At 71.2% G+C, this 230,686-nt stretch carries 208 protein-coding genes and 1 riboswitch (1 of these 209 running past the window's edge); of the genes, 61 read left to right on the top strand and 147 right to left on the bottom strand.

The window, feature by feature from the left end:
- Nucleotides 1-14 precede the first annotated feature (14 nt).
- Genes LG278_RS13330 through miaB form a run of 5 tightly spaced genes read right to left on the bottom strand, consistent with a single transcriptional unit; the run spans nt 15 to nt 4,651 of the window.
- Nucleotides 15-257 (bottom strand): thioredoxin family protein, encoded by a 243-nt coding sequence (locus LG278_RS13330; RefSeq protein WP_404387563.1) that lies wholly within the window; start codon nt 255-257, stop codon nt 15-17.
- 35 nt (nt 258-292) lie between these two features.
- Complete coding sequence (locus LG278_RS13335) at nt 293-1,399, bottom strand: permease (RefSeq protein WP_404387565.1); 1,107 nt, start codon at nt 1,397-1,399, stop codon at nt 293-295.
- 9 nt (nt 1,400-1,408) lie between these two features.
- The gene (gene miaA / locus LG278_RS13340) at nt 1,409-2,413 is read right to left on the bottom strand and encodes a tRNA (adenosine(37)-N6)-dimethylallyltransferase MiaA (protein ID WP_404387567.1); all 1,005 of its coding nucleotides are present in this window, start codon (nt 2,411-2,413) and stop codon (nt 1,409-1,411) included.
- Nucleotides 2,410-3,039: a peptide deformylase gene (def, locus tag LG278_RS13345; RefSeq protein WP_404387569.1), complete on the bottom strand. Its 630-nt coding sequence runs from the start codon at nt 3,037-3,039 to the stop codon at nt 2,410-2,412. Before def ends, miaA begins: the two co-directional genes overlap by 4 nt.
- A 43-nt stretch (nt 3,040-3,082) precedes the next feature.
- The gene (gene miaB / locus LG278_RS13350; protein WP_404387571.1) at nt 3,083-4,651 is read right to left on the bottom strand and encodes a tRNA (N6-isopentenyl adenosine(37)-C2)-methylthiotransferase MiaB; all 1,569 of its coding nucleotides are present in this window, start codon (nt 4,649-4,651) and stop codon (nt 3,083-3,085) included.
- Nucleotides 4,652-4,835: 184 nt separating this feature from the next.
- Here miaB and LG278_RS13355 point away from each other — a divergent pair, with 184 nt between their 5' ends.
- On the top strand, nt 4,836-5,441 hold the full coding sequence (locus tag LG278_RS13355; protein WP_404387573.1) for a YceI family protein: 606 nt from the start codon (nt 4,836-4,838) through the stop codon (nt 5,439-5,441).
- A gap of 187 nt (nt 5,442-5,628) precedes the next feature.
- Here the strand turns inward: LG278_RS13355 and LG278_RS13360 are convergent, their stop codons facing one another.
- The 3 genes from LG278_RS13360 to LG278_RS13370 form a co-directional block, all read right to left on the bottom strand.
- Nucleotides 5,629-6,096: a regulatory protein RecX gene (locus tag LG278_RS13360; RefSeq protein ID WP_404387575.1), complete on the bottom strand. Its 468-nt coding sequence runs from the start codon at nt 6,094-6,096 to the stop codon at nt 5,629-5,631.
- A gap of 233 nt (nt 6,097-6,329) precedes the next feature.
- Nucleotides 6,330-7,379, bottom strand: coding sequence for a recombinase RecA (gene recA, locus LG278_RS13365; RefSeq protein ID WP_404387576.1), 1,050 nt, complete (start codon nt 7,377-7,379; stop codon nt 6,330-6,332).
- Nucleotides 7,380-7,598: 219 nt separating this feature from the next.
- Nucleotides 7,599-7,841, bottom strand: a complete 243-nt coding sequence (locus LG278_RS13370; RefSeq protein WP_404387577.1) for a DUF3046 domain-containing protein — start codon at nt 7,839-7,841, stop codon at nt 7,599-7,601.
- A 316-nt stretch (nt 7,842-8,157) separates the two neighbouring features.
- On the opposite strand from LG278_RS13370, the gene LG278_RS13375 reads away from it, so the two are divergent.
- A complete protein-coding gene (locus tag LG278_RS13375) occupies nt 8,158-9,756 on the top strand; it encodes a DUF3352 domain-containing protein (protein ID WP_404387579.1) in 1,599 nt (532 codons plus the stop codon).
- A gap of 33 nt (nt 9,757-9,789) precedes the next feature.
- Here LG278_RS13375 and LG278_RS13380 read toward each other — a convergent pair whose 3' ends face one another.
- From LG278_RS13380 to rimO, 6 genes are all read right to left on the bottom strand, one after another.
- Nucleotides 9,790-10,899, bottom strand: a complete 1,110-nt coding sequence (locus LG278_RS13380) for a mandelate racemase/muconate lactonizing enzyme family protein (RefSeq protein WP_404387581.1) — start codon at nt 10,897-10,899, stop codon at nt 9,790-9,792.
- A complete protein-coding gene (locus LG278_RS13385; protein ID WP_404387582.1) occupies nt 10,896-11,825 on the bottom strand; it encodes a serine hydrolase in 930 nt (309 codons plus the stop codon). Before LG278_RS13385 ends, LG278_RS13380 begins: the two co-directional genes overlap by 4 nt.
- 18 nt (nt 11,826-11,843) lie before the next feature.
- Nucleotides 11,844-12,146, bottom strand: coding sequence for a helix-turn-helix domain-containing protein (locus LG278_RS13390; protein ID WP_141819476.1), 303 nt, complete (start codon nt 12,144-12,146; stop codon nt 11,844-11,846).
- 72 nt (nt 12,147-12,218) lie between these two features.
- Nucleotides 12,219-12,788: a CinA family protein gene (locus LG278_RS13395; protein ID WP_404387584.1), complete on the bottom strand. Its 570-nt coding sequence runs from the start codon at nt 12,786-12,788 to the stop codon at nt 12,219-12,221.
- A 3-nt stretch (nt 12,789-12,791) separates the two neighbouring features.
- Nucleotides 12,792-13,556: a CDP-diacylglycerol--glycerol-3-phosphate 3-phosphatidyltransferase gene (gene pgsA / locus LG278_RS13400; RefSeq protein ID WP_404387586.1), complete on the bottom strand. Its 765-nt coding sequence runs from the start codon at nt 13,554-13,556 to the stop codon at nt 12,792-12,794.
- Complete coding sequence (gene rimO, locus LG278_RS13405) at nt 13,553-15,040, bottom strand: 30S ribosomal protein S12 methylthiotransferase RimO (protein ID WP_404387588.1); 1,488 nt, start codon at nt 15,038-15,040, stop codon at nt 13,553-13,555. The genes pgsA and rimO overlap by 4 nt, the downstream gene beginning before the upstream one ends.
- Before the next feature lie 37 nt (nt 15,041-15,077).
- Between rimO and LG278_RS13410 the strand changes: the two genes are divergently transcribed.
- The gene (locus tag LG278_RS13410; protein ID WP_404387590.1) at nt 15,078-16,295 is read left to right on the top strand and encodes a dipeptidase; all 1,218 of its coding nucleotides are present in this window, start codon (nt 15,078-15,080) and stop codon (nt 16,293-16,295) included.
- 170 nt (nt 16,296-16,465) lie between these two features.
- Here LG278_RS13410 and LG278_RS13415 read toward each other — a convergent pair whose 3' ends face one another.
- Entirely contained in the window at nt 16,466-17,209 is a 744-nt protein-coding gene (locus LG278_RS13415; RefSeq protein WP_404387592.1) for an ion channel, read from the bottom strand.
- Between the two features lie 101 nt (nt 17,210-17,310).
- Between LG278_RS13415 and kdpF the strand changes: the two genes are divergently transcribed.
- Genes kdpF through LG278_RS13445 form a run of 6 tightly spaced genes read left to right on the top strand, consistent with a single transcriptional unit; the run spans nt 17,311 to nt 24,892 of the window.
- The gene (gene kdpF / locus LG278_RS13420) at nt 17,311-17,397 is read left to right on the top strand and encodes a K(+)-transporting ATPase subunit F (protein WP_404393651.1); all 87 of its coding nucleotides are present in this window, start codon (nt 17,311-17,313) and stop codon (nt 17,395-17,397) included.
- Entirely contained in the window at nt 17,397-19,043 is a 1,647-nt protein-coding gene (gene kdpA / locus LG278_RS13425) for a potassium-transporting ATPase subunit KdpA (RefSeq protein WP_404387594.1), read from the top strand. The genes kdpF and kdpA overlap by 1 nt, the downstream gene beginning before the upstream one ends.
- Entirely contained in the window at nt 19,040-21,073 is a 2,034-nt protein-coding gene (kdpB, locus tag LG278_RS13430) for a potassium-transporting ATPase subunit KdpB (protein ID WP_404387596.1), read from the top strand. Before kdpA ends, kdpB begins: the two co-directional genes overlap by 4 nt.
- A gap of 20 nt (nt 21,074-21,093) precedes the next feature.
- A complete protein-coding gene (gene kdpC / locus LG278_RS13435) occupies nt 21,094-21,666 on the top strand; it encodes a potassium-transporting ATPase subunit KdpC (protein WP_404387598.1) in 573 nt (190 codons plus the stop codon).
- Between the two features lie 17 nt (nt 21,667-21,683).
- Nucleotides 21,684-24,218, top strand: coding sequence for a DUF4118 domain-containing protein (locus LG278_RS13440; RefSeq protein WP_404387600.1), 2,535 nt, complete (start codon nt 21,684-21,686; stop codon nt 24,216-24,218).
- Nucleotides 24,215-24,892 carry a response regulator gene (locus tag LG278_RS13445; protein WP_404387602.1) on the top strand — a complete coding sequence of 226 codons (678 nt, stop codon included), beginning with the start codon at nt 24,215-24,217 and terminating at the stop codon, nt 24,890-24,892. Before LG278_RS13440 ends, LG278_RS13445 begins: the two co-directional genes overlap by 4 nt.
- Before the next feature lie 204 nt (nt 24,893-25,096).
- Here LG278_RS13445 and LG278_RS13450 read toward each other — a convergent pair whose 3' ends face one another.
- Complete coding sequence (locus tag LG278_RS13450) at nt 25,097-28,060, bottom strand: DNA translocase FtsK (RefSeq protein ID WP_404387604.1); 2,964 nt, start codon at nt 28,058-28,060, stop codon at nt 25,097-25,099.
- A gap of 109 nt (nt 28,061-28,169) precedes the next feature.
- Between LG278_RS13450 and LG278_RS13455 the strand changes: the two genes are divergently transcribed.
- Both LG278_RS13455 and LG278_RS13460 read left to right on the top strand, forming a co-directional pair.
- Entirely contained in the window at nt 28,170-29,585 is a 1,416-nt protein-coding gene (locus tag LG278_RS13455) for an MFS transporter (RefSeq protein WP_404387606.1), read from the top strand.
- A 118-nt stretch (nt 29,586-29,703) separates the two neighbouring features.
- Nucleotides 29,704-29,828, top strand: a riboswitch (SAM riboswitch).
- Between the two features lie 36 nt (nt 29,829-29,864).
- Nucleotides 29,865-31,253: an aminotransferase class V-fold PLP-dependent enzyme gene (locus tag LG278_RS13460; protein ID WP_404387608.1), complete on the top strand. Its 1,389-nt coding sequence runs from the start codon at nt 29,865-29,867 to the stop codon at nt 31,251-31,253.
- Nucleotides 31,254-31,314: 61 nt separating this feature from the next.
- Here the strand turns inward: LG278_RS13460 and LG278_RS13465 are convergent, their stop codons facing one another.
- The 12 genes from LG278_RS13465 to paaA form a co-directional block, all read right to left on the bottom strand.
- Entirely contained in the window at nt 31,315-32,283 is a 969-nt protein-coding gene (locus LG278_RS13465; protein WP_404387610.1) for an endonuclease/exonuclease/phosphatase family protein, read from the bottom strand.
- Nucleotides 32,284-32,290: 7 nt separating this feature from the next.
- Nucleotides 32,291-33,976 carry a ribonuclease J gene (locus tag LG278_RS13470; protein ID WP_404387612.1) on the bottom strand — a complete coding sequence of 562 codons (1,686 nt, stop codon included), beginning with the start codon at nt 33,974-33,976 and terminating at the stop codon, nt 32,291-32,293.
- 60 nt (nt 33,977-34,036) lie between these two features.
- Nucleotides 34,037-34,924: a 4-hydroxy-tetrahydrodipicolinate synthase gene (gene dapA, locus LG278_RS13475; protein WP_404387614.1), complete on the bottom strand. Its 888-nt coding sequence runs from the start codon at nt 34,922-34,924 to the stop codon at nt 34,037-34,039.
- 207 nt (nt 34,925-35,131) lie between these two features.
- A complete protein-coding gene (locus LG278_RS13480; protein ID WP_404387616.1) occupies nt 35,132-35,599 on the bottom strand; it encodes a dihydrofolate reductase in 468 nt (155 codons plus the stop codon).
- Between the two features lie 44 nt (nt 35,600-35,643).
- Nucleotides 35,644-36,456, bottom strand: a complete 813-nt coding sequence (locus LG278_RS13485; RefSeq protein ID WP_404387618.1) for a thymidylate synthase — start codon at nt 36,454-36,456, stop codon at nt 35,644-35,646.
- A 62-nt stretch (nt 36,457-36,518) separates the two neighbouring features.
- A complete protein-coding gene (locus LG278_RS13490; protein ID WP_404387620.1) occupies nt 36,519-36,701 on the bottom strand; it encodes a hypothetical protein in 183 nt (60 codons plus the stop codon).
- A 137-nt stretch (nt 36,702-36,838) separates the two neighbouring features.
- A complete protein-coding gene (locus LG278_RS13495) occupies nt 36,839-37,954 on the bottom strand; it encodes an alpha/beta hydrolase (protein ID WP_404387621.1) in 1,116 nt (371 codons plus the stop codon).
- A 2-nt stretch (nt 37,955-37,956) separates the two neighbouring features.
- The gene (paaE, locus tag LG278_RS13500; RefSeq protein ID WP_404387622.1) at nt 37,957-39,090 is read right to left on the bottom strand and encodes a 1,2-phenylacetyl-CoA epoxidase subunit PaaE; all 1,134 of its coding nucleotides are present in this window, start codon (nt 39,088-39,090) and stop codon (nt 37,957-37,959) included.
- Nucleotides 39,091-39,597: a 1,2-phenylacetyl-CoA epoxidase subunit PaaD gene (gene paaD / locus LG278_RS13505; RefSeq protein WP_404387623.1), complete on the bottom strand. Its 507-nt coding sequence runs from the start codon at nt 39,595-39,597 to the stop codon at nt 39,091-39,093.
- On the bottom strand, nt 39,597-40,433 hold the full coding sequence (gene paaC, locus LG278_RS13510) for a 1,2-phenylacetyl-CoA epoxidase subunit PaaC (protein WP_404387625.1): 837 nt from the start codon (nt 40,431-40,433) through the stop codon (nt 39,597-39,599). The genes paaD and paaC overlap by 1 nt, the downstream gene beginning before the upstream one ends.
- Nucleotides 40,430-40,696 carry a 1,2-phenylacetyl-CoA epoxidase subunit PaaB gene (gene paaB, locus LG278_RS13515; protein ID WP_404393653.1) on the bottom strand — a complete coding sequence of 89 codons (267 nt, stop codon included), beginning with the start codon at nt 40,694-40,696 and terminating at the stop codon, nt 40,430-40,432. Before paaB ends, paaC begins: the two co-directional genes overlap by 4 nt.
- An 83-nt stretch (nt 40,697-40,779) precedes the next feature.
- Nucleotides 40,780-41,835 carry a 1,2-phenylacetyl-CoA epoxidase subunit PaaA gene (paaA, locus tag LG278_RS13520; protein ID WP_404387626.1) on the bottom strand — a complete coding sequence of 352 codons (1,056 nt, stop codon included), beginning with the start codon at nt 41,833-41,835 and terminating at the stop codon, nt 40,780-40,782.
- Between the two features lie 94 nt (nt 41,836-41,929).
- Here paaA and LG278_RS13525 point away from each other — a divergent pair, with 94 nt between their 5' ends.
- From LG278_RS13525 to LG278_RS13535, 3 genes are all read left to right on the top strand, one after another.
- Nucleotides 41,930-42,574: a GNAT family N-acetyltransferase gene (locus tag LG278_RS13525; RefSeq protein ID WP_404387628.1), complete on the top strand. Its 645-nt coding sequence runs from the start codon at nt 41,930-41,932 to the stop codon at nt 42,572-42,574.
- Between the two features lie 152 nt (nt 42,575-42,726).
- Nucleotides 42,727-43,392 (top strand): AzlC family ABC transporter permease, encoded by a 666-nt coding sequence (locus LG278_RS13530; protein WP_404393655.1) that lies wholly within the window; start codon nt 42,727-42,729, stop codon nt 43,390-43,392.
- Complete coding sequence (locus LG278_RS13535) at nt 43,389-43,697, top strand: AzlD domain-containing protein (protein WP_404387629.1); 309 nt, start codon at nt 43,389-43,391, stop codon at nt 43,695-43,697. Before LG278_RS13530 ends, LG278_RS13535 begins: the two co-directional genes overlap by 4 nt.
- A 67-nt stretch (nt 43,698-43,764) precedes the next feature.
- On the opposite strand, the gene LG278_RS13540 is transcribed toward LG278_RS13535, so the two are convergent.
- Nucleotides 43,765-43,908: a hypothetical protein gene (locus tag LG278_RS13540; RefSeq protein ID WP_404387630.1), complete on the bottom strand. Its 144-nt coding sequence runs from the start codon at nt 43,906-43,908 to the stop codon at nt 43,765-43,767.
- A gap of 91 nt (nt 43,909-43,999) precedes the next feature.
- Nucleotides 44,000-44,722 (bottom strand): 4-hydroxy-tetrahydrodipicolinate reductase, encoded by a 723-nt coding sequence (gene dapB / locus LG278_RS13545; RefSeq protein ID WP_404393657.1) that lies wholly within the window; start codon nt 44,720-44,722, stop codon nt 44,000-44,002.
- A 204-nt stretch (nt 44,723-44,926) separates the two neighbouring features.
- Here dapB and LG278_RS13550 point away from each other — a divergent pair, with 204 nt between their 5' ends.
- Nucleotides 44,927-46,558: an FG-GAP-like repeat-containing protein gene (locus LG278_RS13550; RefSeq protein ID WP_404387632.1), complete on the top strand. Its 1,632-nt coding sequence runs from the start codon at nt 44,927-44,929 to the stop codon at nt 46,556-46,558.
- Nucleotides 46,559-46,637: 79 nt separating this feature from the next.
- Here the strand turns inward: LG278_RS13550 and LG278_RS13555 are convergent, their stop codons facing one another.
- Together LG278_RS13555 and rpsO are read right to left on the bottom strand one after the other, a co-directional pair.
- Complete coding sequence (locus LG278_RS13555; RefSeq protein ID WP_404387634.1) at nt 46,638-48,869, bottom strand: polyribonucleotide nucleotidyltransferase; 2,232 nt, start codon at nt 48,867-48,869, stop codon at nt 46,638-46,640.
- 148 nt (nt 48,870-49,017) lie between these two features.
- On the bottom strand, nt 49,018-49,287 hold the full coding sequence (rpsO, locus tag LG278_RS13560) for a 30S ribosomal protein S15 (protein WP_141819432.1): 270 nt from the start codon (nt 49,285-49,287) through the stop codon (nt 49,018-49,020).
- A 547-nt stretch (nt 49,288-49,834) separates the two neighbouring features.
- Between rpsO and LG278_RS13565 the strand changes: the two genes are divergently transcribed.
- Nucleotides 49,835-49,990, top strand: coding sequence for a DUF6131 family protein (locus LG278_RS13565; RefSeq protein WP_404387635.1), 156 nt, complete (start codon nt 49,835-49,837; stop codon nt 49,988-49,990).
- 78 nt (nt 49,991-50,068) lie between these two features.
- Here the strand turns inward: LG278_RS13565 and LG278_RS13570 are convergent, their stop codons facing one another.
- Entirely contained in the window at nt 50,069-50,911 is an 843-nt protein-coding gene (locus LG278_RS13570; RefSeq protein WP_404387636.1) for a hypothetical protein, read from the bottom strand.
- 14 nt (nt 50,912-50,925) lie between these two features.
- Entirely contained in the window at nt 50,926-52,323 is a 1,398-nt protein-coding gene (lpdA, locus tag LG278_RS13575) for a dihydrolipoyl dehydrogenase (protein ID WP_404387637.1), read from the bottom strand.
- Nucleotides 52,324-52,529: 206 nt separating this feature from the next.
- On the opposite strand from lpdA, the gene LG278_RS13580 reads away from it, so the two are divergent.
- Nucleotides 52,530-52,865, top strand: a complete 336-nt coding sequence (locus LG278_RS13580) for a DUF3311 domain-containing protein (protein WP_404387639.1) — start codon at nt 52,530-52,532, stop codon at nt 52,863-52,865.
- The gene (gene mctP / locus LG278_RS13585) at nt 52,862-54,532 is read left to right on the top strand and encodes a monocarboxylate uptake permease MctP (RefSeq protein ID WP_404387641.1); all 1,671 of its coding nucleotides are present in this window, start codon (nt 52,862-52,864) and stop codon (nt 54,530-54,532) included. The genes LG278_RS13580 and mctP overlap by 4 nt, the downstream gene beginning before the upstream one ends.
- 56 nt (nt 54,533-54,588) lie before the next feature.
- Here the strand turns inward: mctP and LG278_RS13590 are convergent, their stop codons facing one another.
- The 11 genes from LG278_RS13590 to ileS form a co-directional block, all read right to left on the bottom strand.
- Complete coding sequence (locus LG278_RS13590) at nt 54,589-55,722, bottom strand: aromatic acid exporter family protein (protein ID WP_404387642.1); 1,134 nt, start codon at nt 55,720-55,722, stop codon at nt 54,589-54,591.
- Nucleotides 55,723-55,765: 43 nt separating this feature from the next.
- Entirely contained in the window at nt 55,766-57,760 is a 1,995-nt protein-coding gene (gene mrdA / locus LG278_RS13595) for a penicillin-binding protein 2 (RefSeq protein WP_404387643.1), read from the bottom strand.
- Nucleotides 57,757-58,251, bottom strand: a complete 495-nt coding sequence (locus LG278_RS13600; protein ID WP_404387644.1) for a rod shape-determining protein MreD — start codon at nt 58,249-58,251, stop codon at nt 57,757-57,759. Before LG278_RS13600 ends, mrdA begins: the two co-directional genes overlap by 4 nt.
- Before the next feature lie 2 nt (nt 58,252-58,253).
- Nucleotides 58,254-59,120 carry a rod shape-determining protein MreC gene (gene mreC / locus LG278_RS13605; protein ID WP_404387646.1) on the bottom strand — a complete coding sequence of 289 codons (867 nt, stop codon included), beginning with the start codon at nt 59,118-59,120 and terminating at the stop codon, nt 58,254-58,256.
- Between the two features lie 6 nt (nt 59,121-59,126).
- On the bottom strand, nt 59,127-60,152 hold the full coding sequence (locus LG278_RS13610; RefSeq protein ID WP_404387647.1) for a rod shape-determining protein: 1,026 nt from the start codon (nt 60,150-60,152) through the stop codon (nt 59,127-59,129).
- Between the two features lie 118 nt (nt 60,153-60,270).
- Entirely contained in the window at nt 60,271-60,693 is a 423-nt protein-coding gene (ndk, locus tag LG278_RS13615) for a nucleoside-diphosphate kinase (RefSeq protein WP_404387648.1), read from the bottom strand.
- Nucleotides 60,690-61,148 (bottom strand): DUF4233 domain-containing protein, encoded by a 459-nt coding sequence (locus LG278_RS13620; RefSeq protein WP_404387649.1) that lies wholly within the window; start codon nt 61,146-61,148, stop codon nt 60,690-60,692. The genes ndk and LG278_RS13620 overlap by 4 nt, the downstream gene beginning before the upstream one ends.
- 53 nt (nt 61,149-61,201) lie before the next feature.
- On the bottom strand, nt 61,202-61,648 hold the full coding sequence (locus tag LG278_RS13625; RefSeq protein ID WP_404387650.1) for a hypothetical protein: 447 nt from the start codon (nt 61,646-61,648) through the stop codon (nt 61,202-61,204).
- Between the two features lie 59 nt (nt 61,649-61,707).
- Nucleotides 61,708-63,099: a bifunctional folylpolyglutamate synthase/dihydrofolate synthase gene (locus LG278_RS13630; RefSeq protein WP_404387652.1), complete on the bottom strand. Its 1,392-nt coding sequence runs from the start codon at nt 63,097-63,099 to the stop codon at nt 61,708-61,710.
- Nucleotides 63,096-63,683: a GNAT family N-acetyltransferase gene (locus LG278_RS13635; protein ID WP_404387654.1), complete on the bottom strand. Its 588-nt coding sequence runs from the start codon at nt 63,681-63,683 to the stop codon at nt 63,096-63,098. The genes LG278_RS13630 and LG278_RS13635 overlap by 4 nt, the downstream gene beginning before the upstream one ends.
- Complete coding sequence (ileS, locus tag LG278_RS13640; protein ID WP_404387656.1) at nt 63,680-66,985, bottom strand: isoleucine--tRNA ligase; 3,306 nt, start codon at nt 66,983-66,985, stop codon at nt 63,680-63,682. The genes LG278_RS13635 and ileS overlap by 4 nt, the downstream gene beginning before the upstream one ends.
- Nucleotides 66,986-67,245: 260 nt before the next feature.
- On the opposite strand from ileS, the gene LG278_RS13645 reads away from it, so the two are divergent.
- The 6 genes from LG278_RS13645 to LG278_RS13670 all read left to right on the top strand — a co-directional run bounded on the left by LG278_RS13645 (nt 67,246) and on the right by LG278_RS13670 (nt 75,864).
- Nucleotides 67,246-68,613 carry an FAD-binding oxidoreductase gene (locus LG278_RS13645; RefSeq protein ID WP_404387658.1) on the top strand — a complete coding sequence of 456 codons (1,368 nt, stop codon included), beginning with the start codon at nt 67,246-67,248 and terminating at the stop codon, nt 68,611-68,613.
- A gap of 38 nt (nt 68,614-68,651) precedes the next feature.
- Entirely contained in the window at nt 68,652-69,707 is a 1,056-nt protein-coding gene (locus LG278_RS13650; RefSeq protein WP_404387660.1) for a M28 family metallopeptidase, read from the top strand.
- Between the two features lie 71 nt (nt 69,708-69,778).
- Nucleotides 69,779-70,312, top strand: coding sequence for an NUDIX hydrolase family protein (locus LG278_RS13655; RefSeq protein WP_404387662.1), 534 nt, complete (start codon nt 69,779-69,781; stop codon nt 70,310-70,312).
- A gap of 352 nt (nt 70,313-70,664) precedes the next feature.
- Complete coding sequence (locus LG278_RS13660) at nt 70,665-72,260, top strand: hypothetical protein (RefSeq protein WP_404387664.1); 1,596 nt, start codon at nt 70,665-70,667, stop codon at nt 72,258-72,260.
- 561 nt (nt 72,261-72,821) lie between these two features.
- A complete protein-coding gene (locus LG278_RS13665) occupies nt 72,822-75,107 on the top strand; it encodes a hemagglutinin (protein ID WP_404387666.1) in 2,286 nt (761 codons plus the stop codon).
- 274 nt (nt 75,108-75,381) lie between these two features.
- On the top strand, nt 75,382-75,864 hold the full coding sequence (locus tag LG278_RS13670) for a hypothetical protein (RefSeq protein WP_404387668.1): 483 nt from the start codon (nt 75,382-75,384) through the stop codon (nt 75,862-75,864).
- Nucleotides 75,865-76,011: 147 nt separating this feature from the next.
- On the opposite strand, the gene LG278_RS13675 is transcribed toward LG278_RS13670, so the two are convergent.
- From LG278_RS13675 to rimP, 10 genes are all read right to left on the bottom strand, one after another.
- Complete coding sequence (locus LG278_RS13675; RefSeq protein WP_404387670.1) at nt 76,012-78,003, bottom strand: TIGR03960 family B12-binding radical SAM protein; 1,992 nt, start codon at nt 78,001-78,003, stop codon at nt 76,012-76,014.
- Between the two features lie 102 nt (nt 78,004-78,105).
- Complete coding sequence (locus tag LG278_RS13680) at nt 78,106-79,968, bottom strand: AMP-dependent synthetase/ligase (protein WP_404387672.1); 1,863 nt, start codon at nt 79,966-79,968, stop codon at nt 78,106-78,108.
- Nucleotides 79,969-80,138: 170 nt separating this feature from the next.
- Nucleotides 80,139-81,314 (bottom strand): rod shape-determining protein RodA, encoded by a 1,176-nt coding sequence (gene rodA, locus LG278_RS13685; protein ID WP_404387674.1) that lies wholly within the window; start codon nt 81,312-81,314, stop codon nt 80,139-80,141.
- Nucleotides 81,278-82,246 carry a bifunctional riboflavin kinase/FAD synthetase gene (locus LG278_RS13690; protein ID WP_404387676.1) on the bottom strand — a complete coding sequence of 323 codons (969 nt, stop codon included), beginning with the start codon at nt 82,244-82,246 and terminating at the stop codon, nt 81,278-81,280. Before LG278_RS13690 ends, rodA begins: the two co-directional genes overlap by 37 nt.
- A gap of 44 nt (nt 82,247-82,290) precedes the next feature.
- The gene (gene truB / locus LG278_RS13695) at nt 82,291-83,241 is read right to left on the bottom strand and encodes a tRNA pseudouridine(55) synthase TruB (RefSeq protein WP_404387678.1); all 951 of its coding nucleotides are present in this window, start codon (nt 83,239-83,241) and stop codon (nt 82,291-82,293) included.
- Entirely contained in the window at nt 83,238-83,762 is a 525-nt protein-coding gene (gene rbfA / locus LG278_RS13700; RefSeq protein WP_404387680.1) for a 30S ribosome-binding factor RbfA, read from the bottom strand. Before rbfA ends, truB begins: the two co-directional genes overlap by 4 nt.
- 212 nt (nt 83,763-83,974) lie before the next feature.
- Nucleotides 83,975-86,995 (bottom strand): translation initiation factor IF-2, encoded by a 3,021-nt coding sequence (gene infB / locus LG278_RS13705; protein ID WP_404387682.1) that lies wholly within the window; start codon nt 86,993-86,995, stop codon nt 83,975-83,977.
- A 102-nt stretch (nt 86,996-87,097) separates the two neighbouring features.
- Nucleotides 87,098-87,475, bottom strand: a complete 378-nt coding sequence (locus tag LG278_RS13710; RefSeq protein WP_404387684.1) for a YlxR family protein — start codon at nt 87,473-87,475, stop codon at nt 87,098-87,100.
- A gap of 130 nt (nt 87,476-87,605) precedes the next feature.
- On the bottom strand, nt 87,606-88,640 hold the full coding sequence (gene nusA / locus LG278_RS13715; RefSeq protein WP_404387686.1) for a transcription termination factor NusA: 1,035 nt from the start codon (nt 88,638-88,640) through the stop codon (nt 87,606-87,608).
- On the bottom strand, nt 88,640-89,215 hold the full coding sequence (rimP, locus tag LG278_RS13720) for a ribosome maturation factor RimP (RefSeq protein ID WP_404387688.1): 576 nt from the start codon (nt 89,213-89,215) through the stop codon (nt 88,640-88,642). The genes nusA and rimP overlap by 1 nt, the downstream gene beginning before the upstream one ends.
- 168 nt (nt 89,216-89,383) lie before the next feature.
- On the opposite strand from rimP, the gene LG278_RS13725 reads away from it, so the two are divergent.
- From LG278_RS13725 to LG278_RS13735, 3 genes are all read left to right on the top strand, one after another.
- Entirely contained in the window at nt 89,384-90,439 is a 1,056-nt protein-coding gene (locus tag LG278_RS13725; RefSeq protein WP_404387690.1) for a hypothetical protein, read from the top strand.
- Nucleotides 90,436-91,422 carry an aminoglycoside phosphotransferase family protein gene (locus tag LG278_RS13730; protein WP_404387692.1) on the top strand — a complete coding sequence of 329 codons (987 nt, stop codon included), beginning with the start codon at nt 90,436-90,438 and terminating at the stop codon, nt 91,420-91,422. The genes LG278_RS13725 and LG278_RS13730 overlap by 4 nt, the downstream gene beginning before the upstream one ends.
- Before the next feature lie 207 nt (nt 91,423-91,629).
- The gene (locus tag LG278_RS13735; protein ID WP_404393659.1) at nt 91,630-92,934 is read left to right on the top strand and encodes an MATE family efflux transporter; all 1,305 of its coding nucleotides are present in this window, start codon (nt 91,630-91,632) and stop codon (nt 92,932-92,934) included.
- Between the two features lie 18 nt (nt 92,935-92,952).
- Here LG278_RS13735 and LG278_RS13740 read toward each other — a convergent pair whose 3' ends face one another.
- Nucleotides 92,953-93,222 carry an ANTAR domain-containing protein gene (locus LG278_RS13740; RefSeq protein ID WP_404387694.1) on the bottom strand — a complete coding sequence of 90 codons (270 nt, stop codon included), beginning with the start codon at nt 93,220-93,222 and terminating at the stop codon, nt 92,953-92,955.
- 395 nt (nt 93,223-93,617) lie between these two features.
- Between LG278_RS13740 and LG278_RS13745 the strand changes: the two genes are divergently transcribed.
- From LG278_RS13745 to LG278_RS13770, 6 genes are all read left to right on the top strand, one after another.
- Nucleotides 93,618-94,736 carry a sigma-70 family RNA polymerase sigma factor gene (locus LG278_RS13745; protein ID WP_404387696.1) on the top strand — a complete coding sequence of 373 codons (1,119 nt, stop codon included), beginning with the start codon at nt 93,618-93,620 and terminating at the stop codon, nt 94,734-94,736.
- Nucleotides 94,729-95,631, top strand: a complete 903-nt coding sequence (locus tag LG278_RS13750) for an STAS domain-containing protein (protein ID WP_404387698.1) — start codon at nt 94,729-94,731, stop codon at nt 95,629-95,631. The genes LG278_RS13745 and LG278_RS13750 overlap by 8 nt, the downstream gene beginning before the upstream one ends.
- A gap of 26 nt (nt 95,632-95,657) precedes the next feature.
- Nucleotides 95,658-96,041 carry an STAS domain-containing protein gene (locus tag LG278_RS13755; RefSeq protein WP_404387700.1) on the top strand — a complete coding sequence of 128 codons (384 nt, stop codon included), beginning with the start codon at nt 95,658-95,660 and terminating at the stop codon, nt 96,039-96,041.
- Complete coding sequence (locus tag LG278_RS13760; protein ID WP_404387702.1) at nt 96,038-96,343, top strand: phosphatase RsbU N-terminal domain-containing protein; 306 nt, start codon at nt 96,038-96,040, stop codon at nt 96,341-96,343. The genes LG278_RS13755 and LG278_RS13760 overlap by 4 nt, the downstream gene beginning before the upstream one ends.
- Before the next feature lie 218 nt (nt 96,344-96,561).
- Nucleotides 96,562-97,116: an ABC transporter substrate-binding protein gene (locus LG278_RS13765; protein WP_404387704.1), complete on the top strand. Its 555-nt coding sequence runs from the start codon at nt 96,562-96,564 to the stop codon at nt 97,114-97,116.
- Nucleotides 97,117-97,348: 232 nt separating this feature from the next.
- The gene (locus LG278_RS13770) at nt 97,349-99,328 is read left to right on the top strand and encodes a thioredoxin domain-containing protein (protein ID WP_404387706.1); all 1,980 of its coding nucleotides are present in this window, start codon (nt 97,349-97,351) and stop codon (nt 99,326-99,328) included.
- Between the two features lie 44 nt (nt 99,329-99,372).
- On the opposite strand, the gene LG278_RS13775 is transcribed toward LG278_RS13770, so the two are convergent.
- From LG278_RS13775 to LG278_RS13820, 10 genes are read right to left on the bottom strand one after another with little or no spacing between them, the layout of a single operon-like run.
- Entirely contained in the window at nt 99,373-100,011 is a 639-nt protein-coding gene (locus LG278_RS13775; RefSeq protein WP_404387708.1) for an SRPBCC domain-containing protein, read from the bottom strand.
- A complete protein-coding gene (locus LG278_RS13780) occupies nt 100,008-100,424 on the bottom strand; it encodes an ArsR/SmtB family transcription factor (protein ID WP_404387710.1) in 417 nt (138 codons plus the stop codon). Before LG278_RS13780 ends, LG278_RS13775 begins: the two co-directional genes overlap by 4 nt.
- A gap of 57 nt (nt 100,425-100,481) precedes the next feature.
- Nucleotides 100,482-101,273, bottom strand: coding sequence for an FAD:protein FMN transferase (locus LG278_RS13785; RefSeq protein ID WP_404387712.1), 792 nt, complete (start codon nt 101,271-101,273; stop codon nt 100,482-100,484).
- A 13-nt stretch (nt 101,274-101,286) separates the two neighbouring features.
- The gene (locus tag LG278_RS13790; protein ID WP_404387714.1) at nt 101,287-101,829 is read right to left on the bottom strand and encodes an FMN-binding protein; all 543 of its coding nucleotides are present in this window, start codon (nt 101,827-101,829) and stop codon (nt 101,287-101,289) included.
- A 54-nt stretch (nt 101,830-101,883) separates the two neighbouring features.
- A complete protein-coding gene (locus tag LG278_RS13795; protein ID WP_404387716.1) occupies nt 101,884-103,317 on the bottom strand; it encodes a ferric reductase-like transmembrane domain-containing protein in 1,434 nt (477 codons plus the stop codon).
- A gap of 45 nt (nt 103,318-103,362) precedes the next feature.
- Nucleotides 103,363-104,301 carry an NAD-dependent epimerase/dehydratase family protein gene (locus LG278_RS13800; RefSeq protein ID WP_404387718.1) on the bottom strand — a complete coding sequence of 313 codons (939 nt, stop codon included), beginning with the start codon at nt 104,299-104,301 and terminating at the stop codon, nt 103,363-103,365.
- Nucleotides 104,302-104,309: 8 nt separating this feature from the next.
- Nucleotides 104,310-105,929, bottom strand: coding sequence for a class I adenylate-forming enzyme family protein (locus LG278_RS13805; RefSeq protein WP_404387720.1), 1,620 nt, complete (start codon nt 105,927-105,929; stop codon nt 104,310-104,312).
- A gap of 2 nt (nt 105,930-105,931) precedes the next feature.
- Nucleotides 105,932-107,137: a cytochrome P450 gene (locus LG278_RS13810; RefSeq protein ID WP_404387722.1), complete on the bottom strand. Its 1,206-nt coding sequence runs from the start codon at nt 107,135-107,137 to the stop codon at nt 105,932-105,934.
- Nucleotides 107,134-107,979, bottom strand: coding sequence for a glycosyltransferase (locus LG278_RS13815; protein ID WP_404387723.1), 846 nt, complete (start codon nt 107,977-107,979; stop codon nt 107,134-107,136). The genes LG278_RS13810 and LG278_RS13815 overlap by 4 nt, the downstream gene beginning before the upstream one ends.
- On the bottom strand, nt 107,976-109,001 hold the full coding sequence (locus LG278_RS13820) for a 3-oxoacyl-ACP synthase III family protein (protein ID WP_404387725.1): 1,026 nt from the start codon (nt 108,999-109,001) through the stop codon (nt 107,976-107,978). The genes LG278_RS13815 and LG278_RS13820 overlap by 4 nt, the downstream gene beginning before the upstream one ends.
- Before the next feature lie 69 nt (nt 109,002-109,070).
- Between LG278_RS13820 and LG278_RS13825 the strand changes: the two genes are divergently transcribed.
- Nucleotides 109,071-110,399 carry a cytochrome P450 gene (locus LG278_RS13825; protein ID WP_404387726.1) on the top strand — a complete coding sequence of 443 codons (1,329 nt, stop codon included), beginning with the start codon at nt 109,071-109,073 and terminating at the stop codon, nt 110,397-110,399.
- 105 nt (nt 110,400-110,504) lie between these two features.
- Here LG278_RS13825 and LG278_RS13830 read toward each other — a convergent pair whose 3' ends face one another.
- From LG278_RS13830 to LG278_RS13840, 3 genes are read right to left on the bottom strand one after another with little or no spacing between them, the layout of a single operon-like run.
- The gene (locus tag LG278_RS13830) at nt 110,505-111,287 is read right to left on the bottom strand and encodes a TSUP family transporter (protein ID WP_404387728.1); all 783 of its coding nucleotides are present in this window, start codon (nt 111,285-111,287) and stop codon (nt 110,505-110,507) included.
- A gap of 19 nt (nt 111,288-111,306) precedes the next feature.
- Nucleotides 111,307-112,056: an HAD family hydrolase gene (locus LG278_RS13835; RefSeq protein ID WP_404387729.1), complete on the bottom strand. Its 750-nt coding sequence runs from the start codon at nt 112,054-112,056 to the stop codon at nt 111,307-111,309.
- Nucleotides 112,053-113,831, bottom strand: a complete 1,779-nt coding sequence (locus LG278_RS13840; RefSeq protein ID WP_404387731.1) for a proline--tRNA ligase — start codon at nt 113,829-113,831, stop codon at nt 112,053-112,055. The genes LG278_RS13835 and LG278_RS13840 overlap by 4 nt, the downstream gene beginning before the upstream one ends.
- A 140-nt stretch (nt 113,832-113,971) precedes the next feature.
- Between LG278_RS13840 and LG278_RS13845 the strand changes: the two genes are divergently transcribed.
- A complete protein-coding gene (locus LG278_RS13845) occupies nt 113,972-114,820 on the top strand; it encodes a GNAT family N-acetyltransferase (protein WP_404387732.1) in 849 nt (282 codons plus the stop codon).
- Here the strand turns inward: LG278_RS13845 and LG278_RS13850 are convergent.
- Together LG278_RS13850 and LG278_RS13855 are read right to left on the bottom strand one after the other, a co-directional pair.
- A complete protein-coding gene (locus tag LG278_RS13850; RefSeq protein ID WP_404387734.1) occupies nt 114,810-115,220 on the bottom strand; it encodes a MauE/DoxX family redox-associated membrane protein in 411 nt (136 codons plus the stop codon). The two genes, LG278_RS13845 and LG278_RS13850, sit on opposite strands and share 11 nt — an antisense overlap.
- A 41-nt stretch (nt 115,221-115,261) precedes the next feature.
- A complete protein-coding gene (locus LG278_RS13855; protein WP_404387736.1) occupies nt 115,262-116,086 on the bottom strand; it encodes a GNAT family N-acetyltransferase in 825 nt (274 codons plus the stop codon).
- Between the two features lie 93 nt (nt 116,087-116,179).
- Here LG278_RS13855 and LG278_RS13860 point away from each other — a divergent pair, with 93 nt between their 5' ends.
- Nucleotides 116,180-116,884: a 4'-phosphopantetheinyl transferase family protein gene (locus LG278_RS13860; protein WP_404387738.1), complete on the top strand. Its 705-nt coding sequence runs from the start codon at nt 116,180-116,182 to the stop codon at nt 116,882-116,884.
- A gap of 10 nt (nt 116,885-116,894) precedes the next feature.
- Here LG278_RS13860 and LG278_RS13865 read toward each other — a convergent pair whose 3' ends face one another.
- From LG278_RS13865 to LG278_RS13890, 6 genes are all read right to left on the bottom strand, one after another.
- Nucleotides 116,895-118,211, bottom strand: a complete 1,317-nt coding sequence (locus tag LG278_RS13865; protein ID WP_404387739.1) for a M1 family metallopeptidase — start codon at nt 118,209-118,211, stop codon at nt 116,895-116,897.
- 55 nt (nt 118,212-118,266) lie between these two features.
- The gene (locus LG278_RS13870) at nt 118,267-122,280 is read right to left on the bottom strand and encodes a Pls/PosA family non-ribosomal peptide synthetase (protein ID WP_404387740.1); all 4,014 of its coding nucleotides are present in this window, start codon (nt 122,278-122,280) and stop codon (nt 118,267-118,269) included.
- A 92-nt stretch (nt 122,281-122,372) separates the two neighbouring features.
- Nucleotides 122,373-123,533 carry a flavodoxin-dependent (E)-4-hydroxy-3-methylbut-2-enyl-diphosphate synthase gene (ispG, locus tag LG278_RS13875; RefSeq protein ID WP_404387741.1) on the bottom strand — a complete coding sequence of 387 codons (1,161 nt, stop codon included), beginning with the start codon at nt 123,531-123,533 and terminating at the stop codon, nt 122,373-122,375.
- Nucleotides 123,534-123,695: 162 nt separating this feature from the next.
- Complete coding sequence (locus LG278_RS13880; RefSeq protein ID WP_404387742.1) at nt 123,696-125,042, bottom strand: M50 family metallopeptidase; 1,347 nt, start codon at nt 125,040-125,042, stop codon at nt 123,696-123,698.
- 148 nt (nt 125,043-125,190) lie between these two features.
- Entirely contained in the window at nt 125,191-126,399 is a 1,209-nt protein-coding gene (gene dxr, locus LG278_RS13885) for a 1-deoxy-D-xylulose-5-phosphate reductoisomerase (RefSeq protein ID WP_404387743.1), read from the bottom strand.
- A 25-nt stretch (nt 126,400-126,424) separates the two neighbouring features.
- Nucleotides 126,425-126,946, bottom strand: coding sequence for a pyridoxamine 5'-phosphate oxidase family protein (locus LG278_RS13890; protein ID WP_404387744.1), 522 nt, complete (start codon nt 126,944-126,946; stop codon nt 126,425-126,427).
- Between the two features lie 84 nt (nt 126,947-127,030).
- Between LG278_RS13890 and LG278_RS13895 the strand changes: the two genes are divergently transcribed.
- On the top strand, nt 127,031-127,546 hold the full coding sequence (locus tag LG278_RS13895; protein ID WP_404387745.1) for a ribonuclease domain-containing protein: 516 nt from the start codon (nt 127,031-127,033) through the stop codon (nt 127,544-127,546).
- On the top strand, nt 127,543-127,899 hold the full coding sequence (locus LG278_RS13900) for a barstar family protein (protein WP_404387747.1): 357 nt from the start codon (nt 127,543-127,545) through the stop codon (nt 127,897-127,899). Before LG278_RS13895 ends, LG278_RS13900 begins: the two co-directional genes overlap by 4 nt.
- Before the next feature lie 59 nt (nt 127,900-127,958).
- On the opposite strand, the gene LG278_RS13905 is transcribed toward LG278_RS13900, so the two are convergent.
- From LG278_RS13905 to LG278_RS13940, 8 genes are all read right to left on the bottom strand, one after another.
- Nucleotides 127,959-128,975 (bottom strand): DnaB-like helicase C-terminal domain-containing protein, encoded by a 1,017-nt coding sequence (locus tag LG278_RS13905; protein ID WP_404387749.1) that lies wholly within the window; start codon nt 128,973-128,975, stop codon nt 127,959-127,961.
- Nucleotides 128,976-129,097: 122 nt separating this feature from the next.
- Nucleotides 129,098-130,561 carry an NAD-dependent succinate-semialdehyde dehydrogenase gene (locus LG278_RS13910; protein WP_404387751.1) on the bottom strand — a complete coding sequence of 488 codons (1,464 nt, stop codon included), beginning with the start codon at nt 130,559-130,561 and terminating at the stop codon, nt 129,098-129,100.
- A gap of 44 nt (nt 130,562-130,605) precedes the next feature.
- Entirely contained in the window at nt 130,606-131,862 is a 1,257-nt protein-coding gene (locus LG278_RS13915) for a saccharopine dehydrogenase family protein (RefSeq protein ID WP_404387753.1), read from the bottom strand.
- A gap of 5 nt (nt 131,863-131,867) precedes the next feature.
- The gene (locus LG278_RS13920; protein ID WP_404387755.1) at nt 131,868-132,662 is read right to left on the bottom strand and encodes an ABC transporter permease; all 795 of its coding nucleotides are present in this window, start codon (nt 132,660-132,662) and stop codon (nt 131,868-131,870) included.
- Nucleotides 132,662-133,576 (bottom strand): ABC transporter permease, encoded by a 915-nt coding sequence (locus LG278_RS13925; RefSeq protein ID WP_404387757.1) that lies wholly within the window; start codon nt 133,574-133,576, stop codon nt 132,662-132,664. Before LG278_RS13925 ends, LG278_RS13920 begins: the two co-directional genes overlap by 1 nt.
- On the bottom strand, nt 133,569-134,690 hold the full coding sequence (locus tag LG278_RS13930) for an ABC transporter ATP-binding protein (protein WP_404387759.1): 1,122 nt from the start codon (nt 134,688-134,690) through the stop codon (nt 133,569-133,571). Before LG278_RS13930 ends, LG278_RS13925 begins: the two co-directional genes overlap by 8 nt.
- Entirely contained in the window at nt 134,687-135,934 is a 1,248-nt protein-coding gene (locus tag LG278_RS13935; RefSeq protein WP_404387761.1) for a spermidine/putrescine ABC transporter substrate-binding protein, read from the bottom strand. The genes LG278_RS13930 and LG278_RS13935 overlap by 4 nt, the downstream gene beginning before the upstream one ends.
- Before the next feature lie 136 nt (nt 135,935-136,070).
- Nucleotides 136,071-137,519 (bottom strand): gamma-aminobutyraldehyde dehydrogenase, encoded by a 1,449-nt coding sequence (locus LG278_RS13940; RefSeq protein WP_404387763.1) that lies wholly within the window; start codon nt 137,517-137,519, stop codon nt 136,071-136,073.
- A gap of 113 nt (nt 137,520-137,632) precedes the next feature.
- Between LG278_RS13940 and LG278_RS13945 the strand changes: the two genes are divergently transcribed.
- The 3 genes from LG278_RS13945 (at nt 137,633) to LG278_RS13955 (ending at nt 140,453) form a co-directional block, all read left to right on the top strand.
- A complete protein-coding gene (locus LG278_RS13945; RefSeq protein WP_404387765.1) occupies nt 137,633-138,136 on the top strand; it encodes an Lrp/AsnC family transcriptional regulator in 504 nt (167 codons plus the stop codon).
- Nucleotides 138,133-139,572, top strand: a complete 1,440-nt coding sequence (locus LG278_RS13950) for an aspartate aminotransferase family protein (protein WP_404387767.1) — start codon at nt 138,133-138,135, stop codon at nt 139,570-139,572. Before LG278_RS13945 ends, LG278_RS13950 begins: the two co-directional genes overlap by 4 nt.
- Nucleotides 139,573-139,736: 164 nt before the next feature.
- Nucleotides 139,737-140,453, top strand: a complete 717-nt coding sequence (locus LG278_RS13955) for a hypothetical protein (protein WP_404387769.1) — start codon at nt 139,737-139,739, stop codon at nt 140,451-140,453.
- A 133-nt stretch (nt 140,454-140,586) separates the two neighbouring features.
- On the opposite strand, the gene LG278_RS13960 is transcribed toward LG278_RS13955, so the two are convergent.
- Nucleotides 140,587-141,525, bottom strand: coding sequence for an AEC family transporter (locus LG278_RS13960; protein ID WP_404387770.1), 939 nt, complete (start codon nt 141,523-141,525; stop codon nt 140,587-140,589).
- Nucleotides 141,526-141,646: 121 nt separating this feature from the next.
- Here LG278_RS13960 and LG278_RS13965 point away from each other — a divergent pair, with 121 nt between their 5' ends.
- Nucleotides 141,647-142,774, top strand: coding sequence for an LOG family protein (locus tag LG278_RS13965; RefSeq protein ID WP_404387772.1), 1,128 nt, complete (start codon nt 141,647-141,649; stop codon nt 142,772-142,774).
- Nucleotides 142,775-142,836: 62 nt separating this feature from the next.
- Here the strand turns inward: LG278_RS13965 and LG278_RS13970 are convergent, their stop codons facing one another.
- Both LG278_RS13970 and LG278_RS13975 read right to left on the bottom strand, forming a co-directional pair.
- Nucleotides 142,837-144,744 carry a propionyl-CoA synthetase gene (locus LG278_RS13970; RefSeq protein ID WP_404387774.1) on the bottom strand — a complete coding sequence of 636 codons (1,908 nt, stop codon included), beginning with the start codon at nt 144,742-144,744 and terminating at the stop codon, nt 142,837-142,839.
- Nucleotides 144,745-144,748: 4 nt separating this feature from the next.
- A complete protein-coding gene (locus LG278_RS13975) occupies nt 144,749-146,143 on the bottom strand; it encodes an MFS transporter (RefSeq protein WP_404387775.1) in 1,395 nt (464 codons plus the stop codon).
- 72 nt (nt 146,144-146,215) lie between these two features.
- Here LG278_RS13975 and LG278_RS13980 point away from each other — a divergent pair, with 72 nt between their 5' ends.
- On the top strand, nt 146,216-147,223 hold the full coding sequence (locus tag LG278_RS13980) for a GlxA family transcriptional regulator (protein WP_404387777.1): 1,008 nt from the start codon (nt 146,216-146,218) through the stop codon (nt 147,221-147,223).
- An 81-nt stretch (nt 147,224-147,304) separates the two neighbouring features.
- On the opposite strand, the gene LG278_RS13985 is transcribed toward LG278_RS13980, so the two are convergent.
- From LG278_RS13985 to LG278_RS14045, 13 genes are all read right to left on the bottom strand, one after another.
- Nucleotides 147,305-148,453 carry a N(5)-(carboxyethyl)ornithine synthase gene (locus LG278_RS13985; protein ID WP_404387779.1) on the bottom strand — a complete coding sequence of 383 codons (1,149 nt, stop codon included), beginning with the start codon at nt 148,451-148,453 and terminating at the stop codon, nt 147,305-147,307.
- Nucleotides 148,454-148,611: 158 nt separating this feature from the next.
- Entirely contained in the window at nt 148,612-149,925 is a 1,314-nt protein-coding gene (rlmN, locus tag LG278_RS13990) for a 23S rRNA (adenine(2503)-C(2))-methyltransferase RlmN (protein ID WP_404387781.1), read from the bottom strand.
- Nucleotides 149,926-150,020: 95 nt separating this feature from the next.
- Nucleotides 150,021-150,848 (bottom strand): SDR family NAD(P)-dependent oxidoreductase, encoded by an 828-nt coding sequence (locus LG278_RS13995; RefSeq protein ID WP_404387782.1) that lies wholly within the window; start codon nt 150,846-150,848, stop codon nt 150,021-150,023.
- A 4-nt stretch (nt 150,849-150,852) separates the two neighbouring features.
- The gene (locus tag LG278_RS14000) at nt 150,853-151,785 is read right to left on the bottom strand and encodes a phosphatidate cytidylyltransferase (protein ID WP_404387784.1); all 933 of its coding nucleotides are present in this window, start codon (nt 151,783-151,785) and stop codon (nt 150,853-150,855) included.
- 47 nt (nt 151,786-151,832) lie between these two features.
- Nucleotides 151,833-152,390: a ribosome recycling factor gene (gene frr / locus LG278_RS14005; protein ID WP_404387785.1), complete on the bottom strand. Its 558-nt coding sequence runs from the start codon at nt 152,388-152,390 to the stop codon at nt 151,833-151,835.
- 102 nt (nt 152,391-152,492) lie between these two features.
- Complete coding sequence (gene pyrH / locus LG278_RS14010; protein ID WP_404387787.1) at nt 152,493-153,221, bottom strand: UMP kinase; 729 nt, start codon at nt 153,219-153,221, stop codon at nt 152,493-152,495.
- Nucleotides 153,222-153,319: 98 nt separating this feature from the next.
- Entirely contained in the window at nt 153,320-156,064 is a 2,745-nt protein-coding gene (locus tag LG278_RS14015; protein ID WP_404387789.1) for a DUF4153 domain-containing protein, read from the bottom strand.
- Entirely contained in the window at nt 156,061-156,801 is a 741-nt protein-coding gene (locus tag LG278_RS14020; protein ID WP_404387790.1) for a response regulator, read from the bottom strand. The genes LG278_RS14015 and LG278_RS14020 overlap by 4 nt, the downstream gene beginning before the upstream one ends.
- 107 nt (nt 156,802-156,908) lie before the next feature.
- Complete coding sequence (locus LG278_RS14025; RefSeq protein WP_404387792.1) at nt 156,909-157,373, bottom strand: hypothetical protein; 465 nt, start codon at nt 157,371-157,373, stop codon at nt 156,909-156,911.
- A gap of 43 nt (nt 157,374-157,416) precedes the next feature.
- Nucleotides 157,417-161,097 carry an NEW3 domain-containing protein gene (locus LG278_RS14030; RefSeq protein WP_404387793.1) on the bottom strand — a complete coding sequence of 1,227 codons (3,681 nt, stop codon included), beginning with the start codon at nt 161,095-161,097 and terminating at the stop codon, nt 157,417-157,419.
- A gap of 178 nt (nt 161,098-161,275) precedes the next feature.
- On the bottom strand, nt 161,276-161,803 hold the full coding sequence (locus LG278_RS14035) for a DsrE/DsrF/DrsH-like family protein (protein WP_404387795.1): 528 nt from the start codon (nt 161,801-161,803) through the stop codon (nt 161,276-161,278).
- 61 nt (nt 161,804-161,864) lie between these two features.
- Nucleotides 161,865-162,179 (bottom strand): TusE/DsrC/DsvC family sulfur relay protein, encoded by a 315-nt coding sequence (locus LG278_RS14040; protein WP_404387797.1) that lies wholly within the window; start codon nt 162,177-162,179, stop codon nt 161,865-161,867.
- A 15-nt stretch (nt 162,180-162,194) separates the two neighbouring features.
- The gene (locus tag LG278_RS14045) at nt 162,195-163,451 is read right to left on the bottom strand and encodes an NAD(P)/FAD-dependent oxidoreductase (RefSeq protein WP_404387799.1); all 1,257 of its coding nucleotides are present in this window, start codon (nt 163,449-163,451) and stop codon (nt 162,195-162,197) included.
- A 132-nt stretch (nt 163,452-163,583) separates the two neighbouring features.
- On the opposite strand from LG278_RS14045, the gene LG278_RS14050 reads away from it, so the two are divergent.
- Nucleotides 163,584-164,306 (top strand): hypothetical protein, encoded by a 723-nt coding sequence (locus LG278_RS14050; RefSeq protein WP_404387801.1) that lies wholly within the window; start codon nt 163,584-163,586, stop codon nt 164,304-164,306.
- Here LG278_RS14050 and LG278_RS14055 read toward each other — a convergent pair.
- From LG278_RS14055 to rpsB, 3 genes are all read right to left on the bottom strand, one after another.
- A complete protein-coding gene (locus LG278_RS14055; protein ID WP_404387803.1) occupies nt 164,272-164,865 on the bottom strand; it encodes an antibiotic biosynthesis monooxygenase in 594 nt (197 codons plus the stop codon). The two genes, LG278_RS14050 and LG278_RS14055, sit on opposite strands and share 35 nt — an antisense overlap.
- A 120-nt stretch (nt 164,866-164,985) precedes the next feature.
- Nucleotides 164,986-165,813, bottom strand: coding sequence for a translation elongation factor Ts (gene tsf / locus LG278_RS14060; protein ID WP_404387805.1), 828 nt, complete (start codon nt 165,811-165,813; stop codon nt 164,986-164,988).
- 61 nt (nt 165,814-165,874) lie between these two features.
- The gene (rpsB, locus tag LG278_RS14065; RefSeq protein WP_404387807.1) at nt 165,875-166,831 is read right to left on the bottom strand and encodes a 30S ribosomal protein S2; all 957 of its coding nucleotides are present in this window, start codon (nt 166,829-166,831) and stop codon (nt 165,875-165,877) included.
- Between the two features lie 280 nt (nt 166,832-167,111).
- On the opposite strand from rpsB, the gene LG278_RS14070 reads away from it, so the two are divergent.
- The 4 genes from LG278_RS14070 (at nt 167,112) to LG278_RS14085 (ending at nt 171,980) form a co-directional block, all read left to right on the top strand.
- Nucleotides 167,112-169,037, top strand: a complete 1,926-nt coding sequence (locus tag LG278_RS14070) for a DUF6541 family protein (protein WP_404387809.1) — start codon at nt 167,112-167,114, stop codon at nt 169,035-169,037.
- Between the two features lie 186 nt (nt 169,038-169,223).
- A complete protein-coding gene (locus tag LG278_RS14075) occupies nt 169,224-170,165 on the top strand; it encodes a hypothetical protein (RefSeq protein WP_404387811.1) in 942 nt (313 codons plus the stop codon).
- 29 nt (nt 170,166-170,194) lie between these two features.
- A complete protein-coding gene (locus tag LG278_RS14080; protein WP_404387813.1) occupies nt 170,195-171,355 on the top strand; it encodes a pyridoxal phosphate-dependent aminotransferase in 1,161 nt (386 codons plus the stop codon).
- A gap of 94 nt (nt 171,356-171,449) precedes the next feature.
- On the top strand, nt 171,450-171,980 hold the full coding sequence (locus LG278_RS14085) for a murein hydrolase activator EnvC family protein (protein WP_404387815.1): 531 nt from the start codon (nt 171,450-171,452) through the stop codon (nt 171,978-171,980).
- 128 nt (nt 171,981-172,108) lie between these two features.
- Here the strand turns inward: LG278_RS14085 and LG278_RS14090 are convergent, their stop codons facing one another.
- The 3 genes from LG278_RS14090 to LG278_RS14100 form a co-directional block, all read right to left on the bottom strand.
- Nucleotides 172,109-173,017, bottom strand: a complete 909-nt coding sequence (locus tag LG278_RS14090; protein WP_404387817.1) for a tyrosine recombinase XerC — start codon at nt 173,015-173,017, stop codon at nt 172,109-172,111.
- A 574-nt stretch (nt 173,018-173,591) separates the two neighbouring features.
- On the bottom strand, nt 173,592-174,698 hold the full coding sequence (gene dprA, locus LG278_RS14095; RefSeq protein WP_404387819.1) for a DNA-processing protein DprA: 1,107 nt from the start codon (nt 174,696-174,698) through the stop codon (nt 173,592-173,594).
- The gene (locus LG278_RS14100) at nt 174,695-175,291 is read right to left on the bottom strand and encodes an ATP-binding protein (protein WP_404387821.1); all 597 of its coding nucleotides are present in this window, start codon (nt 175,289-175,291) and stop codon (nt 174,695-174,697) included. The genes dprA and LG278_RS14100 overlap by 4 nt, the downstream gene beginning before the upstream one ends.
- A 1,269-nt stretch (nt 175,292-176,560) precedes the next feature.
- Here LG278_RS14100 and LG278_RS14105 point away from each other — a divergent pair.
- The 3 genes from LG278_RS14105 to LG278_RS14115 all read left to right on the top strand — a co-directional run bounded on the left by LG278_RS14105 (nt 176,561) and on the right by LG278_RS14115 (nt 177,872).
- On the top strand, nt 176,561-176,830 hold the full coding sequence (locus LG278_RS14105) for a type II toxin-antitoxin system RelE/ParE family toxin (protein ID WP_404387823.1): 270 nt from the start codon (nt 176,561-176,563) through the stop codon (nt 176,828-176,830).
- Nucleotides 176,831-176,940: 110 nt separating this feature from the next.
- Nucleotides 176,941-177,387: a helix-turn-helix domain-containing protein gene (locus LG278_RS14110; RefSeq protein WP_404387825.1), complete on the top strand. Its 447-nt coding sequence runs from the start codon at nt 176,941-176,943 to the stop codon at nt 177,385-177,387.
- Entirely contained in the window at nt 177,384-177,872 is a 489-nt protein-coding gene (locus LG278_RS14115; RefSeq protein ID WP_404387827.1) for a hypothetical protein, read from the top strand. The genes LG278_RS14110 and LG278_RS14115 overlap by 4 nt, the downstream gene beginning before the upstream one ends.
- Nucleotides 177,873-178,089: 217 nt before the next feature.
- Here the strand turns inward: LG278_RS14115 and LG278_RS14120 are convergent, their stop codons facing one another.
- Nucleotides 178,090-179,547: a recombinase family protein gene (locus LG278_RS14120; protein WP_404387829.1), complete on the bottom strand. Its 1,458-nt coding sequence runs from the start codon at nt 179,545-179,547 to the stop codon at nt 178,090-178,092.
- An 825-nt stretch (nt 179,548-180,372) separates the two neighbouring features.
- Between LG278_RS14120 and LG278_RS14125 the strand changes: the two genes are divergently transcribed.
- On the top strand, nt 180,373-181,092 hold the full coding sequence (locus tag LG278_RS14125) for a helix-turn-helix domain-containing protein (RefSeq protein ID WP_404387831.1): 720 nt from the start codon (nt 180,373-180,375) through the stop codon (nt 181,090-181,092).
- Nucleotides 181,073-181,786 carry a recombinase family protein gene (locus LG278_RS14130; RefSeq protein ID WP_404387833.1) on the top strand — a complete coding sequence of 238 codons (714 nt, stop codon included), beginning with the start codon at nt 181,073-181,075 and terminating at the stop codon, nt 181,784-181,786. Before LG278_RS14125 ends, LG278_RS14130 begins: the two co-directional genes overlap by 20 nt.
- A gap of 328 nt (nt 181,787-182,114) precedes the next feature.
- On the opposite strand, the gene LG278_RS14135 is transcribed toward LG278_RS14130, so the two are convergent.
- The 3 genes from LG278_RS14135 to LG278_RS14145 form a co-directional block, all read right to left on the bottom strand.
- Nucleotides 182,115-183,341 carry a hypothetical protein gene (locus LG278_RS14135; protein ID WP_404387835.1) on the bottom strand — a complete coding sequence of 409 codons (1,227 nt, stop codon included), beginning with the start codon at nt 183,339-183,341 and terminating at the stop codon, nt 182,115-182,117.
- A 264-nt stretch (nt 183,342-183,605) separates the two neighbouring features.
- Nucleotides 183,606-184,016: a hypothetical protein gene (locus LG278_RS14140; protein WP_404387836.1), complete on the bottom strand. Its 411-nt coding sequence runs from the start codon at nt 184,014-184,016 to the stop codon at nt 183,606-183,608.
- Nucleotides 184,017-184,357: 341 nt separating this feature from the next.
- The gene (locus tag LG278_RS14145; RefSeq protein ID WP_404387838.1) at nt 184,358-184,690 is read right to left on the bottom strand and encodes a hypothetical protein; all 333 of its coding nucleotides are present in this window, start codon (nt 184,688-184,690) and stop codon (nt 184,358-184,360) included.
- 736 nt (nt 184,691-185,426) lie between these two features.
- On the opposite strand from LG278_RS14145, the gene LG278_RS14150 reads away from it, so the two are divergent.
- On the top strand, nt 185,427-186,308 hold the full coding sequence (locus LG278_RS14150) for a hypothetical protein (RefSeq protein WP_404387840.1): 882 nt from the start codon (nt 185,427-185,429) through the stop codon (nt 186,306-186,308).
- A gap of 128 nt (nt 186,309-186,436) precedes the next feature.
- On the opposite strand, the gene LG278_RS14155 is transcribed toward LG278_RS14150, so the two are convergent.
- The 9 genes from LG278_RS14155 to rplS all read right to left on the bottom strand — a co-directional run bounded on the left by LG278_RS14155 (nt 186,437) and on the right by rplS (nt 193,291).
- Nucleotides 186,437-186,895, bottom strand: a complete 459-nt coding sequence (locus LG278_RS14155; RefSeq protein ID WP_404387842.1) for a type II toxin-antitoxin system VapC family toxin — start codon at nt 186,893-186,895, stop codon at nt 186,437-186,439.
- Nucleotides 186,882-187,655, bottom strand: a complete 774-nt coding sequence (locus tag LG278_RS14160) for a hypothetical protein (protein ID WP_404387844.1) — start codon at nt 187,653-187,655, stop codon at nt 186,882-186,884. The genes LG278_RS14155 and LG278_RS14160 overlap by 14 nt, the downstream gene beginning before the upstream one ends.
- A 944-nt stretch (nt 187,656-188,599) precedes the next feature.
- A complete protein-coding gene (locus LG278_RS14165) occupies nt 188,600-189,580 on the bottom strand; it encodes an ATP-binding protein (protein WP_404387845.1) in 981 nt (326 codons plus the stop codon).
- Nucleotides 189,580-189,984: a YraN family protein gene (locus LG278_RS14170; RefSeq protein WP_404387847.1), complete on the bottom strand. Its 405-nt coding sequence runs from the start codon at nt 189,982-189,984 to the stop codon at nt 189,580-189,582. Before LG278_RS14170 ends, LG278_RS14165 begins: the two co-directional genes overlap by 1 nt.
- 113 nt (nt 189,985-190,097) lie before the next feature.
- On the bottom strand, nt 190,098-190,418 hold the full coding sequence (locus LG278_RS14175; protein WP_026863782.1) for a DUF2469 domain-containing protein: 321 nt from the start codon (nt 190,416-190,418) through the stop codon (nt 190,098-190,100).
- A gap of 7 nt (nt 190,419-190,425) precedes the next feature.
- The gene (locus tag LG278_RS14180) at nt 190,426-191,199 is read right to left on the bottom strand and encodes a ribonuclease HII (RefSeq protein ID WP_404387849.1); all 774 of its coding nucleotides are present in this window, start codon (nt 191,197-191,199) and stop codon (nt 190,426-190,428) included.
- Nucleotides 191,200-191,215: 16 nt separating this feature from the next.
- Complete coding sequence (lepB, locus tag LG278_RS14185; protein WP_404387851.1) at nt 191,216-192,112, bottom strand: signal peptidase I; 897 nt, start codon at nt 192,110-192,112, stop codon at nt 191,216-191,218.
- Nucleotides 192,112-192,831 carry a signal peptidase I gene (gene lepB / locus LG278_RS14190; protein ID WP_404387853.1) on the bottom strand — a complete coding sequence of 240 codons (720 nt, stop codon included), beginning with the start codon at nt 192,829-192,831 and terminating at the stop codon, nt 192,112-192,114. Before lepB (LG278_RS14190) ends, lepB (LG278_RS14185) begins: the two co-directional genes overlap by 1 nt.
- A 70-nt stretch (nt 192,832-192,901) precedes the next feature.
- Nucleotides 192,902-193,291, bottom strand: coding sequence for a 50S ribosomal protein L19 (rplS, locus tag LG278_RS14195; RefSeq protein ID WP_404387855.1), 390 nt, complete (start codon nt 193,289-193,291; stop codon nt 192,902-192,904).
- 227 nt (nt 193,292-193,518) lie between these two features.
- Here rplS and LG278_RS14200 point away from each other — a divergent pair, with 227 nt between their 5' ends.
- Nucleotides 193,519-194,277 (top strand): ABC transporter permease, encoded by a 759-nt coding sequence (locus LG278_RS14200; protein WP_404387857.1) that lies wholly within the window; start codon nt 193,519-193,521, stop codon nt 194,275-194,277.
- 17 nt (nt 194,278-194,294) lie between these two features.
- On the opposite strand, the gene trmD is transcribed toward LG278_RS14200, so the two are convergent.
- The 15 genes from trmD to smc form a co-directional block, all read right to left on the bottom strand.
- Nucleotides 194,295-195,479: a tRNA (guanosine(37)-N1)-methyltransferase TrmD gene (gene trmD / locus LG278_RS14205; protein WP_404393661.1), complete on the bottom strand. Its 1,185-nt coding sequence runs from the start codon at nt 195,477-195,479 to the stop codon at nt 194,295-194,297.
- A gap of 20 nt (nt 195,480-195,499) precedes the next feature.
- A complete protein-coding gene (gene rimM / locus LG278_RS14210; protein WP_404387859.1) occupies nt 195,500-196,030 on the bottom strand; it encodes a ribosome maturation factor RimM in 531 nt (176 codons plus the stop codon).
- A 181-nt stretch (nt 196,031-196,211) separates the two neighbouring features.
- Nucleotides 196,212-196,454 (bottom strand): RNA-binding protein, encoded by a 243-nt coding sequence (locus LG278_RS14215; protein WP_404387861.1) that lies wholly within the window; start codon nt 196,452-196,454, stop codon nt 196,212-196,214.
- A gap of 2 nt (nt 196,455-196,456) precedes the next feature.
- Entirely contained in the window at nt 196,457-196,927 is a 471-nt protein-coding gene (rpsP, locus tag LG278_RS14220) for a 30S ribosomal protein S16 (RefSeq protein ID WP_404387863.1), read from the bottom strand.
- Between the two features lie 184 nt (nt 196,928-197,111).
- Nucleotides 197,112-198,032: a GNAT family N-acetyltransferase gene (locus LG278_RS14225; protein ID WP_404387865.1), complete on the bottom strand. Its 921-nt coding sequence runs from the start codon at nt 198,030-198,032 to the stop codon at nt 197,112-197,114.
- Nucleotides 198,022-199,116, bottom strand: coding sequence for an amidohydrolase family protein (locus tag LG278_RS14230; protein ID WP_404387867.1), 1,095 nt, complete (start codon nt 199,114-199,116; stop codon nt 198,022-198,024). The genes LG278_RS14225 and LG278_RS14230 overlap by 11 nt, the downstream gene beginning before the upstream one ends.
- 10 nt (nt 199,117-199,126) lie before the next feature.
- Nucleotides 199,127-200,005: an alpha/beta fold hydrolase gene (locus LG278_RS14235; RefSeq protein ID WP_404387869.1), complete on the bottom strand. Its 879-nt coding sequence runs from the start codon at nt 200,003-200,005 to the stop codon at nt 199,127-199,129.
- A 192-nt stretch (nt 200,006-200,197) separates the two neighbouring features.
- Nucleotides 200,198-201,163, bottom strand: coding sequence for a hypothetical protein (locus LG278_RS14240; protein ID WP_404387871.1), 966 nt, complete (start codon nt 201,161-201,163; stop codon nt 200,198-200,200).
- 313 nt (nt 201,164-201,476) lie between these two features.
- Nucleotides 201,477-203,111 carry a signal recognition particle protein gene (gene ffh, locus LG278_RS14245; protein ID WP_404387873.1) on the bottom strand — a complete coding sequence of 545 codons (1,635 nt, stop codon included), beginning with the start codon at nt 203,109-203,111 and terminating at the stop codon, nt 201,477-201,479.
- A gap of 127 nt (nt 203,112-203,238) precedes the next feature.
- Entirely contained in the window at nt 203,239-205,599 is a 2,361-nt protein-coding gene (locus LG278_RS14250) for a [protein-PII] uridylyltransferase (RefSeq protein WP_404387875.1), read from the bottom strand.
- Between the two features lie 73 nt (nt 205,600-205,672).
- Complete coding sequence (locus LG278_RS14255; protein ID WP_141819194.1) at nt 205,673-206,011, bottom strand: P-II family nitrogen regulator; 339 nt, start codon at nt 206,009-206,011, stop codon at nt 205,673-205,675.
- A complete protein-coding gene (locus tag LG278_RS14260; protein WP_404387877.1) occupies nt 206,008-207,417 on the bottom strand; it encodes an ammonium transporter in 1,410 nt (469 codons plus the stop codon). The genes LG278_RS14255 and LG278_RS14260 overlap by 4 nt, the downstream gene beginning before the upstream one ends.
- 252 nt (nt 207,418-207,669) lie before the next feature.
- Nucleotides 207,670-208,893 (bottom strand): signal recognition particle-docking protein FtsY, encoded by a 1,224-nt coding sequence (ftsY, locus tag LG278_RS14265; protein WP_404387879.1) that lies wholly within the window; start codon nt 208,891-208,893, stop codon nt 207,670-207,672.
- Nucleotides 208,894-209,025: 132 nt separating this feature from the next.
- Nucleotides 209,026-209,211 carry a hypothetical protein gene (locus tag LG278_RS14270; protein WP_404387881.1) on the bottom strand — a complete coding sequence of 62 codons (186 nt, stop codon included), beginning with the start codon at nt 209,209-209,211 and terminating at the stop codon, nt 209,026-209,028.
- A gap of 147 nt (nt 209,212-209,358) precedes the next feature.
- Nucleotides 209,359-212,943: a chromosome segregation protein SMC gene (smc, locus tag LG278_RS14275; protein ID WP_404387883.1), complete on the bottom strand. Its 3,585-nt coding sequence runs from the start codon at nt 212,941-212,943 to the stop codon at nt 209,359-209,361.
- Nucleotides 212,944-213,056: 113 nt separating this feature from the next.
- Between smc and LG278_RS14280 the strand changes: the two genes are divergently transcribed.
- Nucleotides 213,057-213,701: an MSMEG_1061 family FMN-dependent PPOX-type flavoprotein gene (locus LG278_RS14280; RefSeq protein WP_404387885.1), complete on the top strand. Its 645-nt coding sequence runs from the start codon at nt 213,057-213,059 to the stop codon at nt 213,699-213,701.
- An 8-nt stretch (nt 213,702-213,709) separates the two neighbouring features.
- On the opposite strand, the gene LG278_RS14285 is transcribed toward LG278_RS14280, so the two are convergent.
- Together LG278_RS14285 and LG278_RS14290 are read right to left on the bottom strand one after the other, a co-directional pair.
- Complete coding sequence (locus LG278_RS14285) at nt 213,710-214,024, bottom strand: chorismate mutase (RefSeq protein ID WP_404387887.1); 315 nt, start codon at nt 214,022-214,024, stop codon at nt 213,710-213,712.
- 18 nt (nt 214,025-214,042) lie between these two features.
- Nucleotides 214,043-214,354, bottom strand: a complete 312-nt coding sequence (locus LG278_RS14290; RefSeq protein WP_404387889.1) for an acylphosphatase — start codon at nt 214,352-214,354, stop codon at nt 214,043-214,045.
- 207 nt (nt 214,355-214,561) lie between these two features.
- On the opposite strand from LG278_RS14290, the gene LG278_RS14295 reads away from it, so the two are divergent.
- A complete protein-coding gene (locus LG278_RS14295) occupies nt 214,562-216,553 on the top strand; it encodes an acyltransferase family protein (protein WP_404387891.1) in 1,992 nt (663 codons plus the stop codon).
- Between the two features lie 10 nt (nt 216,554-216,563).
- Entirely contained in the window at nt 216,564-217,535 is a 972-nt protein-coding gene (locus LG278_RS14300) for a DUF1932 domain-containing protein (protein ID WP_404387893.1), read from the top strand.
- 121 nt (nt 217,536-217,656) lie between these two features.
- On the opposite strand, the gene LG278_RS14305 is transcribed toward LG278_RS14300, so the two are convergent.
- The 3 genes from LG278_RS14305 to LG278_RS14315 all read right to left on the bottom strand — a co-directional run bounded on the left by LG278_RS14305 (nt 217,657) and on the right by LG278_RS14315 (nt 222,061).
- The gene (locus LG278_RS14305) at nt 217,657-218,508 is read right to left on the bottom strand and encodes an MOSC domain-containing protein (protein ID WP_404387895.1); all 852 of its coding nucleotides are present in this window, start codon (nt 218,506-218,508) and stop codon (nt 217,657-217,659) included.
- Between the two features lie 4 nt (nt 218,509-218,512).
- Nucleotides 218,513-220,438 (bottom strand): M3 family metallopeptidase, encoded by a 1,926-nt coding sequence (locus LG278_RS14310; RefSeq protein ID WP_404387897.1) that lies wholly within the window; start codon nt 220,436-220,438, stop codon nt 218,513-218,515.
- Nucleotides 220,439-220,705: 267 nt separating this feature from the next.
- Nucleotides 220,706-222,061: a hydroxyacid-oxoacid transhydrogenase gene (locus LG278_RS14315; RefSeq protein ID WP_404387899.1), complete on the bottom strand. Its 1,356-nt coding sequence runs from the start codon at nt 222,059-222,061 to the stop codon at nt 220,706-220,708.
- 47 nt (nt 222,062-222,108) lie between these two features.
- Between LG278_RS14315 and LG278_RS14320 the strand changes: the two genes are divergently transcribed.
- From LG278_RS14320 to LG278_RS14330, 3 genes are read left to right on the top strand one after another with little or no spacing between them, the layout of a single operon-like run.
- The gene (locus tag LG278_RS14320; RefSeq protein ID WP_404387900.1) at nt 222,109-223,416 is read left to right on the top strand and encodes an NAD(P)/FAD-dependent oxidoreductase; all 1,308 of its coding nucleotides are present in this window, start codon (nt 222,109-222,111) and stop codon (nt 223,414-223,416) included.
- 60 nt (nt 223,417-223,476) lie between these two features.
- Nucleotides 223,477-225,231 carry a sodium:solute symporter family protein gene (locus LG278_RS14325; protein ID WP_404387902.1) on the top strand — a complete coding sequence of 585 codons (1,755 nt, stop codon included), beginning with the start codon at nt 223,477-223,479 and terminating at the stop codon, nt 225,229-225,231.
- Nucleotides 225,232-225,242: 11 nt separating this feature from the next.
- A complete protein-coding gene (locus LG278_RS14330; RefSeq protein WP_404387904.1) occupies nt 225,243-225,581 on the top strand; it encodes a hypothetical protein in 339 nt (112 codons plus the stop codon).
- Here the strand turns inward: LG278_RS14330 and mutM are convergent.
- The 7 genes from mutM to LG278_RS14365 form a co-directional block, all read right to left on the bottom strand.
- Nucleotides 225,570-226,430 carry a bifunctional DNA-formamidopyrimidine glycosylase/DNA-(apurinic or apyrimidinic site) lyase gene (gene mutM, locus LG278_RS14335; protein WP_404387906.1) on the bottom strand — a complete coding sequence of 287 codons (861 nt, stop codon included), beginning with the start codon at nt 226,428-226,430 and terminating at the stop codon, nt 225,570-225,572. The two genes, LG278_RS14330 and mutM, sit on opposite strands and share 12 nt — an antisense overlap.
- 7 nt (nt 226,431-226,437) lie before the next feature.
- The gene (gene rnc / locus LG278_RS14340; RefSeq protein WP_404393662.1) at nt 226,438-227,175 is read right to left on the bottom strand and encodes a ribonuclease III; all 738 of its coding nucleotides are present in this window, start codon (nt 227,173-227,175) and stop codon (nt 226,438-226,440) included.
- Between the two features lie 41 nt (nt 227,176-227,216).
- Nucleotides 227,217-227,411, bottom strand: coding sequence for a 50S ribosomal protein L32 (gene rpmF, locus LG278_RS14345; RefSeq protein ID WP_404387908.1), 195 nt, complete (start codon nt 227,409-227,411; stop codon nt 227,217-227,219).
- A 1-nt stretch (nt 227,412) separates the two neighbouring features.
- The gene (locus tag LG278_RS14350; RefSeq protein ID WP_404387910.1) at nt 227,413-227,988 is read right to left on the bottom strand and encodes a YceD family protein; all 576 of its coding nucleotides are present in this window, start codon (nt 227,986-227,988) and stop codon (nt 227,413-227,415) included.
- 89 nt (nt 227,989-228,077) lie between these two features.
- Nucleotides 228,078-228,560, bottom strand: coding sequence for a pantetheine-phosphate adenylyltransferase (coaD, locus tag LG278_RS14355; protein WP_404387912.1), 483 nt, complete (start codon nt 228,558-228,560; stop codon nt 228,078-228,080).
- Between the two features lie 63 nt (nt 228,561-228,623).
- Nucleotides 228,624-229,205 (bottom strand): 16S rRNA (guanine(966)-N(2))-methyltransferase RsmD, encoded by a 582-nt coding sequence (rsmD, locus tag LG278_RS14360; RefSeq protein ID WP_404387914.1) that lies wholly within the window; start codon nt 229,203-229,205, stop codon nt 228,624-228,626.
- A gap of 1 nt (nt 229,206) precedes the next feature.
- Nucleotides 229,207-230,686, bottom strand: the 3' portion of a protein-coding gene (locus LG278_RS14365; RefSeq protein ID WP_404387916.1) for an ATP-dependent DNA helicase RecG. The gene runs 809 nt beyond the window's last position; 1,480 of the gene's 2,289 nt are visible here — the last part of the coding sequence; its start codon lies off the right edge, out of view; it ends in the stop codon at nt 229,207-229,209.

The raw sequence follows: 230,686 nt of genomic DNA on the forward strand, positions 1-230,686 counted from the left end.
CCGGGGCCCGGGGCTCAGCGCCGGGCCGTCGTGAGCAGCTCACGCACCTCGTCGACCTTGGGCACCCGGCCCGAGACGACCACCACCTCGTCGACGACGAGGGCGGGGGTGGACATCACGCCGTAGCCGACGATCACCGCGACGTCCTCCACCTTCTCTACCGACGCGTCGAGACCGAGGGTGTCGATCGCCTCACGGGTGACCCGCTCGAGGTTCTTGCAGTTCCTGCAGCCCGGGCCCAGCACCTTGATGATCATGGCTTCTCCTTTGCAGACGTCCGTGGCGCCGCGCCTCAGGTGAGGACGGCGTTGAAGAGGTAGCCCACGGCGACGATGCCGACCCCGACGACGGCGGCGAAGGTCGCGAGCAGCTGGGGCTTGAGGATGCGACGCAGCAGGATCATCTCGGGCAGGGACAGCGCGACGACGGCCATCATGAAGGCCAGCAGGGTTCCCATCGGCAGGCCCTTCTCGTAGAGGGCCTGGACCATGGGCATGACCCCAGCGGCGTTGGAGTAGAGCGGGATGCCGACCAGCACGGCGATCAGCACGCCGAGCGGGTTGTCGGCACCCGCATACGTCGTGAAGAACTCCTCGGGCACCCACCCGTGGATGACCGCACCGACCCCGATGCCCACGAGCAGGTAGGGCCAGATCTTGCGCAGGACGGTGACGACCTCCTCGCTGCCCATCTGCACCCGCTGCTCGAGGGTGAGCCCCGCCGTGGAGTCGATGACCTGACCGCCGAGCGTGGTCTCGAAGACGAACGGCTCGACCCACTTCTGCACGCCGAGCCGGCCCAGGACCCACCCCGCCACGATGGCGATCGTGAGGCCAGCGCCGATGTAGAGGGCGGCGACCTGCCAGCCGAACAGGGTGAAGAGCATGCCGACGGCGATCTCGTTGATGAGGGGGCTTGCGATGAGGAAGCTCATGGTGACCCCGATGGGCACGCCGGCCGCGACGAAACCGATGAAGGCCGGTACGGCGCTGCACGAGCAGAACGGCGTGACGATGCCGAGGCCCGCGGCCATCACGTTGCCCACGCCCTCGCGCTTGCCTCCGAGCAGGGCGCGCGTGCGCTCGATGCTCATGAAGGACCGCAGCACGGTGACGACGAAGATGATCCCCACGAGCAGGAGCAGGATCTTGATGCTGTCGTAGAGGAAGAAGTGGATCGTCTCGGTCAGCCGCGCGGCCGGATCCATCCCGAGACCGTCATAGAGGACCCGGTCCCACAGCCACCCGTTGACCCAGTAGGCCGCGACCCACGCGAGAGCGGCTCCGGCGAGGCGTACCGCCGTGTGCCGGCTCGTCGTGGTCGTGAAGAGTCCTGTGTCGCGCACCGAGGCGCCGTCCTCATCGGTGACCGCCACCTCGACGAGGCGTGACTCGGCCACACTCCGATTTTATGGCGCGTCGACCGGCCGGTGAGCATGGTGTGAGATCGCCGACTGCGAGATGGCGGCCCAGGCCCGCTCGAGCAACCGCGCCCGGTCGCCGTCGGTCGCGTCGAGCCACACGATGCGCGGGTCGGGGCGGAACCACGACTCCTGCCGCCGGGCGTAGCGACGCGTCGCCTGGGCCGTGTCGGAGCGGGCCTGCTCCTCGCTCAGGGTGCCGTCGAGCACCGCGATCGCCTGGCTGTAGCCGATGGCGCGTGACGCCGTCACGCCGTCACGCAGGCCGTGGTCGAGCAGGCCCTCGGTCTCCTGCCGCAGCCCGGCCTGCCACATCCGCTGCACCCGCCGGTCGATGCGCTCGTCGAGCACCCCGCGGTCGACGCGAAGGCCCAGCATGACCGCAGGCGTGAGGAACTCGCGTCGGGGCATCGACGCGCTGAAGGGGCGCCCGGTGATCTCGATGACCTCGAGGGCACGCACGACCCGCCTCACGTTGCCGGGCAGGATCTGGGCGGCAGCGACCGGATCGCTCTCGCGCAGACGTCGGTGCAGTACGGGTCCTCCGAGGCGCTCCGCCTCTGCCTCCAGACGCGCGCGGACCTCAGGGTCCGTGGGCGGGATCTCGAGCCGGTCGAGGGCTGCGCGCACGTAGAGGCCAGAGCCACCGACGAGCACGGCGCGGCGGCCGCGACCCGCGATGGAGGCGAGGTCGGCCCGTGCTGCCTGCTGGTAGGCGGCGACGGTTGCCTCCTGCGTCACGTCAAGCACGTCGAGCTGGTGGTGGGCGATGCCCCGTCGCTGCTCGGGCGGCAGCTTGGCCGTGCCGATGTCCATCCCCCGATAGAGCTGCATGGCGTCCGCGTTGACGATCTCGGCGTCGAGCCGCTCGGCCAAGTCGAGCGCGAGGTCCGACTTGCCGGTCGCGGTGGGCCCGGCGACCGCGATCGTCGGCGCCGCGCCGGACTCGCTCGCGGCTGCGGGGTGAGGCGCTGCGGGAGGGGAGCCGGTCACCCGGCGAGCTCTCCCGAGTGGCCGTCTGCGTGCTCGAGCGGGGCGGTGTCGTCGTCGTGGCCGAAGGGGTCCTCGTCAACACCTGGCAGCCAGGCGTGCCCGGGCTTGCCCCACCCGTTGCGCTTGACCGCCTTGCGCGCCTTCTTGGACTGCCGGTCATCGAGCCGATCGACGTAGAGCGTGCCGTTGAGGTGGTCGTACTCGTGCTGCATGCACCGGGCGAACCAGCCGGTGGCGTCGAACTCGACCCGGTTGCCGTCGAGGTCGAGACCGATGACGTGCGCACGGTCGGCGCGCTTGAGCGGGAAGGCCTCCCCGGGCACGGAGAGGCAGCCCTCGGTCTCCTCGTCGGGGTCCGGTCGCTCCTGCGGGATGCGCGACGTGGTGACCGTGGGGTTGATGACGTGACCCTGCTCGGGCACGCCGTCGTCGTTGGCCATCTTCCAGATGAAGACGCGCAGGCCCACCCCGATCTGCGGAGCCGCGAGGCCGACACCGTTGGCCGCGACGTTCGTCTCGTACATGTCGTCGACGAGGGTGCGGAGCTCGTCGTCGAACTCCGTCACGAGGGCAGCCGCCCGGTGCAGGACGGGCTCACCGGTGATGACGATGGGGCGCACGGTCATGCGCCAAGTCAAGCATGCAGCCGCGGCCGCCTCCGAATCGCCGTCAGGAGGAGGTGCACGCGGCCGCAACGGGCGCGGCCGCGGGACGGCCGATCGACGGCATGCCGAGGCTGACCGTCGGCTTGCCCGTGCCGTGGGGGACGTCCTGCAGCGCCGACCACGCGTCTCCCCCGGAGGTGCGCCGGACGGCATACGGGTCGCCCTGCACACCGGAGTCGGCGACGAGGTGGTGCGGTGCGCCGTAGGTGACGGCCACCGTGACGGCGTCACCCGGGCGCGGCAGCTCGGCGCCCTCCGGGACGGCGAAGTGGACGAGACGGTTGTCGCGAGCCCGACCCGACAGACGCTTGGTCTGTAGATCCTTGCGGCCCTCCGACGGGGCGACGAGGACCTCGACCTCGCGGCCCTCCAGGCGACGGTTCTCGGCCCAGCTGACCTCCTCCTGCAGGGCGATGAGCCGCTCGAAGCGCTCCTGCACGACCTGCTTGGGCACCTGCTGCTCCATCGTGGCGGCGGGGGTGCCCGGGCGGATGGAGTACTGGAAGGTGAAGGCGCTGGAGAACCGCGCGGCTCGCACGACGTCGAGGGTGCCCTGGAAGTCGGCCTCGGTCTCGCCCGGGAAGCCGACGATGATGTCGGTCGTGATCGCGGCGTCCGGGATGTGCTCGCGGACGGCGTCGATGATGCGCAGGAACTTCGCGCTGCGATAGGAGCGGCGCATGTCCCTCAGCACCTTGTCGGAGCCGGCCTGCAGCGGCATGTGCAGGCTCGGCATGACGTTGGGCGTCTCGGCCATCGCCAGGATGACGTCGTCGGTGAAGGCCGCCGGGTGCGGGCTGGTGAAGCGGACGCGCTCGAGGCCGTCGATCTCACCGCAGGCCCGCAGCAGCTTGCCGAAGGCGAGTCGGTCGCCGAACTCCACCCCGTAGGTGTTGACGTTCTGCCCGAGGAGCGTCACCTCGACGACGCCCTGGGCGACGAGCGCCTCGATCTCGGCGAGGATCTCGCCGGGACGGCGGTCCTGCTCCTTGCCGCGCAGGCTCGGGACGATGCAGAACGTGCAGGTGTTGTTGCAGCCGACCGAGATCGAGACCCAGCCGCTGTAGGCCGAGTCGCGTCGGGTCGGGAGGGTCGAGGGGAAGACCTCGAGGCTCTCGAGAATCTCGACCTCGGCCCGCTTGTTGTGCGCCGCCCGGTCGAGCAGCGCCGGAAGCGAGCCGATGTTGTGGGTGCCGAAGACGACGTCGACCCACGGGGCCCGCTCCACGATCGTGCCGCGGTCCTTCTGGGCCATGCAGCCACCGACGGCGATCTGCATCTCGGGCTTCTTCAGCTTGGCCTGCCGCAGCTGTCCGAGGTTGCCGTAGAGCTTGTTGTCGGCGTTCTCGCGGACCGCACAGGTGTTGAAGACGACGACGTCGGCGACCTCGGGACGCTCCCCCGCCGGCAGGCCGGCGAGATCGACGTAGCCGGCGGTCTCGAGCAGGCCCGACAGACGCTCACTGTCGTGGACGTTCATCTGGCACCCGTGGGTGCGCACGTCGTAGGTCTTGGGCGCCCCCGACGTCGGCGCGGACTCAGGGCGGGTCTGAAGGCTGGGCTGCATCGTCATGGCCCGTCAAGAGTACGGCGTCGCGCCCGCCCCGCCGATCTGCTCCCGTGCCGCGGCGTCTCGCAGGGCGGTCCCGCGGAATAGGCGGCATGCTGGAGCCGTTCTCCTCTTCGCTTGACAATTCAACGACGTGCTGCAACAGTAGTTGTTGAAAGTTCAAATACCTACTTCCGAAGGAAACATCATGGGTCTGTTCAACCGCTCCAAGGACGAGGTCGTCACCGAGGCCGCCTCCGTCGCCGTCGACGACATCTCCGGTGACTACGCCATCGACCCCAGCCACACCCGCATCGGCTTCTCCGCCCGCCACGCGATGGTCACCAAGGTCCGCGGCCACTTCGACCAGTTCGAGGGCAACGCGCACGTCGACACCACGACGCCGGCCAACTCGTCGGTCAACGTCACCATCGAGGCCGCCAGCGTCACGACCGGCAACGAGCAGCGCGACGGTCACCTCAAGACCCCCGACTTCTTCGACATCGCCAACTACCCGCAGATCACCTTCGTGTCGACCAGCGTCGAGCGTGACGGCTCCGAGTGGGACATCACGGGTGACCTCACGATCAACGGCGTGACCAAGTCCGTCACGATCCCCTTCGAGGAGACCGGCTCCGCGAAGGACCCGTTCGGCAACACCCGCGTGGGCTTCGAGGGTGACGTCACCATCGACCGCACCGAGTGGAACCTCTCGTTCAACGCCGCCCTCGAGACCGGTGGCGTCCTCGTCAGCGAGAAGGTCAAGCTCGAGTTCGATGTCTCGGCCATCGCGATCGTGCCGTCCGAGGTCTGAGCGACCTCGTCAGGACACCCTCGCGGCAACTGCCGCTGACCGAAGGGTGGGGAGCCGATGCTCCCCACCCTTTCGCGTGCGCCCAGCGCCCCGCCTGGTGCCCCCGCTCGCGCGGAGTGACCACCCCGGTCGCCGGTGTCGTGCCGCACTGGCGCACCGTCGACCCGAGGCCGGGTCGCCGCAGCGCTCAGTCGCGCTGGTGCTCCGGAGCGGCGTCGACCGCCTCGCGGATCACCGGCCAGGCCACCTCGCTGGAGTAGCCCTTGCGCGCGAGCAGGCCTGCGAGACGGCGCGTCTGAACCTCGGGAGCCAGTCCGTGCAGGCCCCGCATCCGCTTCTCGACGAGCTGCTCGGCACGGACGCGCTCGTCGCCTGCGCCGACCTGGCTGAGGGCCTCGTCGGCCACCTCCTGGTCGATGCCCTGCTTGCGCAGCTCGTGCGCGAGGGCTCGCCGCGCCAGGCCCCTCTCGGAGTGCCGTGCGCGCACCAGCATCTCGGCATAGGCCTCGTCGTCGACGAGGCCGACCTCCGTCATGCGGTCGAGGACGCGCCCCGCGACGTCGTCGTCGCAGCCTCGCTGGCGCAGCTTCCGCTCGAGCTGCACCCGGCTGCGCGGAGCCATGCTCAGCTGACGCAGCACGATGGCGCGGGCCACGGACTCCGGGTCGGCCTCCGAGGCGGCCGCTGCCGGGTCGTCAGGCGGGGGAACGCGATCCGCGGAGGATGCCCGGGACCGAGAGCGTCGACGGGACGCCGAGCCGGCGGGAGGCGGCCCGGCCGCCGCCACAGCCTCTGCTGCTGCAAGGGCGGCGGTGGCTCGGGCCAGGCGGTCCTCCACCGAGGCATCACGTGCTGAGTGCCCGACCGCACGGTCGTCACCCGTCATGATCAGAAGTCGACGGGCACGTCCGAGACCTCGGCCGGCTGGTCGACGCGCGGCCCGACCCCGAGCTTCTCCTTGACCTTCTTCTCGATCTCGTCGGCGAGGTCGGGGTTGTCCTTGAGGAAGTTGCGGGCGTTCTCCTTGCCCTGACCGAGCTGGTCGCCGTCGTAGGTGTACCAGGCGCCGGCCTTGCGGACGAAGCCGTGCTCGACACCCATGTCGATGATGCCGCCCTCACGGGAGATGCCGTGACCGTAGAGGATGTCGAACTCGGCCTGCTTGAAGGGCGGGGCGACCTTGTTCTTGACGACCTTGACGCGGGTGCGGTTGCCGACCGGCTCGGTGCCGTCCTTGAGGGTCTCGATGCGTCGCACGTCGAGGCGCACCGAGGCGTAGAACTTCAGTGCCTTGCCGCCGGTCGTGGTCTCGGGCGAGCCGAACATCACGCCGATCTTCTCGCGGAGCTGGTTGATGAAGATCGCGGTCGTGCCGGTGTTGTTGATCGCCCCGGTCAGCTTGCGCAGGGCCTGGCTCATGAGTCGGGCCTGCAGGCCGACGTGGCTGTCGCCCATCTCGCCCTCGATCTCGGCTCGCGGCACGAGCGCCGCCACCGAGTCGACGACGATGATGTCGATCGCACCGGAGCGGATCAGCAGGTCGGCGATCTCGAGCGCCTGCTCCCCCGTGTCGGGCTGGGAGACGAGCAACGCGTCGGTGTCGACGCCGAGCTTCTGGGCGTAGTCGGGGTCGAGCGCGTGCTCCGCGTCGATGAACGCCGCGATGCCGCCGGCCTTCTGCGCGTTGGCGACGGCGTGGAGAGCGACCGTCGTCTTGCCCGAGGACTCCGGGCCGTAGATCTCGACGACCCGGCCGCGCGGCAGGCCGCCGATGCCGAGAGCGACGTCAAGGGCGATCGACCCGGTGGGGATCACCTCGATCGGCGCACGGACGTCGTCGCCCAGGCGCATCACGGCGCCCTTGCCGTAGCTCTTCTCGATCTGCCCCATCACCGAGGCGAGCGCCTTGTCCTTGTCCTTTGCCTGCACCGATGCCATGTCGGGTCACCTTGTCTGCCGTCTGCGCTGCGGTCGTCTGCCTTCGACCCGTGCACGGCCTCGTCGTGAGATGTGCTGTCGGGTCAGACGTTAGGTGCCGGCGCCGACATCGGGGTGAACCACGAGACGGCCTGTGGATGATGCGGGTGGTGGCGCAGGACCTGTGGACGACAGTACCGAACACCTGTTCGACAGGCGGGAGCGACACGCCGCTCCTGCTCAGCGTCCTGCGGACCCGCCCTGCGCGCCACGTGCCACGCGGTCGTCGCGCCCGAGACGGCGCTGCGGGGGCACGTCCATGTCGTCGCACAGCGCCTCCCAGACGTCGCGCGGTGGCACGCCGTCGGCGATCGCCTGCACGGCCGTGCGCTGCTGCAGCGCACCAAGCACGTGGTCGCGGGCGAGCGAACCGGCATACGCCGGACCGAACTCGTCGTCCATGAGGGTCCAGAAATGGCTCATCCGCACCGGGTCCTCCTGACCTGCGTCACCTCGGTCGCGGCGCGGGTCCCTGCCCCCGGCCTGCGTCACGATCCGGGCCAGCATACGCGCGCCGCCGCGGTGCCCCGCGGCACCGTGGTCCCTGCCACCTGATCGCGGGGGCCCTCCCCGCGAAGGCGTCTCCTCGGAACCCCCACAGCCTCGCGGGTGGTCCCAAGGTCATCACAGCGTTGCGCGATCCTGCCATGCACGTCGGTGCCCGGAGGTATCGTCCACAACGGCGCACGTCATGCGTGCCGGCGCCGCGCTGCACCGACTCAGCAGGGGGAGAACGACCATGACCGACCCGACCCAGGACCCGACGCCGGACCCGACGCAGCGCCCGCCGGTCCCGCCGATCCCGCGCTACTCCTACCCCGGGAGCCCACCGGCATCAGCCGACCCGGGGGTGGGCCTCTCCGACGCCGATGAGAGCGCCCCCGCCCCCCGGCCGACCGGCCGGCGCGCCGGTCTCCTGGTCGGTGGCGTCGTCGCGGCCCTCGTGCTCGGTGGTGGTGCCGTCTTCGCCGTGCAACAGCTGAGCGGCGGCGGCGCCCAGCCGGCCGACGTGCTCCCCGGTGACGCCTACGGCTACCTGCGCCTCGACATCGACCCCTCCGCGGGTCAGAAGATCGCCGCGGTGCGCTTCCTCGACAAGCTGCCGCAGGTGCGCGACACCCTCGGCGGCGACGACCCGCGCCAGAAGCTGTGGGAGCTCATCGCCACCGAGGCCTCGGACGACTGCATCACGGCCTTCAGCTACGACACCGACATCGCGCCCTGGCTCGGTGACCGGGCCGGTGCCGCCATCCGTCCGGGAGGCACCGAGGACAAGCCGCACGTCGCTCTCGCCGTGCAGGTGACCGACGAGGCCCGTGCCGAGCAGATGCTCGGCAAGCTCTTCGCCTGCGACCCGGACGGCGCCGACATCGAGACGAAGGACGGCTACGTCCTCGTGATGCCGCCTGGCACCGGCACGGCCACCATGGCGGCCGTCGCCAAGGGCACGCTCTCCACGAACGCCACCTTCACCGGCGACATGAGCGCCCTCGGCGAACAGGGAGTGGTCTCCGCCTGGTTCGACATGACGCGTGGGGCCAAGGAGCTGCAGGGTCTCGGCGCGGGCGCCCTCGGCCTGTCGAGCACGACGGCCGTCGGTGCGGAAGGCCGCGTCGCGGCAGCGCTGCGCTTCGACCCGTCCTACGTCGAGCTCGCCGGCGTCGTGCGCGGGGCCACGGCGGTCAAGGCCGCACCGGGTGACGCGGCCCAGCTGCTCAACCTGCCCGACGACACGGCGGTGGCCCTGCACGTGTCGGGCGCTGACCAGGCCGTCGACGCCGCGTGGCCGCAGCTCGCCGACCAGCTCGAGGACCTCAGCGGGATCACGGGCGGCGACGTCATCGGCGAGATCGAGCAGCAGCTCGACGTCACCCTGCCCGACGACCTCAAGGTGCTGCTCGGCCGCTCGTTCACGGTCTCGGCCCCGCAGCAGGACCTCACGTCGGCCGACACCTTCGTGGTCGGCGGCAAGATCGTCTCGGGCGACAGCGCCCGAGCCACTGCGCTGGTCGACCGCCTCGACCAGGCGCTGGGCGACGTGCTCACGCACACCCTCGACGCCGGCACCCTCTACCTCGCCAGCGACCCCGCCTACGTCGACACGCTCAAGCAGGGTGGTGGCCTCGGTGACACCGACGCCTTCAAGGCCGCCCTCGGCGACGTGGGCAGCGCGAACGGCGTGCTCTTCGTCGACCTCGACCGTATCGAGAGCGCCTACCTCGGCGACCTCGACGGCGACACCCGGGCAGCCGTGGAGTCACTTCGTGCGGTCGGGGCCTCGACCCGCGTGACGGGTGACGGCGAGGCCGCGTTCTCGCTGCGGGTCGTCGGCAACTGAGCCGTTCGACCCCGCCGTCCTCCGCGAAGCGTCCTACACGGCCGACGCGGCCCAGCCCGAGATCCCCGATCCCGGGTCGGACGGCATCCGGATCTCGTTGCCGGAGTAGGTGATCCCGCCGGCGACCGGCGAGGCGATCGACCACCACGCGGCATCGAGGTCGGGGGTATGCGTGGTCGGCTGGGCCGCGACGAGCGCGGCGGCCGCGCCGACCCCGATGTGGCTCTCCATCATGGAGCCGACGATGGTGCCGAGCCCGGCCTCCTCGGCCCGCCGCAACAGCGCGCGACCCAGGGTGAGCGACCCGCACTTGGCGAGCTTGACGTTGATGAGGTCGGCGGCCCCGAGCCGGATGATCCGCTCGAGGTCGTGCACGCCGTAGCAGGACTCGTCGGCCATGACCGGCAGACCCACCCGGGCGCGCACCCACGCCATCCCCTCGACGTCGTCGGCGACGACGGGCTGCTCGACGAACTCGACACCGAGGTCGGCGACCTCGAGCGCCCGGATGACCGAGACCGCCTCCTCCCGGGTCCACCCCTGGTTGGCGTCGAGGCGGATCGCGATGCCGGGCCCGACGGCGTCACGCACCGAGGCGACACGCTGCACGTCGGTCGACGCGTCGGTGCCGACCTTCATCTTGAGCGTCGTGAAGCCGGCCGCGACCCGCTCGCGCGCCGTGTCGGCGAGCGCTGCCGCCGCCCCGGCCGACAGGGTGACGTCCGTCGTCAGCCGATCCGGTATGCCGTCCGGTCGGCCCGAGAGCAGGGCGGCGAAACTCGTGCCCTCCGCCCGGGCGACGAGGTCGTGCAGCGCCGCATCGACGGCGGCCTTGGCGCCGAAGTTGCGGGCGACCGCACGCTGCGCGGCCGCGGCGACGGCGGCGAGGTCGGCGCGGTCGTCGAGGGCGCGGCCGAGGAGGAGCGGAGCGAGCATCGACTCGATGCAGGCGGCCGCACTCGCCAGGGACTCCCCCGTCACCTGCCACACCTGCGGGGCCTCGCCCCACCCGACCCGACCGTCGCTGTCGGTGATCGTCACGACGACGGTGTCGGTCGTCTCGGTGCGGCGGAGCGCCGTGACGAAGGGGGTGTGCAGGCGCACGGTCGAGGTCCGGGTCTCGACGCGGTCGATGGTCGTCACGACTGCACCTCCCGGTCGTCCCCGGCGGGGCCGGCCTGGCCGGCCATGCCAGCGTCGGCGTGGTCGACACCGGCATGGTCGCCGTCGACATGGTCGGCGGCCCAGACGTCGGCGGCGACGGAGGCGACGAAGGCGGCACCCTCGTGCTCGCCGAGGTCGATCGTCGTGCAGATGGCGAGGACGAACGGCTCCTCGCCGGTGGGCCGCACGAGGGCGACGTCGTGCGAGACCCCCGGGATCCAGCCAGACTTGCTCGCGGTCGGGGTGCCGCTCGGCAGCCCCGCCGGGATCTGGTCGAGATGCTGCTGGCGCGAGAGCATCTGCTCGACGGGCTCACAGACGGCCGGGCCACCGAGCGCCGGCTCACGCCGGGCCACGGCGGCCATGACGAGGCCGAGGTCGGCCGCGGTCACGGTGTTGGTGATGCCGGCCGCGCGGGCCGCGGAGTCCTCGATGCCGCGCCCGACGACGGTGGTCGGTGAGCACCCGGCCAGCTGCAGCACTAGTGCCACCTCCTCGCGCCCGACGACGTCGAGCAGCAGGTTGGTGGCGAGGTTGCCCGAGTGGGTGATGGCGTGCTCGGCGAGCTGGCGCAGGGTGCGGGTGGCGCCGAGGGCCGCCCACGTCTCGGGGTCCTGGTCGTCATCGACGTCCATCGAGAAGGGTGAGCCGTCGTGCACCGACGCGAACGCGTTGTGCACCGGGTGCGGGGCGTCCAGATCGAGCTCGCCCCGCACGACGCGGCGCTGAGCCGCCACGACGAGGGGCAGCTTCATCGTCGAGGCGGCATAGTGCGGCTCACCGGCTCGGTGGCTCCACCGGCACCGGCCGGCGAGATCCCCGAGCCAGACGGACACGGAGGCGGACGGGTCTGCCGTGGCCACGGCGTGGAGGCGGGCGTCGAGGTCGGCGAAGGCGCTGTGCACCCTCAGAACGCTAGAGGATCAGGCCGCGGAGGCCGACACCACGTCGTTGCTCGGCACCGGGAGCGTGACGGTCGGTGCGAGGCCCTCGCTCTCGGCCATGCGGCTCGAGACGTCGATGAGCACCTGCGAGAGCGGCAGCTCGAGCGCGCCGCAGATGGAGGCGAGCAGCTCGGAGGACGCTTCCTTCTCGCCACGCTCGACCTCGCTGAGGTAGCCGAGGGAGACCGAGGCGGTGGCCGAGACCTCACGCAGGGTGCGTCCCTGGGCCCGACGACGCTCGCGCAGGACGTCGCCCAGCTCACGTCGCAACAGTGTCGTCATGCCGGCCTCCTTCAGGTCCTCGTCTCGGCGGCTCGTCATCGGATCGGGTCTCAGGCGGATCTGATGAGGTGGTCAACTGCTCGGGTGCGGTCCGGCGTCGTCCGGAGCCACTAGGGCTACCGTACCCCCAGCCCCTGTCGGCGGTGCAGGGGTTGGTGGGGTGGCGGCGATCTCGCGGAGCGCGAGCAGCAGCACCTCACGCACCGCACGGGTGCGCACCGCCGTCCGGTCCCCCTTCAACTCCAGGGCGCGGGTGGCTGTTCCCGAGGGCCCCGCGACGGCGATGTGCACGGTGCCGGCCGGCTTGCCCTCTGCCGGTCCCGGACCGGCGACTCCGGTGGTGGACAGGGCCCACGTCGCGCCGAGGCGGACGCGGGCGCCCTCGGCCATGGCGACGGCGACCGCTGGGTCGACGGTGCCCACCCGGTCGAGGAGCTCGGCCGGCACCCCCAGCAGGTCGACCTTGACCCGGGGCGCGTAGGCGAGGACACCCCCGAGCAGCACCACCGAGGCACCCGGGGTGTCAGCCACCGTCGCGGCCACGAGTCCGGCCGTCAGGGACTCGGCGCTCGCGACGGTCTCACCGCGCTCGGTCAGCAGCTCCACGAGCCGCTTCCCCGGCTCGGCACCCGACACCTGCACGCGTCACTCCCTCCCGGGCCCACCGCGGTCGGCAGGATCGGCCGTCGGCCGCTCCTCGTCGGTGCCACGCGAGCTGTCTGCAGCACCGCCGGCCCGGGCCTCGCGGCCCGCCGCGCGGGTCTCGCGTCCCGCCGCGCGCGCGGCGCGACGTAGCCGCGTGCGCTCGCTCGTCTCGCGCAGGCGGGCCGCCTTGAAGACGTAGTCGACCCCGCTCACGACCGTCATGACGAACGCTGCGCCGAGCAGGACGTAGGCGACGAAGAGCCAGGCGCCCCCGAGCGGCAGCACTGCGAGCGGGAAGGTCAGGGCGGCGAGCGACAGGGTCTGCAGCATCGTCTTGAGCTTGCCCCCACGTCCGGCCGGCATGACGCCGTGCCGGATGACGACGAAGCGCAGCACCGTGATGCCGATCTCGCGCACGACGATGACGATGGTCACCCACCACCAGATGACCCCGAGCAGCGACAGCCCGATGAAGGCGGTGCCGGTCAGTGCCTTGTCGGCGATGGGGTCGGCCACCTTGCCGAAGTTGGTGATCTCACCGCGCTCGCGTGCGATCTTGCCGTCGATGCCGTCGGTGACCGCGGCGATCACGAAGACGAGCCAGGCCCAGAAGCGCCACCAGGGGTTGGAGCCGCCGTCCATGAAGAGGAACGTCGCGTAGACGGGCACGAGGAGGAAGCGCAGGACCGTCAGCGCGTTGGGCAGGTTCCAGTCGGTCGGACGCGGTGCAGGCCCCTCCCCCCGGTGGAAGCCACCCACGGTCATCGCGGCTCCGCGACCAGGTCGATGCCCTCGGTGCCGACGACGACGGCCGCGACGAGGTCGCCGACCGCCGGCTGGGGTGCCCCCTCGGGCAGGTGCAGGAGCGTGACGCCGTCGACGTCGGGGCCCTGGAACGCGGCGCGGCCCACGGGCAGACCGTCGTCGTCGATCTCCTCGACGAGCACGACGACGTGCTCGCCGATGCGCTCCTCGGCACGTTGCGCGTTGAGCTCCTCGACGAGCCGGGTGAAGCGGTCGAGACGGTCGGCGACGACCTCGGGAGCCAGGTGGCCGGCATACGTCTCGGCCTCGGTGCCGTCCTCGTCGGAGTAGCCGAAGACGCCGACGACGTCGAGGCGCGCCTCGGTGAGGAAGGCCTCGAGCTCGTCGAGGTCGGCCTCGGTCTCGCCGGGGAAGCCGACGATGACGTTGCAGCGCACGCCCGCCTCGGGGGCGTCGGCGCGCACCCGCGCGAGCAGGTCGAGGAAGGCCTCGCGGGAGCCGAAGCGGCGCATCGAGCGCAGCAGCGGCTCGGACGCGTGCTGGAAGGAGATGTCGTAGTAGGGCACGACCCCCGGGGTGTCGGCCATCGCCCGCAGCAGACCGGGACGGATCTCGGCGGGCTGGAGGTAGGACACGCGCACGCGCTCGATGCCCTCGATGGCGGTCAGCTCGGGGAGCAGCTTCTCGAGCAGGCCGAGGTCACCGAGGTCCTTGCCGTAGGACGTGGAGTTCTCGGAGACGAGGAAGAGCTCCTTGACGCCACGCTCGGCGAGCCAGCGGCCCTCGGCGATGACGTCGGCAGGCCGGCGCGAGACGAAGGCGCCGCGAAACATCGGGATGGCGCAGAACGAGCAGCGTCGGTCACAGCCGGAGGCGATCTTGAGCGGCGCCCACGGCCGGCCGTCGAGGCGGGCACGGATGACGCGGGGGCCCGACGCCGGCGTCGGCACGGTGACCTCGTCGGTGGCGGCAGCGGCGGCATACGCCTGCGTGTCGCCGTGACCCGGAAGCGCCACGTCGCGACTGCCACCCTGCCGCTCCACCGGCGAGAGGGGCAGCAGGGTGCGCCGGTCGCTCGGCGTGTGGCTGGCCACGTGGCCGCCGGCGAGGATGGTCTGCAGGTGGGCGCTCATGTCGCGGTAGGAGTCGAAGCCGAGCACGGCGTCGGCCTCGGGGAGCTGCTCCTCGAGCTGCTCGCCGTAGCGCTCGGCGAGGCACCCGACCGCGACGACCTTCTGCGTGCGGCTGCCGCCGCCCTTGAGGTCGGAGGCCTCGAGGAGCGCGTCAATGGAGTCCTTCTTGGCCTGCTCGACGAAGCCGCACGTGTTGACGACGGCCACGTCGGCCTCGGCCGCGTCGTCGACGAGCCGCCACCCCTCGGCCAGGAGCCGGCCGGCGAGCTCCTCCGAGTCGACCTCGTTGCGGGTGCACCCGAGGGTGACGAGCGCGACGCTCCGGTCGGTGCTCGGGTGGGGAGGGGTCATGCGACCACTCTAGATGGCGCGGTGTTCAATGACGGACATGCCAGCACGCCCCCCGACCGCCTCCACCGAGCCCGCCGGCAGTCCCCTCGGGCGCGCTCGCGCACTGCTCGCCGAGCACCCTCTCATCGACGGTCACAACGACCTGCCGTGGGCGGCGCGGGAGCAGAGCGGCTACGACTTCGAGGCGCTCGACATCGCGGAGTCGGTGCCCACGACGCAGACCGATCTCCCCCGCCTCGAGCAGGGTGGGGTGGGTGGGCAGTTCTGGTCGGTCTTCGTGCCGAGCACCCTGCAGGGCGATGCCGCCGTCGCCGCCACGCTCGAGCAGGTCGACTGCGTGCACCGGATGATCGCGACGTATGCCGACCGGCTGGCCCTCGCACGCACCGCCGACGAGATCGAGCGGGCCCGGGACTCCGGCCGCCTCGCGTCGCTGCTCGGGGCCGAGGGCGGCCACTCGATCGGCTGCTCCCTCGGAGCCCTGCGGATGCTGCACGCGCTCGGGGTGCGCTACCTGACGCTGACCCACAACGACAACACCCCCTGGGCCGACTCCGCGACCGATGTGGCCGTCGTCGGTGGTCTCAGCGCCTTCGGCCGGGAGGTCGTCGGCGAGATGAACCGGCTCGGCATGATGGTCGACCTCAGCCACGTCGCAGCGACGACCATGCGCGCCGCGCTCGAGACGACGACGGCGCCGGTCATCTTCAGCCACTCGAGCGCGCTCGCCCTGTGCAACACGCCCCGCAACGTGCCCGACGACGTGCTCGCCGCCCTGCCGGGCAACGGCGGGGTCTGCATGGTCACCTTCGTGCCGGAGTTTGTCTCCCCCGCGACCGCGGCGTGGCGGGTCGAGGCGTCCGAGGCCGCTGCCGAGGTCGGGGTCGACGCGAAGGACTGGGAGGCGTTCGGCCGCTTCACCGCGTCGTGGCAGGCCGACCACTCCAAGCCCGACGCGACGATCGAGCAGGTCGTCGCCCACCTCGAGCACGTGCGCGAGGTGGCCGGCATCGACCACGTCGGCATCGGCGGCGACTACGACGGCACCGACACCTTCCCCGTGGGCCTCGAGGACGTCAGCGGGTACCCCCTGCTCGTCGCGGCCCTGCTCGAGCGCGCGTGGTCGGAGGCGGAGGTCGCCCAGCTCGTGCGCGGCAACACGCTCCGGGTGATGCGCGACGTCGAGGCAGTCGCCCGTGACCTGCAGGACACGCGCGCCCCGAGCCTCGCGACCTTCGCTGCGCTCGACGGCTGACGCGACCTGACGCGACATGGCAGGGGCGAGCGCGTCGGGGCGCGGCGGGGCATCAGTCTGCAGATCAGTCGGCGACTGGTGCTGCCCTGACGACAGCAGACGCAGACTGATCCGCAGACAGATCGACACAGCCAGTCACCCCGCAGATCAGTCTGCGGATCTGTCTGCGGTCACTGCCGGAAGCGGGCGATGGTGAGGCCGACGAGGCGGGCAACGACGAGGGCGACGTAGAGCATCCCGGTGATCTGCTGGAGCAGCACGAACGACCGGGCGTGTGGCTCGATCGCGTAGATGTCGGACAGCCCGGTCCCGGTCATGTTCGCAATAGAGAGGTAGAGCATCTCGAACCATGAGCGCTCGCTACCAAGGTCCTCACCATGGATGACGAAGGACTCGGGCCAGATGAACTGGATGGCGAGGTAGAAGTACGCGTACCCCCAGGCCACGACCGTGAACGTGGCACCCGTGGCATAGAGCTCGTCTCGAGTCACCCAGTTATCGGCGAACATGTATCGCAGCAGGCCGTAGCCCGTGTAGAAGTAGAAGAGGGCGTGTAGCAGGGCGCTCCAGAACGCCACGACGTCGTTGGCCGGCCACACCGCCTCGGCGATCGTGAGCAGCACGACCGGGCCGCCGAGCACCGCGGCGACCCACGTCAGGGCAGGCGTCGCGCGCACCGCCCGCACCGCGAGGAAGAGCACGAGCAGGCCGATGAGACCGAAGACCGCTCTCCCGGTCTCGTGGACGTCGCCCTCGCGCGTCTCGACGAACGGGTAGGTGAGCAGCGCCCCGAGCTGCACGAAGAGCAGTAGCGCGCACGGCAGGTCGGTCACCTTGCGGCGCAGCCGGTCGAGGCGGCTCGGCGGTCCGGCGCGACGGGGCGAGGACGGCCAGAGCTCAAGTGATGCACTCACCTCCCGGAGCCTAGTCGCGACCTCGTCAAGAACGCGTCAAGAGGTGTCAGCCCGCCGTCAACGCGAGCGATCCGGGGCGGGCACCGGCGTAGGAACGTCTCATGATCCTCACCATTGCCCTGGCCGTGGTCGGTGTGGCCCTGGTGGGCTACCTCGTCTACGTGCTGCTGCACGCCGACCGCTTCTGATGGGCGAGACCGCCAGCGGACTGCTCACCATCGCAGTGCTCGTCGCCGCCCTCGCCGTCGTCCACGTCCCCCTCGGCGCGTGGCTCGCGCGGGTCTTCACCGACCCGGGGCACTGGCGCCTCGAGCGCCTCGCCTACCGCCTGTGCCGCGTCGACCCGGCCTCCGAGCAGCGGTGGACGACGTATGCCGCGGCCGTCCTCGGCTTCTCCGTCGTCGGCATCGCGCTGCTCTTCGCGCTCATCGTCGCCCAGGGCACGCTCCCCCTCGCCCGGGGCGCAGCCATGGATGTCGACACCGCCCTCAACACGGCCGTCTCCTTCGTCACCAACACCAACTGGCAGTCGTATGCCGGTGAGTCCGGCGTGTCTCCCCTCGTGCAGACGGTGGGGCTGACCGTCCAGAACTTCGTCTCCCCCGCCGTCGGCCTGGCCGTGGCCATCGCGCTCGTGCGCGGCCTCGCCCGCTCCTCGGGCACGACCATTGGCAACTTCTGGGTCGACCTCGTGCGCGCCGTGGTGCGCGTGCTGCTGCCGATGGCGGTGGTCGCCGCCGTCCTGCTGCTCCTCGGTGGCGTCATCCAGAACCTCACCGAGGCCACGACCGTCACGACGCCCTCGGGCGGCTCGCAGGTCACCCAGGGTGGCCTCGTCGCGTCGCAGGAGGCCATCAAGGAACTGGGCACCAACGGAGGCGGCTATTTCAATGCCAACTCCGCGCATCCCTTCGAGAACCCCACCGCGCTCACCAACCTCCTTGAGGTCTTCCTGCTGCTCGTCATCCCCTTCTCGCTCCCGCGCACCTACGGCCTGCTCGTCGGTGACCGTCGGCAGGGCTGGGCGGTCCTCGGGGTCATGGCGAGCCTCTGGGGCCTCGTCGTGGCCGTCGTCACGTGGGCCGAGGTCAGCGCGGCGGGCGGCCCGCTCGGCGCCCTCGAGGGCAAGGAGGTGCGCTTCGGCGTCTGGCCGTCAGCACTCTTCGCCGCGAGCACGACCGGCACCTCGACGGGCGCCGTCAACTCGATGCACGAGAGCTTCAGCCCCCTGGGCGGTGGCGGCGCGCTCTTCTCGATCCTGCTGGGCGAGATCGCACCCGGTGGCGTCGGCTCCGGCCTCTACGGCGCGCTGCTCCTCGCCATCCTCACGGTCTTCATCTCCGGCCTCATGGTGGGGCGCACGCCCGAGCTGCTCGGCAAGCAGGTGGGTCGCCGCGAGATCACCCTCACGGCGCTCGCCCTGCTCGTCATGCCGGCCCTCGTGCTCGTCTTCACCGGCATCGGCATGGTCGCCCCGCTCGTCACGTCGCAGATGCTCGCCACGGGTCCGCACGGGCTCACCGAGGTGATGTATGCCTACGCCTCGGCCGCCAACAACAACGGCAGCGCGTTCGCCGGCTTCTCGGCGGACACGCCCTACACGAACCTCACGCTCGCGCTGTGCATGCTGCTCGGCCGCCTGGTGCCGATCGTGCTCGTGCTCGCGCTCGCCGGCGCCCTTGTCGCACAACGGCGCCGACCGGTCGGCGCCGGCACGCTTCCGACCCACACCCCCACGTTCGCAGGCCTCTTCGTCGGGGTGGCACTCATCGTCACCGGACTGACCTTCTTCCCGGCCCTGGCCCTCGGTCCCCTCGCGGAGGCACTGTCATGACCCTCGCCACCCTCGCTCGACAGCTCGTCGCGACCTTCCCGCAGGCGGTGCGCAAGCTCGACCCCCGCCACGTCTTTCGCAGCCCGGTCGTCTTCGTCGTGTGGGTCGGCTCACTGCTCACCACGGTCGCCGCGATCGTCGACCCGTCGTGGTTCTCCTGGAGCATCACCCTCTGGCTGTGGGCCACGGTCGTCTTCGCCAACATGGCCGAAGCCGTCGCCGAGGGGCGGGGCAAGGCCCAGGCGGCCACCCTGCGCGCGGCCCGCACGACGACGGCGGCGCGGCGACGGCGGGCCGACGGCTCCGTCGAGACCGTCGCGGCGCCCGACCTCACGATCGGCGACGTCGTCGTCGTCGGCCCCGGCGAGGTCATCCCCGGAGACGGCGACGTCGTCGAGGGCATGGCCACCGTCGACGAGTCGGCGATCACCGGCGAGTCCGCCCCCGTCATCCGCGAGTCAGGTGGCGACCGGTCGGCGGTCACCGGCGGCACCACGGTCCTCTCGGACGGCATCGCCGTGCGCATCACGACGCGGCCGGGTAAGACCTTCATCGACCGGATGATCGCGCTCGTCGAGGGGGCGGCCCGGCAGAAGACGCCCAACGAGGTCGCCCTGACGATCCTGCTCACGACGCTGACGATCATCTTCCTGCTCGCCGTCATGGCGGTCCAGCCTCTCGCCGTCTACTCCGGACAGGCGCAGTCGGTCATCGTGCTCGTTGCGCTGCTGGTCTGCCTCATCCCGACGACGATCGGAGCGCTCCTGTCCGCGATCGGCATCGCGGGCATGGACCGGCTCGTGCAGCACAACGTCCTCGCGATGTCGGGCCGGGCCGTCGAGGCCGCGGGCGACGTGTCGACGCTGCTCCTCGACAAGACCGGCACGATCACCTTCGGCAACCGCCGGGCGACGGCGCTGCTCGCGGCGCCCGGTCTGCCCACCGACGAGATCGTCGAGGCGGCGCACCTGTCATCGCTCGCCGACGAAACGCCGGAGGGTCGTTCGATCATCGAGCTCGCGGCCACGAGCCTCTCGGATGAGGCCAGCAAGCGTCTCGGCGCCGTCGACCGCCTGGGTGCGACCTTCGTGCCGTTCACCGCTCAGACCAGGATGTCGGGCATCGACCTGCAGGACGGCGGCGTCGTGCGCAAGGGCGCCTCCGACGCGGTGTGCCGCTGGGTGACCGACCACGGTGGCGAGGTGCCGGGCGGGGTCCTCACCGAGGTCGCCGGCATCGCCAGCTCCGGAGGCACCCCTCTCGTCGTCGCCTCGCAGCGCCCGGGTGAGTGCCCGCGCGCGCTCGGGGTGGTGCACCTCAAGGACGTCGTCAAGCCGGGCATGAAGGAGCGCTTCGCCCAGCTGCGCACGATGGGCATCCGCACCGTCATGATCACCGGTGACAACCCCCTCACCGCGAGGTCGATCGCAGCGGAGGCCGGGGTCGACGACTTCCTCGCCGAGGCGACGCCCGAGGACAAGATGGCGCTCATCAAGCAGGAGCAGGAGGGCGGCCGCCTCGTGGCGATGACCGGCGACGGCACCAACGACGCGCCCGCCCTCGCCCAGTCCGACGTCGGCGTGGCGATGAACACCGGCACGTCGGCGGCCAAGGAGGCGGCCAACATGGTCGACCTCGACTCCGACCCGACGAAGCTCATCGACATCGTCTCGATCGGCAAGCAGCTGCTCATCACCCGCGGGGCGCTGACGACCTTCTCGATCGCCAACGACGTCGCGAAGTACTTCGCGATCATCCCCGCGATGTTCGTCATCCTCTTCCCCGGCCTCGACGCCCTCAACATCATGGGCCTGTCGACGCCGAGGTCGGCGATGCTGTCGGCGGTCATCTTCAACGCTCTCATCATCGTCGCACTGATCCCCTTGTCGCTGAGGGGCGTTCGCTATCGCCCTTCCGGCAGCACCGCGCTCCTGCGACGCAACCTGCTCGTCTACGGCGTCGGCGGCCTCGTCGCCCCCTTCGTCGGCATCAAGCTCATCGACCTCGTCGTGAGCCAGCTCCCGCTGTGAACGGAATCGATGTGATCACCATGACCAACCTCCTGCGTCAGTCGGTGGCCGGGCTGCGCGCCATGCTCGTGCTGACCGTCCTGCTCGGCGTCCTCTACCCCGCCGCCGTCTGGACCGTCGGCCAGCTCGTCGCTCGCGACCAAGCGGGCGGCTCGCTCGTGACGGTCGACGGCACGGTCGTCGGCTCGCGCCTGCTGGGCCAGCAGTGGGAGGGCGACGAGTGGTTCCGGTCGCGCCCGTCAGCCAGCGACCATGCCGGAGACACGAGCGGGGGCAGCAACCTCGGCCCGGGCGCCGCTCTCGACGCGGAGGTCGCCCAGCGTGCCGAGGCGGCCGGACTCGACCCGGCCACCGCTCCCGCCGACGCAATCACGGCCTCGGCCAGCGGCCTCGACCCGCACATCAGTCCGGCGTATGCCGCGGCGCAGGCCGGGCGCGTCGCTGCAGCCCGCGGACTCGACGTCGCCCGCGTGCGGACCCTCGTCGACGAGCACACCGAGGGCAGGGACGCCGGCTTCCTCGGCCAGCCGCGGGTCGACGTGCTCGGCCTCAACCTCGCCCTCGCCCGCCTCGGCGCTGCGACGCCCGGCTGACCTGAGAGGATCGGCACATGGGTCGAGGCTCGCTGCGGATCTACCTCGGGTCCGCGCCCGGGGTGGGCAAGACGGTGGCCATGCTCGACGAGGCCCACCGGCGGCTCGAGCGGGGCACCGACGTCGTCGTCGGCTTCGTCGAGACCCACGGCCGCGCACACACCGCAGCGCTGCTCGACGGTCTCGAGGTGCTCCCCAGGCGAGAGGTGACCTACCGAGGCGCCGAGCTCACCGAGCTCGACACCGCCGCCGTCATCGCCCGCCGTCCCGAGGTCGTCGTCATCGACGAGCTGGCGCACACCAACGTGCCCGAGCCCGACCGCCCCGTCGGGGAGGTGCACGAGAAGCGCTGGCAGGACGTCGACGACATCCTCGATGCCGGCATCGACGTCATCTCGACCGTCAACATCCAGCACCTCGAGTCGCTCAACGACGTGGTCGAGTCGATCACCGGCGTCCGCCAGCAGGAGACGGTGCCCGACGAGGTCGTGCGCCGGGCCGACCAGGTGCAGCTCGTCGACATGTCTCCCGAGGCGCTGCGCCGACGCATGGCCCACGGCAACATCTACGGCCCCGACAAGGTCGACGCCGCGCTCGCCAACTACTTCCGGGTCGGCAACCTGTCGGCGCTGCGCGAGATCGCCCTTCTTTGGCTGGCCGACCGGGTCGACGAGGCGCTCGAGCGTTACCGGGCCGACCAGGGCATCCACGAGCAGTGGCCGACGCGCGAGCGGGTCGTCGTGGCCCTCACCGGCGGCCCCGGCAGCGAGACCCTGCTGCGCCGGGGAGCCCGCATCGCGACGCGCGCGGCCGGCGGCGACCTCATCGCCTGCCACGTCCGATCGGCCGAAGGTCTCACCTCGACCGACCCCGACGCGCTCGCACGGCTGCGGCGCCTCGCGAGCGACCTCGGCGCGGAGTTCCACGAGGTGTCGGGACCCGACGTCGCAGAGGCCATCCTCGACCACGCCCGCGGTGTCAACGCGACGCAGGTCGTCGTCGGGGTGAGCCGACGCGGCCGCTTCCAACAACTCCTGCGACCGAGCATCGCGTCCGAGGTCGCTGACGGGTCCGGCGACATCGACGTGCACCTCGTCTCGCACGAGGGGTCCCAGGTCACGGCTCGTGGCTCACGGACGCGCGGCCTCCCGCCGAGACGGGTCCTCACCGGACTGCTCTTCGCCGTCGTCTCCCTGCCCGTCCTGACGAGCATCCTCGTGGCCACCCGCGAGGGTCACACCCTCTCGCTCACCCTGCTCCTCTACCTCGCCCTGACCGTCGCCTGCGCCCTCATCGGCGGCATCTGGCCGGCGCTCTTCTGCGCCGTCTCGGGCTCGCTCCTCGTCAACTGGTTCTTCACCGAGCCGCAGGGCACCCTGACGATCAGCGACCCGCCCAACGCGCTCGCCCTCGCCGTCTTCATCCTCGTCGCCATGGCGGTCAGCTGGGTGGTCCACGTGGCCGCGCGTCGCACCGAGCAGGCGGTGTCGGCCGAGCGCGAGTCCGCGGCGCTCGCCGCCCTCAGCCGTGACCTGCTCGCCGAGCCGCGCCCGCTGCCGGTGCTGCTCGACAAGGCGCGAGACGCCCTCGGCATGCGCTCGGCCGTGCTGACCGAGCGGCGCGACGACGGTCCGCCGCGGGTGATCGCCTCGACGGACTCGCGCCTGTCCCCCGGCTCCGAGCTCCCACCGGGTCTCACCTGGGCGGTCGACGTGCCGGTCGACGACGGCGTGCACCTGCTCCTCGACGGCCCACCGGTCGCCGCAGAGGACCAGCGGCTCGTCGCGGCCTATGCGGCGCACGCCGCGATCCTGCACGGCCGCGAGCAGCTCGTGCGAGCGGCGCGGGAGGCCGCAGGGCTGGCCCGTGACAACGCCGCCCGCACCACCCTGCTCGCAGCGGTCTCGCACGACCTGCGCACCCCGCTGGCGAGCATCAAGGCCGGCGTGTCGACCCTGCGCCAGACCGGCCTCGAGCTCCCGCCCGACGACGAGGCCGAGCTGCTCGAGTCCATCGAGGACTCCGCCGACCGGCTCGATGCGCTCATCGGCAACCTCCTCGACCTCTCGCGCCTCGAGACCGGAGCCGTGAGACCCCACCACCACGCCGTCGACCTGCTCGACGCCGTGGTCGGCACCGTGCGCACGACCTCCGACCCCGGGCGGGTCGAGGTGGCGCTCGAGCCGGACCTCCCGCTCGTGCGCACCGACCTCGGCCTGCTCGACCGGGTGCTCGCCAACGTCGTCGAGAACGCCCTGCGCCACCGCGGGCCCGCCGACGTGCGCATCACCGCCGGCCGCATCGGCGACACGGTGCAGCTGCGCGTCGCCGACCGCGGTCCCGGGGTCGCCGACTCCGACAAGGACCACATCTTCGCCGCTTTCCAGCGCGTCGGGGATGCGCCGCAGGGTGACGGCCTCGGGCTCGGCCTGGCCGTTGCCCGCGGCCTGATGACCGTCATGGGTGGCACCCTCGTCCCCGAGGACACCCCGGGCGGAGGCCTCACCATGGTCCTCGAGCTCCCCCTCGCCCAGCACCAGGAGGACCCGTGACCCGAGTGCTCGTCGTCGACGACGACCCCCGCCTGCTGCGCACCCTCTCGATCGCGCTCCGCGCCCACGGCGACGAGGTGCTGACCGCGAACGACGGACGCAGTGCGGTGCAGTCCGCTGCCGAGGACGCCCCGGACGTCGTCATCCTCGACCTCGGCCTGCCCGACCTCGACGGCACCGAGGTGCTCCGGCGCATCCGGGCCGGGTCGGCCGTGCCCGTCATCGTGCTGTCGGCCCGCCACGAGAGCGACGACAAGATCGAGGCCCTCGACCTCGGCGCCGACGACTACGTGACCAAGCCCTTCGGCGTCGAGGAGCTGCTCGCCCGGGTGCGCGCCGCCGTGCGCCGCAGCGGCGACCTCGGGCCCCGCATCGCCGCTGTGCGCACCGACCACTTCACCCTCGACTTTGCCGAGCGTCGCGCGTCGGTGGAGGGGCAGGAGATCCGGCTGACCCCCACCGAGTGGCGCCTGCTCGAGGCGCTGTGCCGCGAGCCCGGCCACCTCGTGCTCCAGCAGGACCTGCTGCGCTCGGTCTGGGGCCCGTCCTACGGCCGCGAGTCCAACTACCTGCGCGTCTATGCCAATCAGCTGCGCCGCAAGCTCGAGCCCGACCCGAGCGCCCCGCGCCACCTCATCACCGAGCCCGGCCTCGGCTACCGCTTCCTGCCCTGACCGTCGAGAGGCCACTCCTGGTCGCCCGTGCCCCGTCGAGAGGCCACTCCTGGTCGCCTCTGCCCCGTCGAAAGGCCACTCCTGGTCGCCTGTGCCAAACCGTGGAGTGCGACAAACGGTGGCCTCTCGACGCGGGGAACGCGACAAGAGGTGGCCTCTCGACGGGGTGAGGAGGTGAAACGGGCCGGGAGTGGGTGCGTGCAGTCAGTAGCGCTCGCGGCCGCCGCGGTCGGTGAGGTTCCAGGCGTCCTCGGACTCCTCGTCGTCCTCCTCCACGAGCGGCGTGATCTCACCCGGGCTCCACGCGGCCACCGCCGTCGTGTCGTCCTCGCGCAGCCGTCGCTCCCCGCGCTCCGCGACGATCGCCGCCGTGCGCTGGGGGGCCGCGGCGTCGTCGGCGTCGTCGACCTCACCACCGGCGTATGCCGGGTCGCCCGGGAACGCACCCGGCGGCTCGATCGCGACGGGCGGGGCGGCATACGGCTCGGGGTGCTCGATGAGGTCGGCGACGTCGTCGGGCTCGTTGGGGTGCGGCACGTCCTCGCCGCGCAGCAGCGCGAGCGTCTGCGGAAGGTCGTCGGGGCGCACGAGCACGTCGCGGGCCTTGGACCCCTCGCTCGGGCCGACGATGCCGCGCGACTCGAGCAGGTCCATGAGCCGTCCGGCCTTGGCGAAGCCGACCCGCAGCTTGCGCTGGAGCATCGAGGTCGAGCCGAACTGCGTCGTGACGACGAGCTCGGTCGCCTGGAGCAGCACGTCGAGGTCGTCGCCGATGTCGTCGTCGATCTGCTTCTTGGGCGCGACGACGGTGACGTCCTCGACGTAGTTGGGCTTCAGCTGGGTCGTGACGAACTTGACGACCTCGTGGATCTCGGACTCGTTGACCCACGCACCCTGCACGCGCATCGGCTTGCTCGCACCCATCGGCAGGAAGAGCGCGTCGCCCTGCCCGATGAGCTTCTCGGCGCCGGGCTGGTCGAGCACGACGCGTGAGTCGGCCAGGCTCGAGGTCGCGAACGCCATCCGCGAGGGCACGTTGGCCTTGATGAGTCCCGTCACGACATCGACCGACGGGCGCTGCGTCGCGAGGACGAGGTGGATGCCGGCGGCGCGCGCGAGCTGGGTGATGCGCACGACCGACTCCTCGACGTCGCGTGGGGCGACCATCATGAGGTCGGCGAGCTCGTCGACGACGACGAGCAGGTAGGGGTAGGTCGTGATCTGCCGCTCGGACCCCGGCAGCGGCTTGACCTTGCCGGCCCGCACCGCCTTATTGAAGTCGTCGATGTGCTTGAAGCCGAACGCCGCGAGGTCGTCGTAGCGCTGGTCCATCTCCTTGACGACCCAGGCGAGGGCTTCGGCGGCCTTCTTGGGGTTGGTGATGATCGGCGTGATGAGGTGCGGGATGCCCTCGTAGGCCGTCAGCTCTACGCGCTTGGGGTCGACGAGGATCATCCGCACCTCCTCGGGCGTGGCCCGCATGAGGATCGAGGTGATCATCGAGTTGACGAAGCTGCTCTTGCCCGAGCCCGTGGCGCCGGCGACGAGCAGGTGCGGCATCTTGGCGAGGTTGGCGATGACGTAGGCGCCCTCGACGTCCTTGCCGACGCCCATGACCATCGGGTGCTCGTTGGTGCGGGCCGTGTTGCTGCGCAGCACGTCACCGAGCGAGACGTTCTCACGGTCGAGGTTGGGGATCTCGATGCCGATGGCCGACTTGCCCGGGATGGGGCTGAGGATGCGCACGTCGGCCGACGCGACGGCATACGCGATGTTCTTGGAGAGGGCGGTGACCCGCTCGACCTTCGTGCCCGAGCCGAGCTCGACCTCGTAGCGCGTGACCGTCGGTCCACGCGTGAAGCCGGTGACGGCGGCGTCGATGTCGAACTGGTCGAAGACGCCGGTGAGCGACTCGACGACGCGGTCGTTGGTCTCGCTGCGGGTCTTGTGCGCCGGACCGGGGGTGAGCATCGCGTGGCCGGGCAGGCGGTAGGTGATGTCGCCGCCGAGCGAGAGCTGCTCGACCCGGGCCGGCAGGTCGGACATCGGCGGGGGCACGAGCTCGGCCTTGGGGCCGATCTTCGAGGTGTCGGGCGCCCCGAGCGTGCGCGGGTCGGTCGCGTCGATGACACGCTCGGTCGCGCCGGCCGCGGCACCGGCCGCGGATCCACCCTTGGTGCCCGACGGGCGGGGCACGAGGAGGCCGGGCGGCGTGGGTCGCTTCTCGCCGGGTCGGGGTGTGTCGGCGTCGTCCTCGAGGCTCTTCTGGGCGGCCTGGCGGAAGGCCTCGTCACCGTCACGGTCGCTGAGGTCGACGGCGCGCCGCCGCTTCTTGGCCTCGGGCACCTGCTGGGTCGCGTCGGTGTCGGCGGCCTCGGCGTCGTCGACCTCGCGGTGGATGACGAGCGCGCGCAGCTGGCGCAGGCGCGTCGGGATCAGGTTGACCGGGGTCGCGGTGATGACGAGCAGGCCGAAGAGCCCGAGGAGGCTGAGCAGCACGATCGCACCGGGCACGGAGACCGCCGCCGCGACGGGGCTCGACGCGAGGAAGCCGATGATGCCGCCCGCGGCACGCATGCCGTCGGCGCCGTCGGGAGGGTTGGGGATGCCGTCGGCGATGTGGGAGAGGCCGCACGCGGCGAAGGTCAGCGCGATCGTGCCGACGACGATGCGATTGGTCGAGCCGTCGTCCTGGGGGGCGCGCAGCAGGCGGAGGCCGAGGGCGAGCAGCACGAGTGGCACGGCATACGCGACGCGTCCGAAGGTGCCGGCGAAGACGGCGTGCACGACCTGGCCGAAGACCCCGCTGACGCCCCACCACTCGCGCGCCGCGACGACGACCGCCAGGGCGATGAGGGTGAAGCCCAGCCCGTCACGGCGGTGCTCGGGCTCGAGGTCGGCTGCGCTGTGCCCGACCCGGCGGACCGCGCCCCCGGCGAGGTGCGAGACGCCCATCCACGTGTTGCGTACGGCGCCGAGCGGGAAGGGCAGACCCCCGTCGCGCGTCTTGGACGTGCGGGCGGGTGCCTTGCGGGCGGCCGGCTTGCGCTGCGCCGGCCGGGTCGACCGGGCAGCCGCCGGGCGTGACGAGCTGCCACCCGACGTGCCCTTGGCACGGGTCGCGGCGGCGCTGCTCGGTCGCGGACTGCTGGACGGACGTGTCGCCATGGTCGCACCGTACGTCAACGTCCCTCCCAACTCACGCGTCACACGCGCACCACCGCTGAAAGAGTGCGAGACGAGTCCTGCCCTGGTGCCCCACTCGTAGGCTGGGGGTGTGAGCACGGGGCCGCCCCCAGCCGAGGGACACGACGCCACCGGGGGCCTCACACCGCCCGGCGGCCCGGCGCTGCGACAGCTGCTCGCGATCCGGCCGTTCCGCAACCTCTTCGCGGCCGGCACCATCTCGAGCTTCGGTGACTGGCTCGCGCTGCTCGCCACCACGGCGCTGGCCGCCGAGCTCGCCGCCGACGGCGTCGGTGAGTACCTCGCCGTGTCGGGAGTCTTCATCCTGCGCATCGCACCCGCGGTGCTCCTCGGCCCACTGGCCGGGGTCGTCGCCGACCGGCTCGACCGGCGCCACACGATGGTCGTCGGCGACCTGCTGCGCTTCGCGCTCTTCGTCTCGATCCCGGTCGTCGGCTCGTTGTGGTGGATGTATGTCGCCATCGTGCTCATCGAGTGCATCTCGCTCTTCTGGAACCCCGCCAAGGACGCGACGGTGCCCAACCTCGTGCCCCCCGCTCGGCTCGAGCTGGCCAACCAGCTCGGACTCGTCGGCAGCTACGGCACGGCGCCCGTCGCGGCCCTGGTCTTCTCCGGTCTGTCACTGCTCAGCGGCCCGTTGCGCACCGCCGTGCCCGGGCTCGACCCCGAGGGCATCTACCTCGCGATGTACGTCAACGGCGCGACCTTCCTCGCCAGCGCGTGGATCGTCTCGCGGCTCACCTTCCCGCCGCGGGCCGCGAGCGAGGCGCTGGCCGGGCAGTCGGTCCTGCGGACGGTCACCGACGGCCTCCTGATCGTCAAGGAGCGGCCCTTCGTGCGTGGCCTCATCGCGGGGATGCTCGGGGCCTTCGCCGCGGGCGGGCTGGTCATCGGGCTCGCGACCCGCTTCGTCAAGGACATGGGTGCGGGGGCGCCGGGCTACGGGATGCTCTTCGTGGCCGTCTTCACGGGCATGGCCATCGGGATCGTTGTCGGCCCGCGGGTGCTGGCCGGGCTCTCCCGACCGCGCATCTTCGGTGCAGCGCTGACGAGCGCGGGGGCCGTCCTGCTCGTGCTCGCCGTCGTGCCCACGCTCCTCGTCGCGCTGCCCCTCGCGACTGTGCTCGGCGCCGTCATCGGCGTGGCCTGGGTGGTCGGCTACACGCTGCTCGGCCTCACCGTGGAGGACGAGGTGCGCGGTCGCACCTTCGCACTCGTGCAGTCGCTCGACGGGGTCGTGCTCGTGCTCGTGCTCGCCGTCGCTCCGCTGCTCGCCGCCACGTTCGACGCGGCGCTCTCGCTCCCCCGCACGCTCACGCTCGGGCCGATGGAGCTCACCTACACAGGGGCAATGGCGGCCTACCTGCTCGCGGGGCTCGGGATGGGGGCAGCCGGCCTCGCCGCCTGGCGCTCCATGAACGACCGCCCGGGCCTCTCGCTCGCCGCGGAGTTCCGGGACGTGCGGCGTCGTCGGCGCTCCCGCTGAGCTGCTGCGGCGGCGCCCACTCCGCTCGGCAGGCGCCACAGCGCCTCGTCTCAGATGACGACACAGCCGGTCTTGACCGGTGGACAGTGCTGATCGCCCTCCCCTATCGTTCTGCGCAGGTCATGAGTGCCAGTGACAAGCCCCGGCTCGCTGGCCAGCAACCCTCCTCCGCGGTGGGGTGCTCCGGGTGACGACCAGGCTGTGCCTCGTCCCACGCGTGTCGAGGTCCGGCAAGCGCGGGCCTGCATCCGGTGGGTCCCACACCCCAGGAGCAGTCACATGTCGGTCCTTCCCAGCACCCTCTGCGGCGCCTCGGCGGCCGCGGCCCCCGTCGTGCGCACCCGTGCCCTGCACGCCGTGCCCGACACGGCCGCCCTCCCCCGGGTCGTGGGCGCCGGGCTCACGGTGCCCACCCTCACCGGCCCCACGGCATACGCCAACCTCGACCACGCCGCGTCGACCCCGGCCCTCGAGACCGTCAAGCAGGCGGTCGACCGCACGCTCGAGACCTACGCGTCGGTGCACCGCGGCGCCGGCTACGCCTCCCGGCTGACGAGCGCGTGGTACGAGCAGGCCCGCGCCGAGGTCGCCGACTTCGTCGGGGCGCGCGCCGACGACACCGTCATCTTCACGCGCACGACGACCGACTCGTGGGGCGTGCTATCCCGCGCCCTGCCGAGCCGCACGACCGTCTTCGTCTTCGGCACCGAGCACCACTCGACGCTGCTCCCGTGGGGCCGCTCGCGCACCGTGCGGCTGCCGGTGCCCCAGAGTGTCGACGACGCCGCCCTGCTGCTCGAGGAGGCGCTCGCGGACCACCCCTCGCGCCACCGTCTCGTCGTCATCGCGGCCGCCTCCAACGTCACGGGTGAGGTGTGGCCGGTGGAGCGCTTCGCCTCGATCGCCCACGCTCACGACGCCCGCATCGCCGTCGACGCCGCCCAGCTCTCGGCGCACCGCACGATCGACCTCGCCGGCTGGGACGCCGACTACGTCGCCTTCTCGGGCCACAAGACCTACGCCCCCTTCGGAGCCGGAGTGCTCGCGGGACGCAGCGACTGGCTCGACGCGGGCACCCCCTACCTGCTCGGCGGCGGGGCGACCCGCGCCGTGACCGACGACGGCATCCTGTGGGCCACTGGCCCGGCCCGCCACGAGGGCGGCAGCCCCAACGTCGTCGGCGCGGTCGCCATCGCTGCCGCCTGCGCGACCATCCGACGCCACCGCGAGGCCATCGAGGCCCACGAGGCGCGGCTGCTCACCCGCCTGCGCGAGGGCCTCGAGGCCGTGCCCGGTGTCGATGTGCTTTCCTTCTTCGACGACGACCACGACCGGGTCGGGGTGCTGGCCTTCACCGTCGCGGGCTGGGACTCCTCCCTCGTGTCGCAGGCGCTGTCGGTCGAGCACGGCATCGGCGTGCGCGACGGCAAGTTCTGCGCGCACCTGCTCGTCGACGAGCTGCTCGACGACCCGTGGGGCGAGCACCCGGCCACCGCGGTGCGCGCGAGCATCGGCCTCGGCACCACCGACGAGGCCGTCGAGCGCCTCATCGGGGCGGTCGACTCCCTCGTCGCCCACGGCACGGCGGCCACCTGGACCCGCACCGAGGCCGGCTGGGCCGTCGAGGGCGGCGACCCGCGCGAAGTCGAGGTCGAGCGACCCTGGTGACCGCCTGGGTCGAGGTGATCCTGGCACCCACGTCAGGCCCGGCATCACCTCGAACCGGGAGTCAGGGTGCGGCGGGCAGGGCGTAGCTGCCCCACACGGCGGCGTGGTCGGTGCCGTTGAGGGCCACCTGACCGGAGTCGATCACGGTGAGGCCGCGACTCAGCACGTGGTCGAGCTGCACGAACGGCGGCAGGCGGCTGTCGGCATACGGCCAGGTGCGCACCCAGCCACTGCCGGTGGTGCGCTGCGCGTCGTCGAGACCGGCGGCGACCGCCCGGAAACCCGGGTGCGCCGACGAGCTGTTGAAGTCGCCGACGATCAGGATCGGATCCGCTCCGGTCTGCCGCTCCTTCCACGCCTGCAGCGCGCGCAGCCCCGCACGCCACTCGGGGGTCTGGCCCGAGATCGGGGCGGCCGGGTGCGCTGTCTGCACGCGCAGGTCGACCCCGTCGATCGTCACCGCCACCTCGGGCTGGCGGTTGGGTGAGCCGCCGAGGTCGGCCGACACCTCCCGCAGGGGGTAGCGCGAGAGCACCATGGTGCCCGCGTAGCCGTCGGCCTCGGCCTCACCGACCTGCTGGGGGAAGTAGGAGTCGGCACCCTCCCTGGTGAGGCCCTCCACCGCCCCGGGCGTCACCTCGGTGAGCACGAGGACGTCGACGGCGTGGAAGCGGACGGCGTCCATCAGCTGGGTCGGCTGCGCGCCCCCGACCCGCAGGTTGGCCGACATGACCGTGAGGTCGCGAGTCGCGTCGGGCGACGCGTGCGAGAGGAAGGCCGGCACGACGAGCGTCGCGGCCACCGCCACGGCGAGCCCCACCGGCAGCAGCATCCACCACCTCCGCAGGAGGGCCGTCACGCCGACGAGCAGCAGCAGGCCGATGGCGACGAACGGCGCTGCGGTCTGGAGCACGACGACGGGGTATGCCGTCGTGTCGATCCAGCGCAGCGTCCCCACGGCGACGAGGCTGAGGAGCACGACGAGGATCGCGACGTCGAGCAGGAGGCGACGTCGGGCGGGAGCCGGCATCGACACCTCAGGCCTGCAGCACGACCGGGATGATCATCGGTCGCCGCCGGATCTTGCCACCGACCCACGAGCCGACCGTGCGGCGCACCACCTGCTGGAGCTGCTGGTCGTCGCGCACCCCGTTGGCGACGGCCTCCTCGATGGCCCGCTCGACCTTGGGGATCACCTGCTGGAAGATCTCCTCGTCCTCGACGAAGCCGCGGGCCGTGATCTCGGGGCCGCTGGCGATCTTGCCGGTGGCGGCGTCGAGCACGACGATGCAGGTGATGAAGCCCTCGTCGCGCAGGATGCGGCGGTCCTTGAGCAGCGCCTCGTCGGCCCCACCGACGCTGCTGCCGTCGACGTAGACGTAGCCGCACTCGACGACGCCCGTCACCTCGGCCACTCCGTCGACGAGGTCGACGACGACGCCGTCCTCGGCGAGCACGACGTTGCGCTCCGGCACTCCCGACTGGATGGCGAGCTGGGCGTTGGCATACATGTGCCGCCACTCGCCGTGCACGGGCAGCACGTTGCGCGGCTTGACGATGTTGTAGCAGTAGAGCAGCTCGCCGGCGCTCGCGTGCCCCGAGACGTGCACCTTGGCGTTGCCCTTGTGCACGACGTTGGCGCCGAGGCGCATGAGCCCGTTGATGATGCGGTAGACGGCGTTCTCGTTGCCGGGGATGAGGCTGCTCGCGAGCAGCACCGTGTCTCCGGGGCCGACGTCGATGCGGTGCTCCCGGTTGGCCATGCGCGAGAGGGCGGCCATCGGCTCGCCCTGCGAGCCGGTGCAGATGAGCACGAGCTCGTCGTCGCGCAGGCTGTCGATGCGCTTGATGTCGATGAGGATGCCGTCGGGCACGCGGAGGTAGCCGAGCTCGGCGGCGATGCCCATGTTGCGCACCATCGACCGGCCGACCATCGCGACCTTGCGACCGGCCTTCTCTGCGGCGTCGAGGACCTGCTGCACGCGGTGCACGTGGCTGCTGAAGCAGGCCACGATGATGCGCCGCTCGGCGTGCCGGAAGACCTTGTCGATCGCGGGAGCGATCTCGAGCTCGGGGGTGGTGAAGCCCGGCACGTCGGCGTTGGTCGAGTCGGTGAGGAAGAGGTCGACCCCCTCCTCGCCCAGGCGGGCGAAGGCGCGCAGGTCGGTGAGGCGGCCGTCGAGCGGCAGCTGGTCCATCTTGAAGTCCCCGGTGTGCAGCAGCGTGCCGGCCTCGGTGCGCACGAAGACGGCGAGCGCGTCGGGGATCGAGTGGTTGACGGCCACGAACTCCAGGTCGAAGACGCCGAGCCGCTCGCGCTGCCCCTCCTTGACGGCCATCGAGTAGGGCCGGATGCGGTGCTCCTTGAGCTTGGCCTCGATGAGCGCGAGGGTCAACGTGGAGCCGATGAGCGGGATGTCGCCCTTGAGCTTGAGCAGGTAGGGCACGGCACCGATGTGGTCCTCGTGGCCGTGCGTCAGCACGATGGCCTCGATGTCGTCGAGCCGGCCCTGCAGGTAGGAGAAGTCAGGCAGGATGAGGTCGACCCCCGGGTGGTGGTCCTCCGGGAAGAGCACGCCGCAGTCGATGATGAGCAGGCGTCCCTTGGTCTCGAGGACGGCCATGTTGCGGCCGACCTCGCCGAGCCCGCCGAGGGCGACGACCCGCAGGCCGTTGTCGGGGAGGGCGGGGGGTGCGGTCAGCTCGGGGTGAGGGTGGCTCACAGGTGTCCTGTCATTCGGTGGTGCGGTCGCTGGTGGCGACCGGCGGTGGCTGAGTGGGGGTCACGCCGAGACGACGGCCAGCGCCTCGCGGACGAGGCCGCGCTGCACCTCGTCGGCGGGGACGAGCGGCAGGCGCACCGTCGGACCGCCGATGAGACCCTGCTCGACGAGGGCGGCCTTGGCCATGATGGCGCCCTGGGTGACGTTCATGACCGCCTCGACGATCGGGGCAAGACGCCGGTGCACCGCACGGGCGTCGTCCCAGCGGCCGGCGAGCACCGCGTCGGCCATCTCGCGGTATGCCGTGGGGGCCACCTGCGAGGTGACGCCGACGAAGCCGACGGCACCGTTGGCGAAGTGCAGGAGGTTGGCCGCGTCGTCACCGGAGTACCAGTCGAGACCGGTGGCCTGCATGAGCTCGCTCGCGAGCCAGTAGTCGGCGCGGGCGTCCTTGACCGCGCAGATGCCGGGGTGCTCGGCGATGCGCACGTAGGTCTCGCGGGCGATCGCGATGCCGGAGCGGCCGGGGATGTCGTAGACCATGACCGGCAGGTCGCTCGCGTCGGCGATCGCGATGAAGTGCGCCACGAGCCCGGCCTGCGGCGGCTTGTTGTAGTACGGCGTCACGGCGAGGACGGCATCGGCGCCGACCTTCTGCGCGAGCCGCGTCTCCTCGACGCTCTTGGCCGTGTCGTTGCTGCCGGTGCCTGCGATGACGACGGCGCGGTCGCCGACCGCCTCGACGACGGCGCGCAGGAGGTCCACCTTCTCCTCGGCAGACGTCGTCGGCGACTCCCCCGTCGTGCCCGACACGACCAGACCGTCGTGGCCGTGGTCGACGAGGTGCACGGCGAGGGCCTGCGCCTGGTCGAGGTCGATGGAGCCGTCGTCCCGCATCGGGGTGACCATCGCCGAGAGGACGCGTCCGAGTGCGGGTGCTCCTGCCATGGGGCAAGGTTAGCGCCCGCACCTGCAGCCCACCCGTTGCGCCCACCGCTATCTGGCGCGCGCCGGCGGCGGCACCAGCGGGGCACGAAAAAGCGAGGCACTACTCGCTCGGGGGTCCGAGTAGTGCCTCGCACCTGCTTCATCGCGGCAGCGGCGCGGGCGTTACAGACCTGGCGGGAAAATTCTTCGGCGAGACCCTCGTGGGGCTCAGGATCGCCGCTCGTAGCTCACCCAGGTGAAGCCGTCGCGCTGCTCGCGGCCGGTCTCGAGCCAGTCGTCGGGGTCGATCGGGGGGAACGTGACCGAGCCCGGCGGGGACTGGTCGACCTCGGTGATGAGCAGTCGGGCGGCATACGGCATGGCCATCCGGTAGATCTCTCCCCCACCGACGACGAAGACCTCGTCGGAGGGCCCGGCGAGCGTCAGCGCGTCGTCGAGCGAGTGGGCGGTCTCGACCCCTGCATGGTGCCAGTCGGGCTGGCGGGTGATGACGATGCTGCGGCGGCCGGGGAGGGAGCCCATCGAGTCGAAGGTGCGCCGACCCATGACCATGGGATGGCCCATCGTCTGGCGCTTGAAGTACTTGAGGTCCTCCGACAGGTGCCACGGCATCGTCTCGCCGTCGCCGATCACGCCGTTGCGGCCGACGGCCGCGATCATCGTCACGCGGGTCATGGCCCCAGCCTCCCAGATGCAGCACCGGGCGGAGCCGATCGGCCTCAGACCGCGATCGGCGCCCGGATGCCCGGCTCGGCGACGTAGTCGAGCAGCTCGAAGTCGTCGATGTCGAACTCGTCGATGCTCCGCTTGCCCGCGGTGATGCGCATCGTCGGGAGGGGGTGCGGGGTGCGGGTCAGCTGCAGCCGGGCCTGGTCGAGGTGGTTGAGGTAGAGGTGCGCATCACCGAGCGTGTGCACGAACTCGCCCGGCTCGAGGTCGGTGAGCTGGGCGACCATCTGCGTGAGCAGGGCGTAGGAGGCGATGTTGAACGGCACGCCGAGGAAGATGTCGGCACTGCGCTGGTAGAGCTGGCAGGAGAGGCGCCGCCGCCCGTCGTCGCCGGGGGGCGAGACGTAGAACTGGAACATCGTGTGGCACGGGGGCAGCGCCATGTCGTCGACGTCGGCGACGTTCCACGCCGAGACGATGAGCCGGCGACTGTCGGGGTTGGTGCGGATCTGCTCGATGACCTTGGCGATCTGGTCGACCCGCCGACCGTCGGGCGTCGGCCACGAGCGCCACTGGTAGCCGTAGATCGGGCCGAGGTCGCCGTGCTCGTCGGCCCACTCGTCCCAGATCGAGATGCCGCGCTCCTGGAGCCACCGCACGTTGGTGTCGCCGCGCAGGAACCACAGCAGCTCACCGATGATCGAGCGCAGGTGCAGCTTCTTGGTCGTCATGGCCGGGAAGCCGTCGGCGAGGTCGAAGCGCATCTGGTGGCCGAAGACGCTGAGCGTGCCCGTGCCGGTCCGGTCGGACTTCTGCTGGCCGTGGGTGAGGACATGGTCGAGGAGATCGAGATACTGCCGCACGTCCGCAGCCTAACCCCGAGCGGCGACACGACCCCACGACGTCCGGGTGGACCGCGCCGAACTCACCGGGCGAGGGCGACGAAGACGTCGTAGACCATGAAGGCCGGCCAGAAGAGCCCCTGGAAGACAGCGAGGACGTACTCCCCGAACGCGTCGGCCTGCTGCCAGAAGTAGACCCACGCCCCGAAGATGCCCAGGCTGTAAAGGACACCACCGCCGGCTGCACTCGCATTGCTGTTGCTCATCGCTCGCTCCTCCACCGTCCTCTCCAGTGTGCGCCTCGCACCGTGGGCCTGGTGGTGGCTTGGAGGCACCGCCCACGAGACCCCCGTCACCCTGCCCCGGCAGGGCGCTCGGAAGGGCGCTCGGCCGGACGCCTCGATCACCCGGAGGGCTCGAGGGCGGAGTCGAGGAACGGTCCGACCCGCCGGTCCCACTCGGTGCGGGCGGCCGCGAGGGCGCCGGTGTGCCGACCGGGCGCGAGCCACACGCTCACCGAGGTGGGCGACCCAGCGGCGATGAACCGGGCCGCGCCCACCTCCTCGACGGACGCCGCCGAGGCGACGAGCAGCACACGCCGCGGCGCCGCCGCTGCTGCCGAGTCGCGCAGGGTCGGCGGCGGCGACGCCGAGGTCAGCAGGTCGGTGGCGCCGTAGGTGAGCCGGTCGAGCTGCTCCTGGAGCAGCCCGCGCACCCCGAGCTCCTCGGAGAGCCACGCCTTGTCGCCGGCCACCCGGTTGGTGGCGCCCTCGGCCACGACGGCCCTGATCCGGTCGTCGGCGGCCAGGGCGCCGACGGCCTGCTCCCCTCCCATCGACAGGCCGACGACGCCCACGCGCCCGTCGTCCACGTCGGTCCGCCGGGCGAGCAGGTCCACCGCCGCACGGAGGTCGAGGTCGCCGAACCACCCGAAGTCCATCGCCCGGCCCTCGCTCGCGCCGTGGCCCCGGGCGTCGACCAGGAGCACGCCGTAGCCCCGCGCCGCCAGGACGGCTGCGTGGTCGAGCACGCTCGACCTCGTGGACCCGGCGCCGTGGCAGAGCACGACCGCCGCGCCGTTCGTCGAAGGGACATACCACCCCGCGAGGCGCACGCCGTCATCGGTGAGGGTCGTGACGTCCTCGTGGCGCAGGCCCACGCTCTGGGGTGTCCTGTCGCCCAAGGCGGCTCGCGGCACGTTCGTCGCCGCCACTGCCTGCCCCAGCGTCAGCGCGGCCGTTGCCACGAGGACGACCGCGAGGGGCACGACGAGCAGCCGCGCCACGAGGTGCCCGGCACGCCACACCGACCGGACGCCGACGACGAGGAGCGCCAGGCCGGTCAGGGCCGCGAGCAGCGCCACGACCGACGTCGCGGTGAGCCCGTCCTTGACGAGGTGCGGGGAGAGCCCGACGCCGATGGCCAGGCAGGTGGCCCCGGCCACGAGGGCGAGAGCGCCGACGAGGGCAGGCGCGCGGGCGGGTGTCGGCCTCGTCTCGTCGAGCCGCCCGTCGTCCATGGTCAGGCGTCGTAGTCGAGACTGACCGCGTCGGTCACGGGGTGGCTCTGGCACGCGAGCACGACGCCGGCCGCGACCTCCTCGGGCTCGAGGGCGTAGTTGCGGTCCATCCGCACCTCGCCCGCGACGACGCGGGCCCGGCACGTGCCGCAGACCCCGCCGGTGCAGGAGTAGGGGGCGTCGGGCCGCGCGCGGAGGGTCGCGTCGAGGATGGTCTCCTCGCGGCTCGGCATCGGGATCACGGTCGTGCGCCCGTCGAGGTTGATGGTCACCACGGCCTCCGGTGGCGCCCCGTCGTCGACGACGACCGGCCGCCGCGGCGTCGTGCCGTCGTCGACGTGGAAGATCTCGTGGTGCACGTGGCCCGGGTCGACGCCGCGCTCAAGGAGCAGCTCCTCCGCGCCGGTGACCAGGCCGAACGGCCCGCACAGATACCACTCGTCGACCTGGTCGACGGGCACGAGGGCGGCGAAGATGGCCGCCAGCCGCTCGCGGTCGAGTCGGCCGTGGAAGAGCTCGACGTCCTGGGCCTCGCGCGAGAGCACCGGGATGAGCTGGAAGCGCCCGGGGAAGCGGTTCTTGAGGTCCTCGAGCTCCTCGAGGAACATGATCGAGCTCGTGCGCCGGTTGCCGTAGAGCAGCGTCGCCCGGGAGCCCGGCTCCTCCTCGAGCGCCGTCGTGAGCAGGGCGATCACGGGCGTGATGCCCGACCCCGCCGCGATCGCGACGTGATGACGTATGCCGTCCGGCCGGGTCGGGCAGGTGAAGGACCCGAGCGGGGTCATGACGTCGAGCACGTCCCCCGGCGCGACGACGTCGTTGAGGAAGGTCGACATGCGCCCCTCGGGCACGCGCGCCACGGCGACCCGGCGCAGCTGCTCCATGCCGGCGGCGCCGCGCGACTGGCAGATCGAGTAGGACTGGCGCACCTCCTGCCCGTGGATGGTCGCCCGCACGGTCAGGTGCTGCCCGGGCTCGAAGCGGTAGTCCTCGATGAGCCCGTCGGGCACCGCGAAGGTGACGGCCACGGCGTCGTCCGTGAGTCGCTCGACGGCAGCGACGGTGAGCGGGTGGAAGCGGGCCCGGTGACGCGAGGGCGCGGGGGCCTCTTCGGTCGCGGTCGTGACGTCGGTCATTCAGATGGCCTTGAACTCGTCGAAGGGCTCGAGGCACGCGTTGCACCGGCGCAGGGCCTTGCACGCGGTCGAGCCGAAGTGGGCGATCTCGGTCGTGTCGGTGGAGCCGCACCGTGGGCAGGCGACGACGTGGCGGCTGAGGCTCACGGCGACCGGGCCGCGAGACTCCCCTGCCGCGGCCGGCCCGGGCGGGGCGATGCCGAAGCGCTGCAGCGCGGCCCGGCCCTCGTCCGTCATCCAGTCGGTCGTCCACGCCGGCGACAGCTGCGTGCGGACGTCGGCGGCATACCCCTGCTGATGGGCCTCGAAGGCGATGCGTGACGCGATCGCCTCCATCGCGGGGCACCCGCTGTAGGTCGGGGTGATCGTCACGACGACGGTGTGTGCCTCCTCGTCGACCTCGACGTCGCGCAGGATGCCGAGCTCGGCGATGGTGATGACCGGCACCTCAGGGTCGGGTATGCGCGAGATCGCCTGTGCGAGAGCGGAATCCACTGCCACGGCCATCACCACGTGGCGCCGGGGTGTGACCGCGCGATGTGCTGCATCTCGGCGAGCAGGTAGCCCATGGGCCGCGAGTGGATGCCGGACCGGCCGCCCCGCGAGCGCCACGGCGAGCCGTCAGGCAGCGTGAGGGTCGCCTCGTCGGCGACGCGCGACACCCGCGCGACCACGGCGTCGTGCAGGCTCGAGGGCAGCACGCCCACCCCGAGGCCGGCGGCCGTCACGGAGGCCTCGTCGTCGTCGAAGAGCTCGGCGAGGTGAGGCAGCACGCGCTCGAGGGCGGCCTGCATGCGGCGGTGTGACTCCGGCGTGCCGTCGCCGAGACGCACGACCCACAGCGAGGCGTGGTCGAGGTGGTAGCGCACCTCCTTGAGCGCCTTGCCGGCGACCCCCGCGACGACGTCGTCGGACGAGCCGGTGAGCGCCGTCTGGAGCTCGACCTGGTAGGCGGAGAACCACAGCAGGCGGGCCATCTCGTCGGCGAAGTCACCGCGCTCCTGCTCGACGAGGTGCACGTTGCGCCAGTCGCGCTCGTCGCGCAGCATCGCGTAGTCGTCCTCGCCGCGGCCGGTGCCGTCGATAGATCCGATGTAGGGATAGAGCGCGCGCGCCTGGCCGAGCAGGTCGAGGGCGATGTTGCCGAGCGCCATGTCCTCCTCGATCTGCGGGGCGTTCGTCATCCACTCGGAGAGGCGCTGCGCATAGACCATGGCATCGTCGGCGAGCCCGAGCAGGTAGGGCGCGACAGGGCTCACGCCGGACGGACCGTTGTCGGCCGCGCCGGGTAGGGCCTCGTCGGACTCGGACGGGGCGTTGGTGGAGTTCACGAGACCGCTCACAGGTACTCGACATCGTCGGGCACGTCGTAGAAGGTCGGGTGGCGATAGATCTTGTCGGCCGCCGGGTCGAAGAAGGAGTCCTTCTCGTCGGGGCTGCTCGCCGTGATGTCGTCGGCGCGCACCACCCAGAGCGAGACCCCCTCCTGGCGGCGGGTGTAGACGTCGCGGGCGTTGCGCAGCGCGAGTGCCGCGTCGGGCGCGTGCAGCGAGCCGGCGTGCACGTGCGAGAGCCCGCGCTTGCCGCGGACGAAGACCTCCCACAGCGGCCAGCTCTTCTCGGCGGGGGCGGCTGTCGGCGCCTCGGGCGCGGCTGCCGACGCCTCGGCGGGCGGGGTCGCGGCTCCGCTCACGCGGCACTCTCCCGTCGCGGCGACGCCTGCTTGGCGGCATACGCGGTCGCGGCCTCGCGCACCCACGCGCCCTCGTCGTGCGCCCGGCGACGGTGCTCGATGCGCTCGGCGTTGCACGGCCCGTCACCGCGCAGCACCCGCCAGAACTCGTCCCAGTCGATCTCGCCGAAGTCGTAGTGGCCGCGCTCGGCGTTCCAGCGCAGGTCAGGGTCGGGCAGGACGATGCCGAGCTTGTCGGCCTGCGGCACCATCATGTCGACGAACTTCTGGCGCAGGTCGTCATTGGCGAAGCGCTTGATGCCCCAGGCCATCGACTGCTCGGTGTGCCCGCCCTTGACGGCGGCGTCCCCCGTGTCGGGAGGACCGAACATCGCGAGCGCGGGCCACCACCAGCGGTTGGCGGCGTCCTGCGCCATCGCCTGCTGCGCCTCGGTGCCGCGCATGAGGGTCCAGAGGATCTCGAAGCCCTGCCGCTGGTGGAAGGACTCCTCCTTGCAGACCCGGATCATGGCGCGCGCGTAGGGGCCGTAGGAGCAGCGGCAGAGGGGCACCTGGTTCATGATCGCGGCGCCGTCGACGAGCCAGCCGATGGCCCCGTTGTCGGCCCACGTCAGCGTCGGGTAGTTGAAGATCGAGGAGTACTTCTGCTTGCCGTCGTGCAGCCGGTCGAGCAGCTCCGCGCGGTCGATGCCGAGCGTCTCGGCGGCGCTGTAGAGGTAGAGCCCGTGGCCGGCCTCGTCCTGCACCTTCGCGATGAGGATCGCCTTGCGGCGCAACGACGGTGCCCGGGTGATCCAGTTGCCCTCGGGCTGCATGCCGATGATCTCGGAGTGCGCGTGCTGGGCGATCTGCCGGATGAGGGTCTCGCGGTACTTGTCCGGCATCGCGTCGCGCGGCTCGATGCGCTGGTCGGCGGCGATGAGGGCGTCGAAACCGTCACCCGACGCCTCGCCTGCCGCTCGCTGCTCGACGTGGGCCGCGGCCTCGTCGTAGGCCGCGGTCTCGGCCGCGTTGAGGGGCACGTTCGGGTCGATGACGTCATTGCCATACATGCGTCCAGTATGCGAGACCGGCGGGTCCGCGTCCAAAGCCGGGGCCGCGTGGCGCCCTGCCGCAGCGGCTCGCGCTGCCTGAGAGGATGCCGGGGTGGCACACGACGAGCAGACGCCCCACCCGCACGACCACTCCCCCGAGCACGCCCACGGGCACGGGCACGACCACGGCGCCGACCACGGCTCCGACCGGGGGCCCGTCGCCGACGCGAGCGTCCGCGTCGCCCGGGTCTCCGACGCCCCTGCCGTCGGGCTCGTGCAGGCCGTCGTCTACCGCGAGGCGTATGCCGGCACGCTGCCCGACGAGGTCGTCGCGCAGTTCGAGCCCCGCGTCTTCACCAACGCCTGGCGCGAGTCGCTGACCAACTCGCCCTCGCGCGACCACCTGCTCCTCGTCGCCTGTGCGGGCGAGCAGGTCGTCGGGCTCGCCGCGGTCGGCCCGTCGACCGACCCTGACGGGCAGGAGGCCGCCGAGCTGCTCGTGCTGGCCGTGCACCCCGAGGCCCGGCGGCAGGGGCACGGCTCGCGCCTGCTCCACGCCGCCGTCGACACGGCACGCGGCCGCGACCGGCACCTGCTGGCTGCGTGGGTGCTCGCCGACGACGACCGCACCCGCGCCTTCCTCACCGCGGCGGGCCTCGAGACCGACGGCGCGCACCGCGAACGGGTCATCGACGCCGACGGCACGACGGCCCGGGAGGTGCGCCTGTCGGCCGGGCTCGCACCGGAGGACGGGTGACCGACCCTGCGCGGCCCGACCCTGCGCGGCCCGACCCCACTGCAGGTCAGCAGCCGGTGCACCGCGGGCACTCCTCCGGGGAGCGCGGCCCGCTGGAGCCGGCACCGGTGCAGGACACCCCACTCGCTGCGGCGCCGCCGGGGTCCGGTCCGCTGTCGAGTGCCGAGCGGCGCCCCATCCTGCGCCAGGGCTTCTCCGTCGCGCTCGCGACCGGTGCCTACGGCGTCAGCGTCGGCGCGCTCTCGGTGGCCGCGGGCCTGTCGATGTGGCAGGCCTGCGTCCTCTCGCTCGTGATGTTCACCGGCGGCTCGCACTTCGCCTTCGTCGGCATCATCGGCACGGGGGGTGTCGCGGCCGCGCCGGCCGCCATCGCGGCAGCGTCGATGCTCGGCGTGCGCAACGGCCTCTACGCCCTGGAGCTGCGCCGCCTGCTGGCCGTGCGCGGCTGGCGCACCCCGGCCGCGGCTCACCTGACGATCGACGAGTCGACGGCCGTCGCTGTCGCACAGGAGGATCCACGAGCATCGCGCTTCGGCTTCTGGGTGACCGGGCTCGGCGTCTTCGTGCTGTGGAACCTCGCGACGCTCCTCGGCGCGCTCGTCGGCGACGCCCTCGGAGACCCGCGCGCCTACGGCCTCGACGCTGCCGCGTGCGCGGCCTTCATGGCCCTGCTGTGGCCGCGGCTACGTGACCGCGAGACGGTGGCGATCGCCGTCGTCGGGGCAGTCATCGCGGTGGCCCTGCTGCCCGCCCTGCCGGCCGGGATCCCGGTCGTCCTCGCCGCGCTCGCCGCCCTCATCGCGGGGCGGCGCTCATGACGCTCTGGGTCGCCGTCATCGTGGCCGCGCTGATCGCCTTCGCCCTCAAGCTCGCCGGCTTCCTCGTCCCCGAGAGCGCCCTGTCGCACCCGCGGGCTCGCCGCGTCACGGCGGCCATCCCCGTCGCGATGCTCGCCGCGCTCGTCGCCACGCAGACCTTCGGCGGGCCCGAGGGCACGCTCGTCATCGACGCCCGCCTCGCCGCGGTCGGCGTCGCCGTCGTGGCGCTGCTGCTGCGGGCACCCTTCATCGTCGTCGTCCTCCTGGGCGCCGTCACCGCAGCCGCCCTCCGCGCGCTCAGCTAGGCCTGACACCCGTCAGTCCGGACCGGTCGTCATGGCAGCGAGCACAACCGGCCCGACCGACAGCGCCTCAGGCGGAGTGGGCGCAGCTCTGGCAGGTGCAGTCCTCGCACGAGCACGTGTCGCACGTGCAGCCGTCGGGGCAGTTGTCGCAGGTGCAGGGCGACTGGGGGTTGGTGTTGACCGGGTCGATCGGGGCGGCCTGACCGCTCATGGTGGTCCTCCTCATCCGGGGCAGGACGTCGTCGTCCCACACCACCGCCGTACCCCGTGAGCACGGACCTGACGCGGAGGCGGCCGGCAGATCAGGCCAGGCCGAGGTAGTGCTCGAGGCCGACCGTGAGGCCCGGGTGGTCCGCCACCGACCGCACCGCCGCGATGACCCCGGGCATGAAGGAGCCCCGGTCGAAGGAGTCGTGGCGCAAGGTCAGCTGCTCGCCGGCGTTGCCGAGGAGCACCTCCTGGTGCGCGGTAAGCCCCCGCAGGCGCACCGAGTGCACGGGGATGCCGTCGACCCGGGCTCCGCGCGCTCCCTCGGGGTCGTGCGTCGTCGCGTCCGGGGCTGGTGGGGTGCCGGCGTCGGCACGGGCCCGGGCGATCATCGAGGCGGTGCGCGCGGCGGTGCCGGAGGGCGCATCGACCTTGGCCGGGTGGTGCAGCTCGATGACCTCGACCGACTCGAAGAACGGGGCGGCCTTGGCGGCGAAGGCCATCATGAGCAGCGCCCCGATGGCGAAGTTGGGGGCGATGAGCACCCCGACGCCGGCGCCGCTGCTCGCCGGTGGTGCCTGCGCGAGCTGTCCGCGCAGCGTCTCGAGACGCGCCTCGTCCCAGCCGGTCGTGCCGACGACGACGTGCACACCACGCTCGACGCAGTGCGCGACGTTGGCCGGTGAGGCCGCGGGCACGGTCAGCTCGACCGCGACGTCGGCGCCCGCGAGGTCGCCCAGCTCGTCTCCGGAGCCGTAGGCGCCGACGACTACGAGGCCCTCGGCGGACTCGATGGCCCGCACCGCCTCCGCGCCCATCCGTCCACTCGCACCGATCACCGCCACCGTGATGTCACGGGTCGTGCCCGCCCTGCCCGTCCTGCCCGCCGCGTCGCTCACCCGCCTCAGCGTAACGATCGCGACCCTCGGGGACCGGGCCGCACGGCATACGGACTCCTCTCTCACATTTGCGGTGACGGCACCTCGCTCGCGGCGCACACTGGAGGAGAGGAAGTGGTCGACATGACCTGGAACCAACCCATCGTGAGCGCCCGCCGCCGGACCCACCGACGCGTGACCTCCCTCCTCGCCTGTCTCACCGCGCTGACCCTCGCCATCGGGGTCGTCGGGGTCGGGGCCGCGCCCCGGGCAGAGGCTGCGGTGAAGTTCGGACACGACATCTCGTGGCCGCAGTGCCCGACCTCGGTCGGCGGCTACGGGCTGCCGATGCCGCCGACGAGCACGGGCTTCGTCATCATGGGGCTGACCAAGGGCCTGCCCTTCACCGAGAACCCCTGCCTCGCCAGCCAGATCGCCTGGGTGCGCAGCAACTCCACCCCGGCGCACGCCTACACGATGGCGGGGTTCCCGACCGCGGCGCAGCTGACCACCTACGGTGCGAGCGGGCCGTGGCGCACGACGACACGCGCCGCGCGCCTGTCCAACGTCGGCTACGCCGAGGCGAGGTATGCCGCTGCGAGCCTCCAGCGCATCGCCTGGCGCCCTCCAGTGGTGTGGATCGACGTCGAGCCGCGCAGCGCCCAGCCGTGGCCGACGTCCTCGCTCGTGCAGCGGCTCGAGAACCGCTACGTCCTCGAGGGGCTCATGCGCGGACTGAAGGACTCGGGCTTCGCCTACGGCGTCTACTCCAACACGTCGGGGTGGCAGTCGATCACCGGGTCCTGGTGGCTGCCCGGCGTGCCGGTGTGGGCCACGGTCGGCACCCTCAGCTACCCGAACGAGGCGCTCGACAAGTGCACGCAGCCGAGCTTCTCCGGCGGGCGCCCCTACCTGTCGCAGTGGTGGGACGCGACACGCGACTACGACCGCACCTGCGAGCCGTATGCGTTCACCTCGTTCCCTGCCCCGCCGGCGACACTGTCCAACGGCACCGCGGACTTCAACGGAGACTGGAAGAACGACGTGCTCGCCCGCTGGACGAGCACCGCGAGCCTGCGCCTCTATGCCGGCACGGGGAGCGGCACTCTCGGGCTCGGCACCCAGATCGGCACCGGCTGGGGCGGCATGTCGCTGCTCGAGACGCCCGGTGACCTGAGCGGGGACGGGGCACACGACGTGCTCGCCCGCGAGACCGCGACCGGCTACCTGTGGCTCTACAAGGGCAACGGCGCCGGTGGCTGGCGACTCCCCCGGGTGCGGCTCGGCGCCGGGTGGGGCGCCATGAACGCCATCGTCGGGATCGGGGACCTGACGGGCGACGGGCGGCCGGACATCGTGGCCCGGCAGACCTCGACCGGCCAGCTCTGGCTCTACCCCGGCACGGGGGCGAGCGGCTGGAAGCCCCGCGTCCTCGTCGGCACCGGGTGGAACGCCTACAGCGCCGTCGTCGGCGCCGGGGACCTCAACGGGGACGGCCGCCCGGACCTGCTCGCCCGCGAGCGCGCCACCGGCTACCTGTGGCTGGTGCCCGGCACCTCGAGCGGTGGGCTCGGCACGCGGGTGCGCACCGGCACCGGGTGGAACTCGATGACCGCGATCCTCAGCCCCGGTGACCTCAACAGCGACCGCGTGCCCGACGTCCTGGCCCGCGACAGCACCGGGCGGCTCTGGCTCTACCCCCGCACGGCAACCGGGGGCTGGCTCCCACGCAGCCTCGTCAGCACGGGGTGGAACATCACCAACGCCATCTTCTGAGCGCCGACCACGTCGACACGCAGAGCGGCCCGCCACCCTCTCGGGTGACGGGCCGCTCTGACGTGCGGATCCGGACGGATCAGACCTCGGCGGGAGCCTCGACCGCGTCAGCGGCCTCGCTCTTGTCGCCGTCGGCGGTGACCGCAGCGAGGCTGAGCTTGCCGCGCGGGTCGATCTCCTTGAGCTCGACCTGGATCTTCTGGCCGATCTTGACGACGTCGTCGACGCTGTCGATGCGCTTGCCGCCGACGAGCTTGCGCACCTCGGAGATGTGCAGCAGGCCGTCCTTGCCGGGCAGCAGCGAGACGAACGCACCGAAGGTCGTCGTCTTGACGACCGTGCCGAGGAAGCGCTCGCCGACCTCGGGCATCTGCGGGTTCGCGATGGCGTTGATCGCCGCGCGAGCCGCCTCGGCCGAGGGGCCGTCGACCGCTCCGATGAACACGGTGCCGTCGTCCTCGATCGAGATGTCGGCGCCGGTGTCGTCCTGGATCTGGTTGATCATCTTGCCCTTCGGGCCGATGACCTCACCGATCTTGTCGACGGGGACCTTCACCGTGATGATGCGCGGTGCGTAGGGGCTCATCTCGTCGGGCACGTCGATGGCCTCGGCCATGACGTCGAGGATGTGCAGACGCGCGTCACGGGCCTGGGTCAGCGCGCCAGCGAGCACCGAGGCGGGGATGCCGTCGAGCTTGGTGTCGAGCTGGATGGCCGTGACGAACTCCTTGGTGCCGGCGACCTTGAAGTCCATGTCGCCGAAGGCGTCCTCCGCACCGAGGATGTCGGTGAGCGCGGCGTACTGCGTCTCCCCGTCGACCGTGTCGGACACGAGGCCCATCGCGATGCCGGCGACCGGCGCGCGCAGCGGCACACCGGCGTTGAGCAGCGAGAGGGTCGAGGCGCAGACCGAGCCCATCGACGTCGAGCCGTTGGAGCTCAGCGCCTCCGACACCTGTCGGATCGCGTAGGGGAAGTCCTCACGCGTCGGCAGGACCGGCATGAGCGCACGCTCGGCCAGGGCGCCGTGACCGATCTCGCGGCGCTTCGGCGAACCGACGCGGCCGGTCTCACCGGTGCTGTAGGGCGGGAAGTTGTAGTTGTGCATGTAGCGCTTGCGGGTGACGGGGCTCAGCGTGTCGAGCTGCTGCTCCATCTTCAGCATGTTGAGCGTCGTGACACCCATGATCTGGGTCTCGCCACGCTCGAAGATCGCCGAGCCGTGCACGCGCGGCAGGACCTCGACCTCGGCGCCCAGGGCGCGGATGTCGGCGAGGCCACGGCCGTCGATGCGGACCTTGTCGCGCAGGATGCGCTGGCGGATCAGCTTCTTCTGCACCGAGCGGAAGGCAGCCGAGACCTCCTTGTCGCGACCCTCGAACTGGTCGGCGAGCTGGGCCTTGACGGCGGCCTTGATCTCGTCGAGGCGCTCCTCGCGCTCCTGCTTGCCGGCGATCGTCAGCGCGGCGGTGGTGTCACCCTCGACGGCACTCTCGACGGCGGCATACACGTCGTCCTCGTAGTCGAGGAAGACAGGGAAGTCCTGGACCGGCTTGGCCGCCGCGGCGGCGAGCTGAGCCTGGGCGTCGCAGAGCTGCTTGATGAACTTCTTGGAGGCCTCGAGGCCCTCGGACACGACCTCCTCGGTCGGCGCCTGCTTGCCCTCGTTCTTGACGAGGTCCCAGGTCGACTCGGTCGACTCGGCCTCGACCATCATGATGGCGACGTCGTCACCGACGACACGGCCGGCGACGACCATGTCGAAGACCGAGCGCTCGATGTCGGAGAAGTTGGGGAAGGCGACCCACTGGCCGTCGATGAGCGAGACGCGCACGCCACCGATGGGGCCCGAGAAGGGCAGGCCGGAGATCTGGGTCGAGGCGCTCGCAGCGTTGATGGCGAGCACGTCGTACTGGTGGTCGGGGTTCAGCGAGAACACCGAGATGACGACCTGGACCTCGTTGCGCAGACCCTTCTTGAAGGTCGGGCGTAGCGGCCGGTCGATCAGGCGGCAGGTGAGGATCGCCTCGGTCGAGGGACGGCCCTCGCGGCGGAAGAAGCTGCCCGGGATCTTGCCGATGGCGTACATGCGCTCTTCGACGTCGACCGTCAGCGGGAAGAAGTCGAACTGGTCCTTCGGCTGCTTGCCGGCGGACGTGGTGGACAACAGCATCGTGTCGTCGTCGAGGTACGCCGTGACGGCGCCGCCGGCCTGCTTGGCGAGGCGGCCGGTCTCGAAGCGGACCGTGCGGGTGCCGAAGGAGCCGTTGTCGATGACGGCTTCGGCGAACGTGATGTCTGGACCCTCCATGTGGGCCCTCGCTTTCTTTTTCTCAAGTGCCGCGCACATCGTCGTTGTGTGCGTGGTTTCTTCGGGTGCCCCGACCCGTCAGGGGCCGGGCGCACCTACGACGAAAGGCGGCCTCCGCAGAGCGCGGTGACCGCCTTTCGTCACGTGTTCATCGACGCAGACCGAGGCGCTTGATCAGCGCACGGTAGCGCTCGATGTCGGTCGCCTCGAGGTAGCGCAGCATGCGCTTGCGACGGCCGACGAGCAGGAGGAGCCCGCGGCGGCTGTGGTGGTCGTGCTTGTGCGCCCGCGAGTGCTCGGTGAGGTCCTTGATGCGCTGCGTGAGCATCGCGATCTGGACCTCGGGGGAGCCGGTGTCGCCGTCCTTCGTGGCGTACTCGGTCATGATCTGCTTCTTGACGTCAGCTTCCAAAGGCATGGATGAACCGACTCCTTCTCTTCTCGTTGCGCGGTGCTCCAGGGCATGTCCACCTGGGCGCTCTCGTTCCGCGGCCGGACTACGGCGGTTCCCAGCGTAACAGCGGCGCAACAGCCGCCCTAATCGGTGGCACCGCGCTCGGCGGGGGTTCGGCATGGCGTTCGGCGGGGCCCGGCCCGTCATTCGCGCCGGTGCGGGCGCGGTCGTCGCGGCTCACACTGGCAGCGACAGCTGGGCGGACATCCCGGCGTCATGAGGCACCCGGAGCCCGTCCGCGCGACGACGTAGCGGGTCCCGCTGCTCCGTCCGACGCAGCGGCGGGACCCGCTGCTGCACGGGGTGGAGCAGTGGGCGAGGGGGTGGGCATGGGCAAAGGTGGGGTGAGGGTTCTTCGAGTGCCAGGTCGTGAAACGGACCGTCGGACAGGCGATTCCGGCCTCTGCGGGTTGTGACCGATCCGTGACCGTAAGGGGGTCCGGGCTCGTCGCGTAGCGGGTACTTACGTAGGGCTCGGGACCCCTACCCTCCAAAGGAGTGAAGCGACACCATGATCATCCTCGGACTGATCCTGCTGCTCGTCGGCTGGCTCGCCAAGATCAGCATCCTCACCACGATCGGCATCGTGCTCGTCGTCGTCGGAGCAGTTCTCTACCTGCTCGGCACCACGGGTCGCGCCATCGGTGGCCGGAAGCACTGGTTCTGATCGCTGCACCCGCACCACAGCACCCGCGCGAAGCCCCTCACGACCTGGTCGTGGGGGGCTTCGCCCGTCCCGAGACGGTCAGGCGGCGAGGAGCGGCATGACCCGGCGCACCGCGTCCTCACGCGACGTCGGTGACCACGCGCCGCCCTCGAAGACGAGGCAGACGAGCTGCGAGCCCTGGGTCGTGAGCAGGAAACGGCCTGCGTCACTCGGACCGAGGGTCGGCTTGTGCCGCTCCCCCACCAGCCCGCTGACGCCCGCGATCGAGCCGGCACGTCCGAGGCCGCAGCGCGCCACGGCGCTGTCGAACCACCCTCGCGCCGAGGCGAGCCGCGCGCTCGCGGGATCGAAGGTCAGGACGAGATAGCTGAGCGACGCCGTGCCTCGGGTCGCGTCGGAGGACAGCGCAACCCGGGCGTAGGCGCGGCCGGAGACGACCGATCCGGCACCCGTGGCGCGCGCGAGGTCCTCCGCCTCCAGCCCGGCCCACGGGAGGCTGAGATCGCAGTCCGGTGCCGCAGGCAGGGCGCCGACGCAGCCGGCCACCCCGGATCGGGCCCGGACCTGCACAGCCACGGATCCGATCTCGCTCGCGCCCGGCCACAGCTGCTGCGCCCGCACCGGAGCGCGGTTGCCCAGGTCGGTCCGGATGGTGCACCCGGCAGCCTCCGGGATCGGGGTCATCGTGGCCCCATCCGCGGGCGCCTGAGGGCTCACGCCGGGTGGTGACTCGGCCGGCAGACCTGTCAGCGAGCCCACTGGCGCTATCCCTGCCGGAGACGCGGCCGCCCCGGTGGGCAGGGTCAGGGAAGGCACCGGGGCCGCGCTGTCACCCGTGCAGCCGGCGAGCAGCACCGACCCGAGCAACGACCCGAGCAGAGCGGCGGCCAGCCCCGCGAGGCGGGGCCGGCCGGACGGCATGCGGGATCGTGCTCTCAGAAGTTGATCATGTGCCCGGCGATGCCGTGCACGGCTTCCTTGACGGCCTCGCCGAGCGTCGGGTGCGCGAAGACGGTGCGGGAGACCTCGTCGGCCGTGAGGTCCCACGTCTGGGCGAGGTTGAGCACCGGCAGCAGCTCGGTGACGTCGGGGCCGATGAGGGCCGCGCCGAGGATCTCGTTGTGCTCGGCGTCGGCGATGATCTTGACGAAGCCGACCGGCTCGCCGAGCCCCATCGCCTTGCCGTTGGCCGAGAACGGGAAGGTCGCCGTCTTGACGTCGTGGCCCGCCTCGCGGGCCTGTGCCTCCGACAGGCCCATGGAGCCGATCTGCGGCTGGCAGTAGGTCGCCCGGGGGATGAAACGGAAGTCGATGGCCATGGTCTCGACGCCCGCGATCGTCTCGGCGGCGACGATGCCCATCGCCTCGGCGACGTGGGCGAGCATCAGCTTGGCGGTGACGTCACCGATCGCGTAGACGTTGGGGACGTTGGTGCGGCCGAACTCATCGATGGCGATCGCGCCACGGTCGGTCAGCTCGACGCCGGTCGCCTCGAGGCCGAAACCCTCCGTGCGCGGAGCGAAGCCGATGGCCGACAGGAGTCGGTCGGCCTCGAGGACCTGCTGGTCGCCGCCCGCCGCCGGGCTGACGGTCACCTTGACACCCGACCCCGTGTCCTCGACCGACTCGACCTTGGTGCCGAGCATGACCTTCACGCCGAGCTTCTTGTAGTGCTTGAGCAGCTCCTTGGACACGTCGGCGTCCTCGGTCGGCACCATCCGGTCGAGGAACTCGACGATCGTGACGTCGACGCCGAAGTTCTTCATGACGTAGGCGAACTCGACGCCGATGGCGCCGGAGCCGGCGATGATGATCGAGCCGGGCAGCTCGGGGTCGAGGATCTGCTCCTCGTAGGTGACGACGTTCGTGCTGACCTCGACACCCGGGATCATCCGCGTCACGGAGCCCGTGGCGATGATGAGGTTGTCGAAGGTGAGCGAGCGCGACGACCCGTCGTTGAGGGCCACGTCCATCGACGAGGGCGAGGTCAGGGTGCCCCACCCGTCGATCTCCTCGATCTTGTTCTTCTTCATGAGGAAGTGGACGCCCTTGACGATGCCCGAGGACACCTGGCGGCTGCGGGCGTGCGTCGGGCCGAAGGCCATCGTCGCGTCGCCCTCGATGCCGTACTTCTTCTTCTCGTGCGTCAGCGTGTGCGCGAGCTCGGCGTTCTTGAGCAGTGCCTTGCTGGGGATGCAGCCGACGTTGAGGCAGACACCACCCCAGTACTGCTTCTCCACCACGGCGACCTTCTTGCCGAGCTGGGACGCGCGGATCGCCGCGACGTAGCCACCGGGTCCGGCACCGAGCACAACGACATCGAAATCAGCCATGGCGGCAGCCTATCGGGGTGGGACGGCCCCCCGAGACCGTGCCCACCACGGGACCCACAACGGCCCAAGCGGGCGCACACCGACACAATCTCCGATCCCGATGACAAAACGCCGCGTCGCAGGCCCCACTTTGCGTCGTGGCGGGAGTAAGTTCCGCGACGCAACTGCCGGTCCCGTCCGGCTCCGGACCAACGGAGGTCACCCCCGTGAGCACGACCCCGCATCGCCACCAGGCGCCGCCTGCGAACAAGGGACTGCTGGTGCTCGCCGGCGTCCTGCTCGCCATCCCGATCATCGCCCTGCTGCTCGTCGGCACCTATGCCAGGGACGAGCCACGCCTCGGCGGCTTCCCGTTCTTCATCTGGTACCAGTTCCTCTGGGTGGCCATCACCTCGCTGCTCACCTACTCGGCCTACCGGATCGTGCTCAAGGCCCGTCCGCACGTGCCGATGACGCCGGAGGGTGACGCCTTCCTCGACAGCGACGCCACCGACGGCGACACCACTGACGGCGGCACGGCACCTGAGGAGGGCACCCGATGAGCGCCCTGGCTGCCGCGAACGAGGGCGGCGTCAACGGCGTCGCGCTCGCCGTCCTCATCTTCTTCTTCGTCGTCGTGGCCGGCGCCGGCTTCTGGGCCGCGCGGTGGCGCCGACCCACGAGCATGGAGAGCCTCGACGAGTGGGGCCTCGGCGGCCGTTCCTTCGGCACCTGGGTCACGTGGTTCCTGCTCGGCGGTGACCTCTACACGGCCTACACGTTCGTCGCGGTCCCGGCGGCGATGTGGGCCTTCGGCGCCGTCAACGGCTTCTTCGCGGTGCCCTACACGATCATCCTCTACCCGATCATCTTCATCTTCATGTCGCGCCTCTGGTCGGTCTCGCACCGGCACGGCTACGTGACCCCCGCCGACTTCGTGGAGGGGCGCTCCGGCTCACGCGGGTTGTCCCTCGCGGTCGCGGTCACCGGCTTCCTCGCGACCATGCCCTACATCGCCCTGCAGCTCGTCGGCATCCAGGCGGTGCTCGAGGTCATCGGCATCGGCGGTGGCGACAACTGGGTGGCCAAGGACCTGCCGCTCTTCATCGCCTTCCTCGTGCTCGCGCTCTACACCTACACCTCGGGTCTGCGCGCCCCGGCGATCATCGCCTTCGTCAAGGACATCCTGATCTACCTCGTCATCATCGTGGCCGTCATCTACCTGCCCGCGAAGGTGGGCGGCTGGACCAACGTCTTCGACGCCGCCGAGGACAAGATGACGTCGACGACCAACCCGGCCAACGGCAAGCCCAACGTCTTCATCCCCGGTCCCGGGGCCTACTGGGCGTACGCGACGCTGGCCCTCGGGTCGGCCATGGCCCTGTTCATGTATCCCCACTCGATCACGGCGACGCTGTCGGCCAAGAGCCGCAACACCATTCGCAAGAACGCCGCGATCCTGCCGGCCTACTCCTTCCTGCTCGGCCTGCTCGCGCTGCTCGGCTGGGTGGCCATCGCGGCCGGCACGAAGCCGGTCGGGCTCGACGGCAAGGTCAACGGGCAGCTCGTCATCCCGCAGCTCTTCGAGGACATGTTCCCCTCGTGGTTCGCCGGCGTGGCCTTCGCGGCCATCGCCATCGGGGCGCTCGTGCCTGCGGCGATCATGTCGATCGCGGCTGCCAACACCTTCACCCGCAACATCTACAAGGCCTGGATCAAGCCGGACGCCACGCCCAAGCAGGAGGCGAAGGTCAGCAAGCTCACCTCGCTCGTCGTCAAGGGCTTCGCCCTGATCTTCGTGCTGACGCTCGACAAGAGCAACGCGATCAACTTCCAGCTCCTCGGTGGCATCTGGATCCTGCAGACGTTCCCGGCGCTGGTCTTCTACCTCTACACCCGGTGGTTCCACCGGTGGGCCCTGCTCGCCGGCTGGGCGGTCGGCATGGTCTACGGCACGCTGGCGGCCTACAACGTGACGAACCAGGCGACCGGGGCACCGTTCGCCGGCTCGGTCGCCAACATCCCCGTGATCGGCCAGCTCGGCTACATCGCGGTGACGGCGTTCGTGATCAACGTGATCGTGGCGGCCATCCTGACGCTCGTGCTGCGGGCCGCCAAGGCGCCCGAGGGCACGGACCAGACGGTGCCGGCCGACTACTTCGCCGACGAGGGTGACCCCCGCGTGCAGAAGCTGGACGTCGGCCCGCACGAGACGACGCCCTCGGCCTGAGGACTCGCCTCGAAGGGCACCTTCCACCGCGCCAGCGGTGGAAGGTGTCCTTCGAGCTACGAGCGGGGCCGCTCCGGCGGCATCGCGGCGACCGCGTCGTCGACGTCGAGACCAGTGACCTGGAGCAGGTCGACGACGACCGAGCGCAACTGTGCGAGAACGGTCTCCGTCGAGAGGCTCTCGGTGCGCGGCAGCCGACCCGTCGACTCCGCGACGGTGATCAGGCCCGACCGCCCGATCTCGGGCGAGGCGTTCTCGGCAAGGGCGCGAGCGATGATGTCGACCGCGTCGGCGAGCTCGAGCATCACCTGGCGGTAGGCCGTCGGCAGTGGCTCGCCCCGACCGACCGACACGGTGACCCGGCGCACGAGCACCCGGGTGCTGCGCATGGCCCGGTCGAGCGGCTCGACGAGCTCGACCATCTTGCGCACGTGAGGCGCGTGCCGCCGCTTGAACGGCGAGCTCGCGAGGACCGACAGCCCCTCGTCGGCCGCACTGCTCAGCTCGCGCAGCAGCGACTCCGTGCCGCGGGCCGAGGCGAGCACCTCCGCGGCCCGGTCGACGTCGAGGTCGTCGGCGCTGGCCTCGGCGCCGCGCAGCAGCTCGCTGATCTTGCGCACCGCCTCGGCCGCGGCGACGCGCGGCCGGCGCAGCGGCGCCTGCGGCACGACGGTCGCCGCGACGAGAGCGACGCCGCCTCCGATGAGGGCATCGGTCCACCGGGTGAAGGCCTGCCCGGAAGTGGGGGCCAGGCCCGCGACGACGATGCCCTGCACGGCTGCCTGGGTGACGAGCACCGGGCCTCCGTCGAGCAGCGACGCGGCGCCCATCGAGACGAGCACAACGGCCGCGATCTGCCAGGGGCCGGTGCCGACCACCTGCACGAACACGTCGGCGACGAACACCCCGACGGCGACCCCGATGGCCACCTCGAGCACCCGCCGTTGGCGCTGCCCGTAGGACATGCCGAGGCAGATGACGGCGACCACGGGCGCGAAGAACGGCGCGACGTGTCCGAGCACGTCGGCCGCGATCCACCACGCCACCCCCGCCGCGACGGCGCACTGCACGAGCAGGAAGGCCCGGGAGCGCAGCCGCGCGAGCCGGGTGGCGACGCTCAGCCTGCTGCGGTCCCACGCCCGGTCGAGCGCCTCGATGACCGGCGCGTCGCTCCGGAGGTAGTCGTCCACGTCGTCCTCCCCTCTGCCAGGGCCCCCAGAGCCATCGAGGCGCTCAGAGCTTCAAGGACAGGATGGCATCGAAGATCTGGCGCACCGCGGGGGCGGCCACCTTCGACCCCGAGGCGCCCTGGCTGACCACGACCACGACGGCATGCTTCGGCCGGGGCGTGGGCCCGAAGGCGGCGAACCACGCGGTCGCCTGCTTGCCGAAGACCTCCCCGGTGCCGGTCTTGCCGGCCACCGGGTAGCGGTCCTGCGGGAAGCCGGTCCACGCGGCCCCCGCCGACCCGCCGGGCCGGGTCACGTCGGCCAGCGCGGCCCGCACGTAGGCCAGCACCTCGGCCCGCACGCCGACTGTCCCGGTGCGCCGGGGCGCGATGGGCGTGACCGTGCCCGCCGGGGAGCGCACACCTGACGCGACCTGCGGCTGCCACAGCGTGCCGCCGTTGGCGATCGCGGCATACACCTGCGCCATCTGCAGCGGGGTGACGGCGAGGTCGCCCTGGCCGATCGAGAAGTTGACGGCGTCACCCGCGCGGTACTGCCAGCCGCTCGCGCAGTTCTCGACGGCGAGCTGGGTCAGGTAGGCCGCCCGGGCCCGGTCCGTGCGCGCCACCTCGGGGTAGCCGCCCTTCGCCCGCTGGCACGTCGCTGCCCGCGTCGCGGCCCAGTACTGCTCCTTCCAGGCTCGGTCGGGCAGGCGGCCGGCCGACTCCCCCGGCAGGTCGACCCCGGTGGCGCGTCCGATGCCGAAGGCGCGGGCTGTCTGCACGAAGGGGTCGACGGCACCGGGCGGGGCGCTGATGCCCCCCTGGGCCTGCCACGCGGCATACGCGAGGCGGTAGAAGACGGTGTCGCACGACACGACGAGTGCACGGTGCAGGTCGATGCGGCCGTAGCCGCGCGACTCGAAGTTCTTGAAGACCCGCCCGCCGACCGTGAGGCTCGGGGAGCAGTCGTAGGTGCCGTCGAGGCTCGCCCCCGAGGCGACCGCCGCGGGCGCGGAGATCACCTTGAACGTCGAGGCCGGCGGGAAGGTCTCGCTCGTGATTCGCGACTTCAGCGGGGAGCCGCGGCTCGCGTCGCCCAGCGCCTCGAGCTCGGCGCTGCTGATGCCTCCGGTGAAGACCCCGGGGTCGTATGCCGGGTGGCTGGCCGCCGCGACGACGGCTCCGTTGGTGACGTCGAGGACGACGGCCGCCGCCGCATCGGCACGCAGACCGTCGGCGCGGGCGCGCGCGACCGTCTGGGCGAGCACCGCCTCGGTGCGGGCCTGGAGCTGGGCGTCGAGATGCGTGACGACGTCGGAGCCGGGCACGGGGTTGCGGCTCGACAGCGTGTCGGTGACGACCCCGCGCGGGTCGATGGCGACCACGGTGGCGCCGTTGCGGCCCCGCAGCTCGGCGTCGTACTGCGCCTCGAGGCCCGACCGGCCGACGACGTCCGCGTCGTCGATGGCGCCGTCGCCCGACTCGACGTCGTCGGCGCCGGCCCGGGCGACCCAGCCGAGCAGGTGGGCGGCGTTGGCACCCGCGGGCGCCGGGTAGGTGCGGGCCGGCTCGGGGGCGACGCCGATGCCGGGGAACTTCTCGGGCTGCTCCATGAGGGTCAGCGCCCGCTGCGGGTCGACGCCGGTGGCAATCGGGATCGGCACGTAGGGCGAGCCGTTGAAGCAGGCCGGCGCGCGGGGGGCACCGACCGTGCCGCAGAGCATGGTCTTGCCCCAGAGCCGGTCGAACGGCTGGCCGAGCACCCCCGCGACCGAGCGCACGAGCGCCCGCCCCCCGTCGTCGGCGTCGAGCAGGACGCCGCGCTCGACGGTGACGACCGTCGTGAAGGCGTTGGCCACGAGCGGGGCGCCGGTGCGGTCGAGGATCTGCCCCCGCAGAGCGTGCTCGGTGATCGTGCGGGTGTGCACCGAGGCGGCCTGCGACGTCAGCTGCGCGCCCTGGACGAGCTGGACCTGGCCGAGTCGTGCGACGAGCAGGCCGAAGAGTGACACGAGCAGCACGAGGACGACGCCCGCGACTCCGGCACGCCGCCTCATCCGAGCCTCCGGCGCACGAGCGCCCGGTCGACCGCGAGCAGCACCGGCAGGGCGAGCAGCCCCACGGCCACGGTCGAGGCGAGCCGACCGAGCCCGTCGGAGGCCGCGACGCTGCCCTCGGCGGCGATCGCGGAGGCGACCCGGCCGAGCAGCACGACGACACCGGCGGCGACGAGCGCCACCACGGCGCGGCCGAGAGCGCGCGACGACACCCGCTGGAAGAGCCCCCCGACGAGACCGCCGAGCATCATCACGAGCGGCGTCAGCCCGAGCGGTGACCCGACGGGCGGCACGAGCTCGACGACCCAGCCGGCGACGAGGCCGACGAGGGCGCCGTGCACCGGCCCGCGCAGCACGGCGGTCGCAACGACCCCGATGAGCACGAGGTCGGGAACCCACTCCTCGGGCACGCCGAGGCGCGGCAGCAGGGTCGCCGACAGCAGCGCCGCCACGACGACGTATGCCGTCCGGACCAGTCCCAGCAGCGTCACCCTCACGAGTCGGCCGCCTTGGCGGGCGCGGCCGGCGTCGAGGGCTTCCCCCGCGCCGGCACCTCGGGACGCGTCGCGGCCCGCGAGGTCGGCACGAGCACGGCGACGACGTCGATCGCGTCGGGGTCGACGACGGGGCGCACCGTCGCGGTGCGGGTGAGCTGCCCACGGTCGGGGTCGACGGCGGTCACGGTGCCGACGACGACGCCCGCGGCATACGGCCGGTCGTCGACGCTGCCGAGGGTGCGCACGACGTCGCCGACGACGGGGGTGCCCGGCTGCACGAAGGACAGGGTCAGCGAGCCGCGCGGCCGCGACTCACGGTCGGTCGAGGACGGCGAGCTCACGGTCGCGAGGGTGCCTGCGGGGCCGACCCGCACGCCGATGACCGAGCCGGTGCTGCCGAGCACCTGCACGTCGCTCGTCCACGGCGAGACGGCCACGACGCGCCCGGCGAGCCCCTCGGCGGTGACGACGGTGGAGTCGGCGGTGACGCCGTCGCGAGCGCCGACGTCGAGCGTCAGGCTGCGACCCCCGAGGGGGCTGAGGTCGCTCGCGACGACGCGGGCGGCGACGAGGCGGTGTCCGGCCGTCGGGTCGGCGTCGAGCAGCTCGCCGAGGCGCTCCTGCTCGGTGAGGCGCCGCTGCTGGTCGGCGACCGTCGCGCGCAGCAGGACGTTCTGGGCCGCGAGGGCGGCGATCTCGTCGCGGGGAGCCCCGGAGAGCGCCCGCTGCACCGGCCCGATGACGGTGCCGCCGGCGCTCCGCACGGCCTCGGCCACCCCGGAGCCCGCGAGGTCGGCCCCGAGCAGGGCCAGCGTGGCGACGACGAGCCCGGCGAGGAGACGGCGCTGGTGGGTCGGGTCCATGACGGCCTAGAGCCGGCGGTCGCCGACGAGCACGCGCTCGAGGCTCGCGAAGTCGTCGACGCAGCGGCCGGCTCCGCGCGCGACGGCTCGCAGCGGGTCGTCGGCGACGTGGACGGGCACGCCGAGTTCGTGGCGCATCCGTGCGTCGAGGCCGCGAAGCAGGGCGCCACCGCCGGTCAGCGTGATGCCGCGGTCGATGATGTCGCCGGCGAGCTCGGGTGGGCAGACGTCGAGCGTGGCGCGCACGAGCTCGATGATCTGCAGCACGGGACCCTCGATCGCCCGACGCACCTCGGCCGACCCGACCTCGACCGTCTTGGGCAGTCCCGTCGTCAGGTCGCGCCCGCGCAGGCGGGTCGTCAGCTCCTCTCGCAGCGGGAAGACCGAGCCGACGGCCACCTTGATGTCCTCGGCGCTGCGCTCGCCGAGCAGCAGGGAGTACTCGGCCTTGACGTGGCTGATGAGGGCCTCGTCGATCTCGTCGCCGGCTGTGCGCAACGAGGTGGAGGTGACGATGCCGGCGAGGCTGATGACGGCGACGTCGGTCGTGCCGCCACCGATGTCGACGACCATGCTGGCGGCGGTCTCGTGCACGGGCAGACCGGCGCCGATCGCCGCGGCCATCGGCTCCTCGACCATGTAGACCCGGCGCGCGCCGCACCGGGTGGCGGCGTCCTCGAGGGCACGCCGCTCGACGCCGGTCACCTCGCTCGGCACGCAGAGCACCATCCGGGGCCGCACGAGGCGCGAGGGACGCACCTGGTCGATGAACCACCGCAGCATGCGCTCGGCCTCGTCGGCGTCGGAGACGACGCCGTCGCGCAGGGGTCGCACCGCGCGGATGGTGCCGGGCGCCCGGCCGAGCATCTCCTTGGCGCGGGTGCCCGCGGCGACGAGCCGGCCGGTGCCGACCTCGACGGCGATGACCGAGGGCTCCTCGAGCACCACCCCGCGGCCGCGGACGTGGATGAGGGTGTTGGCGGTGCCGAGGTCGATCGCGAGATCGCGCCCGAGCGCCGGCCAACTGGTCATGGGCCGGATTGTGTCGTGGCGACCGGCCCCGCCCGAGACCATCGGGCGAGTGTCGCGCATTGTGTGACGGGTGTGACGGGTGTGACGACGCCCCGGGCGTGGCGGCAGGTGCGGCGACTCAGAGCTGGGGGAACCAGATGGAGATCTCGCGCTCGCCCGACTCGTGCGAGTCGGAGCCGTGCACGATGTTCTGCTGCACCGGCGTGCCCCAGTCGCGGCCGAAGTCGCCCCGGATCGTGCCCGGCAGGGCCTCCGTGGGGTTGGTGGCGCCCGCGAGCGAGCGGAAGCCCTTGACGCAGTCCTGGCCCTCGATGACGACGGCGGTGACCGGGCCCGAGCTCATGAAGTCGACGAGCGGCTCGTAGAACGGCTTGCCGACGTGCTCCTCGTAGTGCACCGCCAGCTGCTCACGGGTCGGCGTGAGCACCGCGAGGGCGGCCAGGGTGTAGCCCTTGGCCTCGATGCGACGCAGCACCTCCCCCGTGAGTCCGCGGCGGAATCCATCGGGCTTGACGAGGACGAGGGAGCGTTCGGTGGTCACTCGCCCACCCTATCGGCCGATCCACCGGCTGGAGCCGGACCCTCGGCGGTGCCGGCGGAGGTCTCCGCGTCCCGCGCAGCCGCCTCGCGCTGGGCCACCTCGGCATCGATGCGGGCCCCCTGGATGAGGCAGGTGACCCACATCGTGAGGAAGAAGATGCCGACGACGAGCATGAGCGGCACGACGAGCGCGCTGAGCAGCGTCAGCGCCTGCACCACCCAGCCCAGCGTGATGCCCCACGGCCGTCGCAGCGTGCCCGCCGCGACGATGGCCAGAGCGGCGAGCCCGAAACCGACGACGAGGTATGCCGTGGGGCTGGCGGTGCCCTCGGTCGCCGCGAGTCCTCGGGCGACGAGGGCGCCGAGCGCGATGCAGAGCGCCTCGCCACCGAGCACGGTGGCGAGCATGCGCCAGGTGAACTTGCCGGTCGTGCCGTAGAAGACGATGCCGCGCATCAGGTGGTCCTCGGGTGATCTCGAGCGGGTGGAACGTGCGAGGGGTGGTGAGGTCAGTAGTTCTGGGACGTGTCCCACGTGCGGATGATCGCCTGGGCCTCGCTGCTGCTCGCCCCGGTGGCCTCCGCATAGAGCGCCATGGCGTCCTCGCGGCGGCCGGCGGTCACGAGCTCGCTGATGCGCGAGCGGGCCTCCTCGGTGAGGCGCCCCTCGGTCCACGAGCTGGCCGCGTCGCGCACGCCCGGCCCGCGGCCGGGCACGAACCAGTTGTCGACCGCGCTCTTGGCATCGGCCAGAGGCGCACCCGTCGCCTCGCGGTAGATCTTGATCGCGTTGATCTTGTGACCGGCGCTGATCTCGTGGCTCACCTTGGCGCGCACGTCGTCCGTGAGACCGACGAGCTTGCGGTCGGGGTCACGCCGACCCATGATCCGTCCCCAGAGCACGACGACGACCATGACGACCACGAGGATGAGGAAGAGCTTGACGATCGGGTGCATGGGTCCAGCCTAGGTGGGGGTGACGACGTCGGCGCTGCTCAGTCGCTCGTCGGCGTTGGTCAGACCTCGGTGCGCCCGAGGAGCATGCGCACCTCACCGGCCGTGATGACGGAGCCGGTCGCGATGACACCGCCGCCCATGCCCTCGGACTCGGCGAGCGTCACGGCCTGCTCGAGGGCGTCGGGCAGGTCGCGCACGACGGTCACCCGTCCCTCACCGAAGATCTCGGTCGCGAGAGTGCCGAGCCGGTCCGGGGCCATGGCCCGCGGCGAGGAGCTGCGGGTGATGACGACGTGGTCGAGCGCCGGCTCCAGCACCTCGAGCATGCCCACGGCGTCCTTGTCGGCGACGATCCCGACGAGCCCGACGAGGCGGGTGAAGGTGAAGGCCTCGTCGAGCGCGGCGACGAGCGAGCGGGCTCCGTGCGGGTTGTGGGCCGCGTCGACGAGCACGGTCGGCGAACGACGCACGACCTCGAGGCGTCCCGGCGAGGTCATCGCGGCGCAGGCGGCCACGAGCACGTCGGGGTCGATGCGCTGCTCTCCGCCACCGATGAAGGACTCCACGGCCGCGACGGCGGTGGCGAGGTTGCTCGCCTGGTGGGCACCGTGCACGGGGAGGAAGAGGTCGGCATACTCCCCCGCCAGCCCGCGGAGGCTGAGCTGCTGACCGCCGAGCGCGACCTCGCGGGTCAGCACGCCGAAGTCGTTGCCCTCGAAGACGATCCGGCTGCCGCCGACCTCCTCGACGCGGTCGCGGAGCACCTGCGCGACGTCGTCGTCCTGGGCCCCGGAGACAGTGACGGCGCCGGGCTTGATGATGCCGCTCTTTTCCTCGGCGATCGAGACGACGTCGTCACCGAGCAGGTGCGTGTGGTCGAGGTCGACCGGCGTGACGACCGCCACCTGGGCGTCGATGACGTTGGTGGCGTCCCACGACCCGCCGAGGCCGACCTCGATGATCGCGACATCGACGGGCGCGTCGGCGAAGGCCGCATAGGCGAGCGCCACGAGCACCTCGAAGAAGTTCATCCGGCGACCGCCGGACTCGAGCGACCGCGCGTCGACGATGTCGATGAGCGGGGCCGTCTCGTCGTAGGCCGCGATGAACTTCTCGCGGCTGATCGGCTTGCCCGACAAGGTGATCCGCTCGCGGATGTCGTGCAGGTGGGGCGAGGTGAAGCGGCCCGTGGAGAGGCCGCTCTCACGCAGGATCGCGTCGATCATCCGGCTCGTCGACGTCTTGCCGTTGGTGCCGGTGAGGTGGATCGTCGGGTAGGTGCGCTGCGGGTCGCCGGCGAGCTCCATCACCGCCGTGATGCGCTCGAGCGACGGGTGCACGTCGTTCTCGGGGGCACGAGCGAGGATCTGCTCCTCGATCTCGCGGACCCGCTTCATCTCCTCGAGGGTGCGCGCGGCGTCCTGCTGGGCAGCGTCGGGGCGGCCGTTCATGCGGAGCCCTCCGAGTCCGAGCCGTGCGCCGGCAAGGGCGTGAGCTCGCGCTCCACCCACACGCTGACGGGCAGGCCCGAGCCCCCGGACTCCCGATGGGTCTCGGTGAAGCCGTGGGCGGCGTAGAAGCGGGCCGCCTGCTGGTTGCCCTCGATGTGCGACAGGACGATGCGACCCACGCCGAGCTCGAGGGCCCGGTCGACGACGGCGTCGAGCAGCCGCGACCCGATGCCCCGGCCGTGGTGGCCGGGCAGGACGTAGAGCTTCCAGAGGGCGAGGGCGTCGTCCTGCACCCCGAAGGTCGCGACGCCGACGACCTCGGGGCCGTCGACCGCCACGAGCGTGCGGCCCTGGCGGATCGAGGTCGTGACGACGTCGGGGGTCCACCACTTCGCGAGGCCCATCGCGACGTACTCCGGGCCGGCAATGGGCTCGTAGGTCGCGAGCCACGTGCGGTGACCGACCGAGAGCACGCCGGAGAGGTCGTCGCCGTCGGCGAGTCGGATCTCGAGGTCGTCCTGCTCGACGGCGCCATGGGCACCCAGGGCACCGTGCGAGTCGTCGGAGGGTCGGGGCGTGGTCATCGCTTCACCACCAGGATCGTTGCGGGCTGGTTGTCACCGACGACGACGTCGACGGCTCCGGCGAGCACGGGCGTCGCCGGAGTGGAGCCGTTGGTGCTCAGGGGTCCGGAGGCGAACTGGGTCGCGAGGGTCTCGCCGACGATGAGGTCGCGGTGGGTGACCGTGGCCTCGAAGACCTCGGGAGGGCCCTGGATCGTCAGGCTGATGCGGTCGCTCACGTGCAGGCCGGCATCGCGACGGGCCTGCTGCACCGCGCGCACGAGGTCGCGGGCCACGCCCTCCGCGGCGAGCTCGGGGGTCACCGTCGTGTCGAGCACGACGAAGCCGCCGCCCTGGAGCATCGCCGTGGCGCGGCTGTCGGCAGCGCCTCCGGCCACGACCGTCTCGAGGGTGAACTCCCCCTCGACCAGTGCGAGCCCGCCGGAGGTCACGACACCGTCGGCGCCGATCGACCAGTCGCCCGTCTTGCTGCCCTTGATGGCCTGCTGCACCTCGCGCCCCAGCCGCGGCCCGGCGGCGCGGGCGTTGACGGTGAGCCGCTGGGTGATGCCGAAGTCGGCCTCGCTCGCGGTCTCGAGGTCGACGAGGGTCAGGCGCTTGACGTTGAGCTCGTCCTTGATGATCCCGCGGAAGGGCTCGAGGTCGTCCGGCCGGGGCACGACGAGCGTGAGGTCGCCGAGCGGCAGGCGGGCCCGGAGCTTCTGGGCCTTGCGCAGGCTCGAGCCCGTCGAGCAGATCTCGCGGGCGCGGTCCATGGCGACGACGAGCGCGTGGTCGCGGGGCAGGTCCTCCGGGTCGGGGAAGTCGGTCAGGTGCACCGAGCGACCGCCCGTGAGCCCGCGCCAGATCTCCTCGGTGACGAGCGGCAGCAGCGGGGCCGTCGCGCGGGTGACCGTCTCGAGCGCGGTCCACAGCGTGTCGAAGGCCGCGAGCGACTCCTCGCTCTCGCCGCCCCAGAAGCGGTCTCGCGAGCGCCGGATGTACCAGTTGGTCAGCACGTCGAGGAAGCCGCGCATCGTGTCGCAGGCGGCCGCGATCTCGTAGTCGTCGAGCTGGTCGCGCATGTCGCCGACGAACTCGCTGAGCTTGGCGAGCAGGTAGCGGTCGAGCACGTCGGTCGAGGTCGTCGAGCGCTTCGCCTCGTAGCCCTCGCCGTCACGGGCCGTGTTGGCGTAGAGCGCGAAGAACGACCAGGCGTTCCACAGCGGGATCATCACCTGGCGCACGCCGTCGCGGATGCCCTGCTCGGTGACGACGAGGTTGCCGCCGCGCAGGATCGGGCTGCTCATGAGGAACCACCGCATGGCATCGGCGCCGTCGCGGTCGAAGACCTCGGAGACGTCGGGGTAGTTGCGCAGCGACTTGCTCATCTTCTGGCCGTCGGAGCCGAGCACGATGCCGTGGCTCACGCAGGTCTTGAAGGCGGGCCGGTCGAAGAGCGCGGTGGCGAGCACGTGCAGGGTGTAAAACCAGCCGCGCGTCTGCCCGATGTACTCGACGATGAAGTCGCCCGGGAAGTGGTGCTCGAACCACTCGGCGTTCTCGAAGGGGTAGTGCACCTGTGCGAAGCTCATCGACCCCGAGTCGAACCAGACGTCGAAGACCTCCTCGACCCGGCGCATCGTCGAGCGGCCCGTGGGGTCGTCGGGGTTCGGCCGCGTCAGGCTGTCGATGAAGGGCCGGTGCAGGTCGGTGACCTCGACGCCGAAGTCGCGCTCGAGCTCCTCGAAGGAGCCGTAGACATCGAGCCGCGGGTGCTGCGGGTCATCGGACTTCCACACGGGGATCGGGCTGCCCCAGAAGCGGTTTCGCGAGATGGACCAGTCGCGGGCGTTGGCCAGCCACTTGCCGAACTGGCCGTCGCGGATGTGCGACGGGGTCCACTCGATCTCCTGGTTGAGCTCGAGCATCCGCTCCTTGATCTTCGTCACCTCGACGAACCACGACGACACCGCCATGTAGATGAGCGGCTCACGGCAGCGCCAGCAGTGCGGATAGCTGTGGTCGTAGGTCTCACGGCGCAGCAGCACCGTGCCGGCCGTCACCGACCCGGTGTCGCCGTCGCCGCGGGTGCTCGCCTTGAGGTGGTCGATGATGTGCGCGTTGGAGTCGAAGACGTGCATGCCCTCGTAGTCGGTGACGGGCCAGGTGAAGCGGCCGTCGGGACCGACGGGCACGACCGGCTCGATGCCGGCTGCGTCGGTGACGATCTTGTCCTCCTCACCGAAGGCGCCGGCGGTGTGGACGAGCCCCGTGCCGTCCTCGGTGGTGACGAACTCAGCGGGGAAGACGCGGTGCGCCCGCTCGTGCCCCGCGTAGTAGGAGAACGGCGGCGTGAACGAGCGTCCGAGCAGGTCTGTGCCCGTGAGCCGCTCGACGATGCGGTCGTCGAGCGAGGCCGGGTCGACGTCGGCGCCGAAGAGGTCCTTCGCATAGGCCGCGAGACGCGCCGCACCGATGACGTAGCGCTCCGTCGTGCCGGTGATGTCCGACTCGACGACGACGTAGTCGATGTCGGGGTGGACCATGATGCCGAGGTTGGCCGGCAGGGTCCACGGGGTCGTCGTCCAGACGAGGGCCAGCTCGCCGGTCTCGAGCCGCAGCCCGACCGTCACGGCGGGGTCCTGGCGCATCTTGTAGACGTCGTCGTCCATGCGCAGCTCGTGGTTGGACAGCGGAGTCTGGTCGTTCCAGCAGTAGGGCAGCACCCGGAAGCCCTCGTAGACGAGGCCCTTCTCGTGCAGCTGCTTGAAGGCCCAGATGACCGACTCCATGTAGTCGGGCTCGAGCGTCTTGTAGTCGTTGTCGAAGTCGACCCAGCGGGCCTGGCGGGTGACGTAGTCACGCCACTCCCCCGTGTACTTCAGCACCGAGCTGCGGCAGGCGTCGTTGAACCTGTCGATGCCGAGCTCGACGATGTCCTGCTTCGTCTTGAGGCCGAGCTGGCGCTGCGCCTCGAGCTCGGCCGGTAGGCCGTGGGTGTCCCAGCCGAAGCGGCGCTCGACGCGCTTGCCGCGCATCGTCTGGTAGCGCGGGACGATGTCCTTGACGTAGCCGGTGAGCAGGTGACCGTAGTGCGGCAGACCGTTGGCGAAGGGCGGACCGTCGTAGAAGACGAACTCGTTGTCGCCGTCGGTGCCGGGGTCGCGGCCCTCGACGGAGGCGACGAAGGTGCCGTCCTGGTCCCAGTACTTCAGCACGCGCTCCTCGATCTCGGGGAAGCGCGGGTTGGAGGGGACGCCCGCACGCGCGGCGGGGTCGCCGGTCGCGTCGACGTTCGTGGTGACCTGGGGATAGGTCATGCTCGTGGTCTCCTGGGTTCGCGTCTGTGGGTCGTTCGTCACGTCCACGAGGACGACGTCTCCTGAAGGAGGTTGCCGCGGTACCACCCCGCTTGCCGCGCCCTCCGCCCTGACCCGGCCGGACGGCATACGGCCGCTCTTGTCCAAGGCTGTGACGGGCCCACCCGTCCGGGTCTAGTGGGAGCTCTCGCTCTGTTCTTCCGGAGGCTCGCCGCTGATGACGGCTCGAACGCCTGTGCCCGTCAGTCTAGCCTGTCAGCGTGCCCAGACTGCCCGAGCACCTCGCCCCGCGTGAGGTGACCGACCCCGACGTGCGGCGGTCCTATGCGCTCGACGCGACGGTCGCCCTCGGCCCGCCGCCGCAGGACTTCGCGGTCGTGCGCGCCCGTGACGTCGGCGACGTCGTGGCCGTCCTCGAGCACGCCCAGGCGACCGGCACCCCCGTCGTGCCCCAGGGGGCGCGCACCTCCCGGTCGGGCGGCGCGATCGCCTCGGAGGGCTGCATCGTGCTCAACGTGGAGGCGCTCGACGCGATTCACGAGGTCAACCCGCTCGAGGGGTATGCCGTCGTCGGCCCCGGCGTCGTCAACGCCGACCTCAAGCGCGTGGCCGGTGAGGCGGGGCTCTTCTACGGGCCCGACCCCGCGTCGTGGGAGACGTGCACGATCGGCGGCAACATCGCGACCAACGCGGGCGGCCTGTGCTGTGTGAAGTACGGCGTGACCGCCGACTGGGTCAAGGCGCTACAGGTCGTGCTGCCCGGGGGCGAGGTCATGCGCACCGGCCACCGCACCGCCAAGGGGGTGGCCGGCTACGACCTGACCGGCCTCTTCGTCGGCTCGGAGGGCACGCTCGGCGTCGTCACCGAGGCCGTCGTGCGTCTCGCGCCGGCGCCGGATCCCGCCCTGACGGCGCTCGCCGTCTTCGACTCCCTCGACGCCGCGGTCACCGGCATCGTCGCGCTCCGTCTCGACCCGCACCGCCCGTGCCTCCTCGAGATCATCGACCGCACGAGTGTGCGGGCGATCCAGGCGTTCGGCGACTTCGGCTTCCCCGATGACTGTGCCGCCGTGCTGCTCGTGCAGTCCGACCGCCCGGGCCACGTCGCAGACGACCTACGGAGGTATGCCGCCCTGCTGGAGTCAGCGGGCGCCACCGACGTCGCGGTCGCCGACGACGCGCAGGAGTCGGAGGGGCTACTCGTCGGTCGCCGCGTCATGAGCACCGCCTTCGAGGCGATGGGCGGACGCCTCGCCGAGGACGTCTGCGTGCCGGTCGGCCGCCTCGCGGAGTTCGTGCGCGGCATCGAGGCGATCGGCGAGCGCCGGTCGGTGCTCGTGCCGGTCAGCGGTCACGCCGGCGACGGCAACCTGCACCCGTCGATCGTCTACGCCCACGACGACCCCGACAGCCTGGCGCGGGCGTGGCAGGCCTTTGACGACCTCATCCGGCTCGGGCTCTCCCTCGGCGGCACGATCACCGGCGAGCACGGCATCGGCTCGGTCAAGGTGCCGTGGCTCGGGCTGGAGCTGGGTGACGCCGAGCTGGCCCGCCAGCAGCGCCTCAAGGCGGTCTTCGACCCGATCGGAATCATGAACCCGGGCAAGGTCTTCGCCGCACCGGCCTGAGCGGGCCGGTTGCACAGGCTGTCGGGTTAGCGTGCCGGATGGCCCGCTCGAGCACTCGCCGCCTCGCCCTCGCCGGTGCCTCCCTGCTCGTCGCCGCCGGCTGCACCACCGCCGCGGTCACGCCGGCGCTCGTCACCCCCGCCTCGACAGCACCGCTGACCACCTCGACGTCACCGGCGCCCGCGTCCACAGCCACGTCCTCGTCCACGTCCACGGTGCCGAGCGCCGTGACCCCGTCGACGTCGACCCCAGCGCCGCTGCCGTCGAAGAGCGCTCGCCCGCCACGCGCGGACCCCTTCGACAGCGCGAACGCCCTGGACGGCATACGGGAGCTGGCGGCGATCGGCCCGCGTGACGCGGCGAGCCCCGCCTACGCCCGGGCGGCGGACTGGGTGGGCGGGCAGCTGCGCGCGGCGGGCTACGACGTGCGCGAGCAGGCCTTCGACCTGCCCGCGGGCGTGTCGTGGGGGGTGCGGGTGGCGGCCGGGCGACCGGTCAACGTCATCGCCGACCCGCCGGGCTTCGACCCCTCGCGGCCGCACGTCGTCATCGGCGCGCACCTCGACACGGTGCCGCAGTCGCCCGGCGCGGAGGACAACGCGTCGGGTGTCGCGACGATGATCGAGCTCGCCCGCATGGTGCGACAGCAGCCAACCGCCCTCCCGGTGCGCTTCATCGCGTTCGGCGCCGAGGAGGCGCGCGGCGGCAACGGCACGAGGTATGCGTTCGGCTCGCGGCACTTCGTCACCTCCGTCGGCGGGTCCGACCGCCGGGCGGTGCGCGGCATGGTCTCGCTCGACCGGGTCGGGGTGCGTGCGGCGACGGTTCCGGTCTGCACCGGTGGGCGCGGCACCACGAGCCTCGCGATCGCGATCCGCGGCGCCGCGCGGGCTGCGGGCGTGGCGACCAACGGGTGCACCAACAGAGGGAGCGACCACGTGTCGTTCGAGGCGGCCGGCATACCTGCGGTGCGCATCGGCAGCGTGCCGTATGCGGGGTACCACTCCGCGCGCGACGTGCCGTCGGTCATCGACCCGCGCCAGCTCGAGCGGACCGGCGCGGCGCTCTGGGCCTGGCTGCGGTCGCTGGGCTGAGACCGCGGGGCTGAGACCGCGGGGCTGAGACCGCGGGCAACGGCCGTGACGTCGTTTGGCAGGATGAGGCCATGACGGATGTGGAGACGACCGGTGCGTGGCTGAGCCGCGAGGACCTCGACAACGCGCGTGACCGGCTGCCGATCCTCTACGTGCATGCGATTCCCGTGCGCGCCGACGACAAGGGCGTCGTGACGCACCTCGGTCTGCTGCTGCGCGCCGACAGCGACGGCGGCATCGGCCAGGAGGTCGTCGGCGGCCGCGTGCTCTATCACGAGAAGGTCCGCGACGCCCTGATGCGCCACATCGAGACCGACCTCGGTCCGGTCGCGCTGCCGCGAATCCCCTTGTCACCACAGCCTTTCACAGTGGCGGAGTTCTTCCCAACGCCCGGCGTGACGCCGTTCCACGACCCGCGCCAGCACGCCGTGTCGCTCGCCTTCGTGGTGACCGTCATGGGCGACTGCCGTCCGCAGAAGGACGCCCTCGACCTCTCGTGGGTGACGCCCGAGGAGGCGGCGGCGATCGCGCTCGGCCCCGAGATGTCGGGCTCGCACGGCGTGCTCGTCCGACAGGCCCTCGCGCACGTCGGATATCCCGTCTAAGTCGGGCATTGGCGCCAGATCTGCTGACAAGCGGGTTGTTCTGATGACTTCTTCCGGGACTTCCCCGGCATAGCGGACGGGTTTCTGTGATCTGCGTCGCTCTGTCCGATGCCGTCCTACCGTCGCAGAAGGACGTGAGTGGGCCCTGAACGGGCGACCACCCGGGGGCGAGCTGAGGGGCTCGGAGCGATCGTGCGGTCATCGTCGACGCACCTCCTCCAACGGTGCGGGGGCCGACAACCGCTCAGGTACGGAGACATTCATGAATTCTTCATGGCTCATGTCTCGGGGGAAGGCCTCGTCGAGGCCACGCATCACCACCACACTCTTGCGTCGCAGGGGCACGGCGATCATGGCGGTAGCCGCGCTCGCTGTGCCCGCCGCGGTGCTCATGGCACCGAACGCCTTTGCTGTCAGTCAGGCCACCTTGACGGGCAGCAACTTCCAGATCGACGATGACGCCAACCTCAAGGTCGACACGCCGACCGCCGACGACCCGCAGAGCATCGACTGGGGCGGCCTCACTCACACCGGTCTGAACCCGCCGGAGATCCGAGCCACCGACAAGACCACGGGTCAGACGGACGACTCGTACAAGGGCGGTGTCAAGGAGGACACCGAGTGCCCGGGCGAGGTCACCGGCAGCATCCCCAACAACAAGAGCGACCTTCTCACCTTCCACTTCTACGAGGAGGCCGGCGTCGGTGGACACCCTGGCTTCGCCAACATCGCGTGGAGCCGGGTCAGCGACCCGAGTGGCACCACGCTGATGGACTTCGAGTTCAACCAGTCGAAGACCAAGTGCGGCACTGGCCCCAACGTCGTCCGAACGAACGGTGACCTGCTCATCGAGTACGCGATCGACCAGGGCGGCGCGCGTGCAGACATCCTCGGCCGCACCTGGAACGGTTCGGCATGGAGTTCCGCAACGGCACTCGACGAGGGCACGGCCTGCGGTGGCGGTCCGTGCGCGGTGGGCACGATCAACTCCACGGTCATCCCTGATGGCGAAGCCGACGGGCTGGGCGAGAAGCAGCCCCGCACGTTCGGTGAGGCCCAGATCGACCTGCGCCTGATCTTCGACGGGACGAAGTGCGTGTCGTTCGGTTCGGCGATGCTCAAGAGCCGTTCGTCGGACGCGTTCACGTCGCAGCTCAAGGACTTCATCACCCCGATCCCGATCGACCTGACCAACTGTGACGCGACCGTGGTGACCACCCCGGTCACCTCCGACGGGACGACTCCCATCGGCGCGGGTGGCGTGCTGGTCGGCAGCTCGGTGCGAGACTCTGCCGTGGTCACCGTCACCGGTGCCACCGGTCAGAGCGCCACGGGTGCCGTCAAGTTCTTCATCTGCAAGATCGCCACCGGTCTGTGCGACGGCACTGAGGGCAGAGTCGGCACCCAGGTCGGCACCCCGGCCACGGGCGAACCGCTCCCCGGCAACACCAACCCGGCAACAGTGGTCTCCGACCTCTATTCCGTGACCGAGGTCGGCCGCTACTGCTTCCGGGCTGAATACTCCGGCGACGTGGAGGCAGGCATCCCGGCGAGGACCGACTTCGCCGAGCGAGAGTGCTTCACGGCGACCTCCGTGCCGTCGACGATCTCGACAGCGCAAAACTGGCTGCCGAACGACGCAGCCACCGTCTCGGCCACCGCAGGCGGGGCCATGGCGGGCACGGTCACGTTCACGCTGTACAACTCGACCAACTGCGCCGCAGGGACGAGCGTCTACACCGAGAACCGGCCCGTCGCAGCGGCCTCGCCGGTGACGGTCAACACCACCAACGGCACCGTTCCCGCAACGACCTATGTCGCGACCGCGACCGGGGAGTACTCGTGGGGCGTGTCCTACACCAGCACCAACCCCGCTCAGGACAGCATCGCCGCGAGCTGCAAGGAGGTGTCGTCGCTGACCGTCGACAACGACAACACCGTCTCGTGATCGAGCGGTAGGGCTCCTCGAGCCTTCGCGTTCACGACCGAACCACCGTGGCCCAGCGAGCAGTCGCTGGGCCACGGTGCGTTCGAATTTGACTGGGAGACATGCCTTCTCGCCTGACCAATCCCGATATGTGACGGGCTGTCATGCCTTGGCCGAGGACTTGTGGGACATATGCCACCGCCTTCTGAATTCCCAAGCCGGTGCGGCCTCGCGGTCCTACCGTCGACAGAGGACGTGGGTCGGCCGTGGGGGCGGGCTCCGCCGGGGGTTCGGACGTGGGGGTTCGAGGAGGTCGCGTGGTCATCGCCGACGCGTGCTCCACCCACCGGTGCGGGGGCCGACACCGCTCACAATTGGAGACGCAGCATGAATCGATCATGGATCGTGTCTCGGGGGAAGTCGCACTCAGGTTCACCATCGCGCAGACGAGCCACCTGGCTCGCCGTCATCGCCGCCGTCATCATGCCGGCTGCTCTGCTCACGGCCCCCTTCGCGGCCGCCAGCGATACTCCACCCTTCACGATCGGTCCCAACGGCACCGCCTCGATACCGGAGCCTGACATGGCCGAGGCCGACGGCGCTGTGGACATCCACACCAACGTCAAGGAGCTGGGTCCGCTCAACCAGAGCACGACGAAGATCGGGGTCATCCACAACGACGCCGTGCCGACGCTCGGATTCACCAACCCCAACGCCCAGGTGGACCTCTACCGGGCTTGGGTCACGTCGAAGAAGGACCTGAGCGACAGTGACGACTGGGTCTACTTCGCGTGGGAACGTGACGCGAACACCGGTAGCGGGTTCATCGCCTACGAGTTCATGCAGAAGGCGGCCCCGGCAGTATGCGCCGACTTCGACCCCGCAGTGACCACCATCGTCAACCAGTGCAACCCATGGGCCAACCGTGACGGCGACACCGACGACACCGGCGCCCCCGGACCGGGTGGCGGCGACGGCCCGGACATCGGCGACTTCCTCATCCTGTGGGACCAGCAGGGTGGCAGCCGCGACCTCTTCTACCGCAAGTGGATCGGCACGGCTCCCAACCTGACGCTCGCTCCTGCCGTCCCCCTCACGTCGTCGGTCGCCGTGGCGGCCTACGGTTCTGACGGTTACCGCGGTGAGGCAGCGATCAACATTACTGATGTCGTCTTCGGCGGCACCCCTACCTGTCTCGCCTTCGCGAACATCATTCCCAGCACGGTCACCGGCAACTCCGACACCGCTGACTACAAGGACACGATTCTGCAGCCCGGTCTCGACCTGTCGAACTGTGGCACGACGACGACCACCACCCCGCGGGACGCGGCTGGGGACCTCATCCCGGCCGAAGGCATCTCCATCACGCAGAACGGTGTCGTCGAGGTCAAGGACCGTGCCGTGATCGCACTCACCGGTGCCGCCAGCGGCACCGTCGGCGGGACGATCGACTTCACGCTCTGCCGGGCGAACGACTCCGCTGCAGGGCCGGGTGGAACTCCGGCAGCAACGAGTGCCTGCGACACGACCAACGCCAAGTCGGTGGTGGTCGACGACAACAAGAACGTCGTGGACGAGGACGGTGTCGCCGGATTCCCGGTGACGGTCACCTCGTCGAGCGCGTGGGTGACGGCAGCGGGCAGGTACTGCTGGAAGGCCGTCTACAGCGGCAACGAGACCGCGGGCTACACCGGCTCGAGCGACGTCTCGACCGGCGAGTGCTTCGTCATCAACCCCGTCACACCTTCCGCGTCGACTACGGCAAGCGACGACGTGACGGTCGGGCAGACCCTGAGCGACACGGCCACCGTGACCGGTCTCGCCCCGAAGCCGACCGCCGACGTGATCCACACGAGCTCGACGGTGGGGACCCGCACCCCGGCGACGGGAACCGTGACCTTCGAGCTCTACGGTCCGGACGACTGCACGGCCAAGGTGCACGGACCGGTCAACGGTGCCATCAACACCTCAGGTGTCGCCACCACGCCGAGTCCGGCCTACGTCGCGACTGAGCCCGGCACCTACAGCTGGAAGGCCACGTTCAACGGCGACAGCCCGAACAACCTCGCCAGCGAGACGCACAACCCGGACTGCGACCAGCCGCTCGAGGACGTCATCGTCAGCAAGAAGCAGCCGACAATCAGCACCGCGGCCACGACCACGGCGGTGTTGGGCTCGACGATCACCGACAAGGCGACCGTTGCGGGCGGCTCCTTCCCGGCCGACAGCCCCTACGCCCCTGGGACCGTGACGTTCAAGCTCTACGGGCCGTTCGGTCCCGACGCCGTCATCGACGAGAACTCGTGCATCGATGACGGAGCGGGCGCCAACCTCATCGCGGCTGCGGGGAGCACGGTCAACGCCAGCGTGGTGGCAGGTTCGACGACATCGGTCGAGGCCACTGCCACGCCTTACGAGCCCACTGCCCCGGGGACGTACCTCTGGGTGGCCTCGTACAGCGGGAACGGGCAGAACCTGCCTGTCTCGGGCGCCTGTGCTGACGCCAACGAGGCGAGCATCATCACGAGAGCCCCGGCAGACATCGCCACGGCCCAGTCCTTCTACCCGCAGGACTCGGTGACCGTGTCTGCCAGTGTCGGTGGCACTCCGACGGGCACCGTCGTGTTCAAGCTCTTCGGTCCTGACGCCGCCAACTGCTCCGGAGCAGCCGCCTGGACCTCGCCGGAGATCACTTTGATCGCGGGCGCGGCAGCGACGAACAACCAGTCGTTCGTCATCAATGCGGCCAACGCCGGCGCATACCACTGGCTCGTCAGCTACAGCGGCGACGCATCGCACCTGCCCAACCCGGGTGTCTGCAAGGACGAGACCTCCTCCGTCTCGATCAACAACAACGCCATTCCGTGAGCTGACACATCGGCCTGATCGTGGCCCGGCCGGCGGGGCGGCCGGGCACGCGAGGGACAGGTCGACTACCAGCAACCACAGGGACCGTGACCGGTTCGGGGCCAGTGTCCCGAACCGGTCACGGCTCTTTCCGGGCATATGCCGCCACCTCCGCGGGAGGCGTATCGAGGGCGCTGCTCCCGCCTCTTCCACGGCGGCGCGGCCAACCATGACCGCGCCGTCTCAGACCCGGATCGGGGGTCGGGCACCTCCACCCAGGGAAAGAAGCATCACCATGAAGGTCACCAAGTCAGTGCTCATCGCGGTCATCGCCTTCGTCGCAGCTCTCGTCATGGCGAGCCCCGCATCTGCCGTCGCTGCGAAGTTCCACAGCGTCGACTCCAGCGTCAGCAACTCCGGCGCTCTCGTCGTCAGCTTCGACGAGCGCGGCGTCGGCAACGGCGACATCGACTACACCCTGACGGCTGACGCGTCGGCCGTCTACGCCTGCATCAACGGCGGCGGCAAGCACCCGCAGGCCGCCAACAAGGAGACCGTCAACGGCGACGTCTCCACCGGGGGCACCTTCGAGTCGAGGAACGGCCGCGTCCAGGCCAGCCTGTCCGCCGGCCCGATCGACGCCGGTGGCTTCAGCTGCCCCGGCGGCCAGCGCCTCGTGCTCGCCTCGGTCTCCTACTGGAACATCGTCCTGACCGACACGACGAACGGCACCAGCACCTCGGTGCCTGACGCGTGGCGCGTGTTCTTCGCCGTCTGAGCCGGGCTCGAGACGGTTCTGAGACAAGCGGCACCTCGTGCGTCTGGCACCCCCGGGGCCTCGGGGGTGCCAGGCGCGCAACCAGCTGTGCGGTTGGCACCCCCGACAGCCGGGAGGTGCCAACCGCACAGTGGTGTTGCCGGTCTCTCAGTGCTGGTGCTCGAGCAGCTCCTCGCGTCCCGCGCCGAGCACGGTCAGCGGCAGCAGGGTCTTGCCGGTCGGGCCGATCTCGATCTCGGTGCCCATCTGGGGGCAGACGCCGCAGTCGAAGCACGGGGTCCAGCGGCAGTCGTCGACCTCGGTCTCGTCGAGCGCGTCCTGCCAGTCCTCCCAGAGCCAGTCCTTGTCGAGGCCGGAGTCGAGGTGGTCCCACGGGAGCACCTCGTGCTGCTCGCGCTCACGGGTCGTGAACCAGGCGACGTCGACGGGCTCGTCGGCGAGTGCCGTCTCGGCCGCGCGCATCCAGCGCTCGTAGGAGAAGTGCTCGCTCCAGCCGTCGAAGCGGCCCCCGTCGCGCCACACGGCCTCGATGACCTTGCCGACGCGGCGGTCACCGCGTGACAGGAGTCCCTCGACGACACCGGGCTGCCCGTCGTGGTAGCGGAAGCCGATGGCGGAGGCGTAGCGACGGTCGGCGCGGATGGCCTCTCGCAGCTTGGCGAGGCGTGCGTCGGTCTCCTCGGCGCCGAGCTGCGACGCCCACTGGAAGGGGGTGTGCGGCTTGGGCACGAAGCCGCCGATCGACACGGTGCAGCGGATGTCGCGCCGACCGGAGACCTGGCGACCGGTCTCGATGACGCGCTTGGCCAGCTCGGCGATCTGCAGCACGTCCTCGTCGGTCTCGGTCGGCAGCCCGCACATGAAGTAGAGCTTGACCTGCCGCCACCCGGCGCCATAGGCCGCGGCGACGGTGTTGATGAGGTCCTCCTCGGACACCATCTTGTTGATCACCTTGCGGATGCGCTCGGACCCACCCTCGGGGGCGAAGGTCAGCCCTGAGCGGCGGCCGTTGCGGGTCAGCTCGTTGGCGAGGTCGATGTTGAAGGCGTCGACGCGAGTCGACGGCAGCGATAGTCCCGTCTGCGTGCCCTCGTAGCGGTCGGCGAGGCCCTTGGTCAGGTCTGCGATCTCGGAGTGGTCGGCGGAGCTGAGCGACAGCAGCCCGACCTCCTCGAAGCCCGTTGCCGCGAGGCCGCGCTCGACCATCTCGCCGATGCCGGTGATCGAGCGCTCGCGCACGGGACGGGTGATCATGCCGGCCTGGCAGAAGCGGCAGCCGCGCGTGCAGCCGCGGAAGATCTCGACCGACATGCGCTCGTGGACCGACTCGGCCACCGGCACGAGGGGCTGCTTGGGGTAGGGCCAGGCGTCGAGGTCCATAACCGTGTGCTTGGCGACGCGCCACGGCACACCCGGGGCGTCGGCGGCCGGAGCCACCCGCTTGATGCGACCGTCGGGGAGGTAGGCGACGTCGTAGAACGCAGGCACGTAGACGCCACCGGTGCGCGCGAGCCGCAGCAGCACCTCGCGGCGACCACCGGGTCGGCCGGCTGCCTTCCACTCCCCCACGATGTCGGTGATAGCGAGCACGGCCTGCTCGCCGTCGCCGATGACCGCCGCGTCGATGAAGGCGGAGATCGGCTCGGGGTTGAAGGCCGCATGGCCACCCGCGATGACGATGGGGTCCTCGAGACCCCGCTCAGCGGCATACAGGGGGATGCCTGCGAGGTCGAGCGCGTTCAGCATGTTGGTGTAGCCGAGCTCGGTCGAGAAGGAGAGCCCGAGTAGGTCGAAGTCGCGCACCGCGCGGTGGCCGTCGACCGTGAACTGCGGAAGGCCGCTCTCGCGCAGCTGCGCCTCCATGTCGGGCCACACGGCATACGTGCGCTCCGCGAGGGCGTCCTCGCGCTCGTTGATGACCTCGTAGAGGATCATGACGCCCTGGTTGGGCACACCCACCTCGTAGGCGTCGGGATACATCAGCGCCCAGCGGGTGGTCAGCTCCTCGCCGGCGGGTCCGTGGCCGCCGACGTGCCAGTCCTTGACCGTGGAGTTCAGCTCGCCGCCGACGTACTGGATGGGCTTGTTGACCCGTTCCAGCAGCGGCTCGAGGTCGGCCCACAGGGAATCACCAGACATCCCTCCATGCTACGTGCTGCGTCGAGTGCTCACTTTCGCGCCATTTCGACGGTCCGGCGCGGGGCGGTCGCTCCGCGCGCGAAAGTGAGCACTCGACGTCGGTCACCCGTCGGCGTACATCGCGTCGATCTCGGAGAGGTGCTTCTCCGTGACGGCGCGGCGGCGCAGCTTCATGCTCGGCGTGAGGTCGCCGTCCTCGATGGTGAGGTCCTTGTCGAGGATGGTGAACTTCTTGATCGTCTCCCAGCGGTTGAGCCCGGCGTTGAGCTTGTCGACGTAGCCCTGCACCAGCGCTCGCGCCTCCGGGGAGGTGACGATCTCGCTGTAGGACTTGCCCGCGAGCCCCTCCGTGGCGGCCCACATGGTGATGGCGTCGGGGTCGAGCGTGACGAGGGCCGTCGCGTAGTTGTGCCCGGCGCCGTGCACGAGGAACTGGCTGACAAAGGGGCACAGACCCTTGAAACGGGCCTCGATCTCGGCCGGGGCGATGTACTTGCCGCCCGAGGTCTTGAAGAGGTCCTTCTTGCGGTCTGTGACGAAGAGGTAGCCGCGCTCGTCGATGCGCCCGATGTCGCCGGTGTGGAACCAGCCGTCCTCGTCGAGCACCTCGGCCGTCGCCTCGGGGTTGTTGTGGTAGCCGCGCATGACGCCCGGACCCCGCACGAGGATCTCGCCGTCCTCCTCCGCGATGCGCACCTCGGTGCCCGGCATCGGCCAGCCGACCGAGCCGTACTGGTAGGAGCCGTGCTCGGGCGTGTTGACCGTGGTGCCGGAGGAGGTCTCGGTGAGGCCGTAGCCCTCCTGGACGAGCAGCCCGACCGAGCCGAACCAGCGGGCCACCTCGGCGTTGAGCGGGGCGGAGCCGCTGATCATGAAGCGGACCCGGCCACCGAAGCGCTCCTGCACCTTCTGCAGGACGAGCTTGTCGGCGACGCCGTGCTTGCGTGCCAGACCCGACGAGGGCTGCTCGCCTCGGGCGAGCACGTCGCGCATCTCGCCGCCGACCTTGAGCGACCAGTCGATTAGCTTCTTCTTGAGGCCCTTCTCCTGGGCGAACATCAGCGCGACGCGTCCGTGGGCCTTCTCGAAGATGCGCGGCGGCCCGGCCATGAAGGTGGGCTTGATGACGGCCATGTGGTCGACGATCTTCTCGACGCGCCCGTCGACAGCGGTCGGGAAGCCGATCTGCAGACCGGTGGCGACGAGCATCTTGCCGAAGACGTGCGAGAGCGGCAGCCAGAGGAACTGCAGGTCGTCCTTGCTCAGGGTGCCCATGGCCTCGATGACGGCACCCTCGTAGACGACGCTGTCCTGCACGAGGCGCACGCCCTTGGGCCGTCCGGTCGTGCCGGAGGTGTAGATGACGACGGCGAGGCTCTCGGGCCCGAGCTGGTCGATGCGGGAGTGCACGAGGTCGGGCGTCGCGCTCAGCCACTCACGGCCCTTCGCGGCGAGCTCGTCGGTCGTGATGACCCAGCCGTCCTCGCTGCCCTCACCGGTCAGCGCGATGACGTGCTGGACCCCGGGGATCTCGCTGCGCACGGCCTGGAGCTTGGCGACCTGCTCGGCGTTCTCGGCAAAGACGATCGAGCTGCCCGAGTCGGTGAGGATGTAGGCGACGTCCTCGGCGATCGTCGTCGGGTAGACGGTCGTGGTCGCCCCACCGGCGCAGATGATCGCGAGGTCGGCGAGGATCCACTCGACCCGCGTCGTCGAGGCGATGGCCACCCGGTCCTCGAGCTGGACGCCCATGGCGATGAGGCCCGCAGCCCACTCATTGACGATGTCGTGGGTCTCGCGCCACGTGAGCGTCGTCAGCTCGGTCGAGTCCCCCTTGAAGTAGAGGTATGCCGGTGCGTCCGGGGTCGCGTCCACGCGCTGGCGGAAGAGCGCTCCGACGCTGCGGGCGCGTTGGTCGAGGATCGACTCGTCGACTGGTCGGTCGGCGAGAGTGATCAGGGGCATGCGGACTCCTTCGTCGCTGCTGCGTCGCCCGTCATCGGCGTCTGCGGGCGCCGCGTCATGCCCGGATGATGCCAAAGGAATGCCCGGGCGTCACCAGTCCCGGGCCGAAAGACACCGCAACGTGACCCGCGAGTAACCCGCGCGGGCGTCCCGCCACGCGGACCGCCCGCTCACCTCAGCCGCGGGCCACCCCGCACGGACGCCGAGCCGACGGTGCCGACGAGGCCCACGGCGATCCAGGACGCGATCATCGAGGAGCCGCCGTAGGAGACGAAGGGCAGGGGCAGCCCCGTCACCGGCGTCAGCCCGAGGTTCATCCCGATGTTCTCGAAGGCCTGCACGCCGAGCCAGGCCGCGACGCCCAGCGCGACGAGCCGCCCGAAGGTGTCGGCCCTGCGGGCCACGACGGCCGCCCGCACGACGATGAAGCCGATGAGCAGCACCAGCCCGAGCGCACCGACGAAGCCGAGCTCCTCCCCCGCCACCGAGAAGATGAAGTCGGTCTCCTGGAAGGGGATGTAGCCGCCCTGGGTCTGCCGCCCGGCGAAGAGGCCCTGCCCCGAGAGCCCGCCCGACCCGATCGCGAGCCGCACCTGGCGGGTCTGGTAGCCGATGCCCTGCGGGTCGAGGGACGGGTCGAGGAAGGCCCGCAGCCGGTTGCTCTGGTAGGTCGAGAGCAGCGAGGTCGTGAAGGCCGCGACGGTCACGCCCACCCCGACGGTGACGACGGCGACGGTCCACGGCCACGGCGCCCCGGCCGCCGCGATGATGACGACCGCCATCGCGACGAGCACGAGAGCCGAGCCGAGGTCGGGCTGGGCGAGCACGAGCACGATCGGGATGCCGGCGACGACCCAGGCGAGCGCGATGTCGCGGTGCCGCTGGCGCAGCCCCCGGTCGGCCCGCCCCGCGAGGAGCATGGCGAGCCCGATGGCGAGCGCGACCTTCATCAGCTCGGAGGGCTGCAGGGTGAAGCCGCCGGGCAGCCGGATCCACGACCGCGACCCGTTGACGGTCGACCCGAGCGGCGAGAGCACCGCCACGAGCCCGATGACGGCGAGCACGTACACGACGGGTGCGAGCGCCCGCACGATGCGCATGTCGAGACGCGTCAGGCCCAGGGCGCACGCCATGCCGATGGCGACGGCGAGCAGCTGCTTGAGCGCCAGCCCCGCGCCATGGGTCTCGCGGGTCGCCGACCACACGAGCACGACCCCGATGAGCGAGAGCCCCGCCGCACCGATGAAGAGACCGAGGTCGAGGCGCAGCCACGACGTGCGCGACCGCCGCCCGGCGGGGCGCGGGGAGGTCAGGACGGCACGATGACCGAGAGGATCTCGCGACACCGGTCCACGTCCTGCGCCATCTGCTCGACCAGCGCGTCGACCCCGTCGAAGCGCAGGGTGGGGCGCAGCCGGTCGACGAACTCGACCACGACCCGCTCGCCGTAGAGGTCGAGGTCGGTGCGGTCGAGCACGTAGGCCTCGACTCGGCGCTGCTGGCCGTCGAAGGTCGGGTTGGTGCCCACCGAGACAGCGGCGGGCAGGGTGCGGTCGGGGTCGTCAGGGGCCACGTCGAGCCTCAGCAACCACCCGGCATACACCCCGTCGGCGGGCACGAGACCCTCGTGGTCCTGGGAGAGGTTGGCCGTCGGGTAGCCGAGCTCGCGACCGCGATGGTCGCCGTGCACGACGGTGCCGGTCACCCGGTGCGGCCGCCCGATGATCTGTGCGGCATGCGCCACGGAGCCCTCGAGCAGCTCGGCGCGCAGCTGCGTGGAGCTCCAGCGGGTCGTCGTGTCACCCTCGCCGATGTCGTCGAGGGCCAACACCTCGAAGCCGTGGGTCGCGCCGAGCTCGCGCAGCGTCTCGACGTCACCGGAGTTGCGCACGCCGAAGCGGGTGTCCTTGCCGACGACGACGGCCACCGCGCCGAGCGCCTCGACGAAGGTGCTGTGGACGAACTCCTCGGGCGTCTGCTGGGCGAACTCCGGGGTGAACTCGAGCACGAGGGTGGCGCCGAGGCCGACCGCCTCGAGGGCGTCGAGCCGCTGCCCGAGCGACATCACGGCCGCCGGGGCACGCTCCGGATAGAGCACCGCGATGGGGTGCGGCTCGAAGGTCACGGCGACCGGCGTGGCGCCCCGATCGGCGGCCTCGCGCACGACACGGGTGAGCACCTCGAGGTGCCCGCGGTGGACGCCGTCGAAGTTGCCGAGCGTGACGACGGTGGGGCCGAGATCGGCCGGGATGTCGTCGAGTCCGTGCCAGCGATCCACGGCGACCACTGTAGTGGCCGCTCTCGCGTCGTCGCGCACGGTGGTCAGGCGCTCGCGCCTGCCGGGGCGAAGACGACCTTGGCGCGGGCCCGCTCGGCCGTCTCGTCGAGCACGGCGACCAGCCGCCCCGACGGGTCGATCGCCGCCACCGCCTCGACGCGCTGCGCGCCGCTGGAGATGCGCTGGCCGTGGCCGATGCGCACCGCCTCCTCGTCGCTGACCTCGTGCACGGGCATCTGGGCGCGGGCGGCCTCGGCCACCGGCAACAGGGGTATGCCGTCTCGTCCCTCGCGCTCGGAAGCGGCGGCGAGCTCCTCGAGGGAGTGCGCCTGCGCGAGGTCGAAGCGGCCGACCCGGGTGCGCCGCAGTGCCGTCAGGTGACCGCCGACCCCGAGCAGGTCACCGAGGTCGCGGGCGAGGGCGCGCACGTAGGTGCCCGACGACACGTCCACCTCGATGTCGACATCGACGACGTCGACGGGCGGACCGACCTCGGCCTGCACCCGGGCAGGTCGCACGGCGAGCACGTCGAAGCGGCTGACGGTCACCGGCCGCGCGGGCAGCACGACGTCGTCGCCCGCCCGCACGCGGGCATAGCTGCGCACGCCGCCGACCTTGATCGCACTGACCGAGCTCGGCACCTGCTCGATGGGGCCCGTCAGCCGTGCCACCGCGGCGCGCAGTTCCGTCTCCAGGGCCTGCACGTCGGGCACCCCCAGGAGGGTGCTCGTCTCGCCCTCGGCGTCGTCGGTGATCGTCGACTGCCCGAGGCGGACGGTCGCGGCATACGACTTGTCGCAGCCGACGAGGAAGGTGAGCAGCTTGGTGCCGCGGTCGACACCGAGCACGAGCACGCCGGTCGCCATCGGGTCGAGCGTCCCGGCGTGCCCGACCCGCCGGGTGCCGGCGAGTCGACGCACCCGGGCCACGACGTCGTGGCTCGTCCAGCCGGCCGGCTTGTCGACGACGAGCAGGCCGCCCAGCGTGCCGGTCATCGAGCCTGGACGTCCTCGCCGACAGCGCCCGGGGGCGTCACCGTGGTCGTGGGCGCGGGGCCGACGGTGTCGTCGGTGTCGTCGGTGTCGGCGTCAGTCTCGTCGGCCGGCTTCTTGTAGGGGTCGGGGTCACCGGCATACGTGGCGCCGGCGGCCGCGCGAGCGAGCTCGGCGTCGCGGGCCCGGGTCTGCGCGAGCACGTCCTCGAGGTGGGCCGAGTCGGCCGGGAGGGCGTCGGCGATGAACTCCAGCGAGGGGGTGAGGCGGATGCCGATGCCCTTGCCCACCGCGGATCGGATGCGGCCCTTGTTGGCCTCTAGCACGTCGGCGCTGGCCTGGCGCTCCTCGTCGGAGCCGAAGACGGTGTAGAAGACCGTCGCGTGCTGCAGGTCACCGGTCACGCGGCAGTCGGTGATCGTGACGAAGCCGAGGCGGTCGTCCTTGATGCGGAACTCGAGGTACTCGGCGACGATGACCTTGATGCGGTCGGCGACCTTGCGGGCGCGGGGGTGGTCAACCATGACTACCTCTCTCTGGTTGGTGGGGTGACGGCACCGGGCCGACTGACCAACCCTAGTCAACGGGTGTCACGCTGCCCAACCGCCTGCCGCGAGCGCGGTGTCCAGCCGCGTGGCGCGCCCGCGCCCCTCCCGGGAGAAGGCCGGCGGCGCCGGCCCCCCGAAGGGGACCGGCGCCGCGGCGTCTGCGTGGAGTCTGCGCGCGACCCGGAGCCTCAGGCTCGCGGCTTCTCGCGCATCTCGTAGGTGGCGATGAGGTCACCGATCTGCAGGTCGTTGAACGACCCGAGGTTGATGCCGCACTCGAAGCCGTCGCGCACCTCGGTGACATCGTCCTTGAAGCGCCGCAGGCCGGCGATCTCGACGTTCTCGGAGACGACGACACCGTTGCGGGTGATCCTCGACCGGGAGCCACGCTTGATCTCGCCGCTGCGCACGATCGAGCCGGCGATGTTGCCGAACTTGCTCGAGCGGAAGATCTCGCGGATCTCCGCCGTGCCGAGCTCGACCTCTTCGTACTCCGGCTTGAGCATGCCCTTGAGGGCCGCCTCGATCTCGTCGATCGCCTGGTAGATGACCGAGTAGTAGCGGATCTCGATGCCCTCGCGCTCCGCCACCTCGGCGTTCTGCCCCTCGGCGCGGACGTTGAACCCGATGATGATCGCGTTCGAGGCCATGGCGAGGTTGATGTTGTTGAGCGTGATGGCGCCGACGCCACGGTCGATGATGCGCAGGTCGACCTCGTCACCGACGTCGATCTTGAGCAGCGCGTCCTCGAGCGCCTCGACCGAGCCCGACACGTCACCCTTGAGGATGAGGTTGAGGGTCTCGACCTTGCCCGCGGCGAGGGCCTCGTTGAGGTCCTCGAGCGAGATGCGCTTGCGGGCCTTGGCCAGCGAGGCCTGACGGTCCGCCGCCTCACGCCGCTCGGCGATCTGGCGGGCCGTGCGGTCGTCCGGCGCCACGACGAACGTGTCACCGGCGCGCGGCACCGACGAGAGGCCGAGCACCTGCACGGGACGGGACGGGCCCGCCTCGTAGACGTTCTGGCCGTGCTCGTCGAGCATGGCGCGCACGCGGCCGTAGGCCGAGCCGGTCACGATCGAGTCACCGACGTGGAGCGTGCCGGTCTGCACGAGCACCGTCGCGGTCGCACCGCGGCCACGGTCGAGGTTGGCCTCGATCGCGACACCACGAGCCTCACGCTCGGGGTTGGCGCGCAGGTCGAGCGCAGCGTCGGCGGTCAACAGCACGGCCTCGAGGAGCCCGTCGATGTTGAGGCCCTGCTTGGCCGACACGTCGACGAACATCGTCTCGCCGCCGTACTCCTCTGCCACGAGGTTGTACTCGGTCAGCTGCTGGCGCACCTTGGCCGGGTTGGCACCCTCGACGTCGACCTTGTTGACCGCGACGACGATCGGCACGTCGGCCGCCTGGGCGTGGTTGAGCGCCTCGATCGTCTGGGGCATGACGCCGTCGTCGGCCGCGACCACGAGGATCGCGATGTCGGTCACCTTGGCACCACGGGCACGCATGGCGGTGAACGCCTCGTGACCCGGGGTGTCGATGAAGGTGATCGCACGCTCGACGCCCTCGTGCTCCTTGTGGACCTGGTAGGCACCGATGTGCTGCGTGATGCCGCCGGCCTCGCCTGCTGCGACGTCCTCGTTGCGGATCGCGTCGAGCAGTCGGGTCTTGCCGTGGTCGACGTGACCCATGATCGTGACGACGGGCGGGCGGGACTCGAGGTCCTCGTCCTCCTCGCCGTCGATGCCGGTCTCGAGGTCGATGTTGAAGGCGTCGAAGAGCTCCTTCTCCTCCTCCTCCGGGGAGACGACCTGGATCTCGTAGCCGAGCTCGGCGCCGAGGAGCTTGAAGGTGTCCTCGTCGAGCGACTGCGTCGCCGTGGCCATCTCACCGAGGTGGAAGAGCACGGTGACGAGCGATGCCGGGTTGGCGTTGATCTTGTCGGCGAAGTCGGTCAGCGAGGTGCCACGGCGCACGCGCACGACGGTCGAGCCGTCACCACGCGGGACGGTCACGCCACCGAGCGACGGGGCCTGCATCTGCTCGAACTCCTGGCGCTTCGCACGCTTGGACTTGCGTCCGCGCACCGGGCGACCGCCACCGCGACCGAAGGCGCCTGCGGTCGAGCCGCGACCGCCACCGCCACCGCGGGGACCGCCACCGAAGCCGCCGGGACGACCGCCGCCGGGGGCGCCTCCGCCACCGGGGCCGCCGCCGAAGCCGCCGCGCGCACCGGCACCGCCACCCGGGCCACCACGGCCCGGACCGGCCGGGCGCTGGCCCGGACGACCGACGGTGCTGCGCTCGGGCATCATGCCCGGGCTGGGACGCACGCCACCGGGACGCGGAGCGCCACCGGCGGGGGCACCGCCGGGACGCGGGGCGCCACCGGGGCGAGGCGCGCCACCGGGACGCGGAGCACCGCCGGGACCGCCGGCGCCGCCGGGACGCTGCTGCGGCCGGGGCATGCCCTGGCTCGAGCTGAACGGGTTGTTGCCCGGACGCGGCGCACCGCCGTCGCCACCGGTGCGGGGTGCACGGGACTGGCCCATGCCCTGGCTCGGCGCGAAGGGGTTGTTGCCCGGACGGGGCTGGCCGGGACGCGGCGCGGGTCGCGGGGACGCCGGCACGCCGGACCCCTGCTGCCCGCCGTCACGGCTGGACTGGACGCGCGAGGGCGCCGCCGGGGTGGCGGAGGCCGCCGGAGCGGCCGGTGCCTTGGGTGCCGGAGCCGACGGGGTGGCTGCGGCAGGCGCGGCCGGGGTCGACGCGGCAGCCGGCGCCGCCGGTGCTGCAGGCGTGCTCTGGCGCGGGGCCGGGGCAGGTGCAGCGGGAGCCGGTGCCGAGGGGGCTGCGGGAGCCGACGCGGCCGGAGCCGCGGGTGAGGCCGGACGGGCGGGACCCGCCGGGGACGGCGCCGACGGTGCGGCCGCGCGAGCGGCAGGCGCCGCAGGGGCTGCCGGCGACGGAGCCGGTGAGGACGTGCGGGGCGCCGAGGGCGCAGGAGCGGCCTTGGGGGCCGCTGGTGATGCCGTGCCGCCGGAGCGCAGTTCCGCGGGGAACGTCTCCTTGATCTTGCGCACGACGGGGGGCTCGATGGTCGACGATGCCGACCGGACGAACTCTCCCTGGCTCTTCAAGTGTGCGAGCAGTGTCTTGCTCTCGACTCCGAGCTCCTTGGCGAGCTCGTAGACTCGGACCTTAGCCACATTTCTCCTGTTCGTGGTCCGGCCTGAACAGGAAGTGGCCGAACCGTGGGTTAGTGCTGGGGCTTGCTCATCGCTGAGGACTCATCGGGTGCTCATAGCGTTTCAACCCGCCTTGTTGGTTCGTTTGACTGATCTCTGACTGATGGCGACCGGCCCTGGGCCGACGCCGTTCTGCTGCGCGTGCTGGAGATCGAGGTGCTGGGTCAGCGCGCTGACGTCGACCGCGGCCCGCACACGCAGGGCACGTCCGAACGCCTTGCGGCGCACTGCCATCTCGAAGCAACCCGGCACGGGGTGCAACCACGCACCACGTCCCGGCATCCGGTGTCTCGGGTCCGGGCGGAGCACCACCGGGGAGGACTCCCCAGCATCTCTGTCCGTCGCCGCGACCACTCGCAACAGTGCCGACCAGCTATCCGTTCCGCGACATCCCACACACGTGCGGGATGGCTCGGCACGGAGTCCAGTCCGGTCGGCCACACATGAGTCTACCGCGTCGGGCGCCCGACGCGCTCCACGGGCCCCGTCACATCGCTGCCGCTCCGCCCCAGCCCTGCGGGGTCACCCCCGAGGAGGTATGCCGTCCGGCGAGGGAGGCGGACGGCATACGTCAGCCCTGCGGGGCCTGCGAGCCCTGCGGGGCTGCCGCCTCGGTGTCGGGGCGGATGTCGATGCGCCACCCGGTGAGCTTGGCCGCCAGGCGGGCGTTCTGGCCCTCCTTGCCGATGGCGAGGCTCAGCTGGTAGTCGGGGACGATGACCCGGGCGGCGCGGGCCGTCGCGTCGACGATCTCGACGGACTGCACGCGTGCCGGCGACAGCGCCGCGGCGACGAAGGCGGCGGGGTCGTCGGCGTAGTCGACGATGTCGATCTTCTCGCCGCGCAGCTCGGTCATGACGGCGCGCACGCGCGCCCCCATCGGGCCGATGCAGGCGCCCTTGGCGTTGACACCGGGGACCCGGCTGTGGACGGCGATCTTGGTGCGGTGGCCGGCCTCGCGCGCCAGCGCCGCGATCTCGACCGTGCCGTCGGCGATCTCGGGCACCTCGAACTTGAAGAGCGTGCGCACGAGGTTGGGGTGCGTGCGCGACAGGCTGACCTGGGGGCCACGAGGGCCGCGCTTGACGCTGACGACGAAGCAGCGCAGGCGCTCGCCGTGGACGTACTTCTCGCCGGGCACCTGCTCGGAGATCGGCAGGATGCCCTCGACCGTGCCGAAGTCGACGAGGACGTTGCGGGGGTCCTGGCTCTGCTGGATGATGCCCGAGATGACCTCGCCCTCGCGCCCCCGGAAGTCGCCGAGGATCGCCTCGTCCTCGAGGTCGCGCAGCCGCTGGACGATGACCTGCCGGGCCGTGGAGGCCGCGATGCGACCGAAGCCGGCCGGGGTGTCGTCGAACTCGGGACCGGGCTCGGAGCGCTCGGGGCGCTCGCCGTCGGCGGCCGGCAGGAGCTCGCCCTCCTCGCGGGCCCACACGATGACGTGGCCCGTCTTGCGGTCGAGCTCGACGCGGGCGTCTCGGTGGCTGCCCTCGGTGCGGTGGTAGGCGACGAGCAGCGCCTGCTCGATGGCCGGGATGAGCACGTCGAGACTGATGTCGCGCTCTCGCTCGAGCGCGCGCAGCGCGGCCAGGTCGATGTCCATCAGATGTCCCCTTCTGTCGCGGGCTCGTCGGAGCCCGCCTCGTCAACGTCTGGCGTGGCGCCGTCGGCACCCGTCCTGCGGAACTCGACCTGCACGACCGCGTGGACCTCGGGGCCGAGCGCGACCGTCTCGGTGCGGGCCGGCTCCTTCTTCGTCGCCGGCACGTCGAGCACGAGCGCGTCGGCCCGCACCTCGACGAGGCGCCCGGTGTCGCTGCCGCCGGGGTGCGTGACCTCGACGAGGCGACCCACCTGACGGCGCAGCTGCTCGCGGGAGGTGAGGCGTCGGCCGACGCCGGGCGAGGAGACCTCGAGCACGTAGGGGGCGTCGCCCATGACGTCACTCGTGTCGAGCGCGTCGCTCACCGCGCGCGTCGCCTCGGCGACGTCGTCGAGCGAGAGCGGGGCCACGGTGGTCGTCGTGTCGGCGGTGTCGAGGCCGCTGATGTCGGTGTCGACGAGCACCCGGACGAGGCGGCGTTTGCCGGCAGGGGTCACCGAGAGGTCCTCGACGACGAGCCCCAGCTCCACCAGCACTGGCTCGAGCTTCGCTCTGACGTCCTGGGCTGTGCTCATGCGTCGACGCCTCCCTGCTCTTCTCGAATGTCCGGCCACTCCACCACCGACCACATCGGGGCAGCGGGAGACCGCGTCCGACAACTCTATCGGTCGCGCGGGGCACCCGCCGCCCACGACGGCGCCACCCCGGCATGGCAGGGCAGCCCGCGTGCGAGGATGCACCGCATGAGCGGCGACACCCCGAGGCCCGGGTCCCGGGCGGGAGCGCACGGCGCTCGACCCACTCGGCGCCTGCTCGTCCTCGGTGGCGCCGCTGCCGCGCTCACCGCGGTCGCCGGTTGCGGGCTGCGGCTCGACCTGCCGCAGCCCCCACCCCCCGTGCCGACGCGCAAGCCGGCACCCGACGAGCGCTTCCTCCTCGCCGTGATCGCAGACCTCCGGGCCCTCGTGCAGGCCGGGGAGTCGCTCGAGCGCTCGGATCTCGACGGTGACGCGCGCCGGCTCCTGCGCGCGGTCGTGGCCGTGCAGCAGCGGCAGGTCGACGTGCTGACCGGCCGGCTCACCAACGCCGGGGTGCCGACGGCCGAGATCGAGGCGGCCACTGCCCCGCCGCCAGCGCCGAAGCCCGCGGCGACGACCGCCTCGGGCTCGGGCACGACGCCCGCCCCTGCGACACCGGCGCCCACCTCGTCGACCACCGCGACGACGTCACCCGACGTGGCCGGCATCCGCACCGTCGACGACCTTGCCGCCACGCTCGCGGACGTCGGGCCCGACCGCTGGCAGTCGCTGGCCGCCACGACGGAGAGCACCCGCGACCTCGTGCTGTCGGCCTGGTCGGCACGGCTGGCCTCGGCGGTGCTGCTCGGCGAGACCGTCGACCCGGCGGCGACGCCGAGTGCCGCCCGCCCGCGCGTCATCGACCAGACCGCGCCCCTCGTCTACGGCTTCGAGGTCGTCGCCGCGCAGTCGACGGGCGGGCGCCGCACGCGCGCACTCGAGACGCTCGACGCGCTGCGCCGCCTCGACCTCGCCGTGTCCGGGCCCACGACCTCGACCCCCGGCGGCTGGGCGCTCCCCTTCCCCGTCACGACCCCCGCGGCAGCGCAGCGCCTCGCGACCCACCTGCTCGGCACGGCGGTCGACGCCACCATCGAGGTCGCCGGCGCGGCTCCCGACGGTCCCGCGCTCGACGACACCGCACGGTGGAGCGCCCGTGTGCAGGCGCTCGCCGTCGACTGGGGTATGCCGCTCTCCCCCTTCCCGGGGACCGCGACGTGAGCGACGTGAGGGGCGCCGACGACGGGCGCGCCCCGCGCTACGACCTCGTGCCGGCCCTCTTCGCCCACCAGGTCGCCGGCTTCGAGCCGCAGGGCTGGATGTCGGGACAGGACTGGCTCGACGACCTGCCCGCCCTGCTCGCCGGCCTGCTGGACGAGTGGGAGCTCGAGCCGATCGGCCAGAGCCTGCACGGCGTCTGCTCCGTCGTCATCCCCGTGCGCCTGCTCGGCGCCGGCCGAGAGACGGTCGGGGTTAGCGGCGAGGGCGTGCTCAAGGTGACGTGGCCGCACCCCGAGGCGGCGCCGGAGCCCCTCGCCCTCCAGTCGTGGAACGGTCACGGCTCGGTCCGCCTCGTGCGGGCCGACCCGTCGCGCTTCGCCATGCTGCTCGAGCGCCTGCACGCCCGCGACCTCACCCGGCTGCCGATCGACGAAGCGTGTGGGGTCATCGGCGACCTGCTGACGACGCTGCGACGGCCCGCACATCCGCGCATCCCCCGCCTCACGGCATACGCCGAACGTCAGGCCGTCGAGCTGCGCGCGGCACCGCCCGTGCTCCCGCGGCGCTACCTCGACCAGGCGGCTGCGCTCGCGAGCGAGCTCGTGTCGCGCGCCCCCGCCGAGGAGCGGCTGCTGCACACCGACCTGCACTACGCCAACGTGCTCGGCGCCTACCGCTCCCCGTGGCTCGCCATCGACCCCAAGCCGATGGCGGGCGACGTCGCCTTCGAGATGGCGCCGGCCCTGTGGAACCGCGCTGACGAGCTGGGCACCGGCTCGCAGGTGAGGTGGTCGCTGCGGCGTCGCCTCGAGATCATCTGCGAGCGCGCCGGCATCGACGAGGGGCGCGCGAGGGCCTGGACGATCGTGCGCGAGGCCGACAACGCGGTCGAGGTCGCCGGGTCCGAGGGTGTGCCGCTCGATGCCGACGCCCGCGACCGGATCAGCCTCGCCGTCACCATCATCAAGGCGATGAACGACTGACCTCGACTGATCTCGACGCGTCTCGGGGGCCTCGATCAAATCGTTTCGACTCAGGGCGTCGAAAGCCGTAACCTAGGCCGGCACCCATTCTTCGATTTCGAAAGTCGCCCGCTCATGCCTCGCCTCGCCGTGCCCAGCCTCCGCACCCTGAGATCGGCTCCGCCGACCCCTGGCCGAGAGATCGCGCGCATCGCCGTCCCGGTGAGCATGGAGTTCGTGCTCATGCTCGTGCTCAACTTCGTCAACCAGATCGTCGTCGGCGGGCTGGGCGCGACCGCCATTGCGGCAGTGGGCTTCTCCAACAGCCTCACGTTCATCCTCGCGGTGACGCTGGGTGCCCTGGGCACCTCGGTGAGCATCCTCGTCGCCCGCGCCTACGGAGCCGACCGGCGCGGCGACCTCGACCACACGGTCACGGCGGCCGTCCTCACGGCACTCGTGCTCGGCGCCGTCGTGTCGTTCGTCCCGTGGTTCTTCTCCGACCGGATCATGGGCCTCGTCGGCGCGTCGCCCGCGGTGGCAGCGGCGGGCACCGACTACTTCCGCCTCACCGTGCTGGCCACGCTGCCGATCATGCTCAGCGCGATCATGTCGGGCGTGCTCCGCTCGGTCGGCCAGCCGACCCGGCCGATGGTCGCGACGATGATCACCGTCGTCGCCAACGCGATCCTCGCCTACTCGCTCGTGACCGGCCTCGGCCCGTTGCCGACGCTCGGGGTCGCCGGCGCCGGCTGGGCGACGCTCATCACGGCCGTGGCCAAGACGCTGATCCTGCTGTGGATGGCCTACGGCCGCAAGGTGATCGGCTGGAGCCTGCCCGACAGCCTGCGCCAGTGGCGCGCGGTCGTCGTGCCGCTCTTCGTCCTCGCGCTGCCCCTCGGCGTCACCGAGCTCTTCTGGACCGTCGGCACCTTCCTCTACAACGTCGTCTTCCAGCAGCTCGGTGACGAGGCGCTCGCGGCGGCGCAGATCGTGACGACCCTCGAGGGCATCTTCATCGTCGGCAGCATCGGACTCATGGCGGCCACGACGACCCTCGTCGGGCGCTCGGTCGGGAGCGGCGATGTCGACGCGGCCATGGCGTGGGTGCGTCGCGTGACGCGTGCCGGCATCGGCACGGCCGCGGTCTTCGGCGTGCTCTTCGCCACGTCGGTGCTCTTCCTCGACACGCTCTTCGGCGAGGCCGGCCGCGACGTGCGGGTCATGGCGAGCGTCGGCATCCTCATCAACGCCGCCTTCCAGGTGATCAAGGTGCGCAACATGATCATCGGCGCCGGCGTGCTGCCGAGCGGCAACGACGTGCGCGGCGTCATCATGGGCGACGCCGTGGGCGCCTTCGTCGTGGGCCTCCCCCTCGCGATCGTGCTCGGCCTGCACACCCCGCTCGGGTTCGCCGGCATCTTCCTCGCGCGCATCGCCGACGAGGCGGTCAAGCTCGCCATCTTCACCTGGCGCGCCCGCCGCATCCGCTGGCACGCCCTCGTCGACAGCACAGCGCCGCTGCCGGTGTGAGCCACCCGCACGGGCGGTTCACTGCTCGGGCAGCACCCCGGTGGCGATCACGTCGAGAGCCAGGGCGTGCACCTTGCGGTTGTGGTCCTGGCTGCAGCGTCGCAGGAGTTCGAAGGCTTCATCGGGGGTCACCTTGCGCAACGCCATCAGCACTCCCATGGCCGCACCGATGTCGCGACTGTGCTCGAGAGCCCGTCTCAGGTTGTGTGCTTCCCGCTCGGCCGACTCGACCCGATCCACCAACTCGACGATGAACGTCTCCGTCTCCCTGAGCATCCCGCCCGTCATCGCTGGCCGGGGTGGCGAGCTCAGGGTCAGGGCAAGGGCCGTCATGACGTCACGTTCGGCGCTGCAGCGGCCCGCCGGGATCGTGCCGCTCCCGCAGCCGTCGACCTCCGGCGACGGCCCTCCGGTGTTGCCGTGCGGGATGAGAGTGCCCGGCCGGGGGGACGTGAGTCGGACGCGTTTGCCGGGGCTCGGCGGGGCGGAAACACGGCCTCCTCGACTCGCTGGAGCGCCATCAGGAGTGCCAGGAAGAGCAACGGGCTCAGCAGGGCCAGGGTGATCATGTGGTCTTCTCCTCGACGGGTCTTTGGGAAACCCTTTTCACAGAGGACGCTCGGACTGTCGATGCATGACGTGCACCGGGGTCTGAACCTGCACGTATGTGGTACGACATAGCCGTGAGCAAGGCCTTGAGCGACGGTGAGAGCGATGACGCCGCTCACCTGACCCCACCCGCGGGAGCGGGAGGCCACGATGGCGCCGAGGTCGCCACGCTGATACCGATGGTGCGGCGCATCGTCCACGCCCGCGTCGGCGCCCACCCCGCCGCGGACGACCTCGTCCAGGAGACGCTCACGCGGGTGCTCGCCGCCTCCTCGACGATCGAGCCGGGCATGCTCGAGCCCTATGCGATCGTGACGGCCCGCAACGTCGTCGCCTCGATGTGGAGAGACACCGATCGCAAGCGGCGCAACCAGCATCGGGTGGTCGACCTCAGCACGCCTGACACCCCGGACAAGCAGGTCATGCTGGACGAGGAACAGTCCGCCATGTCCGCCGCGCTCGCTCGCCTGTCCGACCGGGAGCGACGCACGCTGCTCGACCACGAGGTCAGCGGCACCGACACCCGCACCCTAGCGGCACGTGAGGGCAGCACAGCCGGCGCTGTCGCCGCACGGCTGAACCGCACCCGCGCGAGGCTGCGCGTCGAGTACGTCCTCGCCCTCGAACGGGTGGAACCACCGACCGACCGGTGCCGGCCGGTGCTCATCGCCCTGAGCAGCGGCGACCAGCGCCGACAGCGTGAAGTCCGTGCCGCGCAGCACGTGCTCGAGTGCGAGACCTGCGCGCGCCTGAGCGAGCCGCTTCTCGAACGAGGGCATCAGCGCGACGACGTCCTGCGAATCCCCATCGCTACGGACCCGGACATCGTCGCGGCGCGAAGCGCCGTGCGAGAGCTCGCCGCGCGACTCCAATTCGGACCCACGGATCTCACGGTCATCGCGACCGCGGTCTCCGAGGTGTGCCGCAACATCGTGCGGTTCGCAGGCTCCGGAGAAGTCGTCGTGGAACTGCTGGACGAACCGCGACGCGGCATCCAGATCGTGGCTCGTGACGGTGGGCCCGGCATCGCCGACGTGGACCGTGCCCTGGATGACGGTTTCAGCACCTACGGCGGGCTGGGCCTGGGGCTGCCCGGGGTGCGCAGGCTCATGGACGAGTTCGCGATCGCGAGCGAGCGCGGCCACGGCACGACAGTGACCATGACCAAGTGGGAGAGGACCAACGATGGATGATCGACACAACCACCGCCCGGGGGTGCATGCCGGGCCCGAGGTCCCGGCCGGTGGGGAGCACCTGCTCTCTCAGCTGGTCTCCCATCTGCGCGAGCACCGGACCCGGCTGAGGGAGGAGTGGGCCGAGCGGATCCAGCAGGCTCACCTGCTCAGCGCCATGACGCCGCAGGAGATGGCCGCTGAGACGACCTCGGTCTACGACAACTACGTCGAGGTGCTCGAGACCGGCAGCGTGGAGGCCCTGCAGCACTACGCACGTGATCTCTCCGAACGGATCATCCCGCGGGGGGTGGAGACCCACGAGGTCGTCGGCATCGTGCTGCTGCTGCGCGACGTGCTGGCTCGTTCACTCTTCGAGAAGTACCAGCGCGACTTCTCGTTGCTCAACGAGGTGCTCGACGCCTATGAGCCCGCTGCCAACCGGATCGCCAACACGGTGGCGGTCAGCTTCGTCGACGAGCGCGAGCGGGTCATCCGACAGCAGCAGGACGCCATCCGGGAGCTCTCGACGCCCGTGCTCCCCGTGCGCGAGCGACTGCTCATCCTGCCCATCATCGGCGTGCTCGACAGCGACCGGGCCCGCCAGCTGACCGAGCAGCTGCTCTCGGGCATCCGCAAGCACCGCGCCAAGGTGGTCGTCATCGACATCACGGGTGCTCCGGACGTCGACCAGACCGTTGCGAACCACCTCGTGCAGACCGTCGACGCGTCACGCCTCATGGGTGCGAGCGTCATCATCACTGGGTTGTCACCCAAGATCGCCCAGACGCTTGTCACCATCGGCGTCGACCTGAGCAAGATGAACACCATCGGCGACCTGCAGGGCGGCCTCGAAGAGGCCGAGAGGCTGCTCGGCTACACCGTGACCCGTCAGGAGGGCAGCACGAGCTCGTGAACGGCGGACCAGCTCTCGTGTCCATCATGCGACAGGGATCAACCCTGATCGCATCGATCCACACTGCCCTGGACGACACGGAGCTGGTCCGGTTCGAGCACGACCTGATCGAGCAGATCGGCGAGCACCGGTCACCCGGCGTCATCATCGACGTCGCGGCGCTCGACGTCATCGACTCGTTCGCGGCCCTGACGCTCAAGCGGATCGCCGAGATGGCGCGCCTGCGCGGGGCCCTCACCGTGATCGTGGGAATCCAACCGGAGGTTGCCTTCACGATGGTCCAGCTCGGGATGGGCACCGGCAACGTGCCAACCGCACTCGACCTCGATGAGGGGCTCAGCATGCTGGCTGACCAGGGGCGCGGCCGGGGCACGTCGACCCCGCCATCCGCCTGGGGACCCACCACATGAGCCCGCCGGAGGCACGTTCCGTCGTGGGCGACCTCACTGCGGACTACCGCACCACGCTGCTGCGCTTCCTCCCCCGTCGCGATGAGGCAGCCCGCGCGTCGGCCTACGAGCTCGGCCGCCGCGCCTTCAGCCAGGGAGTGAGCCTTCTCGACGTGTGCAGGGTGCACCACGAGGTGGTGCTCGACGTGCTGCGCGAGACGAAGGCGGACGAACTGCTGGATGTCACTGAGAAGGCAGCCGAGCTGCTCCTCGAAGTCCTCGCCTCCTACGACATGACGCACCGAGTCGTGCTCGAGCAGTGACTCGGTGGGCCGGACGCCTTGACCCCCGGCGCATGACGCGGGCCCACTGAAAGACGGATCTCGGCCTCCAGGGGCCGCGTGCTCAGACAGGGGATCATCCGGGGCAATTCGGGAGGCCCCACGCCTGCCCGCCGCGTCATGCATGGCAGTGATGCGCCTCTTCAGCGGTGACCGACGGCCCACGAGGCCGCCCGTACACCGATCAAGGAGTCACCTTCATGAAGTTCACGACCAAGCTCTGCGCCTCCGGCGTCGCCCTGGCCACCACGGTTGCCCTTGGCATCATCCCCGCGACCGCCGCCTCCGCGGCCCCGTCCGCAGCGCCCACGGCCGCGCCTTCGGCTGCCACCCCGCGGGCCACCGTCGACCCGGCGGCCATCAACCAGACCATTGCGGGCGTGGGCACCTTCGCCGGCACCTTCACGCCGACGGAGTTCACCAACCAGGACGGTCAGCTGGCCGTGGTCGGTGAGCTGGTGGGCACCTTCACCAACACGGCCGGAGTCGTGGCCCCCGTCAGCGAGACGCTGACGACCACGGTGGCTAACGCCTCGGCCGATGGCTCGTGTGACATCCTCAACCTCGTGCTCGGCCCGCTGGACCTCAACGTCCTGGGCCTCGAGGTCCACCTCAACCAGGTGGTCCTGGACATCGTCGCCCAGTCGGGGGCCGGCAACCTGCTGGGCAACCTGCTCTGCGCCGTCGCGGGTCTGCTCGACGGCAGCGGCATCAGCGGGTTGGCCAACCTGCTCAACCGCCTGCTCGGTCTCTGATCGAACGCTCGTTCCGCTGTGAGGGCCTGAGCCTCTGACTCGGGTGCTCGGATGGCGCCGATCCGCTCCCGGATCGGCGCCATCCGTCTGCCCGCGGTGCCGCCGAACGCACCCTCATGCCAGACAATGAGGAAGGTGTCGCCCGGCATTGCGTGACCGCGTCCTGCGCGAGGCGCTCGCCACGTTCGTGCCGAGCGACCCACCTGCCGACCCGAGCTCTGGGAGACCACCGATGACGAACCGCCTCGGCGATGCGACGAGCCCCTACCTCCTCCAGCACCGCGACAACCCGGTCGACTGGCAGGAGTGGGGGCCGGAGGCCTTCGAGGAGGCGCGCCGCCGCAACGTGCCCGTGCTCCTGTCGGTGGGGTATGCCGCGTGCCACTGGTGCCACGTCATGGCGCACGAGTCCTTCGACGACGAGACCGTGGCCGCGGCCCTCAACGCGCGCTTCGTCTCGGTCAAGGTCGACCGTGAGGAGCGGCCCGACATCGACGCCGTCTACATGTCGGCGGTGACCGCGACGACCGGGCACGGCGGCTGGCCGATGACGGTGTTCCTCACCCCCGAGGGTGACCCCTTCTACAGCGGCACCTACTTCCCCCGCGACCACTTCCTGCAGGTGCTCAGCGCACTCGACGAGGCGTGGCGCACCCGGGAGGACGAGGTGCGCCACTCCGGGCGCCACATCGCGACGGCGCTCTCAGGGGCCCTCGCTCCCCCACCGCCCGCTGCCGTCGACACTGCGGCGCTGGATCGTGCCGTGACCACGCTGGCCACCCAGTTCGACTCGCGTGCAGGCGGATTCGGAGGGGCACCCAAGTTCCCGCCGTCGATGGTGCTCGAGTTCCTGCTCCGTCACACTGCGCGCACCGGCGACGACCTCTCGTCCCGGATGGCAGGCCGCACCCTGGAGGCGATGGCCCGCAGCGGCCTCTACGACCAGCTCGCCGGTGGCTTCGCGCGCTACAGCGTCGACGCCGACTGGGTCGTGCCCCACTTCGAGAAGATGCTCTACGACAACGCGCTCCTGCTGCGCGGCTACACCTCGTGGTGGCGCGCCACCGCGTCGCCCCTCGCCCGCCGGATCGTCGAGGAGGTGGCCACCTTCGCCCTGCGCGACCTCGGCACGGCAGAGGGCGGCTTCGCCTCGTCGCTCGATGCCGACGCGGGTGGTGTCGAGGGTCTCACCTACGCGTGGACCCCCGCCCAGCTCATCGAGGTGCTCGGCGAGGTCGACGGGTCTCGGGCGGCCGAGCTCTTCGTGGTGACCGACGCCGGCACGTTCGAGCACGGCTTGTCGACGGTGCAGCTGCCCGTGGACCCAGACGACCCCGACTGGCTCGCCTCGGTGCGTCGACGCCTGCTCGACGCGCGAGCCACCCGTCCCCAGCCGGCCCGTGACGACAAGGTCGTGGCGTCGTGGAACGGCCTCGCCATCGCCGCCCTGGCCGATGCGGGCTCCGTGCTGCGCCGGCAGGACTGGGTCGCCGCTGCCGAGCGGTGCGCCGAGCACGTGCTGGCCGTGCACCTCGTCGACGGGCGGCTCCGGCGCGCGTCCCGTGACGGCGTCGTGGGCCGCGCCGAGGCCGTCGCCGATGACTACGGCAACCTCGCCGAGGGCCTGCTCGCCCTGCACCAGGCGACCGGGGACCCCCGATGGCTGCGCGAGGCCCGGTCGCTCCTCGGCGATGCCGTCGAGCGCTTCGGGGCCGACGACGGCGGCTTCCACGACACGGCTCACGACGCGGAGTCGCTCTACCTCCGCCCCCGCAGCGCGGCCGACAACGCCGAGCCGTCGGGGCAGTCGGCCCTGGCCGGTGCGCTCGTCACCCTCGGCGCACTGACCGGCGACCCCGCAGCGATCGAGCGAGGACGCCGAGCGACCGAGGCCGGCCTCGGGCTGGCCGCTCGAGACCCCCGCTTCGGCGGCTGGTCGCTGGCCGTAGCCGAGGCCATCGCTGCCGGCCCGGTGCAGGTCGCCGTCGTGGGCGAGGGACCCGTCGCCGACGAGCTGCTCGCTGCTGCTCGTCGCAGCACGAGCCCCGGAGCGGTCGTGGTCGCGGGCACCCCGGACGCAGACGGCATGCCGCTGCTCGCGGATCGGCCTCTCGCGCAAGGCCACCCGGCCGCGTATGTCTGTCACGGCTTCGTGTGCGACCTACCGGTCACCACGGTCAGCGACCTCGAGGCGGCTCTCGCCCGGGCCTGACGTCGCGACCTCCGGCAGCTGCCCGCACCCGGAGCGAGGCCGGATCAGCCGAGATAGGCGGCGATGCAGCGGTCGGAGGCAGCCCGAGCGGTATCCGCGTCCTCGCCGGAGTCGATCTGGGCACGGCACCACGCCTCCCCGCTCCGTCGCATGAACTCACGCCCGGCGTCGCTCGCCACCCAGGCCGCCGCCTCGTCGCGGTCCATGCCGGCGCCAGAGGAGAGGTGCAGCGTCAGGCCGAGCAGCATCGAGTCCCAGCCGATGCCGACCGCGCCCGGGCCGAACTGCTCCCAGCGCTGCGCGTCGACGTGCGCCACGTGCTCGACGTGCAGCGTCGACGCACGCTCGTCGCCGGACAGGTGGGCGACGACCCAGGACACCTCGTCGGCGTACTCCCAGGTGACGGCGATGCGCTCGCGGGGCACGCACTCCTCGACCGTGCCGCCGGCGTTGCCCTCGAGCTGGTAGCGGCCCCCGAGTCGCAGGTCGCCGGTGATGGGCATGAGCCACCGCGAGATGCGCTCGCCGTCGGTGACGGCAGCCCACAGCTCGTCGAGGCCGACGGGATAGCTCTGCGTCACCGTGACGGTCTTGGTGTCGACGCCGTCGCGGCGTCCGCTCTCGACGGTGCGGGTGATCTCGGCGAGCCGGTCGGTGTGGTTCGCGTGCTCGGTGGTGCTCATGGGGTGGGCCTCCTGGCAGGGTCGGGTGGGTCGGCTGAGTCGGGTGGGCTGGCTGGGTCGACGGGCTGCGCTCCGCCTTCTCTCGGAGCGTCACGCCCTCTCGCGCCGCGCCGCAGCTCGGTGCCGAGGGCGTCGAGACGCTGGGTCCAGAAGTGCCGGAACTGTGCCACCCACGCGTCGACCTCCTCGAGCGGACCGGGCTCGACGGCATACAACCGTCGTTGGCCGGCGGCCCGCACCGAGGTGAAGCCGGCGTCGCGCAGCACCTTGAGGTGCTGGCTGACCGCGGGGTGCGAGATGCCGAACTCGGCGCCGATGACCTCGGCCAGCTCGCCCGATGAGCGCTCGCCTTCGGCGAGCAGGGTCAGCAGGCGACGGCGGACCGGGTCACCGAGGACGTCGAAGGCGTGCACCCGACCATTGTTTGCCCTCCCGCTTAATTAAGTCAAGAGCACAGTATGCCGCGCGGCTCAGAGCACCGTCGAGAGGTAGTCGGGCGCCGACCGGTCGAAGGCCTCCGCCGTGCCCGCGTCTCCGACGAAGAGCGCCGTCGCCCAGATGTCGGCCCAGAGCAGGGTCGGGCCCACGACGGTCACGGAGCCGTCGCGCCCGACCATCGCGCCGGTGCGCGGGTCGTAGAGGTGCGCGCCGCGCGCCGCCGTGCCCGAGGTGGCCACGGCGCCGTGGGTCAGCGAGACCGTGCTCGCGATCTGAGAGCGGTCGCGGGGGTTCTCGATGCCGACCCGCCACGCGATGCTGCCCGCACCCTCGCGGGGAAGGTCGCTCGACGGCACGACGAGCAGGTCGCCGCCGGCGTTGAGGCACGCCGACGTGCCGGGCAGGTCGAGCAGGCACTCGGCGGCGCGGTCGACCGCCCATCCCTTGACGAGTCCGGTCGGGTCGAAGGCGAGGTCGCCCTCTCCCGTGGGCAGAAGGGTCGTGAAGGCGCCGAGCGTGTCGCGCTCGGCCTGCTCGCCGATCGCGAGGGCCTCGGCGACGAGGGGGCTCACGTCGGTCAGCGCGACCTCCTCGCGGCGCAGCCGGAGCAGGTCGGAGTCGTCGCGATAGGTCGAGAAGACGCGGTCCATCTCGAGCAGGACAGCGTAGGCAGCTGCCACCGGGCGCTCAGCGGTCTCGGTGAGGGCCGATTCACCACGCAGGTGGATGCTGATCGGCATCCCCATCACGTGCTCCACCCAGGCGCGTCGAGGCGGGGCCGGTGTCACGGTGGTCGTCGTCCTGGTCGTCGTCCTGATGGTCATCGGTCTCCCCTGCTCAGAGGTGTGCCGCGTCGATGGCGGACTGGAGGGACTGGCTGTAGCCCTCCCACGTGACGGTCGCGCCGGAGACGACGTCGATGTCGGCGGACTGTGCCTGCACGGCCTCCTCGTTGTAGACCGGCACGGCACGCGAGTTGATCATCTGGTCATGCCGGTCCTCCATCGGCACCTGCAGCACGTCGACGGCGGTGATCGTGCCGTCCGCGACGGTGATCTGCACCTGCACCGGGCCGAAGCGCGTGTCGACCGCATCACCGGCAAAGGTCGTGGCGGCCGTGGAAGCGCTCGACCCCGTCGACCCCGTCGACCCCGACGCGTCCGCGGTGGTGTCGTCGCTGCCCGCCGAGTCATCGGCGCCGCCCGCACTGCCGGAGGAGCCCGAGCCCTGGTCGGTCGTCGTGCTCGGGGCGCTCTGCGCACTCGTCGTGACGGGTCGGGTCTCCGCCGTCGCCACGACCGACGACCGTGACGTGTGGTAGCTGAAGAGCAGGACGAGGACGGTCAGGGTGCTCATGGCCCAGGTGACGATGCGACGCATGGAAGGCTCGATTCGGGTTCGGGTGCGGGTCGGGTGCGAAGGGCTCGGGATCGGTCAGTAGCTGAAGCGCTCGTGATGGATCGACGCGGCGGGCACGCCGGCGTCCGTGGCTGCCGCGATGACGGCGTCCATCCAGTCGGGGTTGCCGCACACGTAGACGTCTCGCTGGGCAAGGTCGGGGACGATGCGCAGCAGCGCCTCCGCGTCGCCCAGGTGGGCGGAGTCGGACGGCAGCCAGCTGTCGCGGTCGGTGCGCCGGTGGCCGACGACGGCGACGACGCGAGCACCCTTGACGCGGGCGAGCTCCAGGAGCTCGTCGGCCAGCACGATGTCGGCCTGCCGGCCGACGCGATAGATCACCACGGTGGCGTCCGGCCCAGCCGGCAGCTCCTCGAGCAGGGCACGCAGCGGGGTGATGCCGATGCCAGCCCCGATGAGCACCGACCGCTCGCGGGTGCGCACCCCGGAGTGGAGCCGGCCGTAAGGCCCTTCGACGAGCACGGGAGTGCCGGGCCGCAGGGCGGCCAGTCGACGGCTCGAGTCGCCCACGGCCTGGGCGGTGAGGCGAAGGCTCCGCCCGTCGGGCGCCGCCGAGAGGCTGTAGGGGTTGGCCCGCGACGAGCCCTCCCCGTCGATGAAGCGCCACTGGAAGAACTGTCCTGCCCGGACCGGCAGGCGGTCGAGATCGCGTCCGGTGACGACGACCGACGTGACGGTGGGCGACTCGGCCCTCACCTCCGAGACGACGAGACGGTGCCGGCGGGAGCGGACGAGCGGCAGGGCGACCCGGAAGGCGACGACGGCGGCGAGGGCCGCGGCATACAGCCCACACCAGAAGACGGTGGCCACGGTGCTGGCCGTGAAGTCGGCACCGGTCCACAGCTGGTGCGGCAGGGCGAGACCGGCACCGAGGTAGGCGTAGAGGTGCAGCAGGTGCCACGACTCGTAGCGCAGCCGGCGGCGGGCCTGCTTGAGCGAGGTGACGACGACCATGACGAGCGCGACCGTGCCGGCCAGGGCGAGCAGCATGCCCGGTGAGTGCAGCACCTCGTCGATGAAGGTGCCGATGACGCCGAGGTCGGTGCCGGCGTTGTAGCCGAGGATCGTGAGCACGATGTGGGCGATCATGAGGTTGAAGGACGTGAAGCCGACGAGGCGGTGCGCGCGCGCGAGTTCGTCCTGACCCCAGGCCTGCTCGACGATCGGGATGCGCGCCATGAGGAGCACCTGGATGAGGATCAGCACCGAGGCGAGCAGTCCGGTCAGGCGCCCGAGGTTGGTCAGCGACTCCCCCACGGAGGTGAAGTCCGTCAGGCCACCACCGGCGACCCAGAGCGCGACGACGAAGAGGACGAGCGCCCACCCCGTCGCGGCGGTCGCGTCACGCCACCACAGTGGTGTCGGTCGGAGGTGGCGCGGCGCAGGGTGCGCGACCGCGGGGATCGTCGACGGGAGGTCGGGTGCCTCGGGGAGGACGGCTGCGCTCATGGTGGCCACATTTCTGCCACCGGCTGTGCGCCACCTGTGGCCGCGTCAGCACGGTGGTGTGAGTGGCCCCCGGGCGGTCCAGCGGGTCAGGTCGGTGGGCGGAGGCGTCAGCCCCAGACGCTCGCGGAGCCGTGTCGTGGAGAAGGCACGGCTCACTGCGAGATGGGAGACGCTGTATGCCGTGAGCAACGGTGGGGTGCGCGACCTCAGCAGGCGTGCGGTGCCCTCGAGGGCGAGCACCGCGGCCCACGCTGCGGGAGCCCCGGTGAAGAGCGGTCGCTCCTCCCAGCCGTTGGCCGCGACGACACCGGCCGCGACGTCTCGCAGGCGGAGCGGGCTCTCGTCGGCCACGTTGACGATGCTGGTGCCGCAGTCGATCTCGCACCCCGCGACGGCGGCGGCCGCCACGAGACGCACGTCGGTGAGGTGCACGCGCGTGCCTGGCCCGCCCGGGCAGACCAGCCGCCCGCGTCGACGGGCTCGGGCCAGTCGGGGCAGCAGCGTCGTGTCACCGCGGCCGTGCACGGCGTGCGGTCGCAGCACGACGGTGTCGCTGCGCGTGAGGACGAGTTGCTCCTGGGCGATCTTGGCCCTGCTGTAGTCGGAGAGCGGGCGTCGCGTCGGCGGGTCGTCCTCGGTGAGCACCCATCGCGGACTGTGGCGGCCGCGGAGCGGATAGACGCTCGCCGACGAGATGAGCACCACCCGCGCCGTGGGCCACGTGTCGAGCACGGCCCGGGTCCCGCGCACCGTGACGGCGGCGTGCACCGACCACGGCGACCACTCGTCGACGTGGGCCGCGGCGTGCACGACGGCGTCGACGGTCGGCGGGTCGGGCAGGCGACCAGTCGTGAGGTCCCACGTCCGATGCTCGAGTCCGGGCCGCGTCGGCACGGGGCGGCGGCTCAGCGCGACGACGTCGTGACCCGCGGCCAGCAGCCGCTCGGCGACCACCCCACCGACGAAGCCGCTGGCGCCGGTCACGGCCACCCTCACCCGCGGTCGCTCCCCGGCGCCCCGGTGACGAGGGCCCGCACCGCGTCGAGGTCGACCGCCCCGGAGCGGCCGCGCCGCGGGATCGCCCCGACCACGACGACGTCGTCGGGTCGCCACGCCTCGTCGGCGAGCGCCGGCCAGGCCCGGTGCACGGCGCGGGCGAGGGCCTGCACCGTGTGGCGCGATGCGCTCCCGTCGCGCCCCACCTGCCGAGGCGGCCACGCGCGCCGGTCGCGATGCGTGTCAGGGGCGGGCACCACCGCGAGCACGACGCGCTCGTCGCCCGTCACCCGGTCGGCCAGCCCGACGAGCGCGCAGTCGCGCAGACCGAGGTCGTCTCGTGCGAGCAGCAGTGGCTCGACGAGGTCGGGATAGATGTTGGCCTGACCCCGAATGATCATGCTCTTGGCGCGGCCGGCGAGCAGCAACGTGCCGTCGTCCGCGAGAACGCCCCGGTCGCCGGTGCGCACCTCGGACGTCGGAGGCTCGCCCGCGAGTCGGTCTCGCGCTTGAGGCCCGGCGACGACGATCTCACCCACGCCGGCGTCGTCGGGGTGGTCGATGCGCACCGACACCCCGGGCAGCGGCCGCCCGAGCGACGTGCGGCCGGGCGGTGAGGCGAGCACCTCCTCCCCCCTCGCGACAGCGACAGGGAGCGCCTCCGTCAGGCCATAGACGGCCCGGATCGAGACGCCGGGCGCGAGCTGCCCCAGCCGCCGGATGCCGGCCCCGAGCACGGGTGCGCCACCCGTCGCGACGTGACGCACCGTCGGCGGCAGGCCGATCTCGGCGGCTGCGAGCAGCTTGGCCGGCACGGCATACGCGTGCGTGGCGCCCGCCCGGGTCGCCTGCCGCACCCACGCCCGCGTCGAGGCGGTCACCGGAGGGAGGGACCAGAGGCCACCGGCCACCAGCGTGGGCAGGCCGATCATCAGCTGGTCGGTGTGCATGACGACGTGCTCGTCGAGGTCGAGCGCGGTGACGGCCGCGTGCACCCCGGCCGAGAGAGACGCGACGGTGTGCACGACGGCTCGTGGCGCGGCGGTCGAGCCGGAGGTGAAGACGACGAGGGCGTCACGGCTGGTCTCGCCCTCGACATGGGTCGCCGCCCCCGGTGTCAGCGACTCCCACCGGGTCGCCGACCGCGGCACTCCCGGGAGCCTGAGGCCGGTGACGACGTGGACGAGACCGGGGGTCGACAGGTCGGGCAGCTGGAGGCCTGCGGTGGCGGGCAGGCGAGCCAGCACCGAGGAGAGCGGTCGCCGCGTCGCGGCGTGCACGAGGGTGTCCGCCACAGCGGCACGCACGGGGACGACGCGGCGCCGCACGTCGACCAGCGCCTCCCCCGCCCCCGGGTCGGCCACGACGACGACCGCGCGGGCCAGCACGACTCCGAGGGCCGCCATGACCGCTCGTGGGGAGGGCCGCACCGCCAGCAGCACCCCGTCCCCGGGCTCGAGGCCCGCCCGATCGAGGTGCGACGCGACCGCGCGCACGCCGAGAGCGAGGTCGCCGTAGGTCACCGAACGGTCGTGCGCGTCTCGGATCGCCACGCGGTCGGGGTGCAGGTCGGCCCGCTGCAGCAGCACGCTGACGATGTCGGGTGCCGCTGTCACGGTCACCCGCCGGCCCCGGCGCCGAGGCTCAGCTCCGCATACCGCGGCACCAGCACGCGCCGGGCCGCGCGACGCCTGGCGATGACGAGCCCGCGCTCGGCAGCCACCTCGAGCACCATCGCGGTCATCGCGCGCAGCTGGGCGAGCGCGAGAGGGGCCCCGAGGCAGAAGTGCGACCCGGCCCCGAACCACAGGTGGCGCAGCTCGGCCGGCGTTCGGCGCCCGGGGTCGAAGCCGCCCTCGAGGCGGGTGGCCCACCAGAGCAGCACGACGACCCGCTCGTCCTGTCGCAGCCGTATGCCGTGCAGCTCGGTCGGGCGAGCACAGCGCCGCAGCGTCACGAGGCTGGGCGTGGTCATGCGCAGACCCTCGGCGACGACGGCGTCGACGTCCGTGCTGGTCGCCGGCCCACGCTCGAGCAGGCCCGAGTCGGCGAGCTGCCCGATGATCCGCGGCAGCGCGCTGTTGACCGTGCCGACGCCGGTGAGGAAGAGCGCCGCCGCCACTGATCGCCCATCGTCGAGCGAAACGCCTTGCAGCGCAAGCCTGCCCATGACGGTGTCGCCACGCGCTTCCCGGTGTGCGGCCTCGGCCGCGTCCTGCACGACCGCCAGCGCCCGTCGCGCCCGGTCGACGTCGTCGGCATCGAGGGCGCGCGTGCGCCACGTCACCATCGACTCGATGTCGTCGCTCGCACGCACGAGCGCGGCGGGGTCGGTGTCGGCGGAGAGGCCGACGACCACGGCGATCACGGCGGCCGAGACGTCGCGTGCGAGCTGCACGACGTCGAGCGCCTCGCCCGAGCGCAGCCGCTCCCCCGCCCGCGCGATGATCGGGTCGGCGGCCTCACGGCATACCTCGTCGACGACCCGCGGCGAGAAGAGGTCGGCGAGCAGCCTTCTGAGCCGGGCGTGCTCGTCGCCGTCCATGTTGAGCAGCACGCGGTCACCGAGCACCGGCGTCCAGAGCGCGCCCGACGAGCCCGGCCCCTGCTTGGCGAAGTGCTCGGTGTCGGAGAGCACCCGGCGCGCCGCCACGGGGTCGGCCACGAGCAGCCCGACGCCCGGCATCCGCACGACCGGGCGGCGTGCGACTGCGACGTCGACGACGCGAGCGACGACCGGGTGTGCGGCACGGATGAGTCGCGACTCCCACCGGGCGCCGACGTCGGTGCGCGCGGCTCGTCGCGTCAGGGCTAGTGAGCTCACGCGATGGCTCGCACGTCGACCACGTCGGGGTGGTGGCCGTGGTCGAGATACCACCTCAGGGTGCCGAGGAGGCCGTAGGCACGCAGCCGGCGCACCGAGGCGTGCACGACGAGGTCGCGGTGCAGCTCGACCCGCCCCGACACCCGCCGCACCCGGTTGACGAGCTCGCGGTCCTCGTGGACCTCCTCGATCGCGGTGCGCGGGAAGCCGCCCGAGGCGAGGTAGGCGGTCGCGCTGACGCCGAGGTTGCAGCCCGGGCTCATCCGGTAGGGGCCGTGCAGTCCGGGTGCCCGGTTGCTCGGTCGCAGCCTGCCGAAGGTCTGGCACACCCCGATGACGCCGGGCAGCACGGCACGCTCCCACACCTTGAGCCGCACCTCGTCGGAGCGCGCCCGCATGGGCCCCGTCACGAGGTCGGCCCCGCCGCCGAACGCCCGCCGGGCCGCGGCCGTCCAGCCCGGGGCGGGCAGGGTGTCGGCGTCGGTGCGCAGCACGTGCGTGGCGCCGTGCGCGATGGCGTGCCGGACGCCGGTGTCGGCGGCCGCGCCCGTGCCCTTGCGCGGCTCGGTGATCAGCTCGACCGCGAGTCCCGCTGCGGCACAGGCGCGCTCGACTGCGGAGCGAGTGCCGTCGGTGCTGGCGTTGTCGACGACGACGAGGGTGAAGTCACGGTCCCGCTGGGCGGCCAGCGCGGTCATCGTGGCCCCGATGCCGCGCTCCTCGTTCCAGGCCGGCACGACCACCCAGAGGCGTATGCCGTCCGGTGCCGTCACGTCCGGTGCCGTCGCGTCCGGGCCGCCGCGGTCCTCGGGCACGCTGGTGTCGGTCCGGCCGTCGGTCACCAGCGCACCGCCATCGTGCCGACGCTGATGCCTCCCGCCAAGCCGACGAGCAGCACCGGGTCACCCGGCTGCGCGAGACGCCGCTGCTCGATCTGCTGCCACTGGAGCGGCAGCGTGACCGAGGCGCAGTTGCCGTGGTCGGGCAGCGTCTCGACGACGAGGTCACGGCGCAGGCCGAGCCGTTCGGCGAAGACGTCGAGGTAGGGCATGGCGACCTGGTGCACCGCGACGGCGACGAAGTCCTCGACGCCGAGGCCGTCGGCCTTGAGCGCGCGGTGGATCTCCTCGACGTCGACGCTGTCGAAGGCCTGTCGCAGGCGCGCGCCGTCCATGACGAAGAAGGTCTTGTCGAGGTCGCGCGGGTGCCGCGTGCCACCGCCGGGCAGCTGGCCCACCGACCAGTGCCGTGACTCCGCGCCGAACCACCGGTGCACGATCTCGCCGCGCGCTCCGGCCCCGGCCCGCTCGACGACGGCCGCCGCCCCGGCGTCGCTCATCGTGTAGCCCGGCACCGACTCGACGAACTGGGCGACGTCGCGCACATCCCAGCGGGCGGCGCGCGAGGGCATCTCACCGCTGACGACGAGCACCCTCTCGTGCCTGCCCGTGCCGATGAGAGCCTCTGCCACCTGCACGCCGTTGAGCCACGAGTTGCAGGCGTTCTTGACGTCCATGACGGGGCACCTGGCCCCGATCCGGTCGGCCACGATGTGTGACGTCGCCGGCTCGACGAGGTCCTGTGACGCCGAGGCGAAGACGAGCAGGTCCACGTCGGTCGCCTCGAGCCCAAGGCTCGACAGCGTGCGCGTGGCGGCCGCAGCCGCGAGGTCGGAGGCCTGCGTGTCGGGCCCGGCATGGTGGATGCTCCGCACGCCCGTGAGCCGCCCCAGCACTCCGGTCGGTGGGGTGAAACCCTCGCTCGAGGCGATGACGCGAGCCTCGACCTGCTCGACGGTCATCGCGTGCTCGGCGACGTGGGCGCTGACCCCGGTGATCCGACTGGCGATGCGACTGCCCGACATGCGACCGCGACCTCCCTGGCTCGGCGACAAGGCTCCCTGCGAGCGCTGCGCGCAGTCTACGGTGACGCCATGACGCGCGTGCTGAGCCGACGTACTCACACCGGTGGCGACCCCGGTGACGGTGCCGGTGCGGGTGCCCGCTCGCTCCGTGGCGCGAGCCCCCGGTCGGCCGCACGCACGGCCGCTCGCCGCGAGCGCACCGTCATCTGGTCGGCCAACCCCTCGCTCGGCGCGCTCGTGACGGTGGCGCGGCTCGGCCCCCGCATCGTCCGCGTGCCCCGGCTCGGCTGGGTGGTGCGCGACCCGGTGCTCATCCGTGAGCTGCTCGTCGACCACCGGTCGACGTCGTTGCTCGGTGAGGGCGGGGTGGGGCACCTCTGGTCGCAGGTGCTGGGCGACTGGGTCGAGGACCTCTTCGACGGCAGCGGCCACCACTCGTTGCGCACGAGGGCCCGCGACCTCTTCACGGAGTCGGCCGCGCACGACCTCGTCGCGCCCGCGGCTGCACCGGTGACCGCTCACCTCGCCCACGAGCTGGGGTCGGGGCGGGCCGTCGACGTCGCCGATCTGGCACGGGTGCTCGTCGGCCGGATCGTCGTCGCCATGCTCGGCATCGACCCGACGACCTTCGCCGACGAGGCCACGACGGCGGGGCTGGACCACGATGACGACTGGGGCGCCTACCGGCTCGTCTTCGCCCGGGGCGAGGAGCTGGCCGCGCTGGCGCTCGGCACCCAGTCCGACACACACCTCTCGCCCGAGACCGTCGACCGGGCCCGCGTGATCCTCGACGGGCTGACGGGCGGGGTGCCCGAGGCCTTCCGCACCTCGCCCGAGTCGACGGTGCTCGGTCGGTGCCGTGCCCTCGGGGTCACCGAGCAGGAGGCGACCGGGCTCGCCTCGCTGCTGCTCGTCGCCGGCACCGAGACCGCGGCCAGCGCCATCGCGCGCACCGCCGCCCTGCTCGCCGACACGGGGCAGGCCGCGCGTCTCGCCGAGGCCACGGGGAGCGAGCGCGACGAGCTGCTCGAGGTCGCGGTGCGTGAAGGCCTGCGCGTCACGACTCCGGCGCCCGTCATCGGTCGCCACATCACCCGCGACGTCACGGTCGCAGGCCGCACCCTGCGTGCCGGGGACCGGGTGCTGGCGCTCACCTACGTCGCCAACACCGCACCCGGGGCGCTCGACCTCGACCGCCCCTACCTGCCCGGCAACCGGCACCTGTGGTTCGGTGCGGGTCGCCACCTCTGCCTCGGAGCCGCGGTCGCGCGGGCCGAGCTGCGCCAGGTCGTCGGCACGCTGGCCGACGCCGGACCCTGGACCGTCGTCGACCGGCAGGCCGCCCGAGGCGTGCTCATCCCGACCTACCGCCGCCTCCTCGTCCGCCGCACCCCCTGACCGGCCCACCACCTGACCGCACCCTTCTGGGCAACACACCGAGCAATCGCCACCATCACCGGGCATAACCGCCCTGGGTTGGCGATTGCTCGGTGTGTTGCGGGGTCAGGCCCAGAAGCCGAGGAGGCTGCCGGTGATCTTGACGATGAAGGCGCTGACGATGATCACGAAGACCGCGCGCACGAAGCCGCTGCCCTTCGAGACGGCCGTGCGTGCGCCGACGTAACCGCCGACGAGATTGGCGACGGCGATGACCGAGCCGACCTTGAAGAGCACGAGCCCCATGGGCAGGAACACCGTCAGCGCCCCGAGATTCGTCGCGAAGTTGGCGATCTTGGCCTTGGCACTCGCCTCGAGGAAGTTGTAGCCGAGCAGCCCGACGAGCGCGAAGACGAGGAAGCTGCCCGTGCCCGGTCCGAGCGCCCCGTCGTAGACGCCGATGACGAAGCCCGTGAGCATCGCCAGCACCGTGTGCCGCGCCCCGTCGTAGCGCCGGATCGACTCCTTGCCGAGGTCGGGCTTGAAGATCGTGTAGGCGCCGACGAGCACGAGCAGCACGAGGATGATCGGGTTGAACGCCGACTTGGGGATGTGCAGCCCGATGAGCGCGCCGCCGATCGAGCCCAGGTAGGCGACGGCCGCCATCGGCAGCGCCGTGCGCAGGTCGGGCCGCACCCGGCGGTAGTAGGTGATCGAGCTCGTCGCCGTGCCGAAGATCGAGCCGAACTTGTTGGTCGCGAGCAGCTGCGCCGGCGAGGCCCCCGGCAGCCCGACGAGCAGGGCCGGCAGCTGCACGAGCCCCCCGCCGCCGACGACCGCGTCGATCCACCCCGCCGCAAAGGCGGCCAGTCCGAGGAAGACGAAGGTCGTGAGCGTCGGGTCGCTCACGCGCTGGACCTCGCGCTGCTCACGCGCCGGACCCCGCGCTGCCGCCATTCCAGCGGTCGACGATCGCGAGCACGTCGAGCAGCTCGTGCGCCACGGCGTCGGGCGTCGCCTCGTGCGAGACCTGCTGGTCCTCCGGGATAATCGAGTGCGGCACCCAGATCGCGCGCATGCCGACCTGCTGCGGGCCGTGCACGTCCTCGTAGGAGCGGTCGCCGACGTAGGCGCACTCGGCCGCCTCGACGCCGAGCGCCTCGGCTGCGTGCGCGAAGATCTCGGCCTGCGGCTTCACCCAGGGCGTCTCGCTGGAGTAGACGTCGGCGTCGACGAGGTGCAGCACGCCGTCACGCTCGAAGAGCGACCGGTGGTAGTCGCGGGGCCAGAGCGTGTTGGACAGCACTCCGACGCGGATCCCTCTGTCTCGCAGGCCGATCCAGAGCTCCTCGACGTGGGGGTGCGTGAGCGTGTGCGGCTCCCACACCTCACGGTATGCCGCCAGCGCGTCGTCCGCTCCCGGGTGACCGTCCGCGACGCCGACCGACTCGAGCAGCTCGTGCAGGCGGGCGCTGCCGCCGCCGCTGCGGCCCCGCTTCCACGCGGCGTCCTCGGCCTCGCAGATGGCGGCGACGAAGGCGGCGTGCGCCTCGCCCGTGTGACCGAGCCCGGCGGCATACGCCCCCCAGGTCGCGTGGAAGTCGACCTCGTGCCAGGGCGTGATGGTGCCGCCCCAGTCGAAGAGGACCGCCCGCACGGCCCGGTCGGCTGGGGTCACGAGCGCTCGACCTCCGCGGTGACCTCGGCGGTGAGCGCGGCCACGACGTCGTCGACCGCGACCTCGCGGCGCTCGCCCGAGCGGCGGTCCTTGATCTCGACGGTGCCGGTGGCGAGGCCTCGCCCGATGACGAGGATCGTCGGCACCCCGATGAGCTCGGAGTCCTTGAACTTCACGCCGGGGCTGACGCCCTTGCGGTCGTCGACGAGCACGGTGAGTCCCTGCACCTCGAGCTCGCGGGCGATCTCCTCGGCCTTGACGAAGAGCGCCTCGTCCTTGCCTGCGGCGACGATGTGCACGTCGGCGGGGGCGAGCTCGCGCGGCCAGATGATGCCCGACTCGTCGTGGTTGCCCTCGACGACGGCGGCGACGGCCCGCGAGACCCCGACGCCGTAGGAGCCCATGACGACGGTGACGAGCTTGCCGTTCTGGTCGAGCACCTTGAGGTCGAGCGCCTCGGCGTACTTCGTGCCGAGCTGGAAGACGTGGCCCATCTCGATGCCGCGGGCACCCGAGAGGGTCTGGTCGCAGGAGGGGCACGGGTCGCCGAAACGCACCTCGGCGGCCTCGATGGTGCCGTCGGCGGTGAAGTCACGGCCGGCGACGAGGTCGATGACGTGCTGGCCCGCGGCGTTGGCACCGGTCACCCAGCGGGTGCCCTCGGCGATGCGGGGGTCGAGCAGGTAGCGGATGCCCGTCGTCCCCTCGAGGCCGAGCGCACCGGGTCCGATGTAACCCTTGACGAGGGCCGGGTTGGCGGCGAAGTCGGCCTCGGTGAAGGCCTCCACCTCGGCCGGCTCGACCTGTGCTCCGAGGCGCTTCTCGTCGACCTCCCGGTCGCCGGGCACACCGATCGCGAGCGGCTCGCGGGTGCCGTCGGGCTGCACGAGCGTGACGACGACGTTCTTGAGGGTGTCGCCGGCCGCCCACGGGCGGTCCTCCCGGGGGAACCGCTCGTTGAGGTGGTCGACGAGCGTCTCGATCGTCGGGGTGTCGGGGGTGTCCTCGGCGTGCGCGGCGGGCACGCCCTCCCACCCGACCGGGCTGGGAGCCGGCACGCGCACGGCCTCGACGTTGGCGGCATACCCGCAGCTCGTGCAGTGGACGTAGGTGTCCTCGCCGACCTCGGCGGTGGCGAGGAACTCCTCGCTCTTGCTGCCGCCCATGGCGCCGGCCATGGCGGCGACGATGACGTAGTGGAAGCCGAGGCGGTCGAAGATCCGGACGTAGGCCTCGCGGTGCAGCTGGTAGCTCTTGTCGAGCCCGGCGGCGTCGATGTCGAAGGAGTAGCTGTCCTTCATGACGAACTCGCGGCCACGGAGCACGCCGGCGCGGGGCCGCGCCTCGTCGCGGTACTTCGTCTGGATCTGGTAGATCGAGAGCGGCAGGTCCTTGTAGGAGCTGTAGAGGTCCTTGACCGTGAGGGTGAACATCTCCTCGTGGGTCGGGCCGAGCAGGTGGTCGGCGCCCTTGCGGTCCTGCAGGCGGAAGATGTTGTCGCCGTACTCCATCCAGCGGCCGGACGCCTCGAACGGCTCCTTCGGCAGCAGCGCGGGGAAGAGCAGCTCCTGCGAGCCGATGGCGTCCATCTCCTCGCGGACGATCTTCTCGACGTTGCGCAGCACCCGCAGGCCGAGCGGCAGCCACGTGTAGACCCCGGGGCTGACGCGGCGCACGTAGCCGGCGCGCACGAGGAGGCGGTGGCTCGGGACCTCTGCGTCCGCCGGGTCCTCGCGAAGGGTTCGCAGGAACAGGGACGACATGTGCAGGGCCACCGGGACTCCTCGTTGGTCTTTCGGCTGAGCTGTGGTGCGGAACCCCGGAAGGATATCGGGGTATGCCGCCCCGCTCGGCCACGGCTGCGCCGCGCGGTTAACCGCGTGCACCTGCCGCGGGGGTTTGCCATCGTTGCCGTATGCCGCCTCCCCCGACCACCCTGACCCTCGTCACCGATGCCGCGCAGGCCAAGGCCGGCCTCGCCGGTCTCATCGACCGCGACCCGGCGGCCCTCAGCGTCGTGGCGAGCGTCATCGACGGCCTCGTCGCCGACCCCACCCGCTACACGGGTCCGCGGTGGTGGCTGGGCGCCGACCCGTCAGGCGACGTCGTCGCCGCCTTCATGCACACCCCACCCCACCCGCTCCACGTGGCCGTGGCCACCGAGGAGACGGCGCGCGACCTCGCGGCCCGCCTGGCCGATGCCGGTGATGCCCTGCCGGGCGTCGGCGGGCAGCGCCGACCCGCCGAGGCCTTCGCCGACGAGTGGGTCGCGCGCACCGGTGTGGGCTCGCGGGTCTCCATGGAGATCGGCAGCTTCGACCTGCCGGTCGCGCCGCAGCTGCCCTTCGAGGTGAGCGGACGCTTCCGTAGGGCGTCGGCCTCCGATCTCGGCCTCGTCGACAGGTGGAACCGGGCGTTCGTCGACGCCATCGAGGGCGGCGGACGGACGCCGCCCTCGCTCGCCCTCGCCGTGGCCGACGGCCGGGTCGCCCTCTGGGAGGACGACGGCCGCCCGGTGTCGATGGCCTACGCCTCCCCCGCGAACGGCGGCATCACCCGCATCTCGGGCGTCTGGACGCCGCCGGAGCTGCGCCGGCACGGCTACGCCAGCGGGGTCGTCGCAGCGCTCAGCCGGGAGCGTCAGGACCTCGGCGAGCGCTGCATGCTCTACACCGACCTCGCCAACCCGACGTCCAACGCGATCTACGAGGCCATGGGCTACCGCCGCGTGGGCGACGGGGTACACATCACGTTCAGCGCATGACCCCGGCGGCCCGCAGGGCCGTGCGGATCATCGGCCACTGCAGGGGCAGCCGGGCGACGGTCGCCGCGAGGTAGCCCTGCTTGGCTGTGCTCCCGGGGTCGCGCGACACGCCGCGACCGGCCTGTGCCGTCATGGTGACGTTGGCCGGGAAGACGGCGACGAGCAGCACGGCGGACGCGATGCCGGCCACCTTGCGGGTCTGCGGGAAGAGCAGCCCGACCGCACAGGCGATCTCGGCCGCGCCCGAGACGTAGACGAGCGCCCGTCGCTGCGGCAGCTGCCGGGGCACCATCGACTCGAAGGGCGCGGGCTTGACGAAGTGCATCGTGCCGGAGGCGAGGAAGAGCCCGGCCAGCGCGAGGGCGTCCTTGCCGAGGGGTGCGTTCGTCACGGTCTTCATCCCCTCACCCTAGGGGCGGGTCGGCAGACCCCGACCTCTCCCTAGAGCAGGACGGTCGTGAAGGCGCCGACCTCGCGGAAGCCGCACCGGGCGTAGGTCGCCCGCGCCGCCACGTTGTAGTCGTTGACATAGAGCGACACCTCGTCGGCGCCGGCGCTCAGCACCTGCTCGACGACGCTGGCCATCGCCGGCACCGACAGCCCCTGACCGCGCAGCCGCGGGTGCAGCCACACCCCCTGGACCTGGGCGCAGCCGAGCGCGAGCGATCCGACGTCGGCCTTGAAGACGACCTCGCCGTCCTCGACCCGGACGAAGGTGTGGCCGGCGCGGATGAGGCTCGAGATGCTGGCGCGGTAGCCCCGGTCGGAGCCGTAGTAGGGCGGGTAGCCGATCTCCTCGGTGAACATGTGCGCCGCGGCCGGCAGCACGATGTCGACCTCACCGGGGCGCGCCGGGCGCACGCGCTCGTCGAGCTCGAGCCCCAGCGCCGAGGGCTTGGTCGACGTCGTGAGCAGCGGCTGGTGGGTCCGCACGGCGCGCACCGGACCCCACCCGGGTCCGAGCCGGTCCCAGAGGCCGGTCACCTGCGGGGAGGGGCCGAAGATCGAGGCGACCTGCCGCCGCATCCGGCTGATCCTCTGGGCCACCCCGGCCACGCCGTCGTCGTCGAGCTCGACCGGCACGACGTTGGCGCTCACCCATGCCAGGCCGGCGAGCTCGCTGCCGTTCCAGTGGCCCACGACCGAGCCCGGCGACGTGCGCAGCGAGCCCTCGACGATGCGAGCGGCGACGAAGACGTTGGCCGCACGGTCGCGCGCGCAGCACTCCAGGGCAGCGTCGTGGTCGGCGGTCGTCAGCGGCCGCACAGGGAGACGTTGGCGAAGCACCCTCACAGCCTGCCTGCCCGGACCGGCCGTGTCACCCCGGGCGCGCGAGGGTCGGCGCGCCATTCTGGGGCGGTGCCCCCTCCCGCGACCGCCGAGACCCCCCGACCGCGGGTCGGCCAGGCCGACGCCTGGCTCGCCTCGCCCGCGGCCGACACGTCCTGGCGGGAGCGGCTCGAGGCGCTGGACGCGGAGGAGCGGCGGCGCCTCGCGGCGATCGTGGAGCCCACGACAGCCCGGGCGTATGCCGTGCTGCACCTGCTCGCTCGCGACGTCCTCGGGCGGCTGGTCGGCTCCCCACCGAGCGACGTCGAGCTCGACCGGACCTGCGCACGGTGCGGAGGGCAGCACGGCCCTCCGCGCGTCGTCGGCCACCCGCAGCTGCACGTCTCGCTGTCACGCACGCCGGACCTCGTCGCCGTCGCGGTCTCGGCGGACGCCCCGGTCGGCGTCGACGTGGAGCGGGTCGCCGGCACCGGGTTCGCTGGCTTCGACGCCGTCGCGACCCACCCGTCCGAGCTGGCGGCCGGCATCGACGACCACGCGCGGGCGGTGAGCTGGGTGCGCAAGGAGGCCGCGCTCAAGGCCCTCGGCGTCGGTTTCGTCGTCGACCCGGCCACCCTCGCCACGCCGCAGCCGGGCCGGGCCGACATCGTGCTGCCCGGACGGCCTGCGGTCAGCGTCGTCGACCTCGCGCTCGACGACGACGGCCACGTGGCAGCGCTCGGGCTCGCGGCGGCATACGGCGAGGTGCAGGTCACCGTGCACCCCCGCGCCTGACCGGCTGTGGTCAGCGCCGCGCCGGGCGCGGCAGCAGCGGGAGGGCGGGGTGCATGAGCCACGCCTCGAGCAGCCGCTCGGCCTCGCCCGACGGGTCGTGGGCGGCGACGTGCTGGACGAAGTCGGCCGTCGACACCGAGCCGTGCTCGTGCTCGGACACCCAGGTGCGCAGCAGCGACCAGAAGCCCTCGTCGCCGAGGTGCAGGCGCAGGGCGTGCAGGGTCAGGGCGCCACGCTTGTAGACCCGGTCGTCGAACATCGTCTCGGGCCCGGGGTCGGCGAGCACGAAGTCCTGCGCGAGACCCGCGAGGCGGGTGCGCTGCTGCGACGCGAGCGTGTCGGCCGTGGGCCCTCCCGACGCGTGCGACCAGAGCCACTCGGCGTAGCAGGCGAAGCCCTCGTTGAGCCAGATGTCGGCCCACGACGTGACGGTGAGGCTGTTGCCGAACCACTGGTGGGCGAGCTCGTGGGCGATGAGGCGCTGGTGCACGCCGCGACCGCTCAGCCAGTTGGGACCGAAGGTCGCCATGCCCTGGGCCTCGAGCGGGATCTCCAGCTCGTCGGGGGTGACGACGACCGTGTAGTCGTCGAAGGGGTAGGGCCCGAAGAGGTCGGCGAAGAGCTCCATCATCCGCGGCTGGAGCTGCAGCTCGCCGAGCACCTGCCGGTGCAGCCGCCGAGGCGCGACGACGACCTGGCGCACCGGACCCTCGGCGAGCAGGGCCCGGTCGTACTGCCCGATGTGCACGGCAGCGAGGTAGGTCGCCATCGGGTCGGGCTGGTCGTAGACGTGACGGGTGCGGCTGCCGCGCACGTAGCGGCCCGTGAGCGTGCCGGTCACGCACACGGCATACGGCGAGTCGCACTCCACCGCGATGCGGTAGGTGCCCTTCGAACGGGGGTGGTCGTTGCAGGGGAACCAGGTCGGCGCGCCCGTCGGCTGGCTGGCGACGAGCACGCCGTCGTCGAGCTCCTCCCAGCCCACGTCGCCCCAGACGGACCGTGCGGGACCCGGGTTGCCGGCATACGTGAGCGTGATGCTGGTGCCCTCACCGGGCGCGAGCGGGCGGGGCAGGGTGACGATGACGTGTCCGCCGCGCTGGGTCCAGCGGGAGGTGAGGCGCCCGGTCGTCACCTTCGACACGCGGAGCCCGACGAGGTCGATGCGCAGCTGCGTCAGGGGCGAGGTGGCGACGACGTCGAGCCGCGCCAGCCCGCTGAGACGGTTGGACGAGACCTTGTAGGACAGGTCGAGGTCGTAGTGGCGCACCTCGTAGGTGGCGTCCCCACGACCGGGCACATAGGGATCACCAGACGTCACGGGCACGGGGCCACACTATGCCGCACGCGCGCGCGGACTCGGGTCGTGGCAGCCCGCCGGGTCACGAGGGCGCCTTGACCAGGCCGCTCTTGGACGGCTTCGCGGGCACGCGCCACGGGGCGATCGGGTTGCCGGTCCACCGGCTGCCGGCCGGCACCGACTCGCCGCGCAGCACGAGCGAGCCGGGGCCGACCGTGGCGCCCTGCTCGATGGAGGCAGCGGGCAGGATGACGCCGTTGGGTCCGAGCGTCGCACCGTCGGCCAGGGTCACGGTGTCCATCGACATGATGCGGTCGTGGAAGAGGTGCGTCTGCAGCACGCAACCGCGGTTGACGGTGACGCCGTCGCCGAGGGTGACGAGGTCGGCCTCGGGCAGCCAGTAGGTCTCGCACCACACCCCGTGGCCGATGCGGGCGCCGAGGCTGCGCAGCCAGACGTTGATCGCCGGGGTGCCGGTCGCGGTCCACGCGAACCACGGCCCGGCGACCATCTCGACGAAGGTGTCGACGACCTCGTTGCGCCACACGAACGGGCTCCACAACGGGTGCTCGACGGCGCGGATCGGCCCGACGACGACCCACTTGGCCGCCGTCGTGATCGCCGCGGCGAAGGCGCCCACGACCGCGAGCACGAGACCCGAGAGGGCGGCTGCTTGCCAGAGACCGAAGTGCTCGACGAGCCACTCGAGCGCGAGGAAGACGGTGAGCCCGAGCGCCACGCTGACCATCACCGGGATGACACGGCACAGCTCGACGAGGCCGCGGATCACCTTGAGCCGCAAGGGCGGAGCATAGGTGCGCTCGAGGTCGCCGCCGGGTGCCGCGCGACGCAGCCGCACCGGCGGGCTGCCGAGCCAGCTCGACCCGGCCTTGGACTTCTGGGGGGCGGCCGAGAGCACGGCGACGAGCCCGTCTCGGGGCACGCGCCGGCCCGGGGCGGTCATCCCCGAGTTGCCGAGGAAGGCGCGCTTGCCGACCTTGGCCCGCGCTATGCGCATCCAGCCCCGGCCCAGCTCGTAGCCGGCGACGAGCGTGTCGTCGGCGAGGAAGGCGCCGTCGGAGACGGTCGTCATCTTCGGCAGCAGGAGCACGGTCGAGGCCTCCACGCCCTTGCCGACGCGCGCGCCGAGGGCGCGCAGCCACACGGGCGTGAGCAGGCTCGCATAGATCGGGAAGAGCAGGGTGCGCGCCTGGTCGAGCAGGCGCTCGGTCACCCACACCTGCCACCCGACGCGGCTGCGCACCGGGTGGAAGCCCTCGCTGAGACCGAGGCCCAGCAGGCGCACGACGACGATGGTGAGCAGGGCCAGGGTGAGCAGCGCGAGCACCGTCACGAGGGGCACGGAGAGGTATGCCGCCCGGGCTGCGTCGCCGTAGGACGCGGCGTCCTGCAGCCGGCCCGCGAGCACCAGCAGGCCGGGCAGCAGCGCGACGAGCGGGATGACGGCCAGCCCGATGGACGACACCCCGTAGACGGGCACCCACGCCGAGCGGCGCGCGGGACGCTGGGAGGGCCACCGCCCGGAGCCGCTGCCGCCGAAGCCGACCCGCGTGGCCGGCGACCCGGCGACGGTCGTGCCGGCGGTGACGTCGGACAGCACCGTGGCGCCGGCCTCGACGAGCGCGTCGTGGCCGATGGCGACGTCGGGTCCGATGGTGCTGCGGGCGGCGACCGTCGCGCCGGCGCCGATGGTGATGGCGCCGACGTGCACGACGTCGCCGTCCATCCAGTAGCCCGACAGGTCGACCTCGGGCTCGATGCTGGCGCCCTCCCCGATCGTCAGCATGCCCGTCACGGGGGGCACGCTGTGCAGGTCGACGCCGGGGCCGACGCTTGCTCCGAGCGCCCGCGCGTAGGCGAGGATCCACGGCGCCCCGGCGAGCGACACCGCGCCCATCGACTCCGTGAAGCGCTCGGCGGCCCAGAGGCGCAGCTGCACGTGACCGCCGCGCGGGTAGGTGCCGGGGCGCACGCCCATGAGGAGCAGCCGCGCACCGAGGGCCGAGATGCTCATGCGGCCGACCGGGGTGATGAAGGCGAGCCAGCCGACGCCGAGCACCCACCACGACGTCGGGGTCGCCCAGGGCGCGAGGTCGAGGGCGCGGAGCAGCTCGGTCGCCGTGACGAGACCGACGACCCACTGCATGCCCTTGACGGTGAGCAGCAGGAGGGAGACGAAGGTCTGCACGAGCTGGATGTGGCGTGGGATGCGGCGCACGTGCCGCGGCGGCTGCGGTGCGCCGGCCGGCTCGGCCGCCTCGAGCAGCTCGGCCTGGGCGCCGAGGCGGGGCCGGTCATAGACGTCCGCGACCGTCACGGTCGGCACCCGCTGCCGCAGGAGCGACACGAGCTGGGCCGCCGACAGGCTGCCACCACCGAGGGCGAAGAAGTCCGCGTCCGGCGAGGCGACCCGCGCGCCGAGCACGCTGGTCCACTGCTGCGCGAGCCAGCCCTCGACCCCCTCGAGCTCGACCGCATCGTCACCCAGCTCGGTGCCGGGCAGGGGCCAGGGCAGGGCGGCCCGGTCGACCTTGCCCGAGACGCGCGTCGGCAGCTCGTCGACGAGGGCGAGCAGCGGCACGAGGGCCGCGGGCAGCTCCTCGCGCAACCGGGTCCTCGCCGCGTCGGTGTCGAAGGCCTCGGCATCGTCCGGCACGACATAGCCGACGAGCACCTGGGTGCCCGCCGGCGTCGTCTTCACGGCCGCGGCCGCCCCCGTGACCTCGGGGAGCGACTGCAGGGCGGCGTCGACCTCTCCGAGCTCGATGCGCCGGCCACCGAGCTTGACCTGCTCGTCGCCCCGGCCGACGAAGACCAGCCCCTCGGGGTCGTTGACGACGAGATCGCCGGAGCGGTAGGCCCGCTCCCACCCGAGCGTCGGCATCGGCGCGAACTTCTCGGCGTCCTTGGCCGGGTCGAGGTAGCGGGCCAGCCCCACTCCCCCGATGATGAGCTGGCCGGTGGCGCCCGGGGCCACCGGCAGCTCCTGCTCGTCGACGACGACGAGGTCCCAGCCGTCGAGGGGCAGCCCGATGCGCACGGGCCCCTCGCCGGTCATGAGCGCCCCACAGGCGACCACCGTGGCCTCGGTGGGACCGTAGGTGTTCCACACCTCGCGCTCCGGTGTCGCGAGGCGGGCGGCGAGCTCGGGCGGGCAGGCCTCACCGCCGAAGATGAGCAGGCGCACCGGCTCGAGGGCCTCGGCCGGCCACAGCGCCGCGAGGGTGGGCACCGTCGACACGACGGTGATGCCCTGGGCGACGAGCCACGGGCCGAGGTCCATGCCCGTGCGCACGAGCGCCCGCGGCGCGGGCACGAGGCAGGCGCCATGGGCCCAGGCGAGCCACATCTCCTCGCACGAGGCGTCGAAGGCGACCGAGAGCCCGGCGAGCACCCGGTCGCCGGGGCCGATCGGGCTCTGACGCAGGAAGATCCGCGACTCGGCATCGACGAAGGCGGCCGCTGACCGGTGCGTGACGGCGACGCCCTTGGGCACCCCCGTCGAGCCGGACGTGAAGATGATCCACGCGTCGTCGGTCGACCGGACGGGGACAAGCGGCTCGTCCGGGGTGTCGATGACGTCTTTGGTGCCGGGGGCATCAGGGTTGCCGGGGACGTCTGGCGTGTCGGGGACGTCAGGGGTGTCGAGGACGTCGGGGGCGGCATACCGCTCGCTGGAGTGTGCCGACGCCAGGTGACGCGTGATGGCGCGGCCGGCTCCGACGACGGCGGTGACCTGCGCCTCGCCGAAGACGAGGTCGGCCCGCTCCTGCGGGTCGTCGGCGTCGACGGGCACGTAGGCGGCGCCGGCCCGCATGATGCCGAGGATGGCGACGTAGAGGTCGTGGGTGCCCGACGGCGCCCGGATGCCGACGCGGTCGCCGGTGCGCACACCCGCAGCGCGCAACGAGCGGGCCACGTCGTCCACCTGCTCGCCGAGCTCGCGGTACGTGAGCACCGAGCGCGTGTCGTCGACGGCCGGCGCGTCAGGATGCGTCGCGATCGTCGCATCGAGGACGTCGACGAGGGTGCGGGGCGCAGGCGCCCGATCGCCGGCGAGCAGCGGGTCGGGCAAGGGGACTCCTTCACCGGTGGCGATCGCCCTGTCAGGCGGCTGCCACGGAGTCTAGTGAGCCCGGGTGAACGGTGAGTGACGTTGCCAGTCGGTCAGCCGACGGTGACGTTGGGCGCTCCGGCCGACTCATCGTCGACCGGCTCGCCCATCTCCTCGGCGAGGCGCATGGCCTCCTCGATGAGCGTCTCGACGATCTGGCTCTCGGGCACGGTCTTGATGACCTCGCCCTTGACGAAGATCTGGCCCTTGCCGTTGCCCGACGCGACGCCGAGGTCGGCCTCGCGGGCCTCCCCCGGGCCGTTGACGACGCAGCCCATGACGGCGACGCGCAGCGGCACGGTCATGCCCTCGAGCCCGGCAGTGACCTGGTCGGCGAGGGTGTAGACGTCGACCTGGGCGCGGCCGCACGACGGGCACGACACGATCTCGAGCTTGCGGGGGCGCAGGTTGAGGCTCTGCAGGATCTGGTTGCCGACCTTGACCTCCTCGACCGGCGGGGCGCTGAGCGACACCCGGATCGTGTCGCCGATGCCACGCGAGAGCAGGGCGCCGAAGGCGGTGGCCGACTTGATGGTGCCCTGGAAGGCGGGGCCGGCCTCGGTGACACCGAGGTGCAGGGGCCAGTCGCCGCGCTCGGCGAGCAGCTCGTAGGCGCGCACCATGATCACCGGGTCGTTGTGCTTGACCGAGATCTTGAAGTCGTGGAAGTCGTGCTCCTCGAAGAGGCTCGCCTCCCAGACGGCGGACTCGACGAGCGCCTCGGGGGTCGCCTTGCCGTACTTCTCCATGATCCGCTTGTCGAGGCTGCCGGCGTTGACGCCGATGCGGATGGAGACGCCGGCGTCCTTGGCCGCCTTGGCGATCTCCTTGACCTGGTCGTCGAACTGGCGGATGTTGCCGGGGTTGACGCGCACGGCCGCGCAGCCGGCGTCGATCGCGGCGTAGACGTACTTCGGCTGGAAGTGGATGTCGGCGATGACCGGGATCTGGCTCTTGCGCGCGATCGCGGGCAGGGCGTCGGCGTCGTCCTGGCTCGGGCAGGCCACGCGCACGATGTCGCAGCCGCTGGCCGTGAGCTCGGCGATCTGCTGGAGTGTCGCGTTGATGTCGGTCGTCGGCGTCGTCGTCATCGACTGCACCGACACCGGGAAGTCGCTGCCGATACCGACCTTGCCCACGTGGATCTGCCGGGTCTTGCGACGGGGCGCGAGGACCGGCGGGGGCAGGGGCGGCATACCGAGGGAAACGCTCATGCCGCCATTATGTCCACACGCTCGGGGGCTCCGCCCCCGAGTGCCCCCGAACTGCCCGCGGCGCCAGTCCCGATGCACCCGCCAAGTACCGCCGAGGGCACCGCGGAAACCCTCGGGGGCTCCGCCCCCGAGTGCCCCGAGCAGTTCCTCGCGGCCGCGCGGTCAGCCGAAGATGTTGATGGGCTTGACGATGTCGGCGTAGATGAGCAGCACCGACATGGTGATGAGCACGAGCGACATGCCGTAGGCGATCGGCAGTCCCTTGGCGACGTCGACGTAGCCCGGGTCGGGCCGGTTGCGCAGCCGGGCCCAGCTCTTCTTGATCGACTCCCAGATCGCGCCGGCCACGTGCCCGCCGTCGAGCGGCAGCAGCGGGATGAGGTTGAAGACGAAGAGCGCGAGGTTGAGCGAGGCGATGAGCAGCACGAGCTGGGCGAGCTTGAGCCAGTTGCCGCCCTCGTCGGCCGGGATGTCGAGCGCGGCGACCTCGCCGCCGATCCGGCCGACGCCGACGACCGAGATCGGTCCGTTGGGGTCACGCTCGCCGGAGCCGAACGCCGCCTGCATGACGCCGGCCATCTTCTCGGGGATCCGCACGATGATCGAGGCGGTCTCGACGGTGCGGTCCCAGACGAACTGCGGCGCCTCCCAGATCGGGGTGCGCACGAGCTCGGAGGCCGGAGTGATGCCGGCGAAGCCCACCGGGGAGAGCACGAGCTGGCCGTCCTGCACGACCGGCTTGTTGTCGGCGTCGTAGGTGACGCGCTCGAGCACGGCGGGGGTGATCGCGATCGTGACCCGCTCGTCGCCGCGCTGCACCACCCACGTCATGTCGCGGCCCTGGCTGGCGCGGATCGCCGCCGAGACCTGGTCCCACTCGGTGATCGCGCTCCCGTCGACCGACAGGATGCGGTCCCCGTCCTTGAGGCCGGCGGCTGCCGCGGGGCTCTGGGGATCACCCGGCGCACAGTCGGGCTGGGGCACCTGCAGGGTGGGCGCGGCAGTCGGCACGCACTGCGAGAGCCGGCCGACCTCCGGTGCGATCTGCGGGAGCCCATAGATCGTGATGACGCCGGTGAGCAGCACGGCGGCGATGACGAGGTTCATGATCGGGCCGCCGAGCATGATGATGATCTTCTTGCCGGGGCTCAGCCTGTAGAAGACGCGGTCCTCGTCGCCGGGGCGCACCTCCTCCATCGAGTCGGCGCGCGCCTGGTCGACCATCTGGCTGAAACGGCCGGTCGAGAGGGTGCGCAGCTCACCGGGGGCGTCGCCGGGGCGTGGTGGGAGCATGCCGATCATGCGCACGTAGCCGCCGAGTGGGATGGCCTTGATGCCGTACTCGGTCTCACCGCGGCGGCGCGACCAGATCGTCGGGCCGAAGCCGACCATGTACTGGGTCACCTTGACGCCGAACTTCTTGGCGGGCACAAGGTGGCCGATCTCGTGCAGGGCAATGGACAGCGCCACGCCGATCACGACGACGAGGACCCCTAGGACGAAGAGCACGTCCCATTGTCACATCGCCAGCCTGTGAACCCCGACGCGGACGCCCCCCGCCCCCCTGTCTCTTGATCGAAAGAGCAATCCGTCCGCTCGTGCGCGACCCCGCGGCCCCACGGGACGTGGACGGATTGCTCTTTCGATCGGGGCTCGGTCAGGCGGTGATGGTGCGCCCGGCGGTGTCGCGGGCCCACGCATCGGCGGCGAGGACGTCATCGAGCGTGAGGTCGGTGACCTCGGAGAGGGGCTCGGCGGCATACGCGTCGACGACCCGGGCGATCGTGTCGACGATGTCGACGAAGCCGAGGCGCCCCTCGTGGAAGGCGTCGACGCAGACCTCGTTGGCGGCGTTGTAGACGGCCGGCCACGTGCCCCCGGCCTCCCCCACCCGGCGGGCGAGCGCGACAGCGGGGAACGCCTCGTCGTCGAGCGGCTCGAACTCCCAGGACTGCGCCCGGGTCCAGTCGACCGGCACGTCGGCATCGGCGATGCGCTCGGGCCAGCTCAGGCCGAGCGCGATGGGCACGAGCATCCGCGGCGGGCCGGCCTGCGCGATCGTCGAGCCGTCGACGAACTCCACCATCGAGTGGATCATCTGCTGCGGGTGCACGACGACGTCGATGCGGTCGAACGGGATGTCGAAGAGCAGGTGCGCCTCGATGACCTCGAGCCCCTTGTTGACGAGGGTCGCTGAGTTCGTCGTGATGACACGGCCCATCGAGAAGTTCGGGTGGGCGAGCGCCTGCTCAGGGGTCACGTCGGCGAGCTCGGCACGCGAGCGACCACGGAACGGCCCCCCGCTCGCGGTCACGACGAGCCGGCGCACCTCCTCGGCGCGGCCGCCGCGCAGGCACTGCGCGATCGCGGAGTGCTCGCTGTCGACGGGCACGATCTGCCCGGGCGCGGCAATGGCCTTGACGAGCGGCCCCCCGATGATGAGCGACTCCTTGTTGGCGAGCGCGAGCGTCGTGCCGGCACGCAGCGCGGCCAGAGTCGGCTCGAGCCCGATGGCCCCCGTGATGCCGTTGACCACGACGTCTGCCGCTCGCGCCGCCAGCTCCGTGCTCGCACCGGTGCCCGTCAACAGCTCGGGCCGGTATGCCGTGACGCCGGCTGCGTCGGCCGCGCGGGCGATCGCGTCGGCGAGGTCGCCCTCGCCGCCTCCCGCTGCCGCCACGACGGGGACGCGCAGCGCGACCGCCTGCTGCGCCACGAGCTCGAGGTTGCTGCCCGCGGAGAGGCCGACCACCTCGAAGCGGTCGCGGTTGCGCTCCACGAGGTCGATGGCCTGGGTGCCGATCGAGCCGGTCGAGCCGAGCAGGATGATGCGGCGGGGACGAGAGGGCGTCGCGGTGTCGGTCACCCGCGCATTCTCCCGCGTCGGACGGTCACGCCGTCACGTGCCTCGCCCGGAGCAGCTCCTCCCTCTTGAAGGCATAGGCCACGGCCCAGGTCATCCGCAGGCGATACATCCTGATGTCGTCGCCCCACGACCACGGGCTGCTGCCGTAGTGGGCGGTCCAGTGCGCCTCGACCTCGTCTCGGGCCGGCCCCGGCTCCATCAGCTCGGCGTAGCCGTGGCTGAAGAGCGCGAGGTCCTCGCCGTCGATGTGCGCCACGCTGGTGGCCGGCTGCCGGGCGAGGTGCCGCGCCTTGGCCGAGCTGCCGTCGGTGCTGAACGTCCACGTGCCGTGCAGGAAGTGGCCGTCGAGGGCGCTGATGCGCGGCTCGCCCCTGGCCGTGACCGTCGCGACCGACAACACCTTCATGCCGGTGAGGAGCGCGACGAGGTGCTCCGCGGTGAGCGTGCGGTCGTCGTTGATGATGCCGCGCAGGTGACCTGTCGCCCTGGCGTGCGAGGCATCGAGCAGCGCCTGCAGTGCCTCGATCTCGTCTGTGGTCTCGAGCATTCTCCGACGGTAGACCCGCCCGCCGACAACCGCTCGCGGCAAGCCCCTCCTCCCTGCGGTGGCGGGCGGCGGCATGATGGCGGCGTGAACTCGATCCGGTCGCGACCGATCCTGCTCGGCGTCCTCGCCGTGGTCCTCGTCGTGCTGGTCTGGCTCGTCGTGCAGGCAGCACGCGGCGGCCCCACGCCGGACGCGACGGGGGCGCAGACCGCCGTCACCGTCACCACGACCCCCGGCGCTCCCGGCACCCCGGCCCCGCCCGGCGCCACCAGCACGCCGGGCCGCCCGGGCGGTGCGACCGACCCCGTCTCGGGGCTGCCGTGGATCGCCGAGTCGGCCCTGCCGCCGCAGGCCCGCGAGACCCTGCGCCTCATCCGTGCGGGCGGGCCGTATCCCTACCCCCGCAACGACAACCAGACCTTCGCCAACCGCGAGCGGCTCCTCCCCCAGCAGTCCCGCGGCTACTACAAGGAGTTCACCGTGGTCACTCCCGGCTCGGACGACCGCGGCGCCCGCCGCATCGTCACCGGCTCGCAGGGCGAGCGCTACTGGACCGCCGACCACTACGCCTCCTTCAGCCGGATCGAGGAGGGGTCGTGACCACGTTCCTCGGTCCACACAGCGAGGCCGACGACCACCTCGACCTGCTCGCCTCGCTCGGCCACGACGTGCGCATCGTCGGGCCGGTCAGTGGCGGCGTCGACAAGGCCACCGTGCTGGCGGCCTTCGCCGCCGACCTCGACCTGCCCGACTGGTTCGGCCACAACTGGGACGCGCTGCTCGACGCCCTCCGCGACCTCGACGTGCCACGTGGCCAGACCCTCGAGCTGGTCTGGGACCACGTCGGTGACCTGCGCCGGCACGACCACGACACCTACGAGACCGTCGTCGACATCCTCGAACAGGTGCAGGACGAGCGTGACGACCTGCGCATCACCGTCATCGCACGCTGACCGGCCCGTATGCCGTCCGGTGCACGCCGCGACCACACCCGGCCCGCAGGTCGGCTCGGTCAGGAGACGAAGACCCGCTCGTCGATGAGCCGCTCGGTCACGGCGTTGCCCTCGGGGTGGAAGCGGCCGTGCTCGAAGTCCTTGGCGAACTCCAGCTCGACCCGGGCCTGGCCGTGGCGGTTCTTCTCCAGCGTCACCACCGACCAGCCGCGGAAGCGCTGGATGTTGCCGAGGTCGTAGACGAGGTGCTCGCGCGAGACGATGTCGACCTTGTCGCCGACGATCATGACGACGTCGGCCTCGAAGGCCAGGGCCGAGGACCCGCGCAGGTCGTGGGTGCGCATCCGGTGCCCCGACACGAGAGCCTCCTTGTCGGCCGCCGAGATGGCGACGATCGGCACCCGGGCCTGCAGCGCGAGGTCCTTCAGGCCCTCGGCCGCCGCGGTGACCCGCTCCGTCTCGTCGGGACGGTCGACGGGGATCTTCTGCACGTAGTCGAGCAGCACGAAGGGCGCCGTCCCGGTCGTCTGCGTCACCGCCGTCACCACCGCCGCCACCTCCTCGAGCGTCGTCGTCGCTCCCGACGACTCGTGGATGTGCAGGCGGTCGCCATAGCTCGTCAGGGCGGCATACGCCCTCGCTCCGCCCGGAAGGGCGGACAGCACGTCCTCGAGCGAGCCACCCCCCGACGCCGACTCGAAGGCCCGACGCACCTCGATGACCCCAGCCACCTCGCCGGGCGTGCGCTCGGCCGCCTCGAGGGCGATGAGCCGCTCGAGGAGGGTGTGGCTCTCGTGCTCGTAGGAGAAGATCACCGCGGCTCCGCCGGCGGCGACGACGTTGCGGGCGAACTGCACGCCCATCGTCGTCTTGCCGTGTCCGGCCGGTCCGCCGAGCAGCACGAGCTCCCCCGAGCGGAAACCCCCGGTCAGCGTCGCGTCGAGCACCGGGAACCCCGTCGACCACACGGTCGCACCAGCCGGTCCGCCGCGCCGCAACACGGAGTCGGTGTCGTCGAGCAGCGTCCCGAGGGAGCGCAGCGGTCCGGTCTCGCGGTGGGCCGCGGGTGTCGCCATGCGCAGATTGCACCACAGCCCGCGGCGGCGGCGGGCGGGATTGGCGACTTCCGCTGTGGGCCAGCGCGGGCGCTGGTGCACCCGCGTGACGCCGCGTGACCCGCGCGCCCTGGGAGGAACCCTCAGAGCGCGATGCCGACGTACTTCGTCTCGAGGTACTCGTCGATGCCCTCGAAGCCGCCCTCGCGACCCACGCCGGAGGCCTTGACGCCGCCGAAGGGCGCCGCCGGGTTGGACACGATGCCCTGATTGACCCCGACCATGCCGAACTCCAAGGCCTCGGAGACTGTGAGGGCCCGTGAGAGGTCCTGGGTGAAGAGGTAGGCGACGAGGCCGTACTCCGTGTCGTTGGCCATCTGGATCGCCTCGGCGTCGGTGCTGAACGTCGAGACCGGGGCGACGGGTCCGAAGATCTCCTCGCGGGCCAGGTCGGCGTCGGCCGGGACGTCGGTCAGCACCGTCGGCTGGTAGAACCAGCCCACACCGTCGGGAGCCGAGCCGCCCACGACGACGCGCGCGCCCTTGGCGACGGCGTCGTCGACGAGGGAGGAGACCTTGTCGCGCGACTTCTCGTCGACGAGCGGGCCGACGTCGACGCCCTCCTCGGTGCCGCGTCCGAGGGTGAGCGCGCCCATCCGCTGGGCGAGCTTGGCCGAGAAGTCCTCGGCCAGCGACTCGTGCACGTAGAAGCGGTTGGCGGCCGTGCAGGCCTCGCCCATGTTGCGCATCTTGGCGAGCATCGCGCCGTCGACGGCCTTGTCGACGTCGGCGTCGCCGAAGACGATGAAGGGCGCGTTGCCGCCGAGCTCCATCGACACGCGCAGGATCTGCTCCGAGGCCTGCTCCATCAGCTTGCGGCCGACCGGCGTCGACCCGGTGAAGGTGAGCTTGCGCAGCCGGGGGTCGCGGATGAGCGGCTCCATGACCTCACCGGTCGAGGTCGTCGTGACGACGTTGAGCACGCCGTCGGGCAGGCCGACCTCCTGGAGCACGTCGGCGAGGGCGAGCATCGTCAGCGGCGTCTGGCTGGCGGGCTTGACGACCATGGTGCAGCCGGCGGCGATGGCCGGGCCGATCTTGCGGGTGCCCATGGCGAGCGGGAAGTTCCACGGCGTGATCATGAGCACCGGACCGACCGGCTGGCGCATCGTCAAGAGCCGCGTCGCGCCGTTGGGGGCGACGGCGTAGCGACCGCCGATGCGCACGGCCTCCTCCGAGAACCAGCGGAAGAACTCGGCGCCGTAGGCGACCTCGCCCCGCGACTCGGCGAGGGTCTTGCCCATCTCGAGGGTCATCAGCATCGCGAACTCGTCGGCCCGCTCGGTGATCTTCTCGTATGCCGCCCGCAACAGCTCCGCACGGTCGCGCGGTGCCGTGCGTGCCCAGTCCGCCTGCGCCGCGACCGCCGCGTCGAGCGCCGCCTTGCCGTCGGCGACGCTGGCGTCGGCGACATGGGTGAGGATCTCGCCGGTGGCTGGGTCGTCGACCGCGAGGGTCTTGCCACCGCTCGCGTTGCGCCACTGACCGCCGATGAGCAGTCCCGTGGGGACGGACTCGAGCACTGACTTCTGCGTCACCGTTGCCATGACTGAAACCCTAACTGTCTGTTGATGATCGGGCCGAGGCGCCCTCAGCGGTCCTCGAGGCCCCAGGGGGAGCCGTAGCCCTCCGGCTTGGGTGCGGCGAGCAGGTCGAGGAAGGGCACCGCGTCGAAGGCCTCGGGGCCGAGCACGCCGGCGCCGCTCCACGTGCCGCGCGCGAGCAGCTCGAGCGCGACGACCGGGTTGATCGCCGTCTGCCAGACGACGCACTGGGCGCCGTAGCCCGCCATCGTCTCGGCGTTGTCGACGACGTGGTAGAGGTAGGTGCGGCGCGGCCAGCCGTCCTTGCCGGTGCCGGTGACGAAGAGGCCGGCGCAGGTCTTGCCGCTCATCCGCGGACCGATGGTCGCGGGGTCGGGCAGGGCTGCGGCGACGACGTCGCGGGGCGAGACCTGCACGCCCTTGACGGTGATCGGCTCCGTGCGGTCGAGCCCGAGGGTGTTGAGCACCTTGAGGATGGTGATGAACTCCTCGCCGAGGCCGTACTTGAAGGTGACCCGCTTGGCGTCGACCCAGCGAGGCATGAGGAGCACCTCCTCGTGCTCGACGTTGACGCACTCGACCGGGCCGATGCCCTCGGGGAAGTCGAAGACCTCGGGCTCGCTGAAGGGCGCCGTCGTGAACCAGCCGCGGTCCTTCTCCCAGATGACGGGAGGGTTGAGGCACTCCTCGATGGTCGTCCACATGGAGAAGCTCGGGGCGAAGACCTCGTTGCCCGCCTCGTCGTGCACGACGAGGTTGGCGCCGTCGCGGGTGCCGAGCTCGTCGATCTCGTCGAAGAGGTGGTCGGCGGCATACCTCGCGAAGACGTCGGAGAGGCCGGGCTCGACGCCGATGCCGACGAGGGCGAGCCGTCCGTCGGCCTTCCACTCGTCGGCGACGGCGAACTGCTCGTCGCCGAGCATGACACCGACTCTCTCGAAGGGCTGCTCGGGGTGGCGCTGCGACAGGCTCATGGCCATGTCGAGGTAGTCGGCCCCGGCAGCCTTGGCCCCGTTGAAGACCGGCATGTTGAACTTCGGGTCGACGGCGTTGAAGACGTGCGTCGCGCCGTGCGCGAGCGCCAGCTCCGTCACCGCCCGGGCCGACGAGGCGTCGACCTGGGCGGCGACGAAGCGCCCCTCCCCATTCCCTCCGGAATGCCGTCCGTTGACCGCGGCGACGGTGCGCTCGGCCCGCGCCACGTCGTAGTCGGCCACGACCCAGAGCTCGAAGAAGTCTCGCTCCGCCGCGATGCGCGCGGCGGCGTCACCGACTCCCCCGGAGCCGATCATGAGGACTCGCATCTGGGTCAGGCCACCTGTCTGTTGCGTCGGCTGGAGATGAGCTGCCCGGTCATCACGACGATGAGGGCCAGCAGGAACATCACGGTCCCGATGACGTAGACCTGCACGGGCACGCCGCGGGCGGAGGCGCCCCAGACGTACATCGGGAAGGTGATCGAGCTGGGGCTCGCGTTGAAGTTCGTGATGATGTAGTCGTCGAAGCTCAGCGAGAAGGCGAGCAGCGCTCCGGCGGCGATGCCCGGTGCGGCGAGGGGCAGCGTGACACGCAGGAAGGTCTGCATCGGGTTGGCACCCAGATCGGCAGCCGCCTCCTCGAGCTTGGGGTCGAGGGTGGCGACCCGCGCCTTGACGGCGACGACGACGAACGACACGCAGAACATGATGTGTGCGATGAGGATCGCCGTGCGTCCGGACGGCACCCCGAGCATGAGGAAGAGCGTCAGGAGGCTCGAGCCCATGACGACCTCCGGTGTGGCCATCGGCATGAAGATCAGCAGGTTGGTCGCCGATCGCCCACGGAAGCGGTAGCGGCCGAGGGCGAAGGCGATCATCGCGCCGAGCACGGTTGCCGTCAGGGACGCGATGACCCCGATCTGGAGGCTGAGCCCGAGCGACTCGCAGATCCCCTGTGTGCCACAGGGATTGGTCCAGGCCTCGGTCGAGAACTCGTTGAAGTTGTAGTTGTACTTGCCCTTGGGGTCGTTGAACGAGAACGCCGCCACGATGATGTTGGGCACGAGCATGTAGATGAGCACCGCGATCGCGGCGAAGGCGATGAGGTGTCGCTTGATCCAGGCCATCAGAGCAGCTCCTCCGTTCCGGCTCGGCGGACGTAGACCGAGACCATCGTGACGATGAGGATGAGCAGGATGAACGACAGCGCCGCCGCGAGGGGGTAGTCGAGGACCCGGAGGAACTGGCTGTCGATGACAGAGCCGATCATCGTCGTCTGGGTGTTGCCGAGCAGACGGGCGTTGATGAAGTCACCGGCCGCCGGGATGAAGGTCAGCAGCGTGCCGGCCACGACCCCGGGCAGCGACAGCGGCCAGGTGACCTTGCGGAAGGTCTGCCACGGCGACGCGTAGAGGTCGCCCGCTGCCTCGAGGAGGCGCGGGTCGAGCCGCTCGAGCGAGGTGTAGAGCGGCAGGATCATGAAGGGCAGGAAGTTGTAGGTCAGGCCCATGATGACGGCGAACTGCGAGTTGAGGAGCGAGTCGTTGGCCGTGAGGCCGACGGCCTGGAGCAGGTTGGTGATGCCCAGTCGCTGCGCCCACTCCGTGACGAACCAGTCGTCGGAGAGGATCGTGCGCCACGCGAGCGTGCGGATGAGGAAGCTCGTGAAGAACGGCGCGATGACGAGCACGAGCATGAGGTTCTTGTAGCGCCCGGCCTTCTGCGCGATGTAGTAGGCGAGCGGGTAGGCGAGCAGCAGCGCGAGCGCCGTGGCGGTGCCGGCATAGATGAACGAGCGCACGAACTGCGGCCAGTACTGCTGCAGCGCGTCGACGTAGATGCCGAAGTTCGCCGTGAAGACGAAGCCGTCGTCGACGTTGCCCTCCTGCAGCGACTGCGACCCGAGGGTCACCATCGGCAGCACGAAGAAGACGACGAGCCACAGCAGGCCCGGCGCCAGCAGGGCGTAGGGCACCCAGTTGCGCCGTCGCCGGGAGGGGGGCGCCGCCGATCCCGTCGAGAGGACGGCGGCCTCAGCCACGGTCGTCCACCAGGTCGGCCCCGGCATCGGCGGCCTGGGACGCGTCGAGGGCGAAGCCGTGCTCCGCCGCCCACGAGACGGTGACCGTCTCGCCGAGGCGCGCCCGCGTGGAGCCGTCGTTCTGCTGGATGACGATGAGCTCCTGGCCCCAGGGCATCGCCACGGAGTACTGCGTGGCGACGCCGCTGAACGACACGTCGCGCACGACGCCGCGCAGGTGGTTGGGGCCCCCGGACTCACCGAGGCGCAGCTTCTCGGGGCGCACCCCGAGCCACACGTCCTTCACCCCGTCGGGCAGGTGCCCGCGCGAGACCTCGAGGTCGGTGTCGTGGGCTCGCACCGTGACGACCTGGTCGGTGCCGCCGGGATTGACCCTGGCGCGCACGAGGTTGGACTGCCCGAGGAAGTTGGCGACGAACGTCGACCGGGGCTGTTCGTAGAGGGTGGCCGGGTCACCGAGCTGCTCGATGCGGCCGGCGTTCATGACCGCGATGGAGTCGGCCATCGTCATGGCCTCCTCCTGGTCGTGCGTGACGTGGATGAAGGTCAGCCCGACCTCCTGCTGGATGCGCTTCAGCTCGATCTGCATCTGGCGTCGCAGCTTGAGGTCGAGCGCACCGAGCGGCTCGTCGAGCAGGAGCACGTCGGGGCGGTTGACGAGGGCGCGGGCCAGCGCGACGCGCTGCTGCATGCCGCCCGACAGCTGGGTCGGCTTCTTGCTCGCCACCTGCCCGAGCTGCACGAGCTCGAGGATCTCGTTGGCCTTGGCCTTCGCGTCCTTGTCGCCACGCCGCCGCAGGCCGAACATCACGTTGTCGAGCACGCTCATGTGCGGGAAGAGGGCGTAGCTCTGGAAGACCGTGTTGACGTTGCGCTGGTAGGCCTTCGTGTCGGTGATGTCGCTCTCGCCGATGCGGATGCGCCCGCCCGTCGGCTCCTCGAGACCGGCGATCATGCGCAGGGTCGTCGTCTTGCCGCAGCCGGACGGCCCCAGCAAGGCGAAGAACGAGCCCTGCGGGATGGTCAGGTCGAGCGGGTGGACGGCGGTGAAGGTCGCGAAGGACTTCGTGAGGGCGACGAGACTGAGGTCGCCCTTCCCCTGCTGCTCGCTCATGCCGTCGTCAGGGCCGAGTAGAGCTTGTTGTACTTGGTCTCCTCGGCGGTGCTGAGGCCGCGGAAGACCTGCGCCCGCGCGAGGACCTCGTCGGTCGGCACGATGAGCGGGTTGTCGCCGAGCTCGGGGTCGATCTTGACGAGCTCTTCCTTGGTCCCCTTGACCGGGGCGATGTAGTTGACCCACGCCGCGACCTGCGCCATGACGGCCGGGTCGTAGTAGTAGTCGATGAGCTTCTCGGCGTTCTTCTTGTGCTGTGCGAGGGCCGGGATGACGAAGTTGTCCGACCAGAGCGTGAAGCCCTTCTCGGGCAGGGCGTACTGGATGTTCTCGTCGTCGAACTGCAGCTGCACGACGTCGCCCGTCCAGGCGACGCACGCCGCGATGTCGCCCTTGGCGAGACCCTCGGTGTACTCGTTGCCGGTGAAGCGCAGGATCTGGCCGGAGTCCTTGGCCTGCTGGATGACGTCGATCGCAGCCTGGAAGTCCGCGTCGGTGAACGAGGAGATGTCCTTGCCCTGCTCCATCATCACGAGGCCGACGGTGTCGCGCATCTCGGTCAGCAGCGTGACCTTGCCCTTGAGCGCCGGGTCGGTGAGCAGCTGCGTCATCGACTCGACCTTCTTGCCGCCGGTCGCCTTGAGGTTGTAGCCGATTCCGGCGAAGCCGCTCTGCCACGGGAGGGAGTAGAGCCGGCCAGGGTCGAACTCGACGTTCTTGAGCGAGTCGTCGAGGTTGGCGGCGTTGGGGATGTTGGCGAGGTCGAGCTTCTGCACGTAGCCCTGGCGGATGAGTCGGGCGACCATCCAGTCGGTGCTGCACCAGACGTCACGGCCGGTGTCCTTGCCCCCGTCGAGGAGCGGACGCACCTTCGCGTAGAACTCGTCGTTGTCGAGGTAGTCCTCGGTGTACTTGACCTCGATGCCGGACTGCTTCTGGAAGGCCTCGAGGGTCGGGCGCGACTTGCCGTCGTCGCTCGTGTCGATGTACTCGGTCCAGTTGGACCAGTTGACGACCTTCTCGGTGTCGGACAGGTCGGTGGCCGCCGCAGCGGTCCGCGCGGGCGCCGCCGAGCCGGAGGCCCCACCCGTGGCAGGGTTCTTGCCGGCCGAGCCGCAGGCCGCGAGGAAGGCGGCGGCACCGACACCGGCCGCCCCCATCATGGCCGACCGCCGGCTCACGAGCCCGCGCATGAGGGCCGCGCGCAGCATCGGGTTGTCCTTGTCGAAGGAGTTCTCGTTCATGGGGTTCATTTCTCCAGGGGTTTTGATGGGGCCGGGTGGAGGGGATCGACGCTGACCCGAGGGTGGTGCTGTGCTGCTGTGTCGAACGCTCCGCGCGACACGTGAGTTCGCGCCGCCCGGTGGGCGGCGCGACGGCTCATGACTCGATGTTGGCCATGACGTGCTTGATGCGGGTGTAGTCCTCGAGCCCGTACATCGACAGGTCCTTGCCGTAGCCGCTGTGCTTGAAACCCCCGTGCGGCATCTCGGCGACGATCGGGATGTGCGTGTTGATCCACACGCAGCCGAAGTCGAGACGCTTGCTCATGCGCATGGCCTTGCCGAAGTCACGGGTCCACACCGACGAGGCGAGGCCGTACTGCACCCCGTTGGCCCAGGCGAGCGCCTCGGCCTCGTCGGTGAACTGCTGCACCGTGATGACCGGGCCGAAGATCTCGTTCTGGATCTGCTCGTCGTCCTGGCGGAGGCCGGCGAGAACCGTGGGCTGGAAGAAGTAGCCGTCGCCGAGGCCGGTCGCCCGCGAGCCGCCGGTGACGATGCGCGCGTGGTCGGGCAGCCGGTCGATCATGCCGGAGACGTGGCGCACCTGGTTGGGGTTGTTGACCGGGCCGAAGAGCGCGTCCGGGTCGTCTGGCATACCGACCTTGGCCGACCCGGCGGCATACTCCGCCAGCGCGGCGACGAAGTCGTCGTGGATGCGGGGCCCGGCGATGACGCGCGTGGCGGCGGTGCAGTCCTGGCCGGCGTTGAAGTAGCCGGCGACGGCGATGCCCTCGACCGCAGCCTCGATGTCGGCGTCGTCGAAGACGATGACCGGCGCCTTGCCCCCGAGCTCGAGGTGCACGCGCTTGAGGTCGCGCGACGCGCTCTCGGCGACCTGCATGCCGGCGCGCACCGAGCCGGTGATGGCGACGAGCGCCGGCGTCTGGTGCTCGACGAGGTGACGGCCCGTCTCACGGTCGCCGGTGATGACGTTGAAGGTGCCCTCGGGGAGGAACTCGGAGGCGAGCTCGGCGAGCAGCAGCGTCGTCTCGGGGGTGGTGTCGCTCGGCTTGAGCACGATCGTGTTGCCCGCGGCGAGCGCCGGCGCGATCTTCCACATCGCCATCATCATCGGGTAGTTCCACGGGGTGACCTGACCGACGACGCCGATCGGCTCGCGGCGGATCCACGACGTGTGGCCCTTCATGTACTCCCCCGCCGACTTGCCCTCGAGCACCCGGGCCGCGCCGGCGAAGAACCGGAGCTGGTCGAGCATCGGCGGGATCTCCTCGCTCGCCGTCAGCGCGTGCGGCTTGCCGGTGTTCTCACCCTCGAGGCGGATGAAGTCGTCGGCGCGGGCCTCGATGGCGTCCGCGAACTTCAGCAGCGCGGTCTGGCGCTCGCCCGGCGTCGTGTCGCCCCACGTCTCGAAGGCCGAGGACGCGGCGGCATACGCGCGGTCGACGTCCCCCTGTGAGCTCACGGGGGCGGTGGCGACCACCTGGGCCGTGGACGGGTCGACGATGTCGGTCGTCGCGTCGGTCTCGGGGTCGACGTACTGGCCACCGATGAAGTTGCGGAGCTGGCGCGGCTGCGAGGTCATGGCCGCATGCTAGACAGAAAACTACGCATTGGTGAACCCTACGGAAGATAAATCTTCGGAATCAGTCGATCGGGGACTTGCCAACAGCGTGTTCCACAGGTCACTATCGCCCCATGACGACGATCCGGGGCGTGGCCAACAACGGCGGCGGCAGCACCAGGAAGTCCTCCGTCAACCTCGACGGGGTCAGCAAGACCATCATCGAGCTCCTCCAGCACGACGGGCGCAAGTCCTACGCGTCGATCGCGCAGGAGGTCGGACTCTCCGAGGCCGCCGTCCGCCAGCGCGTACAGCGCCTGCTCGAGGCCGACGTCATGCAGATCGTCGCCGTCACCGACCCCCTGCAGGTGGGGTTCCAGCGTCAGGCCATGGTCGGCCTGCGCGTCTCCGGCGACATGACCGCCGTGGCCGAGGCGCTGACCGAGATGGACGAGGTGTCCTACGTCGTCACGACGGCGGGCTCCTTCGACGTGCTGGCCGAGGTCGTCTGCGAGAACGACGGCCACCTGCTCGAGCTGCTCACGAGCCGCATCCGACCGCTGCCGGGTGTCACGGCGACCGAGACGTTCGTCTACCTGAAACTCAACAAGCAGCTCTACAACTGGGGTACACGATGAGCATCAACCCGAACGAGGTCTGGGAACCCACCTCGGACCACCGGACACCCACCGGCGCGCTCCACTCGGACGCCGCCCGCGACCACCTGTGGATGCACTTCACGCGCCACTCGGTCTTCGAGCAGAAGGACGAGGGCGGTCTCGGCCACTCCGTGCCCATCATCACGAAGGGCCAGGGCTGGAAGATCTGGGACGACCGCGGCAACGAGTACGTCGACGGCCTCTCCGGGCTCTTCGTCGTGCAGGTCGGACACGGCCGCGAGGAGCTCGCCGAGGCGGCCGCCAAGCAGGCCAAGGAGCTCGCCTTCTTCCCGCTGTGGAGCTACGCGCACCCCAAGGCCATCGAGCTGGCGGAGCGCCTCGCGGGCTACGCCCCCGGCGACCTCAACCGCGTCTTCTTCACGACCGGTGGCGGCGAGGCCGTCGAGACCGCGTGGAAGCTCGCGAAGCAGTTCTTCAAGCTGACCGGCAAGCCGACGAAGCACAAGGTCATCTCCCGCGCCGTCGCCTACCACGGCACCCCCCAGGGCGCCCTGTCGATCACCGGCATCCCCGCGGCCAAGGAGATGTTCGAGCCGCTCGTGCCCGGCGCGCACAAGGTGCCCAACACCAACATGTACCGCGCTCCCGAGCACCTGCGCGACGACGAGAAGGCCTTCGGGCGCTGGGCGGCCGACCGCATCGCCGAGGCCATCGAGTTCGAGGGCCCCGACACCGTCGCGGCGGTCTTCCTCGAGCCGGTGCAGAACTCAGGTGGCTGCTTCCCGCCGCCCGCCGGCTACTTCGAGCGGGTCCGCGAGATCTGCGACGAGTACGACGTCCTCCTCGTGGCCGACGAGACCATCACGTCGTTCGGGCGCATCGGGTCGATGTTCGCCTGCGACGACTTCGGCTTCGTGCCCGACATGATCACCTGCGCCAAGGGCATGACGAGCGGCTACTCCCCCATCGGCGCGATGATCGCGAGCGACCGCCTCTTCGAGCCGTTCAAGCAGGGCACGACCTACTTCCCGCACGGCTACACCTTCGGCGGGCACCCGGTCTCCTCGGCGGTCGCCCTGGCCAACCTCGACATCTTCGAGCGCGAGGGCCTCAACGACCGGGTCAAGACCAACGCCCCGGCCTTCAAGGCGACCCTCGACAAGCTGCTCGACCTGCCGCTCGTCGGTGACGTGCGCGGCGCGGGCTACTTCTACGGCATCGAGCTCGTCAAGGACAAGGCCACCCGCGAGACGTTCAACGACGCCGAGTCGGAGCGCCTGCTGCGCGGCTTCCTGTCCAAGGCGCTCTTCGACGCGGGTCTCTACTGCCGCGCCGACGACCGCGGCGACCCGGTCATCCAGCTCGCGCCGCCGCTCATCATGGGCCAGGCGGAGTTCGACGACATCGAGTCCCGCCTGCGCGGCGTGCTCATCGAGGCCGAGAACCACCTCTGACCCACCCACACCCCCGACGTATGCCGCTGGGCCGGCCACCGCAGGAACGGTGGCCGGCCCAGCGTCGTTGGGTAGGTCAAGGACATGGACGGGGGCGGCATACCGCCCGCCCACGCCACTGACCGCCACTGACCGTCAGTGCGACGCCGACGCAAGGAGACGACATGGGATTCCTCGACAAGCTGCTGGGCCGCGAGCCCCTGCAGCAACAGCAGCAGCGCCCCGCGCAGGCGCCCGGTGGCCAGTGGGGAGCCCCCGCTCCGACCGGGCAGCCGTATGCCGTGCCCGCCCCGAGCGGCGGCGCGTCGAGCGAGGACGAGCGTGCGATCGCCCGCTACAAGTACCTCCTGCGCACCGCCCCGCCCGAGGACATCGAGCGCGTCCACACCGAGGCCTTCGGCAAGCTGACGCCGGAGCAGCGCCAGATGGTGCTCCAGCGCCTCAACGAGGACCTCCCCGAGGGTGAGCGGCCGCGCAGCGACCAGCCCGCCGACCTCGCACGCAGCGCCACGCGGGCCGAGATGAACAAGCCCGGCTACCTCCAGGGCGCCTTCGGTGGCGGCGGCGGTCGTGCGGGCGGCATGGGTGGAGGCATGGGGATGGGCGGCATGATCGCCGGCTCCATGCTCGGCACCATCGCCGGCGTCGTCGTGGGCTCCGCGCTCGCCAACATGATGCTCGGCGGCTACGAGTCCTCGCCCGAGGCCCAGGAGGCCGGGGACGCCTCGGCCGACGGCGGCGACGCGGGTGGAGACGCCGGCGGGGATGCCGGCGGCGACGCGGGTGGAGATGCGGGTGGAGACGCCGGTGGCGACTTCGGTGGAGACTTCGGGGGCGGCGACTTCGGCGGCGACTTCGGCGGGGGCGACTTCGGTTTCTGACGGGATCAGCCTGCGGATCAGTCCGCAGACACTGCTGCCCTGACGACCCGCTCTGCAGACTGATCCGCAGACAGATGTGCCCCCGGCCATCAGTCTGCGGATCAGTCTGCGTGTGGGGTCGGTGGTGGTGGTGTCAGACGCCGGCGAGCCAGTGGAAGAGCGCTGCGATGCCGAGGATGACCGGCACCGATGCGAAGGTGCTGATGAAGATCACGTCGCGGGCGAGGTTGACCTCGCGTCGGTAGCGGACGGCATACGTGAAGATGTTCTGCGCCGTCGGCAGCGCAGCGGTCACGACGACGGCAAAGAGCGCCTCGCCCCGCAGCCCGAGCGCCAGCCCGACACCGAGCGCGACCGCCGGCATGAGCAGGATCTTGAGCCCGACGATGGTCCACACGTGGCCGGCCGCTCCCCCGGCTGCCGGGCGGGGGCCGCGTCGCAGTGAGATGCCGAAGGCCACGAGCATCGAGGGCACCGCCATCGCACCGAGCAGGTCGATGGGCGCGGCGACCACCCGAGGCAGCTCGATGTCGAAGAGGGCGATGAGCAGGCCCGCGACGGCCCCCAGCGTGATCGGGTTGCTGAACATCCGACGCAGGCTGCGCAGCAGCGTCGGTCGCTCGCCGAGGGCGTCACTGTCGAAGAGGGCCATGTAGACCGGGGTGATGATGAGCAGCTGCATGAGCAGCGTCGGCGCCACCCACGCGACGTCGCCGAGCACATAGAGCGCGATCGGGATGCCGAGGTTGCCCGCATTGACGTATGCCGCCGAGAGACTCCCGATGAGGCGTGACCCGAGCGTGCCTCCCGCCCAACGGAATCGGGCGACCAGCAGGTAGATGCCGACGACGACCACGAAGCTGATGAGCGACGTGACGAGGTTGGCCGAGAGCACCTGGTCGAGCGAGGTGCGCTGCATGACGGTGAGCAGCAGCGCGGGCGACGCGACGTAGAAGGCGAGACGGGAGAGGTTGCCCTGCGCGCTCTCGTCGAGGATGCGGCGGTCGGCCAGCAGCCAGCCGACCGCGACGATCACGGCTATCGTCGCGAACCCCTCGAGCACACCCATCATCCGGCCGATCCTGTCAGCGGTCGCCGTCCTCCGGCACGAGGGTCCGTTCCTCGATCACCTCGCCCGAGGCGGGTGCTCCACCGGCACGTCGCGGGAGCGGGGGATGACGCAGGATGGGCGCATGGAGATCGAGACCCTCGCCGAGCTGGACGACCACCTCGACTCCGGCGAGCCGCTGTCGGGGCTGCGCCTGCAGAACCTCGACCTCTCGGGCCACGCCGAGCACCTCGCCGCCCACGGTGACCTCACCGGCCTCGTCGTGCTCGGTGGCACCGTGCCGCCCGCGGTCGCCGAGGTCCTCCTGCACCGTGGGGCCATCGTCTTCCCGGGCATCGCCGACGCGCCGGTCGACCCGTGGCGCGGCCTCTACTTCCCCGACGACCTCTACGCCGGCCTCGAGCAGGGGTATGCCGCGACGCCCGACGCGCGCGCCTACGCGTGGTTCGTCGACGCGAAGCTGCGCACCGATGCCTACTGCACGCTCGTGCGCGCGATCCACGACGACTCCGTCACCGATGAGCTCGACGAGTTCGTGGCCGGGCGATCCGTCGTGGGAATCATGGGCGGGCATGCGCTGCAACGACACTCGGAGCCCTACGCCGCCGCAGCCGGCCTCGGCCACGCGCTGGCGGAGGCTGGTCACCTCGTCGCGACCGGGGGCGGGCCGGGCGCCATGGAGGCCGCCAACCTCGGTGCGCTGTGCCGCACGCCCGAGGCGGTCGAGGAGGCCGTCCGACGGATCGCCCCCGTGCCGGGCTTCCGCCCCGACGTGACGCCATGGGCGACCGTCGCACTCGCCGCCCGTGCGGTCGTCGTGGGCGACGAGCCGCCGGGTGCCTCCGAGACGCTGGGGCCGACCGCCCGCTCCCTCGGCATCCCGACGTGGTTCTACGGGCACGAGCCGCCCAACGTCTTCTGCGACGTCATCGCGAAGTACTTCTCGAACGCCATCCGCGAGGAGGGACTGCTCGCCCGGTCCACCGCCGGTGTCGTCGTGCTCGACGGCGCGGCGGGCACGGTGCAGGAGATCTTCCAGGCCGTGACCCCGCTCTACTACGCGCGCGACGATGCGCCGGGGCCACCACTCGTGCTCGTCGGTCGCGAGCACTGGACCGAGACGGTGCCGGTGTGGCCGGCCCTGCAGGCCCTGGCACGCGGACGCCGGATGGAGCAGGCGGTCCACCTCGTCGAGACGGTCGACGAGGTCCTCCCCCTCCTGCCCTCCGTCGCCCCCGCTCCTCCCCCCTAATTCGAGGTGATCGCGGCCCCCACGCGGGTGCCGGCATCACCTCGACCCGGCGACCATCGGGGTCAGGTGCCGCGGAGGACTGCGCCGAGCGCCTCGAGCACGGCGGGGTCCTCGATCGTGGCTGGCACGGTCGGGGTCTTGCCGTCGGCGATCTCGCGCATCGTCTTGCGCAGGATCTTGCCCGAGCGGGTCTTGGGCAGGCCGGCGACGATGTCGACCTGGCGCAGCGCCGCCACGGCACCGACCTCCGAGCGCACCCGTGCGACGAGCTCGCGGCTGATCCGCTCACCCTCGGTCGCCGCGTCGATGCCCGACTTCAGCACGACGAGACCGCGCGGCACCTGGCCCTTGAGGTCGTCGTGCACCCCGATCACTGCGCACTCCGCCACCGCCTCGTGCCCGGCCAGCGCGGCCTCGAGCGCACCCGTCGAGAGCCGGTGCCCCGCGACGTTGAGCACGTCGTCGGTTCGGCCCATGACATAGAGGTAGCCGTCCTCATCGACGTAGCCGCCGTCGCCGGTGAGGTAGTAGCCCGGGTAGGCCGACAGGTAGGAGCTGACGTAGCGGTCGTCGTCGCCCCACAGCGTCGGCAGCGTGCCCGGTGGCATCGGCAGCTTGATGCAGATCGCGCCCTCGACCCCGGGCTCCATCGACTCCCCGGTGCCGTCGAGCACCTGCACGTCGTAGCCGGGCACCGCCACCGTGGGCGAGCCCGCCTTGATCGGTAGCAGCCCGATTCCCTTGGGGTTGGAGGCGATCGGCCACCCGGTCTCGGTCTGCCACCAGTTGTCGATGACCGGCTTGCCGAGCGCCGCCGACGCCCACTCGTAGGTGTCGGGGTCGAGCCGCTCCCCCGCGAGGAAGAGCGCCCGGAAGTTCGAGAGGTCGTAGTCGGCGACGAGGGACGCGCTCGAGTCCTCCTTCTTGATAGCCCGGAAGGCGGTCGGCGCCGTGAAGAGGCATACGGCCCGATACTCCTCGATGACGCGCCAGAACGCCCCGGCGTCAGGGGTGCCGATGGGTTTGCCCTCGTAGAGCACCGTCGTCGCCCCCGTCAGCAGCGGTGCGTAGACGATGTAGGAGTGGCCGACGACCCAGCCGACGTCGCTGGCGGTGAACATCGTCTCGCCGGGCGCGACGTCGTAGATCGCCTCCATCGACCAGCGCAGTGCCACCGCGTAGCCCCCGCTGTCGCGGTAGATCCCCTTGGGCTTCCCGGTCGTCCCGGACGTGTAGAGGATGTAGAGCGGGTCGGTCGCGGCGACCGTCACGCACTCGGCGCCCGCGAGGGCGGCGTCGCTCGACTCGAAGTCGCGCCAGTCGAGGTCGCGCTCGCCGAGCTCGGCCTCGTGCTGCTCGCGCTGGAGGATGACGCAGTGCTCGGGTTGGTGCGCGGAGCGGTGGATCGCCTCGTCGAGGAAGGGCTTGTAGCGCACGACCCGGCTCGGCTCGACCCCGCACGAGGCCGACAGCACGACCTTGGGGGCGGCGTCGTCGATGCGCGCAGCGAGCTCCTGCGGGGCGAAGCCGCCGAAGACGACGGAGTGGATCGCGCCGATGCGCGCGCAGGCGAGCATGGCGATGACCGCCTCGGGCACCATCGGCATGTAGATGACGACGCGGTCGCCCTTGCCGACGCCCAGCCCGCGCAGGCCGCCGGCCACGGCGCGCACCCGAGCCAGCAGGGCGGCATACGTCAGCGTGGTCTTGGTGCCCGTCACGGGCGAGTCGTAGTGGATGGCGGCCTGCTCGCCGCGCCCCGCCTCGACGTGCCGGTCGACGGCGTTGTGGCAGACGTTGAGCTCGGCATCGGGATACCACCGGTAGAACGGTGGCCTCGAGTCGTCGAGGATGCGATCGGGCGGGGTGACCCAGTCGATGCCACGGGCGGCTTCGCGCCAGAAGGCCTCCGGGTCGCGCAGACTCGCGTCGTGGATGCTCTGGTATGCCGCGAAGGCGCCGTCGCTCATGGGCTCACTCTGCCGTCGCCGGCTCCTGTGCACCACTGGTTGAGGCGTCGAGTGACCTATCCGACACAGGGGTGACGGTGATCGCGACGCACATGGCGGCCGCCCCGAGGCACAGCGCGCCGGCGACGTACCAGGCGAGGTCGTAGGTGCCGAGCTGGTCGCGGACGAGTCCGGCACCGAGCGCGGCGACCGCGGCACCGAGCTGGTGGGAGGCAAAGACCCAGCCGAAGACGATCGGTGCCCGCTCACCGAAAGCACTGCGGCACAGGGCGATCGTCGGCGGCACGGTGGCGACCCAGTCGAGGCCGTAGAAGAGGATGAAGGCGAGCATGTTGACGTGCATCGAGTCGCTGAAGAGCGACGGGAGCAGGAAGAGCGACCCGCCGCGCAGCGTGTAGTAGGCCGTGAGAAGGATGCGGGGGTCGACGCGGTCGGTGAGCCACCCGGAGAAGATCGTGCCGACGATGTCGAAGACGCCGACGAGCGCGAGCAGGCCTGCCGCTGTCGTCGTCGGCATGCCGTGGTCGTGTGCAGCCGGGATGAAGTGCGTGCCGACAAGACCGTTGGTCGAGGCACCGCACACCGCGAAGCTGCCGGCGAGCAGCCAGAAGACCTTGGTGCGCGAAGCGTCACGCAGGGTGGTGATCGCCAGTCGCGCGGGGTGTCCGGTGGGTCGCGGCGGGCGCGCCACCGGGGTGCCCGCGGGGGCGCCGTAGGCCGTGATCCCGAGGACGCTCGGGTGGTCGTGCAGCTTCCACAGCACGAGCGGCACGACGGCAAGGGCCGCCGCGGAGGTCGCGATCGCCGCGCTGCGCCAGCCGTAGTGCTCGGCGAGCCAGGCGAGGACCGGCAGGAAGATGAGCTGGCCGGTGGCACCCGCGGCCGTCAGCACGCCGGTGACCAGACCACGGCGCGCGACGAACCAGCGGCCGGTGACGGTCGCGACGAGGCTCATCGCCATGGCGCCCGTGCCGAGCCCGACGACGATGCCCCAGCAGAGCACGAGCTGCCACGAGGCCGTCATCCAGATCGGCAGCAGCGAGCCGATGCTCACGAGCACCAGAGCGGTGGCGATGACGCGCTGAATGCCGAGCCGCTCCATCAGCGCCGCCGAGAACGGTGCGGCGAGCCCGAAGAGCACGAGGTTGACCGACACCGCGCCGCCGATGACCCCCATCGGCCACCCGAATTCGTCGTGCAGCGGCGTCATGAGCACGCCCGGTGTGGACCGGAAGCCCGCAGCGCCGATGATCGTCAGGAAGGTGACGACGGCCACCCACCAGGCCGGGTGGAGCCGGTAGGGGCGCGGCGCGCGGGGGGTCCCGGCGACGGGGGTGGCTGCGGGGGCGTCGACGGAGGTGTCGAGCGCCGCTGCCTGGCGGGGGTCGGGGAGGCTCACGAGGGAAACCCTTGCGCATGACGACCGCTGACGGCGAGTGGCCTGACGGACACGATGTGCAAGAATCTGGCCATGGACCCTCAGCAGGGGCGACCGCACCGGGTCGCCGTCCTCGCGCTCGACGGCGTCGTCGCCTTCGAGCTCGGCCTGCCCCACCGGTTCTTCAGCGCGGCGGCCCTCGACCCGGGGTGGCCCGGCCGGCTCACGGGGGCACCGCCGCCCTACGAGGTGTCGATGAGCACCCTCGACGACGGACCCGTCACGACCTCGGCGGGGTATGCCGCCCTCCCGACCCATCCCCGCTCCGTGATCTCCGAGGCCGACACCATCGTCGTGCCCGGCCTCAACAACACCGACATCGTGACGCACGGCCGACTGCCCGGCGCCCTCGTCGACCTGGCCGCGACCGCGCGACCGGAGGCGCGCTGGCTCTCGATCTGCACGGGCGCCTTCGTGCTCGCGGGCCTCGGCAAGCTCGACGGGCGCGAGGCGACGACGCACTGGGTCTATGCCGACCTCTTCAGGCGGCACTTCCCCGAGGTGCTCCTCGACCCCGACGTGCTCTACGTCGACCACGGCGACGTGCTGACGTCGGCCGGCAACGCGGCGGGCATCGACCTGCTGCTGCACGTGCTGCGCAGCGACCTCGGCTCCGACGCCGCAAACCGGGTGGCTCGCGGAGCTGTCGTGGCGCCGTGGCGCGGGGGCGGCCAAGCGCAGTTCATCGAGCGACCCGTGCCCGACGAGACCGAGGCGGGCACGGGGCCGACCCGCACGTGGGTGCTCCACCACCTGAGCGAGCCGATCGGCTTGTCCGACATGGCTCGTCACGCCGGCATGAGCGTGCGCACCTTCACCCGGCGCTTCCGCGAGGAGACCGGCGAGACGGCCGGCAGCTGGCTCACCCGGGCCAGGGTCGAGCGCGCCCGGCAGCTGCTCGAGACGACCGACCTGCCGGTCGACCGCGTCAGCGCCGATGCCGGGTTCGGCACGACGGCCTCGCTCCGACAGCACTTCGCAACCGCGGTCGGGCTCTCGCCGCTCGCCTACCGACGCACCTACCGCTCCGAGCCCGCCTGACCCCCAACCACCCCAGTCGAGGTGATCGCGGCACCCACGTCCCTGCCAGGATCACCTCACACCAGTGGACACGAGCCGAGGTCAGGTCGCGAGCGGCCAGTGCGGGTGCTTCGGCGAGCGCCCTTGGAAGCTGAGGATGGCGGGGTTCTGGATGACGCCGTCACGGATCTCGACGGCCCGTCGGACGGTGGGGTTGGACTCCCAGGCCTCGGGACCGCCCATGATCGTCGGCAGGAAGGGCAGGAGTCCCTCGCTGATCTCCCACGTGGCGGCGTTCCAGAGGTAGGACGGGCTGTGGTCGACAGCGTAGTAGAGCACGTTGTCGCCGACGACGAAGGTGGGCTCGGCGAAGGTCGTGGGCCGCGCCCAGGTGAAGCCCATCCCCTCGTCGCACGACACGTCGACGACGATGGTGCCGGGCGCCGCGTGGGCGAGGTCGTCGTCGGTCATGAACGTCAGTGGGGCATCGGTGTCCTGGAGCACGCAGTTGACGATGATGTCGTGGTCGGCGAGGAACTCCCCCAGCGGCACCCGGCCGTCCTCGGTCACAGCGTGGCTCACCCTGGCGCGCGTGTCGTCGGTGTCGAAGTGGACCATGTGCGCCGAGTGGATGGGCGCGGCGACCGCCGCGGTCTGGCGGTGCGTGAGGACGTCGACGTCCGCGACCCCCAGGGCACCCAACGCAGTCACGGCCCCCCGGGCGGTGGCGCCGAAGCCGATCACGACGGCCCGCCGGTGCGGACCGTAGTCTCCGGTGACCCCGGCGATCTGCATGGCGTGCAGCACGGAGCAGTAGCCGGCGAGCTCGTTGTTCTTGTGGAAGACATGCAGGCCGAACGACCCGTCGGCGTTCCAGTGGTTCATGGCCTCGAAGGCGATGAGGGTGAGCTGCCGGTCGATGGCGAGCTGAGTGAGGTCCGCGTCCTGCACGCAGTGCGGCCACCCCCAGAGCACCTGACCGACGCGAAGCGCGGCGATGTCGCTGAGCAACGGCTTGGGCTGCAGGATGACGTCGCACTCCTGCACGAGCTCCTCGCGGGTGCGGAAGCCGGCGACCCACTCGGCGAGCTGGTCGTCGGTGACGCCGAAGCGCTCCCCGTAGCCCCGCTCGAGGTAGATGCCGCCCCGGAGGTCCTCGGGGATGCGGCTGAGGTGCTGCGGGTGCAGGGCGACACGGCGCTCGTTCTCCTTGAGCGACCGGGACATGACGCCGAGGCTGAGCTGGTTCACGCGGCTACCTCCTGAGTGGCCGTCCGCCGCTCCGTCCGCCGGTGGCGACACCACCGGGGCCCGGGAGGTCAGGACCTCGCCAGCCTACGCCGGGGTCGGGGCCCGGCTGCCACGCACGGCGCGACGGTGACGCGCTTCACGACGCCGTCGGGCTCGGCTCAGGCGGTGGAGGCCGCAAGCTGCCCGCAGGCACCGTCGATGTCCTGGCCCCGGGTGTCGCGCACCGTTGTCGGTATGCCGTGCGAGCGCAGCCGCTCGACGAAGTTCTGCTCCACACCGGGCCGCGACGCCGTCCACTTGGAGCCGGGCGTCGGGTTGAGCGGGATCGGGTTGACGTGCACCCAACCGCTGCCACGCGCCGCGAGCTTCTCGCCGAGCAGGTCTGCGCGCCAACCGTGGTCGTTGATGTCGCGGATGAGGGCGTACTCGATCGAGACGCGCCGCCCGGTCGCCTCGTAGTAGCGGTAGGCCGCATCGAGGGCCTCGTCGACCGACCACCGGGTGTTGATCGGCACGAGCTCGTTGCGCAGCTCGTCGTCGGGCGCGTGCAGCGACAGGGCCAGCGTCACCGGGATGCCCTCGGCCGTCAGCTTGTCGATGCCGGGCACGAGGCCGACGGTCGACATCGTCACCCCGCGCGCCGAGATGCCGAGACCGTCGGGAGCCGGATCGGTGAGGCGACGGATGGCACCGATCGAGGCCTTGTAGTTGGCGAGGGCCTCGCCCATCCCCATGAAGACGACGTTGCTGACGCGCAGCGGCGTCTCGCGGTCCTCGTCACCGCCACCGGCGAGCTCACCACGCCGCAGGGCCCGGGCCGCCCACACGACCTGCTCGACGATCTCGCCCGCCGAGAGGTTGCGGGTGAGGCCCGCCTGGCCCGTGGCGCAGAAAGGGCAGTTCATGCCGCAGCCGGCCTGGCTCGAGATGCAGATGGTGACGCGCTTGGGATAGCGCATGAGCACCGACTCGACGATCGCGCCGTCGTGCAGGCGCCACGCATACTTCAGCGTCTGTCCGTCGTCGGCGACGCGCTGCACGATGGGCGTGAGCAGCGTGGGCAGCAGGTCGGCCACGAGCTCGGTGCGCACGGCCTTGGGCAGGTCGGTCATCTGCTCGGGGTCGTCCTCGAGCCGCTCGAAGTAGTGCGTCGAGAGCTGCTTGGCGCGGAAACCCTTGTGCCCGAGTGACTCCACGGCCTCCTTGCGCTCGGCCGGTGAGAAGTCGGCGAGGTGACGCGGTGGCTTGCCACGGCGCGGTGCCTGGAAGGTGAGCTGCCCCGGCACGGGACGCGCCGTCGTCGGCTCGGGCAGCGCGACCGGCACGGCCGATGCAGCCGATGCAGCCGGCACGGAGGCCGCAGCCGGCGTCACGGCCTCAGCGGCGTACCCGCTCGTCTGTGGGGACTCGGTGGCGGTCGCTGCGGCGGGGTCTGCGGTGGACTCGGTGGCGGGGTCGGGAGACTCGGTCATGGTGCCCCCATCCTCTCAGGCCGCAACACACCGACAAACCGCCAACTCCACCTGGCATGCCACGCCTGGTTGGCGACTGCCCGGTGTGTTGCGGATCAGGTGTCGAGGGCGCGCTGCTCCGCGACGCTGTTGCCCCCGTCGACGAGGATCAGCTGGCCGGTGACGTAGGCCGCCTCCGGACTGGCGAGGAACGCGATCGCCGCAGCGACCTCCTCGGGCGTGCCCGACCGGCCGAGCGGCGTCGTGACACCCTCACGGGCCTCGTCGTCGGTCTGCGAGCCCGTCGCGATCCACCCCGGCCCGACGACGTTGACCGTGACCCCCGAGGGTCCCTCGTCGACCGCCAGGCCGCGGGCGAGGCCGACCAGCGCAGCCTTCGACGCGGCATACCCCACCTCCTGACGCATCCCCATCGCGGCTCCGGTGACGCTGCTGACGAAGACGACGCGGCCGCTGCCCGACGCCCGCAGGTGCGGCATCGCGGCACGGGTCACGAAATAGGCGGTGTCGAGATTGCGGGAGATCGACCGGCGCCACCGGTCGGGGTCGGTCGCGTCGATGCCACCCCCGAGCGTGTCGGGCTCGGTGGCGCTCACCATGCCGGCGTTGTTGACGACGACGTCGAGGCGGCCGTGCTCGCGCACGCAGTCGTCGACGAGCCGCGCCGCGACGTCGGGGTCGGTGAGGTCGCCGACGAAGCCCGTCGCCGAGACCCCGAGCTCACGCAGCTCGTGCACCCGCTCGTCGATCCGGGCGGTGGTGGCCGCGATGACGACCCTCGCCCCGAGGCGACCCAGGGCCACGGCGGCGGCGAAGCCGATGCCCGTGGCGCTGCCGGCGCCCGTGACCACCGCGACGCGGTAGCCCTGGCCGAAGAGGGGTGCGACCGCTGTCGGGCCCCATCTGTCGCTGTCGAGAGCCATCGCGTCAGGCCGGCTGGACAGCGAGGAGCGTCAGCACGACCCAGACGACCGGGGCCACGACGACGAGCGAGTCGAGGCGGTCCATGATGCCGCCGTGGCCCGGGAGGATGTGGGACATGTCCTTGATGCCGAGGTCACGCTTGATGAGCGACTCGAGGAGGTCGCCCACGGTCGCGGCGATGGCCACGCCGACACCCAGCGCCACCCCGATGAGCCACGAGTGGTCGAGGAAGAAGTGCACGGTCAGCGAGCCGCTGACCACGCACAGCAGCACCGAGCCCGCGAAGCCCTCCCACGACTTCTTGGGGCTGATCGTCGGCGCCATCGGGTGCTTGCCGAAGAGCACCCCGGCGATGTAGCCGCCGACGTCGCTGCAGACGGCCGTCACGAGGAAGACGACCATCCTCTCGACGCCGTCCTGCTCCGACAGCAACAACATCCCGAAGCCGACGAGGAACGTCGGGTAGGTGAGGATGAAAACGCCGCCGAGCACGTCACGACCGGCTCCCTCGAGGCGGCCTCCAGCGCGGTAGACCACGACGACGGCGCAGGCGAGCGCCCAGGCGACGGTCAGGCCCGCGGGGCCGTGTACGTAGGCCGCCCACATCATCACCGACGACCCGACGATGGCGGGCACGAACGGCGCCTCCACGCCGGCGTGGCGCAGGGCCGCCCGCAGCTCCCAGATCGCGATCATCACCGCGACCGCGATGACGACGGCGAAGGACTCCTTGCGGATGAGCAGCGTGGAGATGATGAGCGCGCCGAGACCGAGGCCCACGGCGATCGCCGTGGGCAGGTCGCGGCCGGCGCGACTCGGCTTCTTCTCGAGCACCTGCTCGGGGGGCAGGCCCGCGATGTCGTCGAGCGCAGGGTCGTAGGGGACGGGTTGGAGCAGGCCGTCACCCTCGTGGGCCGCCGTGGGGACTGGCTCCACGGGGTCCGGTGGTGGTTCGGTCGTCATCGCGGGTCGAGAGCCGAGGGTCACACCTCGAGCAGCTCGGCCTCCTTGGCCTTGACCAGCCCGTCGACGAGGTCGGTGTGCTTCTTCGTCAGGCCGTCGAGCTCCTTCTCGGCGCGCGTGCCGTCGTCCTCGCCGACCTCGCCGTCCTTGACGAGCCGGTCGAGGTCGGTCTTGGCCTTGCGCCGGATGTTGCGCACGGCGACGCGGGCCTCCTCCGCCTTGTGGTTGGCCAGCTTGATGTAGTCACGCCGGCGCTCCTCGGTGAGCTCGGGCATGACGCACCGGATCTGGTGGCCGTCGCTGCTCGGGTTGACGCCGAGGTCGCTGTCGCGGATGGCCTTCTCGATCTCGTGCATCGCCGACTTGTCGAACGGGATGACGAGGATGGTGCGCGGCTCGGGGTTCTGGAACGACGCGAGCTGCTGCAGGGGCGTGGGTGCGCCGTAGTACTCGACGGTCATCTTGTTGAACAGACCCGGGTTGGCGCGGCCGGTGCGGATGCCCGCGAAGTCCTCCTTGAGGACCTCGACGGCCTTGTCCATCTTCTCCTCGGCCTCGAACATCGTCTCTTCGATCATGGTGCGTGCGCTTCCTCGTCCTCGGTGGTGCCAGTGGGTGCTGCCACGTCGTGCAGCTGCTGCCAGGTGCTGGGCCGCCGCCCTCGCGGACGGCGCTGCCGGTCAGGCGTTGGTGACCAGCGTGCCGATCCTCTCACCGAGCAGCGCCCGTGTGATGTTTCCCGCGCCCTCCATCCCGAAGACGACCATCGGCAGCTTGTTCTCCATGCAGAGGCTGAAGGCCGCGGCGTCGACGACCTTGAGCCCCTCGACGATCGCGTCCTGGAAGGTGACCGTCTCGAGCTTCTTGGCGTCGGGGTTGGTGCGGGGGTCGGAGTCGTAGACGCCGTCGACGCCGTTCTTGGCGATGAGCACGGCGTCGCACTTGATCTCGAGGGCGCGCTGCGCGCTGACCGTGTCGGTCGAGAAGAACGGCATGCCGGCGCCGGCGCCGAAGATGACGACGCGGCCCTTCTCGAGGTGACGGATCGCGCGGCGCGGGATGTAGGGCTCCGCGACCTGCTGCATCCCGATCGCCGACTGGACGCGGGTCTCGATGCCCTCCTTCTCGAGGAAGTCCTGCAGCGCGAGACAGTTCATGACGGTGCCGAGCATGCCCATGTAGTCGGCGCGGGTGCGGTCCATCCCCCGCTGCTGCAGCTCGGCGCCGCGGAAGAAGTTGCCCCCGCCGATGACGACGGCGACCTCGACGCCCCCGCGCACGGCGTCGGCGATCTGGGTGGCGATGCCGGCCACGACGGCCGGGTCGAGGCCGATGCGGCCGCCGCCGAAGACCTCGCCGGAGAGCTTGAGAAGCACCCGGTGGAAGGGGGTGGAGTGGGCGTCGGTCATGGCGCGGGGCCTCCTCGGGTGGGGCAGTTCCAGCGGTCGGTCGATCTTTCCACATGAGGAGCACCGCAGCCGCATCGAGGCGCCGCCGCCACCCGCCGTCAGCGCTGGAGCGACGGCGGGCACACCCCGGGCCCCGCGGCACCGGCACCGGCACCGGCGCCGGCCGTGGCGAGCGCCTCGGCGGCCCGCTGACGGCCGAGGTTCCACTCGAGCACCGACGTGCTGGACACGGGCCGCGGGCTCAGGCAGGCGAGGACGTCGGGTGGGAGCCCGGCCAGGATCGTCGGGACGGCATCGTCGCCGAGGCTCTCGAGATAGCGCACGTCGAGCTTGCCGGTCGCCGCATACCGGTCGATGTTGCGCTCGGCCACCCAGGCCTCGGGGTTGGCCAGCCCGCCGACGAGCAGGAGCACCGCCCCGGAGACGAGCGCGGCACGGGGCAGCCACCACCCCGAGAGGCGCACGCCCGCGACGAGCACGAGCACGACGAGCAACCCGAGCCAGAGCTCGAAGGCGTCGACGAGCACACGCAGCACGGTGAAGCCGTAGGCCTGCTGGTAGAGGTCCATCCGGTGCAGGGCCGACGCCACGACGACGAGCGTGAGCACGCACAGGGTGCCGACCATGGCCCGCAACAGCACCCGCTCGCGGCGCGTCGACGTGGGGGACTTGCGCACGGCCAGCGCGACCGTGACCAGCGTGAGCAGGGTGGCGACGGTGAGCTGGCCGAACCCCTGGTGGACGTAGGCGGCATACGTCAGGCCGGTCGTGCGCTGCACGTAGTCGTGCCCGCCGAAGAGGGCTGCCGCCTGCGCGACGCAGAAGGCGACGAGCAGCGCGATGACGAGGCCGACGGGGACGGCCCACTCCCACACCCGCGGGACCGGAGGCCCTGCCGGCACCGTGAGCCGCTCCGTGCGGGGTGGGTTGATCGCGACGTAGCACCCGGCGAGCAGGGCGCCGCCCACGACGAAGCCGACGAAGGAGCGGAAGACGAAGCTGTCCCAGGCGACGTCGGGCACGAGGGCGCCGGCCCACGACCCGAAGATCGCGTCACCCGAGGCGAACAGCCCACCGAAGACGACGAGCGCCACGATGGAGATGGCTGCGGTGCGCACGACCGGCCAGAGGATCGACAGGCGGCTAGTCGCGGTGATCGTGCGTCCGAGCAGGGGCAGCCCGCGCACGGCGGCGAGCGGCCACGCGGCCAGGGCGCCGAGCTGCGAGAGCAGGCCCTTCGCGTCGGCGAGCGCCACGGCGGTCAGCACGATGCCGGTGAGCACGGCCAGCACCGTGAGCCACTCCGCCGCGCGCAGCACGATGAGCGAGGCGAGGCCGAGACAGACCGCCGTCGTGAGCCCCGCCCAGCGGGTGCGGCGGTTGACGGAGCTGCGCCAGAGGAGCACCCCTCCGGCGAGAAGCACGATCAGCAGGGCGAGCCCGAGCTGGTGGAAGGGCAGCACGACCGCGGCGAGGACGCCGACGCCGACGCAGCCGAGGAGCAGGCGCACCTGCGACGGCAGTCCGGCCTCCGGCCAGAGGTCACCGAAGAGGCTGTCGATCACCGGGCCGGGTGGCAGTCCCGGTCGGGGCACGGCCACCGCGCCGGTATGCCGTGTGGCGGGCGAGGTCGACGGGCCGCTCGGGACGGCGGGGGTCGGGGTGGGCACGGGCTCCTCCTGGGACGTGGGTTGTCGTGGCGCGGCTCGGTCGGCGGCGCCGGCCGCGGCTCGGGCGCTGTCGCTGGCGTCCGGTCGGACGATGTCGCTGGCGTCCGGTCGGACGGTGTCGCTGGCGTCCGGTCGGACGGTGTCGCCTGCGTCGGGGTGGCGGGGAAGGACAGCCCGGATGCGAGCGCCGGCGCGGCCGGGTCTGGCGGGCAGGGCAGCGATCGAGCCACCGTGCAGCTCGCAGACCCAGCTCGCGATCGCGAGGCCGATGCCGGTGCCGCCACCGGTGTCGTCACCGGACCCGAAGCGGTCGAACACGCGCCGGGCGTCCTCGGCCGGGATGCCGGGGCCCTCGTCCGCCACTTCGAGCCACCACCGGTGTGCCCCGTCTGCCGGGTCGGCGCCGGCGGAGACCCGCACGGTGCCGCCGGGCGGGCTGTGCCGGTGGGCGTTGTCGAGGAGGTTGGCGAGCACCTGGGCGAGCCGGGCGGCGTCCGCGGTGACGGTGAGGCCGTCCTCGACGGCGAGGACGTGCGTGGCCCGACGGCCGTCGTGGTGCGAGCCCACCGAGGCCTCGGCGACCGCCCGCGTGACGAGGTCTCTGACGTCGACCTCGGCGAGCGCGAGTGGCACGACTCCCCCGTCGACCCGGCTGAGGTCGAGCAGGTCGCCCACGAGTGAGCCGAGGCGCTCGGCCTGCGCGAGTGCCGTGCGCAGCACGGCGTCGTCGGGCGTGACGACGCCGTCGACGAGGTTCTCGAGCAGGGCCTGCTGGGCGGTGAGCGGAGTGCGCAGCTCGTGCGAGACCGTGGCGACGAGCTGGCGGCGCTGGCGGTCGGCGTCGGCGAGGTCGGCAGCCATCGTGTTGAAGGCCGTGGCGAGCTCACCGACCTCGTCGGCGGAGGTCGCCGTGACGCGGCGGGAGTAGTCGCCGGTCGCCATGCGGGCCGCGGCCTCGGTCATCTCGCGCAGGGGCGAGGTCATGCCTCGGGCGAGCCACTGCGTCACGCCGAGGGCGGCCGCGACGGTGACGGGCACCGTGAGCCAGGCGGGCACCCCGGCTCGGTCGCCGATCTCTGACACGAGGGCGGCCACGACGATGCTGACCGCGACGAGCAGGCCGAGCTTGACCTTGATCGAACGGATGCCGTCGAGGGGGCGGTCGGGGTTCACTGCGGCGCTCCGGGCTGCGGAGCAGCCTCGAGCGCGTAGCCGACGCCGTGCACGGTGCGCACCCGCTCGGGGCCGATCTTCGACCTGAGCGCCTTGACATGGCTGTCGAGCGTGCGGGTGCCGCGAGCGTCGGCCCAGCCCCAGACCTCCTGCATGAGGTCGTCTCGACCGCGCACCGCTCCCGGCTCCGCCGCGAGCGCGAGCAGCAGGTCGAACTCCAGCGGGGTCAGGTGCACCTCGGCTCCCGCGACGACGACGCGGCGCGAGGCCCGGTCGACGACGACGTCTGCGAGGACGAGGAGGGTGGGCTGGTCGGTGGCGAGCTCACGGGCCCGTTCGACCCTGCGCAGCAGGGCCCGGATCCGGGCCACCACCTCGCGCATGCGAAACGGCTTGGTGACGTAGTCGTCGGCTCCCACGCCGAGCCCGACGAGCAGGTCGGTCTCGTCGGCGCGGGCCGTGAGCATGAGCACCGGCACGGGCCGCTCCGCCTGGATGCGGCGGCAGACCTCGAGGCCGTCGAAGCCGGGCAGCATGAGGTCGAGGACGACGAGGTCCGGAGTGTGATCGGCGTGAGCCTGCACCGCGCTCGGCCCATCGAAGGCCTGCACGACCCGAAACCCTTCTGCGACAAGCCGATCGGTGACGGCTTGGTTGATCGTGGCATCGTCCTCGACGACGAGCAACGTCGCCCCCGATGGCGCGCTCGACGGCGGCGTGCTGGTCCCCTGGCTCATGTCCTCGAGCCTAGGAGGGGGCTGCAGCGGGGTGCGCGTGCGACGTGTGGAGATCCTGTGAAGACCGGAAGGGTGACGGGCGCAAGGTGCTTGTCGCGACCGAGTGGTCAGGGCCGCGTCGCAGAGACCTCCACCGTGACGACGGAGCCGGAGCCGCCCGGCGCCTGGTCTGCGGCTGCCGGAGGGCGCGCCTCCACCGTGGCGATCGTGCCCGGCTCCGTCCGCAGGGCGCCGCCCGAGGCCCAGCCACCCCGTGGCGCGGCCCCGTTGTCCTTGAGGTTCCACGTCGCATCGTGGCGCGCGTGGAAGGCGCGGCCGAAGTCCGTCGGTGCCTGGGGTGAGGCGTAGACCACGGTGACACTCGAGGCTCCGCGGATGGCGGCCACGTCGGCTCCCCCACCCTTGTGGCTGACCCGGCTCAGCTCGGTCGCCCCGGACGGCACCGCGAGGACGTCGAGGCTGGACAGCCGGTCGATGACCTTCTGGTCAGCGGCGTCCGACGAGCACCCGCCCAGCGGCAGGAGCGCGGCTGCGGCGACGATGCCGACAAGCAGGGCCGTGCGGCCGGTCATCCGTGCCTCCCCTCCGTGCTCGCCAGACGGTTCACCCTGATCGTCACACAGCGGCCCGCAGGCTGGTGGCGTAGCCGACGAGTCGCTGACGCCAGTCGGCGTCGACGCCCCCGGCCGCGTTCACGTGCTGGATGAAGGTGTCGAGCTCCGCACGCGCGCGGCTGAGGTCACCGGTGGCGATCGCACGCTCGACGCGCTCGAGCCGATTGGACTCGGCGACATAGAGACCGAAGGGAGCGATGGCTCCGCTCGCCTCGGCCGCGGCCCACATCTCGCGCAGTGTCGTCGCATTCGCCGAGCCGCCGATCCACTCGGCTGCGTTGAGCTGGGCGGTCTCGACCCGGTGCATCCGGTCGGTGTCCTTCGGGTCCGTGACCGACGTCAGGGTCAGCCCGGTGAGGGTGTAGCGGCCCGACCCGTTGGCTCCGACGAGCTCGCCCGGGAACTCGACGGCATACGCCGCCCGCCCCGCCGTGAGGGCGACGGTCCGCTCCTGGGTCCCGACGACGAGACCATTGGGCGCGACCAGCTTGCCGGAGAGCAGGTAGTCGCCCCCGGCCGGCACGGATGCCGTGCCCGAGAAGCGGAGCAGGTCGTAGCGACCGTCGCGGTCGGAGTCCACGCTGGCGGGCGTGGGGAGCGACAGGGCCACCGTCGCGGTCGCGACCTGGCCGAGACGCAGGTCGCCGGTCTGGCCGAGGCTCGCGGCACGAGCAACGATCCGGCGCGTCGAGACTCCTTCGGTGAGCACCGCTGACGTGACCTCGAACGGGCCGTCCACGCCCACCAGGAGGAGCTCCCTCACCGGCACGTCGACGTCGATGACGCCGGCGCCCGCCGGCAGCTGCGCCGCGCCGGGGGCGCTGAGAACGACTCGCCCGCCAGCCCTGAGGTCGACGGCGACCTGATAGGTGCCGGAGGCGGCGACCGAGACACGCACCGGCACCCGGAAGACGTCGGGGCGACCGTCACCCGAGGTGTCAACCAGGGCTGAGCCGCCCAGCCCGGAGAACGTGCCGCTGTCGTCGGGGACCACCAGGCCTGCCGTCAGCATCCTCGACCGTCCTGCCGCCGACACACTGACGTCGACCGGGACGAAGGTTCCGGGTGGAGCCACGAACGAGCCGCGGAAGGTGTTGGAGGTGCCGTCGTAGGTCAGCGGCAGGTCTCGGCGAGAACCAGCCTCGGGCCACGCGATCGTCACCGTGCTGGATCGTGTGGCGGCCGCACTGAGTCCGCTGAGGCTCACCGTCACTGCGGAGGGTGTTGCGGCGGTGCCTGGCGTGACGGCGGCGGTGGCGGTGACGCCCCCCGACAGTACGGTGCTCAACAGCCCGACCTGGGCGCTGCGCTCGGGAGCGACGGAGACCGTGCGGGAGGTTCCCGCGAGTCCGGTCAACGACACGACGTAGGCGGTGTCCCCGAAGATGTCGGTCGAGGTCACGACGGCACTCGGGTCGCTCGAACCGTCGGGCCGCGTCACCGTGACCGTCGCCGTGGTGCCGGCCGGCAGGACCACCGTCGCCTGCGCCCGGTCACCCGCCTCCGGGTCGACGACGAAACGCGCCGGCGACGTCGGGGACCCCGCGGCGACCGTGGGGACCTGGTCGGCCGTGGGCTGTCCGGCGAAGAAGTCCGTGCCGCCCCCTGACGACGTCAGCGACGTGGCTGACGAGGTGCTCGTGGTCGAGGCGCTCCGGAGCAGGCTCTGGCCGTTGCACGAACCGGTCGTGAGCCAAGTGTTGCCCTCGCTGTCGAGCGGATAGAGCTCGGCCAGGACACGGGTTGTCGGGCAGACGGTCGTGCGCATCTGCGTGTGGTCCGCGTCGAAGATCGGAGAGAGCGCATGGGCCAGCCCGTCGCTGTAGCCGGTGGTGCGAGCGAAGGCGCTCTCGACACAGACGACGGAGTCGCCGTGGATGCGTCCGTTGCGGTCACTCTCGCACCCGGCTGCGGCCGATCCCGCGTTGCAGGTGATGCGGCCGGTGCCGGTGCAGTCACCAGCAGCCACGACCTTGAGGTGCTGGGCATGGTCGCGGACGATGACGTTGAACACGTCACGCATGTAGTCCGTCTGCAGGTTGTACAGCCCGTCGGCGTCACTGTCGCAGGCGCCCATGCCGGACTGCACCCTGTCGCCCCAAGGCAGCCGTCGCAGGAAGCACAGCTTGTCGGCCGACCCCGACCCGGCGTTGGGCGTCGCCAGCATGCCCAGCGTGTCGAACAGCTCGGGGTCGGTCCACATCGCGACACGCGTGTCGAGTCCGCCCTTGCTGTGGGCGATCACGTTGGTCTTGGAGGCCCCGACCCGCGGAAGGAGCGTGCCGCGGGTGTAGTCGACGATGGTCGCTCCGTTGGTCCACACGCTGGTGATGGCTCCGGTCGGCACGCTCTCGCGACCGCTGAGGGCGGGGACGGTGTTGGCAGCGGTGTCGAGAACGACGTTCATGTCGGCCGCCTGCCCGGTGATGCCGTGCGCCCCGAGCAGCGGATAGGTGACGAGCGGCTTGCTGCCCGGGAGCACCTGGATGGTGCGCGTGACGATCTTCTCCGCTGCGTTGTCGGCGGCCGTGGTCACCGAGATGGGCTGCAGGCCGACGAGGGAGACATCGACGGGAGTCACCGTCCACGTCACCTGCTGGGTCTGGTTCGGCGACAAGGGGTCGACGAGGGACACGACCGTCGGCTCGCTCACGGTGAAGCCGGAGGGCACGTAGAGCCTCGCGGCACCATTCGTGGCGGGCCCAGTGCCGACGTTGGTGACGAAGACACTCACCTTGAAGGGAGACCCGAGCGCAGCCTCCCCCGGCGCCAGGACCGTCATGCTGAGCGGCGGACGGAAGTCCGAGCTCGCGCTGGCGCGGCCGTAACGGGTGGTGTAAGTCACCGACTCCCCCGGTGGGATCGTCGCGCCGGTCGAGGGAGGCCGGAAGTACATCGCGACGGCGCTGTCGTAGGTGATCGGCGCCAAGGGGTTCGTCGTCACGTCCCAGCGGTTGGTAGACAGGTTCGGCCAGGTGCCGAAGACGACTCGGTTGGGCGTGATCTCACCCGGGGTCTTGAGGATGCCTGCAGCGATGTGGACCGGGTCCTGGAAGTCGGCGAACGCGGCGAAGTAGTCGGGCACGTCGGCCCCGGTGAACTCCCGCTCCGTCGTGACCGCGCCGACGCCCGGCAGCTGGAAGGGTGCTCCGTCGTTGTAGTTGAGCTCGGTGTCGAGCATGACGCGCAGCTCGGCCTGTTGAGCCTCACCCGTCGGGTTGTCGAACGTGTAGCTCACCTTCACGGTGTCCTTGCGCCCCGCGGTGAAGCCGTCGATGATCTCGAGCTGCTGGGTCAGACGCAGACCCGAGGGCAGCACGTAGTCGCGCAGGCTCGTCGTGTCGCTGCTGCCCGGAGCGGCGTCGACGGCGCGCACCGGACTGAGGTCCTGCCCGAGGACGTAGACCCCCGACTCGGTCTTGACCGTCGTGTAGCCGGTGCCGGGTCCGTTGGGCCACCGGTAGGTGAGATCCCAGGCCCCGGGCTGAGGGGTGCACATCCCGTCGGTGCCGACACCGGCGTTGAAGAAGCCGGCTGCGTCCACCTGGTAGGCGATGTGTTCGGTGCACGGATCGGGCGCGGCAGGGGCAGACCCCTTGTCGTCGGCACCTGCTGCGGCGACCGGGAGGATGAGCGCTGTCACGAGCGCGGACACCGTTGCTGCGAACCACCGACGACGCATGTTGTCCCCTGACACGAGTGATGGAGTGCTCGGACGCTAGCAGTCCGATCCATCCCTTGTTTCCGGAATGAGAGGACTGCTCACTCGCTGTCGCATTCGTGTTTCCCGGCTCCGTTTCCGGACGCGGAAACGGCCCGGGGCGGGTGCACCGCTCCGGGCCGTCCAGACCCCGGCTGCCTCAGATGAAGAGCAGCTGGGCGCCTGCGGTCATCTCGATGAAGTCGGACGCCGAGATGATGCCTTCGACATCGTCACGCAGGTCCACCTCCGTCAGATGGTTCATGTCCGCAGACAGTCGGCACGCCCACAGGTGACCACCTGACGCGACGATCTGGTCGAGGAAGTCGGGCACCTCGGGGATGTCGAGCTCGGCGATGGCCTTCTTGAGCTGCGACGTGGCGAGGTGGGTCATGCCCGGAAGGCCACCCAGTCCCTGGGGCATGTGCATCGCGGTGTTGCCGAGAAGCGTGGCCTTGAGACTGCTCTGGGTCTTCTTGTTGATCATGTCGAAGCCCCAGAAGGTGAAGAACAGGTGCGTCTCGATGCCCTCGCCCAGCGCGGCGTTGCCGAGGATGAGGCCGGGGTAGGCCATGTCGAGGGTGCCCTTGCTGCAGATGATGGCGAGCTTGCGGCCCTCGTCGGACGGGGTGTCGAAGGACGGGACGAACGGCGTCTCGGTCTGGACGTCGTTGTCGATGGTGGTCATGTCGTGCTCCTCAGGTCTTGTCGGTGTGGTGGGAGATGCTGGTCGGTGAGACCGCGCTGGCTCAGACGCAGCCCTTCGGCTTGGGCACACCGGCGACGTAGGACATCTTCTTGGCGGGCTTGCCCGGGAAGAGGGTGAAGAGCTGCTTGACCGGCATCCCCGTCTGCGTGCTGACGCGGCGCAGGGTCGGCGTCTCGCCCTGGGCCTTGTAGTCCTGGCGGAGGTAGGTGACGAGCTTCCAGTGGTCCTCGGTCATCTCGACCCCGATGAGGCGGGCGAACTCGGCGCCGAGGTCCTCGGTCCAGTCGTCCGGGTTGACGAGGAAGCCCTCGTCGTTGACGTCGATCTGGCGGCCGGCGATGGTGGTGCTGGGCATGTGAATCAGGTCCTTTCAGGCTGAGGCGTCGGCCGGGATCTTGCCGGTCATGGACATCTGGGCGGGGAGGCCGAGCGGCCGGCCGGGGAGGAGCATGTTCCAGTAGATGTGCCGGAACGCGAGCTTGCCGAGGTGGTTGGCCCGCGACTCCTTGAGTAGGGTCATCGGGCCGATCTTGGCGATCGGGAAGGTTCCGGTCAGCGGCTCCGTGTCGTAGTTGAAGTCGAGGAGCAGGGCCTTGCCCTGCCCCGACTCGACGAAGCAGTTCGCGTGCCCGTCGAAGGAGTGCGTCATCGGCTTGCCCGCCACGAGCTCGAGGAAGTTGTCGACGAAGACCTCGACCGAGAAGTGCGCGACCGAGCCGGCCTTGGAGGTCGGGATGTTGCTCGCGTCGCCGAGGGCGAAGATCTCGGGGTGCTGCGTGGACTGCAGGGTGTGCTTGTCGACCGGCACGTAGTTGAGGTCGTCACCCAGTCCGGAGCGAGCGACGAAGTCGGCGCCCATGTTGAGCGGGATCGTCACGAGCTGGTCGTAGGGCACCTCGCGCTCGTCGTAGGAGATGAGGACCTTGCGCTCCTGGTCGATGCTCTCGACCATGAAGTCGGTCTCGACGGTGACGCCCCGCTCCTTGAGCAGGTGTCCGAGCTCCCGGCTCGCGACGGGCTTGGTGAAGGCGCCGTCGAGCGGAGTGACGAAGACGAGCTCCGTGCGCTCACGCAGGCCGCGGCCCTTGAGGTAGTCGTCGGCGAGGAAGGTGAACTCCAGCGGGGCGACGGGGCACTTGAACGGCAGCTCGGTGATGTGGATGACGAGCCGTCCGCCCGTGAAAGCGCTCATCGCGTCGCGGAGGGCGACCGACCCGTCGTAGGTGTAGAACTCGCCGACCGACTTGTGCCACTCGTCGCCGAGCATGCCCGGGGTCTGGTCGGGGCGCGGAGTCGTGCCCGACGCGATGACGAGGTAGTCGTAGGGCAGGGTCCGCCCGTCGGTCAGCGAGACCGACCTGGCCTCGGCGTCGACCCGGTCGACGTCGGCGAGGACGAGCTCGATGCCGTCGTGGATGAAGGTGTGCTTGCTCTTGCGCACCTGCTCAGGGGTGTTCATCCCGAAGGGGATGAACAGGTATCCGGGCTGGTAGTCGTGGATGTCGGTCTTGTCGACGACCGTGATCTTCCAGTCACTCTTCGAGAGGAGGTTGCGGAGCTTGTTCGCGACCATCGTTCCGGCCGTGCCCGCGCCCAGCACCACCAAGGTCTTCTGTGTGGTGGTCATGGTTTCGACGGTACCCCCGTGGGTATTTGGCACGCTGTGACCCACGAGACAGAAACGGTGTGACGGTGCAGACACCGGACGAGGGTTGTCGCTCCCTGCGCGTCGTCGGAATCGCCCGATCACAGTGCGATGGTGCCCCTGCTCCTCGATGCCGCCCGGTCACTGATCGCCTCGAAGCGCGTGGAGCGAGCCAACAACCCGTCGGAGCTCGCGGGTGCGCGCACGGTGGCCGACGCAGCGGTGCTGCTCGACGCCATGACGAGCGGCGCGGTCCGTGCCGACGCCGACGGCACGTCCGGCCTTCAGCCCGGCTCACGGGTGGGGGTGCTCCGCGCAGAGGTGGTGCGCGAGACCTCGCCCTTCGAGGACACGAGGGACAACGGCGCCATGCCCGACCGCGCGGCGACGGCGCTCGAGTCGCTCGGTGCGACCTGCATCGACGTCGAGGTGGCAGACCCCGCGACGGCCTCCGCCCTGGCCAAGGACATGCTCCGGGTGGTGCTCGGCGGGCTCTCCCACGAGACGATGCCGGCGGTGGGCGCCGCGGGCGGACCGACCTCGGTCCGAGAGCTGCAACGCCTCGGGCTGCGCGACCTCCGGCGGCACATCCCCCGCGGGCAGCGGTTCGTCGCCCTCGCCGCCGCTCGGGCTCCGGTCGAGCGGTCTGCCAGTCGGGGCCACGCTCATCGGAGGCCGGGGAGCGGACGCCGAGGTGCTGCGCTGGGCCGCCGCTCTCGAGGCCGCGACCCGGTCCCGCGTCACCCCGTCGCCCTGACCCCACCGAGCCCGACGGGCCACGGAGTGGGCGTGAGGGCCGGCGTCAGCCGCGCAGCCAGCGAGCGAAGAGGCGCGTGACGAAGGGAAGGAAGAGGTAGGTCATCCACGGCGTCGCGAGGAGCGTGGAGACCAGGACGCGCAGGACGACCGGCCAGTCGCCGCCCACCGGGGCGAGCAGGTAGGCCAGGGCGAGGCTCGTGGGGAAGAAGGCCATCCAGATGACCGTGGCCTGCTTCCACCGCGGCGGCGCCGGAGCGGTCACACGGGTCGCCTGCGCCGCGTCGTGCACCGTGAGCGTCTCCGGCTCGTCGAACCAGCCCTCGATGCCGGTGCGGTACTCGGTGCGGCGGTTCTCGACGAGGTCGGCGGCCGACCGCAGCCAGCGCATCCGCTCGCTCGAGCGCTCCCAGGCGTCGAGGTGTGCGCGGGAGTCGAAGCGGTAGAGCATGCGCCAGTCCTCGTCGCCGGAGCGCACCCAGCCGGCCCCGAGGAAGCCGTCGAAGCGCTCGGCCATCGAGGTGCCGGCGTGCACCCAGGCCTGCATGAGCAGCTCGTCGGCAGGGCGCACCCGTCGCGTGATCGAGACGGTCAGCGGGCCATCCGTCGGCGCCGTGACGTTGTCGGTGGAGGTGACCATCGGGGCTCCCAGGAGTCAAAGTGCTTGGGACGCAACGATGCCGGCCGCCCACAGGGGGCGACCGGCATACGTCGTCGTGATGCGCGGGTTTGCGCTACGAGAGGTGCGTGAGGGGTGACCTCACTGGCCGACGCGGAAGCGCGCGAAGGACTTCGCCGTGGCGCCGCCCTCCTCGAGCACCTTGGCGACGGTCTTCTTGGGCTCCTTGGCGAACGGCTGCTCGAGCAGGACGTTCTCCTTGAAGTAGCCGTTGACGCGACCCTCGACGATGCGCGGGAGAGCAGCCTCGGGCTTGCCCTCCTCCTTCGCCGTGGCCTCGGCGACGCGACGCTCGTTCTCGACCGTCTCGGCCGGGACCTCCTCGCGGGTCAGGACCGTGGGGCTGAACGCGGCGATGTGCATCGCGACGTCGCGGCCCACGGACTCCTCGCCCTCGAGCGCGACGATGACGCCGATCTGCGCGGGCAGGTCGGGGCTCGTCTTGTGGAGGTAGGAGACGACCGTGTCGCCCTCGAGGCGAGCCACGCGGCGCACCTCGATCTTCTCGCCGATGGTGGCGTTGGCCTCGTCGAGCAGCTCCTTGACGGTCTTGCCGTCATCGAGCGTGCTCGCCAGGAGCGAGTCGGCGTCGGTGGCCTTGGAGGCCACGGCCTGCGCCAGCACCTGGTCGGCGAGGGCAATGAACTTCTCGCCCTTGGCGACGAAGTCCGTCTCGCAGTTGACCTCGACGAGGGTGCCGACGCCGTCGCCGGCCTGGGCCGCCACGAGACCGTTGGAGGCCGAGCGTCCCTCACGCTTCGTGACGCCCTTGAGGCCCTTGACGCGAAGGATCTCGACGGCCTTGGCGCGGTCGCCGTCAGCCTCGTCGAGCGCCTTCTTGACGTCCATCATGCCGGCGCCGGTCTGCTCGCGCAGTGCCTTGATGTCAGCGGCGGTGTAGTTCGCCATGCTCTGTATCGCTCTTTTCGTCCGTGGGTGTATGACTCGAAAGGGACTGGCCGCGAAGGGCTCAGGCCTTCTCGGCGACCTCGGCCTCGGCGGCGGGAGCCTCGGTGGCCTCGGCGTCGGCCTCGGCGGCGGGGGCCTCGGTGGCCTCAGCCGCGGGAGCCTCGGCGGCAGGAGCCTCCGGAGCCTCGGCGGCGGGGGCCTCGGTGGCCTCCGCAGCAGGAGCCTCAGCGGCCGGGGCCTCCGTGGCAGCAGCGGCGTCGGCGTAGAGCTCGCGCTCCCACTCGGCCAGCGGCTCCTCGGCCTGGGCGTCGCCGCCCGACTTGCCCGACGAGCGCTGCATGAGACCGTCGGCGACGGCGTCGGCGATGACCCGCGTCAGAAGCGTGACGGAGCGGATCGCGTCGTCGTTGCCGGGGATCTTGTAGTCGACCTCGTCGGGGTCGCAGTTCGTGTCGAGGATCGCGATGACCGGCAGGCCGAGCTTGCGGGCCTCGTCGACGGCGAGGTGCTCCTTCTTCGTGTCGACGATCCAGACGGCCGAGGGGACCTTGGCCATCGTGCGGATGCCGCCGAGGGTGCGCTCGAGCTTGATCATCTCGCGCTTGAGGATGAGCAGCTCCTTCTTCGTGTAGCCGGAGCCGGCCACGTCGTCGAAGTTGAGCTCCTCGAGCTCCTTGAGGCGCGTGAGGCGCTTGGAGATCGTCTGGAAGTTGGTGAGCATGCCACCGAGCCAGCGGTGGTTGACGTAGGGCATTCCGACGCGCGTCGCCTGCTCGGCGATCGGCTCCTGGGCCTGCTTCTTCGTGCCGACGAAGAGGATGGTGCCGCCGTGGGCGACGGTCTCCTTGACGAACTCGTAGGCGTTGTTGATGTACGTCAGCGACTGCTGGAGGTCGATGATGTAGATGCCGTTGCGCTCGGTCATGATGAAGCGCTTCATCTTGGGGTTCCAGCGACGGGTCTGGTGCCCGAAGTGGACGCCGCTCTCGAGGAGCTGGCGCATGGTGACGACGGCCATGCCGTGTCCTCCTGGTGTAGTGGGGTTGTCAGTTGTCTGCGTGCGCGCGGCGGAGGTCGTCCGTGACGGACGAGCCCGACGGCATACGCCGCTCCTGGCGTCTCGACGCACCCCGCCCGCCCTCCGAGGAGGAGTGGGACTGCCGTGGTGCGACCCGGGTCTTGGCCCGGACGGAGACGCGCGAATTTCGGTCCGTGCAACGAGCACACGTGACCGCCCGCCATCTTACGACCTGCGTCGGGTTGTGGAGAAATCGAGCCGACCCACCACAATGACCCGCATGACGCACTGGGTGGAGACGGTCCCGGCGTTCGTCGTCCTCACCGTGGTGCTCTTCCTGCCCGGCTGGCTCGTCGTGCGCGCCCTGGGGTCGCGCGGGCTCGAGGCGCTGGCCGTGTCGCCGGCCGTGTCGGTGGGTCTCATCGCCGCTGCCGCCACGGTCGCCCAGCGGCTCGGGATCGGCTGGGGCCTGCTGACGCTCGCGGGCGTGACCGTGGTGTCGTTCGCCGTCGCGTGGGGCGTGGGGCGACTCGTCGGCCGCCTCCCCGAGCGCTGGGCGGGGCCCGAGGCCCCCGCCGTGTCGCCGACCCGTCGGCTGCTCGGCCGCCCCCGGCCCGACGTCGTGGGAGCGATCGCCCTGGGCGTGCTCATCGCCCTCGTGACGATCCTGCCGGCGATCGGACGCCCCGACGAGCTAGTAGACAGCCCCGACGCCGTCTACCACCTCAACCGGATCGCCCTCTTCCTCGACACCGGCAACTTCTCGATCGCCAACCCGACCTTCTACCCCAACGGCTTCCACGCGTGGATCGCGACGAGCCTGCTGCCCGGTGTCGCAGCGGCGCTGCCGGGCACCAACGTGGCGACCGTCGTGCTCGCCGCGGTCGTGTGGCCGGTCGGGTGCGTCGCCCTCGTGCGGCACGCGCTCGGCACCTCACGGCTCGTGACGTATGCCGGTGGGCTGGCCTCCGCGGCCTTCGTGTCGTTCCCGACGATCCTCCTCGGCTGGGGCGTCCTCTGGCCCAACCTGATGGCCACGGCGCTGACACCCGGGGCGCTGGCCCTCATGCTCCAGGCGGCGCGGTCGCGGCGGGTCGGCCAGTGGCTCGGGTTCGCCGCTGCGCTGCCCGGTCTCGCGCTGATCCAGCCCAACGCGCTCGTCGCCCTCGTCGTCTTTGCCCTCGTCTGGTTCGGCTCGGCCCGGGTGCGTGCGGGGCTGCTTGGCCACCTGGCGTGGTGGAAGGTGGCCCGCGACCTCGCCCTCGTCGCCCTGGCCGTCGTCGGCGGCCTGCTGGTCGCGCCCGTCGTGTCCGCGCGCCTGGCCTCCACCCAGTCCTACGAGTGGAAGGACCGCGTCTCGATCTGGACTGCCCTCGTCGAGGTCGTCGGTGGACGCCTCCAGATCCCGAGCGTGCTCTGGGGCCTGCTGCTGCTCATCGTGCTCGGCATCGGCTGGATCGTCCTGCGCGCCCGCGCTGCCCTGCCGGTCGTCGCGATGTGGCTGGCCTGCGTCGCGCTCTATGTCATGGCCGCCTCGTCGACGGAGTCCTGGACCGCGCTCATCACGGGCTACTGGTACAACGACAAGGTCCGGCTCGCTTCTCTCGCAGCCGTGCCCGGCGTCGTGCTCGTCGCTGCGGCCGCACCTGCCCTGCGCGCGCTGCTGTCCCGGCTGCCGCCGCTGCGCACCCGCCCGACGGTCGCGGCCGCCCTCGCCCTCGCGGTGCTGCCGCTGTCGACCGTCGTGCTCGACGCCGGTACTCGGAGCAGCCTGCTGTCGAGCTTCTTCCGGCCGGACGCACCGCAGAAGGTCATCCTCTCCTTCGAGGCGCAGGAGTCGCTGCGCGAGATCGCCGGCCTCATCCCCGAGGGTGAGGGCGTCGTGGGTCGCCCCGAGAACGGCAGCCCCCTGATGTTCGCCCTCTTCGGCACCAACACCCTCTACCGGTCGATCCCGATCCCGACGACCGGCGACGAGATCGTCATCGGCACGGGCTTCAACGACATCGTCAACCGGCCCGACGTGTGTGCTGCCCTCGCCCGGCACGACATTCGCTGGGCCATCGACTCCACGCACGTCTACTGGCTCGACCGGCCCGAGCGCTCCTCGGGCCTCACCGACCTCGACACCGTCGACGGGCTCCAGAAGGTCCGCACTGTCGGTGACTACACGCTCTACAGGATCACCGCCTGCGGCCTCGGATAGCCGCGCTCGCCCAGCGTCGGCGCGCCACCGTCCCCGTCCGCTTGCCTCCCGCGGTTGCCGGGTTTGCCCACTTCGCTCGGGTGAGGTCGGCACACTGGAGAGGTGGAGCCGGCCCCGCCCCCACCGAGCAGGCGCGCTCGCATGATTGACAGACTGCTGCAGGCCCGCGTGCGCACGACCGCGCTCGTGATCGCCGGCCTCATGCTCTTCGGAGCTGCGATCCTGATCGGGCTGCCGCCCCAATCAGCCCTGCCCACCGGCTTCGGCCGCATCATCGTCCTGCCCGTGCTACCGACCGCACAGGCTGCGCCGGACTACTCCGTGGCCGTCAGCTGGCACGCACGCCACACCCCCGAGCCTCGGGCGGCGCTCACGTGGGACACCTTCTGGACCGACCAGGGCGCATTCGACAGCACGGCCGGCCTGCCGATGTTCTTCGCCGTGGCGGACAGCGCCACCGCCGATGCACTGGTTCGTTGCTCGCGAGACACCGTCGCAAATCCTGGTTCGGCCAGCCCGATCCTGCAGGAAGTGCCGGCCCTCCCCTCAGCGGAGGCGTCACTGCTGGATGCGCTCGACCGCTACGAGTTCGGCACTACCCGTGGGGGCTATCGCTTCCTTCGTGTTGACGACCGCGAGACGGACTCGTACCCCTTTGTGAGCTGCGGCGTCGACGCATCATCCATCATCACCAAGGACGACATCGAGCTGCATCTGCAGGCTCCCAATCTCACGGTGCTCACCCCCACGACGGCCATCGCGGCGACCCGGGAGGACACGATTCGCCCATTCACCGTCCTCGGCGCTCTCCCTTCAGGCTGGTCCGCGCATGATGCGCGGGCGCTCACCGGCACGAGAACCGACTTCGAGATGGGCATCTACTGGGACGGCGCTGAGGTCGAGGGCCGACGCGGCGGCGAGGACCCGGGAGTCCGAATCCTCAGCGTCGGACCCGTGACGCTCGAGGCCTCCTCCTTGAACGCGTCCCGTCGCGCCGACCGGGCGCTCTTCTGGAGCGGTCTGCTCGTCGGCCTCGCGGGCAGCTGTCTGCTCATGCTCTTCGAGGGGCTGCCGTGGCGCCCTTCCGCGCGCGCATCGGAAGGTGCACCGGGCTCGGGAGGAGGGTGACGGCATACCGGCTCGGTAGGTTGGTGGTCATGAGCTCGCCGCTGATCTCGCGCATGCAGCCCTTCGGGACGACGATCTTCGCCGAGATGTCGGCCCTCGCGGCACGCACCGGCGCGATCAACCTCGGCCAGGGCTTCCCCGACACCGACGGCCCGCGCGAGATGCTGGAGGCGGCCAAGGCGGCGATCGACGGCGGGCGCAACCAGTACCCACCCGGCCCCGGCGTGCCCGAGCTGCTGGCGGCGATCGCCGCCCACCAGGAGCGCTTCTACGGGATCTCGCTCGACCCGGCGTCGCAGGTGCTCGTCACGGCCGGAGCGACGGAGGCGATCGCCTCCGTCGTCCTCGCGCTGTGCGAGCCCGGTGACGAGGTCGTCACCTTCGAGCCCTACTACGACTCGTATGCCGCCACGATCGCTCTTGCCGGAGCGACCCGCCGCACGTCGGTGCTGCGCTTCCCCGACTTCGCGGTCGACGAGGCGTCGCTGCGGGCGGCGTTCTCGTCGCGCACGCGTCTCGTCCTGCTCAACACGCCGCACAACCCGACGGGCAAGGTCTTCACCCGCGACGAGCTCGAGCTCGTCGCGTCGCTGGCGCGCGAGCACGACGCGTGGGTCGTCACCGACGAGGTCTACGAGCACCTCGTCTTCGACGGCGCCGAGCACGTCCCCGTGGCCACGCTGCCCGGCATGGCCGAGCGCACGATCACGATCAGCTCGGGCGGCAAGACGTTCTCGGCAACCGGGTGGAAGGTCGGCTGGCTGACCGGGCCGGCCGAGGCGGTGGCGGCCGCCCGCACCGTCAAGCAGTTCCTCACCTACGTCGCCTCGGGGCCGTTCCAGCCCGCCGTGGCCCTTGCGCTCGGCCTCGGTGATGAGGTGTATGCCGGCCTGCGCGACTCGCTCCAGGCGAAGCGAGACCTGCTGTGCTCGGCCCTAGAGCAGTGCGGTCTGCAGGTGTCGCGTCCGTCGGGCACCTACTTCGTCATCGCCGACGCGGCGCCGCTCGGGGCCGTCGACGGGCTCGAGTTCGCTCGGCGCCTGCCGTCGATCGCCGGTGTCGTCGGCGTGCCGGTGTCGGTGTTCCACGACGACGCAGACGCCGCACGCACCCTGATCCGCTTCGCCTTCTGCAAGCACGACGAGGTGCTGCTCGAGGCGAGCCGGCGCCTCGCCGCGGCAGCGACCTGACACCGGTTGTCCACACCCCCGTGCTGGCGGCCGGGTCGTCCACAGGTCGTGCGCGTGACGCCGGCGGGCCCGCCGCCAGGGCTGACGATGGGGCATGTCGTTCAGCTCCGCCGTGGTATCGATCGCGCTCGCTGTCAGCGCCGGGGTGGGCGCGATCGCTGGTCCTCCTGCTCAGTCGGCCACTGCTGCAGTCGAGTCCGGCTCGGCCGGGGCTGCTCGGTGGTCGTGGCCGCTAGAGCCGGTGCCCCAGGTGGCGCGGCGATTCGACCCGCCCGACCAGCCGTGGCTGCCCGGGCACCGCGGCGTCGACCTCGTCGGCACCGTCGGCCAGGTCGTGCGCTCCCCCACTGCCGGCACCGTGACGTATGCCGGCCGGTTGGCTGGGCGCGGCGTCGTCGTCGTGAGCCACGCCGACGGGCTGCGCAGCACCTTCGAGCCCGTGACGCCGTCACAACCCGTGGGCACCGCAGTGGCGCAGGGAGACCCGGTGGGCAGCATCGCTGCTGAGCCGGGTCACTGCGCCCCGGCGAGCTGCCTGCATTGGGGCGTGCTGCGCGGTCGCACCTACCTCGATCCGTTGGCCTTCGTCGGCCGCGCGCGCATCGTGCTGCTCCCGCTGCGCTGATGCGCGGGCTGGCCGGGCGACTGCGTCGCTGCGTGGACATGATCCGGCCGGCGCTGCGGGGCCGCAGCCATGACTTCCGGTGACGCCGGTCACTGCCGGCCACTGCCGGTGCGCCTCGCCCAGACCTGTCAGGCCCTCGGGTGGGCCTGCTCGTAGCTCGTGCGCAGGCGATCGACCGAGACATGCGTGTAGAGCTGGGTCGTCGCGAGGCTCGCATGGCCCAGCAGCTCTTGGACGATGCGCAGGTCGGCGCCCCCCTCGAGCAGGTGGGTCGCGGCGCTGTGGCGCAGGCCGTGCGGACCGAGATCGGGAGCATCGGGCAGGTGCGACAGCAGCTCGTGCACCGTCGAGCGCACCTGTCGCGCGTCGACCCTCCTGCCACGACGGCCCAGGAAGAGGGCCGGGCCGGAGGTCGCCGTGGCAAGTGTGCCGCGCGCGGAAAGCCAGCCCAACAGGCTGCGGCGGGCCGGCTCCCCGAAGGGCACGACGCGCTCCTTCGACCCCTTGCCCATCACCCGGACGACGCGCTGGTCGAGGTCGAGGTCATCGACGTCGAGCGCTGCGAGCTCGCCCACGCGGATGCCGCTGGCATAGAGCAGCTCGAGCATGGCCCTGTCTCGCACGTGGACCGGGTCTGCGTCGTCGGACCGCACGGCGGCGACGTCGAGCAGCTCGCCGGCTTCGGCCTGCTTGAGCACATCAGGCAGGGTCGAGTGCCGCTTGGGGGCGACGAGACGCAGCGACGGGTCGGTCGGGATCCGTCCGGTATGCGCGGCCCAACCGAGGAAGGTCCTGGCCGACGCCGCACGCCGGGCGATCGTCGACCGAGCGGCCCCCGCGTCGGCCTGCTCGCCCAACCAGGCACGCAGATCGGCGATGCGCATCTCGTCGAGATCCCTGATGCCGCGGCCCGACGCGAAGGTCAGCAGGTTGCGCACGTCGCCGAGGTAGGCCCGCCGGGTGTGCGGCGACCGACCGCGCTCGGCCCCGAGGTGGCGACCGTAGGCGTGCAGGAGCTCAGCGTGCCTCTCGAGCACGTTCTCCGGTTCAGACGCCACATCCGTCACTCCCGCACCATCGCAAACCTTCACCCCCACGGCAACCCCTCCGAAGGACGAGCCGCAGTCGGGTGCCCACTTCCCGACAGCCGCACCCACCCCGATCCGTCGCGCCACCCCTACCGCCGGCCGGCCCTGCTCCCGCAGCCCCAACGCCTGCGGCCGCTGAACGAAGGAGTACCTCCCCGAGATACCACCCATTGCCTGCCTCCACACGATTCGTGTTGCGCAGACGAGCTGAAGCCAAGCTGGTGCAAAGTGCCCACTCGACATGGCTCAACGTCGAGTGCTCAGTTTCGGCCGCGGAGAACTGGGCACTCGACGAGCACTCGGTCGAGTGGGCACTTCTCACCCACGTCGTCCGGCGGAAAGTGCCCACTCGACATGGCTCAACGTCGAGTGCTCAGTTTCGGCCGTGGGGAACTGGGCACTCGACCCAGCAGTCCGTCAAGTGGGCACTTCTCACCCACGTCGTCCGGTGGAAAGTGCCCACTCGACGTGGTGCGACCGGCCGCCAGCCGGTTGGGCGCTGAGCAGCTGCCGTGGAGCGAGGTCACCCGGCGCTGGTCGAGCGCACCGGGCGCTTGCGCCACCGCCCCTCGGACTCCACCACGAGGTCGGCACGCTCGAGGCGCCCCAGGGCTGCGCGGATACCGATCGCCGGCTGCGCGGTGGCCACGACGAGGCGGTCGAGATCGGCGCCGACCCGGAAGGGCACCGCCTCGAGCACTGCCGCGTCGAGGAGCGACAGCCCGTCCTCGGGCAGGACCGGCCCGTGGAGCGGCTCGCAGGCATCGGCCCCGATCTCGCCGACGAGGTCGATGATCTCCGCAACGGAGGTGACGAGGATCGCGCGCCCGTCGCGGATCTCCTGGTGACACCCCGACGAGGCCATCGACGTGATCGGACCCGGCACCGCCCCGACCGGACGCCCGGCGTCCGTCGCGTGCCCGACGGTGTTCCGTGAGCCCGACCTGAGGTCGGCCTCGACGACCACCGTGCCGCGGGTCATGCCCGCGATGAGCCGGTTGCGCGAGAGGAAGCGCGACCGCATGGGAGCGGAGCCAGGCGCCACCTCGGACACGACGAGCCCCTGCGCGGCGATGCGGTTGATCAGTGCGGAGTGCGCCGCAGGGTAGGGGCGTTCGACGCCGCCGGCTAGCACCGCCACGGTCGGGCCGTCGACGGCGAGGGCCCCGCGGTGGGCGCTCCCGTCGATGCCGAAGGCGGCTCCTGAGACGACGGTCCAGCCCCGCGTGGCCAGCCCGGCAGCGAGATCAGCGGCGATCTGCTCGCCGTAGGAGGTGGCCGTGCGAGACCCGACCACCGCGACCGAGCGGTCGACGGCCTCGCCGAGGTGAAGTGGTCCCCGCACCCACAGGCACCACGGTGGCAACGCGATGCCGTCCAACGGCTCGGGCCACTCCTCGTCGGAGGGCACGACGACGCGAGCGCCCACGGTGCCGGCGATGGCCAGGTCGCGCTCGCTGTCGAAAGTGGCCACCCGCGCGGCGAACCGGGCGAGCTTTCCCGCGCCCTCGTGGATACGATGCACCGTCTCCACGGCACCGAGGGACTCGACGAGGGCGTGCACCTCCTTGTCGCACGGCTCGGCCAGGCGGGACAGCGCCGCTCGCGCCCACCGGTCGTCGGGCCTCACGCCGCCACCCCCGGACGGTGCCGCAGCGAGAGGGCGAGGTCGACCTGCTCGCGCTCGGGTCGCTCCACCCGCGTCAGGTCGGCGATCGTCCAGGCCACACGCAGCGAGCGGTCGTAGCCGCGCAGGCTGAGGGAGCCCGTCTCGAGGGCGCGGTCGAGGGTGGCCGTGGCGTTCGGCGACAGACGCCACGGCGCTGACCGCAGCACCGACCCGGGCACGTCGGCGTTGACCGGGCTGCGAGCGCCGACCGCGGGTCCCCAGCGCTCGGCCTGGGCCAGCCGAGCCGCCATCACACGCGCTGCCACCGCAGCGCTGGACTCCCCCGGAGCCTGCCCGGCGAGGGAGAGACCAGGAGGCTGCACGTGGACCTGGAGGTCGACGCGGTCGAGCAGCGGGCCGCTCAGACGTCCGAAGTAGGTGCGCCGCATCAGCGGCGTGCACGTGCAGTCGAGGCCCTTGCCCCACCCGTGGCCGCACGGGCACGGGTTGGCGGCCATCACCAGCTGGAAGCGCGCGGGGAAGGTGACCGACTCCTGCGCACGAGCGATGGACACCGACCCCGTCTCGAGCGGTGTGCGCAACGACTGGAGCACCGCCTTGGAGAACTCAGGAGTCTCATCCAGTAACGGGGCGACAGACCCATAGGTGGATCGTGGAACGCGGGACTGGTGGCTCCAGCGCGGAGCAGGCGGAGGGGCGGCAGCAGCGGCGCTGCGCGAAGCGCCTGGGAGGCAAAATCAGTTGGTGCCGCCTGCGGGTCCGGCAGCTCAGAACGGCGAGAGAGCCGCCCCTGCATCCAGGAGGCGACACTAGATGGTCGGAGGGCGCATCTTCCGGCTCGTGATTGACACACGACCTTCTCAGAGCGCTCTCACGACCGCGGGAAAGGTGCTCGCCGCCGCGCGGGCACGGCGCGACTCTCTCCCCGTCCGCGAGGCGGCACAGGCAGCGTTCGTGCCGGGAGGCCCGAGCATCTTCGACCTGGAAGAGAAGATTCGCGGCCTCCGCCGCGGGTCGTGGCCTGATCCGTAACAGGACTCTGGCATGCCATGCGAAGACTGCAGAGAGGATGCCGGCCACGGGCCCGACAGTGGAGGGCAAACGCCAATTGCGCAGTGCATAGTTGTGCGTGAGGGCCATCACGATGCTGTAACGGTCCAGAATGTGAGACCCTGCACAAGTTTCTTCGACCCAGTTCGTGCGTAGACAGCGGGAAGTTCCACGGATGTAACTATCGCGTCCCAGTATTGGTTGCAACCGATACGAGGCAGGCTATCCTTGTCTCCGAAGCGGAGAAGGCCCTCGCCCGAGGGAGTTCTCCGGGTCAAGGGCCTTCGATGCGTTGGTCGCGCTCGACGACTCTACAGGCTGCGGTCCGCCAAGGGGCGGAACCCGGAGTCCGACCCGGATCTGATGCTTCAGACAAGGAGGGAGCCAACATGGCTCCTCGAGGTTCGAAGCCCGGCACGCCGGCTCCGACGTCCGGCCAGTACCGCCCGGTGGGTGGAGGCAACGAGGTCACGATGCCCCGAGGGCACCGACTTCCGCCGACTCCGAAGCCCGGAGGCCGCTGGGTGAACGTCGACCCGAGCAAGAACGGGTCTGGTCGCGGCTGATCCAGAGAAGGGCGGGCAACTTTCGTGGTTGCCCGCCCTTCGTTATGTACCTTTAGACCCTGACACAACGGGGGTGGTAACCAGGTGGCGAAGCGTAAGCCGCCGCGCGGTGAACCAATGCCCCCTGCCTCTACGCCGGCACGCCAAGCGGCGCCCAAGGTACTGCCGCCGTACGCTGGTTGGATCTACTGGACCGCCTCGGATGGGGGTGCGCAACCGGCGAAGAAGGCCAAGGAGAAGTTGCCCGTGACCGCCAGGGCGGGGCTCGATGACATCATGACCCGCTTCCGGTTCCGGAAGGACATGCCGAAGGAACACAAGTACCTCGCCAGCGGGATCCACGAGCTGCGGTACCGCGAGCGGAACAACGAGTACCGGCTGCTGTTCGCAGTCTGGGGCAACTTCCTCGTCGCGCTCGACGCGTTCTACAAGGACACCGAGAAGACTGACTTCGGCCAGGCGGCCAAGCGGTGGGCGGCTTGGCAGGCGCGGAACGGCAAGCAGCCGCCTCCGTAGGTGTATCTACAGGGTTCCCTGTAGACACTGGAAGGATCATGACTAGTATCGGTCACGACCGATACCCAGGTTCGGTACTCCACCGACGCAAAGAGGGGACCCCTGTGGGCGTGCGTTTTGTCGACGAGCTCGAGGCCGAGATCGCAGAGTCGATGAAGTCCTTCGAGTATCGAGAGGCTCGTGAAGACCTCGACGCTCGGAACGACCTGATCGCGCGGCTGGTGCGACTCCGCGTCGAGTCTGGCTTGACCCAGAAGGAGGTCGCCCAGCGCATGGGCGTGAAGCAGCCGATGGTGTCCGGGTTCGAAAACGGTGGTGCAGACCCCCGACTGTCCACCTTGCAGCGGTACGCGCGTGCTGTGTGCGCACGCCTCGTCACGGACCTGGACATGCCGCCCGTGACGGCATGGAAGCCGCGAAATCATGTCGACTTCCTCTATGTCACGGATGAGGTGCGCGTGGAGGTAGAAGTCAAGGGCAGCCCCGTCTCAGCGCGGGATGCGGTCGCTTGGAGTGCGGCTCGGTCCCGCAGAGAGGACTTCGGTCTCGCTTCATGAGCGATCTCGTTATTCCGTGGAGTCGCTGGGAGGCCTCTGGCCGAGTTGGCGCGCGCGCGCAGGTGCAGGACGTGCGGCTGTATAGCCTCAAGACTCAACTCAAGGAGTTTGGTGCGGACCCTCCCTACACGGTTGACCTGGAGGTCGATGCGACGGCGCAGCGTGACGACGATGCGAACTTCTTCGTGATCAGCGCTGAGTACACCTTGAAGACAAACGCATACGGGGAGGAACAGGACGCGCACGACGACGCTGTCGAGGCGGAGATCGAAGTCGCCGAAGTGAGCTTCACGCTGCTGGCTCTCTATGGCTTGGGTGAGCCCGCCGATGACGACGAACCCTTGTCTACGGATGAACTCGAGGCATACGCGGAGTCGGTTGGCGTGATGACTTTGCATCCCTACGCCAGAGAGTTGATCCAAGACCAGACCACGCGACTCGGTCTCCCGGGCCTCACGATCGGAGTAGCGAAGATCGTCCGTTGATCAAGTTAGCCCTGCAGGGCCGTTGGGTGCGCGGCATGCCCGCAACCGCACGAACTGGGGGATGTGGTGTGCATGCTCAGGTTGTCGCGGCCTTGCATGGCGCTGATCGGGCCGTCTTGGGAGGAGACCCCCGGGTTCTTGGCGTCCATCTCATCTTCGAACCTCAAGACAGGCGAGAGGGCATGTCGCGTACGGTCCCCGGCGATCGAGGCCGTGCCTAGCGCGGCGTGATGACGATTCGAGGGGCACCCGGGCCATGGGGCCTGAGAATCGTTACATGCGCGACGAGGCTGCGCAGCAACTCCCTGCGTTCGGGCACCGGCAGGGTGTCCCACTCCTCGATGAGTCCCACCGCAATGGGAGCGATAGGAACTTCGAGGTTCGACCGTTCATGATCGATCATCGTGAGGCGCCTACTTAGCGCCTGCTGCTCCCCGATCAGCGAGTCCCGCAGGCGATCGTATGCGTCGTCTGGGACCTTCCCCTCGGCCCACCCTCGCGTCGCCTTGTCAAGCTGAGCCGCGACCCTGCTCGCCTGCTGTGCAAGCCTGTCTCGCTCGTTGTCGAGGCCTGGCCCCAGATCGGCCCGCCGCTCGTGGATCCGCGCAGCAGAATCCACATCTGTGGCGACCTCGCGAAGCCACAAGAGAACCTCAGCTTCGGCCCGCATCCTGGTGATGCTCACGCAACGGCATCCGCGCGTGGAGTGCCAGACGGAGCAGACATAGGCATAGCCAGCCTTCTTCCCGAGCCGAGATGAGTGCATGGGACGTTCGCAGTCGCCACACCGAATCAGTCCCGAAAGAACGTACTTGGGCGCGGAACTCGCCGGAGCCTGCCCACGACGACGCCGCCTCCCAGCCAGGTACGCCTCCCACAAGTCAGGGCTCACAACCGCTTCGTGTGCGCCAGGAACGTACTGGGCGACAGTTCCCCGCCCCTTGACCAGTTGGCCCGCTCCGAAACCCGAGTCCATGACCCTAGTGACGCGATCGCGCGACCACATGCCACCTGCCAACGTACGCGACCCAGCGCCGTTGAGCCGTTGTGCGATCCCCGAGAAGCCCACGCCCGCCACGTACCACGAGTACATGTCGATGAGCAGCTGCGAGGTGTCAGCGTCAGGAACGTACACTCCCGCGACGCGCTCATATCCGAAACGGTCGCCGCCGCGGGACGGCTTCCCCTCGATCAACCGTCGCTCGTGCACCTCCCGCCATACGTCACCGATGCGATCCGATTCAAAGGCAGCCAGTTCAACCAGCATCCCGCGAGTGAAACGGCCCACGCTGGTTGCCGAGTCGAAGTCCTCAGTCGCGGACTCGAGGCGACCGCCGCCGACCTCTACACGGTCGTTGTTGACGTACCAGTCGCGCCGGTTACGTCCGAACCGACTGACCTTCCAGACCACGATGACTTCCGCTTCACCCGACTCGATCTTCGAGATGGTCCTCTGCACTTCAGTCCGCGCGAAGTTCCGTCCCGTGGCGTCCAAGTCCTGCCTGATCTCGAGCAGCCGGTAGCCGGCCCTCCGGCAGTGAGCTTCGATCGCGGCCGCCTGAAGCTCGGGGCTGATCTTCTCCTCGCGGTAGGTGGAGACGCGGACGTAGCCGACCGCTCGAGGCGGCGTGTCGGAAGAGGAGAGGGCAGGGGCGAGGGGCGGAACGGCTGACATGGAGGCACCGTAGGGCTCGGTGGTGACTAACGTCTTGGGTGCTGGTGATCCGCAGCGCGTTCTCCTGTCACCCGTGGCGGCGCTCGCAGCCGCGAACGAGCCGGTCCCGTCGCGCAGGCCCGGCGTCCTCATCCGTGCGCACCCCTCACCACCGGAGAGAGGCTGGGGAGGGAGAGTGGGCAGAGGTAGCCCCCTGTCAAGGGGAACTACCTGCTTGCTCTCAATTACCACCGTCGGTCGGCGGGTCGGTCGATGAGGCGATCAGTAGCTCTGCAGTATGGGGATTATCCACGGGACAGACACGGCCGGGCTCCCCCAGTTCACTCGCATCCTGCCAGGGGGTCCACGGGCTCCAGCGTTGGCTCCGCATCCGGGTCTGCCCCGGATCCCCGCTCGGGCATGCCTTTACCGGGGTCGTTCTCGTGGTCGAGATACCAGTGGCTTCGGTCGCCCTGTCGGACCGCCCCTTTGCTTAGAGGGTCGGGGCCCCTCGTGGCCTCTCTACGGCGAGGCTTGCTACGCCGACGCCCGTCGCGTCGGAGATGCTATGAAGTTGTGCCGCGTGAGTGCCATCCCCGCGGGGTGAATGCCTGTTAGGCGGCGACACTCACCGCCGCGCACTCTGTGGAGGCTGTGGCTCTTACGTCGCGGGCTCAGCCTTGCCTCGGGCCGATCGCGGCCCGCCGGGCCCGGGCTTACGCATGCGGGACGGCGGCGCTGTGAGGTAGATCACATCCCTTGTGGTCACGGGCGACTGTCGCGTTCGCAGTCCGCACGGTCAGGCGAGACACGACACAAGGGCTGCTGCCGGTGTCCACTTACCGCATGTGCATCGGCATTTCGGAGGGGCACCCCTCCAAACAGCGCCAAGAATCCGACCCCGGTGGTTGCGGTTCGTGTGGCCTGCAGCCTCTGCCCGCGCCCGCAGTGGGTCCGGATTCCAACTTCACGACTGCATTCGACTGTCGGCGCCCGATCCAGGAGTGGGAAGTCCCGTATCTCAAGGCCCTCGGTCAGGAGTTACGCGCCCTGCGGCTCGAGGCGGGGATCACTCAGGAAGCGTTGGCGGTGAGTACCGGTCTGTCCTCTCGCTCATTACGCAGACTGGAGCGCGGGGAGCGCCGCACCCGATACACCACCCTCGCGAGGCTCTCGGTGCGGTTGAGCCACTCCTCGAGCCCGGAGCGCGCGCGAGACCTCCTCGACCGTTTGCTCACAATTGCTGGGCCTGCCTTGGCGCCGGAGAGCCAGTACGCGGAGAGGCTCGATATGCGGCGCGAGCGGCGAGCGCGCCGTCAGCGGGACCGGTGGGTGAGCCTCCACCGTGTGGAGATCGGGCCGTCCATGGGGGGATACGGGTTTGAGCGGCACACCCGGAGCCAGCGCCCAGGCGCAGGCCGAGTAGCAACCAAGACCTACGAGGTACTGCGAGGACCGGACGGCTACAGGTCGAAGTGGACGGTGGCTGACCAGTTCTCGACGACCTCCGTACCACCAAACGACCGTTTGCTGGTACAACTTCTATATGACGCATGGCGGTCGTAAGCAGGCTTCAGCGGTTCAGCGCCAGGCTGTGCGTGACGTAGCACTGGCTTATATCCGTGTCAGTACCAGCGAGCAGGCTGAACTTGGCGCGGGTCTGGAGGCTCAAAGGGCTGCGATTCAAAGCGAGTGCGATCGGCGCGGCTGGCAAATCGCTCGATGGGTGGCCGATGAGGGCGTCAGCGGCGCGACGGAGCCTGACTCAAGGCTGGGGCTTGGTTCAGCTCTCGAGTCCTTGCGTGGCGGCGAGGCAGGGCTCCTCGTGGCCGCTAAAGTCGACCGCTTGTCGAGATCGCTCCTGGCGTTCGCTGGCCTCCTAGAGCGCAGTCGACGCGAGCGCTGGGCTTTGGTCGCGTTGGACTTGGCGGTGGACACCTCGACCCCCTCAGGTGAGTTCATGGCACACGTCCTCGGCTCCGCGGCTCAGTACGAGAGGCGGATCATTGGCCAACGAACTCGGGATGCCTTGGCGGCGCGCAAAGCCTCGGGCGTCCGTTTAGGCAGGAGATCGTCACTGCCCGTAGAGGTGCGAACGCGCCTCGTCACTGAGCGAAGCCTGGGCGTCCCGTGGCGACAAATCGTGGAGCGGCTGAATGCAGAAGGAGTACCTACTGGCCAAGGAGGAGGCCGATGGCACCTCTCCAGCGCGCAAGCGGCTTACCGTTCCGCTATTCACGACGGGATCGGCCCCGCCTAACCTCTGTGCGCATGCTCAAGCCGCGGGTCGTAACGGGTCAGAGGGCCTCCGCAACGCAGCGCCCGCCAGCGGCCGCCGACGCCTTCGAGCCGCTGCGATGGTCGGGTTGGCAGGAGGAGGTCGCGGAGCTCGGGTGGTCGGGCCATCGGAAAGGTTCGAAGCTCCAGACCGTCGGTGCGACACCAGTAGGCGGTGCCGGTGCTGGACAGCATCTCGGTGAGCAGCCTCCCGGACCCTTAGCTGGACATGCTCCCCGTCAGGGCTTCGCGGACGCGATAGAGGCCTTCGGATCCGTTGGACGCTGTACTAAGGAGGCTGGCGAGTGTCGTCACGGGAACCGGACCCGGTTTCGTAGACTCATATCGACACCAGCGCGGCGGTCAGGCGCCAGCCAGTAGAGCCCCTCGGCGAGGACCGTCTCCTGCAACGCCAGGAATGCCGGCTTCGTAGCAAGATTGGCACCGCGCAGGTCCTCGCCCAGGAGACACATGAGCGCGCGGGGGAACGTCTTCCAGTTGGCCATGAGGCGCTGCTCAAGGAACGTCTTGAGGTCATCAAAGGCTTGGGCAGCGGCGAGAACGTCGTTCTCGGCAGGGATGGCTCCGGCGTGGACCGCTGAGTTTCGTCTTTCGTACAGCTCTTTCCAAAACGCGGTCACGGCTGGCCCTCGCCAGTTGCCGCCGAGCAATTGGGGGAACCGGGTCCCTACCAAGGCGCTGAACTTCGTGGCGCGAGCTTGGTCGGTGAGCTCCTTCTCGGTTTGCGCGCCCTGGTCGATGAGCATGAGCCGGTAGGTGTCGAACAGCATCATCTCGGCGGCCGTGTTGAGGCTAACAATGGCGGACAAGAGGTCTCCACGGGTGAACCGGTCGTTTTCCGACTTCTGGCGGTAGAGGCGCGCCTTGAGGAACGGGTAGTCGTTGGCCCAGTGGAAGAACCGGATTTCGAGCCCGAACGCCCAATGAGCCTCCATCGGCTCGCGCGCGGCCCCCGTCTCGTAGTTCAGAATGACCGGGGGTAGCGGGACCCAGCGGTTCTCGTCCAGTCGTGCGCCCTGAATCACCAGATGCCCGAGGTCTCGGTAGTCGACTTCGACCAGGGAGTGGTCGTGGGTGACGGTGGCGGCGGCACGGATCATCGCATTCAGGGCGGGCACGGACCGCAGAAGCCAGAAGTGCCAGGCGTCATCGCGGGAGGCTGTGGCGCAGTCGTGTGGGTCGGTGGTGAGCAGGAACGGGGGCGTCTCCATGGACACGTAGCTGCGGGCGTACGGGATCTCGGGTTCGGAGATGCTGGCGTACGTCTCGAGGTCGTGGCCGTAGAAGGCCTTCACGGCCTTAGCGGTGTCCCCGGGAAGCAATTGAGCCATCGGGACGTCCAGCCGCTGAACGCTGGCGGTGACGACGGGCTTGTCGGTGGCCTGCTGCTGGCATGGGCAAAACTGCCATTCGCCGAACGTCGCGTCCCAAGCGAAACCATCGGGCACTGGAAGGTGAAAAGGCAGGGGGAAGGCATAAGTGAACGCGACTTCGGTGCCATCCGGTGTGCGGTACATGAGCTGCCCCCTGCCTCGATGTTCCGGCACGATGCCGGAGCAGCATGACGATAACCTGCTGCCCCGACCGGAGGGGACTGTCGGGACTCCGGGAGCCGGGTGTCATTGGGTGCCCTGTCTCTGTTCCGGAACGAGACGTCCTTTGGGAGCGGTATGACCACCCAGCTCCCCGGAGAGATTGATTGGGCGGTGCCCGCTATTCGGCACCGCCGGTCGGCGGCATAGAAAGGCCTGCTGCGGAGGGCGTTGGACCAGCTTGCTCGTCTAGCTACCGTCTACCGATGCCCAGCCGCTTGCGGCCTCCTCTTCGGTGATGGCCGGAGTGGTATCCACGAGAATGACCTGTGCTGAGCGACAACGAAAGGCCTGCATCCTCGCTGAGTACTCCGGGTCTCGCTCGAGCGTCTCGTCCGGCTCAACCAGCAGGACGATCGGGTCGCCGTCTGCCCCCGAGTAGAAGGCGTGCATCCACGCAAACTTGTGCCGGGTGGTGACATAAACCCAGTCGGCTGACTCGGCCGGCGGAGCCACCCCGGGATACATCAAGGCCCTGGTCCGAGGCGTTCCGGTCACTGACCGCGCTAAAAGTGCGTCTCCGCGTTTGAGTGACGCACGGGTTCCATGCCAGTAGCGCACCGGTCTCTCAAAGGCCGCGGAGTCGGCGGGCACCATCATGGGCCCGACGCTAACTGAGCGTTGCCCACGCGGCTCCAGAAACCCAACGAAACCAGCCCTGGCCCCCTGGCCGAAGCAGAACGGTTCGTGAGCGATACGGTCGGATTCCTTCAAGCGTGGCGCCGGGCTCGACAGCTGGCGGAGCCAGAACGAGGCAGCCCGGCGTTGGCGACGGTTGGGGCCGCTAGCCAGCGGCGAGATCGGACGTCCGGTCCGCGGCACTGTCCGGTAACCGTCTTAGCGCCTCACGGCCAGCCACCAGTCGATGATCCCAAGCGCCATTACGATCTGAGCCGCTGGCGGGCCGGGCGAACTGAGCACACACGTGCCGCTGGCGGTACCTAACCCGTCTGTCCTTCATTGTTGCCGCTGTTCAGCAGCCGGAGCACTGCAGCTACTCCTTCGCCGTGCTGGAGTCTCCATAGCACCGTGGTCCCGTTGAGGTCGCGCTGCAGATCAGCAGCGTCGAGACCGGCATCACGCAACGTTTTCGCCGTCCGGGCCTGCCCGGGACGAAGGCCCATTGAGACCCAGTAGTCTCGTTCGACTTCATCGAAACCGTGCCATTGCCATGAAACGTCGGTCCACGCCGGTGCGGCGTCGTGGCTGGCATCGGCGAAGGCGGCCGCCACTGGATCTGTGAGGGTGCTGAACGGTTTCGCCTTCGTAGGCATCCTGCGCTTTGGCCGTGGAGGTCGGGCGTCCGGGTAGCGGCGGTCCCTGCTGCGGGGTTCTGACGTCATGAGGGGGTGATTGTTGCGCTTTGGCTGCGGCACTGGGGGTGTGAGGCCGCGCAGCTGGGTCGCGGACCGCTCCTGGGGGGCTTGCGTTCCTTGCATTACTGGCTCGCTAAAGGGCCAGTCGCGGCCGAGGTAATCGACAAGCCGTCTCGCCGGGGGCTCTTCGATCCGGTGCTGCGGCGACCGGACAAACTCCCCGATCGCCGCGACGGCGTCCATCACCTCGCTAGTTGGCACGTCGAGAGCCCGCGCGATCTCGTGCACGGCGAACTTTCGCCTCGGCGTCTGTTGGATCTTCGTCTGATGCAAGACGTGGACCTCCCCGATTCCGCTGGCCGGTCCAACCAGTAGAGCAGATGGCGCCGACATCGGTCGGCCGTCATCCACAGCCCCACCGCGCCGGTGCTGACCAGCGCATCGGAGGCGGAGCCCGCTTCATGGTCGCCAATCGACGGCCAACTGCTGGCTCGATGCTTCGGAGTCCGCGGTGCCCGGCGTGGCGTCCCGTCCGCGGGAGTGTCGAACGTCCCGTCCTCGGCGCGGCACGTGATGGCGCCGGCTCGAGAACCCTCCCCCGTGGCAGATGCACGTTAGCGAATTCGGCAGGCACATAGTCCGGTCAATGAGCCTAATCGGAGGAGGGAGGTCGACGCCATGTACCGTCGAGGGCGTGCCCAACCGCTTCCCTGGCCAGCCCTGCGTCCTCTGTCCCAATCCCTCAGTCGGGGTTGGCGAGCATGTCTGGTCGCAATGGCTCGTGCAGGAGTTCGGTGACCAGGGACCGTTCACCAGCAGCAAGGGCGGCGTTCCGTACACCAAGCGCGACGGCGTGACCGTCGTGAGGCTCCCGGCCCTCCCGAGTGTGCATGTGCCCATGTGCAAGTCTTGCAACGAGCTGCTTAACCGCACCATCGAGCAGCCAGTGAAAGACATTGGCCGGCGCCTGATTCCGTGGTCGGAGGACCACGCGTGGCCGTTGGTAACTGCAGAGGAAAGCGCAGCCCTCGCCCGCTGGTACCTCAAGATCGGGCTGCTGAGCGCTCATCCCAAGGCGGTGCACGATAACCCTCACGTCGATCGGGACGAGGACCTGCCGCGATTCGCGTCTATGGAGCCTGAGTGGCTCGACTGGATGCGCGACGGCTCGCCCCCGCCCGATGGCTTCTCTATCTTCGTCACCCGGCGGGCGGTTGCAGAAGAGACGCCTTGGGAGGGCGAGACGGCGCGCATCTTTCTCCCACACGTGCGCGTTGGGTCGCATGACCTGCGCTACGCGTCACGCTCGTTCGGGATCCGGGGCCTAAATATCTCGATCGTCTGGCACCCAAGCTGGCCGATCTTGCACCCGCTGGTTGAAGCTGGTCGCGCGTGCCAGATCTGGCCGAGTCCAGTTAACGTCGACTTCGGCGCACTTCCCGAGCTCAATCCTCGAGAGTTCAGCTTCGTGGAGGGCATAGGGGTCATGGCGGTCACCGAGGACGAGTTCGCTCGGATGACCGAGAATCCGCTTCAGGTCGGGGTGGACCCGGTCTCCGCCTTCTTCGGCACGTAGCCGTCCCATGCCCGCACCTAAGGGGAAGGGGTGAAGGATTGGGCATCAGGACACGAGGGAGGCCAAACGCAACGTCTTCGCAACCGAGACCAGCCCCGGCAAGCGGCCCGAGCGGCTGTGGGACGGCTCTAAGAAAAGAGCTTGTCCTCGTCGATGTCAAACGGGCGGGATATGTGGACGCCGTCGTAGTCCCCGAAGGGGAACTTGTGGTCCCGAACGATCAGAATATTTACCCGCGCCACGACTGCGGTCGCTAAGTGGATCGCATCCCAGGTCTGGAGACCGAACTCGGCGCGCAGGTCCCCTGCCTTCCGAGCCACGACGGTGTTCACGTCCACCAACTGAGTATCGGGCGACTCCAGCAAGGCGCGAACGCCCTCACGCGCTCGCCTGTGGGCCTCAGTATCGCGCGTGTGGTGGGGCAGGACTTCTGTGAGGATCGCCGTGGACTCCACGAGCTTGATCGCACCCCGGTCCACAGCCGCGAGCAACGACTTGAGGCAAGCGAACTCCTCCTCGCCCTGAACCACGCCGAGGAGTGATGAGGCGTCGAGGAGCGCGCTTTCGATCCTGTCAGGCCTCCCCACGGTTCGCCTCCAGCCACTCCTCGGCGGAGGCACCCTCCAAGTAGTCGGGGTCGATCCCGAACAAGTCGGACCAGCGGACCGCGGGCTTGGTAAGCACGCTGACCTCTTCGGCGCGGATGTGGAATACGCGCCCTTCCGCGTCCTGCTTGATGAGGCCGGTTAACTCGACCTGCCGGTACATCGCGTCCTTCAATTGGTTCCTCAGCGTGGACTCGAAACCGACGCGCACGATCCGCCTGTTGGGAAGACGCAGGCTGGCCCGGTTGCCGCGGGAGACGTTCACGCCGACGAGTTCGCCGCGGACTGAGCCCGGCATCCGCCGCTCAAATGGCTGAAGGTCGTTCAGCCGCTGCCCCAACTCGGGTGTTAGGGCAACCGCGTGGCCGAGTAGGCCCGTGTCCTCAACGAGGCGCAGCCGGGGCGGCACCCAGTCGCTCTCGCCGTCCGCTCGCTGGCCGTGTTCCACGAAGCGGTGGGCCACCCGTACCGCGTCGGGGGTCCAATCGTTGGAGAGCCCACCGCCGCCCTGCACGGTTTCGAGAGAGAAGTACGCGAGCCGGAGCACGCGCGCCTCGGCTAGGTGGTTCTCCGGTGGGGCGACCATCGCAACCGCGGAGCCCGTGCGCAGACTCGTGATGAGCCACGGCACAGGCACGTCAGACAGTTCGTCCAGAAGTGTCAACAGGTCGTGCCCCAACTGAAAGAATCGCCCCGCATTGGCAGGTCGTCCTTCGTCCACTATCAGCTCGAGCGCGTCCATAGGCTCATCATGCACGGCGCGTCCGGCGCTGACGCGGAACCGGCCCAGACCGGTCTTCACCCGCCGCGGGGACCCGCACCGGGACGGGCATGCTCTTCGGCGGGACGGCTTCGCGAGTCCCTGAGTGCAGTGGCGTGCGTCTGGGGGAAGAGACCGCGCGCTCATCGGCAAGACAGGGAGAGGCTTCCGCGTTGCGTGAGCGCGGTGCGCCCGGCCCATCCCGGCCGGCGGGCGTCCGCCGGACCGTTCGCGTCACCGAAGTTCAGCGCGTCTCAGCCATACGCGCTAGAGGCTCAGATGTGGTCGAGATGCACGTCAGTCATCGGGTGCCCACGTCAGAACGTCGAGACCGAGCATGGACCCATCCCGCTCCACCACGATTTCCGCCGTGAGGAGACCGTCAATGAACTCCAATTCCCGCGCACCGCGGTTCTCCCATGTGATCGATGCTCCAAACAAGACAGCATCGTCGACCATGGGCGAGCGCCCGACGTCGTAGCCGACGGGCGTCGAAGCGTCATCGTCTGCGACCTGAGCTGAGGCCCGCACAGAGTCCTCCGTGGGATCAAGCCGATGGTCGTCGCACGTACCGTACTTCCCCGTCATATGGGTTCGGGGAGCCAGACAGGCGTCGCCTGCCGGTGTCACCGGGGCGGCGCAGTACGGCGCCAGGTGCTCAGCACAGAGTCCGAGCCGAGCAGGTGCCATCCGCAGGCACGGCCGTCCGGTATCGTCCACGCCACAGCAGCGGACCGGCGGTCGCTTCTTGGGCATCCGCATAGTTCCTCCTTCGCCTGTTCGGACAGGCAGTCGATGTGAGTGATTCGGGGCACTCTGCCCAACGGTCCCCTCTACGGTCGCGGCCTAGCACTGACGGCACCATGCCCGACCCCCCTTCCCACTTGTGGACACCTATGTCCCCTCATCGGCGGGGGGCCCGTGAGTTAGCTGCGTCCGGAAACTGGGGGATATGGGCGTGTCGCCTTCTTCAGGAAGAGAACCCCGCGGTGCGCCTGCGTGATCGCACCCGGTCTGATGTGCCCGCTCCCCCCACCGACGACGGCGGCCTGCGAGGCCCCGTGGTGCGGTGCGACGAACGGCGGCCGGGTGATGAGCTGCCCTCCCCCGACGGAGGAGCCGAGCGCCCCGAGGACCGAGTGGATGGCGGTCACCTCCATCGACTCCTCGTCGTCGAGGCCCGGGAGCACTCCCGGCAGACGTTCGGCCAGCATCGTCTTGCCAGCGCCCGGCGGGCCGGCGAGCAGCAGGTGGTGGCCGCCCGCGGCGGCGATCTCGAGGGCGAGCTTGGCGTCGGCCTGGCCCACCACCTCGGAGAGGTCCTTGGCGACGACCGGCGCCGGCGGCGGGGCCGGTGGCACCGGCACCTCTGCGACCGCCCGGCCCCGACGCAGCGCGTCGTAGCGACGCACGAGCTCGGCGACCTCGGCCACGGGGTGCACGCGGACGCCGCGCACGAGCCTCGCCTCCGCCGCGTTGGCGACGGGCACGACGACGTGCCGCACGCCGGTGAGGGCTGCGGCGCGCACGAGCGGCAGCACGCCGGGCACGGCCCGCACCGTGCCGTCGAGCCCGATCTCCCCGATGTGCACCACGTCGGCCACGACCGCGTCCTTGACGACGCCCATGGCCGCGGCCACGGCCACGAAGATGCCGAGGTCGAAGCCCGTGCCCACCTTGCGCTCACCGGCAGGCGAGAGGTTGACGGTGACCCGGCGCTGGCTCACCGGCAGTCCCTCGATCGTGGCCGCGACGGCCTTGATGCGGTCGGACGACTGCTTGACGGCCGAGTCACCGAGTCCGCTGATCGCGAAGCCCGGGAGCCCTTGAGCCACATGGGCCTCCACGTCGACGACGAAGCCGTTGACCCCGCGCAGCGCGACCGCCCGGGTGTGCCCGAAGCCCATCAGCACACGCCCCTCAGGTGCTCCAGCCGCGCCGGCCGACCGGGCAGGCACAGGATGGAGACGACGTCGATGCGCAGGGGCCCGCCGGCCTCCGCCGGATGGTCGTCGCGCCAGAGCCCGCCGAGCTGCCGCAGCCGACGCAGCTTGCGCCACGTCACCGCCTCGAAGGGGGCGCCGAAGCCCTCACCGCTGCGCGTCTTCACCTCGCAGATGACGAGCTCGTGCGCCTCCCTGGCAACGATGTCGAGCTCGCCCCGCACGCATCGCCAGTTGCGGTCGAGGATCGCCATCCCCTGACCGAGCAGGTGGCGGGCCGCGAGCCGTTCGCCGTAGTCACCGAGCGCGCGAGGCCGGGAGACGGCAGGATCTGCGCCGCCGGTGTCGGCAGGGATCGAGAGGTCCATGACCCCCACCCTCGACGCCCCGAGCGGCACTGCGCGACGCCCACGTCACGCCTGTGGACGGCATACCCCCTCGCCACGCCTGCACCGGGGAGGTGTGGACAGCCGACCCGACCTCAGGAGAAGTCGCCGGACTCCGGCAGCTTGATGTCGGGCTTGGGCAGCTCCTCGACGTTGACGTCCTTGAACGTCACGACGCGCACGTTCTTGACGAAGCGCGCAGGGCGGTAGATGTCCCACACCCAGGCATCGGCCATCGTCACGTCGAAGAAGACCTCGCCGCCGTCGGTGCGCACCTTCACGTCGACGGAGTTGGCAAGGTAGAAGCGCCGCTCGGTCTCGACGACGTGCGTGAAGAGCCCGACGACGTCGCGATACTCCTTGTAGAGCTGCAGCTCCATCTCGGTCTCGTACTTCTCGAGGTCTTCCGAACTCACCGCTGGCTCACCTGACCGTCGTTGCTGTCTGCTCGGGCACCGCGAGGGGCACCGGCAGGTCCGTCCCCTCATTCAACACCCCAACCAGCCCGGGCTCGTGCACGCCGGGCAGGCGCCACGACCGGCGGTGCAGCTCGCAGGGCCCCAGCCGGGCGAGCGCGTCCATGTGCTCGGGCGCGGCATACCCCTTGTTGAGGCTCCAGCCGTATGCCGGGTGGTCGGCCGCCAGCCCCACCATGAGGTCGTCGCGCTCCACCTTCGCGAGCACGCTCGCGGCGGCCACGGAGGAGCACTTGAGGTCGGCCTTGATCATCGTCGTCACCGGCGGCGTCGACGGACCAGCGGCGTCGTCGGAGAAGGCGAGCAGCCCCACCTCGCCCGGGGAGGTCAGCCAGTCGTGGTTGCCGTCGAGGATGACGAGGTCGGGCACGACCCCGAGGGAGTCGAGCGCGCGCGTGCCGGCGAGCCGCAGCGCGGCCATGATGCCGATGGCGTCGATCTCGTCAGGACCGGCGTGACCCACGGCATACGCGACGGCCCAGCGCTGGATGCGCGGGACCAGCCCCTGGCGTGCGCGCTCGGTGAGCAGCTTGGAGTCCTTGACCCCGACCGGCGCCGAGCGGACCGTCTCGTCGATGACGACGACACCGACGCTCACCGGGCCGGCGAGGGCGCCGCGACCCACCTCGTCCATGCCCGCGAGCAGACGGTGACCGGAGCGCTGCAGGGCACGCTCGACCCGCAGCGACGGCTTCTTGGAGGGGGTGGGACGCGAGACCATCGAGACCATCGACCGGTCAGCCCGCAGGCGCCTTGGTGGTGGTGGTGGCCGGCGAGGTCGTCGACCCGGACGGCGCGACGGCGGGGGTGCCCGCCGGAGCCGGCACCTCGGCGAAGGTGCGCTCGGGCACGCCGAGCCAGGTCACGTGGTCGATGGGCCAGACGATGAAGAGGGCGCGCCCGACGAGCTTGTCGAGCGGCACCGAGCCGGTCGCGCCCGTGCCGTCGTCGTGGAAGCGGCTGTCGGAGGAGTCGGAGCGGTGGTCGCCCATCACCCACACGTGCCCCGCGGGCACGGTGATGTCGAACTTCTTGCCCTCGCTCGGGGCGTCGCCCGGCTTGATGTAGGGCTCGGTGATCGGCACGCCGTTGACGAGGATGGGGCCCGCGCCACCGTCGGACTGCACCCGGTCACCGGGCAGGCCGATGACCCGCTTGATGAGGTGGTTCTCGGCGTCCTCGGGCAGCAGGCCGACGAAGACGAGTGCCTCGTGGAAGGGCCCGCCGACGGTGCTGCTGCCGTTGTCGAGGCCCGAGAGCCACGGGGTGGGGGTGCCGGGGTCCTCGAAGACGACGACGTCGCCGCGGCGCAGGTCGAACGGCCCGGGGGTCAGCTTGCTGACGATCACCCGGTCGTCGCGCACGAGGGTGTTCTCCATCGAGCCCGACGGGATGTAGAAGGCCTGGAAGAGCCACGTCTTGACGACGAACGACAGGGCCATCGCCAGCACGATGACGATGACGAGCTCCTTGATGGCCGCGAGCACCGTCCCGAAGAAGCCGCGGGGGCGGTCCTCGTCGTTGTCGAAGTCCTCGTCGTAGCCGTCGTCGTCACGCTGGCCGCGGCGGCGCTGGAGGTCGTCCGTGCCGCGCCCGCGCGTCGGGTCCTCGGGGCGTCCGGTCTGCTGCGACATCACTCACCATTTCGTGGGACGGGGACGGCTGGCACGGATGTCAGCTGGCCTTGGTCGACGTCTCCGAGCCGACCGAGCGGCCAGTATCGCACCCAGACCTTGCCGATGATGTCCTCCCCCGGCACCATGCCGCTGCCCGGTTCGCCCAGGTGTGCCCGCGAGTCCGACGAGGCCCCGCGGTTGTCGCCCATGACCCAGAAGCGGTCGTCGGGCACCGTCACGTCGAAGGTCATCGTGCTCGGCACGGCTCCCGGCGCGATGTAGGGCTCGTCGACGGCGACGCCGTTGATCTCGAGGCGCCCGTCGGGAGCGCAGCACTTCACGCGGTCACCGGGCAGCCCGATGACCCGCTTGACGTAGTCGGTCGGCTGCCCCTTGCCGAAGAGGCTCTGCCCCGCCTCGACGAGCGTCTGCACGACGCCCCGCTCCGGCAGGCGCAGGTTGAACGCCTGCGACGCGTCGAAGACGACGATGTCGCCGCGCTGCAGGTCAGCGGGCGCCGTCAGACGGCTGACGAGGATGCGGTCGCCGACGAGCAGCGTGTCCTCCATCGACGCGCTCGGGATGCCGAAGGGCGTCACGAGGAAGGCGCGCACGAGCAGCACGAGCAGCAGCAGGCTCGCCGGGCCGAGGAGCCAGCGATGCCGCCGTATGCCGCTCGGCTCGGGAGTGCGCGAAGGCGCGGCGGACCCGGGCTCGGGGGCCGTCCCGGCACTCATGCCGGGGCGTCCCGGAGGGGATCCACCGCGCCTCGCGAGGTCATCGTGACGCCTGCGTCAGCAGACGTCGTCAGGCCTTCTTGGCCGGGGCCTTGGCGGCCGTCTTGGCCGGCACGGTCTCACGCTTCTCGCGGATCTTGGCAGCCTTGCCGCGCAGACCACGCAGGTAGTAGAGCTTGGCGCGGCGCACGTCACCACGGGTCACGACCTCGATGTGGTCGATGATCGGGGTGTGGAGCGGGAAGGTGCGCTCGACGCCGACACCGAACGAGATCTTGCGGACGGTGAAGGTCTCGCCGATGCCGCCGCCGTGGCGACGGATGACGACGCCCTGGAAGACCTGGACACGCGAGCGCGTGCCCTCGACGACCTTGACGTGGACCTTGAGCGTGTCGCCCGCACGGAAGGCGGGGATGTCGTCGCGGAGCGACGCCTTGTCGAGCTCGTCGAACTTCTGCATGATGCTTCGCTTTCCTGGGCGCCACAGGTCACCCGGCAGGTATGTCAGGGCGCGTCCCTCAGGCCACGTGGCACACCGGGTCAGGCTGGTGGGCCAACTCCCCCTGTGGCAGGGGCCATCGAGTCAGGACGCAAGGGTCAAGTCTGCCAGAGCACACGGCATACCAGAAATCGGCCGGCCCACGGGGCCAGGTGCCCGTGCGACCCCGACGAGCCTACGGTGGCGCCGTGGACATCTCACCCGGCTGGCCCGTGGCCGTCGCCCTCGTCGTGCTCCTCGCCGTCACCGTCCTCGCCAACCGCCTCGGGCGCATCGACCTCGACCGCGAGGCGGCGGTGGCGGGGGTGCGCGCGATCGTGCAGCTCGGACTCGTGGCTCTCGTCATCACGGCGGTCGTGCGTTCGATCTGGCTGTCGCTGTTGGCCGTCGGTGTCATGTTCACGACGGCGGCAGTGACGACCGCCCGTCGGGTGGGCGCACCCCGGGCCTGGCACTGGGCGGCGGCGTCGATGGCCTGCGGTGTGGTGCCCGTGGTCGCGATCCTGCTCCTCAGTGGCGCCGTGCCCTTCGTCGGCGTCGCCCTCATCCCGGTCGGCGGCATCGTCATCGGCAACACGATGACGGTGCACACGCTCGTCGGCCGCCGCACGTTCGCAGCCCTGCGCGAGGAGCACGGGCAGTACGAGGCCTGCCTGGCGCTCGGTCTGACCTCCCACCAGGCCATCGACGAGGTGATCGCGCGCCGGGTGCCCGAGGGCATCGTGCCGAGCCTGGACCAGGTGCGCACGTCCGGCATCGTCACCCTCCCCGGCGCCTTCATCGGCGTCATGCTGGGCGGCGGCAGTGCGGTGCAGGCAGCGACGGCCCAGGTGCTCGTCCTCTTTGCCATCATGGCGACGCAGGCGATCACGGCGGGCGTGCAGGCCGAGCTCATCCGCCGCCGGCTCATGCTCGCACCGGACCTCCGCGCGTCACTCGTCTCCTGAGGACAGACGGCCCGGCCTCAGCGCCCCAGCCGCTTGGTCAGGTGCACGGCGCCCGTGGGCACGTCGACCACATCGGTCACGACGCGGTAGCCGGCCTTCTTGTACATCCGGAGGTTGTCGGCGCTGAGCGCGCCGGTGTCGAGCGACATCGTCCGTATGCCGTCCGGGGCAGTCGACTCGGCATGCTCGAGGAGGCGCCGGCCGAGTCCCCGGCCGCGCAGGTCGGGCACGACGCACAGGCGACCGATGAACCAGTCGTCACCGTGCCGCGAGGTGCGCACCGCGCCGACGAGGCGACCGCCCTTGCGAGCGACCCAGGTCTGCGTCGTGTCGAGGCTGGCCCGCACGTCGTCGAGGCTCTCGGTCAGGGCCGGGATGTCGAGGGTGTCGTTGAGCAGCGCCTCCTGCACCCAGCAGGCCTTGAAGAGCACGTTGAGCTCGGGCACGTCGGCCGCAGTGGCAGCGGCGATCTCGGCCTCCCCCTCTCCGTGCGAGGCGTGCAGCAGGTCGGGGCGACGGGCGGCGGTGCGGGTGAGTCGCTGCTCGTGGCGCCAGGCGGCGATGGCGGCGTGGTTGCCCGAGAGCAGGATCGGTGGCACCTCGCGGCCGTTCCACTCGCGGGGCTTGGTGTAGATGGGGTATTCGAGCAGGCCGTCCTCGTGCGACTCCTCGACGAGCGACTCGGCGTTGCCGATGACGCCGGGCACGAGGCGGCCGATCGCCTCGACCATCGCGAGCACGGCCACCTCGCCACCGTTGAGCACGTAGTCACCCAGGCTGACGACCGAGACGCCGAGCCCGAGGGTCTCTCGCGCGTGCTCGTAGACGCGCTCGTCGATGCCCTCGTAGCGGCCGCACGCGAAGGCCAGCCACGGCTCCTGCGCGAGCTCGCGGGCCATGGCCTGCGTGAAGGGGGCGCCTCCCGGACCGGGCACGACCAGGTGGGGACGCATGGCAGACGCGCTCGAATCGTCTTGCGCGACAACGTGGTCGAGCGCTTCGGCCCACGGCTGCGCCTTCATCACCATGCCCGCCCCACCGCCGTAGGGGGTGTCGTCGACGGTGCGGTGCCGGTCGTGCGTGAAGTCGCGCAGGTCGTGCACGCGGACGTCGAGCAGGCCGTCCTCGCGGGCCTTGCCGATGAGCGACAGGTCCAGTGCGGCCAGGTAGTCGGGGAAGATCGAGACGACGTCGATGCGCAGCGCAGGCCCGCCGTCAGGGCTCACTCGGCGCCCTCGCGGTAGAGGTCGAAGAGGCCGGCGGGCGGGTCGACCACGACGTGGTCCTCGGCCACCACGGGCACCATGTGCCGGATGAAGGGCACGTAGGCCGTCACGCCGTCGGTCAGCGTCAGGACGAGCCGGTCCTGGGCCGCACCGATCTCGAGCCCGGTGACGGTGCCGACCACGGCGCCGCCCGGGTCACGCACCTCGAGCCCGACGAGGTCGTCCTCGTAGAACGCGTCCTCGTCGTCGGTCGCCGGCGCGGCCTCCTCCGACACGAGCCGCGTGCCCCGGAGGCCCTCGGCGCCGGTGCGGTCGGGGATCTCCGCGAAGCTGAGGAGCCAGACGCCGTTGTGCACGCGCGTCGAGGCGATCGTCAGCGCCTTGGGCACCCCCGACCCCGGGTCGGCCTCGGTCTCGATGACGGCGCCGACCGGGAAGCGGGTCTCGGGCTCGTCGGTGTGCAGGCGCACGGTGACCTCTCCCCGCAGACCGTGGGGCTTGCCGATCCGGGCGAGGACGAGACTCATGTCGGCATCCTCTCAGGTTTGGTCGGGGCGGCGCACCGGTGCCGGGAGCGGCTGGGGGCCGGACGGCATACGGCAGTGGGGCACTCAGCGTCACGGGGTGACGGCGTGCGGAAGGGGCGCCCCGGTGATCCGGAGCGCCCCTTCTCGTGCGGTGCTGGAGGTGGCGCTGGCGCCGGGCCCCTCAGCGCTCGCGGTCGGTGTCGACGATGTCGACCCGGATGCTGCTGTTGCCCGCGAGGGCGGCCACGACGGTGCGCAGGGCGCTCGCCGTGCGGCCGGAGCGGCCGATGACGCGGCCGAGGTCGTCGGGGTGCACCCGGACCTCGAGCAGCTCACCGCGACGCAGCTCCTTGCGGCGCACGACGACATCCTCGTCGTGGTCGACGATGCCCTTGACGAGGTGTTCGAGGGCCTCCTCGATCATGCTCAGGCCTCGGCCTTGGCGGTGTCGTCGCTCGTGGCCTCGTCGGCCGCGGGCGCGTCGGCCTTGGCCTCGTCAGCCTTGGGAGCCTCGGCCTTGGCGGCGTCGGCCTTGGGGGCGTCGGCCTTCTTCTCGGCCTTCTTGCGCGAGCCACCGTCGTCGGACTTGCCGGCGGCGGAGAGAGCGGCCTCGTAGAGGTCCTTCTTCGCCGTCTTGGGCTCCTTGGTCTTCAGGGTGCCACCGTCGACGACCTTGAGCAGAGCTGCGACGGCCTCGGTGGGCTGGGCGCCTTGGGCGAGCCAGTAGTGGGCGCGCTCCATGTCGATCTCGATGAGCGAGGGCTCCTCGGTGGGGTGGTACTTGCCGATCTCCTCGATGGCCCGGCCATCGCGCTTGGTGCGCGAGTCCATGATGACGACGCGGTAGAACGGTGCACGGATCTTGCCCATGCGCTTGAGACGAATCTTGACGGCCACTGGTGTGGTTTCCTCTTCCGTGTTGTGAGCGCGGCAAGACCACGCAGAGGTGCGTGGGGGGCCGACTGCCCGGTGTAGGCGTCCGGGTCAGGCGAGAGAGTTCTGGCCCGACGGGTACAGCCGTCCATTCTGCCAGACTCCGGCGGGTGCTCCGAACCGACGGCTGCCGGTCAGCGTCGGCCCCTCACGCGAAGGCAGTGCGCACCGCGAGCGCCCGGCGCACGACCTCTGCCTTGGGCACGTCGACCGCGGTGTCGATCACCGGCACGACCGCCGGGTCGAAGCCGGCCCGGGCGAGGCCCATCCGCAGCTCGGGGCCGGTGGCCCGGCACTCGACGACACCCCCCACCGGTGACGACCGGAGCAGCTCGAAGAGCGTCGCGGTCTGGGGCACGGTGTTGGCGGAGTAGAGCGGCACGGCGAGCTCGACGGCGAGGGCTGCCGCCAAAGTCGTGCCGCCGTAGCCCGCCGCACCCGTGACGATGCACGCCACCCGGCGGTGCCCGTGCGGCCGGTAGGGCGCCGCGGGCCAGTCCGAGGCGAGCATCGCGTAGCGGTCGTGGTCGCGCCACCCCCGCCTGCCGTCGATCCCCGGCAGGTGCAGGAACGAGCGGGAGTAGCCCTCGTGGACGAAGCCGAGCGAGCGCACGAGACCGGCCGACCGCGCGTTGGCCGGCTGGATGTTGGCCTCGATCCGGTGCAGGCCCATCCCCGTCGGCTCGTCGGCGAAGACGAGGTCGAGCGCCAGGGTGAGCCCCTCGACGAAGAGGCCGCGGCCGGCATACGGGTCGTAGGCGTCGTAGCCGATCGTCGCGCTGAGGAAGGCCCCGCGCACGACGTTGGCGACGTTGATCCGCCCGACCAGTCCGTGCTCGCCGGCGGGCTCGCGCGCGATGACCATGAACGTGCGGTAGACCGCCGACTGGCTCCCGAGCACGGTCGGCAGGTTGTGGGGGTCGGGCATCGCGAAGTCGGCGAGCCGGCGGCTCGACCGGGTCACCGCTTCGACGTATGCCGTCTCGTCGGCCGCGGTGGGCGGGCGCACGAGGACGCGCTCCCCCATCGCCGTCAGGGGCTCGTCGGCGGGGCGGGTGTCAGAGGACAACGCGACCTCGCAGGACGACACCGGAGGGGTCGGTGACCGTGCCGACGTCGTCGCGTGGGTCCGACCGCAGCACGACGAGGTCGGCGTCGGCGCCCTCGACGAGACCGGGTCGGCCCAGCCACTCGCGCGCCCCCCAGGTCGCGGCCGAGACGACCTCGTGGTTCGACAGGCCCGCCTTGGTCAGCTCGACCATCTCGGCACCGACGAGTCCGTGCGGCAGGCTGCCGCCCGCGTCGGTGCCGACGTAGATGGGCACCCCCGCCTCGTGGGCGGCGCCGATCGTGGCGTAGCGCCGGTCGTGCAGGTCGAGCATGTGGCGATGGTAGTCGGGGAACTTCTCGGCGGCCGGGGCAGCGAGGTCGGGGAAGTGCGCGATGTTGACGAGGGTCGGCACGATGGCGATCCCCTGTGCCGCAAAGGTGTCGATCGAGTCCTCCTGCAGACCGGTGGCGTGCTCGATGCAGTCGATGCCGGCGGCGGCGAGATCGCGCAGCGACTGCTCGCCGAAGCAGTGCGCCGTCACACGGACGCCCTCCTCGTGGGCAGCGGCCACGGCGTCGGCGACGGCCGCTCGGCTCCAGCTCGGCGCGAGGTCGCCCACGTCGCGGTCGATCCAGTCGCCGACGAGCTTGACCCACCCGTCCCCGCGGTGCGCCTCGAGGCGCACGTGCCGGGCGAGGTCGGCCTCCTCGACCTCGTGGGCGTAGTTGCGGATGTAGCGGCGGGTGCGGGCGATGTGGCGGCCGGCACGGATGATCTTTGGGAAGTCGTCGCGCTCGTCGACCCAGCGCGTGTCACCGGGCTGGCCGGCGTCGCGGATGAGGAGCGTGCCGGCGTCGCGGTCGGTGCGGGCCTGCCGCTCCGCCTCCTCGCGGGGCACCTCGCCGTGCGGTCCGAGCCCGACGTGGCAGTGAGCATCGACGAGCCCCGGGAGCACCCAGCCCTCGAGCGTCTGGACGTCGGCGGCATACCGGCTGCTCGGCGCCGTGAACGTCACCTTGCCATCGATGACCCACAGCTCGTCGACCGTCTCGTCGGGGCCGACGAGGACTTGGCCTCTGACATGGAGCACCGGTGCACTCATGTCGATGACCCTATCGAGACCGGTTGCGGGTGAGGGTGGTGAGGATGTCGTGCCAGTAGGGCATCAGCGTGGCGAGGTGCCCGGCGCCCTCGCGGACGACGAGGGTCGAGGTGGGCAGCCGTTCGTGCAGCCACCGACCGTGCTCGAGCGGCACGAGCTGGTCGCGGTCGCCGTACCAGAGCCACACGGGCGCGGTGACGGCCCCGAGGTCGACGTCCCACCCGACGGCGAAGGCGAGCGAGTCGCGGGAGGCGCCGCGGTAGGTCGGGAGGGCGTCGCGCAGGTCTGCGGCCCACGGCTCGAGCATCTCGGGAGGCAGCGGGGCCTCCCCCGGCGCCAGGGCCGACAGCGCGCCGACCACCTGCTCGTCGCGCACGTCGGTCGAGACGTCGAGCGGCGCGCCGAACTGCGTGTCGTTGGCCGTCACGGCGCCGTCCATGTCGCCGGCGCGGGCGAGGCGCACGGCGGGGTCGTCGCAGATCGTGGGGTCGAGGGCGGTGAGGGACGCGACGCCCGCGACGACTCCGACAGCGGTCACCCGGCCGGGATCGACGGCCGCCGTCGCGAGGGCGAACGGCCCGCCGCCCGACGCGCCGAGGGTGCCGAGCTCGCCGATGCCGAGCAGGTCGGCGAGGTCCAGGGTGTCCCGCGCCACCGAGGTCAGGGTGGTGGCCGTGTCGGAGGAGGCGCCGTAGCCCGGCCGCGAGAAGGCGACGAGCCGCACCCCCGCACGTCGGGCCGCCCCGTCGCCGAGCGCGGCCTGGAGGCGACCGGCCGGAGTGCCGTGGAAGTAGACCACCGGCAGCCCTCGAGGGTCGCCGCCCTGCCACACGTCGAGCGTGCGGCCGTCCGGCAACCGCACCTGCCCGAGCCCGTCGGTGGTGACCACGCCCCCGAGCGTATGCCGCGTGCCGCCTCCTGCTTGGCCCTTCCCGCACCGCGGCGGCTGCCACAACCCCAACCGCAGACTGATCCGCAGACAGATCTGCAGTCAGACGGTGGTCGGCATCAATCGGCGGATCAGTCTGCGGTTGGGGCTGCTCTGACGACACCGGACGCGGACTGATCTGCAGCCTGATCCTCAGCCCACCCATGCCCAGGCATCACGGGGTGTGGCGATCACGGGTGGCCTCGGGCGCGACATGGCGCGATCCAGACCGGCGAGCACCGCCTGGAGGCAGGTGTCCGCATCGTTGGCGATCACGTTGGGCGTCAGTGGGACCACCTCGACTCCGGCATCCCGAAGATCTTTGTCCGCCAGCACGGTCGCGTCCCAGTCGAGCACCTCCGAGTGGAAACGACGGGAGTGGACCAGGATCGCGAGCGCCACCTCGTCGATCCAGAGGTCCGGCGTCGTCAGAGGCACCTTGTCGCTGGTGGTGACGGCAGGGTTGGCCCAGAGTCCTGCCAGCCTCGGTGATCGGCGCAGGACACGAGCAAGGTCCGACTCCGGCAAGGACCACGCACCTGTGGCGGCTTCGGCCAGGGCCGCGGTGAGCCGAACCGACCCGTTGCGGCGCCGAACCCCGACCCAGTGCTGCACATCCGCGAGCCGGACGAACCGCTCCTGGATGGAACCGACGATGATCGCCCGCGCCTGCCGTTCGTCGGCCACGTCGGCTGCAGCGTCCACGACAGCCCGCGGACGGCAGGAGATCCTGAGCGGGCCACGGTCGATGACGCGTTCATTGGTGAGGCGCGTCGCAGCGATCGACAGCCACATGACGCGACGTGATCGCTGCGGGTGAGGGACGAACATCTGGACCGGGGAGCGCAAACCCGTGGGTCCCCCGCCGTGGATCGCGAGGGCCGTCTCTCCCCGAAGCCAACCTGCCGGCCCCGCATAGAGCTGCGCCGCGACCAGCCTCTGCAGGTCAGTCAGAGCTCCCGTGTTGAGCATGAGCACCCCGGGCAGAAGCGATCGCCAGTGTCTGCCGCTGTGCCACCGGATCAGCCCCGGCGGCACACCCGCCGCCTCGAGTTGTGCGCGGCTCACCACGCCGGACTGTGCCTCTGCCAGTGCTCGGACCTCGTCAGGAATCTGCATAGGCCGCAGCGTCTGCCCGAGTCGGCGTCAGACGAGGAGAGGCGATGGAACCTGTGGATGAGAACGTCAGCGCCGAGGGAGGTGTGGATGTCGGCCGCGGTGCCGACAGGTCATGGACAGCTGCCCCCGCAGACTGATCTGCAGACTGATCTGATCTCAGGATCAGTCTGCGAATCAGTCTGCGTTTGGTGCTGCCATGACGACACCGAACGCAGACTGATCCGCAGATTGAAGGCCTGAGGCGATCAGTCTGCGGATCAGTCTGCAGGTGGGGTTGGTGGCGGAGGCGAGGGCGGCCCGACGCCGGTGTGGGTCAGCGGCCGCCGAGGAACTTCTCGAAGCCCTTCGGCAGGTTGTTGGGGTCGAAGCCCGCCATCGGGTCATCGCCCTGGGCGGCGCCAGCACCGTCAGCGCCGGGCACACCGAAGGCGCTGGCCGCAGCTGCCGACCGGCCCGACGCCGCCTTCTCGGCAGCAGCACGCTCGTCGGCAGCGCGCTTGGCCGGGTTGCCGCTCTTGCTCTTCTTGCGCTGCGGCTGCTGCGGGCGGCCGCGCTTGCCGGTGCCGGGCACCCCGGGCATGCCCGGCAGGCCGCCTCCTCCGCCGCGCGCCATCGACTTCATCATCTTCTGGGCGTCGCCGAAGCGGACGAGCAGCTGGTTGACCTCGGTCACGGTGACACCGGAGCCCTTGGCGATGCGGGCGCGGCGCGAGCCGTTGATCTGCTTGGGGTGGGTGCGCTCGAACGGCGTCATCGAGCGGACCATCGCCTCGACGCGGTCGAACTCGCGGTCGTCGAAGGCGTCGAGCTGGTCGCGCATGCCCTGCATGCCCGGCATCATCTTGAGCATCGACTTGAGCGAGCCCATCTTCTTGATGGCGTTCATCTGCTGGAGGAAGTCCTCGAAGGTGAAGTCCTCCTCCGCCATGAACTTGCGCGCCATCTCGTCGGCCTGGCGCTTGTCGAACGCCTTCTCGGCCTGCTCGATGAGCGTCAGCACGTCACCCATGTCGAGGATGCGGCTGGCCATGCGGTCGGGGTGGAACACCTCGATGTCGGTGACCTTCTCACCGGTCGAGGCGAACATGATCGGCTCGCCGGTGATCTCGGCGACGGAGAGCGCCGCACCACCGCGGGCGTCCCCGTCGAGCTTGGAGAGCACGACACCGGTGAAGGCCACGCCCTCATGGAAGGCCTGCGCCGTCTCGACCGCGGCCTGGCCGATCATCGCGTCGATGACGAAGAGCACCTCGTCGGGGCGGATCGCCTCGCGGATGTCGGCGGCCTGCTGCATGAGGTTGGCGTCGACCGCGAGACGGCCCGCGGTGTCGACGATGACGACGTCGTACTGCTTCGCGCGGGCCTGCTCGATGCCCATCCGCGACACGGCGACGGGGTCACCGAACGAGCGGGTGCCCTCGCTGGAGCCCAGCACGGCGTCGTGCCCGCCCATGTTGCCGCGCTCGGGAGCGAAGACCGGCACACCCGCACGCTCACCGGTGACCTCGAGCTGGGTCACCGCGTTGGGGCGCTGCAGGTCGGCGGCGACGAGCAGGGGCGTGTGTCCCTGGTCCTTCAGCCACTTGCCGAGCTTGCCGGCGAAGGTGGTCTTGCCCGAGCCCTGCAGGCCGGCGAGCATGATGACGGTCGGCGGCTGCTTGGCCAGCACGAGCTGTCGGGTCTGCCCGCCGAGGATCCCGACGAGCTCCTCCTGCACGATCTTGACGACCTGCTGGGCGGGGTTGAGCGCCTGGCTCACCTCGGACCCGAGCGCGCGCTCGCGCACCCGGCCGGTGAACCGCTTGACGACGGGCAGCGCCACGTCGGCGTCGAGCAGCGCCAGCCGGATGTCACGGACCGTCGCGTTGACGTCGGACTCCGACAGGCGGCCCTTGCCGCGCAGGTTCTTGAAGGTGGCGGTCAGCCGGTCAGACAGGGATGCGAACACCCGGCAAGGTTATCCGCTCCCACGCCGGGTGCCGATTCGGCCGTCCACGCCAGCAGCCCACCCCACCACGCCGGTATGCCGTCCGACTCGTCCCAGCGCCGGGCCGCCTCCCCCGGTGGGTCGGGGGTCAGGCGTCGCAGGTGTCGATGATCATCGCGACGGCCTGCGCGGCCCGGGCCGGGGCGAGCTGCCCGCCCCCGAACTCGGTCACGTAGAACGTGTCGAGCGTCTGGCCGGCATACGTGGCGATGTGTGCCGACCGCACCGACAGCGAGGCCCGTGCGAGCGTCATGCCGATGTCCTGGAGCAGGCCGGGGCGGTCGGTGGCGCGCACCTCGATGACCGTCGCGGTGTCGGAGGCGCTGCTGATCACCATGGCCCGCGCGGAGTCGACCGAGCCCGAGCCGGGGCTGCGGACCCCGCCCGCCTTGCGTCGCTGGAGCTTGCCGAGCGGCGAGCGGTCGCCGGCGGCCACCCGTGAGAGGTCGCGGGAGATGATCTCCGGCAATGGCGTCTCACCGCCGGGTGAGTCGACCCACCACTCGTTGACGGCGAGCCCGTCGACGGTGCGGACGATGGCCGAGCGCACGATGAAGCCGTGCGCCGCGAGCAGGCCGGCGGTGTCGGCGAAGAGCCCGGCGCGGTCGCGGGCGATGATGTCGATGCGGTGGGCGCCACCGAGTGATGACACGGTGACGTAGGGCTCCCCGGAGGCGACCTTGTCAAGGGCCTCGTCGGAGAGCGGCAGGGTCTCGATCGGTTCCACGACGAGAGCCCCCTCTCCTTCGGACTGGGCGATGAGGGCCGCCCGGCAGGCCGTGTGGAGACGTGAGACGAGCCCGGCTCGCCAGTCGCTCCAGGCCTTGGGGCCGGCGGCTGACGCGTCCGCCTCGGTGAGGGCGCGCAGGAGGTCGAGCGTGGTCACCGAGCCGTCGACGGCCTCGGAGAGCGCGGCGATGGTCGCCGGGTCCTCGGGGTCGCGACGGGTGGCCAGGTCGACGAGGGTGAGGTGCTCGCGCACGAGCCGCACGATGATCTCGCGGTCGGCGTCGGAGGCGCCCATCCGCCGCAGCACGCCGTCGGCGATCTCGGCGCCGGTGACCGCGTGGTCGCGCGAGCCGGGCACCTTGCCGATGTCGTGCAGGACGGCGGCGAGCATGAGCAGGTCGGGGCGAGCGACGTCACGGACCATGCCGCTCGCAGCGACGACGGTCTCGATGAGGTGCCGGTCGACCGTGTGCCGGTGCACGGCGTTGCGCTGGGGCCGGCTGCGCACGGCAGACCACTCAGGGATCCACCGCTCCACGACACCGGCGAGGTCGAGCCCCTCCCACACCGTGACGAGCCCGGGACCGGCGGCGAGCAGGTCGGCGAAGAGGTTGCGAGCGACCTCGGGCCAGGGCTCGGGCATCGCGGGCGACTGGGAGGAGAGGTTCTTGAGGGTCGTGGGCGAGAGGGGTATGCCGCCGCGTGCCGCCACGACGGCCGCGCGCAGCGGGATGATCGGGTCGGACGACAGGTCGGCGGACGGGCCGAGCACGGCCTCGCCGTCGTGGCGGTAGAGGCCGTAGCCGAGCGGGGCGAGCTGCGGTCGCCGCGGGCCGACGCGCAGGGTGCGGGCGCGCTGGGACTGCATGGCGCGGCGGATGGTGCTGTCGACGGCATACGCGATGGTGCGGGCGGAGGTCGACAGGTCGGTGAGCAGGTCGTCGGAGTCGGTGTAGCCGAGCAGGGCCGCGCAGGCGTCCTGATCGTCACGGGTCAGCCGGTCGCGACCGCGGCCGGTGACGACGTGGATCGCGTCACGCACGTCGAGGATGCGCTCGTAGGCCTCGTCGACCTCGCCGTGCGGCCGGTCCGTGAGCCAGGCGGCCGTGAGGGCCCGCAGCACCGACATGTCGCGCAGGCCCCCGTGGGCCTCCTTGAGGTCGGGCTCGATGAGGTGAGCGAGGTCGCCCTGCCGGGCGTGGCGCTGCACGACCGACTCGTGCATCTCGCCCAGCCGGGTGCGGGCGTTGGCCCGCCAGTCGTGCGCCACGGTGGAGCGCGCCGCGTTGACGACGTCGGCGTCACCGGCCACGTGCGTGAGGTCGAGCAGTCCGACGGCCGCCGAGAGGTCGTCGGAGGCGACCGCCCGGCAGTCGGCCACCGTGCGCACGCTGTGGTCGAGCCGGACCCCGGCGTCCCAGATGGGATACCAGAGCTTGTCGGCGAAGGCGCCGACCTCCTTGCCCGACAGGCCTCGCGGGTGGTGGACGAGCACGAGGTCGTAGTCGCTGAGGGGGCCGCCGTCGCCGCGGGCGAGCGAGCCCACCGCGGCGAGGGCGACACCCTCGTGGCGCCGGCCCGCACAGGCCTCGCGCCACAGCTCCTGCAGCCACCCGAACCCGAACTCCGCGAGCGCCCGGCGGCGGGTCTGGCCCGCGCCGGGCGTCGCGAAGGTCCGGGTGCCGGCGAGGTCCAGACGTCGTGAGGTCACATCCGTCATGTCAGAATCTCGCCGTCCCCTGGTAGCTGTCTTGATCGTGTTGTGTCGTGCGTGTCGAGCGGTTGGTCGAGGCTCAGAGAGCGTCGACGCCGCGCTCGCCGGTGCGGACCCGCACCACCTCGTCGACCGGGACCGACCAGATCTTGCCGTCGCCGATGCGGCCGGTCTGGGCCGCCTTGAGGATGACCTCGAGGACGTCCGAGCTGTCGACGTCGTCGACGAGCACCTCGAGGCGCACCTTCGGCACGAAGTCGACGGTGTACTCGGCCCCGCGGTAGACCTCGCTGTGGCCGCGCTGGCGGCCGTAGCCGCTGGCCTCGCTGATCGTCATGCCCGCGACGCCGAAGGCCTCCAGGGCCTCCTTCACCTCGTCGAGCTGGTGGGGCTTGATGATGGCGGTGATGAGCTTCATGCGTTGGCTCCTTCGGCCTGCTCGGACGCGACGCGGGGGCGGGGCGCCGAGGTGTTGCGACCGCCGGCGGGGAACCCACCGATGTCGTAGGCGGACTCTGCGTGCTCGGACTGGTCGATGCCCATCTCCTCGTCGTCCTCGGAGATGCGCCATCCCATGGTCGCCTTGAGGGCGAGGCCGATGACGGCGGTCAGGATGCCCGAGACGAGCAGCGCGACGACGGCGATGATGATCTGCAGGAAGAGCTGCTGGAAGCCGTGACCATAGAACAGACCCGAGCTCACCGCGAGCAGGCCGGCGCCGATGGTGCCCCAGAGGCCCGAGACCAGGTGCACACCGACGACGTCGAGGGAGTCGTCGTAGCCGAACTTGTACTTGAGCCCGACGGCGAGAGCCGACAGGGCACCGGCCACCGCACCGAGCAGGAGCGAGCCGGCCGGCGACAGGGCGCCACAGGCAGGGGTGATGGCGACGAGGCCGGCGACGACACCCGAGGCCGCACCGATCGAGGTGGGCTTGCCGTCGCGGATGCGCTCCACGATCAGCCAGCCGAGGATGGCGGCGCAGGTCGCGGCGGTCGTGTTGACCCAGACGCGCGAGGCCAGGCCGTCGGCCGCGAGCTCGGAGCCGGCGTTGAAGCCGAACCAGCCGAACCACAGCAGACCGGCGCCGAGCATGACGAGCGGCACGTTCTGCGGACGCATCGGGATCTTGCCGAATCCGATGCGCTTGCCGACGATGACGGCGAGCACGAGGCCGGCGATGCCGGCGTTGATGTGCACGACCGTGCCACCGGCGAAGTCGATCGGCAGCACGTTGGCGACGCCGTCGGTCGCGCCGAAGATCCGCGCCGACAGGCCGTTCTCGGCTCCGGAGAGCAGGCCGCCGCCCCAGACCATGTGGGAGATCGGGAAGTAGACGACGGTCGCCCAGATGCCGGCGAAGACGAGCCAGGTGCTGAACTTCACGCGGTCGGCGAGCGAGCCGCTGATCAGGGCGACCGTGATGACCGCGAAGGTCAGCTGGAAGCCGGCGAAGATGATCTCGGGGATGTAGACGTCGACGCCGAAGACGTCGATGAGCCGCTCACCGCCGCCGATCAGCTCGCCGATGCCGAAGAGGTGGAAGGGGTTCGCGAAGAGGCCCGCGATGTCGGAGGTGCCGTCCTGCAGGTTCCCGAAGGCCATCGAGTAGCCCCACAGGATGTAGATGACGCCGACGACGGCCATCGCACCGAACGACATCATGATCATGTTGAGGACGGACTTCGAGCGGGTCATGCCGCCGTAGAACAGGGCGAGCCCTGGGGTCATCAGGAGGACCATCGAAGCGGCGACGAGCATGAATGCGGTCGCGGCCTCGTTGATCACTGGTTCTGCCGCGAGGGGCATCAGTGCTGGTGTCATGCGGAGAGTGTCGTGAGGCGCCGTTTCACCGGACCGCACCGATTGTTACGGGCGTGCTAACAACACCGAGGCGGTGTAAGCGGATGGTTTCACGCGCGGAGCAGGTCCGCATGCTGGAGATGACAAAGCGGGCACCCGGTCGGCCGACGGCCGTCTGGGTGCCCGCTGGGCGTCTGCTGTGAGTCCCCTCCCGGGCATCGGCAGAGGCATCTGCGGCGGCGCCTGAGGGGCCGTCCGCGGTGGCCGTCCGCGTCAGGAGATGATCGCGTCGACGAACGCCTCGGGGTCGAAGGGGGCGAGGTCGTCGGGCCCCTCGCCGAGGCCGACGAGCTTGACGGGCACGCCGAGCTGGCGCTGGACCGCGACGACGATGCCGCCCTTGGCGGTGCCGTCGAGCTTGGTCAGCACGATGCCGGTGACGTTGACCGCCTCGGCAAAGACCTTGGCCTGCTGGAGGCCGTTCTGACCGGTCGTCGCGTCGAGCACGAGCAGCACCTCGTCGATCGGGCTCTGCTTCTCGATGACGCGCTTGACCTTGCCGAGCTCGTTCATCAGGTCGACCTTGTTGTGCAGGCGTCCGGCCGTGTCGATGATGACGACGTCGACCTCCTCCTCGATGCCGGCCTTGACGGCGTCGAAGGCGACGGCGGCGGGGTCGGCGCCGTCCTTGTCGGACCGCACCGTCACGACGCCGACGCGCGCCCCCCAGGTCTCGAGCTGGTCGGCGGCTGCCGCGCGGAAGGTGTCGGCGGCGCCGAGCAGCACCTCGCGGTCCTCGGCGACGAGCACGCGGGCGAGCTTGCCGACGGTCGTCGTCTTGCCGGTGCCGTTGACGCCCACGACGAGCACGACGGCGGGCCGGTCGCCCTGACGGCTCGAGGCGATGCGGCGGTCCATCTCGGGCTGGACGAGCCCGAGGAGGTCCTCGCGCAGCCACTCGCGCACGGTGGCCTCGTCGGTCGTGCCGTCGACCTTGACCCGCAGGCGCAGGGACTCGACGAGCTCGGTCGTCGCCTCGACGCCGAGGTCGGACGCGATGAGGGTGTCCTCGACCTCCTCCCACGCCTCCTCGTCGAGCTTGCCGCGAGACAGCAGGGCGAGCAGGCCCTTGCCGAGGGCGCTGTTGGAGCGGGCGAGCCGGGCGCGCAGGCGGGCGAGCCGGCCGCGGGCCGACTCGGGACGCTCGATGACGGGCTCGGGCGGTGCGGTCGGCGCAGGCGCCGTCGGGGGCCCTGCGGTCTCCACCTCGGCCGGTGCCGTCGGCGTCTCGGGCGGGGCGAGGGTGTCGGTGGCCCCGGTCGGCGGCCGGCGGTCGAGGTCCTCACCCGGCAGCTGCGGCTCGGCCGGCGCCTCGCGGTCGAGGGTGCGGGTGTCGCCGCCGCGCCCGCGGGTGAGGTTCACGCCGTAGGCGATGGCCCCCGCGAGGATGACGACCCCGATGATGACGTAGATCCAGACGTTCTCCACGCCGCCCATCCAACCACGCTGGCGCGCGGGTCCCCGCCGGGCGGCATACGGCACCGGTCGGGCCGTGAGGCCGACCCGGACGCGGCTCGACCACCGGCGCGGGCCGGTGGTCGAGAGGTTGGGCAGGCGGTCGGCCCGAGCTCACGGAGTGCGTGCGCGCGTGCCTCGACCGAGGGTGTGGGCCCGCCGCTGGGCGGAACGCGTCACCCTTTCCCCCTTGGTGGTGAGCAGGTCCCGGCCATCGCGGTGCGCAGGCACCGCGACGACGCCGACGACCGCCACACCGAGACCGATGATGACGAGCATCGCAATGACCAGGAGAGCCATGTGACCAGAGTGACGCATGTGACCTGTGTGGCGCAAACGTTTGGAGCAACCCGATCGCGCAGCGCGACGGGGGGTCGAGGGACATACCCGCCCACTCCCCCGCACGTCGGGCGCGCAGAACGCTGAGCACCCCCAGGGGGTATGCCGTCAGGCGGGGCGCTGCTGGTCGGCGACGTCGCGCAGTCGCTGGGACACGACCGTCGTCACACCGTCGCCGCGCATGCTGACACCGTAGAGCGCGTCAGCGATCTCCATCGTCTTCTTCTGGTGCGTGATGACGATGAGCTGCGAGCTGTCGCGCAGCTCCTCGAAGAGGGTGATGAGCCGCCCCAGGTTGGCGTCGTCGAGCGCCGCCTCGACCTCGTCCATGATGTAGAACGGCGAGGGCCGAGCCTTGAAGATCGCGACGAGCAGGGCCACCGCGACGAGCGAGCGCTCGCCACCGGAGAGCAGCGAGAGCCGCTTGATCTTCTTGCCCGGCGGCCGGGCCTCGACCTCGAGGCCGGTCGTCAGCATGTTGCCCGGGTCGGTGAGCACGAGGCGACCCTCGCCGCCGGGGAAGAGCCGCTGGAACACGCGCTCGAACTGCACGGCCGTGTCGGCGAAGGCCTCGGCGAAGACCTTCTCGACGCGCTCGTCGACCTCCTTGACGATGTCGAGCAGGTCGCGCTTGCTGTTGCGCAGGTCCTCGAGCTGCTCGGTGAGGAACTTGTGCCGCTCCTCGAGCGCCGAGAACTCCTCGAGGGCGAGCGGGTTGATGCGGCCCAGGGCGCCGAGCTTGCGCTCGGCCTGTCGCAGCCGCTTCTCCTGCACGTCGCGCACGAACGGCACCGGGGCGGGCTGCTCGGCATCGGGGTCGGCATCGGGGTCGGGCACGAAGGGCACCAGCCGGTCGGGACCGAACTCCTCGACGAGCACGTCGGGCCCGATGCCGAGCTCCTCGACGGCCCGCGCCTCGAGCTGCTCGATGCGCAGGCGCTGCTGGGTGCGGGCGACCTCGTCGCGGTGCACGGAGTCGGTGAGCTCGCGCAGCTCGGCCTGCAGCACGGCGAGGTCGCGGCGCACGACCGCGAGATCGGCGTCGCGCTCGGTGCGGGCAGCCTCACCGGCGGCCCGCACCCGGCCGGCCTCCTCGGCCGAGCGGGAGAGCAGGTCGTGGGCCCAGGTCGCAGCGGTGCGCACGGCCTCGGCGACGGCCGCCTCGCGCCGGCGGCGTGCCTGCTTCTCGGCGAGGCGCTGCCGGGTCTGCTCCTCGTGGCGGGCGCTGCGCTCGAGCGCGTCGGCGCGGTCCTTGAGCGCGCGGGCCCGCTCCTCGCGGGTACGCAGCCCGAGGCGTAGCTCGGTCTCGGTGGTGCGGGCCTCGCGGGCCACCGCGTCGAGGCGGTCGCGCTCGGCAGTCGACGGGTCGGCCTCGATCTCGCCCTCACCGCTCGCCGCCTCGAGCCGTTCGAGCAGAGCTGCGTGCTCGGCCTGGTCGGTCGCGAGGGCTGCGGTCGCGTCGGCGATGGCCTTCTCGGTGCGCTCGACCTCCGACCGGGCAGCGCGCAGGGCCTGGCCGAGCGAGCCGAGCTTCTCGGCGATGGCGGCCATCCGGGCGTCGCTCTCGTTGAGCCGCTCGAGGGTCGCCTCAACGGCCTCGGCCAGCTCGGCGCGGGTCGCCTCGGCTGCGGCGACCCGGAAGCGGGCCTGCTCACCGTCGCGGGTAGCCGCGGCCATCCGGCTCTGGGCGTCCTCGAACGCGGCCTGCAGCTCGATCAGGCTCGGGGCCGTCGTGCTGCCGCCCCGCACGGTGCCCGGGGCATAGACGTCGCCGGCGCGGGTGACGGCGGTGAGGCCGGGGTGTGCCCGGACGAGGCGGACGGCGTCGGCATCGGCGGTCACGAGGGCGACGCGCTCGAGCACCTGCTCCACTGCCGGGCTCACCGAGTCGGGGCACTCGACGACCTCGCGCGCCCACCGGGCACCCTCGGGCAGCGCCGGCCACGAGCCGGGGTCGACAGGAGTGGCCGACTCGGCCACGAGCAGGCTGGCCCGGCCGGAGTCGTCGACGCGCAACGCGTCGAGAGCGGTGGCGGCCGCGTCGAGCGAGCCGACGGCCAGCGCCTCGGCGGCCGACCCGAGGGCGGCGGCGACGGCGTTCTCGAGCCCGGCCTCGACGGTGACGAGGGAGGCGACGGAGCCGAGGATGTCGTGAGCGTCGTCGGAGGCGGCGAGCAGCGCAGCGGCGCCGTCCTTGCGGCGCAGGCTGAGCTCGAGGGCCTCGACCCGGGCGGCGGCCGTCGTGCGGGCTCGCTCGGCAGCTGCCTCGGCCTCTTTCCAGCGGGCGAGCTCGGCCTCGGCGGCGTCGAGCCGCTCGGCAGCCTCCTCGTAGGCGGTGTCGAGACCCTCCTCGCCCTCCTCGTCCTGGGCGACGCTGGCCTCGAGGTGGGCGAACTCGCGCTCGGCCTCGGCGGCCCGTGCCTGGCCTTGCTCGACGGTGGCGCGCAGGCGGCCGATCTCGGCCTCGCGGGCCTCGATGCGCGAGGCCCTGGCCCCGACCTGCCCGCCGAGCTTGGCGAGGCCCTCACGACGGTCGGCGGCGGCCCGGGCGGCCCGGGCCAGGCGCGACGTCTCCTCGGCGTGGCTGCGCTCGGCGGCCGTGCGGGCGAGCACCGCCTCCTCGAGGGCGGCCTTGGCCGCCGCGATCTCGGCGACGAGGGCCTGCTCCTGGTCGCGGACCTGGGCGGACTGCGCCCTCAGCTGCTCGGGGTCGCGTGACTGGCCGGCCGGCTCGGGCTCGTCGTCCTCCGAGAGCAGGCGCACCCGCTCGGCCGCGAGCGAGCGCGTCGCGGCGAGCCGCTCGACGAGGCGTCCGACGGCGACGTAGTCGTCCTGGGCGCGGGTGAGCGCAGGACGGGCCTGCTCGGCGGCCGACTCGAGCTCGGCGAGCCGGGTCGCGAGCTCGGCCATCGCGGCCTCGACCTCGGTCCGGCGCGCGATGAGGGCCGACTCGTCGGCGACCTCCTGCTCGAGGGTGGAGGTGAGCTGCACGAGGTCGTCGGCGAGCAGTCGCAGGCGGGCGTCGCGGGCGTCGGCCTGGATGACGGCGGCGCGGCGGGCGGTCTCGGCCTGGCGACCCAGCGGACCGAGCTGGCGACGGATCTCACCCGTGAGGTCCTGCACGCGGGTGAGGTTGGACTCCATGGTCTCGAGCTTGCGCAGCGCGCGTTCCTTGCGCTTGCGGTGCTTGAGGACGCCGGCCGCCTCCTCGATGAAGCCGCGGCGCTCCTCAGGGGTGGCCCGCAGCACGGCGTCGAGCTGGCCCTGTCCGACGATGACGTGCATCTCGCGGCCGATGCCGCTGTCGCTCAGCAGCTCCTGCACGTCGAGCAGACGGCATGGGGTGCCGTTGATCGAGTAGTCGGAGCCGCCATTGCGAAACATGGTGCGGGCGATCGTCACCTCGGTGTAGTCGATCGGCAGCGCACCGTCGGTGTTGTCGATCGTCAGGGCGACCTCGGCGCGGCCGAGCGGCGCGCGGCCGGAGGTGCCGGCAAAGATGACGTCCTCCATCTTGCCGCCGCGCAGCGACTTCGCGCCCTGCTCCCCCATCACCCACGCGAGCGCGTCGACGACGTTGGACTTGCCGGAGCCGTTGGGGCCCACGATGCAGGTGATGCCCGGCTCGAGCCGCAGGTGGGTCGCCGAGGCGAAGGACTTGAAGCCCTTCAGGGTGAGGCTCTTGACGTACACGGGAGGTGAGGTTCCTTCGTCCTGCGAGCGGCGATCCCGGTCAGCGTACTAGCCGCACCGAGCGCCTCCGGGGAGGTGAGCGCCTGCCGGGCCCCACGGCATACCGTGGAGGGGTGAGCCCGGTGAGCCCCCACGACCCGTATGCCGTGACGTCGCTCGAGCGGCTGCTCGAGGTCTATCCCCAGTCCCCCGCCCCGAACTCCCTCGCCAAGGAGTCGGCGACGATCCTGCCGACGCACGCGCGCGTCATCGCCTCCTCACCCTTCTGCGTCGTCTCGACGGTGGGCGACGGGGGCCTCGACCAGTCGCCGCGGGGCGACCTGCCGGGCTTCGTCACGGTGCGCGACGAGCGCACCCTCGTCGTGCCCGACCGGCGGGGCAACAACCGGCTCGACACGCTGCGCAACATCGTGGCCGACCCGCGGGTCGGGCTGATCTTCCTCGTGCCCGGGGTGGGTGAGGAGCTGCGGGTGCGCGGCACCGCCGTCGTGTCGACCGACCCGGCCGAGCTCGCCCGGCACGAGGTGCGAGGCGCCCTGCCCGCCTCGGTGCTCGTCGTCACTGTCGAGCGTGTCTACTTCCAGTGTGCGCGGGCGATCAAGCGAAGTCGCCTGTGGGACAGCGCCGCCCACGTCGATGCAGGCACCGTGCCGACCGCCGGTCAAATGACGCGGGAGGCCGGTGGCTTCGGCTCCGACGACGAGGCCGCGGCCTACGACCGGGCGCTCGACGCCCGTCAGGACGCCACGCTCTACTAGCGGGCGGCCTACTCCTCGCCCGCGGCGATGCGCTCGTGGTGGTGGATGACCTCGGCGATGATGAACGACAGGAACTTCTCGGCGAAGACGGGGTCGAGCCCGGCCTCGTCAGCCAGCGACCGCAGCCGGGCGACCTGGCGCTCCTCGCGGGCCGGGTCCGCAGCCGGCAGGTGCCGCTCGGCCTTGAGCAGGCCGACCTGCTGGGTGCACTTGAAGCGCTCGGCCAGCAGGTGCACGAGGGCGGCGTCGATGTTGTCGATGCTGCTGCGCAGGCGCGCGAGCTCGGTCGGGATCTCGTCACCGCTCCGGGTCGCGTCGCTCACTCCGTCAGGGTAGGTGGGTCACCGCTCGACGAAGGAGTCGATTCCGTCCCTCGGACCGCCGCGTTGCGCCACGACCTGGGTGACGCGCCCGGGCCGTCGGGTCGTCGACGGCACCTCGGTGAGCAGCTCGTGGAGGCGGTCGACCGCCCCGGCCGGGCCCTGGGCGACGACCTCGACACGGCCGTCGACCGTGTTGCGGGCGTGGCCGACGAGGCCGAGCTCGAGGGCGCGCGCCCGCGTCCACCACCGGAAGCCCACCCCCTGCACGTCACCGTGCACGAAGAAGGTGCCCCGCACCGGGGCGGGCCGCTCCGTCTCGTTCACGTCCATGGGCACCACGGTATGCCGGTGGGTGGGCCGGGCGGGCCGAGTGGGTGCCGCCGTGGAGGCGCCCCCGTGGCGGCGCGTGGTGGCGCGGGACGCGCCGCGCGCCTCCGTCACCTGCGTCCCACCCGTCACTATGCTCACGACAAGCACACCGGGGTTGCACGGGCCTCCTGTCCGACGCCACTCCCCGGCGCCCGAGGAGGGAGCGGCGTGACGACGTCGGCGAGGCCACTGCGGCAGGAGCGTTCGGCTCCCGCCGAGGCGGCGACCGGGTCGGCCCCACGAGGCGACCACCGCTCCCGCGACCGCATCGAGGGTCTCGACGGGCTGCGCGCCCTCGCGATCGTCGGCGTGCTCGTCTATCACCTCGACGCCGCCTGGCTGCCCGGCGGCTTCCTCGGCGTCGACGTCTTCTTCGTCGTCTCGGGCTTCCTCATCACGACGCTCCTCGTGCGCGAGCACCGCCGCACCGGCAGGGTCGCCCTGTCGCAGTTCTGGGTGCGCCGGGCACGGCGCCTGCTGCCCACCCTCGTGCTGTGCGTCGTCACGAGCGTGCTCATCGCCCGGGTCGTCAGCACCGACCTGCTCGTCGACGTCGGCCGGCAGATGGTCGGCGCCCTGACCTTCTCGACCAACTGGCTCGAGATCACGGCGGGGTCGAGCTACTTCGACCAGACCGCACCGCAGCTGTTCATGAACTTCTGGTCGCTGGCGGTCGAGGAGCAGTTCTACCTCCTCTGGCCGCTCATCACGATCGGGCTGCTCGCCCTGTCGAGTCGGCTCCGCGTCGGCGCGGCCGTGGCCATCGGCGGCGGGTCGGCCCTGCTCATGGCCCTGCTCTACGTGCCCGACACCGACGCCACCCGCGTCTACTACGGCACCGACACCCACGTCGTCGGTCTCATGGCGGGCGCCGCGCTGGCGTTCGCGTGGGCCAGCCCTCGTCTGGCCCGCTTCGTCACGCCGTCGCGGTGGGGTCGGTTCGGCACGGTCGCGGGCCCGGTCGCGCTGCTCGTGCTCGTCGCCGAGATGGTCCTGCTCGACGAGCAGCACCCCCTCACCTTCCGTGGGGGCATCGCGCTGGCCTCGCTCGCCACGGCGGTGCTCATCATGGCCGTCATCGACCCTGCCCCGGCTGCCTCCGGGGGGCCCACGACCCTCCAGCGGCTGACCCGGCACTCCGCCGCGACGTGGGTGGGTGCGCGCTCCTACTCGATCTACCTCTGGCACTGGCCCGTCATCCTCCTCGTGGCCCTCGACAACCCGTCGGCGCCGGGCACGCTCTCGCACGTGCTGACGCGCGTGTGGTGCGTCGTGGTCACGCTGGCGCTCGCCGACCTCACCTACCGCTTCGTCGAGGGCCCCTTCCGCACCCTCGGCTTCCGAGGCGTCGGCCGCCGGGTCGGTGCGCGCGTCACGGCCCTGTCGGTGCCCATCCGGCGGGGGGCGGTCGGCGCCGTCGCCGTGCTCGCCATCGTCGTCACGGCGATCATCGTCACCGCACCCGACCAGAGCGAGACGGCCCGGATGCTGGCGGCCAACGAGGCAGCCGGGGTGATCGACGAGCCGAGCGCTGCAGCGACCGGGTCGACGGGCGCGAGCAGTCCGACGCCCGGCACGTCCCCGTCTGCGGTTCCTGCGCCCGCGACCGGTCCGACGACCAAGAACGCGACCTTCACGATGCCGGCCGGCAAGGACATCGACGCCTACGGCGACTCCATGCTGGTCGGCAGCCTCGGCGCGATGCGCTACTACTTCCCCGGCATCCGCATCGACGCGAAGTCCAACCGTCGCTGGTCGGACGCCGTGACCCAGGTGACCGCACGAGGCGACGCCAACCGCCGTGCGGTCGTGCTCGCCTTCGGCACCAACGCCGGGGTCGACACCGACGGCGTCGCCAAGGTGCTGGACGCGCTCGGCCCCAACCGGATGGTCGTGCTCGTCAACGTCATGGGTCCGTTCAGCCGCATCGACAAGGACAACGCAAAGCTCGAGGCCATCGCCCGCGGACGCAGCAACGTCGCCATCGCCGACTGGGCCTCGGCCGTGCGGGCCCACCCGGAGCAGGTGCAGTCCGACCGGGTCCACCCCACCATCAAGGGCGCCCACCTCTTCTCGAAGTCGGTCCGCGACGCGCTCGCCGAGGTCTCCGAGCGCAACACCGGCACCAAGGTCGTGCTCAAGGAACTCCCGATCCCGTGACGCCCGTCCCGTGACCGCCGAACCCCCCGGGCCGGACACATCGAGCCGACCGGTCATCGGCATCGTCTCGCCCGGCGCGATGGGCTCCGCCCTGGGCCAGGCCTGGGCGGCCGGTGGAGCCGGTCTCGACGAGGGTGTCGCGCGCGACAGGGTGGGTCCGGGCGACGATGTGGCCCCAGGCGACGGTGCGCGCGTGGTCACGACCGTCGCCGGGCGGAGTGCGCGCACGGTGGCGCTCGCCAACGGCCTCGAGCTGCTCCCCGACCTCGCCGCGGTGGTCGCCGCCAGCGACGTGGTCGTCAGCATCTGCCCGCCCGCGGCCGCCGACGAGGTGCTCGACGCCATCCTTGCCACTGCGGTCGCGACCAGCTCACACCCGCTCCTGCTCGAGGCCAACGCCGTGGCACCCGGTCAGGTGCGAGCGATGGCCCAGCGGGCGGCATACCTGGGGCTCGACCTCGTCGACGGCTCCGTCAGCGGTGGGCCGCCCACGCCCGACGGCGACACCATGCTCTACCTGTCAGGCGCGCGCGCCGAGGACGTGGCCCGGCTGGGCGCGCGTGGGCTGAGGCGCCGCGTCGTCGGCGACGAGCCGGGCCAGGCGTCCGGGGTCAAGATGTGCACGGCCTCGATCTACAAGGGCTCGACGGCGCTCTGGGCCCAGGCGCTGCAGACCGCGGATGCGCTCGGGGTGCTCGGCCCGGTGCTCGACGACCTCGAGGAGGAGTTCCCCGCTCAGGTCGCGAGTGCCGGACGCCGGATCGCCGTTGCGACCGCCAAGAGCGCCCGGTTCGTCGCCGAGATGGACAACATCGCGCAGACCCAGGGCGAGGCCGGGGCATCGGCAGAGCTCTTCGAGGGCATGGCGGCCGTCTATCGCCGCCTGTCGGCCACTCCGCTCGCCGCCGTGACGCCCGAGGAGGCCGCCGCCCTGACCGACCTGCGCGACGTCCTCACCCGACTCCGCGCAGCAGGCCCCTGAGAGACCCTGAGCTCGATCAACTGGTCGATCAACTCGTCGTCGTGGTTGCTCGAGCAGCCACCCACCCCAGTTGATCCACCAGTTGATCAGGCACAGAGGCCGGGGCGCGCGGCCGGGTCGGTCAGGGGGTGACGACGACCTCGTCGCCGACGGCGATCGAGGCACCGGCGGCGAGGGGCAGCACCGGCGTGAGGCGGATCCCGAACCACGTCGCTCCGTCCCACCGGCGGTGTCGCGCAAGGGTGCGGATCGGCTCCTTGCTCGTCGTCAGCGAGCCGCGGTCGATCGTCGTCATGACGCACCGGTCGCACACCATCGTGGCCCGGAAGGGCACGTCGCCGATGCGGGCCCCGACCCAGCCGTCCTCGGCGAAGGGCTCACTACCGGTGACGACGACGTTGGGCCGGAAGCGGTCGTGCCCGAGCGGGTCGGCCGGCTCCTCGCCCCGCTCCAGGGCCGTCTCGAGCACCCAGTCGTTGAGCCGCGCGAGCGAGGTCTCCGACGTGACGTGCAGTGGCGCGGCGTCGGAGAAGGAGTTGCGGTCGCCCTCGGCGCCACCCATATCGGGCCGGATCGGGCGGTGCGCGTCGTCGTCCTGCCACACGAGCCGCAGCGGCCGGCCCACCTGCGCGGTCAGCCAGCCATCGGCCTCGGCTCCGGCGGGCCGGGCGGTGTCCTGACCGGAGAACCGCACCGGCACCGGCGACGCCGCCCGCGGAGGCGCCACCTCGAGCGGAGCGGTCCCGGACGCGAGCAGGCGCACTCCCCCGCCGTCGAGCGGCTCGGCGCGCAGCCCCAGCAGCGCGTGCGCCTCCCTGGCCGTCACCTTCGCGCCGTCCGGGTCGACGACGGCCCAGCGGCGGTCGCCCCTCAGGCCCTGGGCCTCGACGGCGGCCTCGTCGACAGAGACGCCGCCCAGCGACTTGACCGGGTAGGCCGTCAGCGCCGTGACGCTCACGGTCGCAGCGGTCACCGGGTCACTCCGCGAGCCACGCGGCATACGCGTCGAAGGTGTAGGGCCGGCCGAGGAAGTCCTCGACGAGGTCGGCGGCGTCGCGCCGACCGCCCTGCGCGAGGATCGTGTCCCGGTAGGCGCCGGCGACCTCCGGGTCGAAGAGGTCGTCACGGTCGAAGGCCGAGAAGAGGTCCTTGGCGATGACGAGCGACCACATGTACGTGTAGTAGGCCGAGCTGTAGCCGTCGAGGTGCCCGAAGTGGCACTGCATGTGGGTGCCCTCGAGGTAGGGGAAGACGGAGTAGCGCCCCATCAGCTCGCGCAACCGGCCCGTGAGGTCATCGGTGGGGTTGACGTGGAAGTCGTAGGACAGCGCGGCGTAGAACATCTGGGTGCGCGCGTCGTAGCCCTTGCCGAAGTCGTCGGCGCGCCGCATCGCCTCGACGAGGTCGGCCGGGATGGTCTCACCGTCGGCGTTGCGCGCGAACGTCGCGAGGACCTCGGGGTCCCACGCCCACTCCTCGAGCATCTGGCTCGGCGCCTCGACGAAGTCCCACTCCGTGGCCACGCCCGAGAAGCGCACCCATTCAGTGCGCCCGGCGAGGACGTGGTGCACGAGGTGCCCGAACTCGTGGAAGAGGGTGACGACCTCGTCGTGCTCGAGCAGGCCGCGGTTGAAGTTGCAGACGAGCACGCCCTCGGCGAGCTGGACGTCGGCCACGCCGCGGGCCAGGTCGAACTGCGCGGCGTGCTTGTACTTGCCGTCGCGGGGGTGCAGGTCGAGGTGGATGCGCCCGATGCGCTCGCCGTCGAACGACACGTCGTAGGTGGCCACCTCGGCGTGCCAGGTGCGGGCCTCCTCGGCCGGCACCGGCACCCACTCGAGCCCGAAGAGCCGCCCGGTGACATCGAGCAGACCCTGGCGCACGGCCTCGAAGGAGAAGTAGGTGCGCACCCGCTGGGCGTCGACCGCGAGCTGCTCCTTGCGGACGAGCTCGGCGTAGTAGGACGCGTCGGCGCCGTCGATGTCGGTGGCGTCGGGACGGTCCTGCCGGAGCCGGTCGAGCAGCACGGCCTTGTCGCGCTCGGCGCTGGTGGTCGACAGCTCGGTGATGCGGTCGATGAACTCGCCGATCGCCGGGCCGCTGCCGATCATCTTGACCTCGGCGTCGTAGTCGGCCCACGACGCGTAGCCGAGCAGCGCGGCGTGCTCGCGGCGCACCGCGAAGATCTCCTGCAGCACGCGGTCGTTGGCGGGCCACGCGATCGTGAGGAACTGCGTCACGAGGTCGCGGCGAGCCTGCGCGTCGTGCGCGAAGGTGCGGAACGGCACGACGTCGGGGTAGTCGGTCGTGACCGTCACGAGGCCGTCGTCACCGACCGGGTGAGCCGCGACCCAGTCGTCGGGCATGCCGGCCAGCTGCTCGGGTCGGACGCGGATGCTCCGCACGTCCTCACGGATGTTCTTGCTGAACTCCTGGCTGAGCAGCACCGCCTGCTCGGAGAGCTCGCGCAGCCGCGCGCGTGTCGCCTCGTCGCGGTCGACGCCGGAGCGCCGGAAGTCGCGCAGGGTGCGCTCGAGCACGCGGGTGGCATCAGCGTCGAGGCCACTGCCGTCGACGGCGGCGAGCACGGCATACAGCTCGGTGTCGAGGCCGAGGTCGGTGTCGAGCTTCTGCACGTCCTGGGCGACCTTCTCGGCGCGCTCGCGCACGGTCTTGTCGGGGTGCACCTCGGAGAAGAGCGAGCCGACCGACGACGCGTTGGACAGCGCGAGTTGCGCGTCGTTCCAGAGCCGCAGCACCTCGAGCGCCTCACGGGGCGGGTCGCTCTTGAGTCGGTCGACGAGCGCGCGTGCGCGCGCGATCTGCTCGCGCCCCCGCTCGGTGACCCAGTCGAGCCAGGTGTCGGTCGCGGGCAGCGGCAGCGAGGTGGGTGTCGTCGTCACAGACGGCACTGTATGCCGACCCACGGGAGCTCACGGCCGAAGGCGGCCTGCGCCCCCGTGTCCCCCCGAAAAACCACCCACGGGAGCTCACGGCCGAAGGCGGCCTGCGCCCCCGTGCACCCCCGAAAACCACCCACCCACGGGAGCTCACGGCCGAAGGCGGCCTGCGCCCCCGTGCACCCCCGAAAACCACCCACCCATGGGAGCTCACGGCCGAAGGCGGCCTGCGCCCCCGTGCACCCCCGAAAACCACCCACCCACGGGAGCTCACGGCCGAAGGCGGCCTGCCTCCCCGTGTCCCCCGACAACCCGTGTGGTTGCCTTCCGCTCGTCCCAGAGGCTCATCGAGCGCGTGAAGATGCCCTCGAGGTCCTCGGCCGTCACGGCCCTGGGGCTCGTCGCGAGCAGGCGCTGCTGGGCCAGGGCGCCCTCGACGAGACCGTCGACGTCGCGCTCGTCGTAGCCGACGGCATACAGGCCGTTCGGCAGGCCGATGTCGCGCATGAGGTCGAGCAGAACACCGGGCAGCACGTCACGCGGCTCTGACTCCCAGCGCGGCCCGAGGGCTGGGTCGAGCAGCCGAGCCGCCGCGAGGTGGCGCTCGGGCGCCGCGTGGAAGGTCCATCGGAACGCCTCCGGCGCCGTCAACGCCACGGCCATGCCGTGCGGCACCATCGGCTCCTCGCTGGGGTAGCCGTCAGGGTGGAAGCCGCGCACCCGGCCCGCGATCGGGTAGGCGTTGGCGTGCGGCACGTGGACACCGGCGTTGCCGAAGCCGAGGCCGGCGAAGGTGGCGGCCAGCGCCATCTCGCCCCGGGCGGCCTCGTCGGAGCCGTCACGGACCGCTGTGCGGAAAGCCTTGGCCAACAACGACATCGAGCGCTCTGACCACATGTCGGAGATCGGGTTGCTGCCGCAGTAGGGCACCCGCTGCTCCGGCGTCTTGCGCTCGTAGCTCGTGTAGGGGCGAGCCGTCCAGCTCTCGAGCGCGTGGCAGAGGATGTCCATGCCGGCGCTCGCCGTGACCCCGGCGGGCTGTGTCGCCGTGAGGTCAGGATCGACGACGGCCAGGGCCGGGCGCAGCCGCACGTGGCTGATGCCCGTCTTGACCTTGAGGGCGAGCACGTCGAGGACGCAGATCGTCGTGCTCTCGGCTCCCGTGCCCGTCGTCGTCGGCACGGCGACGAGCGGGAGGAGCGGCCGCCGCGGCGGCCGCCCCGCCCCCACCGGAGCGTTGACGTAGTCCATGAGGTCGCCGCCGTTGCTGAGGATGAGGTCGACCGCCTTGGCCGTGTCGATCGCCGAGCCGCCGCCCACCGCGACGACGGCATCGAAGGGGCCGTCGGAGCGGGCCCGCTCGATCGCTGCCTCGAGGCTCTTGTCGGTCGGCTCGACGTGCGCCGAGTCGTGCACGACCGCCACCAGACCGGCACGCTGCACGGCCTCTGCCACCCGTGCCGGCGCTCCGGTCGCGAGCACGCCGGCATCGGTGATGACGAGGACCCGGGTCGCGCCGAGCGCTGCGACGTCGTGGCCGATCTCGTCGACTGCCCCGCTGCCGAACTTGAGCGCCGGGGCACCGTAGGTGAAGACCGACTCGGGCTGCGCTGGCGACGAGGTCATGGGCCGATTGTGGCAGTCGGCACCGTACCGCCGCCTACGCTGGACCGATGACACCGTCGCCCCGACCGACCCTCGTCGTCGGCGCGGGTCAGGCCGGCATCTCACTCGTCGCGGAGCTGCGCGAGCTCGGCGACGACCGTCCGATCGTCCTCGTCGGCGACGAGCCCGAGGCACCGTACGAGCGCCCACCCCTGTCCAAGACCTACCTGCGCGGCGAGCACGACCGGGCCTCCCTCACCCTGCGCGACGCGGCCTGGTGCACTGCGCACGACATCGAGCTCGTCACCGCCGACGCCGTCGTGGCGATCGAGCGTGACGCCTCGGGCGGCCGGGCAGTCACGGCTTCGGGGCGCGAGCTCGCCTTCGACCGGCTCGCGCTGACGACGGGCGCGACCGAGGCCCGTCTGCCCGTCGACGGCACCGAGCTGGGCCGGGTGCTCACCCTGCGCACCGTCGCGGACGCCGACGTGCTGGCCACCGCGCTGCGCGACAGCCGCGACGTCGTCGTCGTCGGTGGCGGCTTCATCGGTCTCGAGGTGGCGGCCAGCGCCCGGGCCCTCGGCGCCACCGTGACCGTCGTCGAGGCAGCCGACCGGCTCCTCGCCCGCTCCGTGACGCCGGTGCTCTCGGACTTCTACCTCTGGGCGCACGAGCGTCGAGGCACCACTGTGCTGCTCAACACCCAGGCGGTGCGCATCCACGGCACCGGCGACCACGCCGAGGCCGTCGTGCTCGACGACGGACGCGAGCTGTCGACCGACCTCGTCGTCATCGGCGTCGGAGCACTCCCCCGCACCGACCTGGCGACTGCGCTCGGGCTCGAGGTCGACCCCCGCGGCATCGTCGTCGACCGCAGGACCCTGACCTCAGACGGAGTCACCGTCGCCGCCGGGGACTGCACCCTCGGCCCCAACCCCTATGCCCGCGGGCTCAGCGGCCCGCTACGTCTCGAGAGCGTGGCGCACGCGACCGACCAGGCGCGGGTGGCAGCGGCGACCCTCCTCGGCCACGAGACGGCATACGTCTCGGTGCCGTGGTTCTGGAGCGACCAGGGCGACCTGCGACTGCAGATCGCCGGGCTCCCCCACAGCGCGGACCAGCTCGTCGTGCGAGGCGAACTCGGCTCGGAGTCCTTCTCGCTGCTCTCCTACCGCGCGGGCCTGCTCATCGCCATCGAGGCGATCGGTGCGAGCGCCGACTACGTCGTCGTGAAGCGGGCCCTGGAGCGGGGTATGACGATCCCGGCCGACGTCGCAGCGGACCCGACGGTCCCTCTGCGTCGGGGGTTGAAGACCGTCGACGCACGCACGAGCGACACCATTCAGGACCGACCCGAGACCGGCTCCTCGTCCTGACATGCGGACCGGCGGAGGCGACGCTAGCGTGAGGCGTCGCCCACCGAAGGGACTGATCGCATGCCCGTTCTGTCACAGTTGCCGACGGCAACGCTGATCGACGCCAACCCTGTCGACTACCTCATCATCGCGCTCTACTTCGCGTTCGTGCTCGGCATCGGATTCATGGCCCGTCGCGCCGTCTCCGACTCGCTGGACTTCTTCCTGTCGGGCCGGTCGTTGCCCGCGTGGGTGACCGGGCTGGCGTTCATCTCGGCCAACCTGGGCGCCGTCGAGATCATGGGCATGTCGGCCAACGGCGCCGAGTTCGGCATCGCCACCGTGCACTACTTCTGGGTGGGCGCGATCCCGGCCATGCTCTTCCTCGGCGTGGTCATGATGCCCTTCTACTACGGCTCGAAGGTGCGCTCGGTCCCGGAGTTCATGTTCCGCCGCTTCGGCACCGGGGCGCACCTCGTCAACGCGATCAGCTTCGCCGTCGCGCAGCTGCTCATCGCGGGCGTCAACCTCTACCTGCTGGGGTCCATCGTCCACGCCCTGCTCGGCTGGCCCCTGTGGGTGGCGCTCATCGTGGCGGCCATCATCGTGCTGTCCTACATCACCTTGGGTGGCCTCTCGGCGGCGATCTACAACGAGGTGCTGCAGTTCTTCGTCATCGTCGCCGCACTGCTGCCGCTCACCCTCATCGGCCTGCACCGGGTGGGCGGCTACGAGGGCCTCACGCAGAAGATCACCGAGTTCGCCAACACGGCCCCGGCGAGCGCCGAGGTCCCGCCCGCCGAGTGGCAGCTCAACAGCTGGCCCGGGCAGGCGCTCACGGGCTTCGAGTCACCCTTCTGGTCGGTCGTCGGCATCGTCTTCGGCCTCGGCTTCGTGCTCTCCTTCGGCTACTGGACGACGAACTTCGTCGAGGTGCAGCGCGCCATGGCGAGCAACTCGATGTCGGCCGCGCGCAAGACGCCGATCATCGGGTCCTTCCCCAAGATGTTCGTGCCCTTCATCGTCATCCTCCCCGGCATGATCGCGGCGGTGCTCGTGCAGGAGATCGGCGAGCTCAAGGCCGGTGGCACCCCTGCCGGCGGGGCCTCGGGCGAGGGCGTCGCCTACAACGACTCGCTGCTGCTGCTGATGCGCGACATCCTGCCCAATGGCCTGCTCGGCCTGGCGATCGCAGGCCTGCTGGCCGCCTTCATGGCCGGCATGGCCGCCAACATCTCGGCCTTCAACACGGTCTTCAGCTACGACCTGTGGCAGCGCTACATCCGTAAGGACCACAGCGACGACTACTACCTGCGCATCGGCCGCCTCGCGACCGTCGGCGCGACCTTCCTCGCGATCTTCACCGCGATCGTCGCCAGCTCCTTCAGCAACGTCATGGACTACCTCCAGACGCTGTTCGGCTTCTTCAACGCCCCGCTCTTCGCCACCTTCATCCTCGGCATGTTCTGGAAGCGGATGACCGCGACCGCCGGCTGGGTCGGCCTCTCGGCCGGCACGCTGTCGGCGGTGCTCGTCGCCTTCCTCAGCGAGGACGCCTTCGGGGAGGCGAGCCTCGGAGTCATCCCGCTCAGCGGCCAAGGGGCAGCCTTCGTCGCGGCGTCGGCAGCGTTCGTCGTCGACATCGTGCTCTCGATCATCGTGTCGCTCGTGACCGAGCCGAAGCCCGAGGGCTCGCTCCGCGGTCTCGTCTACTCCGAGACACCCAGAGAGGAGCTCGTCGACCCGGAGGAGGCCAAGCAGCCGTGGTTCCGGCGTACGCTCCCTCTCGCCGGCATCTCGCTCGCCATGGTCATCGCCCTCAACTTCCTGGTCTAAGGAGCCCGATCATGAGTGCAGACAACACCACCCCCGAGACGGCTCCCGACCCGGACGACCCCCGGGTCGAGCGCCACACGGCCGGCGCCTTCGACATCCGCAACTTCATCGGAGCCCTGCTCGGCCTCTACGGCATCATCCTCACCCTGATGGGCATCTTCGGCGACAAGGCTTATGAGAAGACCGGCGGGGTCAACGCCAACCTCTGGACCGGGCTCATCCTGCTCCTCATGAGCGCGATCTTCATGACGTGGGCGCGCCTGCGGCCCATCATCGTGCCCGCCCACGTCGAGCCGCCCGACGACGACGCGACCCGTCCCGCGCCGAAGCGCAGGCCCTCAGGCCACTGACCGACGCCTCGGCCGCGGCTGGCAGACCGGGCAGGAGAACGACGAGCGGTTCATGAAGTGCTCGCGGCGCATCAGCGTGCCGCAGCGATCGCACGGGGTGCCGGCCCGCCCATAGGCGTGCAATGAGCGGTCGAAGTAGCCGCTCGCACCGTTGACGTTGACGTAGAGCGCGTCGAAGCTCGTCCCGCCGTGGCCGAGCGCCTCGGACATGACCTCGCGCGCATGGTCGAGCACCCGCGAGAGGGTCGGCTTCGTCAGGGCCGAGCAGACACGCTCCCCGTGCACCTTGGCACGCCACAGGGCCTCGTCGGCGTAGATGTTGCCGATGCCGGAGACGAGGGTCTGGTCGAGCAGGGCGCGCTTGACCGCGCTGTCGCGCAGCTTCATCCTCCGCACGACCGCGCCCTGGTCGTAGGTCGCCTCGAAGGGGTCGGGCGCGATGTGCGCCAACGCTTCCGGTATGCCGTCCGGCCCCAGGGGCGACATCGCGAGTCCCCCGAAGGTGCGTTGGTCGACGAACCGCAGCTGCGGGTCGCCGTCGGCGAAGTCGAAGCGGGCGTGGCAGTGCTTCTCGAGCGGCGCCTCGGCCGGCTCGACGAGCATCTGGCCACTCATGCCGAGGTGGACGATGAGCGCGTCCTCGCCGTCGAGCGCGAGCCAGAGGTACTTGCCCCGCCGCGACGCCGCGGTCACCGTGACGTCGTGGAGGCGATCGGCGAGGTCCTCGGCGCCAGCGTCGTGGCGCCTCGCCACCCGCACGCCACTGATCCGGGCACGCGTGATGTGCCGGCCGACGACATGGTCGTGCAGACCGCGTCGCACCACCTCGACCTCGGGCAGCTCCGGCACGCCGTGGTCAGCCCGGAGGAGTGCTCGTCGAGCCCGCGGTCACGGAGCGACGCACCTCGATCGCGTGCCAGGCCTCCTTGGCGGCCTTCTGCTCCGCTTCCTTCTTGCTGCGTCCCCTGCCCTCGCCCAGCACCTCGTCACCGAAGACGACGCGGGCGTTAAACTCCTTCTCGTGGTCGGGCCCCTGCTCGTCGACGCGGTAGTCGGGCGAGCCGAGGGCCACGCTCGCTGCCATCTCCTGCAGGCTCGTCTTCCAGTCGAGACCGGCACCGAGGGTCGCGGCCTCCTCGATGATGCCGTCGAAGTGGTGGTGCACGAAGATCGCCGCCCGGTCGATGCCGGCAGCGAGGAAGACCGTGCCGATGACCGCCTCGAGCGTGTCGGCGAGGATCGAGGCCTTGTCGCGGCCACCCGTCGCCTCCTCGCCCTTGCCGAGCATGACGTACTCACCGAGGTCGAAGGTGCGCGCGACGTCGGCGAGCGCGCGCATGTTGACGACGGCGGCTCGCAGCTTGGCGAGCTGGCCCTCGGCGAGGTCGGGGTGCCCGCGGTAGAGCGAGTCGGTGACGACGAGGCCGAGCACCGAGTCCCCGAGGAACTCCAGGCGCTCGTTGTTGGGCAGTCCACCGTTCTCGTAGGCGTACGAGCGGTGCGTCAGGGCACGCAGAAGCAGCGGCTCGTCGATGTCCTGGCCGACCACCTCGGTGAGGTGGGCGAGCAGGGCATCGACGGGCCGCTGCGGCACCGCCGGAACACCCTGGGTGTCAGGGCTGCTCACGGCGGCGATCAGTTCTGGTGCTCGGTGCGCTCAGCCACGGCGTAGTGACGGCCCTTGTAGGTGCCGCAGGACGGGCACGCGATGTGCGGCTGGGCAGCCGAACCACACTGGGGGCACGTCGTGAGCGTGGTCGGCGTTGCCTTCCAGTTCGCGCGACGCGAACGGGTGTTGGAGCGCGACATCTTCCGCTTCGGGACAGCCACGTCAGTTCCTCTTCTCTTGCGGGTCGTCCTGCAGCATCCCGCGCAGGGCCGACCATCGGGGGTCGAACACATCATGGTGGTGGTCGGGGTCGTCCGCGAGCTTCACTCCGCACTCGGAGCACAGCCCGGGACAGTCCGGCCGGCACATCGGCTTGAAGGGCAGCGTCGGCACGACCGCGTCCCGGAGCACGGGCTCGAGGTCGATGAGATCACCGACCAGCTCGTGCACCTCGTCCTCGTCCGTGTCGGCTCCCACCTCGTGGTGGTGCGCCGCCCGGTCGGTGTAGGCGAACAGCTCCGTGAAGGTCCCGTCGACAGCCAGCTCGACAGGGTCCAGGCACCGCACGCACGCACCGCTCGCCCTGCCGTTGACCGAACCTGTCAGGAGCACGCCCTCGACGACGGACTCGAGCCGCACCGCGAGCTCGACCGGCATGCCGGCCTGGATCGCGATGACGTCGGTTCCGAGGTCTTCGGGCAGCTCCACCGTGCGCGAGAGCTCCAGCATCGTCCCGGGTCGCCGATCCAGCTTCCTGGTGTCGAGCACCAGTGGTGAACGGGGGTCGGGGCGGTTCATGGCTCCTGCGCACGATTGAGGGTTCGGCCCACTCCAAGGCGGACGAGGACCGACGTCCAAGGCTACCGGAGCGGACTCCCCCGCCCAAATCAGCGGAGTCGATCGTGCAGGGCGTCGAGCACGGTGTCGGGCACGAGGCCCGAGACGTCACCGCCGTAGCGCACGACCTCCTTGATGAGCGAGCTCGACACGTGCTGCAGGTCGGGGGCGGCCGCGAGGAAGAGCGTCTCGACGCCCGTCAGGTGGCGGTTCATGTGCGCCATGGGCAGCTCGTAGGCGAAGTCGGTGCCCCCGCGCAGTCCCTTGACCATGGAGTCTGCCCCGACCTCGCGGCACACGTCGACGACGAGGGTGTCGGCCCAAGCCCCGACCCGGACGTTGGGCAGGTGGCCCAGCGTCTCCTCCAGGAAGGCCGTGCGCTCGTCGACACCGAAGGTGCCGTGCTTGGCCGGGTTGTGCAGGATGGCCACGACGACCTCGTCGAAGAGGCCTGCGGCGCGGGTGATGACGTCGACGTGCCCGTTGGTCACGGGGTCGTAGGAGCCGGGGCACACACAGCGTCGCGTCGTCACGTGCCCAACCTAGCCAGCCCCGACCTCACGCGACGCCCTCACGCGACGACCTCCGCACCGGCCTCACGCGACGACCTCATCTGTCGTGGGCTCCGCGAACCACATCGCGGTCTCGCCGTAGCGCTTCTCTCCCGACAGCTCGAGCCCGGCAGGCCACCGCGGCTGCGGCGAGCGGGTCGACCGCTCGACGACGACGAAGGCCTCCGGCCCGAGCCAGCCACGCTGGACGAGGGCGGTCAGCACGACGGCGAGGGCGTCCTCCGTCAGGTCGTAGGGCGGGTCGAGCAGCACGAGGTCGAACGGTGTGCCGCCGGGCGGGCCGCTGCCGAGCGCGCGCTCCACGGTGTCGACGACGAGACGCACCGCCGGGTGCCCGACGGCGGCGATGTTGGCGCGGATCGCCGCTGCCGCGCCCCGTTGGGACTCCACGAGCACGACCTCGGCGGCTCCTCTGCTCGCCGCTTCGAGGCCGAGGGCGCCCGACCCGGCGTAGAGGTCGAGCACCCGGGTGTGCTCGAGCAGGCCGCGGTGCTCGAGCCGGCTGAAGAGGGCCTCACGCACCCGGTCGGACGTGGGGCGGGTGGAGGACCCCTGCGGGGTGCGTAGCCGCCGACCCCCTGCGCTGCCGCTGATGATGCGGGTCATCTCACCCTCTCTCCAGCCAGGCTGCCTGCTCCTCGTCGAGGCGCATGGCGACGGCCGCCGCGAGCGCCGGGTGCTGGCGCAGCTCGGGGTCCTCGGCCACGAGCGCGAAGGCGTCCTCCCGGGCGTCGGCGATCACCTGCTCGTCGTCGCGCCGCCCGAGGCGCAGGTGACGCACCGAGTTGCCCCGCCCGCTCTGGCGTGCGCCGAGCACGTCACCCTCGCGGCGCAGGAGCAGGTCGACCTGGGCGAGCTCGAAGCCGTCGGTGGTCGCGGCGACCTGGGCGAGGCGCTCCGCGGCGAGCTCGCCCGCCCCCTGCGTCATGAGCAGGCAGAGACCCGGCACCGAGCCGCGGCCCACGCGGCCGCGCAGCTGGTGCAGCTGGGAGATGCCGAAGCGGTCGGCGTCGACGACGACCATGACGGAGGCGTTGGCGACGTCGACCCCGACCTCGATGACGGTCGTGGCGACGAGCACGTCGATCTCGCCGTCGGCGAAGGCCCGCATCGTGGCCTCCTTGGTGTCGGGGTCGAGCCGACCGTGCAGCACCTCGAGCCGCACGCCCTCGAGCGCCGGGGTGGCCCGCAGCGTGGCGAGCATCGTGTAGACACCGGTGAGCTCGCGCTGCGCGCCACCGTCGCCGGACCGGTCACCGAGGCCGTCGCCGACCTCGCCCCCGTCGGCGTCGTCGCTCCCGTCGGCCCAGTCGACGTCCCACGCGTCCTCGTCGCTCGCCGGGGACCGGCCGTCGCCGGCACCGGGGGCCTCGTCGTCGACGTCGCCGATGCGGGGGCAGACGACATAAGCCTGGTGGCCCTTGGCCACCTCCTCGGCGATACGCTGCCACGTGCGGTCGACCCAGCCGGGGCGGTCACCGTCGACGACGTGGGTCGCGATCGGCGAGCGACCCCGCGGCAGCTCGCGCAGGGTCGAGGTCTCCATGTCGCCGAAGACGGTCATCGCCACGGTGCGCGGGATCGGCGTGGCGGTCATGACGAGCACGTGCGGTGGGCGGATTCCCTTCTCTCTCAGGGCATCACGCTGCTCGACCCCGAAGCGGTGCTGCTCGTCGACCACCACGAGGGCGAGATCGGCGAACTGCACGTGCTTCTGGATGAGAGCGTGCGTGCCGATGACGATGCCGGCCTCCCCTGAGGCCGCGGCGAGCAACGACTGCTTCCGCGCGCGCGCCGCCTGACTGCCCGTCAGCAGCGCCACGGTCGTGCCGTGCTCGGCGCCTCCCAGCATGCCCCCGAGGGCGAGGTCGCCGAGCATCGCCGTGATCGAGCGGTGGTGCTGTGCCGCCAGCACCTCGGTGGGGGCGAGCAGTGCGGCCTGCCCGCCGGCGTCGATGGCTGCGAGCATCGCCCGCAGGGCGACGACGGTCTTGCCCGAGCCGACCTCCCCCTGCAGCAACCGGTGCATCGGCCGGTCGGAGGCGAGCTCGGCGGTGAGCACCTCGCCGATCTCGCGCTGACCTGCG

This window comes from Humibacillus xanthopallidus, assembly GCF_044793955.1.
GTDB classification, from domain to species: Bacteria; Actinomycetota; Actinomycetes; order Actinomycetales; family Dermatophilaceae; genus Humibacillus; species Humibacillus xanthopallidus_C.

Coding starts and splice junctions, on each gene's coding strand:
- LG278_RS13330 (WP_404387563.1), bottom strand. CDS start 257: ATGATCATCAAGGTGCTGGGCCCGGGCTGCAGGAACTGCAAGAACCTC.
- def (WP_404387569.1), bottom strand. CDS start 3,039: ATGACCGTGCGCCCCATCGTCATCACCGGTGAGCCCGTCCTGCACCGG.
- miaB (WP_404387571.1), bottom strand. CDS start 4,651: ATGACGATGCAGCCCAGCCTTCAGACCCGCCCTGAGTCCGCGCCGACG.
- LG278_RS13355 (WP_404387573.1), top strand. CDS start 4,836: ATGGGTCTGTTCAACCGCTCCAAGGACGAGGTCGTCACCGAGGCCGCC.
- recA (WP_404387576.1), bottom strand. CDS start 7,379: ATGGCATCGGTGCAGGCAAAGGACAAGGACAAGGCGCTCGCCTCGGTG.
- LG278_RS13370 (WP_404387577.1), bottom strand. CDS start 7,841: ATGAGCCATTTCTGGACCCTCATGGACGACGAGTTCGGTCCGGCGTAT.
- LG278_RS13375 (WP_404387579.1), top strand. CDS start 8,158: ATGACCGACCCGACCCAGGACCCGACGCCGGACCCGACGCAGCGCCCG.
- LG278_RS13390 (WP_141819476.1), bottom strand. CDS start 12,146: ATGACGACACTGTTGCGACGTGAGCTGGGCGACGTCCTGCGCGAGCGT.
- pgsA (WP_404387586.1), bottom strand. CDS start 13,556: ATGACCGTGGGTGGCTTCCACCGGGGGGAGGGGCCTGCACCGCGTCCG.
- rimO (WP_404387588.1), bottom strand. CDS start 15,040: ATGACCCCTCCCCACCCGAGCACCGACCGGAGCGTCGCGCTCGTCACC.
- LG278_RS13410 (WP_404387590.1), top strand. CDS start 15,078: ATGCCAGCACGCCCCCCGACCGCCTCCACCGAGCCCGCCGGCAGTCCC.
- kdpF (WP_404393651.1), top strand. CDS start 17,311: ATGATCCTCACCATTGCCCTGGCCGTGGTCGGTGTGGCCCTGGTGGGC.
- kdpA (WP_404387594.1), top strand. CDS start 17,397: ATGGGCGAGACCGCCAGCGGACTGCTCACCATCGCAGTGCTCGTCGCC.
- kdpB (WP_404387596.1), top strand. CDS start 19,040: ATGACCCTCGCCACCCTCGCTCGACAGCTCGTCGCGACCTTCCCGCAG.
- kdpC (WP_404387598.1), top strand. CDS start 21,094: ATGACCAACCTCCTGCGTCAGTCGGTGGCCGGGCTGCGCGCCATGCTC.
- LG278_RS13440 (WP_404387600.1), top strand. CDS start 21,684: ATGGGTCGAGGCTCGCTGCGGATCTACCTCGGGTCCGCGCCCGGGGTG.
- LG278_RS13450 (WP_404387604.1), bottom strand. CDS start 28,060: ATGGCGACACGTCCGTCCAGCAGTCCGCGACCGAGCAGCGCCGCCGCG.
- LG278_RS13460 (WP_404387608.1), top strand. CDS start 29,865: ATGTCGGTCCTTCCCAGCACCCTCTGCGGCGCCTCGGCGGCCGCGGCC.
- LG278_RS13465 (WP_404387610.1), bottom strand. CDS start 32,283: ATGCCGGCTCCCGCCCGACGTCGCCTCCTGCTCGACGTCGCGATCCTC.
- dapA (WP_404387614.1), bottom strand. CDS start 34,924: ATGGCAGGAGCACCCGCACTCGGACGCGTCCTCTCGGCGATGGTCACC.
- LG278_RS13480 (WP_404387616.1), bottom strand. CDS start 35,599: ATGACCCGCGTGACGATGATCGCGGCCGTCGGCCGCAACGGCGTGATC.
- LG278_RS13490 (WP_404387620.1), bottom strand. CDS start 36,701: ATGAGCAACAGCAATGCGAGTGCAGCCGGCGGTGGTGTCCTTTACAGC.
- LG278_RS13495 (WP_404387621.1), bottom strand. CDS start 37,954: ATGGACGACGGGCGGCTCGACGAGACGAGGCCGACACCCGCCCGCGCG.
- paaE (WP_404387622.1), bottom strand. CDS start 39,090: ATGACCGACGTCACGACCGCGACCGAAGAGGCCCCCGCGCCCTCGCGT.
- paaD (WP_404387623.1), bottom strand. CDS start 39,597: ATGGCCGTGGCAGTGGATTCCGCTCTCGCACAGGCGATCTCGCGCATA.
- paaA (WP_404387626.1), bottom strand. CDS start 41,835: ATGTATGGCAATGACGTCATCGACCCGAACGTGCCCCTCAACGCGGCC.
- LG278_RS13535 (WP_404387629.1), top strand. CDS start 43,389: ATGACGCTCTGGGTCGCCGTCATCGTGGCCGCGCTGATCGCCTTCGCC.
- LG278_RS13540 (WP_404387630.1), bottom strand. CDS start 43,908: ATGAGCGGTCAGGCCGCCCCGATCGACCCGGTCAACACCAACCCCCAG.
- dapB (WP_404393657.1), bottom strand. CDS start 44,722: ATGGGCGCGGAGGCGGTGCGGGCCATCGAGTCCGCCGAGGGCCTCGTA.
- LG278_RS13550 (WP_404387632.1), top strand. CDS start 44,927: ATGACCTGGAACCAACCCATCGTGAGCGCCCGCCGCCGGACCCACCGA.
- LG278_RS13555 (WP_404387634.1), bottom strand. CDS start 48,869: ATGGAGGGTCCAGACATCACGTTCGCCGAAGCCGTCATCGACAACGGC.
- rpsO (WP_141819432.1), bottom strand. CDS start 49,287: ATGCCTTTGGAAGCTGACGTCAAGAAGCAGATCATGACCGAGTACGCC.
- LG278_RS13565 (WP_404387635.1), top strand. CDS start 49,835: ATGATCATCCTCGGACTGATCCTGCTGCTCGTCGGCTGGCTCGCCAAG.
- LG278_RS13570 (WP_404387636.1), bottom strand. CDS start 50,911: ATGCCGTCCGGCCGGCCCCGCCTCGCGGGGCTGGCCGCCGCTCTGCTC.
- lpdA (WP_404387637.1), bottom strand. CDS start 52,323: ATGGCTGATTTCGATGTCGTTGTGCTCGGTGCCGGACCCGGTGGCTAC.
- mctP (WP_404387641.1), top strand. CDS start 52,862: ATGAGCGCCCTGGCTGCCGCGAACGAGGGCGGCGTCAACGGCGTCGCG.
- mrdA (WP_404387643.1), bottom strand. CDS start 57,760: ATGAGGCGGCGTGCCGGAGTCGCGGGCGTCGTCCTCGTGCTGCTCGTG.
- mreC (WP_404387646.1), bottom strand. CDS start 59,120: ATGGACCCGACCCACCAGCGCCGTCTCCTCGCCGGGCTCGTCGTCGCC.
- LG278_RS13610 (WP_404387647.1), bottom strand. CDS start 60,152: ATGACCAGTTGGCCGGCGCTCGGGCGCGATCTCGCGATCGACCTCGGC.
- LG278_RS13620 (WP_404387649.1), bottom strand. CDS start 61,148: ATGCGCGGCATCGTCTTCTACGGCACGACCGGCAAGTTCACCTGGCGC.
- LG278_RS13625 (WP_404387650.1), bottom strand. CDS start 61,648: ATGCACCCGATCGTCAAGCTCTTCCTCATCCTCGTGGTCGTCATGGTC.
- LG278_RS13630 (WP_404387652.1), bottom strand. CDS start 63,099: ATGAACGGCCGCCCCGACGCTGCCCAGCAGGACGCCGCGCGCACCCTC.
- LG278_RS13635 (WP_404387654.1), bottom strand. CDS start 63,683: ATGACCACGCCCCGACCCTCCGACGACTCGCACGGTGCCCTGGGTGCC.
- ileS (WP_404387656.1), bottom strand. CDS start 66,985: ATGACCTATCCCCAGGTCACCACGAACGTCGACGCGACCGGCGACCCC.
- LG278_RS13650 (WP_404387660.1), top strand. CDS start 68,652: ATGGCCCGCTCGAGCACTCGCCGCCTCGCCCTCGCCGGTGCCTCCCTG.
- LG278_RS13655 (WP_404387662.1), top strand. CDS start 69,779: ATGACGGATGTGGAGACGACCGGTGCGTGGCTGAGCCGCGAGGACCTC.
- LG278_RS13660 (WP_404387664.1), top strand. CDS start 70,665: ATGGCGGTAGCCGCGCTCGCTGTGCCCGCCGCGGTGCTCATGGCACCG.
- LG278_RS13665 (WP_404387666.1), top strand. CDS start 72,822: ATGGCCGAGGCCGACGGCGCTGTGGACATCCACACCAACGTCAAGGAG.
- LG278_RS13670 (WP_404387668.1), top strand. CDS start 75,382: ATGAAGGTCACCAAGTCAGTGCTCATCGCGGTCATCGCCTTCGTCGCA.
- LG278_RS13675 (WP_404387670.1), bottom strand. CDS start 78,003: ATGTCTGGTGATTCCCTGTGGGCCGACCTCGAGCCGCTGCTGGAACGG.
- LG278_RS13680 (WP_404387672.1), bottom strand. CDS start 79,968: ATGCCCCTGATCACTCTCGCCGACCGACCAGTCGACGAGTCGATCCTC.
- truB (WP_404387678.1), bottom strand. CDS start 83,241: ATGACCGGCACGCTGGGCGGCCTGCTCGTCGTCGACAAGCCGGCCGGC.
- rbfA (WP_404387680.1), bottom strand. CDS start 83,762: ATGGTTGACCACCCCCGCGCCCGCAAGGTCGCCGACCGCATCAAGGTC.
- nusA (WP_404387686.1), bottom strand. CDS start 88,640: ATGGACATCGACCTGGCCGCGCTGCGCGCGCTCGAGCGAGAGCGCGAC.
- rimP (WP_404387688.1), bottom strand. CDS start 89,215: ATGAGCACAGCCCAGGACGTCAGAGCGAAGCTCGAGCCAGTGCTGGTG.
- LG278_RS13725 (WP_404387690.1), top strand. CDS start 89,384: ATGAGCGGCGACACCCCGAGGCCCGGGTCCCGGGCGGGAGCGCACGGC.
- LG278_RS13735 (WP_404393659.1), top strand. CDS start 91,630: ATGGAGTTCGTGCTCATGCTCGTGCTCAACTTCGTCAACCAGATCGTC.
- LG278_RS13740 (WP_404387694.1), bottom strand. CDS start 93,222: ATGACGGGCGGGATGCTCAGGGAGACGGAGACGTTCATCGTCGAGTTG.
- LG278_RS13750 (WP_404387698.1), top strand. CDS start 94,729: ATGGATGATCGACACAACCACCGCCCGGGGGTGCATGCCGGGCCCGAG.
- LG278_RS13755 (WP_404387700.1), top strand. CDS start 95,658: ATGCGACAGGGATCAACCCTGATCGCATCGATCCACACTGCCCTGGAC.
- LG278_RS13760 (WP_404387702.1), top strand. CDS start 96,038: ATGAGCCCGCCGGAGGCACGTTCCGTCGTGGGCGACCTCACTGCGGAC.
- LG278_RS13765 (WP_404387704.1), top strand. CDS start 96,562: ATGAAGTTCACGACCAAGCTCTGCGCCTCCGGCGTCGCCCTGGCCACC.
- LG278_RS13770 (WP_404387706.1), top strand. CDS start 97,349: ATGACGAACCGCCTCGGCGATGCGACGAGCCCCTACCTCCTCCAGCAC.
- LG278_RS13775 (WP_404387708.1), bottom strand. CDS start 100,011: ATGAGCACCACCGAGCACGCGAACCACACCGACCGGCTCGCCGAGATC.
- LG278_RS13785 (WP_404387712.1), bottom strand. CDS start 101,273: ATGACCATCAGGACGACGACCAGGACGACGACCACCGTGACACCGGCC.
- LG278_RS13790 (WP_404387714.1), bottom strand. CDS start 101,829: ATGCGTCGCATCGTCACCTGGGCCATGAGCACCCTGACCGTCCTCGTC.
- LG278_RS13795 (WP_404387716.1), bottom strand. CDS start 103,317: ATGAGCGCAGCCGTCCTCCCCGAGGCACCCGACCTCCCGTCGACGATC.
- LG278_RS13820 (WP_404387725.1), bottom strand. CDS start 109,001: ATGTCGGGCAGTCGCATCGCCAGTCGGATCACCGGGGTCAGCGCCCAC.
- LG278_RS13825 (WP_404387726.1), top strand. CDS start 109,071: ATGACGCGCGTGCTGAGCCGACGTACTCACACCGGTGGCGACCCCGGT.
- LG278_RS13845 (WP_404387732.1), top strand. CDS start 113,972: ATGCCGCCTCCCCCGACCACCCTGACCCTCGTCACCGATGCCGCGCAG.
- LG278_RS13850 (WP_404387734.1), bottom strand. CDS start 115,220: ATGAAGACCGTGACGAACGCACCCCTCGGCAAGGACGCCCTCGCGCTG.
- ispG (WP_404387741.1), bottom strand. CDS start 123,533: ATGAGCGTTTCCCTCGGTATGCCGCCCCTGCCCCCGCCGGTCCTCGCG.
- LG278_RS13890 (WP_404387744.1), bottom strand. CDS start 126,946: ATGCTCGAGACCACAGACGAGATCGAGGCACTGCAGGCGCTGCTCGAT.
- LG278_RS13905 (WP_404387749.1), bottom strand. CDS start 128,975: ATGGCGACACCCGCGGCCCACCGCGAGACCGGACCGCTGCGCTCCCTC.
- LG278_RS13910 (WP_404387751.1), bottom strand. CDS start 130,561: ATGGCAACGGTGACGCAGAAGTCAGTGCTCGAGTCCGTCCCCACGGGA.
- LG278_RS13915 (WP_404387753.1), bottom strand. CDS start 131,862: ATGCGAGTCCTCATGATCGGCTCCGGGGGAGTCGGTGACGCCGCCGCG.
- LG278_RS13920 (WP_404387755.1), bottom strand. CDS start 132,662: ATGGCCTGGATCAAGCGACACCTCATCGCCTTCGCCGCGATCGCGGTG.
- LG278_RS13930 (WP_404387759.1), bottom strand. CDS start 134,690: ATGAGCGAGCAGCAGGGGAAGGGCGACCTCAGTCTCGTCGCCCTCACG.
- LG278_RS13935 (WP_404387761.1), bottom strand. CDS start 135,934: ATGAACGAGAACTCCTTCGACAAGGACAACCCGATGCTGCGCGCGGCC.
- LG278_RS13940 (WP_404387763.1), bottom strand. CDS start 137,519: ATGACCTCGCAGCCGCGCCAGCTCCGCAACTTCATCGGTGGCCAGTAC.
- LG278_RS13945 (WP_404387765.1), top strand. CDS start 137,633: ATGACGACGATCCGGGGCGTGGCCAACAACGGCGGCGGCAGCACCAGG.
- LG278_RS13950 (WP_404387767.1), top strand. CDS start 138,133: ATGAGCATCAACCCGAACGAGGTCTGGGAACCCACCTCGGACCACCGG.
- LG278_RS13955 (WP_404387769.1), top strand. CDS start 139,737: ATGGGATTCCTCGACAAGCTGCTGGGCCGCGAGCCCCTGCAGCAACAG.
- LG278_RS13960 (WP_404387770.1), bottom strand. CDS start 141,525: ATGATGGGTGTGCTCGAGGGGTTCGCGACGATAGCCGTGATCGTCGCG.
- LG278_RS13965 (WP_404387772.1), top strand. CDS start 141,647: ATGGAGATCGAGACCCTCGCCGAGCTGGACGACCACCTCGACTCCGGC.
- LG278_RS13970 (WP_404387774.1), bottom strand. CDS start 144,744: ATGAGCGACGGCGCCTTCGCGGCATACCAGAGCATCCACGACGCGAGT.
- LG278_RS13980 (WP_404387777.1), top strand. CDS start 146,216: ATGGACCCTCAGCAGGGGCGACCGCACCGGGTCGCCGTCCTCGCGCTC.
- rlmN (WP_404387781.1), bottom strand. CDS start 149,925: ATGACCGAGTCTCCCGACCCCGCCACCGAGTCCACCGCAGACCCCGCC.
- LG278_RS13995 (WP_404387782.1), bottom strand. CDS start 150,848: ATGGCTCTCGACAGCGACAGATGGGGCCCGACAGCGGTCGCACCCCTC.
- frr (WP_404387785.1), bottom strand. CDS start 152,390: ATGATCGAAGAGACGATGTTCGAGGCCGAGGAGAAGATGGACAAGGCC.
- pyrH (WP_404387787.1), bottom strand. CDS start 153,221: ATGACCGACGCCCACTCCACCCCCTTCCACCGGGTGCTTCTCAAGCTC.
- LG278_RS14020 (WP_404387790.1), bottom strand. CDS start 156,801: ATGAGCCAGGGGACCAGCACGCCGCCGTCGAGCGCGCCATCGGGGGCG.
- LG278_RS14025 (WP_404387792.1), bottom strand. CDS start 157,373: ATGACCGGCCGCACGGCCCTGCTTGTCGGCATCGTCGCCGCAGCCGCG.
- LG278_RS14030 (WP_404387793.1), bottom strand. CDS start 161,097: ATGCGTCGTCGGTGGTTCGCAGCAACGGTGTCCGCGCTCGTGACAGCG.
- LG278_RS14035 (WP_404387795.1), bottom strand. CDS start 161,803: ATGACCACCATCGACAACGACGTCCAGACCGAGACGCCGTTCGTCCCG.
- LG278_RS14040 (WP_404387797.1), bottom strand. CDS start 162,179: ATGCCCAGCACCACCATCGCCGGCCGCCAGATCGACGTCAACGACGAG.
- LG278_RS14045 (WP_404387799.1), bottom strand. CDS start 163,451: ATGACCACCACACAGAAGACCTTGGTGGTGCTGGGCGCGGGCACGGCC.
- LG278_RS14055 (WP_404387803.1), bottom strand. CDS start 164,865: ATGGTCACCTCCACCGACAACGTCACGGCGCCGACGGATGGCCCGCTG.
- tsf (WP_404387805.1), bottom strand. CDS start 165,813: ATGGCGAACTACACCGCCGCTGACATCAAGGCACTGCGCGAGCAGACC.
- rpsB (WP_404387807.1), bottom strand. CDS start 166,831: ATGGCCGTCGTCACCATGCGCCAGCTCCTCGAGAGCGGCGTCCACTTC.
- LG278_RS14070 (WP_404387809.1), top strand. CDS start 167,112: ATGACGCACTGGGTGGAGACGGTCCCGGCGTTCGTCGTCCTCACCGTG.
- LG278_RS14080 (WP_404387813.1), top strand. CDS start 170,195: ATGAGCTCGCCGCTGATCTCGCGCATGCAGCCCTTCGGGACGACGATC.
- LG278_RS14085 (WP_404387815.1), top strand. CDS start 171,450: ATGTCGTTCAGCTCCGCCGTGGTATCGATCGCGCTCGCTGTCAGCGCC.
- LG278_RS14115 (WP_404387827.1), top strand. CDS start 177,384: ATGAGCGATCTCGTTATTCCGTGGAGTCGCTGGGAGGCCTCTGGCCGA.
- LG278_RS14120 (WP_404387829.1), bottom strand. CDS start 179,547: ATGTCAGCCGTTCCGCCCCTCGCCCCTGCCCTCTCCTCTTCCGACACG.
- LG278_RS14125 (WP_404387831.1), top strand. CDS start 180,373: ATGTGCATCGGCATTTCGGAGGGGCACCCCTCCAAACAGCGCCAAGAA.
- LG278_RS14130 (WP_404387833.1), top strand. CDS start 181,073: ATGACGCATGGCGGTCGTAAGCAGGCTTCAGCGGTTCAGCGCCAGGCT.
- LG278_RS14135 (WP_404387835.1), bottom strand. CDS start 183,341: ATGTACCGCACACCGGATGGCACCGAAGTCGCGTTCACTTATGCCTTC.
- LG278_RS14140 (WP_404387836.1), bottom strand. CDS start 184,016: ATGATGGTGCCCGCCGACTCCGCGGCCTTTGAGAGACCGGTGCGCTAC.
- LG278_RS14145 (WP_404387838.1), bottom strand. CDS start 184,690: ATGCCTACGAAGGCGAAACCGTTCAGCACCCTCACAGATCCAGTGGCG.
- LG278_RS14160 (WP_404387844.1), bottom strand. CDS start 187,655: ATGGACGCGCTCGAGCTGATAGTGGACGAAGGACGACCTGCCAATGCG.
- LG278_RS14165 (WP_404387845.1), bottom strand. CDS start 189,580: ATGGGCTTCGGGCACACCCGGGCGGTCGCGCTGCGCGGGGTCAACGGC.
- LG278_RS14170 (WP_404387847.1), bottom strand. CDS start 189,984: ATGGACCTCTCGATCCCTGCCGACACCGGCGGCGCAGATCCTGCCGTC.
- LG278_RS14180 (WP_404387849.1), bottom strand. CDS start 191,199: ATGGTCTCGCGTCCCACCCCCTCCAAGAAGCCGTCGCTGCGGGTCGAG.
- lepB (WP_404387851.1), bottom strand. CDS start 192,112: ATGTCGCAGCAGACCGGACGCCCCGAGGACCCGACGCGCGGGCGCGGC.
- lepB (WP_404387853.1), bottom strand. CDS start 192,831: ATGAGTGCCGGGACGGCCCCCGAGCCCGGGTCCGCCGCGCCTTCGCGC.
- rplS (WP_404387855.1), bottom strand. CDS start 193,291: ATGCAGAAGTTCGACGAGCTCGACAAGGCGTCGCTCCGCGACGACATC.
- rimM (WP_404387859.1), bottom strand. CDS start 196,030: ATGAGTCTCGTCCTCGCCCGGATCGGCAAGCCCCACGGTCTGCGGGGA.
- LG278_RS14215 (WP_404387861.1), bottom strand. CDS start 196,454: ATGATCGAGGAGGCCCTCGAACACCTCGTCAAGGGCATCGTCGACCAC.
- LG278_RS14230 (WP_404387867.1), bottom strand. CDS start 199,116: ATGAGTGCACCGGTGCTCCATGTCAGAGGCCAAGTCCTCGTCGGCCCC.
- LG278_RS14240 (WP_404387871.1), bottom strand. CDS start 201,163: ATGCAGATTCCTGACGAGGTCCGAGCACTGGCAGAGGCACAGTCCGGC.
- LG278_RS14250 (WP_404387875.1), bottom strand. CDS start 205,599: ATGACGGATGTGACCTCACGACGTCTGGACCTCGCCGGCACCCGGACC.
- LG278_RS14255 (WP_141819194.1), bottom strand. CDS start 206,011: ATGAAGCTCATCACCGCCATCATCAAGCCCCACCAGCTCGACGAGGTG.
- LG278_RS14260 (WP_404387877.1), bottom strand. CDS start 207,417: ATGACACCAGCACTGATGCCCCTCGCGGCAGAACCAGTGATCAACGAG.
- ftsY (WP_404387879.1), bottom strand. CDS start 208,893: ATGGGCGGCGTGGAGAACGTCTGGATCTACGTCATCATCGGGGTCGTC.
- LG278_RS14270 (WP_404387881.1), bottom strand. CDS start 209,211: ATGGCTCTCCTGGTCATTGCGATGCTCGTCATCATCGGTCTCGGTGTG.
- LG278_RS14290 (WP_404387889.1), bottom strand. CDS start 214,354: ATGGACGTGAACGAGACGGAGCGGCCCGCCCCGGTGCGGGGCACCTTC.
- LG278_RS14315 (WP_404387899.1), bottom strand. CDS start 222,061: ATGACCTCGTCGCCAGCGCAGCCCGAGTCGGTCTTCACCTACGGTGCC.
- LG278_RS14320 (WP_404387900.1), top strand. CDS start 222,109: ATGACACCGTCGCCCCGACCGACCCTCGTCGTCGGCGCGGGTCAGGCC.
- LG278_RS14325 (WP_404387902.1), top strand. CDS start 223,477: ATGCCCGTTCTGTCACAGTTGCCGACGGCAACGCTGATCGACGCCAAC.
- LG278_RS14330 (WP_404387904.1), top strand. CDS start 225,243: ATGAGTGCAGACAACACCACCCCCGAGACGGCTCCCGACCCGGACGAC.
- LG278_RS14350 (WP_404387910.1), bottom strand. CDS start 227,988: ATGAACCGCCCCGACCCCCGTTCACCACTGGTGCTCGACACCAGGAAG.
- rsmD (WP_404387914.1), bottom strand. CDS start 229,205: ATGACCCGCATCATCAGCGGCAGCGCAGGGGGTCGGCGGCTACGCACC.